The following is a 228,399-nucleotide window of genomic DNA, read 5'->3' on the forward strand; positions in this document are numbered from 1 at the left end:
CTCCCTACGACCATGGCCCTGCTGCAGTTGGTTTTTGGCTTCGCCAACCTCGGCGGTGAAGCGATGATACACGCGCATATCCTCAGCCAGTTCGTCTTTCTTGCGTTCCTGGGCCATCGCATTCTGAGCTGGGATGACGTCCGCGGCATCTATCGAGCGCCATGGCGGAGTGCCTTGGACAAGGCCAGGAGGGAATACAAATTCCCGCTGTTCGACATCCCCGCGACCCTCGGCAGCTATGCCATCAACAATCTTCCGGCGATTCTGGTCGGTTCGCTGTTCGGCGCGGCTTTCGCCGGATATCTCGGTGTCGCGTCGCGGCTCGTGACCGGGCCTATCGTGCTCATTGCCACCCCCTTGAGCAACGTTTTCGTCGCCGAGGCGAACAAGAACAGCAACCGCGGCCATATGCTCGGGATCGCGAAAGGCCTGCTCATCCTTGCCGCCGGGCTTACCGCGCTACCGATATTGGCGCTTGGGCTGGCAGCCCCATACCTAGTCGTCCCGCTCCTGGGCGAGGCTTGGATCCCGACCGCGCAGATCATGACCGCATTGGCATTCATGGGCGCGGTGCAGGCGTTGTCGACGCCGCTGAGCGACGTTCCCACGCTTTTGCGGCGGCAGGAGGTGCGTCTGGTCGTTGACGCCGCGCGGATGGTGCTCGTCTTCGGTCCGCTGCTCGCCGGCGCCAAGGCGGGCTGGGAACCGATCGACGTCATTTATCTCATGGCGATCGGCGGGACGGTCGGCTTTGCCCTCAAGACCGCGGCCTCATTGTACCTTCTGAAGCGGGACGCCGAACTGGCACAGGCCACGGTGCCGGGTTCATATACAATCGCGAGGAAAGAGCCCCATGAAGCTCCAGTTGAATAGCGGTGCGCGCCTTGGCGGGGCCAAGCTATCGGTTGAGTCCGCGGCAAGCGATGACGGTGAGACGAACTTGCCGCGGCCTGGTGCTTACGATGTGAACGACGTTGCTCATTTTGCCGACGCCTCGACCGTACGCCCGTTCATTTCCGTTGCGGTCCCGACGTTTCGCCGGCCGGACACCATTCGCCGCACCATCGACAGCATCGTGGGGCAGGACTTTTCCAACTGGGAACTCGTTGTCAGCGACGACGAGGGAAAAACAGGCTCGAGCTGGCCCATCCTGGAGGAGTACGCGCGAAATGACCCGCGCATCCGAGTTGTGGAGAACCAGCTGGGCAGGGGGCAGGTGGAGAACACCAACAACGCGATGATTGCCTGCAAGGGCAAGTGGATCAAGCTGCTGCATGATGACGATTGGCTGACCCCCGGAGCCCTGAAGAGGTTTGCTGAAGTTTCAATAAAACACCCGTCGGCAGCGTTCATGACCTCCGCGGCGCATGTCGTTGAGGAGAGGCGGGTGGTGATGCGTTCGGACCCGCCGGAGCAGAACCGGGTTTCGCTCTATTCGAGCCAGCAGTGCCTGACGGACCTGTATCTGGTGCGCGTGACCAGGAGCCTTGGCATCATACCTTCGACGCTCCTGATCAACAGCGCCGTAATTCACGCCGGATGCCGGATGCGCGCGCATAAATCCATCCCGGCCGGCGTCGACCAGTTGTTCTTTGTCGACCTGGCCCGCTACGGGGAGATGGTGGCCATCAATGAAGGTCTAATCTTTTATGATGCGACGCATCATCCGAGCATTACGACGTCGAAGAGCTACGAGGACGTGGACGAGGTGACCCTTGCCGTCAAGGAGCTCAATTGGAGTCTTATCGAGGACAGGAAGGGTCTTCCCGATCCGAAGACCCTGTTGCGCGCGTTGAAGGTTGCCCGTATCCCGACCCGGTTCCATCATCAGTCCTGGGGCACGACCATTCGAGACGCGATACAGATCCTCCGGCCGTCGGTGATGAAGATCGCAAACCAGTACGCCCGGGAATACCTTTTCAAGATCCGCCCGAAACTCGGCGCGTTGCGGACGCGCAAGCGCTGACATTCACCGGCTGCGGGCTCTCGCGCTCTTGCATGTCGAAGGGCGCAAAATGCAATTCCAGCGGAGGCCAATTGGCCCGACCCTAGACCCGTCCAACGAGGTCGGCGGCACGTGACGTAGCTATGCGCTGTTGCGTGAAAAACCCAAAGCGGATCGACTCTCTGTCGAGAGTCGATCCGCTCCGATTGGCAGGAATGATTGCAACGCTACGGCAGCACCGAGATGCGGCCTAGCAGCGAGACCAGCTCCGCCTGGCGCCTCGTCTCGGTTTTGGCAAACAGCGATGCAAGTTGTGTTCGAATGGTGGTCCGGCTCAGCCTGCTTCGCTCCGCGATCTCCAAGGGCGCATCGCCTTTCGCCAGCCGCAACGCCAGATGCGTCTCGGCGGTCGTCAATCCGAACATCCTCTGCAATGTCTGCGGGTTCGGCCCGGTTCTTGACTGACGATCGAGAAGTGCGACGATGATCGACCGATCGCCGGCGAGCGCGCCATCCTCGTTGAGAATGACCGGCCGGTCTCCGGCGCTGCGGATGACGATCCAGGATAGCGATCCGGGCACAAAATGAGTGGGTACGCCTGCCGTGAGGCTCCTCAGTGCCGCCGACAGATCGCCCGGCTGATCCAGAGGATCTTCGAGTTCGGTGAGGATGGTTTCAGCGGCGACATTCCATTCAAGCACCCTTTTTGACTCGCTTAATATGAGCCACCCGCAGCCTATGCGGTCGAGCATGCCGGTTATCGAATAAAGGCTTGGCCGCTCGAAATTATCCATCGCGGGCGGCCTCACGGTTTTGCGCTCGGCGCCCCTGGTCATGGCGGTCGACGGCCTGCTGGCCGAGGCAACCGCTATTATGCCGGATCGCGCAATAAGTCTCGCATCGTTTTGCCCATCGATTACGTTCATCGGTCGTAAATCCCCGTTCCCTACCCTGCTACCTGTGCTTGAATATCGAAATCTCCAAGGGGTAGCTGCCGACCCTATAAGACCTTGATTTTTCACAACCTGAAATCGGGCAGAGGTACTAGATACGTGTTGGAAGGTCTAAGCTCGATGGCCTAAGCTCGACGGCCTAGACCAAAAGTTGTATTAGATTGGATGAAAATACCGAGGAGGCTCAATCCTGTCGCGAACTCACGTGGCGTCGACTGCAGTCCTGATTGCTGCGCTGCTCTTCGAGGCAGTGGTTTCCCGAACTGGTGCCTTCGAGCCCGCCCTGCTTAGTTTTGTTCCGGCAATAGCGGTCATCGCCTTCCTCGAGAGCCGTTGGATTGCCGTGGCGGCAACTCTGGTGATGGCGGTTGCCAGCATCGGTGCGGTCAAAGCCGCGGGTGGAAACGTACAGTCCGATGACTGGACACGCGCCATTCTGCTTCTGCTTTCAGGGGGTATGATCGCCTTTCTTTTCGATCGGTCGCGGCAAAGCTTGCGCGCGGCGCTGGACCTCAAACTGGCTGCCGTCGAGGCGACCGAGTCGCGGTATCGCCGAGCTTTTGAGCGGGCCGCCATGGGCTTTGCCACAGCTGATACCAATGGAGAGTTGCTGCGGCTGAACAGTCGCTTCTGTACCCTTCTAGGCTACTCGGAGGATGATCTCGTTGGACGGCGGATGGATGGGCTTGTCCATCAAGATGACCGCGACCGGTTCAGGAAGTCGCTTGCGGAACTGAGAGCTGAAGCACCGTCATTGGGTGCAGAGCTGCGCCTGGTTAGAAAGGACAACAGCATAGTTTGGGTACGGCTGACCCTTTCCTTGTCCACGCCGGAAACAGCGCCGTCGGACAGTTTGTTCGTGGTGGTTGATGACATCAGCGAGCGAAGATCTGCGCGTGAAGCGCTCATAGCTCAGAAAGAGTGGCTTGACCTTGCTTTGTCTGCCGGCCGGTTGGGAACCTGGCGAATAGAATACGGTCAAAAGGTCATCTCGGGCTCCAGCCAGTTTTGGGACATTCTTGGGTTGCCTCCGGCTGCGTTCCGTTCGCTGGCCGATCTATCTTCGATTATCCACCCCGCCGACTGGAACGCGCTCGCGTCGCCACCAAGAGAGGCCCAGCCAGGGGCCAATTACGACGTCGAGATACGCATCAAGCGGCCAGACGGGCAGATCCGCTGGGTCGCCTTGCGGGGACGCGAGGAAAGCCAGAACGGGCGCAACCAACGAATTGGCATTGCCGCGGATTTGACGGAGCGGCGCCAAACGACTCTGCTGCGTGCCGCGGTTAGAAAGCAGGAAAGGCTGATGCTTGTACAGCGTCACCGGTTCAGCAATCTGTTTCCCGTCATCACGGCGATCGTGAAGATGCTGAATGCTCCCGAGGGCGACCTCGTCAAGTTCAAGGAGACGCTCGTGGAGCGAATTCGCGCGCTCGAGGCGACGCATTTGCTGCTCTCGAACAGCTCGGACGGATCATCCACGATGCGGGATCTCATTCTTCAGGAGCTAAGGCCCTTCTCCGGCGCCGGCAAAACGTCAATGAACGGTCCCGAGATCAAGATATCAGGCGGGGCGGCAGAGAGCTTCGCAATGATGGTCCACGAACTCACCACCAACTCGATAAAGCACGGTGTGCTGGGCGATGCGCAAGGCAAGCTTGAGGTACGCTGGGCTCTCGGCTCCGATGGGGCGGATGATGGAATTGTATTCGAGTGGATCGAAACGGGGCGTCCCCGCTCGGCGAACATCAAGCGCAAAGGTTTTGGATCCATCGTTCTGGGGACCGACGGGTCCCCGCTCGTCGGCCACTCTTCGCACATGGAATTGCGGGATGACGGGCTGCGGTATTCGCTACGGCTTTCGTCAAAAGAGGTTCGAGCCTAGCTCATATGTTTCCCAGCCAGGGCTTTATCAAAATGGCCGCTTCCGTACGGTTTCGAACGCCCAGTTCCCGCATGATCGCGGCGGCGTGAATCTTCGTCGTAGCCTCGGCGATATCGAGGTCTCGAGCGATTTCTTTGTTCGAATATCCTTCCGCCATTAACCTCAGAACATCCTTTTGCCGAGTGGTGAGCCTTTCCAGCGCACCGGCTCCCGCGCTGCTTCCATGCGCGATCTCAAGCACCTCCTCGTGGGATCCCGTGTGTCGGGACAGCAGAGCCGGCACATAGATACGACCCGACAGGATCTCCTTGACCGCCAGCACCACCTCGTCATCGCTCTGCGATTTCACGATATAGCCGTGCAGCCCGACCGAAAGAGCGGTGAGTATTTCGGAGCGTGAATCGTTTCCGGAAACAATCGCGAACCGCGTGTCCGGATACGCAGCCAGAACGTCGCCAAGCACCTCTTGATTGAAGAGCCCAGGCATATTCAGGTCAAGGATCGCAAGGTTGACCGACTTGTGTTGGTCCAGAAGACCGACGGCAGCATCGAAACACGTCGCCTCGAAGATTTCGACGTCCTCTATGCCGGCTGTCAAGGCGAAGCGTAAGCCACGCCTATAGAGCCCGTGATCATCGGCGATGACAATCTTGTACATGTTACCCCAACGCACACACATGCCGCACATTGGGGATCCAACGGCAATCGCCCCGAGCTTTATCTGCCCCGATACAGCTTGGTGGCGATCTTGCAACCTGCGGTTAGTTCATCCCCAACGATGCGCGCCCGCACATTAATCATGCACCTCTAATGTACTCCCTCGCAAGCAGAAAAGCTACTTTGTGTTAACCACGCTGCAAATGTCGGCTGTAACCCTCGGCCTTCAGCGGTGGGCGAAGGGCTTAGGCGGCTAATTGCAATCCCGCCATCATCTCAGCGAGTTGGATAGCTTTGAGCCGGAAATCAGAGCGCCATTCGAACGCACGACGACAGCTCTCCGGTCCGGACCTAATTTTCTCGGAACAGGTCTTGGATCAGGTCGCGTTGATCCTGTCGGTCGACGAGTGAGGTCATTGACCGTGTCGGTCACGTGTGCGGGAGGATCGTATGAAAGCGGTTATTCAATGCGGTGGAATGGGCACGCGGCTTCGGCCGTTCACCTCGGTGCTGCCGAAACCTCTGATGCCGATCGGCGCCCGGCCAGTGCTTGAATTGCTGCTCAAATGGCTGCGGCGCAACGGCATCGAGAACGTCTATGTCACAACCGGCTACCTTGGCCATCTGATCCGCAGCGTCTGCGGCGACGGCTCGCAATGGAATATCAAGATCCGCTACACGCAGGAGATGGAACCTCTGGGGACCATCGGGCCGCTCTCCTTGATCAGGGACGAGTTGGATGAACCGTTTCTTGTTCTCAACGGCGACGTGCTCACCGATTTGAGTCTCAGCCGGTTCGTGGCGACGCACAGGGCCCACAAGGATCTGGTCACCATCGCGACCGCCTCGCGCATCACCAAGATGGATTTCGGAGTCATCGACGAAGTCAATGACACAGTCCAGGTGTTTCGCGAGAAGCCTGCGCTGTCACACCTCGTAAGCATGGGAATATACTGCATGAATCCGGGCGTTCTGCAGTTCATTCCATCTGGCATTCCGTTCGGGTTCGACGATCTCATGCTGCAGATGCTTCAGAGCGGCCAGGTCGTGCATGTCTACAAGCACGAAGGTCTTTGGTTGGACATTGGCCGTGTCGAGGATTTCCAGAAGGCGCAGGCAACCTCCTGGGAGGAGCAGTCGGCGTCCATCGAGGTCGCAGCAGCATGAAGCTGTTTGAAGCCACGCGCGTTCACCGGAGGTTGTGATGCTCTTGGTTAGTGAGCCCGTGCTGGGCGTACCCGAAAAGGCCGCTTTGTCGAAAGTGATCGACAGCGGCTGGCTGACCATGGGCGAGCGGGTCAGGGCGTTCGAAGAGGCATTCGCCGCGATGCACGGCGCCGATGATTGTGTCGCGGTCAACTCGTGCACCGCGGCCCTTCACCTCATCCTGCACGGACTTGGGATTGGACCCGGCGACGAGGTCCTTGTTCCTTCGCTGACCTTCGTGGCGACCGTCAACGCCGTGCTCTATGTCGGTGCCACGCCAGTCTTCGTGGACATAGAATCCGAAGACGTGCCTCTGATGTCGGTCAAGGACGCGGAGGCACGCTGTACGCCTCGCACCAGGGCCGTGATCCTGGTCCACTTTGCGGGCTATCTGGCCCACAAGGAAGAGTGGCAGGCATTCGCAAGCGTGCGCGGCCTCTACATCGTGGAGGATGCAGCCCATGCACCTGGGCTGAAGGAGGTTGGGACATTCGGCGCCGGAGCGGCATTCAGCTTCTATGGCAACAAGAACATGACCACCGCCGAAGGCGGCGCGGTCATCTCACGCGATCCGGAACTGCTCGAGACGATCCGCCAGGCCCGTGGCCACGGCATGACCACGGGAACGCGTCAGAGACTGAACAGCCGCACGCCGCAATACGACGTGACCATGTTGGGCTTCAACTACCGCATGGACGAGATGCGGGCTGCGATCGGCCTGGTTCAATTGCGCAATCTGCAGGAATGGAATGACGTGAGGCGCATCCTCGTTGCGCTCTACCGGCGTCTCATCGCCACGCGATGCCCGGACATCTCGATGCCATTCAGCGAGCCTCGCACCTCCGCATATCACATCATGCCAATTCTCTTGCCGCGCTACGTCAACAGGCAAGATGTCATCGACGAGATGCGTGCCCAGGGCATACAGACCACCATCCACTATTCCCCCGTGCATCAAATGACGTTGTACCGGGAGCGTTGTCCTGGAGTCCATCTGCCGCGTACCGAGGATTTCGCCTGCCGCGAGCTGACCATTCCGCTGCATCCCCAGATCACATCCCCGGTTGTGGAAGCTGTCGTGGATGCCCTGGCGTCGGCCCTCACCAAGAGCGCCCGGGCAGGGGCCGCGGCATGAACGCGTTCGACTTGCCCATTCATCGGCTGACAATGAGATCCGTGCACCACGGGCGCGGTCGGCGCGCCATGGATATCATTGCCGCGGCCGCGGGCCTCATCGTGTTCTCGCCGCTGATGCTGCTTGTGGCGGTGGCGCTGTTGATCGAAGGCGGTCGCCCGGTGATCTTCGTCCAGTCTCGCATAGGCGCCGGCGGTCGGCTTTTTCGAATGTACAAGTTTCGAAAATTCTACCCGCGATGCGATTCAGGAGGCCTCGCGCTGACCCTTGCCAATGACGAGCGCATGACGACGGTTGGCAGGTTCCTCGCGTTCAGCAAAATGGATGAACTGCCGCAGTTGTGGAACGTCCTGAAGGGCGAAATGGCCCTGGTCGGCCCGCGCCCGGAGAGCTTGTCGTTCGCCGACTGCTTCAGGGACGGCTACGAAGCCGTCCTGCAATACAAGCCTGGCTTGTTCGGCCCTGCTCAGATCATGTTCCGCCACGAGGCACTTTTCTATCCTCGGGATGTCGAGCCGACCGCTTTCTACAAGGAAGTTCTGTTTCCGGCCAAAGCCAGGATCGATCTTTCCTATTATGCGCGCCGGACCATCGTATCGGACGCGGCACTGATCGTTCGAGGCGTTTTCATCGTCCTTGGCATGGCCGTGGAGCGTCCAAGCGATACGTGAGCTTCCTCAGTTGGTTCGCGGTATTCGCAAAGTCGGAATCTAGGTGCTGCAGGGATTGTCTGTCATGACCTACAAGGGCAAAAGAGTTCTGGTCACCGGCGCCGATGGGTTCATCGGATCGCACCTGACCGAAGCCCTGGTTCGCGGCGGGGCTGATGTGACGGCCTTGGCTCTCTACAATTCATTCGACAGCCACGGGTGGCTGGACGACCTGCCGGACGATATCCGCAGCCAGCTCAAGCTTGTCCGCGGCGACGTTCGCGACAGCGCCTTCCTGAACCGGATCGTTCGCGGCCAAGCCGTTGTGTTTCATCTCGCCGCGTTGATCGCCATCCCATATTCCTACGCGGCCGCCCAGTCCTATGTCGAGACCAACATCATGGGCACGGTGAACGTCCTGGAAGCGGCTCGCCAGTGGGACACCGAGCGTGTGGTGCACACCTCCACGAGTGAGGTTTACGGCACCGCCTTGACCATGCCGATCAGTGAATCCCACCCGTTGCAGGGGCAGTCGCCATACTCGGCTTCGAAGATCGGAGCCGACATGATGGCGGAGTCCTACGCGCGCTCATTCGACGTTCCGGTCGTGCTGCTTCGTCCATTCAACGCATTCGGGCCGCGGCAAAGCGAACGCGCAATCGTTCCGACCCTCATCAGGCAGGCGATCGACCCAAAATGCCCGGCCATCATGGTGGGGGATACAAGTCCGATCCGCGACCTTACCTTTGTGGAAGACACTGCCGCGGCGTTTCTCAGCGCCGGCTCGGCCGAGCTCGAATTCGGCCATGCCTACAACGCCGGAAGCCAGCGTGCCGTGACCATATCGGACGTGCTGGATCTGGTGGTGGAGTTGAGCGGCGCCAACAAGCCGGTCCATCGCGACGAGAGCCGGTTGCGCCCGCAGAATTCCGAGGTCCGGGCGCTGCTGGCGGATTCGTCCCGCCTCGAGCGCGCAACCGGATGGAGGGCGCAAACGGACTTGCGCGAAGGCCTGAAACGGACCATCGCCTGGTGGCGGGCGCGTCTCAACAAGGGGCTGGTGCGTCATGAGATGGGCTACATGACATGAGGCTGCCCGCGCTATCCGCCGCATTGCTGCTGGTTTGCGTTGCCGCGCTCCTCGGCCTGCGGACGGCAGGCGGTCACGGAAGCAACGACGCCACCGGCTTCGTGGCGCCCGTGGCGATGGATTTGCCGAATTATCTCCGTCCCGCCGCGGATCCCGCATTCGGCACGAGCATTATTCGCATCACCAAGCCTGGTGCCCTTGGGAATGGCGTCGTTTGCGGCCCCAAGTACTGCAGCCACCGCTATTCGAGCGCTCAAGCCTGGAACGCGGACCAGACATTGCTTCTCCTCGACAATGGCTGCAACGGAATGTGTTTCCTCGATGGGCACACCTACGAGGCGCTGTTTTGGCGCAAAAGAGGTGGCGAGTGCGAGTGGCATCCCCGAAGTGCGGAACTGATGATCTGCGTTCAGGACCGGGCCGTCTCGACCTGGGCGCCACGGACGAACCACGAAGACGTCCTTTTCACATCTCCCGACTATCACGATCTGCAGTTCGGCCCGTCGAAAGGCAATCCCAGCCGGGACGGTAGCCGCATCGCGGTCCGCGCGGTCCGCAAGGACGGCGCGGACGTCGTCTTTGCCTTTGACCTGAACCAGCGATCGAAGTTCCCGGACATCGATCTTTCTCAGGTTCCCGGAACGGCAAGTTCCTGCACGATCTCCCCGCTCGGCACCCATATCCTGTGCTTCCAGAACCTTCTGGACGGCACGGAGCAGCGGGCCATCTTCACGGTGGACGGCACCCTGAGCCAGAGATGGACAGACCATCATCGGCCCGGCCATGGCGATCTCACCATCGACGCCGACGGCAGCGAGGTCTATGTCGGCATAAGCAAATCCAATCCCGACAAGTTCCAGGTGATCAAGCGCAGGCTGTCGGACGGGAAGGCGACCTCCCTGACCGCATATGGCCAGGCGGAGCATGCATCCGCCCGCGCCATTGCCAAGGGCGATTGGGTTTTCCTCAGCTATGGCGGCGATCCCGACGAGGTATCGGCCAATCCCGGCTGGGCTCCTTATGCGCGCGAGGTGATCGCGCTTCGCATCGATGGCAGCGGCGCCGTCCGCCGCATCGTGCAGACGCGGAATCCGCCTTCCGACTACTGGAGCGAGACGCATGCCTCGCCCTCTCCGGACGGCTCCCAGGTGATCTGGTCGAGCAATTGGGGGGTGCCGGGCGGTCCCGTCTATGAGTTTGTCTCGCGCCTTGACTGGAGCGAATACAAAAATCCGAAGGAGGTTGTTTCCAATGACCAGCCTTAGCCGGTTCTCCATCGCGGTTCTTGCGGTCTTGGGCACCGCGCCTTTGGCCGCAGCAGCCGAGACGTCGACCGTCTACCGGATTTCGCCCGGCGACACGGTCGAGATCGGAATAGCGTCCATTTCCGATCGGACGCAGCGCGCGGTCGTCCAGGTGGACGGCACGATCGTGCTGCCTGACGTCGGCGCGGTCTCGGTCGGCGGTCTGACACCGCCGGAATTGCAGGCGCGCATGCAAACGATCCTGCCGACCAGGATCTTTCACATCCGCATGCCCGACGGCCGCGAACAGATAGCGGTCGTAAGGCCGAGCGACGTGACGGCGATTATCGCCGAGTATCGCCCGATCTATGTAACCGGCGATGTGCTCACCCCCGGACAACAGGCCTACCGTCCGCTGATGACGGTGCGACAGGCGATCGCGGTCGCCGGTGGTTTCAGCCTGTTGCGGGCGCGGACCAACCAGGCAGGCCCGGACCCGACGGATCTACGACGCGATTACGAGATGATCTGGGGAGAATATACAAGGGACTACTTCCACAGCGCGCGCCTGCGCGCCGAGCTGGACAAGCAGGAAAACTTCGACACGCAGCCGCCGCAAGGGTCGCCCCTTTCGCCTGCGCTCGCGGCGGGAATAGCCAAGGCCGAAGCGGAAGCGCTCAAGCTTTCCCTGGATAATTTTCAGCAAGAACAGAGCTTTGTCGAAAAGGGCGCCAAGGATGCCGCGACGCAGATCGAAACGCTGACGAAGCGCGCGCAGGATGAAGCCGATGGTGTCAAGGCCGATGAAGACGACCTGGAGCAGGTCACCAAGGCGTTCAAGGCTGGAAACCTGACGAACAACAGACTTGCCGACGTCCGGCGCGCCGTCCTGCTGTCGTCAAGCCGGGCGCTGGAAACATCGGTCGAGCTGATGAGAACACAGCGTCAGCGGGAAGACTTTGCCAGGCAGATGGAGCGCAACGAGAACCAAAGGCGCATCGGTCTGCTGAACGAATTGCGCGACACCGAGGTTCGGCTGGCCGACATCGGCACACGGCTTCGCGCCGCGAGCCAGAAGTTGCAGCCCCTGGGTGCCACAGCCGCGCCTCTGTCGATCGCCGGCGAAACTGTTCGAGCTCAGATGACGATCGTTCGCAACGTCGATGGGCAATGGCGCAAGCAGGCTTCCGACGAGGACGCCGAGGTCGCGCCGGGAGATACGATCGAAGTCAGGTTCAGCAACGAGTTGGAAAGCGCGGCGGCCCAATAGCGCTGGTACGTCCGCGCCGCTCGGCGATCGCCTGCTTTGAGAATGGAGGCAAGTCTTGAGCGAGGACATCGACGTCGCTGACGCCTATAGCAGAGGCAGCGCGGTCTTCATGGGGATGGAGATGCTGGTTGCTTCCGGCGCGCTTGTCCCGCGGCCGGAGACGGAGCTGCTAGGATCGACCGCGATCGATGTCTTGCGTCAAATGAAGCTGTCGGCGCCGCGCGTCGTCGATATGTGCTGTGGCGCCGGCAATCTTGCCTGTGCCATCGCCCATCAGGTTCCGACGGCGCGGGTCTGGGCAAGCGATCTCACCGATGGATGTGTCGAGGTGGCGTGCCGGAACGTCATCCATCATGGATTGGCCGACCGGGTGTCGGTTCTGCAGGGCGATTTGTTCGAAGCGCTGGCCACCCCGGTGTCTCCAGGCTCGATTGACCTTGTCGTCTGCAATCCGCCCTACATCTCGGAGAAACGGCTTGAAGGCGACCGCTCTCATCTGGTCACGCTCGAGCCACGTGAGGCCTTCGCGGCCGGGCCTTACGGTATCGCCATCCACATGCGCGTGGTGAAGGATGCGCTGCGGTATCTGCGGCCCGGCGGCGCACTCCTGTTCGAGGTCGGGCTCGGCCAGGAACGCCAGGTAGCAAGCCTGTTCGAGCGCAGCAGGAGCTATGAGGGTGTCCGCGCCGTCACCAACCGCGCCGGCGAGGCGCGTGTCGTGCTCGGATACGCGAAGCCGCAGTCTTAGAGCAATTCCAGGAAAAGTGTGAGCGGTTTTCCGTCCGGAATTGCGTTCAAAACAAGGAGATAGAGCGGTTCGCCGCTTCGGTGAAACGCTCTAATCTAGATGGCAATTCCAGGAAGTGCGCAGGCGGTTTTCGCGCTTTGGATTGCGCGGAAAGCGAAGGCTCCGCCTGGTTCGGCACTTCACTGAAACGCCCAACGCTCAACTTTCTTTTTTTGACGCGACCCTCGACGGGCTCATCCCCTCTTGCGGGCGATGAACTGCGCTATTCCCTGGATGGAATCGAGGTTCTCCGGCAGCAGCTCGCTGTCCTCGACGATGACGCCAAAAGTCTCTTCGATGAAGCCGATGACCTCGAGCACGCCGGTGGAATCGACGATGCCCTGATCGAGCAGCGATTCCGTGGCGCTGAGCGATTTCACATCGGCGATGTAGAAGTTCGAAGCCAGAAAATCGCGAATTTGTTTGGTGTAAATGTCGCCCGCGGGCTTCGTTGCCAAAATCGTATCCATAACCCACCCTCCGATAAAAAACTAAGTACGTCCGCACCGTCCCGACAAGCGCTACGAAAGAGCCACCTTCTTCAATTTCCCTGTGTCCGTCTTCGGCAGGCTGGGCACGATGACGATGGACTTCGGGACCATGAAGTTTTCCAGCCGTTTCTGGCATTCCATTTGGAGCTGCCGCTCGCCGACGATCCGGCCCTGCTCGATCACGACGAACGCCTTCACCGCCTGGCCGAGGAGCTCGTCGGGAACACCGACCACCGCGGCCTCCTTGACGCCCGGAATATTCACCAGCACGTTTTCGACTTCCTTCGGGGCAACCTTCTCGCCCCGGGATTTTATGATCTCGTCGCCACGGCCGATGAAGTAGAGATAACCGTCCGCGTCTATTCGGCAGTAATCGCCGGTGTAGAGCACCTGCTCGCCCGGCAAGGGGCCGGGCTTGAGCTTCCTGGCGGTCGCTTCCGGCTTGCCCCAGTAGCCCTTCATCACCGTCGCGCCACGGATGACGAGCTGTCCGACCGTCCCGGGCTCGACCCGTTGGTCGTTGTCGTCGACGATCCACATCTCGGTGTTGGGGATCGGTATCCCGACGCTTAGAGGCTTTCGCTCCAGATCTTCCGGCGGCAGATAAGTGCAGCGCTTGCACTCGGTCAGTCCATACATCGAATAGATGCGGGCGCCCGCGAACAGGTCCCTGAGCATGGTGATGTGCTTGAGCGGCAGGGCGGCCGCTGTGTTGGTGACATAGCGAATGCTTGAAAAGTCGTGATCCTTCAGCGACTTGAGCTCCGCCAGCGAGGCAAAGATGGTGGGCACGCCTGGGAAGCCCGTGACGCTTTCGTCCTTGATGATTTGAAGGATCTGCGCCGGAAAGGCGAAGGAACGTTCGAGGACCAGCCGGGCGCCGGTGCGGAATGCCATCAGCATCTGATAAAGGCCGTAGTCGAAGGCGAGAGGCAGGACGTTGAGGATGACCTCGTCCTCGCGAAGCTCCAGATAGGACGCGATCGAGGTGCATGCCGTCGTCATGTTGCGGTGCGTCAGCATCACGCCTTTTGGTTCGCCCGTGGACCCGGACGTGTAGATGATGGCGGCAAGATCGATGTCGATCGATTTGCGTACCGGCGCGGCGACCTTTCTTTCGGCGGCCGCATCCCAGGCTATCGCGTGCGGCAGCCGGCTGAGCTCGTCGTCTCCGATCGGCCCCGACACGATTACTTTTAGAAGCGAGGGACATTTGTGCACCGGCCCATCGAACACCGAGCGCAGATGCTGGTCGGTGATCAGTGCCGCCGGCCGGCAATCATTCAGCAGGTAGTCGAGCTTGTCGCTTTTGGTGAGCGGGTTGACGACGCACACCACGGCGTTTGCCTTCAGCACCGCCCAGAAGCTGACGACTGTCTCCATCGTGTTGTCGGCGAAGATCATCACGCGATCGCCGCGTTGCACGCCGGTTGCTTCCAGACATTGCGCGATCCCATTCGAACGCTCGTCGATTTCGGCGTAGGTGAAGCGTTGCCTGTTGCAGACCAGCGCCACCTTGTCGCCGAGCCGGCCGGCGGAGTGGATCAGATAATCATGCAGGAGCGGTACGGCACCGTGGATCATGCTGGCACCCTTTCCCGATGCTCGTAGTCGACGTCGATGCTGAGGTCCGGCTCCGTCACGCCGGCCGGGCGGGTCGCGACAAACTGCTGATGGAGAAGCTGCGTCGACAGCACGCCCACCAACGCCATGTTGTCGGAGTTCGACATGTCGCCGTCCCCGGTTCTGGCCTGGCACTTCCCGACCAGGCGGGTCACCGACTGGGGGTCGAAGACGCCGGCTGCACGCAACGCCGTCTCGGACAATGCTTCACGAATGTACGCCGGCGCGCCGCCGGCGAAGAAACTCAGCGCGTTCGGCGCCCGATAAGGCTGCTTCTTTCGGGCGACGACCTCAGGCGGCAGGATCGGCGCCGCCACGCGTTTCAGCACGTGCTTCTCGTCGAGGCCGCGCAGCTTGTAGGCGTCCGGAAGTGCATTCGCCAGCGCGGCGACATTGTCGTCCAGGAACGGGAAGCGGCCCTCGATGGAATGCGCCATCAGCATCCTGTCGCCCTGCGAGGAGAGCAGATAGCTCGACATCAGAGTCCGGATCTCCAGATACTGGTCCTGGGCGAGGGGACTCCAGCGCGCGAATTCGGCCGGCATCGTGGAGATCAGTTCGCCAACAGCGTCGCGGCGTTCCGAGGCGGCGCGGATATCCGGGCAGAACAACCGCTTGACCGCGCTCGTCGTGCGCCAGCGCGTGTCGTGCGCGAACCCGGGCGCGTCATGGGCCTGAATGTTGCGCCCGAAGAATTGCCGGGCCAGCGCCTGCTGATGAACCGGCGAGCGCGAGAGATAGGGGTAAAGCCGCTCGAGCAGCCGGGCGCGCCTGGTCGAGGCTGGCTGGCGTCCCCAGAAGCGGCGCACCTTGCCTTCGCGGAACAGGTCATAGCCGGCGAACATCTCGTCGGCGCCTTCCCCGGTCAGCACCACCTTGATGCCGTGTTCGCGCACGAGCCTCGACAGCAGGAAGAGCGGCGCCGGGGCGGTTCTGAGGACGGGGCGCTCGGTGTGGCGGACCACTTCGGGAAAGACGGCGGCAATGTCGCCGCGCGAAACGACGATCTCGTGGTGCTCGCTTTTGGTCCGGGCGGCAACGAGCCGCTGGAAATCGGTCTCGTCATACTCGGCATCGGCAAAACGCAGCGAGAAGGTCTGGAAACGCTCGCCGGCGAAGCGCCTGCCGAGCGTCGCGACAAGCGAGCTGTCGAGCCCACCCGACAGATAGCAGCCGACCGGCACATCGGCCTGTACCATTCGCAAGGCCGTCGCGGCTTCCAGTGCCGACCGCACTTCCTCGACCGCGTCGTCGAGAGAGCCGTCGAACCTGTCCCCTTCCTGGCCGCCCTCAATTTCCGGAAAGCGCGGTTGCCAGAATGCGTATTCCCGCGCCACGCCCTTCTCATAGACGCGGACATGTCCAGGCCGAACCTCCTGGATGCCCTGGAACACGTTCTGCGGGGCAACAGCCGTCCACAGGGTGAAGGTCTGGTCGAGGCCTGCTGGATCGAAAGCGCGCGGGATGGCGGCCTCGGCCGCGAAAATCGCTTTGACTTCGCTGGCAAACAAGAGGCGGCCGCCATGCTCGCAGAAATGCAGCGGGCAGATGCCGTAGCGATCGCGCGACAACACCAGCCGGCCGGCAACCTGGTCCCAGATTGCCAGCGCCCATTGGCCGTTCATGCGCTCGAATGCGGCCTGACCCCACTCCTGATAGGCATGTAGGACGACTTCGGTATCGCAGCGGGTGCGGAACCGATGGCCTAAGGCGATCAGCCTATCCCGCAAGTCGAGGTAGTTGAAAATCTCGCCGTTGAAGACAATCCATGTCAGGCCGTCGGCGTCGGCGAGAGGCTGCTGCCCGTGCTGAAGATCGACCACCGACAGACGCGCATGCGCCAGACCGGCGCGTCTGTCGCGGTACAGCCCCCGCTCGTCGGGACCGCGATGCGCAAGCGCGCCAGCCATGCGCAGCAACGCTTCGCGCGACGGCGGCTTGGCGGTGGCGTTCAGCGCCACGATTCCGGCGATCCCGCACATCGGGGTCAGTCCACGTCCATCGGCACGGATGGCAAGGGCCGAGAGTGCAGGTAACGCGCCCCCCGGCGCTTGGCTTCGATGTCCTTGAAGACCTTCTCGACCTGGCTGCCGGTGAGGCCCGCGGCCGCCGCGACCTCGTCGGCGCCTATCCCATGGTTCACGCCGTAGAGGCACAGATCCGTGAGGTGGTAGGGCAGCGCAAAGTAGAATTCCTCCTGGCTTTGCGCCAGGGAGAACGTGTCGGTGGTCGGCGGCCTGCGGCGGATTTCCTCGTCCACGCCGAGATATTCGGCCAACTGGTAGACCTGTGTTTTGTACAGGTGCACGATCGGCATGACATCGGCGATACCGTCGCCTTGCTTGACGAAGAAACCCTGGTCGTATTCGAGCCGGTTGGGCGTTCCGGCAACGGCGTAGCCGAGGCGGTCCGCGTGGTAATATTCGGTCATCTTGCGGATGCGCTGCTTGTAGTTGGTCGCGGCAACGATCTGCAGATAGGCTGCCAGGGGCAGCCGAACCGTGTTGGTCTTGCCGTCGGGATCCTGAACCGTGAGACGGGTGATGTTGAGGCCTTGGCTCTCCAGAACCGAGGTCAGCACCAGCTTGCATTTCCATCCTTCGTCATAGTCGGGAACGACTGAGCGGATGGCCTCGATCTGTCGGCGATACGCGCCGATGGCATCAAGCGCCGGGGCGATGTCTTCAACCAACGTGTCGATGCCGAGTTGGGCCGCGATGACACGTCCGAGCCTCAGCGAGTCCCCGGAGGAGTCCCGCTCCGGCATGAATACCCCGAGCACCTTGTCCTTGCCGAAGGCGCGCACGCACAACGATGCGACGACGGAACTGTCGATGCCGCCCGACAGCCCGACCACCACGCCGCGCCGCCGAAGCGTGACCAGAACCTGCTCGCGCGTCGACGATATGATGCGGTCCGCCTCAGCGGCGGCGTCCAGTGCCAGTGCTTCCTTGGTAAATCGCGAGATCACGCTGCTTGGCCCCCCAGTTGCAGAGATTCGGCTGCCGTATAGGTTTGCAGAATGGCTTTTTCGATCAGCGGGCGGTTGCTTGCGACATGCGGCTCCACGACGAGATCGATGTGGCTGCCGACGACCGGAACGACCTGCAGGTCGCTGAACACTCGATCCCAACCGATGGCGAGGGACATCCCTGGGCGAGCGCAGCGAAACAGCGTGCCGTGGATCGGAAGCGCTGCCTTGGGTTCCTCCAGCCAGCGGTAAAACGCCTGAGCCCGCAACACTTCCTGCAATTCCAGCTTGATACGGAAGCAGGCTCCATTGAACTGGCCGTCGGTGTAACGGTCGATGGCGTTGGCGAGACGGGTTTCATGACCCATTCTGACCGTGATTTTCGCCAGGGCGCGGCAGGCGACGCGATGGAACGAGATGCGGTTGGAGCGCAGCCGGCGCATCGTGCGGGTGACCGTATCCCAGAGGCGGCTGCGCTCGCCCTCGAGGCTGGTGTCGAGGATACCCACGAACCTTACGGACCGGCCGGCCTCGAGCAGGCGTACGGCGACTTCCATGGCAACCGCTCCGCCGAGCGAGTGGCCAAGAAGCCGGACATCGCCCGAAGGCTGGGCGCGGTTGATCTGTTGGACCGCGGCGTCTGCCATGTGCGCCAGGTCGCGCTGTCCCTTGAGGATCATCGCGAGGCCTGGATATCGAACCGGCACGACCTTTGCGGTCGTCCCCATCGCCGATGCGAAGGCGGCAAGGCTTGGACCGTAGCCGACAGATCCGGGAAACAGGAAAAGCAGCGGCGGATCATGCTCCGGGGCGGTTTTGCCAGAAGAAGCTGCCTGCGCCGCGACGACTGCCCTCGCCATCTCGTCCGCGGTCATCCCGACGGTGAAGCTCTCGAGCCCCAGTTCCTGGCCGATCAGCGTCTCGATCTCCATGACGCAATGCAGCAGTTTGAGGGAGTCCCCTCCGGCTTCGTCCCACCGCCCCGCGGCTGCTCGTGTGTTGAGAACCTTGCCCCATGCCTTTTGCACCACCTGACGCGCTTTGAGGTCGCTTCCCGGACTTGGCGGATCGGCGACGGTCGTCGGCTTCCTGGCCAGGTGGTCCATCTTCCCGAGTTTCGCCAGGTCGACTTTTCCACCGCTCAGGCGCGGGATCTCGTCCACGCGGTGAAGGCGCAGCGGCCGCAAGGGTGAGGGCAATGCGTCCGCGATCAACTGACGAAGGTCGTCGACGAAGTCCGGGCCGGCGGTATCATTTGGGACCGCGAATGCGATGAGTTCGGTTGCCTCCGTCACCACCGCCACGGCGTCCTGAACGGATGAAGCGGATCGCATTACCCTCTCGAGTTCGGCCGGCTCTATGCGTCGGCCATTGATCTTTATCTGCCGACCTTTTCGGCCAATGACCCTCAACAGGCCGTCGCCGCCCAATTGCACGAGGTCGCCGGTGGCAAAAATCCGATCATTTGGACTGGCCGGGTCCGCTTCGGTGGGGACGACGGCGCCGTTTTCCCAGTGCCCGAGGAGCACATATGGGCTTTTTACCACGAGCTCCCCCGTCTCGCCGGGCAGGGCAGCACGTCCCTCATCTGTCAGGATCGCAAAGGAAATTCCCGGCAAGAGGCACCCAACCGGCACGTCCGCCGCGGCGTCTGGCGGCTCCGGCGGCAAGAACCACTGTGATCCGGTCGTTTCCGTCGACGAATAGCCGATCTGAACGAGGCAGTCCGGCGGAACGGCTTTGCGCAGCAGCGCAATGTCGCTCCAGAGCACTCTCTCGCCGCCGACCCGGACAACCCGAAGCGAGCTGAACGTCTCGACGGGAGCTCCAGCCAGGAGCGTGCGAAGCAAAGCGGGCACCAGGTAGGTGATGGTCGCGCCCTGGTCCTGCATCCTCGCGCGAACGCCGCGCAGGCCGATCGCTTCCAATTCGGCGAGCTGCAAGGTGGCGCCGGTGAGAACGGCCGTGAGAATTTCGCGACAGCCGGCGATCGTGGCCAGACCCGTCAGGGGAAGGAAGACATCGTCTGAATTGATGTGACATGCGTCGACATATTGTTGCACGCGCCAGAGCAAGGCGCGCTGGCTGTTGACGATGCCCTTGGGACGCCCCGTGCTGCCGGACGTATAGAGAATGATCGCCGGCTCATCGACCGACGGCGATGGAAGCGGCGTCGCCAACACGCTAGCGTCCGCGGCCGAACCTAAGGCCATGTCGATCCATTCGACATCGGCAGGCAGGTCGTTGGGCCTGTCGCCCAGGCCCAACATGGCGGAGAGTTTGGCCGCTGACACAATCTCCATGATCCGGGTGCCAGGATCCCTTGCGTTGAGCGGAACTGAAATCCGCCCGGCGGCAATTGTCGCGAGCATGGCAACAATGTTCCAGACGGAGTTTGGCTGGCAGATACCGACCGGCCTGCCTTCGGGCGCAGCTTGAGCAATTCGGCGGGATAGGTTTTCGACCGATGCGCCGAGCGTCGAGTATGAGAGTTCGTCCGCGCCATCGTTGATGGCGACTTTGTCGGGATGCCGCCTTACGACGGCCGCCAACTGGGGACCGATCCCAATATCCGCAAATCCGGCTGGCAAAGGCAGATACGGGCGCAGGACAGGCCCGCCATCATCCAGTGCGTAACCAGCCACGTCTGACCACTTGGAGGACCCCAGCGCAAGAGGAGCCTCATCAAGATCCTGATCCGCCGCGGTTGCCTTCAAGTACGCCGGGAGCATGGCTTGCCTGAATTAGAGGTGATGTTCGGTTATGGATCGGCATGGCGGAACTTTCATCGATCATTCTGATGATGCATCGCGGGATAAATAGACGCGAGGTGGAATACGCTGATGGACTTGGTCGGTGTCTAAACTTTAGGGATATGCCGTGGCGTCAAGCAGGCGCGTTCTGATCACTGGAGCAGCCGGGTTCATCGGTTTTCATCTTTGCCGGAGGCTGCTTTGCGATGGCTGGAAAGTCGTCGGCCTCGATTCCATGAATGAGTATTACGACGTCAACCTCAAACGGGCCCGGCTCGATCGGTTGCAAGAATTTCCGCATTTTCAATTCGAGCACGTCGATCTCGTCGATTGGGATCGCATTTCGGCGCTTTTCGCCTCAGTCGATCCGGAAATCGTCGTCAATCTCGCAGCCCAGGCCGGCGTCCGCTATTCGCTGGCCAATCCTCACGCCTATGGCGAAAGCAATCTTAGAGGGTTCCTCAATGTCCTCGAAGGATGCCGGCACGCCTCGGTTCGCCACCTGGTCTATGCATCATCGAGCTCGATCTATGGTGGCAGCACGCGGATGCCGTTCTCCGAACGAGATTCCGCTGACCACCCGTTGAGCCTGTATGCCGCGAGCAAGAAGGCCAATGAGTTGATGGCGCACACCTACAGCCATCTTCTCGGACTGCCGACGACGGGTTTGCGGTTCTTCACTGTCTACGGCCCATGGGGACGGCCGGATATGGCCCTGTTCATCTTCACCAAGGCCATACTTGCCGGCGAGCCGATCAACGTCTTCAACCATGGCAACATGCAGCGTGATTTCACCTACATCGATGACATCGTCGAGGGTGTGGTTCGCGTGATGCAGCAGCCAGCAAGACCCAACACGCAATGGAGCAGCGCGGCGCCTGACCCCGCGACCAGCAGCGCGCCCTTCAGGATCCACAATATCGGCGGCAATTCGCCGGTCGAGCTGAACCGATTGATCGAAGTGCTCGAGGACGCGCTGGGCAGAAAAGCCAACCGCAACCACATGCCGCTGCAGCCAGGTGACGTTCTTGCCACCTGCGCGGATGTCAGCTCGCTGGAAAAGGCAACCGGTTTCAGGCCCACGATTCCGGTCGAGATTGGAGTTCCGCGCTTCGTCCAATGGTATCGGGAATTCTATCAGGTGTGACTTCGGCTGCGTCTCGAGAAGGGAGTAGCCTCCACCAAGAAGCAGAGTTCAACCGTTGCATTCTCTGCCGCTGGTCGCAGCGAGGTGCTTGTGCCTTTCGAAGATCCTCAGTTTTTCAGGGTATCCGAGCCGAAGCGTCTTATGACAGGCCGAGCATCTGAATGTCGATATCACCTTGAACCATGAGCCCTTCCGGATGATCGGGTGTTTGCACCCCGGGCAGTCGAAGCTGAGATGTGCGTCGTTTAGGTTTTTCGGGATCGGCACTGGTACACCATTTCGATGGTTCCCCTCATATCGTTCGTGATATCGGGCGTGAAAGTTGGCTAAGAAGAATTTCACGCTCGAAGATAACGATATAACCGCCGATATTGTTTCGCGGTTCGGACCGAGAGTTTGGCTGGTGCCCGCCATGAGCGGCCCGACAGTTCCGCTGTTGGGGTGCGTTTGGTGAACCATCGGGCCTAACCGACTCGGGCAGAGTCGGCTAACTTCGAAATATCAACATTTGCTAATGTAATCGCCGTGCAAATGGACGATGGCTACGCCACGACGACCTCTATTCCTGGCGATCGGTCTGCCTTTGAACGGCAGTTCGCAGCGGGCTAGAGCAATTCCAGGAAAAGTGTGAGCGGTTTTCCGTCCGGAATTGCGTCAAAACAAGGAGATAGAGCGGGTCGCCGTTTCCATGAAACGGTGAAACGCTCTAGCGGTCGACAGGCCGGCAGATCAAATGCTTGTGGCTTTCAAAAATTCGTAGCTTCTCGGGGTACCCAAGACGCAACGTCGCATGGCAGGCCGGGCATTCGAATATGGCGATGACCTTGAACCATGAGCCCTTCCGAATGATTGGGTGCCGACACCTTGGGCATTCGAAGCTGAGGTTCTGATCGTTCAGATATTGAGGGATTGGCACTGCCCTGCCTCACCGTTCTCATTGCCGTAATGCGCATCGCCCTCGCAAGCGATAGAGGGCGTCCATGGGCTGGCGATGAAGAGATCCGGCCAGCCCTCGTCAATGAGGGGGCGGGCTAAATGTTTCACGCCATGGACCAATGCGGCGGAGCATGGGACCTTGGTCGGCAACTGGAAAGGCAGTGTCTCCTGACGCCGAAGGTGCGTAACAGGCCCGGCGTGATCGCCGACGTCCCTGGCCGACGAGAGTCCATCGCATCCCGACTAGGCACAGATGGCCGCGGCGGCCTGATTGGCGGCGGAAGCCGGCTGAGGCGCCCAAGGCGATGCGATCTCGATCCTCCGTGACGATCAGGCCGCGCGGCCGAAGCGATCCACCCTGAAATCGTCGAGCGGTGTTTCGCAGCGGCCGGTCGCGATGAGCTCCGCCATGGCGTCGCCCACGCCCGGGCCGAGCTGGAAGCCGTGCCCGCAGAAACCGAATGCGTGGAACAGGCCCGGCGTCGTCGCCGATTGTCCCATCACCGGCAGCATGTCGCGCACATAGCCTTCGCATCCGGACCAAGTGCGGATGACCGCGACCTTCGCGATCGCCGGCAACAGTCGCGCGACGGCGCGCAATTGCACCGGCAGCCGCATCGGGTCGGCGGCCGCGTGGCCGGGATCGAGGTCCACCGCCACCCGTTCGGCCGCGCCGCCGAAGACGATGTTGCCGCGCTCGACCTGACGCAGATAGGCGCCATAATCCTTGTCGCGCGTCCAGATGCCGACCACCGGCAGGATCCGGTGCGGCAGCGGCTCGGTCACACCCATCTGCGGGCCGCGCGCGTCGAGTGGCACCTCTTCGCCGAACGCGGCGGCGACGCGCGCACCCCAGGCGCCGGCGGCGTTGAGCAGGCACTCCGCCGCGAACGAACCTTTCGAACTGGCGACAAGGAAACCGGAACCCGTATGCCTGATCGTCTCGACATCGGCCTCCTCGACGATTTCCGCGCCGAGCCTTTGGGCTGCCTCGGCGAAGGCCGGCGCGATCAGCCGCGGATTGCCGCTACCGTCCTGCGGCGAGAACGACGCCGCGATGGCGTCGGGACCGAGGCCCGGAAACCGGGAACGGATCTCGCTCGGGCCAAGCTCGTCCAGTTCGAGCCCCCAGGGTCGTGCTGCTTGAGCATAGGCCCGCATGTCGGCGAGGCCGCCTTCGTCGAAGATCAGCCTTATGTGGCCGGTGGCGCGGAATTCAACGTCGCGGCCAAGCATTTTCTCCGCTTCGCCCCACAGGCTGAGCGAACGATGGGCCAGCGGCAGCTGAGACAGGTGACGGCCGGTGCGCCGGATGTTGCCGAACGAGGCGACGGTCGCCCCGCTGCCGATCCGGTTGCGCTCGATCAGCGTCACGCGCGCGCCGCGCCTGGCGAGGAAATAGGCCGAAGCCGTCCCCATCAGGCCGCCGCCCAGCACGATCACTTCCATAGTCGTTCCTTGATCCTTGGATGCATCCATCTTGTCGGCGCCGCGGCGTTGCGTCAAAGATGGGTTTGGGCAAGACCCATAAGCTTTACCTATGGAGTGGAAATGCGGGCCCGGCAGCTCGAAGTGTTCATCGCCGTCATGCGCGCCGGCACCGTGACCGCCGCGGCGCGGATGCTGAACATCTCCCAGCCCGCGCTCAGCCAGATCCTGCTGCATACCGAAGGTGAGCTGGGCTTCACGCTGTTCGAGCGGGTGAAAGGCCGGCTGCGACCGACGCCCGAGGCGCTCGAGATATTCGCCGATGCCGAGCGTCTGTCGGCGGGGCTGGAGGGCCTGCGCCGCAAAACCACCGACCTGCGGCTCGGCCGGACCGGCCTGGTGCGGGTCGCGGCCTCGCCGCCGCCGGCGATGGCGATCTTGCCGCGCGCCTTTACCGCCTTCCGGGCGCAGCATCCCGACATCTTGCTGCGCTCCCACATGGCGCCGATCGCCGCGATCATCGACATGCTGCGCGCCGGCGATGCTAGCCTGGGCGTGGCCCTGGACGACCGGCTGCCTCCCGATATCGAGGCGGAAGTGATGGGCAGCATCGGCTTCGCCTGCCTGCTGCCCGCTGGGCATCCGCTGCGGAAGAAGACCGAGCTGACGCTCGCCGACCTCGCCGGCGAGGAGCTGATATCCTATCGCGGCAACACGCGTCCCGCCGACGAGCTGGCCCACGCCGCCCGCGCGCAAGGCGTGGCGCTTTCGCCATCGCTGGAGATCGACGTCTCCATTTCCGCGGTCGGCTTCGTCCAGGCCGGCTTAGGCATCGGCCTGGTCGACGCGCTGCTTCCTTGGGACCAGTTCGCCGGACTTGCCGTCAAGCCGCTGGCGGCCGGACCGGAATTCCCGATCGCGCTGCTCACATCGCGCGCGCGGGCCCTTTCGCGGGCAGACGAGATGATGCGCGACGCAATCCGCGCAGCCTGTTCCGCCGTTCTCGGCGAGCATCGCGCTAAGGCATAAGCAAGACTTATATCCTTGCCCTTCATCCATCTTGGACCCTGGCCGCCCGCTCGTGCCAGTTTTCGGTGGCAGACAGGAAGGGACACATCATGGATGGTGCCGTCGCGACGGGTGAGACGCGGAGCAAGGCCGACTGGAAGGTCGGCGTCGATATCGGCGGGACCTTCATCGATTTCTGCGCGCTCGAAGCCAACTCCGGACGCATCGCCTCGCTGAAGGTGCTGACGACGCCGGAGGACCCGGGCGCCGAGCTGATGACCGGCCTCACCCTTCTCGCCGAACGCGAGGGCTTCGATCCCACCCATATGACGCGCTTCGTGCACGGCACGACCGTCGGCATCAACACCATCATCCAGCGTAAGGGCGCGCCGCTGGCGCTGCTCACCAATGCCGGCTTCGAGGACGTCATCGAACTGGCACGGCTTCGCATGCCGGACATGTATTCGCTGTTCTGCTCGCGGCCGGAACCGCTGATCTCGCGCGATATGGTGTTCGGCATCCCGGCCCGCATGCGCGCCGATGGCGGCGAGTCTCGGGCGCCGGACATGGCGGCGGTGGAAGGCGCCGTCGCGGCCGCGAAGGCAAATGGGGCGCAGGGGATCATCGTCTCCTTCCTCCATGCCTGGCGCAACGCGGCGCAGGAGGCCTCCGTGAAGGCAGCGATCGCGCGTCTCGCGCCTGAGCTGTTCGTCTTCACGTCGGCCGAGGTCTGGCCGGTCATCCGCGAATATGAGCGCAGCTCGACCGCCATCCTCAACGGCTATGTCCATCCGCGCGTCTCGGGCTATCTGACGGCGCTGGAAGAGCGATTAAAGAGCCGCGGCGTGCCGGCCCGCCCGATGTTGACCAAATCGAATGGCGGGCTGATGAACGCCGCCGAAGGCAAGCGGGCCTGCGTCAATATGCTGTTGTCGGGCACGGCTTCCGGCGTCATCGGCGCCTCTTGGCTGGCGCGCCAGGCGGGCGAGGACAGGATCCTTACCCTCGACATCGGCGGCACATCGGCCGACTTCGCGCTGATCATCGGTGGCGAGGCGCAGTTCGGCACCGGCGAGCTGATCGGCGAATTTCCGCTCCACATCCCGTCTGTGTCGGTCAGCTCGATCGGTGTCGGCGGCGGCTCGATCGCCAGCGTCGATGCGCAAGGCGTGCTGCGGGTCGGGCCGGAGTCCGCCGGTTCGTCGCCAGGGCCGGCATGCTACGGTCGTGGCGGCGAGCAGGCGACGGTGACCGACGCCATGGTGGTGTGCGGATGGCTCGGCCACAGCGAGATGGCCTATGGCCAGCTCAAGGTCGATACCGGGCTGGCGCAGCGCGCGGTCGGCGAGCTTGCCGCCCGGCTCGGCCGCCCGGTCGAGCAGACCGCGCAGGCGATCCTCGACATCGCTGTGTCGGAAATGTTCGTCGAGGTCGAGAAGCTCGCCTCGCGCGCCGGCGTCGACCTGCGCGATTTCACGCTGATGCCGTTCGGCGGCGGCGGCCCGATGCTAGGCGCCTTCCTGGCCCGCGAGCTCGGCATGAAGCGTGTCATGGCGCCGCGCCGCCCCGGCGTGGTCTCGGCGCTGGGCGGGCTGGTGGCGGATCTGCGCGGCGACTTCATCCGCACCATCTTCAGCCCGCTGTCGGCCACCTCGCTCCCCGCGATCCGCGAAGCCTTCGAGGCGCTCGCGCAGGAGGGCCGCGACTGGCTCGCGATGCAGGGCCATGATGCGCCCGCCGAGCTCAATCTCTCCTGCGACATGCGCTATCTCGGGCAGAGCTATGAGATCGAGGTCGTGCTTTTGCCGGAATGGCTGGTGAGGGGCGACGCGGAGGCCATCGAGCAAGCCTTCCACCGCACGCATGAGCAGCTCTATGATTTCCACGACCCGGAGGGCGCGATCGAGCTTGTGAATGTCCGGCTGTCGGCGATAGGTGCGGGGCCGGCGCTCTGCTTCCCGGAGATCGACGAGATCGACGCCCCGGCCAGTCCGGCGCGCCGGCTCCCCGTGTATACGGGCCTGAGCGTCGAGATTGTCGACCTCCACGACCGGCAGACGCTGGTGCCGGGCAGTGTGTTCCAGGGGCCTGCCGTGGTGGTGCAGGAAGACACCACCTTCGCCATCCCCACCGGAACGCGGGCACGCGTCGACCGCCACCTCAACCTCCTTCTGACCTTCGCGGAGTGACGCCCTTGTTCGACCGCACAAACCTTCAGGTTCTGGCCAATCATGCCCGCGCGGCCGCCGAGAACATGGCGCATACGCTGCATCGCACCGCGCACTCCGCCTTCGTCAAGGAGACGCAGGATTTCACCGTAATGCTGATGGACCGTTCGGGCGCGACTTTCGCCGTCCCGATGGAGCTCGGCGCCACCTGGTATCCGGGCCTTTCCTACCACCGCGCGATCGCGATGGTGGACGATTATCGGCCGGGGGATGTCGCCTTCACCAACGATCCCTATTCGGGTCACGTCGCCACGCACGCGCCCGACACGCATCTGTGGAAACCGGTCTTCGTCGACGGCGAGATCGTCGCCTGGACCGGCGGGCATATCCACAACACCGATATGGGCGGCGCGGTGCCGGCTTCGCTCAGCCGGGCGCTGACCGAGATCCACCAGGAAGGCATCCGCTTTCCGCCGATGAAGCTGGTGCGCGAAGGCGTCTTCGACGACGCGATCCTGCGGATCATGAGCACAAATGTGCGCAAGCCCGACCTCAACATCGGCGACATCAAGGCGCTGGTCGGCGCGCTCAACACCGGCGAGCGCAAGATCCAGGCGATGGTCAAAAAATTCGGCAAGGCCGGCTTCGTCGAGGGCGTTGCCGCGCTTCTCGATCACGCCGAGGCGCAGGCGCGCGACGTGCTGCGTTCGATGCCCGACGGCACCTGGGAATTCGCCGACTATGCCGACGAGGATTCGGTCGAGGCCAATCCCTGCCGGCTGAAGCTGCGGCTGACGGTCAAGGGCGACGAGGCGGTGCTCGACTTCACCGGCTCCGATCCGCAGCTCGGCTCCTCGCTCAACGTGCCATCGGGTGGCGATCCGCGCCACACCATGCTGCTGGTGGGCGTCTACTATGTGCTCTACACGCTCAATCCGAAGATACTGCTCAACACCGGGCTGACGCGGCCGTTCACCTGCATCACGCCGCAAGGTTCGGTGCTGAACCCGGTCCACCCCGCCGCCGTCGGCATGCGCTCGCTGACCTGCGCCCGGCTGCGCTCGGTGATCTTCGGCGCCTTCTCGCAAGCGGTGCCGGAACGTTTGCCGGCGGCGCCGGCCGGCAACAACTGCATCGTCAACGTCATGACCACGGACGAACGCACCAGCCGAAGCGTCATCGCGGCGGTGAACCCGGTGGTGGGCGGCGGCGGCGCGATGCCGCATCGCGACGGCACCAACGGATCGGGCGCCGATGCCGCCTATCTCAAGAACACGCCGATCGAGATCACCGAGACTGAGACGCCGGTCGAATTCGTGAGATATGGCCTCGCCCGGGACAGTGGCGGCGCGGGCCGTTGGCGCGGCGGACTGGCGACGGAAATGGCCTTCCGCGTCTTTGCCCCCGACTCACGGATCACCGCGCGCAACCGCGACCGCAGCTTCTTCCGTCCCTGGGGCGTGCTGGGCGGCAAGGCGGCTGGCCTGTCGGACATGGTCGTCAATCCTGGAACCGCGCACGAGCGGCGGCTGGGCAATATCGACACAGCGGTGCTGCAGCCCGGCGACGTGCTCGAGATCCGCTCCGCCGGCGGCGGCGGGCGCGGCGATCCGCATCAGCGCGAGCCATGGCGGGTCGCGGAGGATGTGCGGCGCGGCTATCTCTCGGTGGCAGCCGCCGAGCGCGACTATGGCGTCGTCCTCTGCGATGGCGAGGTCGACGACAAGGCGACGGAGGAATTGCGCAAGCGGCACAAGCCGGCCGCCGGCCATTTCCATTTCGGTCCGGAGCGCGACGGCTACGAGGCGCAATGGACGCTGGCAGCCTATGACCAGTTGCACGCGATATTGGACGTCTTGCCGATCCATTGGCGGTTCTTCGCCAAGACCGAGATTTTTCGACGCATGAAAGGGCGCTCCGGGGCGGATGGCGTCCAGGCGGCCTTCGATGCGGTCTGCGAACGCTTCCCCGAACTGCCACGTCCGCGTCCGGTGCAAGAGGCCGCGGAATGATTACCACCGGCCGCATCGTCCGGCTGGCCGAGCGCGACCGGGCGGACGTGCATTTCCTTCTCGACGGTGAGAGGCGCAGCGCGCTTGCGGGCGACACCGTGCTGACCGCAATGCTGGCTGCAGGGCACGCGTTGCGGAGCTCGGAGTTCGGGCCTGAGTTGCGTGCCGGTTTCTGCCTGATGGGCGCCTGCCAGGATTGCTGGGTGTGGCAGGAGGAAGGATCGCGCCTGCGTGCCTGCTCCACATCTGTCGCTGAAGGCATGCGGTTGCGCACCACGCCGCCGGAGAGCTGGCCGTGAGCGGAACCTCGTCGCCTCGGATCGTGATCGTTGGCGCCGGTCCTGCCGGTATAAGGGCGGCCGCAACGCTTGTCGCGGCCGGGCTGCATCCGGTGGTGATTGACGAAGGCCATCGCGCCGGCGGGCAGATCTATCGCCGCCCGCCGGACGGGTTCGTCCGCACACCGAACCAGCTCTACGGGTCGGAGGCGGCCAAGGCCAGCGCACTGCATGCGCTCTTCGACCAGTTGGCCCGAGAAGGGCGGCTCACGCATTGCGCGCGCAGCTCCGTCATCGCCGCGCATGACGGTCGGCTGTATGTGCTGGGGGAGGGCGGGGTGAAGGTGATCGGTTATGACCGCCTGGTCCTCGCCACCGGAGCGTCCGACCGCGTCGCCCCGGTCCCCGGCTGGCAGAGCGCCGGCGTCTACAGCCTCGGCGCGGCGCAGATAGCGCTCAAGGCGCAGGGCGTAGCGCTCGGACGGCGCATCGTACTGATCGGATCGGGGCCCTTGCTGACGCTGGTCGGCGCGCAACTCATCAAGGCCGGAGCGGATGTGGCGGCGGTGCTCGATACATCCTCCTGGCGCCGGCAGATGCGGGGGTTCTCCGGACTTGCCGCCCGGCCGACCGTTGCGCTGCGCGGTCTCGCCCTGCGGGCGCGACTCGGCGCCCGCTATCATGCGGGCGTGGCGCTGGAGCAGATCGAAGCGGACGCGTCGGGTGTCACGGCGATGCGCTGGCGCGACGCCGGCGGACGGCAGCGCCTAACCCCATGCGACATGGTCGGCATCGGCTGGCACCTGCGGGCGGAGACGCATCTGGCCGACCTGACCGGATGCGCCTTCGCCTATGACGAGCAGTGGCGGCAGTGGCTGCCGAAGACCGACGCGATGGGTCGAGCCGGCAACGGGGTCTACCTTGCCGGCGACGGGGCTCGTCTCCTCGGGGCGGATGGCGCCGAAATCGCGGGACGCCTTGCCGCAGCGGCGTGCCTTGCCGACCTCGGACGTTCGGCGCCTCCTATCCAAGCCGATCTGCGCAACCTCGCGCGGCTCGAGCGCTTTGCGCGCGGTCTGGCTCGTGCCTTTCCTTGGCCGGCCGAGATGGTGCGGACACTTCCCGATGATGCCATCGTCTGCCGTTGCGAGAACGTGGCGGCAGGAGCGGTGCGCGAGGGCGCGGATTTCGGCGGCGGCGAGGCAAACAGGGTGAAGTCACTGTCGCGTGCCGGCATGGGGCGCTGTCAGGGGCGCTATTGCCAGTTGGCGGCCGTCGAGATCGTCGCGGCGCAGGCCGGCTGCGCGTCAAGGGAAGTCGGCCGGTTTCGCGGGCAGGCGCCAGTCCGGCCGGCGCCCGTCGCCGCCTTCCTTCGAGAGGACTGATGCTAGAAGTCGGCGACCTTGCCCCAGGACGAAGCGTCGAAGCGCCGCGGATCATAGGATGTCGGATCGACGATCGGCTCCGCGCCGGTCACCAGGTCGGCGACGAGGTGCCCGGCGCCAGGTCCGATGCCGAAGCCGTGTCCGGAAAACCCGGCGGCCAGGAAAAAGCCTGGAACGGAATGGACCTCGCCGATGGCGGGCACGCCGTCCGGAGTGCTGTCGATGTAGCCGGCCCAGGCAGCACTTATCCTGGTCTTTCTGAGGTCGGGCAAAAGCTCGAGCGCGCGGGCATGCGTCAGGCGGATGGTCCACTGATCCGGGGCTGGATCGAGGATGCGCATGCGCTCCATCGGCGTCGGCCGGTCGAGCCGCCAGCGTCTAAGCGTCTCGTGCCCCGAGCGCACGCCTTGCAGCCCGCCGGGGCCGAGGCTTCGCCAGCGCTTCAGGAACATCGGGACGAATTGCGAGGAGAAGCGCAGCTGCTGTGGCGTCACGTCGACGCGGCCGCGTCCGCTGATCGCGAGCGTATAGCCGCCGTCGCCGCGACGCGTGGCCGAGATTCTCGCCGTGTGCAGAGCATCCGGCAGCCCTTCTGCGCCGGGCGAGACGGACAGGATGGAGGAGCGGACCGACGCCTGCGGGAAGCGGAAGCCGAACTGGCGGCAAAAGGACGACGCCCAGGCGCCGCCGGCCATGATAGCCGTCTTCGTGCGGATCGTGCCGCTTTCCGTGACCACGCCGCTCAACCGTCCGCCCTCGGTCTCGATGCCGCGCGCCGCGCAATTCTGCAGCACGCTGCCGCCAAGCTTGAGGATGGCGCGGGCGACCGCGGGCGCGGCCCGCGATGGATCAGCCGTGCCGTCGGTCGGCGAGAAGACGCCGCCCTTCCACGTCCTGCCGGTGGCGCGGCCCCGCTCGCTGGCCTCGGCGCTGTCGAGCATATGCGTGGTGACGCCGGCGGTTCTGGCGAAGTCGCGCCAGCGCGCCCAGCCGGCCAGTTCCGCCTCGTCATTGCTGAGATAGAGCAGGCCGCAGCGCCGGAAACCGGTGTCCTCGCCGGTCTCCATCGCAAAGCGATCCCACAGATCGAGGCTGCGGGTTGCCATAGGCAGCTCGCGGGCGTCGCGGTTCTGCTGGCGGCACCAGCCCCAGTTCCTGGAGGACTGCTCGGCGCCGATGCGCCCCTTTTCGACAAGCGCAACCTTCAGTCCACGCCGCGCCAGGTAATAGGCCGCGAAGACGCCGACGATGCCGCCGCCGATCACCACCGCATCCGCGGATTGCGGCAGTTCGCCGGACGTCTCGATTTGCTGCAGCGGCGCGCGCATGATCCTCTCTGCCTTGAAGCGCCAGTCTACCGCGTCGCGCAGGCAGCCGCTGCCGCAGTTGAGGCCCAATCAGAATTTTATTCCGCTCGCGCTGTTGAAATCGGGAGCCCACGCTTTTCAAAGCGGTATCCGTGCGGATGGACAGTGCGGCGGGCTATGGTAGTTTGGACGATCATCGGCGCGACGGCATTTTGTGCTGTGGCCCAATTTCCTCGGAGACAACCCATGAAACTGGATCGGATCGACATCAAGATTCTGCACGAGCTGCAGAAGAACGGCCGCATCACCAATGTCGAACTGGCCGAGCTGGTGCATCTGTCGCCGAGCCCGTGCCTGATGCGGGTGAAGAAACTGCAGTCGGAAGGCTACATCGAGGGCTATTCGGCGCAGGTCAACATCGGCAAGCTCGGGCAGACGCTGACCGTCTTCACCGAGATCACCTTGAAGAACCATCGCCAGGTCGACTTCGCCCGCTTCCTCGCCGTCGTGGAGAAGATCGATCAGGTCATCGAATGCCACCTCGTCTCCGGCGGCTACGACTATCTGATGAAATTCGTCACCGCCGGCATCGGCGAATACCAGACGATCATGGAACGGCTGACAGACATGGATATCGGCATCGACAAATATTTCTCGTTCGTCGTGCTGAAGTCGCCCATCGTCAAGGCACACATACCGCTGCCCAGCCTGTTTCCGATGTAGGGCTTACGCGCGATCACTGAGGCAAGAAGATCAGCATTTCGAACTTTCATTCCTGCCGCGCATGGCGCGCTTGTCCCGTCGCTCGTAGAACGAATAGACCAATGGGATAAACCAAGGCTTGCCGCGGTATAACGGCACTGCCTTCGGCGGCGGATCGACGCCGAAAGCCGACTGGGCCTTCTCTGTCTGGCCAAGAAGCTTGAACGCCGCTTTCTTGCCCAGCCAGCGCGCCCAAACCACACCCGATCCGCAGAAGCCGGTGGCGTAGATCATATCGCCAACGGTAAACATTCGCGGGATCATGTCCCGGTTCATCGCGACTTCGCCGAACCAGCTATGCGTTATACCCACACCCGCCAGTTCGGGAAATATACGCCCGAGTTCCGAGCGCAGATGCGTGGTGGGCGCAAGCGGATCGCCCTCGGTCGTGCCGTCGCGTCCACCGAACAGAATGCGCGATCCATCCGGCGATGGGCGATAGTAATAGCTGAGCTGTCTCGTGTCGCCATACATCATCTTCCTCGGCATCAGGCGATCCATCACGCCTTCGCCCAGGGGTTCGGTCGCTATGATGCGGCTGCGCACCGGCACGAGGCGGCGGCGTAGCCAGGGATCGAAGCCGTCGGTGTAGGCGTCGGTGCATACCAGCAGCTTTTTTGCCGACACCGCGCCGCGTGACGTTGCGACGCGTACGCCAGCGGCCTCCTGGCTGGTCCCCAGAACCGTCGTGTTCTCGTGAATGACGGCATCGGTTGATCGCGCGACTCGCAATATGCCCGACAGCAGCTTGGCGGGATGAAGGCCTCCGATGTCCATCCGCACGAAGCCGCCAGCGTAGAAGTCCGTGCCGATATACCGCGATACTTCGTTGCGGGGGACAGCGAATGTCTCGATCCCGAGGAAACGGTGCAACAGCTCGGCATGGCGGCTTAGTTCATCGCATTCGCGGTCGTTTATGGCTCCATCGAAGAGACCCGAGAGGAAGAAGTCGCACTCCACCCTCTCGGCTTCGAGGAAGCCTGCCAGATCCTCACGCGCGGCCTTTCCTTCCGCCAGGATGCCATCGGCCCGCGCTTGACCAAACCTGCGGATCAATTGCTTGCGGCTTGGCCTTATGCTGCCGCTGGCCATGCCGCCGTTCCGGCCGGACGCGGCTTGCCCGATAGGTTGCCGGTCGAAGAGCTGAACGCTGCGTCCGGCTCTCGCCAGTTCGATGGCCGCCGAAAGTCCCGCATAGCCGCCACCGACGATGGCGACGTCGCATCGGGGGACCAGCGGCACCACCGGCAAGCCAGGGAATGCGCAATCGTCCCACCAGTACGGCGTGGCCTTGAACGGGCGCGAGGCGGTCGTATCCATGGTGTGCATCTGTGATCCGATCATCGCGCTCAATCGCGGGAGACCCAGAGCTTCCGGGTGGTTTCGATCACCCGCCAGACGCCTGTGAATCCAGGGTGCATGACGAAGGCGTCGCCTGCCGCGATGCGGCGCGGTTCGGCCCCATCCTCGATGAGCTCGGAAACTCCCGAAAGGATGTAGCAGACTTCGAAGGTTCCGCCCTTTATGGAGCGATAGGCGCCCGGCGTGACCTCCCATACGCCGGCCTGCACCTGGCCGTCAGGGGTTTGCGCGATATCCCAAGTCAGGAAACGCGGGTCACCCTCGACGCGACGTTCCGGCAGTGGCTCTCCCTTCCTGGGCTCCGGAAGATTGTTCTGATCGATAAAGGTGAGTTTGGACATGAGGCACCCTTTCAGCGCGTGGAGTGCCGCTCGAAAGACAGGTGCCTTTCGATGGCATGCAAAGCGGTCAGGCAGACGACGTTGATGGCAAGATAGAAAACAGCGGTGATGATGAAGATGTCCATGATGGCGAATGTTTCGCTCATCAGCCGTTTGGCATAGCCAGTGATTTCAAGCACCGTTATGGTGGAGGCAAGGCTCGATTCCTTGACGATGACGGCGACCTCGGTGCTGTAGGAAGGCAGGGCCTGGCGCAGCGCCAGGGGAAACTTGATACGGTGGAAGACCACCCAAGGGGACATGCCGCAGGCCTCTGCCGCCTCGATCAGTCCGCGCGGCAGCGACAGCAGTGCAGTACGGAAGATCTCCGCCGTATAGGCACCGGTATTCAAGATGACGGCAAGGATGGCGGCATGCAGGCTGTCGCCGATCAGCCACCACAAAACGGTATTGTGCCGTATGAAGCCTATCTGCGCGAGGCCGCAATAGATCACAAAGATCTGCACGAGCATCGGCGTGCCCCTGAAGACCGCGCAGTAGAAGTCGGCACATTTGCGAACCGTGCCGGTCTGGGAAATGCGGGCTTTCGCCAGCAGGATGCCGAACGGCAATCCAAGACCGACGCCGAAAGCTGCGATCAGCAGTGTCGTCTTCACGCCGACGAGCAGAAACGGAACCGCATAGGTGACGATGCTGAAGTCCATCCTAACCTCTGCTGAAGCCGCGATTGAAATGGTTTTCGGCGCGGTTGAACAAAACTTGGCTCACGGCGGTCATGGCGAAGAACATCGCGGCCGCCAAGCAATAGAATAGAAGCGGCGAGCGCGTGATTCCTGCGGCGACCGCTGCCGCTCGCATCAGTTCCTGCATACCGACGACCGATACGAGCGAGGTATCCTTGATCGTCATCTGCCACACGTTGTTGATCCCACCCAGAGCCAGTCTGAGGGCGAGCGGTAGCGTTACGCGAAAAAAGGTCACTCGTGGCGACAAAGAAAGCGATCGAGCCGCCTCGAGGAGGCCAATGGGAACCGCCTGCAGCGCGCCTCGTATGACTTCTATCGAGTACGCGCATGAGATGGCGGCGATCGCGATAATGCCGATAAGGAATGGATAGGCGTTTTCGGCGCTATCCGCGTAGCCGAACGCCGAGGCAATTCTCTGCACCCAGTCGACGGAGCCGAAGAACAGGAGATAAATGACCAGTAGGCCCGGAACGCCGCGGATGATGATGCTGTAGGCATCGACAAGCTGTGACAGAACAGGGACCTGTCGCCAACGAAGGATGGCAAGCGGTATCGCCGCCGCCAATCCTACAACCACGCCGACAAAGCCGATCAGAAGCGTGATACCGGCCCCGCGCAGCAGCGCAAGGAGCCAGCCCTTCTCGACCATCAGCACCCAGATATCGTGCAACATGAAGAACATTCCAACAGGCCGTCGCGGCATCCCGCGACGACCTGTTCCCCGTCGGATGATTACTTGTTGCACGCGATGGTGTAGTCGTCCTTGAACCAGCTTTCCGAGGCAGCCTTCACCTTGCCGCTGTTGATCATGTCGCAGAGCGCGCCGTCCAGCTTGGCCTTCAGTTCGGCATTGCCCTTGCGCAGGCCAACACCCATGCCGTAACCCAGCGCCTCGTGGTCGTCAGCTCCGGTGACCTTGACGTCGATGCGGACAAAATTGGCGCCTTCAGCCGTGCTGAGGAAGTCGACCCAGGTCGGAGAGTCGCCAAAAGCAGCATCCAGCCGGCCAGCCGCAAGATCGGAATTTTGCTGGGTCGTTGCGTCGTAGGTCTTCAGGTCGGCGGTCGGAATATGTTTCTTTATGAACTGCGCGTATGTGGTGCCGTTCACCACGCCTATGGTTTTGCCGGCCAACGCTTTGTCAATCTCCGCAAGGCTCTTCAGGCCAACCAGAGGAGAGTCCTTCGGGACCACGAAATATTGGGGGGTGGTGGCGTAAGGAATGGAGTAGTCGATCTTCTTCATTCTCTCGTCGGTGATGCCGAGACCCGAGATGATGACGTCGAAGCGATCGCTGTCCATGGATGGAACCAGGGAACTGAACGTCTGCACCACGAATTTGCATTTGACCTTGAGTTCGGCGCAAATACCGTTGGCGATGTCGGCGTCGAAGCCGGTGACGTTGCCGTTGGCGTCGGCCATGCTGAACTGCGGGGCATCGCCTTCGGTGCCCACGCGCAGGACGCCGTCCTCGGCCGATGCGACGCTTATTGCCGTCACCATCAGGGCGGATACGCAGATTGAGCGAAGTGTGTTCTTGACGAGCATTCTGAGTTACCCCTCTTTGCTTTCTATTTGATGGCCGCCATCAGGCAGCGGTTGAAATAACGCTGGAAAGGAACTGCTTCACCGCCTGGGTTGCGGGATTTCGAAACAGTTCTTCCGGTCCGGCATCCTGCGCAACGACACCCCTGTGCAGGAATATCATTCGGTTCGACACCTCCCGAGCGAACCTCATTTCATGTGTGACGAGGAGAATGGTCGCTCCCTCATCGGCAAGCGTTCTGATGACCTTCAAGACTTCGCTGACCAGCTCAGGATCGAGCGCGGAGGTTGGTTCATCAAAAAGCATCAGCTTGGGCTGCATCGCCAAAACACGCGCGATTGCGACGCGTTGCTGCTGCCCGCCCGAAAGCTGGCTTGGATACCGGTGGCCAAAATCGGCCATGCCCACTTTGGATAGCGCCGAAAGCGCTGCTTCATTCGCCTCCCGCTTGTCCTTGCGCAGCACGTAGACCAGCGCTTCGGTCACGTTCCCAAGCACGGTTCGATGGGGCCACAGGTTGAAGCTCTGAAACACCATTCCGATGCGGCGACGGAAAACGCTGATGTTGGCGGCGTTGATGATTCTTGTCTCGGGATGTTCGTTCTGCAATGCGGAAATCGCATCGCCCATCACCTCGATCTCGCCCGAACTCGGGGTCTCCAGAAAATTGATGCATCGTAGCGCGGTGCTCTTTCCCGAGCCGGAAGAACCGACCAGCGAAATGACCTCGCCCTGCCGCATCTGGAAGCTCACTCCGTTGAGAACGCTCACTGCGCCGAATGCCTTGTGCAGTTCGTGAACTTTCAGAACGGGAGCCATGCCGAAGGACCTCCCGTCCGTGCCGTTTCTATTCTCTCCACTTTGCTCGTCGCCTTCAGTTTTCGATCGTTTGCGCGACATCGTCGACGGGTGCCTTCGCGGTCGAGAACATCTCATCAATTTTCGGATTCCGGATTCCGTCATGACAAGACAAAACCCCGCCCGCTGGCCACCTGGATGCGGACGCCCTTGCCGGTTTGCATGACCGTAGGCTCGTTCACGCCAAAGGCGTAATCTTTCAGGTAAGTGAAGGGGTGTAGAACCGATCGACGGTCCATTTCGGCGACATCTTCGCTGGTCGTCATTCTCGGATCCCTAGGGGGCCAGATCGCGGAGACAGACGAATTTCGGCTCGACGATCCGACGACGGATGATGTCGCGACCCCCCCGTTCCAGGCCGACTGCTTCCAACTCCATTCCACCCTCGAGGATTACAAGCGCAACCTCAGCTTATCTCCGTCGGGGCACGCAATTCCGTCTCATTCCATTGAGTTTCCGCAGAATTCCTGCCAATTCTGGGTCCATAAGAGGAAACGCTCCGAATGGGTCGGACTCCGACCGCGGCCGGGCAAACCAGTTCTTCGGATCGGCGCTCGCCTACCCCATTTTCGCGGCACGTTCTGGCAGAGGTTCAGATCGCGGGCTGCCTTCACCACAACGTTGACAAGCCTAAACGCATTATCAATCAAGAAAATGCTCGATATCGATTGGCATGGAAAACCCAACCTTCACTCGATCCATGACAACCATTGTCTTGAACCCCTTGATGTCGTGATTCTCGTAGAAAAATCTCCGAGTAAAAGCTTCATAATCTTCCATGCTTCGGGATGTGACAATGAGAACGAAATCTGCTTCGCCCGTAACGTAGTAGCCGTTCATCACTTCCGGAGTCTGGCGGATCGATTGTTTGAAGCGGTCGACGATGTCAGCCCGTTCGCGCTCGAGGGAAACCAGCACGAGCATTGCAATAGGCCGGCCGATAGTCTTGGGTTTCACGATCGAAACGTCAGCTTCGATTGCTCCCCCTTCGCGAAGCCGTTTGAGACGACGCTGGACCGCCGTTGCCGACAGGCCGACCATTTGGCCAAGCTCTTCCGTGCCGTGGCGATTGTTGGTCTGCAGAATATTAAGCAAGCGAGAGTCCAGTCGATCAAGCTTCATTCTGCCTGCCTGCGCGTTGATCTGGTGACACAATCGTGGTTGAAAAACTTGTCGCACCCTTCAGTCTTCCAGGCTGTCCCCCATGTAGTCAGCGGTGGCCGTACTGGCTGACGAGCTCCGGATCGCGAACGAGGCCGTCCAGCCAGGTCGGATCGAGCTTCGGCACGGAGGAGAACAGAAGCTTGGAATAGGGGTGGGTGGCCGCCTTGACCTTGTCGGGGGTGATCTGCTCCACCCGCTGGCCGTCATACATCACCATGATCTCGTCGCAGATGGCCTCGACGACGGAGAGGTCGTGGCTGATGAAGATGTAGGACAGCCCGAGTTCGCGCTGCAGCTCCTTGAGCAGCTCGATCACGGCGGACGCCACCACCGTGTCGAGCGCCGAGGTGATCTCGTCGCAGATGATCAGCTTGGGGTCGGCCGCCAGCGCGCGCGCAAAATTCACGCGCTGCTTCTGGCCGCCCGACAGCTCCGAGGGATGGCGGTAGCGCAGCGCCTTCGGCAGGCGCACCATGTCGAGCAGCTCATCGACGCGCTTGGAGCGCGCCTGCCTGTCGAGGCCGTGGTAGAAGGCCAGCGGACGCGCGATGATGTCTTCCACCGGCTTTGCCGGATTGAGCGCGGTGTCGGCGTACTGGAACACGATCTGCATCTCGCGCAGCTGGTCCTGGCTGCGTTTGCGCGCCGCGCGCTGCAATTGCTTGCCGTCGAACGTGATGTCGCCAGCCGCCGCCGGATGAATGCCGGCGATTACCCGCGCCAGCGTCGACTTTCCACAGCCGGATTCGCCAATGACGCCGAGATTGCGCCCCTTTTCCACGATCAGGCTGACGGAATCGACGGCGCGGATGAGCGGCAGTCCGTCGTCCCGCATCGCACCATAGCCGGCTGTCACATTGTCGATGCGCAGCAGCTGGTTGGCCGCAGCCTCCGCACCGGCGTGCGCCTGCCGCCGCTTCGGTTCGAAGGCGGCCAGCAACTCGCGCGTATAGGGCTGCTTGGCGGCTGAAAGGATTTCGGCCGTCGTGCCGGTCTCCTGCACTTCGCCACCCTTCAGCACCACGATGCGATCGGCGATCTGGGCGACGACCGCAAGGTCGTGGGACACATAGACACCCGCTATGCCGCCCGCGCGCATCACCGACTTGAAGGCCTTCAGAACATCGATCTGCGTGGTGACGTCGAGTGCCGTCGTCGGCTCGTCGAAGATGACCAGCTTGGGATCGCCGATGAGCGCCATGGCGGCCGCGAGCCGCTGCAATTGTCCGCCCGAAACCTGATGCGGATAGCGCGCGCCGATCCCATCCGGATCCGGCAGCGACAAGGCCTTGAACAGCTCGACCGCGCGCTTGCGTGCCTGCGCGGGCGGCATCAGCCTGTGGATGCGCGTGACCTCGATCACCTGCTCCATGATCGTGGATGCGGGATTGAAGGAGGCAGCCGCACTTTGCGGAACATAGGCAATGTCGGTGCCGCGCAGCTTCGCCCGTTCTTTCTCGGAGAGCGCCGCCATGTCCATGCCATTGACGTTGATCTCGCCGCCGGTGATCCGGCAGCCCGGTCGCGCATGTCCCATGAGCGAGAGCGCCAACGTCGTCTTGCCGGAGCCGCTCTCGCCGATCAGCGCGACGATCTCGCCGTCGGGGATATCGAGGCTGACGCCCCTGATGATCTCGACGACACGTCCGGCGTCGGTCGTCGCTTCGATCTTCAGGTTCCTGACCTCGACGAGATTGGTCATGCGTCGCGGTCCCTGATCTTCTGCGGCAGGTTGTCGATCAGCAGGTTGACGCTGATGGTGAGGCTGGCGATCGCAAGCGAGGGCACGACGACCGCCGGGGCCGCGAAGGGCAGGCCGCCGATGTTCTCGCGCACCAGCGCGCCCCAGTCGGCCAAGGGCGGCTGCAGGCCGAGGCCGAGGAAGGACAGGCCTGAGAGCAAGAGCACGATGAAGACGAAGCGCAGGCCGAAATCGGCGAGCACCGGGCGGATGATGTTGGGCAGGATCTCGGAGCCGATGAGATAGGCCGTGCTTTCGCCGCGGACGCGGGCGACGGTCATGAAATCCATGGTGTTGATGTTGACCGCGAGCGCCCGGGCGAAGCGGTAGGCGCCGGGGATGTAAATCACCGCGAGCGTCAGGATCAGCACCGGGATCGACGAGCCGACCGCGGCGACGACCACGAGGCCGAACAGCTTGCTCGGGATCGAGTTCATCGCGTCGAGGAAGCGGCTGAGGCAGGTGTCGAACCAGCCGCCGGTCACGGCCGCGAGCATGCCGAGCACGACACCCGAGAAGCACGCAATGGACACGGCGGCGAGCGATATGCCGACCGTATAGCGCGCGCCCATCAGGACCCGCGAGAGCATATCGCGCCCCAGATAGTCCGAGCCGAGCCATAGGCCCTGGCGCATCGGGCCGAAATAGTCGTCGTCGACGATGTCGCCGATCGAATGGGGAATGATGTAAGGCGCGAAGATCGCGACCAGCGTCCACGCCAGGATGACCAGCGAAGCCACGACGCCGACGAGGTTGTAGCTGTGGCCCAGGAAGGACCGTCGGGAGGCTGCTGCGCGCGCCATCGTTATCTCAGCCTCGGGTTGGACATGATGGCGACGATATCGGCGGCCGTGATGAGCAGGAGATATCCGAGGCAGAAGATCATCGCGCAGCTCTGGATCAGCGGCAGGTCGCGGGTCGCGACCGCATCGACCATCAGCTTGGCGATGCCGGGATAGTTGAAGATCGTCTCGACGATGATGACGCCGCCGACCAGATAGGACAACGACAGCGCCACTGCGTTCACGATCGGCCCGAGGGCGTTGGGCAGCGCGTGCCTGAGCACCATGCGGCTGCGCGAGGCGCCTTTGAGAAGCGCCATCTCGACATAGGGCGTGGACAGCGTTTCGATCACCGCGGCGCGGGTCATGCGGATCATCTGGGCGGAGATGACGAAGGTAAGCGTGATCACCGGCATGGCGTAGATGCGCACCAGGTCGGTCAGCGAATGCGCCTCGTTGACCGAGGACAGCGCCGGCAGCCATCTAAGATAGACGGCGAAGAGCAGGACCGCGAGCGTCGCGACCATGAACTCTGGAACGGAGATGACGCCGATGGAAAGCACGGTGACGGCGCGGTCGTAGAGCGAGCCGCGCAGCATCGCGGCGGTGATGCCGAGCGTCAGCGCCAGCGGCACGGAGATGAGCGTGGTTATGCCGGCGAGCTTCATCGTGTTGAGCAGCCGCCCGCCGATCAGCGCCGCGACCGGCATGTCATTGGCATAGGAGGTGCCGAGGTCGCCGTGCAGCAGTCCGAAAAGCCAGCGCAGGAAGCGCAGGATCGCCGGATCGTTGAGATGCATGGCCTCGCGCAGGCCGGCGACCGCCTCGGGGGTCGCCGCCTGTCCAAGCAGGATCGACGCCGTGTCGCCAGGCAGCATGCTGGTGGCGAAAAACACCGCGAACAAAACGATCAGAAGGGTGACGACCGCGATCCCCAGCCGCTTCACCACGAGGTTTAGAACCCCAGACTTCATGGAAGCTCCCTGCGGTTGCGTTCGGCCAGACAAATCTTGCGCAATGCAGTGCCGGGGCCGGCCGACCGGCCCCGGCAGGCGCTTCTCAGGCTTCGAGCCAGAGATATTCCGCCATTGCGTAGCCCATCATGCCACCGAGCGGGTTCGCTTCCAAACCCTTCACCTTGCTGGAGAGGGCATCGACGTTGGAAATATAAGCCGGGATGATGGTGCCGGCCTCTTCGGAAACCATGGTCTGCATATGGCCGTAGATTTCCTTGCGCTTGGCCTGATCGAGCGAGCCGCGCGCTTCGACGAGCATCTTGTCGAACTTCTCGGACTTGTACTGGCTTTCGTTCCACGGCGCGTTGGAAGCGTAAAGCAGCGAGAACAGGATGTCCGGCGTCGGGCGCGGGTTGATGTTGCCGAAATGGATCGGCGCCTTGAGCCAGTAATTGTCCCAATAGCCGTCGGACGGCACGCGCTGCACGTCGAGCTTCATGCCGATGTCGGCGCCGGCCGCCTGGATGATCACCGCCATGTCGATCGACGAAGTCGCGGCGTCCGAGGCGATCACCGGGATGGACTGGCCAAGCAGGCCCGCCTTCTGGAAGTGGAACTTGGCCTTATCCGGGTCGAAGGCCTTCGGCTTGAGGTCGGCATTGTGGAAGATGTTGGCCGGCGAGACGGGCTGGTCGTTGCCGATTTCGCCGAGGCCGCGCAATGCCGATTTGACGATCTGCTCGCGGTTGACGAGGTACTTCATGCCGGCCACGAAATCGGCCTTCTTGCCCGGATCCATGTCGAGCCGGATGTTGAGGTCCGTATAGTTGCCCGAGGTCGTCTTCGACAGTTCGAAGCCCTGCTGGCTCTCCAGCAGCTTCATCGAGCGCGGATTGATCGAGGCGGCAAAATTGATGTCGCCGGAAATCAGCGCGTTGACGCGGGCGCTGTCGTCGGTGATGGCGATGAACTCGAAGGAGTCGAGATAGGGCTTGCCCGACTTCCAGTAGTTCTTGTTCTTGGTGACCACCGAACGCACGCCCGGTTCGAACGTCTGCAGCACGAAGGCGCCGGTGCCGTTGCCCTTGGAGAAATCAGTCGTGCCGTCCTGGACGATCATGAAGTGATGCAGCGCCAGGATGGTCGGCAGGTCGGCATTCGGATCGGCGAGTGTGATTTCCACGGTCGACTTGTCGACCGCCTTGAAGCCGGTCATCTGCGCGGCGATCTTGGCGACCTTGGAGCCCACTGCCTTGTCGAGATGGCGCTTGAGCGAGAAGACGACGTCGTCGGCCGTGAGGTCCTTGCCGTCGTGGAAGGTTACGCCCTTGCGCAGCTTCACGGTCCAGGTCTTGGCGTCCTTGCTGTCGAAGCTTTCAGCCAGCTCCATCTGCGTCTTGCCGTCCTTGTCGAGGAAGGTCAGGCGGTTGTAGAGCGAGCAGCAGCGGACATAGTCCGTGGAGAGCGACGCCTTCGCCGGGTCGAGCGTATCGGCGGTCGAGGACGACCAGCCGGCCGCCTTGAAGTTCCCACCGGAAACCGGCGTGGCGGCGACGGCCTGGGTCGCGCGGCCGAGCACCACGCTGCCTGCGGCAATTGCGGCGCCGCCGGCCAGCAGCATCTTGAGCAGCTCGCGGCGGCTTGCGCCCCGCCGGATGGCGTTTTCGACCATGGCATCGTCGGCGCTGGTCCAGTTGGTGATTTTGTCGGTCATGTTCATTCCCCTTTCTGTTGGTTTGGTCGGTATGCTCGTCTTGCTGCGGCTTTCCGGGCTTCGGTTCAGGTTTGCTCCTTCAGGCTTTCGCGCACGGCCGTCGCGAGGGCGGCCATCGAGGTGAAGTGATAGTCCGGCACGGTGAAGCGCTCGGGCTCGATCGTGCCGCCATAGCCCTTCTGGGCGTGCCGGCGCTCGATCCAGCAATTGGTCATGCCGAGCGCCCGGGAGATGCCGATGTCGTGGTACTGGCTTTGCGCGACATGCAGGACGTCGTCCTTGCCGTCGCCGCGCGACGCCACGAAATCGAAGACCTTCTGGAAGAAGGCGGGGTCCGGTTTCTCCGTGCCGGTATCGTCGGCGGTGAAGGTGGCGAAGAAGGGCGATCCGAGCTGCTTCTCGAAATGGTCGAGCGCCCAGCGCCGTGCGTTGGTCATGGCGATCAGCTTGTGCGACCTGGCAAGGTCGGCCAGTGCCGCCGCGCTGTCGGGGAAGCCTTTCCAGACGCTCGCGGAATCCCGCAGGCGGACGCCGTATTTCTCCTCGGCCGGCAGGCCGAGCCGCGGCGCAATGACCGTATAGACGCGCACGAGATCATCGGGGAACAACCCCACGCCAGGCATGTAACGGGCCTGCCGATAGAGCGCCAGCGCTTCCTCTCCGTCGATGGCCACGCCGGCCTCGGCGGCAATGCCGGCCAGGCAGGCCGTGATGCCGCCTTCGAAGTCGATCAGCGTGCCGACCACATCGAAGGTCATGTATTTGAATTGGCTGAAGGCCTTGGCCAAGAACTAGCTCTCCTCTATGGCCGAACCGTGCTGAACAGCACAAAATTCCGTGCTGTCCGGGGCGTCGGCCTTTTCAAAGTCCGGCAACTCCGGGCTCTGTGGCCTTGTCTTAACGGTAGTCTGGCACTTCCCCCGCGCTGGATTCGCCGAAAAGGCGCGGGGCAGCGGCACAAAATTGCGAAATCGTCCGCCCCGGCGATATTTCGAGATGCTAAAAATCCGCTGCTATTCATGCCAGCGCCTTGCGCACATCCGGATCGTCCAGCGTCTGGTCGAGCGTGAGGCGCGTGCGCTCGATGATCGCATCGATATCGCCATCGGTGCAGCAGAGTGGCGGCGCGTAGCCGAGAACGCCATTGGCAAAGGCGCGGATGATGAGGCCGTTGTCCCAGGCCCGGTCGAAGACCCGCCGCGCCGGCATCGCCGAGGCGGGAAGCGGCGTCTTCTTCCGCTTGTCGGTCACCAGCTCGACCGCGGCAAGCATGCCGCGACCGCGCACGTCGCCGACGAGCGGATGGTCCCTCAGACCTTCCAAGCCTGCCATCAGGCGGGCGCCGGCCTTGATGCCGTTCTCCAGAAGGCCGTTCTCATAGAGCTTCAGCACTTCGAGCGCGACGGCGGCGCTGACGGGATGGGCGGAATAGGTGTAGCCGTGGCCGACCGCCGCGTTGCCCGCGCCGTCGGCGATGACCTGGTAGACATGGTCGGCCATGAAGACGGCGCCCATCGGCACATAGCCCGAGGTCAGGCCTTTCGCGGTCGTCATGAAATCGGGAACGATGTCCTCCTCCGTGCAGGCGAACAGCGGTCCCGTGCGGCCGAAGCCGGTGATCACCTCGTCGGCGATGAACAGGATGCCGTATTCCTTGCAGAGCTCGCGGATCGCCTTGATCCAGCCCTTTGGCGGCACGATGACGCCGCCCGAGCCTTGGATCGGCTCGGCGTAGAAGGCGGCGACCCGCTCCGGCCCGATCGCCTCGATCTTCGCCTTCAGCGCGGCGAGCGATGCGGCGATGATCGCGTCGCCGTCCTCGCCGACCGGGTTGCGATAGGGATAGGGCGACGGGATCTTGTGCTGCCACTCGAAGGGGATGCCGAAGCCGGCGTGAAAAGCGGGCAGGGCCGTCAGGCCGGCGCCGACCACCGACGACCCGTGATAGCCTTGCTCGATCGAAATGAACTGGTCACGCTGCGGCTCGCCCTTGGCGTTCCAGTAGTAGCGGACGAAGCGGATCGTGCTGTCGACCGCGTCCGATCCGCCGAGGGTGAAATAGACGTGGTTGAGGTCGCCCGGTGCGCGGTCAGCCAGTTCCGAGGCGAGCCGGATGGCCGGCTCCGAGCCGAGATCGAAATAGGCCGTGGCGTAGGGAAGCTCGCGCATCTGCCTGGCCGCCGCCTCGACGATGCTGTCATGACCATAGCCGGCATTGACGCACCACAGCCCGGCGAAACCGTCGACGAGCTGCTTGCCGGACGCATCGGTTACCGTCGCGCCCTTCGCCGACTTTAAGACGCGCACGCCGAGCGCCTCATGGCCGCGATAGGAGGAGACCGGATGGATGAGATGGGCGCGGTCGAGTTCGATCAGGGAGTTGGCGAGCATTTTTGTCCTCGTGACTAGCCGAGCGCCTGGTTGGCGAGGGCGTAAACTTTTGGCCGGGCCTGTGCCGCGTCCGTCCTGGATGGGCGGTCCATGGCCACGCCGCCGCCGACATGGGCAAGGCCGATTTCCGTGAGCCAGCCGGCGATGCCCGTCCTGCTGTCGGTATCGACGCGGAGGAAGGCGCCGGGCCGCGACGCGGCGAAGAAGCCGATCAGTGCTTTGGCCTCCTCTGCGCTGCCCGCGATAACCGGGCCGATCACCTCGCCGCGTCCGAACGGGCGGATCGCTGCATAGGCCTCGATGGCGCCGTTGCGGCGGATGACGGCGAACTGGCCGCGCTCGGCCAGCGCATCGATCAGGGTTTCGCGGTTCGCGCCATAGGCGTCGCGGTCCAGCACCTTGATTTCTGGCAGGTCATCGGCGCTTGCCGCTTCCACGCCGTCGAGCGCGTCAAGTGGGGCGACGTTGCCCTGATGCTGCAGAATCGTGCCGGAAGGCGCGAAGCCGAGTTTCTCATAGAGCGGCATGCCGTCGGCGGTAGCGACAAGCCGCAGCGGGCGATCCTCCGCAAGGGCCAACGCCTGTTCCATCAGCCGGCGCCCGAGTCCCTTGCCGCGCACGTTCCGGTCGACGATCACCATGTTGATCATGGCGCAGTCCGCGCCATAGGGCGTCACCAGGATGGTTCCGGCGACGCGGCCCTGGTCGTCGAGCGCGACCGCGCCGCTCGAAAGCTGCAGCGCCATCTGCCAGTCCTGGCGGCGATGCGGCCAGTTCTCCTGGCGGGAAAGCGCCACCGCGCCCTCGATATGGTCCGGCCCGAAGTCCCGGAGTTCGATCTCGCCCTGCTGCATGAGGCATCCTTCCGTCTACTGCCAAGTCTCGGTCATCGACGCGCCGCAGATCGTCTGAAGGTTTCGGTCTCTACGATATCTTTCGCCTTTGCGCGGGGCGTGCGCCGCATCTTCTGCTGGCAGCGTCCTCGGCGGTCGCTTCATAGTCGCGCAATGGCCTCTTCTCGACGGGCAGGATGCTACAGCGTGCCAAAGCGGACGTGTGATACGGAACTTTCTGCTTTCGGAGAGCCGAATTCGGTCAAGTGGCTCGCCGCCTGCCCGCATATGATGACGTAAATCCCAGAGCGGGTGCGCTTCCACCGGAGATCGACGGACATGGCTTCCTTCAGGCCCAAATACATCACCTTCGACTGCTATGGCACGTTGACCAATTTCCAGATGGCGGAAGCGGCTCGCGACCTCTATGGCAGCCGGCTCGACGAACCGCGCATGCAGGAGTTCATCAAGAACTTCGCTGCCTATCGGCTGGACGAGATCCTGGGCGACTGGAAGCCCTATGCCGACGTCATCCACAACGCGCTGGAGCGCGCTTGCAAGCGCAACGCCGTCGTCTTCAGTCCCGACGACGCCAAAATGGTCTATGAACGTGTCCCGACCTGGGGACCGCATGCCGACGTTCCGGCAGGCCTTGCCAAGGTCGCCAAGGAAATTCCGCTGGTGATCCTCTCCAACGCCATGAACGCGCAGATCATGTCCAATGTCGAGAAGCTCGGCGCGCCATTCCATGCTGTCTACACGGCCGAGCAGGCACAGGCCTACAAGCCGCGCTTCAAAGCCTTTGAGTATATGCTCGACATGCTGGGCTGCGGCCCGGAAGACATCCTTCACTGCTCGTCTTCGTTCCGCTACGACCTGATGTCCGCGCATGACCTCGGCATCAAGAACAAGGTCTGGGTCAACCGCGCCCACGAGCCGGCCAACCCCTATTACGGCTACACCGAGATCGCCAATATTTCCGGTCTCCCGGGCGTGGTTGGTCTCTGAAACAGGCGGATTGCCGATGAAGCTGGTCTCCTACTGGCACGACACCGCCCCGGTCTTTTCCGGCGGAGCGCAAGGCCCCGTCGAAGGGCACTACGACGCAGCCATCGTCGGCGGCGGCTTCACCGGTCTCGCCGCCGCGCGCCAATTGGCGAAGGCCGGCGCCAAGGTGGCGGTGCTGGAAGCGGAGCGGGTCGGGTGGGGCGCGTCCGGGCGCAACGGCGGGCATCTGAACAACGGCCTCGCCCACAGCTACCTTGCGGCCAAGGCGGAACTCGGCAAGGAACGGGCGATCGCGCTTTATCGGGCGCTGGACGACTCCGTCGACACCATCGAGGCGCTGGTCGCCGAAGAAGGCATCGACTGCAATTTCCGCCGTGCCGGCAAGCTCAAGCTCGCCTCCAAGCCGCAGCATTTCGAAGCCATCGCGCGCAACTTCGAAGCCGTCCATGCCGAGGTCGATCCAGACACGGCGCTGCTCTCGGCGGCCGATCTCAAATCCGAGATCGGATCGTCCTTCCATGGCGCCATGCTGTCGAAGAAGAGCGCCATGATGCATATGGGTCGCTATGTGGCGGGCCTCGCCACGGCCGCCACCCGCCACGGCGCCGTCATCCACGAGAACACCCGGGTGACCGACCGCAAACAAGCCGGCACCAGACATGAGCTGACCACCTCGCGCGGCCGCGTCAGCGCAGATAACGTGCTGGTGGCGACGGGTGCCTACACGACCCCGAATTTCAGCTACTTCCGTCGCAGGCTCATCTCGGTCGGCAGCTTCATCATCGCCACGCGGCCGCTGAGCGACGCCGAGATCGCTGCCACCATGCCGGCCAATCGGACATGCGTGACCTCGATGAACATCGGCAACTACTTCCGGCTCGCACCCGACAAGCGTCTGATCTTCGGCGGCCGCGCCCGCTTCTCGGCGACATCGGACCAGCGCTCGGATGCCAGGAGCGGCCAGATATTGCGGGCAAGCCTCGCGGCGATTTTTCCGCAGCTCGCCAGAGTCGAGATCGACTATTGTTGGGGCGGGCTGGTCGACATGACCAAGGACCGCTTCCCGCGCGCCGGCTATCATGACGGGGTCTGGTACGCGATGGGCTATTCCGGCCATGGCGCGCAGCTTTCCACCCAACTCGGCATGATCCTGGCCGATGCCATGCTCGGCCGCGAGGACCGCAATCCGCTGAAGGGGCTCGAGTGGCCTTCCATCCCAGGCTACTCGGGCAAGCCGTGGTTCCTGCCGATGGTCGGCCTCTACTACAAGGCGCTCGACCGGATTCAGTGACCTCCGATTCAGCGGCTGGGTTTCAGCCGAGCCCGCCCATGTGAAAGCTCTTCATCTCGAGATATTCCTCGATGCCGGCCTGCGCGCCTTCGCGTCCGAGGCCGGACTGCTTGACGCCGCCAAAGGGGGCCACCTCCATCGACACCGAGCCGGTGTTCAAGCCCACCATGCCGAACTCCAGCGCCTCGCCGACGCGCCAGGCGCGTTTCAAATTCTCGGTGTAGAAGTAGGAGGCAAGCCCGTAAGGCGTGCCGTTGGCCAGCGCGATCGCTTCCTCTTCGGTCTCGAAGCGGAAAAGCGGCGCGACCGGACCAAACGTTTCCTCGCCGGCGAGCTGCATCTCTGCCGTGGCGCCCGTCAGCACCAGCGGCGCGACATATTGCGGGCCCTCCGGCAATACCGGTTTCTCGGTGGCGATCGCAGCACCCCTGGCGAGCGCGTCCTCGACATGGCGGTTGATCTTCTCGACCGCCGCCCTGTTGATCATCGGCCCGATAGCGACGCCGGGCTGCGTGCCGGGCCCCACCGTCATTGCGTTGACGCGGGCCGTGAGCTTCGCGGCGAAGACATCGTAGACACCGGCCTGGACGAGGATGCGGTTGGCGCACACACAGGTCTGGCCGCCATTGCGGAATTTCGAGACGAGGGCGCCCTCGACGGCGAGATCGAGATCGGCGTCGTCGAAGACGATGAAGGGGGCGTTGCCGCCGAGTTCGAGGCTGAGCCGCTTCACGCTGTCGGCGGCGCCGCGCATCAGCAGCGAGCCGACCCGCGTCGAGCCGGTGAAGGAGATCTTGCGCACCGTCTCGTTGGCCATGATCTCGTTGCCGATCCCGGTCGGCATGCCGGTGACGATGTTGATGACGCCGGCGGGGATGCCCGCACGTTCGGCGAGCGCGCCGAGCGCCAGCGCCGAATAGGGCGTGAACTCCGACGGCTTGATCACCACCGTGCAGCCGGCGGCCAGCGCCGGCGCGACCTTGCGGGTGATCATCGCGTTCGGAAAATTCCACGGCGTGATGATGCCGCACACGCCGACCGGCTCCTTCAGCACGATGATGCGTCGGTCCGGGGTCGGCGAGGGGATGGTGTGGCCGTTGATGCGGCGCGCCTCCTCGGCGAACCATTTGACGAAGGAGGCGCCGTAGCGGATCTCGCCCTTGGCCTCGTCCAGCGGCTTGCCCTGTTCCGTGGTCAGGATCAGCGCCAGATCGTCCAGATGCGCAAGCATCAGGCCATGCCAGGTTTCCAGGAGCGCCGCGCGCTCGGCATTGGTCTTCTTCCTCCAGTCCCGATAGGCGGAGGCTGCCGCTTCGATGGCCGCGCGGGTCTCTGCCCCGGCCATGTCGGGCACCGTGCCGATCGCGGCCTGCGTCGCCGGATCGATGACGTCGACGGTTTTGCCGGAGCCGGCAGCGACCCATTCGCCGCCGATCAGGCCGGCTTCGCGCAAGAGGCTTTTGTCCTTCAGGTTTTTCATCGGAAACGACCTTGCATTCAACTGAGCGCCGCGACGACGGCGGCTGTGATGGCGTCTGTTTTGTCCTTGCCGGCGATGGTTCCGATGCCGCGCCCGGTTGTCGCTTCGACCGCTTTCATGATGCGGCCGGCCGCATCCTTTTCGCCGAGATGCTCGAGCATCATCGCGCCCGACCATATTGTAGCGATCGGATTGGCGATGCCGAGATGGGCGATGTCCGGGGCGGAGCCGTGCACCGGTTCGAACATCGACGGCGCCGAGCGGTCGGGGTTGATGTTGGCCGAGGCGGCGTAACCCAGCCCGCCCTGGATCGCCGCGCCGATGTCGGTCAGGATGTCGCCGAACAGGTTGGAGGCCACGACCACGTCGAGGCTGTCGGGCGCCATGATCATGCGCGCGGCGAGCGCGTCGACATGGTAGCTGGTGACGGTGACGTCAGGATGCTCCGGCGCCAGCTTGCGCGTGATCTCGTCCCAGAACACCATCGAGTACTTCTGGGCGTTGGACTTGGTGACGGAGGCGAGCTTGCCGCGCCGTGCCCGCGCCTGCTCGAAGCCGAAGCGCAGGATGCGCTCGACGCCGGCGCGGGTGAAGATCGACGTCTCCACCGCGACCTCGTCCTGCGTGCCCTGGTGAACGCGCCCGCCGGCGCCCGAATATTCGCCTTCGGTGTTCTCGCGAATGCACAAGATATCGAAGCTCTCGGCCCGCAGCGGACCCGTCACGCCCGGCAGCAGACGGTGCGGCCGGATGTTTGCGTACTGCACGAACGCCTTGCGGATCGGCAGCAAAAGACCATGCAGCGAAACGGAGTCCGGCACTTCCGCCGGCCAGCCGATGGCGCCGAGCAGGATGGCGTCGAAGCCGCGCAAAGTCTCGATGCCGTCTTCCGGCATCATGCGGCCGGTCTCCTTGTAGAATTTGCAGGACCAGGGGAACTCGGTTGCCGTCAGGGCAAAGCCCGCATGTTTGGCCGCGGCCTCCAGCACGGACCAGGCAGCGGCGATTACGTCGCGGCCGATGCCGTCACCGGGGATCAGGGCGATCGAATAGGATTTCATCGGCATCTCTCTAGAGGCTGATCAGGACGCTCTTGGTCCTGCGATTGGCGAGATAGGCCTCGCGGCCGAGGTCCTTGCCGATGCCCGAGCGCTTGTAGCCGCCGGTCGGCAGGATGTGGTCGCGCGATCGGCTGTAGCGATTGACCCAGACGGTGCCCGCTTCGAGCTTGCGCGCGAGACGGATCGTGCGGGACAGGTCGGTCGTGAACAGACCGGAGGCCAGCCCGTAGGTCGGATGGCTGGACAGCGCCAGCGCCTCTTCCTCGGTCTTGAAGGTTTGGACGGTCAGGACCGGGCCGAAGATCTCCTCGACGATCGCCGGATTGGCCTGGTCGACATTGGCGATCAGCGTCGGCGCGTAGAAATAGCCGGGATCGTCCATGGCCCTGCCGCCGGTCATGCACTCGCCGCCGGTTGCGATGGCGGCCCGCACGATGCCGTCGACACGCGCCCGCTGCCGCTCCGAAATGATCGGCGAATACTGCGTTGTCTCGTCCCAGGTCGGGCCGGGCCGCGCCGCCTTCATCCGCTCCACGATGGCCGTCGTCAGCCTATCGGCGACACTCTTCTCGACGATCAGGCGCGTGCCGGCCACGCAGGCCTGGCCGGCATTGAAGATGACGCTGCCGGCGATCGCCGCCGCGGCCTTGTCGAGATCGGCGTCGGCAAAGACGAGCTGCGGGCTCTTGCCGCCAAGCTCGAGCGTCATCGGCTTGACGCCGGTGCGGGCGACATTCTCCATGATCGCCGAACCGGCGCGAGTCGAGCCGGTGAAGCTGACCTTGGCGATTTCGGGATGGCCGGTCAGCGCCGTGCCGGTCGTCGGACCGTCGCCTAGCACCACGTTGATCAGCCCGGCCGGCAGGCCCGCCCTGACAGCGAGCAGCGCCAGATAGACCGCCGAGAACGGCGTCATCTCGGAAGGTTTCAGCACCACCGCGTTGCCCGCGGCCAGCGCCGGGCCGAGTTTCCAGCCGGCCATCGAGATCGGAAAATTCCAGGGCGTGATGGCGCCGACCACGCCATAGGGCTCGCTCATGATCATGCCGAGGCTGGCGTCGTCGGTCGGCGCGAGCTCGCTGCCTTCCTTGTCGGCGAACTCGGCAAAGAAGCGGATCTGCTCAGCGGTCACGGCGATGTCGCCGGCGACGAGCTGGCCGACGGGCCGGGTCGAGCTCAGCGCCTCGATCCTGGCCAGCGTTTCGGCTTCCGCCTCGATCAGGTCGGCCCAGGCCTGCAGCGCCCTGGTTCGCTCGCGCGGACGGACGCCGCCCCAATTGCTGGTTTCCAGCGCCGCCTTGGCGCTCTCGACCGCACGGTCCACCATGTCCGCGCCGGCCACGGGACAAGCAGCATAGGCTTTGCCGTCCGAGGGGCGGCGCATCTCGATCCCGCCCTCGGCCGGGATCAGTTGCCCGCCAATGAAATGGCCGACGGGGAGAGGAATTGTATCGGGATCGAAGCTCAGGCTCATCGACAACCACTCTGCGGCATCGGCCTGAGTCTAGTGCGTGGCGGCACGCAGCATGCGCTGTTCGGCGTTCCGCTACCGACGAATGTTGCGAGCCAGGCGTGAGAGACGGCAAAATCTTCCGCGCGAGGATGTGCCTCGCTATCCGACGGTCACGTAGATCTTGCGCACCGTTTCGATAGTCTTCCAGACGCCGGTGAAACCGGGCTTCATGACGAAACTGTCGCCGGCTCGGTAGGTCACGGTCTCGCCGGCGTCGGGGGTGATTTCGACCACGCCGGAGAGGATATGGCAGAACTCGAAGGTCTCGCCCTTGATCGAGCGCGTCGCGCCCGGTGTGGCCTCCCAGACGCCGGTATGGACGAGGTCGCCCTTGGCGACGTCCTGCGCCCAGGTCTTGAAGGCGGGATCGCCGGCGATCAGCCGCTCGGGCAACGCCTTGGATTCACGCGGCTGGAAGGCGGGGTTGGTGTCGACGGACTTGAGCAGGGACAAGGGATGGCCTTTCGGTTGGGAGCTTGATTTGATGCATGTCGTTCTCCCAGAACCGCTGCACACTTCTGGCCGACATGCATTAATAGCCGCGTGAGCGGTCGACGAGCCCGATCGGATCGAGCCCAGCGCGGTGGCGTCGGATGTTTTCGATGACGGCACGCGCGGCGGTCGCGGGCTGGGTCACGCTCGCGACATGCGGGGTCAGGATGATCTTCGGATGCGACCAGAACGGATGGCCCACGGGCAGCGGTTCGGGGTCGGTCACGTCGATCATCGCCGCCGACAGATGGCCGCTGTCGAGCGCGGCGACAAGCGCTTGATGGTCGAGCTGCGGCCCCCGGCCTGTGTGAACGAGAGCCGCGCCCTGCGGTAGTTTCGCAAAGAGGTCGGCATTAAGGAAACCACGCGTGTCCTCGGTCAGTGGCAGCAGGCAGACCAGTATGTCGCTGGCCGCGAGCAATTCCGCAAGCCCGGGCTCGCCATGATGACAGGTCACGCCGTCGATCTGGCGCGGCGAGCGGCTCCAGCCGGCAAGCGGGAAGCCGAAAGGCTTCAGCCGGTCGAGGACGGCCTGGCCAAGCTGGCCGAGGCCGAGCACGCCGACGCGGCGCGAACCGGCCTGCGGTTGCGGAATGTCGAGCCATTCGCCGGCGCGCTGCTGCGCCAGATAGGCCGGCAGGTTGCGGTGCAGCGCGAGCACCGCCAGCGCGACATACTCCTGCATCATGCGCACGATGCCTTCCTCGATCATACGCACGACCTTCACCGTCGCGGGCACCGCGTCGAAGCGGAACTGGTCGACGCCTGCGCCGATGGAAAACAGGATTTCGAGGTTGCGGTAGCTGGAGAGATTTTCCGGCACTGTCCAGGTGATGAGATAGCGCACCGCGTCGGCATCGACCGTCGCGACATCCATGGCGAAGGGGAGGTCCGGCAATTCCTTCGCGAAGGCCTCGGCGAAGACCGCGCCGCGCCGCGCGTCGGAGTTGAACAGGAAGGTCATTCCGGTTGCTCCTTCAGGCCGCGCAATGCATGCCGAGCGCCTCGATCATCCGCTGGCAGCCGATGAGTTCGCTCGCCAGGATATACTCGTCCGGCTTGTGGGCGCGTGCGATATCGCCGGGACCGCAGATGATCGCATCGAGCCCGGCGGCTTGGTAAAGCCCGGCCTCCGTGCCGTAGCTGACGGCGGCCAAAGGCGTTTCGCCGGTCAGTTCGCCCAGCAGCGCCGCCACCGGCGCGTCCTGGTGCAGCGAGAGTGCGGGGTAGGCGCTCACCGGTGTCCACTCGACAACATAGCCTTGGGCGGCAAGCGCTTCGGCTTTTGCCTTGACCGGCGCGAGCAGTCCAGCCGGGTCGACGCCAGGCACGGCGCGCGCCTCCAGGTCCAGCGTGGAGCTGTCAGGGATGATGTTGACCGACTGTCCGCCCGAGATCACACCGGCCTGCAGCGAGGAATAGGCGGGCTCGAAGGCCGGGTCGAACGGACCGTGTGTCAGCCGCTCGGTTTCACGCACGGCCGCGCTGAGGATGTCGGCCATCGCATGAATCGCGTTCAGCCCAAGATCGGGCCGCGAGGAATGGCCGGAGCGTCCCTTGATGACAACGCGGGCCGCCGCCTTACCCTTGTGGCCGCGCACGGCGCGCAGGCCGCTCGGCTCGCCGACGATGACGCCGAGCGGCCTGGCGCAAAGTTCGGGAAGCCGGGCGATCAGATGCGGCACGCCGCGGCATCCGATCTCCTCGTCATAGGAGAAGGCGAGGTGGATCGGCTTGGCGAGGCGCCGCCCCGCCAGTATGGGCACGGCGGCGAGCGCGGCGGCCAGGAATCCCTTCATGTCCGTCGTGCCGCGTCCATAGAGCCGTTCACCCTCCTGACGCATTGCAAAAGGGGACGAGCTCCATTGCGGCTCGGCAGCGGGAACGACGTCCATATGGCCGGACAGGATATAGCCCGGAACATCGGCGGGGCCGATCGTGGCGAAAAGATTGGAACGGTCGCCTTCCGGTCCGGGAAGCCGGGTGACCTTCGCTCCCTGTTGCGCGAGATAGGCCTCGATCCAGTCGGCTATGTCACCGTTCGGCTTGCCGGCGACCGACGGAAAGGCGACGAGACGGTCGAGGATGTCGAAGACGTCCATTCCAGCCCTCAAGGCGTTTTCGGGTCGCGGAGGCTCGGCGCCGCTGGCCATGACTTCAGAATTGTCGCGGAGCATGGGCGCGTTCTTTCGCGATTGCGTGCCGAAAGCGGAAGTGTTTCAGTCGAATCTTGCGTTGGCGCGTGGCATTCGAGCAAATCGTATCGGTCTGGTTGTTTAGCGTTGACAGGGCAGGGGGCGTTGAATGTCACCCGTTACGCAATCTTTCAGAGGCAAGGAATTGAAGCCGTCCGAAAGCTTGAAAATCGATGCTTTCTCGATGCGTATCGCCGACATCGAGGGCATCGAGCTCGACCGCTTGCATGCGCACTCGCTGTCCGTGGGATGGCCGCACCGGGCCGAGGACTGGCAGTTTCTGCGCGAATCTGGGCACGGTTTCGTGGCGCTCGACGAGATCGGCCGAGTCCTCGGTTCGGCAATGTGGTTCGAGCACGGCCCTGATTTCGCAACCGTCGGCATGGTCATCACCTCGCCCCGGCTTCAGACGCTGGGGGCGGCGCAATGGCTGATGAAGCGGGTCTTCGACAAGATCCCCGGGCGCGACCTGCGCCTCAACGCGACCCGCGCCGCGCGGCGGCTCTATCTCTCGCTCGACTTCCAGTCGGAGAAGACCGTCTACCAATGTCAGGGCATCGCCCGCATGCCGGCGACAGGCAGCACGGCGGAGGCGCCAGGCGACATCCGGACTTTGGACGCAAGCGACATTCAAGCAGCGATCGCCCTCGACGCTGCGGGCTTTGGCGTGAGGCGACCGGCGCTCATTGAAAGGCTCTTCGCGCATTCGGCCGGCTATGGGCTTTTCAGGGGGAACAAGCTGGCTGCTTTCGCGCTCTGCAGGCCTTTCGGGCGGGGCCATGTCGTGGGGCCGGTCGTGGCCGAAAGCGATGCCGACGCCGTGGCGGTCGTCCGGCCGCACGTTGCCGACCATTCGGGATCCTTCCTCAGGGTCGACACTCATATGGACAATGGCGAATTCGCCGCCTTTCTGTCGCACGCCGGGATGCCGGTCTTCGACACGGTGCTGACAATGTCGCTCGGCAAGCGCCTCGCTGATTTTCCCGCTGATGGCTCGGCTACAAGAACCTATGCCCTGGCAAGCCAAACTCTCGGATAGGTCCTCGGGCGCTCTACCGACCACGGCTTGATCGGGGCAGCATGGAGCGCGGGGCCTGTCAGCCCTCCGCCGAGCTGGACGCCCTACTTGACGGAGCCCGCCGTCATCCCTGCGAGGAAGAACCTCTGCGCCACGAGGTAGATGACCAGGAGCGGCAGCGAGCCGAGCACGCTCATCGCCATCATCTGGTTCCACTCGAAAGCGTGCTGCCCCATCAAGAGCTGGATGCCGATCGGGACGGTGCGCATCGACGTCGACTTCGTCAGCGTCAGCGCGAAGAGGAACTCGTTCCAGCACAACAGGAAAGTATAGACCGACGTCGCCACGATGCCGGGCAGTGAGATCGGCACGATCACCCGCCAGAGCGCCGTCCAGCTGGAGCCGCCATCGACCGCGACGGCTTCGTCGAGATCGCGCGGCAAGGTGTTCAGGTATCCCGTCATCAAAAGGATCGCGTAGGGCAGCGTGAACACCAGGTAGGTCAGGATCAGCGCGACATAGGTGTCGAAGATGCGATAGGAGACGACGAGCCCGAAGAAGGGGATCAGAAGCGTGATCGGCGGGATCGTCTGCGTGCTGATGATGAGGGTGTTGAGGCTGCCCTTGCCGCGAAAGTTGAAGCGGCTGAATCCATAGGCCGCCAGCAGGGCGATCAGCACCGTCAGCACCGTCACCGCTCCGGCCACGAAGTAGCTGTTGAAGAAGAAGCGCAGCTTCACCGGGTCGCCGAGGATCGCGGCATAGGCTTCCAGCGTGAACGCCTTCGGCAGGATGGTTGGCGGCAGGGCAAAGATTTCGGTGTTCGATTTGAACGAGCTGCTCAGCATCCAGTAGATCGGGAAGGCCGCGAAAAACAGCCCCGCGGCAAGCGCGACATGCAGCGCGACGGTGATCAGCCTGTCCTTCGGCGTGTGCCTTTTTCTCATGGTGACTACCGGGCCTTCTGATAACGGATGTAGAACAGCGTCAGGCCGAGCGAAATCAGCAGGATGACCACCGCGCTTGCCGCCGCCTGTGACAGGTTGTAGCTCGAAAACGCCAGCTTGTAGGTGTAGGTGCTGAGCACCTCGGTCGAGTAGATCGGACCGCCGCCCGTCGTTATCCAGATCAGCGGGAAGACCTGCATCGTCCAGATGAAATCGAGCAGCGAGATACTGATGATGATCGGCATCAGCTGCGGAATGGTAATGAAGATCAGCTTCTGATAGGCCTTCGCCCCGTCGATATCGGCGGCCTCGTAGAAATCCTTGGGAATGCCCTGCAGGCCCGCGAGCAGGCTGACCATGAAAAGCGGGTAGCCCGCCCAGATGTTGGCGAAGGTGACGGCGTGCAGCGCGGTCTCGGGCGAGGAAAACCACTCGATCTTGGAACCGATGATGCCCAGCTGCATGAGAATGCTGTTCACGACACCGTTCGGCTCGAGCAGCAGGCGCCAGATCACCGCGATGATCACCGCGGTGAACAGCCAGGGCAGGATGTAGAGCACGCGCAGGATATTGCGCAGCGTCGGATTGATGCGGTCGCTGTTCAGCATGAGCGCGAAGATCATGCCGATGGTCATGTGGAAAACGACGCTCATGCAGGTGAAGTAGAGCGTGTGCCATAGCGAGGCCCAGAATACGGGGTCGGCAAAGATCGCCTGATAGTGCTTCAGTCCGGCAAAAGACGGATCGCGGCGCAGCACCGCGCTGTTCTGGAACGAATAGGAAATCACCGTCACCATCGGCAGCAGCATCAAAAGGCCGATGATGAGCAACGAGGGCGACAGATAGAGATAGGGTGCGACCGCTCGTTTCAGTCTGTGGTGAGAGCGCTTCTGCCGGGCCATGTGCCAACCTTGGGATACGCCTTCAGAAGAAGGTAAGCTTCAAAAAAACAGGTCCATCTCACATTGCCGATCCGATGTTGCCGGGTGGCCTGACCGAAGTCAGGCCACCCGGCCGAAGATCGCAATGAGAAAGGCCGATCAGAATTTCGCCATCCAGCCCTTCTGGGCGGCAGCGGCCGCCTGTTCCGGAGATTGCTCGCCGGCGAGCATCTTCTGGGCTTGCACGTCGAACTGGGTCATCAGGTCTTCGGCCACCGGCAGCCCCGTGAACTCGTTGGCGAGATAACCGGTCTTGAAGATTTCGAAGGCCTTGCCGAAAGCCTTGTCGGAGGTCACGAAGTCGGGCTTGGCGTTGACGTTGCCCGGGAAGGCGTTTGCAAGCGACACGAGCTTGGCGTTGACCTTTTCACTCATCAGATATTGGACGAGTTTCCAGGCCTCCTCCTGATGCTTCGAGCCGGCGGAGATGCCGATGCCCCAGGAGGCATAGGGAAGGCCGCGCTTGCCGTTGTAGTTCTCCACGACCGGGACCGGGATGAGGTCGAAGTTCAGCTTGGGATTGCGTTTGCGGATGAGGTTCACATGCGCGAGCGAGTCGATCATCATCCCGACCCGGTCGTTGACGAATTCCTCGACCTTTTCCTGTTCCGTCTTGGTGGCGATGCCTGGCGAGACGGTGCCGGCATCGTTGAGCGACTTCACGAAGGTGAGCATATCCACGACCGGCTTGCCCTCGAGGTCGGGCTTGCCGTTCGCCATCATCGACTGGCCCGAAGCCCAGACCCACGACATCATGTCGTTCTGGACGCCGGACGGCGTCTGCAGCGAGAGCGGCAGCACCCAGCCATACTGGTTCTTGTCGGCATGCGTCATCTTCTTGGCTGCTTCGAGAAACTCCGCGCGGGTCGACGGCAGCTTGGTCACGCCGGCCTGGGCGGCGAGGTCCAGATTGACGAAGACCGGATAGACGAAGGAAGCGACCGGGAACATCACCGCCTTGCCGTCCACCTTGATGATATCGGCGACTTGGGCTTTATCGAACTTGCTCGCATCCATCATCGGGTTCATGTCGGCGAGCGCGTTCTGCGCGTTCAGATTGTTCACCCAGGCGCCGTCGAGACCGACGACGTCGCTGAGCGTCCCGGTTGCGGCACCGACCGAGATCTGGTCTCGCGTGGTCGCATAGGGGCCGCTGACCAGCGTCACCTTGATGCCGGGATTCGCGGCCTCGAAATCATCCATGATTTTCCGCAGCGAGCCCGCGGGCAGCTCCGGCTCCCACCACTGGGTGAATTCCAGCGTCGTGTCGGCCATGGCGCCGGTTGCGCCGAGCAGCCATGCGGCCGCGGCCATTTTCAGCATCGCGGGTCGTATCCGAAACGTCATTTTCTCCTCCTTCTTTGGGATCGACCGCACAATGCGGACGATCATTCTGGTTTATTCAGAAGCCTTCTTTCGCAGGCGCCTCGCCCTCGCCCGCGGGCCTTGCCGCAATTCTTCAGATCGCCAGATGCGTCTCGGGATCGAAGAAATGCAGCTTGGTATCATCCAGGGCCAACCGGATTTCCGAGCCGGAGCGGACTGCGCTGTCCGGTTCGAATTTCGCCACCGCGTTCGACGCCATGCCGAAATCCTGCACCGCGTCCGGATCGCCTGAGTCCACCCGGGCCGCGTCGATGCTGAGATGGACGATGTGTTCGGACCCGAGCTCCTCGATCGAGGTCACCTTTGCCGGTATCGTCTGGTACTTGCGACCGGATTCGAGGCTGCTGTCATGGAGATGCTCCGGCCGGATCCCGAACACCACCTTGCGCCCCGCATACGATCTCAGGCCAGGCCTGCGCGCGAAGGCTGCATCCTGCAGCCGGATGGCGAAGGCGCCGGTCGTCAGCTCGTCGCCCGTCAGGGTCGCCTCGAAAAGGTTCATCGACGGAGAGCCGATGAAGCCGGCGACGAAGGCGTTGACCGGCGCTTCATAGAGCCGCTTGGGTGTGTCGACCTGCTGCAGCACGCCGCCTTTCAACACCGCGACCCTGTCGCCCATCGTCATCGCTTCGGTCTGGTCGTGGGTCACGTAGATGGTCGTGACGCCGAGCTGTTTTTGCAGGCTGGTGATTTCGGCGCGCATTTGCACGCGCAGTTTCGCGTCCAGATTGGAAAGCGGCTCGTCCATCAGAAAGGCGGCCGGCTCGCGCACCATGGCCCGGCCCATGGCAACCCGCTGACGCTGTCCGCCCGAAAGGTTGGCGGGTTTGCTGTCCAGCAGCGACGTCAGCTGCAGGGTTTTGGCGATCTCGTCCACGCGCTTCTTGCGCTCGGCCTTCGGCTTGCCCGCCAGTCGCATCGAAAAGGCGATGTTTTCGAACACCGTCATATGCGGGTACAGCGCGTAGCTCTGGAAGACCATCGCGATGTCGCGGTCCTTGGGCGGCATGTCGACGACGTCGGTACCGCCGATCCGAAGACTGCCGCTGGTGACGTCCTCCAATCCCGCGATCATCCGCAACGCGGTGGATTTGCCGCAGCCGGACGGCCCGACGAGGATCAAGAACTCACCGTCCTCGACCGACAGGTTCAATTGGTCGATTGCGCGAAAATTGTTCCCGTAGGTCTTGCAGATATTCTCAAGAATGACTTCTGCCATCTTCCTCCTCCACAAGTCTAAGCCATTGATTTTTATAATTCTCCTCGGCTTAGTCGGCTTGCAAATATTTCCTCGGATAGTTTCAGGCTATGTTCCGGTATCGAGCTGCGCGGATTTGAGTTCGGCGGCCGACGGAGCTTTCGCCGATCCCAGGAGTTCCGTGACCTGGTCCTCGGTTGGAAGCGCCGCGCGCCCGCCACGCCCTGTGATCGAAAGGGCCGCGGCCGCGGCCGCGAATGCGACCCGGCCGGCGGTGTCGGCGCCTCGCGTCAACGCATGCGCATAGGCGCCATGGAAGCAGTCGCCGGCGCCTGTCGAATCGACGACGGCAACCTGGTGCGGAGGCAGGTGCCAAAGCCCCGCCTCGTCGCGTCCGCGATAATAGACACCCCTGCCGCCGTCGGTCAGAACCACGGCGGACCGCGACGGCAACCACAATGCATCGAGCATCTCGGCGGGCGATCGGCGGCCCGTGGCGGTTCGTGCAAAGGCAAGTGGCAGAATGAGATGGTCGCAGAGCGCGACCAGCCTCTCCGTGGCCGGGCCGGCGCTCCATTCGATATCGCCGAGGATCGCAAGGCCGAGATCGCGAGCCCGGGCCACGACATCCAGCGACCGGATCGCGTAGCTGTCGACGATCAGAACCGTCGCGCGGCTGAGGATCCCGTCCGGAAAATCCGGCGCGGTGCCCAGCATCGCGTCGTCGTCATACGCGATGAACCGCTCCCCGTCCGAGCCGACGGTAATGCGCGAACGTACCGGACGCGCGTTGGGGTGGCGCGGCGCGAATGCGGTTTCAACACCGCTCTCAGTGAGATCGCAGAGCGCCGCGTCGTCCGCGGCGCTGCCCAGCCATCCGACGAACCCGGCGCTTCCGCCGAGCCGCGCGACGGCGGCAAGCGCCGTCGCGACATTTCCCCCGAAGGCGCGGGCGCTTTGCAGAACCTTCCCCTTGCCCGCCGACAACGGCTGATCGACATAGACGATGTCGTCGATCGCAATGGCGCCGAAGCCGAGGATTGAGGGAACGGTGGGCATCGTTCAGGCGCCCGCCTTGGCCAAAGCATCTTCCGCCGACAGGCCGTCATGGATGACGCCCCGAAAGGCACGCGCCGCCTTCTGCGGATCGCCATGTCCCCAGAGATTGCGTCCCACCACGGCACCGCGCGCACCGGCACGGATGGCGTCCGCCGTCTGCTGAAGCGCGCCGAGCAGCGTATCGGTCTTCGGGCCGCCGGCGATCACGACCGGCACCGGGCAGGTCCGCACGGTCTCCCGGAACGACTCGAAATCGCCCGTGTAGCCGATCTTGATCACGTCGACGCCGGACTCGTAGCCGATGCGCGCCGCATAGGCGATCTCGTCGGGGGTGAAGACGATCTTTGCCCCGTCGGTGAAATCGCGGGGGTAGATATGCGCCACCACCGGCATGCCGTAGCGGGCCGCCGCATTCACTGAATCGGTCAGCCAGCGAATATACTTGCCCTCGGTCGCACCACGCACCGGGATGGCCACTGCCAACGCGTCGGCGCCGGCGCGCACCGCATCCTCGGGCGTTGCGATAAGCTCGCTGATGCGATCGTCCGGAGTGAAGCAGCCCGCCTGGATCACCAGGGAAGCCTTGCCCGCATATTGCGGCCACAGATGGCGCGCGGTGCCGGGCTGGATGCTGACGTAATCGGGTTTGCCCGCCATGACGCGCGCGAGCGCGCCCGGCAGGTCGGCAAGACCGCCTTTGCGCACATCGCCATAGCCGACGAAGTGGTCGACCGCGCCGCCAAAAAGATTCCCCGATGGATGCGAGAAGAGGCGCGCAAGCCGCACCTTGGTTCCTAGGCTCATGAGTCCAAAATTCCCCAATCGTTTGATTTCGAAATCCTGAACCCAGTCTTTGCGAAAGAAACATGAAATACAATCTTTCGAAAGCTTTCGAAGTCGCGTATTTTTGGTAGAGTGAGCCGAGGCCAGAGCGGTTGCTCGGCGCAGGGAGGCAAGGGCAGGGCAATGTTGTCGGAGCAGAGACGCCAATCGATCCTCATCGAGGTCCAACGCAGCGGACAGGTTCGCACGAAGGACCTGTCGGACGGGTTTGGCGTGTCGGAAGTCACGGTGCGCTCCGATCTTGAAATCCTGGACCGCAAGGGACTGCTGACCAAGACCCGTGGCGGGGCGGTGACCCGGACCACCGATTCGACCACGGCCGCGTTCGCCCGGCGGATGCAGACCAACCTCGAGGCAAAGAAGCGCATCGCCCGGGCGGCGGTGGAGCTGTTCGATGACAACCAATCGGTCATCTTCGATGGCGGCTCGACGTTGATGCAGCTCGCCATGCAGTTACCGCCGCTCAGCAATGTCGTGGTCGCCGCCACGGGCATGAATATCGTGCAGCATCTGATGCATCGTCCCGGGCTCGACGTGCACATGATCGGCGGCCGCGTCTATCCGGACACGGTGAGCACGCTGATCACCGATGCCGACACGGCACTCAGCGGCATGGTGGCGCATCAGGTTTTTGTTGGAGCGCATGCGATCGACGCCTCGCTCGATGTGGTCGACGTGAACGAGGACATGGCGCGAACGAAGCGATACCTCGTGCGGATGGGGCGGCGCGTCGTGCTGCTCGCCGATTCGAGCAAATGGGGCATCAGCGGCACCTCCAAGGCATTCTCCCTGTCGAGCGTCGATGTGGTGATCACCGACGATGGCCTGCCTGGTCTGATACGGGCCCAGCTCGAGAAGACGCGAGCCAAGGTGATCTATGTCTGACCCGTCGCGCTCGCTGGTTCTTGTCGGCATCGAGAGTGGCTCCGCTAAATCGCCGATCCGGCCTTGAGGCCGGCGGTCTCGCCCTGTCGCATCCGCTCGACGATCTCGGCCATCAGCGCCAGGTCGCGACGCGAGTCGGCGAGGTCGGTGAGCGGCTTGGTGCCTTCGACGATGTGGCGATGGAATGTCTCGAGCTCGGTGGAGAAGGCGTCGCCATAGAGCGGGCCGAACGTCTTCGTCACCGGGCCGAGCGGGCCGGCGTCGGTCACCTCCAGCCGGGTCGGCAGGCTGCGGATATAGGGCGTGTCGTAGATGATGCGCACGCGCCTGGTGTTGGAGCGCACCTCGATCATGGCATCGAACAGGCCGAGATCGTCGACGACGGCATCATAGAGACAGGCGAAATGACCGTAGTCGAAGGTGACGGATGTGTTGGCGCCGCCATTGGTGCGGTGCGCGGCGATCACGCGTGACGGCTCGCCGATCAGGCCGCGCATGGCCGAGATGTGGTGCGAGGAGAGCGCGGTCAGACCGCGATAGGCGCGCACCAGATCGGCGGGAGCGTCGGTCCCCACCACCTCGCGGATCAGCGCGTCCCGCTCCCTGGCGCCACGCGCCAGAAGGGCGGGGTCGATATCCCGGGGATAGAGGACGTTTTGGCTCTTCTTCAGGAAATGCCGGCCCTCCGAAATCAGGTCGAAGATGCGGACATGGGTGATGTCGGCGTGGTCGGGAAGTTCGTCCCTGGCAGCCAGATAGGCCGGCGCGTAGCGGCGCATGTAACCGACGAAGAGCGTCTTCCTGTAGGCCGGCATCAGCGCCAGCAACTCGTCGATCTCGCGCACCGTCAGGCAGGCGGGTTTTTCGAGCAGGATGTGCTTGTCGGCTCCGATCGCCGCGCGCACGAAGCGGCTGTGCGTGTCGTCGGACGAGAGCACGAACACCACGTCGATGTCTGGCGAATTGATCAGCGCCTCGGCGCTCTCGAAGGCTTTCGCCGTCGCATATTCCGACGTGAAGAGCGCCACCAGGCTCGGCGAGACGTCATAGGCGCCCGCTATCGTCCAGCGGTCGCGCTGGTCGGCCAGAACAGGCAGATGGATCGACTGCGCCACTTCCCCAAGACCGACAAGACCGACACGAAGTGGTGCCACTTAGAACTCCTTCCGATTTCAAACCCGAGGTTGGCCGCACCGGCCAGCCGTTGATTTCATGGCGCGATCACGCCGCGCCGGTGACCAGCGCGACGAGCTCGTTTCCCGATGTTTCGGATGCCCGCACGGTCGCGGCCATCTTTCCCGCGCGCATCACCCAGATCTGGTCGGACAGGCGGCGCACCTGATCGAAATTGTGGCTGACCAGGATGACCGAGACCGACTGTTCGCGCAGGCGCCGGATCAGCGCCTCGACATTGGCGGTCTCCTGCACGCCGAGTGCCGCTGTCGGCTCGTCCATCACCACCAGCTTGGCGCCGGAGCCGACGGCGCGGCAGATCGAGATTGCCTGCCGCTGGCCGCCCGAGAGGCGGCGCACACGCTGGTTGATCGACGGCACGTTGATCGACAGGCGCGACAGCATGGAGCGGGCCTCGCGTCTCATCGCCTTGCGGTCGAGGAAAGCGAAGGGGCCGATGCGGCGCACGAGCTCGCGGTTGAGGAACAGGTTCTGCGCCACCGTCAGTTCGTCGATCAGCGCCAGGTTCTGGTGCACGGTCTCGATGCCGGCCTTGCGGGCCCCGTCCGGATTGGAGAAGGGGTGCTCGCGGCCATCGAAGACGATTGAGCCGGCATCCGGCACATGCACGCCGACCAGGCAGCGGATCAGCGTCGACTTGCCGGCGCCATTGTCGCCGATGACGGCGGTGACCTCGCCGCGACGCGCCTGGAAGGCGACGTCGGTGAAGGCGCGCACGCCGCCGAAATGCTTGCTCAGGCCATTGCAGGCGATGATCGCGTCAGGGAAGGGGATGACGGCGCTCATTTCTGGTACCGCATGATCAGTGCCGCCAGCACGACGATGGTGCCCACAGCAAGCGGTTGGTAGAAGGCCGAGACGCTGAGCAATGTCAGCCCGTTGACCAGCGCGGTCAGCATCAGCGCGCCGATGGCGGGGCCGAGAATGCTGGCGCGGCCGCCGAACAGGCTGACGCCGCCCAGCACCACCGCCGCCACCGAATTCAAGAGCAGGCTGGTGTTGATCAGCGGTTCTGCCGAGCCGATGCGCGCCACCAGCAGGATGGCCGCGATGCCGGCGCAGAAACCTGAAATGGTGTAGGCGGCGACCTTGACACGGTTGGTGCGGATGCCGAGCGCGCCGGCGCTCTCGGCCTGGCCGCCGGTCGCCAGGAGATGGACGCCAAAACGCGAGTGATAGAGCGCGATATGCGCCACCACCACCGCTGCAATCGCCACCCAGACCGGATAGCCGAGCGGCCCGAACGAGCCCGAAGCGAGCTTCAGCAGGAAGGTGGAACCGACCATGGTCGGCTCGCCGCCCGACAGGATCAGGCCAAGCCCGGTGATGCCGGACAATGTGCCGAGCGTCACCACGAAATCGGGGATTTTCCCGGCGGTGATGATGAGGCCGTTGAAGAAGCCCAGCGCGCTGGTGGCCAGCACGCAAAGCACGCAAGCGATGAAGATGCCGTAGCCGGCGGCATTGACGAGGCCGAGTATGACGGCGCCAAGCATGACTGCCGCTGCCAGCGACAGGTCGATGCCCGACGTCGCCACGACGAAGGTCTGGCCGATCGACAGCACGACCAGGATGGCTGCCGCCAACAGCAGCGCCTGCAGGTTGGCTACGCTGAGGAAGACCGGTTGGGCGATGCCGAAGATGACGACCAGCCCGACCAGGCCGACGACGGACGCCCAGTCGGCCCAGAAGGAGGGATCGAGGAGGAGAGCCGCAAGGGAGGAACGGCTCTCCTCCGGCGCGCCCGCCGAGTGGGCGACGGGCGCGTTATCGGTGGAATTGCTCACTTCAGCAGCTCGCGCAGCGGATCGGGATAATCGCCGCCGGGGCGCGGGAAGTTCTTCAGCGAGGCCTCGGCATTGTCCTTGTTGATCAGGAGCACGGGCGCCGGCACGTTGGCGGGCAGTTCCTTGCCCTTGACCGCCGCCTTGCAGGCCTCGACGCCCATGGCGCCGACGACATAGGGATATTGGGCGACGGTGGCGGTGAGTTCGCCGGCCGCCACCGATTTCAGCGCGTCGACGATGCCGTCGAGGCCGATCACCTTGACGTCCTTGCCCGAGGTCTGCACGGCGCGCTCCACGCCGAGCGCCATGATGTCGTTGGCGGAGAAGAAGCCGGCGAGATCAGGATGCGCCGCCAGGATGTCGGTGGCCGCGGTCAGCGCCTTCTCGCGATCCCAGTCGGCGCTCACCATCACCACCACGTCGAGCTTGCCCTCGACGGCCTGCTTGAAGCCCTTGATGCGGGCGTTGGAGCCGACGTCGCCGACGATGCCGGCGACCAGCGCGACCTTCGAGCCCTTCGGCACCAGCTTCAGCATCTCCTCCCCGGCGAGCGCTCCGGCGGCGACGTTGTCGGTGCCGATATAGGTCGAGACGGTGAAGCCGGCGGCCTTGGCCTGCTCGGCGTCGATGGTCGAGTCGATGTTGATGATCGGCTTCTTCTTCTGGGCCACTGGCACCAGCGCCTGGACGAGGTTGGAGACGCTGATCGGGTTGACCAGGTAGCAATCGAAGTCCTGCAGCGCCATCGCGGTCAGCCGGTCGGCCTGGCCGGTGGCGTCGCCCATGTTGGCGGCCGCCTGCACCGTGACGTTGACGCCGTCGGCCTTGGCCTGCTGCTCGATGCCCTGCTGCATGGTCTGGAAGAACGGGTTGTCGAGACCCTTGACGATGGCCGCGACCTTGGCCGCGTCCTCGGCATGGGCCGGGGCCATCATTGTCGTTGCAAGCAGGCCCGCGCCGATCGCCAGGCAATTGAACATGCGCATATGTCTTCCTCCTCCGGATTTCCGATTGTCGGGTCCTATTTCTGCGGACGGCATGCCTGACGGGCGCGAGCGACCCCGGCGCTCGCGTTGGAAAACTGACGACCGGTTGGCACGCGGATAGCGGCCCCGGTTTGGGTCTGTTCTGCGCCAGGCATTGCTCCTCCCGAAGCGCTGGCCGGTGCCTTGCCAGCATTTCCGCATGTTTTATAAGAATTTGACACGCGTCAAGAATTAAAGTGATTTGCAGTGCGTTTTTATGTGCTGCGATGCAACAGGGGAGTGCAGCAAGCGCAAGCCTGCAAAGTCTTGCAAATGTCGGAGAACTCGCCGCAAACCCACGCCGAAGCGGCCCGCCTGCCGAGTTGAAACGGGCGGGATCGATGACGTGGTGTCGAGCGTGATCAGACTATGCGGTGCGGGCCGTGTCGGCGCCTTCGTCCTGAACCATCGACAGCGCCGTGCCCGGCTCGCCTTCCCACAGGATCAGGCTGGCGGCGCCGACCAGCCCGGCGCGGTCGCCGAGCTCGGCCGGTACGATCGGCACGTCGCGATAGGCCTGCATAGCACGCTCGTCGATCGTCGCTCGGATCCCTGGCGCCAGGAGGTCGAAGCCGTTGGAAAGCCCGCCGCCCATGACGATCACCTCGGGCGAGTAGAGATGCAAAAGATTGGTGAAGCCGATGCCGAGCCAACGCGCCTCCGCGTCGACCAGGTCGCGCGCGGCCGCATCGCCAGCCCGCGCCGCCTCGACGACATGCCGCGCGGAAACATCGCCGTTCCCGGAAAGCCGACGGAGAGCCGAGCCGTCGCCTGGCGCGGTCAGCTGCGTCGCCCGGCGCCCAAGCGCGGTGCCGGAGGCGACTGCCTCGAAGCAGCCGACATTGCCGCAGAAGCAGCGGTCGCCTTCGCCGGTGATCGTCATGTGGCCGATCTCGGCGGCCAGTCCGCGCCGTCCATGGTAGATATGGCCGTCGGCAATGACGCCGCCGCCAATGCCGGTCGACACGGTGACGAAGACGAGCGACTCCGAGCCACGCCCGGCACCGTAACGCCATTCGCCCAGCGCTGCCGCATTGGCATCATTCTCCAGCCGCACCGGCAGACCGAACTGCCGGCTCAGAATGTCGATCATCGGCACATTGTGCCAGCCGGAGAGTGTCGGCGGTCCTATGACGATGCCCGCCTTGGGGTCGAGCGGACCCGGTGCGCAGGCGCCGATGCCGATGACCTTGGCCTGCGGGTGGTCGCCCAGTAGTTTGCCCGCCAGCGCGATGATCCGGCCGATCACCGCCTCCGATCCCGCTTCAGCCATCGTCTGCTCCGAGACGCGCGCAATGACGTCGCCGCCGCGCTCGACCAGCGCGCCGCGCAGCTCCGTGCCGCCGAGATCGAAGGCCAGCGCGAGCGTGCGCATCAGGCGGCGGCCCTCAGCCCGTGCAGCCAGGCCATGCGCTGGGCAAGGTCGGGATCGCCGAAGGCGAGCGATCCCAGCACCACCGTATCGGCGCCGGCGGCGCGCAGCAGCGGCACCGTCTCGTGGCGGATGCCGCCATCCGCGGCAAGGATGATGTCGGCCTCGCGGCCTGCTTTTCTCATCAGTGCGCGCGCTTCGATCAGGCGCGGGCAGGCTTGCTCGGACAGGCTCTGGCCCTTGACGCCGATCGAGGTGCCGAGAAGCGTCACGAAGGCCACGTCAGGCAGGAAGGGGACGATTGCCGTGACCGGCGTCTCCAGCCGCAGCACCACGCCGGCCTCGGCGCCGAGCTCACGCGCCAGCCGCATGGCGCGTAAGGCTGCCTCGCCGTTCTCGGCATGGATGGTGACGAGGTCGGCGCCGGCTTCGATGAACTGGCGCGTCTGCGCCTCGACGATCTCTGCCTCGACCATCAGGTGCACGTGGATCGGCCTGGCCGTCAGCTTGGCGATGCGCGCCACCAGGTCCGGGAAGAACAGGAAGCCGGGCGTGAAGCGGGCGTCCGCCACGTCGATATGATGCAGGTCGGCATGGGCTTCGATCCGCTTCAGGTCGCGCTCCATATTGGCGAGGTCCGCCGACCACAGCGAGAATTCGCCGATCAGCCGGTTGCGGGGCAGGGCAGCGATGGCGGCGGGGCCGGAGAGAGGCTTGGCGGTCATGACGGAATGGGACTCCGGACGTTTGAATGCGTTTGCAGGAAGAACGTGATGTGCTGGTGCAACTCGCTGAAATGCTTCGCGCTGTCGCGCGCTTTCGGCGTGATTTCGGCAAAGATCGCGTTCGGCATGACGGCGGCCAGCGTATAGGCGGAGGACAGTGGGTGCACGGCATCCATCGCGTTGCCGACGACCAGTGCCGGAACGTCGAGTGCCGCTGCGTCGCGTTCGGAAATGCCTGGGCCGTCGCTGGCGATGTTGGCCAGCACTTGCACGAACGTCTTGGCGTCGGGCCGGTCGAAATAGCCGAGCAGCGAGGAAAGATTGTCGGGCGCCTCGCGATAGAGGCGCGTGGCGGTTTCGGATTGCGCGAACATCCTCCGACCCTTGTCGGTCCCATGTTCGAGGATGAGGTCGGCAACCTCGGCGATAGGCTGCATGTTCTGCGGTGCCGATGAAAACGTCCAGGCCGGTCGCACCAGGATGAGGCCGGCGACGCGCCGTGGGTAATGGCACGCAAGACGCAGCGCGATCGCCGCGCCCATCGAGACGCCGCCGGCAACGAAGCGGTCGAGGCCGGCCTGGTCGGCGGCGGCAATGACGTCATCGGCGAACATTTCGAATGAGAATGGCCGCCCCTCGCCGAGCCCGGAGCCGCCATGCCCGCGGCATTCGAGCGTGATGCGCCGGAAGCCGTCGGGAAATGTCTGCGCGACCTGCGCTTCGCCGCCGCCCAGGCCGTGCTGGAAGACCACCGCCATGCCCGCGCCGTTGTCGGTGATCCGCAGCCTGGTTCCGTCGCGCAGCAGCGTCGCCATCACACGAGCTCTTTCAGGAAGCGGGCGACGCCGGGTGCCTCTTCTGCCGATAGCCCGTGCGTTACCAGCGGTCCGTCGAAGCCGGTGGCCTTCAGCCGGGCGATGAAATCGGCAAAGTCGACCACGCCTTGCCCCGCGGTGGCGAAGCGACCGTCGGCGAAGCGATCCTTGGCATGCGCCAGCGCCACATGGCCTGCCGTGCGTTCGACCGCGCCGGCGACGATGGCGCGCGCCTGGTCGGCATTCGCCTGTTCGAACAGATTGGCCGGATCGAGCACGACGCGCAGGCGCTTCGAGCCCATCTCGGCGATCAGCCGCATTGCGTCGCCGGCCGAGGTGACGATGTTGGCCTGCTCCGGCTCGATGCCGAGATCGACGCCGTGGCGCTCGGCGATCGGCAAGGCTTTTTCCATCTCGCGCGCCATGTCGGCCCACGCCGAAGGATCGGCATTGTCGGGGTGGTGCGCCCATTGGTCCTCGGCATTGCGCGTACCGGTGCAGAGCGTCACGAGCGGGATCGAAAGCCTGGCTGCTGTCTCGATGATGATCGCCAGCCGCTTGAGCCCGTCATCGCGCACCCGGCTGTCCGGATGCGTCATGTTGTAAGTGCCAGACAGCGCGACGAGGCCGACACTTGTGGCCTTGGCGGCGGCATCGATGGCGCGGATCGCATCGTCGGGAACCGCTTCCGGCATCGACGGCAGGCCGGCGCAGGCAAGATTGAACTGGGTGACCCCAAAGCCCGCTTCGCGCACGGCGGCCAGCACGCCGGCCGGCTCGCTGCCCGCAAAGGTCTTAGCGAACACCCCGATTTGCATCAGACCGCTCCGATGACGCCGGCGAGCTCGACGCGCTCGCCGCTTTCGACCGAACGCGCGATCGCCACCATGGCGCGGATCGAGGCGATCCCGTCCTCGACGGTGGCGCCGCGCTGCGGCGCGCCATTGAGCACGGTATCGGCGAGACCTTCCAACTGGCGGCGGAAGAAATGGCCGTCGGCGCCGAGCGGCTTGCGCGAGGTCGCATCCTTCTCGTGGAAGATATCGACTTCGCTGGCGCGGAAATACCAGGGATTGAAGGTCTTCGCGATCACCGAGCCGTTCTCCCCATAGAGCTGGAAGCCCTCGTGCCAGTCCATGCGCACGGCGACGGTCAGATCGAGATGGCCGAGCGCGCCACTGGCGAACTCGGTCTCGACGAACCAGCAATAGGCGCCGAATTTTTCGTGAAGACGCGCCCGCACGGCGGTGATGTCGCCGCACAGGAAACGCGCCGTATCGACCAGATGCGAGCCATGCGCCAGCATGAAATATTGCCGCAGATCGGCCTTCGGATTGCCGCCCGGCTTCTTCGCCAATTTGCTGGTGACGGGCAGCGGCTGCACGGCATCGGTGTTGGTGTAGCGATGGGTGGAGTCGCAATACCAGGCCTTGAGCGCCAGGATCTCGCCCATCTCGTGGCGGACGAAATCGCGCGCCGCTTCCAGCGCCGGATCGAAGCGCTTCATGTGCCCGACCTGCAGCACCTTGCCGGAGCGCTTGACGGCCTCGGCGAGCTTCTCGCCTTCCTCGACCGACACGCCGATCGGCTTTTCGCACAGCACATGCTTGCCGGCTTCGAGCGCCTTGATCGACATCGGCACGTGATAGGCGTCCGAGGTGGCGACGATCACCGCTTCGAGCTCGGGATCGGCGAGCATCTCGTCATAGTCGCCATACATCTTCCGCGGCTCGTAGGTGGCGCCCATGCGGGCAAGCAGATCGGGCGCCGCGTCGCAGATCGCATAGAGGTCGGCATTGGCTGCCTTCACGCAGCTTTCCAGATGCGCGAACTGCGCGATCGGCCCGCAGCCGAGCACACCGACACGAAGGCGACGGTCTTTCTTGGCGATCATCGTCAGGCTCCGTAGCCGCGCATGGTCTGGCGGTTGGTCTTGACCGCGCCTGCCGGATCGGCGGCGGCGGTTTCGGACTCTTCCTCGAGCACCAGCCAGCCGTTGAAGTTGGGGGACACGCCGGCGATCTCGATCACCTTTGCCGTGTCGCAGACGCCCTTGCCGAGCATCGCCCAGGTGCCGCTCGCGTCGACGTCCTTCAGATGCACGTAGCGGATGCGGTCGCGATAAGTGGTGAGCGTGTCGGCCATGTCCTTGTGACCGCGCAAGATGTGGCCGGTGTCCGGCACCCAGCCGACCAGCGAGGCGTCGAGCAGCCCGAAGATGCGGTCATAGTCGGCGCGGTCGTAGAGCAGCGTGTTGTGATGCGAGCTCGGATGCACCGCGACCTGCACGCCAGCCTTGCGGCCGAGTTCGCCGGCCCTGTTGTAGACCTCGGCGGCAATGGCGAACTTGTCGTCGCGCGGACCGTCGGAGACGACGGTCGCCGAGCCCATCGAGACGAGCGCGCCGCGGAAAGCAGCCGCGAAGTCGATCCAGCGCTTGGCGGCCTCGAGATCGGTGCTGATCTGTTCCTTCAGGGTAAAACCGCTCTTGGAACCGAACGCGAAGGAGACCAGCGTCAGGCCTGACGACTTCAACGCTGCCGCGAACTCGGCCGGTTTGCCGGCGTAGCGGCCGATCATCGTGTCGGTGATCTCGATACCGGCATAGCCGCCATCGGCGATTGCCTTGAGGAGATCATCCGGGCCGCCGGTGAACCGGTCGCCGAGCATTTCCCAGGTGAAGGTCTGGCAACCGACTTTAAGCTCTTTCACGTTCATCCTTTCAGTCCTTGATGCCGCCCTGCGTCGAGTCTCGATGGTCTGGCCCTGGAAGAAACAGCCCGAAGGCCGGCAGGCTCCAACGCAGCGTCGGCATTTTCATATGCTCTCGAAAAATTTTACGCGCGTCAATATTTAAAATGCTGTATAGCGAATCTCGAAAAACGGTCCGCCGCGCCCGCGGGAGGATAGACCGGAACGCTGCCGAATTGGGAGGCTGGAACGAAAATGCACGCGAAATCAGGTGCGAAGCTCGGCATAGGGGTCATCGGATGCGGCAACATCTCGATGACCTATCTGCGCAACGCGGCTCTTTTTTCCGGTGTGGAATTGCGCGCCTGCGCCGACATTTCCGCCGACATGGCCGCGCTTCGGGCCAAGGAATATGGTATCCGCGCGCTCGGCGTCGATGCGCTGCTGGCCGATCCCGAGGTCGATCTCGTCCTCAACCTCACCATTCCGTCGGCGCATTTCGATATTTCCCAATCGGCGCTTTCGGCCGGCAAACATGTCTTCACGGAAAAGCCTCTCGCGACCTCGGCCAGCGACGGCCGCAAGCTCGTCGCCGAGGCCGCCAGGCGCGGGTTGCTGATCGGTTCCGCTCCCGACACCTTCCTTGGTGCCGCCGGCAGGCGGGCGCGCCGGCTGGTGGATGAGGGCGCGATCGGCCGCGCCGTGACCGGCACCGCCTTCATGATGGGGCGTGGCATGGAACACTGGCATCCCAATCCGCAATTCTACTATCAGCCGGGCGGCGGTCCGGTGTTCGACATGGGGCCGTATTACCTGACGATGCTCGTTAACCTGCTCGGTCCGGTCGCGCGCGTCATGGCGATGGCGACTCGCGGCCAGGAGGAGCGGCTGATCACCGCCGAGGGTCCCTACAAGAACACCAGCTTTCGGGTCGGCACGCCGACCAACGTGCTTTCGCTGCTCGAATTCCGTTCCGGCGCCACGGTGACCTTCGGCGCCTCCTGGGACGTCTTCAAACATTCCAACCACCCGATCGAGCTGCATGGCACGGAAGGGTCTCTGCGGCTTCCCGACCCGGACACTTTCGGCGGCACCGTCTCGCTGTCCGCGCACGGCGCCGACTGGGAGGATTTTGCCAGCGAGAGCGAACTCTACGGCGCGCGCAACTGGCCCTATGCCGCCCCCAACCGAGCCAACTACCGCATGCTTGGCGTCGCCGATCTGGCGCGGTCGCTGTCGGAGGGCAGGAGGCCGCGCGCTTCGGGCGAGCTCGCCTTGCATGTGCTGGAGATCATGGAGGCCATCCTGGCTTCGGGAGAAAGCCGCGGCTCGGTTGCCGTCGTGGGCACCGTCGACCAGCCGCAACTCCTCGGCGAGGACGAGGCGGCGAGCCTGCTCGCCTGAGGACGGATCGTGACCGCATCGCTCGATCCGCAGGCCCAAAAGGTTCTCGATCTCGGCCGGCAGGCGGGCGAGCCGCCGTTCGAGGCCGGCACGCCGGAGCGGGCGCGGCGCGCCTATCTCGACTGTCTTCCCAGTCTGCAGGGCGAGCGCGAAGCGGTCGCCTCTGTCCGAGAGCGCTCCATCGCCGGACCTGGTGGGCCGCTGATGCTCCGAATCTATCGCGGGCAGGGCGCGCCCGCGCTGGGCGCCTCCGCGCTGCTTTACCTGCATGGCGGCGGCTGGGTGATCGGCAATCTCGATTCGCACGACGAGATCTGCCGCTGGTTCGCCACCCTGGCGGCTTGCGTGGTCGTCTCACCCGACTACCGGTTGGCCCCGGAACACAAATTCCCGGCGGCGGTCGAGGACTGCGGCGCCGCTCTCTCCTACATTCAGGGCGCGGCTGACGACCTCGGCATCGATGCGCGGCGCATCGCCGTCGCCGGCGACAGCGCCGGCGGCAATCTGGCCGCCGTGCTCGCCCTGCTGGCGCGCGACGACTGGCATAAGCTGACCGCGCAACTGCTGTTCTACCCGAACACCGATGCGGCACAGACGGCGGACAGCTATCGCCGCTTCGGCGAGGGTTTTGGCCTCACCGCATCGACCATGGCCTGGTTCCGCGACCACTATATCCGCAGCGCCGCCGATATCGATGACTGGCGCGTCTCGCCGCTCAAGGCCGAGAGCCTTGCGGGCGCCGCGCCGGCCTTCATCGCCATCGCCGGTCATGACATCCTTGCCGGCGAGGGCGAAGCCTACGCGCAACGCCTGGGGGCGGACGGCGTGCCGGTCGCAATCAAGCGCTGGCCCGGACAGATCCACGGCTTCGTTTCGATGGGGCGCCACGGCCCGGCGTCGCGGCAGGCGGTCGAGGCGGCGGTGGCCGCGTGGCGAAAATTCGATTCCGCGTTCTAAGGTTGATTGCGATCAGGCCGACTGGCGCATCACCAGCGTCGCATCGAGATTGACCTTCGGCACGACGGCCGTGCCGTCCTCGTCGAGCAGGGTGAGCAGCGTCTCGACACTGCGCCCGGCCATCGCCGCGAAATCCTGCGCCATGGTGGTGAGCGCGGGACAGGTATAGCGGCTGAGCGGATGGTCGTCATGGGCAGCGACCCGGAGGTCGCAATCGGCTTTGCGACCGACCTTAAGCCCGCTCGAGAAAGCCGCCGCCATAACGCCGAAGGCGAGGCGGTCGTTGTTGCACAGGATCGTCTTGCCCGGCAGGCCACCCTGGCTCAGCATCTTCTCCGTCTGCTCGTAGCCGATCCGCTCGAAATCCCAAGTGTAAGCCTTGGTGTTGCCGATGACGACCGGCTCGTTTCCAAGCCGCTTCATCGACGTGACATAGCCGTTCAATCGCTCCGGCGAATTGTGGTTGATGTGCGGGATGTCGAAATAGATCGGCGGTTCGCCGGACCTGCAAAGATAGTCGACGATCGTCGACATGCTCTGACTGTTGTTGTTGCCGACAAATGGCGTGCTGCCTTCGAGATAAGTGTCGAAATAGACGATCGGAATGACCTGCGTCAGCTTCTCCAGCGCACGGCGGTCCGAGCGCTGGCCGAGCGGCGCGATCAGCGCGCCGGACACTTTCAGCGACAGGATGGTTCGTGTCGCCTCGGCCTCGAGCTCGGTCGAGCCGTGCGAGGAGATGACGATCGGCCAATAGCCTTCATCGCGCAGCCGAAGCTCGATGCGGCTGACCATCTCGGAATAGAAGGGATCGGCGACCGTCGGCACGACGATGCCGATGCTGCGGGTGCGCTTGCGGTTGAGGTTGCGGGCGAAGAGATTGGGCTGGTAGTCGGACGAGCGCAGCGCATCCTCGATGCGCTTGCGCGTCGCCGGCTTGACGCTGGTCGGATCGTCGAAATATTTCGACAATGTCGGCCGGGAGACACCACAGGAGCGGGCGAAATCCTGCATCGTCTTGTGTGTCATCGGCATTCAAACCCTCGCGATGGATTTCCAAACCGCAAGTCCGCGCGCCGCCCGATGATCCTATCCACTGCGCCGGCGCGGGACCTCAAAGTTTACAACATGCTCTGCAAGCTTTAACGCGTTGCGAGAAATTATTCCGCACGTAAATTTGTAAATTGACATAAAATTGCAAGCTGGACATTGCCCCTTTTCATGCCAGCAACTGCGTGGGCACGCCGAGCGGTGGGCCGGCTTCGGCAAGGCGCTGGTCGAGCGTATGCAACGTGGCGCCATGCTCCGATGCGATTGCAAGGTGAAGCGCGTCTCCCGCGCGCAGCCCAAGCATATGTTGATCGGCAAACTTCGCCGCCACGCGGAACTGCGCGCCCGTCACCGTGATCAAGGTGAAACTCTCGGCGACCAGCTTGTTGAACATTGCAAGCGCCGATGCGCGCTGCTCCATGCCGATCTGTCCGGTCCGCAGCTTGATTGCCATGGCCGAGGACATCTCGGCAATGGTCCAGTCGCTGATCAAAAGCTGTTCGGGAGCCTGCGCTGCCAGCCAAGTCTGAACGCGCGGTGTCATCGTTTCGTTGGAGAGCGCGGCGACGATCAGCGACGTGTCGAGATAGGGCATCAGTAGCGATCGCCGTCCCGCATCGATCGGACAAGATCGGCTGCGGTTTGGGTCTGCGGCGGCGTGGTCGCCGTCAGCGACCGCAGCAGGGCGAAATCGATCGGCTTCCGGGGTTTGACCGCCGCGGTCAGCCGCGCGACCGGCTTGCCGCGCCGGGTAATGTCGATCGAATCGCCAGCCTCGACACGGTCGACCAGCTCGCTCAGATGGGCTTTGGCGTCCGCCAGATTAATGATAGCCATGCTGCGCTCCTGACCATGTAGATGGTCATATAGCGTATCGAGCTTAAGAATTCCAGCGAGCCTTCATTCTTGCGCGCTCTCTTTCGCGGGTGTGGGCGGTGCGAAACGACGCCGCCGATCTCGGGCGCGGCTTGCCTGGCTTGGCAAGCCAATTGGCTTTGGGATTTACGCCGGGCGGTTCTCAGCCGAATATGAGCGGAGGCGGAGGCTCGACAGGTTGCCTGGATCCGTTTGTCCTGTTTGCCGAACCAGCGCCTCGACGAAGCTGGCGCTGCCCAGCCAGTCACGTTCCATGACGAGCGACGGTTCGATCGTCGGCCGTGCCCTCCGGAAGGCTTCGTGTCTAAGCTGCGGGCATTGCTTTCATACCGTCCCGCTGAAGTCCGAGGAACGGGACGCCTTGTATGGTGACGGATACGACCTTGGCCTGGTCGAGCCGGCCGCCGACGCCGCCCGCGCCGAGGGCTATGCCGATTGCATAGATGAATCCGTCACGACGCTGCTGGGGCACGCTCTTCGCCCCCGCAGCGTCGTCGAGTTCGGGGCCGGGACAGGCGCCCTGCTCGAAAACCTTGCGCGGCGCTGGCACTTGAGCGACGCGCTGGGCTTTGAAGCCGCCCCTCGACTGGTTGTGGCGGCGCGACGGCGAGACGATGCGCGGGCGACGGTCCGCCAGGGTTATGCCGAACAAGCACCGGACGAAATCGCGGGACGGTATGATCTCTGCCTTTCGGTAAATGTGCTCGAGCACGCGCTTGACCCGCAAGCCTTCCTTTCCGCGTCCAGGCGCGTCATTTCGGAAGAGGGCTACGTGCTGGTGATCTGCCCGGACGGTGAGGTCGCCGATACCGAGCTGCTGTTTCTCGACCACGTTTCGAGTTTCTCCACACGATCGCTGCGGATGGTCGCCGCCGCGGCGGGGCTGCAGGTCATTGGAAGCGTCGCGCTTGGTGGACAGCAGAAGGGCTTTCGGCTGACCGTCCTCAAGTCCAACCCGACCGTGCAGCGAGATCCCACTGACCTCCAATACCTGCCGCTGGCGCAGGCGCGATCGGATTTTCTGAAGGGCTGGTCGGAAATCGATGAAGGTGCGTTGAAGTGGCGGGGCGAAAGGTCTTACGCGATCTTCGGCGCCGGGGAATTTCGAAATCTGCTGCGGGTCTATGCGCCCCGTCTGGTCGAGGGAGCCGAAGCTTTCCTGACGGACGAGCCATTCGCGGCCACTCTCGACGGCCGGCCATGGCTGCGCGCCGGCGAGTATATTTCCCGGCATCCCGGGAGTGCTATAGTGGCCGCGGTCAATCCACGCAGCTGGCCGGCAGTGGCCGGTAAGTTTCGGGGCAGCGGCACAAAGGTCTTCCATCCGTATCATTTCTCCAGCCGCCTCGAGGAGCGCCTGTGAACGAGATAGATCGCTATGGGGTGAAGGAGGCCGCGGTCGCGCGCGACGACATCGACGTCCTGATCGAGGACCTCCGGCTCACTGGCTATACGACGCTCGACGCGGGCTTGACGGGCGAGCAACTGGATGCGCTGTCCGACGACTTCGACATCGCCGAAGCGAGCTACGCCGAACAGGCGGCGGCCGCCGGCTACGATCTTTCCGCAATCGGCGAGCGGGACATCATCCGCGTCCTTCCCAAATACGCCCCGGTGTTCATGAGCCTGGCCTTCAATGAACGGCTGGCGCAACTGCTCTCGCGCATGCTCGGCGGCTATTACATCGTCAATCAGGTCAACGGGCTGATCAATCGCGCCAACAGGAGCAAGTACGCGCAAGCCGCCTTCCATCGCGACATTCCGTACCAGCATTTTGTCAGTTCAAGGCCGCTCGCGATAAACGCCCTGTTCGCGCTTGACGATTTCACCGCCGAAAATGGCGCCACCCGGGTCATACCCGCCAGCCATCATCGCGAGGATTTCCCTTCGGACGAAACGGTGCGACGGCGTCAGGTTCAGATAGCGGTGCCGCGGGGATCTTTCATCATCCTGGACTGCATGCTCTACCACGCCGGATCCACCAACCGCACCGGCCGCGACCGGCGCGGCGTGAATCATGTCTTCACGATCCCGATGCTGCGGCAGCAGCTTCATCTTCCCTCGGTCTTGTTCGACTTCCCGGGACTGAGCGCGGATCAGAAGAAGATTCTCGGCTTCGGCTTGGACGAGTATCGCTCGGTGGAGGCGTGGCTCGATGCCAGGGCGAAGAAGTAGAGGCGCTGAACCATCCTAAGGCCCAGCTCGCTGGAGGGTGACCGACTTGAACGCCACCTCGCCATTTCCCAGGGCCCAGACCCGAAATTCCATGGTCGATGTGCGGTCGATCGAGAACTGCAACTGTTGCGGCCCGTGGCTTTCCGTCAGCTCTTTCTCCGCCATGACTGTTCCCGCAGGCGATGATGCCGCGTCAATCCGGGCAACCGCGGCCGGATTGCTGCCGGCTTCGAGGTCAAACGTAAGGCGATATGTTCCCCGGGCGATGCTCACATAGGGGCCATAAACCAGGGCTCCTTTCACGTTCGCCGGCGCCACCAGCGCCTTGCCGTCGCCACGCGCCTGCAGGGAGCCCACCAGGGTAGGCGCGCCTTCGGCATGAAAGGTCACCGGCTGCTTGAAGCGGATATCCCAACCCGGCAGCTTCGCCGCGAAGTTTTCCCCGAAGACGAAAATGCCAAGCTCGCCGAATTGAAGTTTTCGCGAGACGGGCAGCCCGAGCGCCGCCAACTGCTTCCAGTCGACCTTGTTTGCGTCCTCCTGCTTCAGCAGGAGAAACGTCTCGCCCTTCCACGCATCGGCAAGGTACCATCGGTCCGAGGACAGGAACCGCATCGGCATCGGCAGCGGGCCATCAAGGGTGATCTGCCGGACCAGGACATGTTCATCGGACAGCACGCTGAGCGGACCGGCATTCCAGTAGGTGGCGTAGCCATAGGCCAGCCCATTGTCCTCGAGATAGCGCGCCAGGCCCGAAAAATCGATGGCTCGGGGTTGCTGCTGTGCCAGGCCCAGATGCGACCTGAGATCCGATTTGACGAAGGTCGGGTAAGCGCTTGTCAGCAGTCCGGCAAGCACGACCGCCACGCTGAGGAACTCGATGGGTCGCTGCCGCATGTCGAGAGGCGTTGCCAACGCCACGATGGCCATCGTGACCAGCGACGGCACCAGGTAACGGGAACTGGCGATCGGTTCGGCCAGGTTCGGTATTGTCGTCGCCACTTGCAGAAAGCACACTGACAGCAGCGCCACCGATCCATAGATGGCGAGCGGCCCGACCTCGCCGTCCAGCCTGGCCGATGTCGCCACCGCCCGTAGGATCAGCCAGATCAACAGGATCGCCACGATCATTCGCAGCGCGCCGTACAGGCCGATCACGGACAGAAGTTCGCTATCTGCCGGCGGCAGCCCGCCGAAAATGATCAGCACCTCCTTGCCCAGGACCGCGAGATTGCCGACGATCGTGTCGTATGGCAGCCATTTGATCGAGGACGCGTCACGCGCGGCATTGTTCACATGCGCGAAAGTCACTGTGTAGAGGATGGTCCCGCCGCCTATCCCCGCGCAGATCGAAGCGGCCGCGCCCAGCAGGGATGCTCTTCCCACATGGCTCCGATGGTCGCCTGGCCTGCATGTCGACCACAGCGCCGCGATGACGAGCGGCATTCCGATGGTGATGAGCGCGCGCTGCGGATTGCCCCAGAACTCGGCCATAATCAGCGCGCAGAGCAGCACGCTCCATAGGACGACATGCTTCGTCGACTGCTGCCTCATCAGCTTGACGAGGCAGCATATCAAATAGAGCGACATATAAAGGATCGTGCCGTATGAGGCCTGCCCGTAGAGATTTTCGGCCAGCAGCCCGGAAATCCCCGCCGCCATGGACGCCGTTATCAACGTCCGCTGTGTTTTGCCGATCTGTGTCAGGCCGGTTGCGAGCCAGACGCTGTGCAGCACGAGAACGGACGTGACAAGACCCGAGATCGCGTGAACGGTGAAACCGGCGGGAAGAAAAATCATCGCCGGAATGGCGAAGAGCTGTCCAAATACGACGACGATGTCGTTGTTTCCGTAGTACCAGTCCGGCGGGAAGAAGGTGTGGCTATAGATAATCTCCCTCGCCAGCAGCATCTTCATGGCGCTGTCGGCGTGAAAGAACTTTTTGTACTCCACGAAAACGTAGAACACGAGAAAGCAGAAATTGACGGCCAGGATCAATAGGGCCGCGGGAAGCCAATAGGATCTGGCCTTGGAAAATCCCTCCGCCGGAAAATTCTGCACAGTCGGGATCGCCAGCGACGGCTCCTGGATCGACATCGTTCGGTTGGCCCCCCCTTGGCCGTGCATGCTGCCGAAAACGGGCCGGGCACGACAACGGGCCTAGATGGACTGTCTGGCATTACCTTTGTCAACCGGCACGGGCCAATCGAAATCGGTATCGACGGTTCCTGGCGGAAGGCGGTCCGATCGACCGGAGACAGAGGCGCTGGCGAGAGGCCGCCCAGTGCCTGCAGCCTCACCCCACCCCAAAACCGAAATCCGGCATGCTACAGTCCAGAAGTTGCGGCGCGGCCGATTCGAGGGGATGGAGAGATAAACTGGACAACCGCGCCATCGGCATCACGCTCATCGTCGCAGCCGTATTCCTGCTCACCATGGCCCAGATCATCATCAAGTCCCGGTTGACCGAGCACGGTGCCGTGCCGTTCAGCCTTGCCGAGGGCTGGCCCTATCTTCTCGGCCTGCTCGGCGACTGGCGGGTTTGGCTGGGCGGCTTTGGCCTCGTGGCCTCGAGCGTCCTTTGGTATGCTGGGATCTCGAGAATTCCGCTGTCGTTGGGCTTCCCGTTTGCGGCACTTGCCTATCCGCTGGTCTTCGCCGGTTCGGTCCTGTTCCTGCACGAGCGATTCAGCTGGCAGTCGCTTGCCGGCAACGGTTTGATCGTGCTGGGCGTGGTGCTGGCGGCGACCCGATTGCCTTGAAGGCTGGCTTCGTCAAGCGCGCCGCCGGTCACGGACGCCTCGCCACAACCAGCCGGGAGCCGCCGACGGGAAGGGTGAGGCCCGTTCCGAGGATCAGGCCTTCGATCGCCATCACGGTCCGCAACGAGGCATTCACGACCGGCCCGATGCGGAATTCCCTACTGGCATCGAATTCGCCGCTTTCGCTGTTGCGTCGCCGCGACAGGAACATCAGCGGCAACAGAAGCGACACGAACGAGGTGCTGTAGACGACCTCCAGTCCCACGCTTTCGATCTTTTCATGCAGCTCCTGTCTTTCATAACGCCGGTAGTGAAACGACTGCTTGTCGAGTTCGCTCCACAGCCATTTGTGCTGCGGCACTGAAATGATCACGCCGCCCCTGGGCTTCACCGCGCGCTTCAGGTTCTCCAGCGCTTCGACGTCTTCCTTGATGTGCTCGATGACGTCGAAAGCCCCCACGACGTCGAATTCCGCCGCGTAGGGTAATCGTCTTGCGTCCATCTGGGCAAAGCTTGCCGACGGCAAGCGGGCCGCGGCGAAGGGTAAGCCGGCAATGAAGATTTCGGTCCCGACGAGCCGGGCACGTGGGAAGGCCCGAGCTACGCCGCTCAGGACAAAGCCTGTGCCACAGCCGATCTCGAGGAAGGAGCGGAACTGCGGAAAGAACCGCCTCAGCGTGCGCGTGATGATGGTATTGCGGGCCTCGAACCAGAAATTGCCGACCTCGCGCTGTGCCAGTTCGGCAAAGAAGCTCTCGTGGAATCCCCCGCCTTCGCTTGCCATCTCGGGCGCCCACGTGGGAAAGCCTTTCTGGTTGGCCGGTGCAAAGCCGCAGTTCGGACAGCCCGGGTCGGCGGACGCATGTTCCAGACTGCAGCGCGGGCAAACGATCATGCGTCGGATCAAACCCCGCTACACGAGCACGGCCAGGCCGAAGCCGGTCTTTCCGTAACCATTGCCGTTATAGAGCATGTAGCGCCGCCCCTCATGATCGAACACGAAAGGATATTCGATCATCTCGCTGTCCCAGCCTGACTCAGCGCGCGAGATGCCGGCGGCATGGTCGAGGCGCACCCAGTTCAGGCCGTCGGCCGACTCGGCATAGCCGATCCGGTAGCTGTCGCCGCGATAGGAATACCACATGCGCCACAGCTCGCCGTCCCGCATGACCGCCGGGCGAGAGATCGCATATTCTTCTTCGTTCGCGAAATCGATGGCGACACGTCCGTCACGGCGCCAATGGATGCCGTCGTCCGAACTTGCATATTTGATGTGGTAGCGATGGATCGGCCCCTTCGCCGATGCGGCCCAGCCGACGCAGGACGTGTACCACATGTGCCAGAGGCCGTCATCGTTCAGCACGCAGCAGCTGCCGGCGAAATGCGGTTCGCTCATCGAGCGATCGATCAGCGGACCCGTGGCGAAACGCGAGAACGATCCGTCGAGCGAAGCCGTGGCGAGGCCGATGGCATTGCGGAAAGGTACGGTCACGCCAAGGTTCCATCCGACATAGTAGAGATGTCGTCTCGGACCTGCCGCTGTGAGCCAGCTCGCCAGGGCGCCGCTGTCGTCGAATTCGCCGAGATTACCCGGCACCAGGACAGGCGAGCGGGCTATATCGAGGATGCGCTCCGGCGACGAAAGGTCAATGACGACATAGCCGGTGTGGGAGCGTTGCGACGCGTCGCGGGAACCGAAATAGATCCTGAACAGATCGCCGGAGACATGTTCGGCAATCGGCATGGTGGCGTGCGAGCGCATCCATTCTACGTCGCCGGCCGGGCAGAACAGGCGGCCGAGTTTTTCCCATCGCACCGGACCATACTCCTTTCAAGGCAAAAGCCTGCCTCGCGATGTTTCCAGTTCCATCACGATTCCAGGAGGGCGGCGCCGACCCCGTCTTTCCCGTAACCATTGCCGTTGTAGAGCAGAAAGCTGCCTTCGGCAGTGTGCAGCAGACTGGCGTAGCAGACCATTTCGGAGTCCCACCCGCTCGCGCTGGTGTCGAGCAGCGGCGCCCTGTCGCGCTGCCAATGGATACCGTCGGCGGATGTTGCCTGATAAACCCGGTAGGTCTCGCCCAGGCGCCTGGCGCAATAGAGCATTTCGTAGCCGGCTTCGGTCCTTTGAACGACCGGTCGGGCGATGGCGTGTTCTCCCTCGAGGAAAGGCAGGCAGATGTGCTCGTCGGTCTTCCACGTCAGGCCGTCGCTGCTCGTGGCGTGTTTGACGGTGTAGTAGTGGATCGGCGCATCCTTGCCTTCCGGGTCGACCTCCCACCGCAGGCCCGACACGTACCACATTCGGAAAGCGCCATCGTCGACGAGCACCCAGGGCGCTCCGGCAAGCAAGGGATCGTGATGGTTGCGGCCGAGCACGGGCGCTTCCGATACACGCTCGAACTGACGGCCTCCGTCGCGTGATTCCGCGAGCCCGATGGCGAAGGTGAAGGGCACCGGGCGGGTCAGCGACCAGCCGGTGTGGTAGAGCAGCAGGCGGCCATCGTGATTGACGAGGCAGCCAGGCATGGCGCCGCAATCATCGAATGTTCCCGGGCGGCCGAGGTCGAGGGACGGACCATCCGAACGAGCGGTCGGGACGAGGCCGCCGGCCGTTGCCGCGACATCGACCCAGCCGCCGCGCGAGCGGTTGCTCTCGTCGCGGCTGGCAAAATGGATGCGGTATCTTTCATTACCCAGGCTTTGGGCAAACGGGTTTTGGCAATGCGACCGCTCCCAGGCCGAGCCGCCCGGGCGACATACCAATCCGGTGCGCTTGAAACGCGACCGCGTCATATCCGTCTCAGCCGCGAACTCGGCACCTTCGACCGCTCCGTCTCGCCGCCGAGATAGACGCCCTCGGGCGCCGCATCGGCCAGAAGGAGCGCTCCCGCCCCGATCACGCATCGCTCGCCGAGGCGGATATGGTCGCGCAGCGTCGCGTTGACGCCGATGAAGCAGGCCTCGCCGATATCGACGCCGCCCGAGACCACGATATGCGAGGCGAGAAAGCAATGATCGGCGACGCGGGAATGATGCCCGATATGATTGCCGCTCCACAGCGTCACATTGTTGCCGATGGACGCAAAAGGCTGGACGACATTGTTCTCGAGGATGAAGCAATTCTCACCGATCCTGCCGTCATTGAGCAGGGTGGCCTTCGAACTGAGATAGCTGACGAGATCGTAGCCCAACGCCTTGAGCGCCAGATATTTCTGGCGGCGAAGCTCGTTCAGCTTGCTGTAGCTGAGCGCGACGAATGCCGCAAACGAGTCCGGGGGATAGTGCTCGGCCAGCGTCTCGAACGGCACGACCGGCAGGCCCGCCAGGCGCTCCTGCGTCAGGAACGCGCCGTCCACGGTAAACGCCGCGACGTCGTGCGCGGAATCGCGGGTGAAATAATAATGGGCAAGCTCGGCGACATCGCCTGCTCCGAATATGACGATGGGCCGCTTCATGTCTTTCTGACCAGCATGGTGAATTCATAGAGGCCGTAATCGTGCAGCAGTGCCACGCGCTGCGAATATCTTCTCTTGCAGATGTCGAAGAGATGTCTCGGGTCGGCGTAGAAGAGGTCGGCTCTTCGCTTGTCGATATCCGAATAGGAGGTCAGGCAGTTGAAGGCAAAGCCACGCCGGCTGGTGGCATGGAGCACATCCAGTGTGGCTTCCAGATAGGCCGCCCATTGGTCGTCCGGGCGCGTCAGCCTGACGTTGAAGATACCGCTCGCGAAGCCGAAGTCGGCCATCTGCGCAGGCGCCGCTCCGACGGCAAACTGCGCGTCGCACCGATCGCCAAAAAGCCTGAACGCCGCGTCGATCATCTCTTCGGCCACATCGCAGCCATGATAGCGAATGCCCGGAAAGCGGTCGGCGAGGAAGGGCAGCAGGGCGCCGTAACCGCATCCGAGGTCGTTGACCGTGAAGTCGCCCGGCAGGTCGATCACATTTGCCAATTGCCCGAAACGGAGGAGCTGACCTTCTTCCGTGTTCCAGTCCACGCCCCTCGGATTGGCGCCATGCGCCTGCACCTTGCCGGCATAGTAGCGGGCGACCTCGCGCAGGATCGCACCGCTTTTGTCCGTTGCCGGGGCGCCGATAGACGTCATGGGCACAACCATAGGTGAGGTGTCACGCGCGGAATCGTGTATCGTGGCCGATACTAAATGGACGATTGTGCGAATGATACCGGAATCGAGTTTTGTTTCCCCCTCGACAAAGCAGCCGCTGACGAAGACGCCGGACGGCTCTGCTTTGCTGGGCGGGCCAGGCGAGCGCTATCCCTTGATCGAGGGCATACCGCAGTTGCTTGTCCACTCCGGCCAGGCCCAGGCTTCCGGCGAAAGCCAGGCCTACTACCGCGACCGTGCGAGCGAATACGATCGCGGCATCGAGGCACTGTTTGCCATGCTCCTTGCCAATGAGGAGCAAACCCGCGGGGAGATGTTTGCCGAGCTCGAGGTTCGGCCGGACAGCAGGGTGTTGGAGATCGGCTGCGGGACCTGCCGCGACACCATCCATCTGCTGGATATGCCCATCGATGTGTTTGCCGGCGACCTGTCGCTCGAGATGCTGCTGACGGGCCGGGACCGGCTGCGCCGCGCCGGCAAGGACACCTCGCGCCTGCGGTTGTTCTGCGCCGACGTGATGCATTTGCCCTTCGCGGACGGGTTCTTCGATGCCGTCTATCATTTCGGCGGCCTCAATCTGTTCCCAGACCATAGGAAGGCCTTGGAGGAAATTACCCGCGTCGTGAAGCCGAACGGCCGGGTGGTTGTCGGCGACGAAGGTATCGCCCCTTGGCTGGCGAACAGCCAATTCGCCAATATCCTCCAAAATTCCAATCCGCTGTTTCGACATCGCGCGCCGCTGGACTGTCTCCCGGTCGCGGCGCGGCAGGTCGCCTGCCGGTGGATTCTCAGCGGCTCATTCTATCTGATCAGCTTCGTCAAGGGCGAGGGCGAGCCGCGGCTCGATCTCGACGTGGAATTCCCGGGGCGGCGGGGTGGATCGCATCGGACCCGCTATTTCGGCAAACTGGAAGGCGTTTCGCCCGAATTGCGCGGCCGCGTGCTGGACGCGGCGGCGGCCGAGGGACTGTCCGTTACCGCCTGGCTGGAAAAGACGCTTGGCAGAGCGACACGGAACGTGGCGCGGGATGGCGCTGGCGATTAGAGCAATTCCAGGAAAAGTGTGAGCGGTTTTCCGTTCGGAATTGCGTCAAAACAAACAGATAGAGCGTTTCACCGTTTCTGTGAAACGGCGAAACGCTCTAAAGCATGTCTCCCGAAAGTGGGACCGGTTTCGGGACAAAGACATGCTTGAAATCAAAAACTTAAAGCAGGTCGCGTGAATCTTCTTTCACGCGACCTGCTTTAGTGGATGACACCTTCCGGCCGGGAAGATGACCGGTCCTGGTCCGTGCCGGCGATGCTCCGCCCGCCGCGATGAACATCGCGGATGATCGTGTAAGGGCGGCGTTTGGTTTCGGACAATATGTTGGCGATGTAGATGCCCAGAATGCCCAGAACGAGCATCGTCATGCCGCCGAAAAACCAGATGGAGACGATGATGGAGGTAAAGCCATTTACGCCTATGCCGGAAAACATGTATCTAAAAATATAGAAGAAAATCAGCAACGCGGACAACGTTGAAATAGATAGGCCAAAATACAGAATTATATAGAGAATCCTGGTCGAAGTCGTCATCAGATAGCGCACCGCCATTTGGATGCGGCGGCTGATCGAATAGGTCGTTGGCGACAGGGAATGCTTGACGACGACCTGTTGCTCCTGCCGGAAACCGGCCAGCTGAAACAGATGCGCGATGATGAACTCGCGATCCTGATGGCTGACGAGGGCTGTGACATAGGCGCGGGTCATCAGCCGCGCGATCACCAGATTGCGTGGCAGATGGAAGTCGCTCAGCGCATCGTTGATTGAGAAGAACAGCGCGCCGGTCCACCTCTCGAAAGCGCCGCCGCGCCGGGTTTCCTGCACCCCATAGACCACGTCGAGCTTGCGCTCCGACATCCGGTCGGCAAAGGCGAGCAGCCACTCCGGCTCCTCCTCGAGGTCACTGTCGATGAGGAAGACCCGATCGCCCGTTGCATGAGCCAGCCCGGTCATGATGGCCTTGTGGTGGCCGAAATTCCGCGACAGGTCGATAACGGTCACATGCCGGTCGGCCGCGCTGCGCGCGACCGCGAGGTCCAGGCTGCGGTCCGGAGAGCCGTCATTGACCAGGATGATCTCGAAATCGTCGCCCACCAGCCGGCGCGCGGCGGCGGCGGCCCGATCGCAAAACTCATCGATATACGGCTCGGACCTGTAGAGCGTGCTGACGATCGAAAGCTTCATGAAAGCGGCGGATCCGTTGCTGTGCGGCGCTTGCGCCCGGCGATACCGGCTATCGATGCCTCAGTAAAAGCAACGCCGTCAACCGGACTTGCTTCGTTCGACGCTTTCTATGCCAAAATCCGATGTTCTCGGGCATAGTTTTCGACATTGGCTTGCTTGAGTCGACGATTGATGGGACTGTGATTGGCGAGGTTTCGGAGATACTTTCCTTCAGCGATACGAGAGCGCCGATTGGCGGGGGTGACGGTGTCCAATTCCTTGAACAGGCCCTTGGCGGCTGCGGAGTCGCAGTCAATCGCATTCAACCGCCTTCACCTGACCGGCCGCGAGATGCGCTACATCGCCGAAGCGCGGGTTGCTCAGCATCTTTCCGGCGATGGGGCTTTCACCAAACGCTGCCATGCCTGGCTCGAGGAAAATGTGGGCTGCGCCAAGGCCCTTCTCACCCATTCGTGCACCGCGGCGCTGGAGATGTCCGCCATCCTTCTGGATATCGCGCCCGGCGATGAGATCATCATGCCGTCCTACACGTTCACCTCGACGGCAAACGCGTTTGTGCTGCGCGGCGGCGTGCCGGTGTTCGTCGACATCCGCGAGGATACGCTCAATCTCGACGAGCGCCTGGTCGAGGACGCGATCACCCCGAGGACGCGCGCCATCGTGGTGGTCCATTATGCCGGTGTCGGTTGTGATATGGACGCGATACTCGACATCGCGCGCCGGCACGGCCTGAAGGTCGTCGAGGATGCCGCCCAGGGTGCGACGGCGCGCTACAAGGGAAGGCCGCTCGGCAGCATCGGCGATCTGGGCACGTTGAGTTTCCACGAGACCAAGAACCTGATTTCCGGCGAGGGCGGGGCGCTGCTGATCAACGATCCCGGCCTCAGCCAGCGCGCGGAGATCATCCGCGAAAAGGGAACGGACCGCAGCCGGTTCTTCCGTGGCGAGGTCGACAAATACACCTGGCAGGACGTCGGCTCGTCCTACCTTCCCAGCGATCTGCTGGCGGCGTTCCTGCTGGCCCAGCTCGAGGATGCCGAATCGATCGCCGCCGAACGGCTGCGGATCTGGAACCGCTATCACGAGATGCTCGGGCCGCTCGAACAGGCCGGGCAGCTTCGCCGGCCTGTCGTTCCGGACGCGTGCGAGCACAACGCCCATCTTTACTATGTGCTGCTCCCCAAGGGAGCGGACCGCCCTGGCATGCTGGCGCGTTTTCGCGATAACGGCGTCAACGCCATTTTTCACTATGTTCCGCTGCATGAATCACCGGCGGGGCGGCGTTTCTGCCGGGTCCACGGAGACATGCGGGTCACCACCCAAACGGCCGAACGCCTGATCAGGCTGCCTCTGTGGCATGGCCTCACCGCAGCAGCTCAGGAGCGTGTCGTCGCAGTGCTTGGCGCCGTTGAGCACTGACCAGAGCAATTCCAGGAAAAGTGTGAGCGGTTTTGCGTCCGGAATTGCGCAAAAAAAGGGAATAGAGCAGTTCGCCGTTTCCGTGAAACGGTGAAAGGTTCTAGATCCGCGCGAAGGATCCAGGCCGAAGCTGCGAGCAGATGACGAAGCGTGTAGCGATCCTGCAGTCCAACTATATCCCCTGGAAGGGCTATTTCGATCTCATCGCGTCGGTCGACGAGTTCATTCTCTACGACGACATGCAGTATACGCGCCGTGACTGGCGCAATCGCAACAAGATCAAGACCCCGACCGGCCCGCAATGGCTGACCGTTCCGGTGGTGACCAAGGGACGGTATTTTCAGAAGATTTGCGAAACCGAGATCGACGGCAGCGACTGGGCTCAATCGCATTGGCGCCAGCTGCAGGCGAACTACCGTCGGGCAGGCTGCTTTGCCGAAATCGCTGAATGGCTGGAGCCGCTCTATGGCTGCCATTACACGCACATTTCGGAGCTCAATCGCAGCTTTCTCGCGGCAATATGCGGCTATCTGGGCATCGCCACGACCATAAAATCATCCAGCGACTATGAACTTCACGGCGAAAAGACCGAGCGCCTGGCAAGCATTTGCGCCCAGGCGGGAGGGACCGTCTATGTTTCCGGGCCGTCGGCGAAGAACTACATCGTCGAGGACGTCTTCGACACCGCGGGCATAAGGCTCGAATGGTTCGACTATCAGGGCTATCCAGCCTATCCGCAGCTCTGGGCCGGGTTCGTGCACGAGGTGTCGATCGTCGACCTGCTCTTCAATTGCGGCAGGCAGTCGGCGCAGTTCATGAGGTTCGTCGCCAGGTGAGCGCGGCGCAATCGTTCGAGCTCACCGTTCCAGGCAGATCGCCACGCCCTGGCCGCCGCCTATGCAGAGCGAGGCCAGGCCCTTCTTTGCGTCGCGGCGGACCATCTCGTGCAGCAGCGTCACCACGATGCGGCAGCCGGAGCCGGCGAGCGGATGTCCAAGCGCGATGGCGCCGCCGCTCATGTTGATGATGTCCTCGTTCCAGCCCATCTCGCGGTTGACCGCGATGGCCTGCGCGGCGAAGGCCTCATTGATCTCCATCACGTCGAGATCGGCGTGGTGCCAGCCGGCCTTCTCCAGCGCGCGGCGCGAGGCCGCGACGGGGCCGAGGCCCATGTCCATAGGCTCGACGCCTGCCGACGCGTAGGAGGCGATGCGGGCGAGGGGCGTCAGGCCGAGTTCTTCCATCCGCGCTTCCGACATCACCAGCACCGCCGCCGCGCCGTCGTTGAGGCCCGACGAGTTTCCGGCCGTGATTGTCCCCGCCGCATCGAAGACCGGTCTCAGCCGGCCAAGGCCTTCGATCGTTGTCGAGGGATTGGGGTGTTCGTCACGCTCGATGACCGCCTCGCCTTGCCTGGTCTTGATCGAGACAGGCGCGATCTCGTCGTCGAACCTGCGAGAACGGATGGCTGCGTCCGCTTTCTCCTGCGAGTGCAGCGCGAATCGGTCCTGCTCCTCGCGGGTGATCTGGTAGCGCTGCGCCAGCGCCTCGGCGGTCACGCCCATATGCACCTGATGGAAGGCGTCCCATAGGCTGTCGGTGATCATGGAATCCTGGACGATGCGATCGCCCATGCGCACGCCGCCGCGGACACCGTGAATGACATGCGGCGCCGAGGTCATCGAATCCTGCCCGCCGGCGATCACGCAATCGGCATCGCCGCAGCGAATGGCCTGCGCCGCAAGGTGGATCGATTTCTGGCCGGCGCCGCACACCTTGTTCACGGTCATGGCGGGCACGCTGACCGGCAGACCGGCCTTGAGCGCGGCCTGCCTGGCCGGATTCTGCCCGGCGCCGCCAGTCAGCACCTGGCCCAAGATCACCTCGCTGACGGCGTCGGGTGCGATTTGCGCATCGGCCAGCATCGCATGGATCAACTGCGCGCCCAGCTCCGCCGCCGAGAGGCCGGAAAACGCGCCATTCAGCTTGCCGATGGGCGTGCGCTTGGCGGCGACGATGTAGATCGCGTCCATTTTCTCGTCCTCCACAAGCGCCAATCCCCAACGCATCGTCGCCGCTTGACATTCTGGTTATAACCAATAATCTGAAACGCATCGGCAGGCAAGGTCGCGGCATCGAGCCGGCCTGCGTTGCGGGAGGAATTCCATGTCATCCGTGCTTTGGGCGCCGGCGCCGGCCGCGTTCCAATCGTCCAGCCTTGCGCGCTTTTCTCTCGCCAACGGCTTTGATCCGCGCGACTACGAGACGCTGCATCGCTGGTCGATCGGCGACCCCGGCGCGTTCTGGCGCGCGGTGTGGGATTTCGCTCAGGTTATCGGTGATCCCGGCGCGATCTCTTTCCTGCGTGATGACCAGTCACCGATGACCGGGAGCCGTTTTCTGCCGGAAGCAAAGCTCAATCTCGCGGAAAACCTATTGCGCGGTGACGAGGGCAGGGCTGCTGTTATCGAAGCCGACGAGAGCGGTCATTTCCGCGCCATCACGCTCGGCGAATTGCGCCGGCTCGTCGCCCGCACTGCGCACGGCCTGCGCGCGGCCGGCGTCGGCAAGGGCGATTGCGTCGGCGGAATCCTGTCCAATCGGGTCGAAGGCCTCGTGGCGCTTCTGGCCGCGCTGTCGATCGGCGCCATCTGGTCGTCCTGCTCTCCCGATTTCGGTGCTGCCGCGATCGTCGACCTCCTCGGCCAGATCGGCGTCAAGGTGCTGTTCGCCGCACCGCGCTACCGCTATGCGGGCAAGGAGCATGACATCTCAGGCAGGCTGGCCGAGATCGTCGCCGCGATGCCGACGGTGACGACGCTGGTGCTGACCAACGAACCAGGCGCCAAGCCGGACTGTGCGGCGGCTTGTATTTCGCTTGACGATTTCGGCAGCGACAGCCCGCTCATCTTCGAACGCGTGCCCTTCGACCAGCCGGCCTATGTGCTCTACACCTCCGGCACGACAGGCGCGCCGAAGGCGATCGTCCATCGCACCGGCGGCGTGCTGCTCCAGCATCTGAAGGAGCATCTCTTGCACGGCGACGTCCGTCCGGGCGACGTCATGAGCTGGTACACCAACACAGCCTGGATGATGTATCACTGGCTGATCTCGGGGCTCGCCTGTGGCGCGACCGTGGTGCTTTATGACGGTGCGCCCATCCTGAAATCGCCTAGTGGGCTGGACCCCAGTCCGCTGTGGACGATGGCCGAGCGCGCCCGCGTCACGCATTTCGGCACCAGCCCGAAATATTTGGCCACACTCGCCGCTGAAGGCTACGCGCCGGGACGCCTGCACGATCTCTCATCGCTGCGTTCGCTGCTCTCGGCCGGCGCGCCGGTTTCTCCGGGACAGTTCGACTGGGTCTACGAGCATGTGAAGCGCGACATGATCTTCGCTTCCATCTCCGGCGGCACGGAGATCATCGGCTGCTTTCTGCTCGGATCGCCGATCCATCCCGTGCGGCGTGGCGAGCTGACCGTGAAAGGTCTTGGCCTCGCGGTCGCCGTCATGGACGAGCGCAACGCGCCGGTCATCGGCAGGCAGGGCGACCTCGTCTGCACCGAGCCGTTCCCGTCGATGCCGCTGACCTTCTGGGGCAAGGACGGCGACGCGCGTTACCACGCCACCTATTTCGCCGCCCGCCGTGAGATCTGGACGCATGGCGACGTCGCCGAGCTGACCGTTTATGGCTCGGCCGTCATCCATGGCCGCTCCGACACGACGCTGAAACCTGGTGGCGTGCGCATCGGCACGGCGGAAATCTACGCGGCCTGCGAAAATTTCGCCGAGATCGAGGATTGCCTGGTGTTCGGCGCACCGGTCGAGGGCGACGAGGAGATCGTGCTCTGCGTCAAGCTCAATGACGGTTTTGCGCTGACCCTGGATCTCGCCGCGCGGATCCGCCGCGCGATTCGCGAGGGAGCCTCGCCGCGCCATGTGCCGCATCGCATCCACGCCGTGCAGGCCGTGCCCTACACGCTGAACGGCAAGCGGGTGGAGGGCGCCGCCCGCACCACGCTCGAAGGCAAGCCGGTCAAGAACATGGCCTCGCTCGCCAATCCAGCGTGCCTCGGCGAATACCGCGCGCTCGACCGGAGCAAGGCGGCATGAGCCGGTCCAAGGGGGCTATCGTCGGCATCGGCGAGCTGAAGCCACAGCGCCTGACCAGCGGCGTGACGACTCTGGAGATGATCGCCGAAGTCTCGCGCCTGGCGGTGCGCGATGCCGGACTCGAGCCGGCGGCGATCGACGGGCTGCTTGTCGGGCCGCAGGTCGGCGAGACGCCGCAGCATGTGCCTGCAACCATCGCCGAATATCTCGGCCTCGCGCCGACCATGGCCGATGTCGTCGATCTTGGCGGCGCGTCCGGTGCCGGCATGGTCTGGCGCGCGGCCGCCGCGATCGAGGCCGGGATGTGCGAGGCGGTGCTGTGCGTGCTCGCCAACAACCGCGAGGAGGCCGCACCCCGCTCGCCCAACCGCAATCCGATCCGCGAGTTCGACGTGCCGTTCGGCGCCTCGGGCGCCAACATCTCCTACGCGCTGCTCATGCAGGCGCATATGGCGGAGTATGGCTCGACCGCGCGGGATTTCGCCATGATCGCCGCCGCGGCACGCGCCAACGCGCAGCTCAATCCCGACGCCATTTTCTGCGGCAAGCCGGCCGATGTGGAGGCGGTGCTGGCCTCGCCGATGATCGCCTCGCCGCTGCATCTTCTCGAAATCGTCATGCCGGTCGCCGGTGGCGAAGCGGTGGTCGTCACCTCGGCCGAACGCGCCCGCTCGCTGCCCAAAGCTCCGGTTCATCTGCTTGGCGCAGGCGAGAAGGTCACACACCGCGCCGTCAGCCAGGCCCCACACCTCACTTCCGGTCCGCTGAAGAGCGCCATGGCGCGCGCCTTCGCGCAGTCCGGCACGCAAGCCGGCGAGATGGACCTTCTGTCGCTCTACGACTGCTACACGATCATGGTCGCCACCACGATCGAGGATGCCGGCCTCTGCGCGCCGGGGCAGTTCGGCGCTTGGCTCAACGACCACGACCTTTCCCACAAAGGCGCCAAGCCGCTCAACACCCATGGCGGCCAGCTCGGCTTCGGCCAGCCCGATCTTGCCGGTGGCATGACCCATGTCGTCGACGCGGTGCGGCAGCTGCGCGGCGATGCGGGCGAACGCCAGATCGGCAAGGCCGGGCTCGCGCTGGTCACCGGCAATGGCGCGACGATGAGCGAAGCCACCGCGCTGGTGCTGGGAGCCGCCTGATGTCCATCGATCTCAACACGCTGAAGACACCCGGCCCGACGATCACGGCTCTCACCAAGCCTTTCTGGGATGCCGCCGCCGAGGGCCGGCTGACGATTCAGCGCTGCAAGGACTGCTCCACGGCCGTTTTCTATCCGCGCCCGATCTGTCCGTATTGCTGGAGTAAGCGCCTCGCCTGGCATGACGCTTCCGGCAAGGGTCGGCTCAAATCCTTTTCCGAGGTGCACAAACCCGGCAATCCCGGCTGGCTGCCGGCCGCTCCCTATGTCGTCGGCCTTGTCGAACTGGCCGAAGGCCCGACGATGCTGAGCTTCATCCTGCCCGGCACACGGTCGCTACAAGTCGGGGCCATGCTGCGGCTTGCGCCGACGGCCATCGGTGGCCGCGTCCTGCCGGCCTTCAAGCAAGTTGAATTTGGACCAGAGGAGAAGCCGAAATGAGCGCGGAGACGAAAGACGGTTGGGCGGGTGTGATCAAAGGCCGCCCGCGGGTCGGCGCTTTCGCCGAACGCACGCGCCGCACGCGTATCAGCGACATCGAGGCCTTCACCGACATCACCGGCGACCGCAATCCGCTGCATTACGACCGCGCGCTGGCCGAGAAGTCGGTGTTCGGCAAGCTGATCGTCCAGGGCGGCGTCACGTCCGGCATCCTCAACGCGCTGGTCGCCGAGGATCTGCCGGGACCTGGAACCGTGTTTCTCGAAGTGGCCTGGAAGTTCGTCAAGGCGGTCGGCGTTGATGAGGAGATCACCGGTCGCGTGGAGGTCAAGGAAGTGCGCCCCGACAAGCCGATCTGCAAGATCGAGACCAGCGTGCGCAACGGTCAGGGCGAACTTTGCCTCACCGGCACGGCGACGGTTTTCACCGTGCCGCTGCAAGCCGCATGAGCACGGTCGGCGACAGCCGGCTCGGCATGGCGGCCGACGCCGAACGCTGGCGCGTGCTGTCGCTGCTTTGCCTGGCCGTCGTTTTGTCGCTGACCACCTGGTTCTCGGCGACCGCTATTTTGCCGGAACTGAAGCAGGAACTGGCGCTCGGCGCGGGCGCCGAGGCCTGGCTGACCAATGGCGTTCAGGTCGGTTTCGTCATCGGCGCGCTGGCCGCCAGCCTGGTCAATCTTCCCGATCTTGTACGGCTGAGCCGGCTGATGGCGGCCGCTGCCCTTGTCGCCGCTTTGGCCAACGCGACGCTGCTGCTTCATCCGGGGCCGGGCGCCGTGATAGCCGCGCGCATTGTCACCGGCGCCGCGCTCGCCGGCATCTATCCGCCGGCGCTGAAGCTGGTCGCGACATGGTTCACCCGCGACAGGGGGCTGGCGCTCGGCGCCGTCATCGGCGCGCTGACCATCGGCTCGGCGCTGCCGCATCTCTTCCGCGCCGTGCTCACCACGCTCGACTGGCGTCCCGTGGTTGCCGCCGCCAGCGTGGCGACGGCGGTCGGCGCTCTGCTGTTCCTGCTGTTTGCCAGGGAGGGACCCTATCCCTTCGGCAAGGCGGTGTTCGAGCCCTCGCGCATCGGCCAGGTGTTTCGCGAGAAGCCGCTGCTGCTCGCCAATCTCGGCTATCTCGGTCACATGTGGGAGCTCTACGCCATGTGGTCGTGGCTGCTTGCCTATACGCGCGCCGCCTTCGAGGCGCAGGCGATCGGAACCGCCGCCACGGCCTCGCTCTCGACCTTCTTTGTTGTCGCGTCCGGTATTCTTGGGTGCCTGCTCGGCGGCTATCTGTCGGACCGCATCGGCCGCACGGCCACCACCGCCGGCATGATGATCGTCTCGGGAAGCTGCGCGCTGCTGATGGGCTTTCTCTTCACCGGTCCGATCTGGCTGTTCATGCTGGTCGCCATCGTCTGGGGCATTTCGGTGATCGGCGATTCGGCGCAGTTTTCCGCCGCCGTCACCGAGCTTGCCGACCGCCGCTTCGTCGGCACCGCGCTGTCGGTGCAACTTGGGTTGGGTTTCGCGCTGACCGTGCTCGCCATCTGGCTGACGCCGCGCTTCGCCGATTTCATCGGCGGCTGGCGCTGGGCCTTCCTGCTGCTGGTTCCCGGACCGCTTCTGGGGGCGGCCGCCATGCTATGGTTGCGAAACTTGCCGGAGAGCGAGAAAATGGCTGGCGGGCTCCGTTAGGGGCCGCTGCTGCGCCTTGAGTCGCGGCAAACATTCATACCGGGCGGTTTGCCCGCAGCCTGAAGACCGATGATGGAACAAGCAACCAGAATGCGCGGGCGTCCTCGTTACGACCAGGAAGATGCCGAGGCGGCAGAGGCTTTCCGCTCGATAGGCTCGAAGGTCCAGCTCAACCGCGACGAGGCGGCGCCGCTCTGGGTGCAGTTGCGCAATCAGGTCGAGGAGGCGATCAACACCGGCCTGCTGGCCGCCAATTCGCGCATTCCCTCCGAGCAGGCGCTTTGCGATTTCTTCGGCGTCTCGCGCCCCGTCGTGCGCGCCGCGATCGGCTCGCTGTCCAACGAAGGCCGCATCATCAAGATGCCGCGCAAGGGCATGTTCGTCGCGGCACCGCGCGAGCATGTCGACTTCATGACCGCCAATCTCGGCGTGTTCGACGATTTGACCGCCAAGGGCCACAAGGTCTCGACGCGCACGCTGGAGATCTATCGCTGCCCGCCGAGCGACAAGGAGTCCAAGGTCTTCGGCATTCCCGCCAATGGCAGCGTGGTCCGCATCAGCCGCGTCTACATGACCGACGGTGCGCCAATCACCATGACGCGCATCAGCCTGCCGGGGCACCGGGTTCCGGGGCTGGAAAACATCCTGTCGGAGAACCAGTCGGTCTTCGGCACCATCCGCGCCGTCTTCGGCCTGACGGTAAAGCGCGCCGACCGTTGGCTGCGGGCCGCACTGCCGACCAAGGAAGAGGCCGAGCAGATGGGGGTGGCCGCCAACACGCCGCTGATCGAGATCGAGTCCATCGCCTATGATTCCGACGGTGCGGCGCTCGAATATTACGAGGCCTTCTACAACTCCTCCGTCGCCCGCATCCACATGGCGGTCGAGCAGCCGTCGGCGACGGTGAACGGCGTCGATCGCACCTGATTTCTTAGTCACCAAAAAGATTCCAGTTTCTGGTTATAACCAGATTGACGGACCCGGGAAGCTTCTGTAACGTCCCTGTCATGGGGTCGGGAGGAGCCTGACCCGGAGGCATTATCAGGACCTGTCGGCTTGCGGCGCTGCTTCGGCGGCGAGGGCGAAGCTTTGCCCGCGCCCAAGCTCTGTCCTGATGGAGGACGTGCATGGATTACCGGTCGCAATTCGATCTGGCAGGCGAGGTTGCCGTCGTCACCGGCGGCGCCAGCGGGATCGGCTTGGAGGCCGCCAAGGCGCTCGGCATTTGCGGCGCGGGTATCGTCCTGCTGGATATGAACGCCGGTGGCCTGAAGGCTGCCGCCGAAGCGCTCAAGGCTGCCGGCGTCGCAAGCGTCGATAGCCGTTTGCTCGACGTCACCGATCCGCAAGCCGTCGAAGCGATGGCCGCCCGGATCGTCGCCGATTTCGGCCAGGTCGATATCCTGGTCAACAGCGCCGGCATCGCGCGCCTCAACACAGCGCTCGACACCTCCGACGAGGAATGGCGCCTGGTGATGGATGTCAACGTCAACGGCGTCTACTGGGCATCGCGGGCCTTCGGCCGCTCGATGGTCGCCCACAGGAAGGGCTCGATCGTCAATCTCGGCTCGATGTCGGGGCTGATCATCAACCGTCCGCAGACGGCGCCGTCCTACATGGTGAGCAAGGGCGCCGTGCACATGATGACCAAGGCGCTTGCGGTCGAGTGGGCAAGGTCCGGCGTGCGCGTCAACGCGCTGGCGCCGGGCTACGTCGGCACCGAGATGACGCTGAAGATGCGCGAGCGTCCCGAACTCTTCAACACCTGGATCGACATGACGCCGATGGGCCGGCTGGGCACGCCGCAGGAGATCGCCTCGGCGATCCTGTTCCTGGCGTCGCCGGCGTCGAGCTACGTCACCGGCGCGATCCTGTCGATCGATGGCGGCTACACGGCCTGGTAATGGGCTGGACAAGGATTGGAATATCGCATGACCCTTTCGGACCTAGAGGCGCGCCAGGCCATCATCGATGCCTGTATCCAGATGAACGCGCTGGGCATCAACCAGGGCACATCCGGCAACATCAGCCGGCGCCACGGCGACGGCATGCTGATCTCGCCGACCAGCACGCCCTACGACACGCTGACGCCCGAGGACATCGTCTTCATGGGGTGGGACGGCGGGGTCGACGGACGCCTGCCGCCGTCGAGCGAATGGCGCTTTCATCTCGACATCATGAAGGCGCGGCCGGAGGTCAACGCCGTCGTCCACGCGCATCCGACCTACTGCACGACGATTGCGATCATGGGCAGGAAAATACCGGCGATCCATTACATGGTCGCCGTCGCCGGCGGCAGCGACATACGCTGCGCGCCCTACGCCACTTTCGGCACGGCGGAGCTTTCGGCGCATGCGGTGGAGGCGCTGCGCGACCGCAAGGCCTGTCTCCTTGCCCAGCACGGCATGATCGCCGTCGGGTCGAGCCTCGCCCAGGCGATGTGGCTTGCCGTCGAGGTCGAGACGCTGGCGCGCCAATATCACGGCGCCCTGCAGATCGGCGAGCCGCCGGTTCTGTCCGACGCGGAAATCGAGAACGTCATCAAGCGCATGGCGAGCTACGGCCTGCGCGACGACGACGCGGCGGCCTGAGTGGAGGGCTCGGCCCGAAGCGACCACGCCAGGGACTGAGCGGAGGTCGAGAGTCTCGCATATCCTCCGGGAAGGCCCGGAGCGATCAACAAGGGAGGAAATGAAAATGACCAATTCAATGAAAGGCCTCGTCAAGGCGCTTGCTCTGGGGTTGGCGGCGGCTTGCAGCCTGGCAGCCATCTCCGGCGCCAGTGCCGAGGATCTGTCGCTCAAGGGTAAGCGCATTGGCGTCTCGGCAATAGGCACTGACCATTATTGGGACCTGATGGCGTTCCGCGGCATCCAGGACCGCGTCAAGGAACTCGGCGGTGAAGTCATCGCGCTCGATGCCGGCCGCAAGGACCAGCAGCAGATCGCGCAATTGCAGACGCTGATCGCGCAGAAGCCGGACGCGATCATCGAGCAGCTCGGCAACCTCGAAGTGCTGAACCCGTGGCTGCAGAAGATCCGCGACGCCGGCATTCCGCTGTTCACGGTCGACACCGCGACGCCGCATGCCATCAACAACACCACCTCCAACAACTACAATATCGGCGCCGAGATCGCATTGCAGATGGTCGCCGACATGGGCGGCAAGGGCAACGTGCTGGTGTTCAACGGTTTCTACAGCGTGCCGGTCTGCAAGATCCGCTACGACCAGCTGAAATATGTGCTGACCTCGTTCCCGGACGTGAAGATCGTCGAGCCGGAGCTGCGCGACGTCATCCCGAACACAGTGCAGAGTGCTTATTCCAACGTCACCGACATGCTGACCAAGTCGCCCGAGAAGGGTTCGATCGGCGCGGTCTGGGCTTGCTGGGACGTGCCGCAGATCGGCGCCACGCAGGCAGTCGAGGCCGCCGGCCGCAACGAGGTCAAGACCTACGGCATCGACGGCAGCCCGGAAGTCATCAAGATGGTGATGGATGCGAAGTCCTCGGCCGGCGCGGTCGCGGCGCAGCAGCCTTACGAGATCGGCAAGACCTCGGTCGACAACGCCGCAAAGTACCTGGCCGGCCAGAAGGTGCCGCCCTTCACCTTCGTTCCGTCGGTGCTGATCAACAAGGTAAACGCAGCCGAAAAAGGAAAACCGTTCCTCGAAGCCGCCGAAAAGGCTGGCGTAAAGTAGGACGGTATCAACAAGGTCCGCAGCCGTGCCGGAAGGCGCGGCTGCGCCAAATCGGGATTGACGGCCATGCAGACAGCAAAGCGTGACATTGCTGTGTCGATGACGGGCATATCGAAGCGGTTCGGTCCGGTACGCGCTTTGGAAGACGCGAACCTCGAGATCGCGCGCGGCTCGATCCTCGGACTCGTCGGCCAGAACGGCGCGGGCAAGTCGACCATCATCAAGGTGCTGGCCGGCATCATCAAGCCGGACAGCGGCAGCATCGTCATCAATGGTGAGACCGTAGCCTCCCTGACGCCGGCATCGGTGGAAAAGCTCGGCGTGCACTTCATCCACCAGGACAGGCTGCTGGTGCCGACCGCGACCGTCGGCGAGGCCGTGTTCCTCGGCCACGAGATCGGGCTTGGCCCGTTCGTCAGCCGCCGCGCCATGGAGCGGAAGGCCGCCGAGCTGTTGAAGCGCTTCTTCGGCATGGAATTGCCGGCGGGAACGCTGGTGAAAGACCTGACCACGGCGCAGCAGAAGGTGGTGCAGATCACCCGAGCGCTGGCGCAGAAGGCATCGGTGCTGGTGCTGGACGAACCGACCGCGGCACTGGTCAAGCGCGAGGTCGACAGCCTGTTCGAGGTGCTGCGCCGGCTGCGCGACGACGGCATCGCCGTGGTCTTCATCTCGCATTACATGCAGGAGATCGAAAAGCTCTGCGACCGCGTCACCGTGATGCGCAACGGCACCGATGTCGGCACGGTCGATCCGCGCCAGACGCCGATCGACGGGATCATCGCGATGATGATCGCCCGCGATGTCGGCGAGATGTTTCCGAAGCGCGCGGTCACCCTCGGCGCACCGGTGCTGGAAGTCGGCAATCTGCGGCTCGGCGGCAGCTTCGAGAACATCGGCTTCAACGTGCGCGCCGGCGAGATCGTCGGCCTCACCGGCCTGCTCGGCTCGGGCGCCAAGGAAATTGTCCAGTGCCTGTTCGGCCTCAAGACCGCTGAGGGCGGTCAGGTCAAGGTCGAGGGCAGACAGTTGTCTCTGTCGACGCCGGTCAAGGCGGTGCGCGACGGCATCGCCATGCTGCCGGAAGATCGTCGCGCGCATGGCGTGGCGCTCGGCCTGTCGGTGCGCGAGAACATCTCCTTGGCCAGCCTGCGCCGCTATTCGCGGACCGGCATGGTCAGCCGGAGCAGCGAGAACCAGGCGGTCGATGGCCTGATCAAGGAACTGTCGATCAAGACGCCGCATCGCGATGCGCTGGTGCGCGAACTCTCCGGCGGTAACCAGCAGAAGGTGGCTATCGCCAAGTGGCTGAGCTGCCAGTCGCGCGTCTACGTGCTGGACGAGCCGACCGTTGCCGTCGATGTCGGCGCCAAGGTCGAGATCTACAATCTCCTCAATCGCCTGGCGGGAGAGGGCGCGGCGATCCTGCTTCTGTCTTCCGACCTGCTCGAGCTGGTCGGCGTCTGCGACCGCGTGCTGGTCGTCTATCGTGGCAGGCTTGCCGGCAGCTTCTCCGGTCCGTCGATGAACAGCGACGCGCTGCTGGCGGCTTCGTCCGGCGCCCGCTCGAACGCCGATGGAGTGGCCGCATGAGCGCGACCGTTCTCCACGGCGAGGTCGGCGTTTCCGACGAGAAACAGGCCGCCGCCAAGAGCGCCGGCCGCCGCTTTGGCGCGCTGGTCGTGCGGCTTGGCGCGATCGCCGCCTTCGCCGCGATCATGGCCTATTTCGTCGTCTTCGCGCCGGGCTTCACCTCGACCTTCAACCTGATCAACGTCGTCGAGCAGTCGGCGATCCTGGGCGTGCTTGCCTATGGCATGACGGCCGTCATCATCGGCGGCGGCTCCGACGTCACCGAAGGCGGCATCGATCTGTCGATCGCCGCCAATATGGGGCTGTGCGCCGCGGTCTACGCCACGCTCCTGTCGATGGGCTATGGTGACTTCCTCTCGGTGCTGGCGGCCATCGCCGTCGGCATGGCGGTCGGCGCGCTGAACGCGATTGCGGTGGTCGGCCTCGGCATCCTGCCGCTATTGGCTACGCTTGCCGTGCTCAACGTCGCGGCCGGCATGGAACTCACGCTCACCCAGAACACGGTCGTCGGCGCATCCTCGCCGCTGCTCGGCCTGCTGGTGTCGGGCAGCTTTCTCGGCATCTCCGCGCTTGCCTGGGCACTGATCGTCTTCTCCGCGATCATGATCGCTGTCATTCACGGCACGGCATTCGGGCTGCGGCTCTACGCGGTCGGCGGGCATCCGGAAGCGGCGCGCGCGGCCGGGCTCAGCGTTCCCTTCTACGTGTCCTTCACCTATGTGCTCAGCGGCTTCTGCGCCGCGGTGGCGAGCATCCTCACCGTCTCGCGCCTGTCGGCCAGCACACCCGGCTCCGGCGAACTGCTTCTGTCGGTTCTGGCGGCGGCGCTGCTCGGCACGGTCTTTTCGCGCCGCTTCGTGCCGACCATGGGCGGCACGCTGCTCAGCGTGCTGTTCATCGGTCTCTTGGCCAATGGCTTCCAGCTGCTCAACGTCTCCAGCTACTGGGTCAACGGTGTGCAGGGCGCGCTGATCCTGCTGGTGGTGGCCATCACGTCCTTTGCCCGCGGTTCGGAGGGTTCGCGATGAGCGTCTCGGCCAACGACTCAGCCAAAGTGAGCGTGCGCGGCTTCCTCGCCAAATACAGCGTGCTCATCGCTTTCGCCGCCATCGTCATTTTCTTTGCGATTGCGAGCCCGACCTTCCTGACGCCGGCAAACCTCTTCAACGTGCTGGTCAACAACGTGGTCATGCTGGCGATCGTGGCGCTCGGCCTCACCATCGTTATCTCGTCGGGCGGCATCGATCTGTCGGTCGGCGTCTCGGTCGATATGGCGAGCATGATCTTCGTCATGCTTCTGGCCGCCGGCTACAGCGGCGTTGTCGGCGTCGCCGGCGGACTTGGCGCGGCGCTGATCGTCGGCATCCTCAACGCCATCCTGATCACCAGGCTCAACATCAGCCCGTTCCTGGCGACGCTCGGCGTGCTCTTCATCGGCCAGAGCACCCAGCAACTCGCCACCAGCGGCGGCCAGCCGATCTACCTCACCAGCGGGTATGCCGCCGATCAATTCAACGCCATCGCCCGCACCGCTCTGCTCGGGATACCGACGCCGGTCGTCGTGCTGATCGTCCTAGCCGTCGCGGTCCATCTCCTTCTGCACCGCTCGGTCTTCGGCCGCTACGTCCAGGCGATGGGCGCGCAACCGGGTGTGGCCTGGTATTCCGGCATCCGCGTGCCGCGCGAATTGTCGATGGTGCATGTGCTGTGCGCGTTGCTCGCCGGCGTCACCGGCATTCTCTTGTCGGCAACGGTGAAGTCCTACGTGCCGCTCTCCGGCAATGCCTTCCTGCTCGATGCCATCGGCGCCACATTCATCGGCACGACGCTCAGCCACGAGCGCAAGCCTTCGGTCATCGGCACGCTGCTCGGTGTGCTGCTGCTCGCCATCGTCAAGAACGGGCTGCTGCTGGTCGGCTGGAATTTCTACTGGCAGCAGGTCGGCATCGGCGTGCTCGTCTTCCTGGTGCTGGCCGCGAGCTTCGGCCTGCGCCGCGCCGCCCATTGAGTTCGAAAGGTCCGCCAACCATGCCACAATTCGACGTCAGCTCGATCGGCTTCTACGTCCTCGACATCCTCGGGCGGCCGGTCTCGCGCATCCCCGAGGGCGGCCGCGCCGATTACATCGATGAGATCCGCATGACCGTTGCCGGCACGGCGGGGGCCACAGGCATGGACTGCGCCATCCTCGGCCTGAAGACCCGCGCCGTCACGACGCTTGGGCTCGACGACATGGGCGACTGGTTCCTCGCCAAGCTCGAGAAATACGGCCTGGAGACGAGCCTCGTGCGCCGAGACGGCAGCGTCCAGACGTCCTCCACCATTCTCCCGGTGCGGCCGAACGGCGAGCGTCCGGCATTGCATGTGCCTGGCACCGCCACCTTGTTCGAAGTCGCCGATGCCGATCTCGACGCGGCGCTCGACGCCACCGTCGTCCATGTCGGCGGCACCGGTCTGCTGAAGCGCTTCGATGGCGAGCCAACCGTGCGGCTTCTGAAGCGCGCCAAGGAGCTTGGCCGCGTTACCACTTTCGATCTCATCCAGGCGACGACGGAGACGTGGAGGCTGGTCGAGCCGTGCCTGCCCTATATCGACTATTTCGTGCCGAGCATCGATGAGGCCGGCGAGATGGCGCATGACCGCGACCCGGCCCGCGTCGCCGCCTTCTTCAAGGCGAGGGGCGTGAAGAACTGCATCCTCACGCTCGGCGCCGGCGGCGTCTATGTCTCGCCCGTGCATGGCGAGGATTTTCATCTGCCGGCCTTCGAGGTCGAGGTGTTCGACACCACGGGCTGCGGCGATTCCTTCACCGCCGGCATCATCGTCGGCATCGTCAAGGGCTGGGACCTCAAGCAGTCCGCGCGCTTTGCCAGTGCCGTCGCCGCCAAGGTGGCGATGGGGCTCGGCTCCGACGGCAAACTCGTTTCATTCGACGACACGATCGCGGCGATGAACTCGTTTCCGGTCAAGACATCAAAGGTTCAAGCAGCATGACCATTCTTCCTGAAGCCAAGGGCAAGACGGCTCTCGTCACCGGCGCCAGCCGCGGCATCGGCAGGGCTCTCGCCAAGGGGCTGGCCGAGGCCGGCTTCGATGTCGCCATCACCGACCTGCCGTCGCAGGCGGCAGAGCTCGATGTAACAAAAAGCAAGATCGAGGCGGCCGGCCGCAAGGCCTATGTCTACACGATGGACGTCAGCAAGAAGAAGGACATCGAGGCGACGGCGCAGGCCTTGCTCGAGGCCGCGGGCAGCATCGATGTGCTGGTCAACAATGCCGGCATCCTCAAGCCAAGCCTGCTGCAGGATCTCGACGAGGCCAATTGGGACGCGCATTTCGACGTCAACGCCAAGGGCGTGCTGATGATGTGCCAGGCAGTGCTGCCGCATATGCGCGCCAGGAAGTCGGGCAGGGTGATCAACATCGCCTCGATCGCCGGCCGACAGGGCGTGCCGACGCAGGGCCACTACGCCGCGACCAAGGCGGTGGTGATCACGCTCACCCGCGTGCTGGCGCAGGAGGTCGGCATGGATGGCGTCACCGTCAACGCGATCTGCCCCGGCATCATCCTGACCGAGATGGGCAAGAACAATCTGGGCAGCGAAGCGGCGATCCGCCATTGGGAGGATGTCGCGGCGCTGAAGCGGCTCGGCGCGCCGGAGGATGTCGTCGGCCCGGTGCTGTTCTTCGCGTCGGACCTGTCGGCCTTCGTCACCGGTCAGGCGCTGAATGTGGACGGCGGCATCTACTACCACTGACGCCACGGCACAATCTCGAAAAACGCGCCGACTGACGCGGCGCTCGTAACGGGTCTCGCGGCGCGCTCTGGACTAGAGCCGCGGCCCCGCCACCATGCGCGCCACCCGCGCCATGTCGGCGCTCATCTCGCGGTCGTCGTCGAGCGGGGCGACCAGCGCCCTCACGGCTTCATAGCTGCGCCGCGGGCCGTCGCCCATGCTGTCCAGCACGCCGCGCAGCTCGACGCCGGTCGCCGCGAAGATCAATTCCATCGCCACCAGATAGCGAAGGCGCTCGATGATCCCCGCCGTCTTGGCCACCACGCGCGGCGCCATCGACGACTGGTCCTCGACGCCGTCGGAGATGGCCAAAGGGCTGAGCGACATCGGATTGGCAAGGTGGCGGATTTCCGCTTCGAGCGCCGCGACCGGCTTCTGCAATTCGGCATAGCCTTGACGGCTGCCGCCCCTGGCCGACAGGAAGCGCGGCAGCTCCGCCACCGTCGGCGACATCAGCTTCATCGAGCGGTTGGCGGTGCCGACCGCGCAATGCGCCAGTGCCTGGCCGAGGTTTTCCCAGGTCAGCGTGAAGGCCGTGAGGTCGAAATTGCCGTTGGAGACGACCCGTTCGGCTTCGGACAGGATGACCGGATTGTCGCCGGAATGGCCGAGCTCGATCTCGGTCGCGAGCTTGGCCTGCTCGTGCGCATGCAGCAGCCCGCCCCACACTTGCGGCACGCAACGAAAACTCAGCGGATCTTGTAGGCGCCGCGCGGCGCTCTCCTGCCACAGCCCGCTGCCCGAAAGCTCGGCCCGCAGCCTGGCGCCGATCTCGCGCTGGCCGAAGGCCGGCCGCGCCGCCAGCGCGTCCTGATCGATGGCCTTGAGCGACGCGCGGAAGGCCTCGTAGTTCAGCGCCACCGCCGCCAGCGACCAGTCGATCAGGCAGGCGACCTCTTCCAGCGCCAGGCACGCCGTCCCGGTCGAAAGGCTATTGGCGACGATGATGGCGTGGCCATCTTTCTCGCGCAGGCCGAGCGGCTCCAGCCCGGCGAGCTTGAGCGCTTCGGCCGATGGCATGATCCGGCCTTGATATTCACTCTCGCCGTCGCCGCCCAGCGCCCGCGCCAGATGGCCGAGTGGAGCGAGGTCCGCGGCGCCCACCGATCCCCAGCTCGGAACGACCGGATGAACGCCGGCGTTGAGCGCCGCGACCAGCCCGAGAACCACGCCTTCCGAGGCGCCGGTGCCGCCGGCGGCCATGCCGCAGATGCGTGCGGTGATCAGCGCCCGCACCGCTTCGGTCGGCAGCGACGGGCCGGCGCCCATCGAGTGGCTGAGCGGCACGCTGTGCTGGAAGGCGATCAGGTCGGCCTGCGCCAGCGGCGTGTCGACACAGGCGCCGAGCCCGGTGGTGACGCCGTAGAGCGGCTTGCCGAGCTGGGTGAGATGCTCGATAAGGGCGCGGCTGGCGCGGATACGGTGCATGGCCTCTTCGCCGAGCACGAGCCGGGCGTTGCGCCGCGCGATCTCGGCGACATCTTCCGCACCCAACGGCTTGGCATCGAGCACGATCACTCTGGTTGTCATTTGGCGGCTATTCCTATGCATCCGCGGGGCTGGCTGGCTTGGGATCGCAGGATAACGGCCTTTGGCGCCGGCCATTGTCGAAAATCCGCCGTCGCAATTGCCGTTATTTTTTGGCGGTAGGGGCACGGCAGGCAAAAAAAGGCCGCGTCCGTGTCACAACGGGCCAAGCCTGGCTCGTCTTGAGGTCGGAAGCAACGAAAGGAACCCGACCATGACTGTCAGACTGGACCCCCTTGCCGCCGCCCCTTCGCTGATGAAGGAGTGGCACCGCGCCTCTTTGGCCATCGCCGGCAGCCTCGATCCGGCGCTTGCCGAGCTCATCGAGATCCGATCCTCGCAGATCAATGGCTGCGCCAACTGCATCAACATGCATGCGACCTATGCCCGCGAGCGCGGCGAGACCGAGCAGCGCATCTATCTCCTGTCGGCCTGGCGCGAGGCGCCGTGCTATACCGACCGCGAGCGCGCCGCGCTCGGCTGGACCGAGGCGCTGACCAGGATTTGCGAAGGCCATACGCATGAAGCGGCCTATGAAGCGCTAAAACCGCATTTCTCCGATGAGGAACGGGTGAAGCTCACATTGATGATCAACATAATCAATGGCTGGAATCGCATCGCCGTCGGTTTCGGCGGCTTTGTCGATCCGGCGGCCATCAAGGCTTCCAACAAGGCGGCTGCCGCCAAGGCGGTTGCGGCTTGACGACGGAGCCGGCATTGACGGGCGCGGCGGCGGAATTCGAACCGCTGCGCCCGAAGCTGATGCGGATCGCCTACCGCATGCTGGGCTCGGTCGCCGATGCCGAGGATGTGGTGCAGGACGCCTTCATCCGCTGGATGCGGACCGAGCGTGCCGCGGTGCGCCAGCCCGAGGCGTTCCTGCGCCGCACGGTGACGCGGCTCTGCCTCGACCAGCTCAAATCCGCGCGCCGCCAGCGCGAAACCTATGTCGGCCCCTGGTTGCCCGAGCCGCTCGTCGAGGAAGACGAGGCGGAGGACGTCACCTTGCCGCTGATGCTGGCGCTGGAGCGGCTTTCGCCGCTGGAGCGCGCCGCCTTCCTGCTGCATGACGTGTTCGGCCTGCAGTTCGAGGAGGTTGCGGCCGAGATCGAGCGCGATCCGGCCGCCTGCCGCCAGCTTGCCGCCGCGCGCGTGAGCATGTGCGCGAGGCACGGCCGCGCTTCAAGATCGAGAAGCAGCGCGGGCTGGAGATCGCCGAGGCCTTCTTCAACGCGTCGCGCGGCGGCGACATGAAAGCGCTCGGCGCCATGCTGAGCGCCGACGTCACCGCTCACGCCGATGGCGGTGGCAAGCGTCCGGCGGCAACCGAGCCGGCTCTCGGCTTCGAGGCGGTCATGACGCAATACGCAGTCGTGGCGGCGTGGCTCAAAGACAACCGCTCGAAGCTGGTCCGCTACGGCTTCATCAACGGCCTGCCCGGCTTCGTCACGCTCGAAGTCGACGGCGAGCTGCAGACCACGGCCCTCGACATCGAGGACGGCAAGATCAGGGCGATCTATGTCATGCGCAATCCCGACAAGCTGCGGCACCTGCATTAACGGCGCGCGCACCAACCCATGCGGGAACTTTTGCGCCACTGGCGATTTTGGGTATGCTGCAGGCCCAAACCGCCAGAAGGCTGCCGTCGATGATGAAATATCTCGCTGTCTCTGCTCTCGTGCTGGCCACGGCCGCGAGGCTGTCCGCCCCGGCAGTTGCGGGCGAATGGCATCATCATCGCCACTATCGTCATCAGCCGCCGGTCGAGCAGGAGCGTTACGTTCCGGCCAGTGACGATATCCTCTACCAGTTGTTCGGCGGTCCGCGCTATTACGACCAGCAGCTGTCCACCACGGCGGCGGGCGCCTGCTCCTACGACCGCGTCGGACCGGATGCGAATGCGATAAACAAGATCAACGACCACCATTGCGGGAAGTAGCCGTCTTTAGCGGCGCCTTGGCCAGCGATCGATAGCCTTCGACCATTTCACTAGATTCGCGGACGACTGACGCTGTTCAGCGGCGGCTGCTCGCTGCTTGCGTTTGAGAACCGTCGAAAACATTCCGTCGAAACATTGTATACAAAACATAAGAAAGATGTTGACAATCTGGCGCGGCCGGTTTCCCTTAACGCTATCCGCGCAGCCTACGAGCAAAACACAAAGCGCGATAACCAAGGGGAACTACAGATATGATCAACCGTCGCTCGACTCTGAAATCCATGGCGCTCGGCGCCGTCTCGACCCTGGCCATTGCTGCTGTCGGCATTTCGTACGCGCAGGCTGAAAACAAGGAACTGAAGATCGGTTTTGTCGGCGTCACCAGCGGCCCGGCGGCCGCCTGGGGCACCTCGAACGTGCGCTCGATGCAGACCCGCGCCGCCTGGATCAACGAGACCGGCGGCGTCAAGATCGGCAACGACACCTACAACGTCGACATCGTCACATTCGACGACCAGAAGGACCCCAAGCGCGCCATCGCCGGCATGGAGAAAATGGCGCAGGAAGGCGTCCACTATGTCGTCGGCCCGAATGTCGATGACGGCGCCGCTGCTGTGCGCCCCGTCGCCGAGGCCAACGGCATCATTTATTTCCCCTATGCTTTCCCCAAGGCGCTTTACCAGAAGCCGGCCTCCAATGCCGTGCTCGGCATGATCGCCAACTACCAGTCCGGTCCGGCGATCTATAAATACCTCAAGGAAAACAAGGGCGTGAAGAAGATCGCCTTTGTCGCTGCCAATGAATCCGACCCGCTCAGCCAGCGCGACGGCGGCGTCGAGGCGGCGAAGGCGCTCGGCCTCGAAATCGTCGCCCAGAACGACACCTACCAGAACGACACACGCGACTTCACGCCGGTGCTGACGCCGATCGTCGCGCTGAAGCCCGACCTGCTGGTCTTGTCCGGCGTCGCGCCGGCCAACGCGCCGCTGCTCATCCGCGCCGCGCGCGAGCTCGGCTATGAAGGCCTTATCTCGACCGAAACCGCACAGGACGCCAAGGTTCTGGAGGAAGGTGCCGGCGAATACGCCAACGGCTTTATCTCCGTCGGCGGGGCTTCCACGCCGGAGATTGCCTCCGACACGATGAAAGAGTTCGTCACGCGCTACACCAAAATGTTCGGCGAGTACAACGACGAGTCCAACACCAAGGTCTACGCGCTGGAATACATCCTCGACACGCTGAAGGCCAACCCTGCCGCGATCAACGACGTCGCCGAATTCAAGAAGACCATGGACACCTTCTCGGCGCCCAATCCGTTCCTGAAGGGGGATGCCAAGCTCGGCTATGTCGGCACGACGTCCTTCGGCCAGAAGCGCCAGCTCTCGGTGCCGATGGTGGTCAACGAATACAAGGATGGCGCTTTCCAGACCCTGTTCGTCGGCTCCGTCGACTAGCATTACCTTCGAGCGTCATTTCCTCCAGCTTGCCGCGGGGGCCGGACGATAGGCCGGACCCCGCGGAAGATCGAAGGTATCAATGGAACAGGTCATCGCCAACGGATTGTATCTCGGGGCACAATACGCGCTGATCGCGCTGGGCTTGACCCTGATCTTCGCCCTGATGAACGTGCTCAATTTCGCCCACGGCCAAATGTATGTGCTGGGCGGGTTCATCACCTACACCGTCTACGGCCAGCTCGGCCTGCCTTTCGTGGTGGCGCTGCTCGCCTCGGGCGTCACGCTCGCCGTCATCGGCGCGCTGATGGAGAAATTCCTCTTCCGCACCGTCATCCGGCGCAGCCATCGCGAGGAAAGCACCATGCTGCTTGCCGCCGCGACGGCCTTCTTCTTCGACGCCGTCATCCTGCTTCTGTTTGGCGAAAAGCAGCGCGGCGTTCCAAAGATCGTCAAGGGCGTCTTCAACGACGCCGGCATCATCATGCCTTACGACCGGCTGGTGGTCGGCGCGCTTGCGATCGTCTTCATCGCGGCCTTCGTCCTCTACATGCAGTACAGCAGGGTCGGGCGGGCCATGCGTGCGCTCGCCCAGGACCGCGTCGCCGCCCAGCTTATGGGTGTCCGCGTCGACCGCTATTCGATGATCGGCTTCGCCATGGGCGCCATGCTCGCGGGCGTCGTCGGCGGACTCTTGGTCACCATCACCGGCGTCAATTCCGGCATCGGCGGCCCGATCTCGATCAAGGCCTTCCTGATGGTGATGATCGGCGGCGCCGGCGTCGTCGGCGGCGCCATCGCCGGCGGCTTCATTCTCGGCATGATGGAGTCGGTCGGCCTCACCGTGCTGCGCGAATATGGCGACGTCACCTATCTCGTCATCTTCGCCGCCCTGATGGTGTTCCTGTCGGTCCGCCCCAACGGGCTGATGGGCAAGCCGTGGGGTTGATCGCGCCATGACTCTCAGTCGCAACATCAAGATCGCCGCGGTCGTCGTTTTTCTCGCGATCGTCTTTATCGCCGTGCCGGCCGTGATCTCGGCCAGCGGCCGCTTCGACCTCTATTACACGCTGACCTCGGTGGCGTTGCTCAGCATTGCCAGCGCCGGCGTCTGGCTCACCTTCTATATCGGCCGCATCAACATCGGTCAGGGCGCCTATGCGCTGATGGGCGGCTATGTCTCGGCCATACTGGTGATGAACCATGGCTGGTCGTTCTGGCTGACGCTGCCGGTCGCCGGTCTGTTCTGCGCCGCCGCGAGCGTGCTGATCGGCCTGCCGATCCTGCGCCTGCGCGGCGTCTATTTCGCCATGGTCACGCTGGTGCTGACCGAGGTGGCGCGCCTGCTCGCTTTGGCGCTGCCGATCACCAATGGCGCCAAGGGCATCGTCAGCATCCCGCTGCCCGGCGCGCTGTCGGTCTTCGGCATTACGCTGATCCCCGATTTCGCCACGCTGCAGAATTCGCGGCTCGCCTTCTATTTGCTTGCGGTCACGCTGATGGTGGCCTGCTTCGCGGTCATGTACCGGCTGGTCAATTCGCGCATTGGCAAGCTTTGCCAGTCGCTGCAGCAGAATGAGGAGCTCGCTTCCTCGATCGGTGTCAACATCGCCTATCTGCGCGTCATCGCCTATGCCGTCTCGTCCTTCTTCGGCGGCGTTTCCGGCGCCATCTTCGCCGCCATCTCGCAATCGATCTACCCGTCGAGCTTCACCGTCACCGATTCCGTAAACTTCATGCTGAACTGCTTCCTCGGCGGCCTCGGCTATGTGTTCGGCCCGATGCTCGGCACGCTGGTGCTCTATTTCGGCTGGGACCTTTTGTTCCAGACCGGCCAGTTCCAGTTGCTCATCTATTCCGGCCTGATGATCGTCCTGATGCTGGTGCTACCCAACGGCCTGCTCAGCCTTGCCGAAATGACCCGGAAGAAGGGTTGAGCCATGGCCGAAATGCTCGAAGTCTCCGGCCTGACCAAACGCTTCGGCGGTCTCGTCGCGGTCAACAACGTTTCCTTTTCGGTGCGCGAAAAAGAGATCCTGTCGGTGATCGGGCCGAACGGCGCCGGCAAGTCGACGCTGTTCAAGCTGATCTCGTCCTTCCTCAAGCCCACAACGGGCGAGGTGCGGCTGAAGGGCGAACGCATCTCCGGTCTCGCCCCGCACATCGCCGCCCGCAGAGGCGTGGTGCGCACCTTCCAGGAGACGACGATCTTCAAGAACATGAGCGTGCGCGACAACGTCATCATCGCGCACCATCTGCGCTCGAAGGCGAGCCTGTTCGGCTTCTTCCTCGGTACCGGCGCGGCGAAGGTCGACGAGGCGGCCTTCGGCCAATCGGCGGACGAGATCCTGGCGCTGCTCGGTCTCTCCTCGCTCGCCAATGAGACCGCCCGCAACCTGCCGCACGGCCATTTGCGGGCGCTGGGAATCGCCATCGGCCTGGCCACCAGTCCTTCCATCCTGCTGCTCGACGAACCCTTCGCCGGCATGAACCACGACGAGACGATGCGCATGGTCGAGATGGTACGGCGCCTGCGCGAGCGCGGCCTGACCATCCTCTTGGTCGAGCACGACATGCCGGCCGTGATGAAGATCTCCGACCGGCTAGTGGTCCTCAATTTCGGGCAGAAGATCGCCGAGGGAACGCCTTCGGAAATCCAGGCCGATGAGAAGGTGATCGAAGCCTATCTCGGCAGCGAAGACGAGGCGATCGGCCTATGAACCAGATCCTGAACTTCGCCAATGTCGAGCTCTATTACGACCATGTCTACGCGCTGAAAGGGGTCTCGCTCGAGGTCAACGAGGGCGAGACCGTTGCGCTGATCGGCGCCAACGGCGCCGGCAAGTCGTCTATCCTTCGCGCCATCACCGGCTTGCGCAAGATCAGGTCCGGGGAGATCCATTACGGCGGCAAGCGCATCGACGGCGCCGCGCCTGACGAGATCGTCAAGATGGGCATCGCCATGGTGCCGGAAGGCCGCCGCGTCTTTCCCTACATGACGGTCAGGGACAATCTCCTGATGGGCGCCTTCACCCGCACCAGCAAATCCGAGATCGCCGCGTCGATGGAAATGGTGCTGGGGCGCTTTCCGCGGCTGAAGGAACGCTTCTCGCAGGCCGCCGGCACGATGAGCGGCGGCGAGCAGCAGATGCTGGTCATCGGCCGCGCGCTGATGGCGAAACCGAAGCTTCTGCTGCTCGACGAGCCCTCGCTCGGCGTCGCGCCGAAACTCGTCCAGGACATCGCCCGCTCGATCGTCGCCATCAACCGCGACGAGAAGGTTAGCGTGCTCCTGGTCGAGCAGAATTCGCGCATGGCGCTGCGCATCTCGCAGCGCGCCTATGCGCTGACCACCGGCAGTGTCGCGCTGAGCGGCAACTCCGCCGAATTGCTGACCGACGACCGGGTCAAGCGTCTTTATCTCGGCGGCGAGATCTGAGGCTGATTGGAATGCGCATACTCGTCATCAACCCCAACACCACCCAATCGATGACTGCCAAAATCGGCGAGGCGGCTGCAAGTGTCGCCTCCGGTACGACCCAGATCGTCGCCGTCAACCCAGTCGACGGCCCGCCCAGTATCGAGGGCTATTTCGACGAGGTCTTCGCCATTCCCGGCATCATCGCCGAGATGAGTAAGGCGCCGGCGGCTGATGCCTATGTCATCGCCTGCTTCGACGACACCGGGCTCGACGCCGCCCGCTGCGCCACCGAGGCTCCCGTCATCGGCATCGGCGAGGCGGCGTTCCATATGGCGAGCCTTGTCGCCGGCAAGTTCAGCGTCGTCACCACCCTTGCCCGCTCGGTGCCGGCGATCGAGCACAATCTGGCGAAATACGGCCTCGCCTCGCGCTGCGCCAAGGTGCGCTCGTCGGAAGTCGCCGTGCTCGAGCTCGAACGTCCTGGCTCGAATGCAAGACACCGGATCTCGGAGGAGATCGCGCGCGCCATCGGCGAGGACAGGGCCGAGGCGATCGTGCTCGGCTGCGCCGGCATGGCCGACCTTGCGCACAGCCTGTCCGAAGAGCACGGCGTTCCGGTGCTGGACGGCGTCGTCTGCGCCGTCACGCTGGCCGAGAGCCTGTTCAGGGTCGGTTTGAAGACATCGAAGATCGGCGGCTATGCGGCCCCGCGCGGTAAGCGCTTCGCCGGCATGTTCGCACCGCTGTCGCCCACGGAAGCCGAGATCGTTTAGGCGGCTTGATGCTGCCGGGCGGCCGGCCGACACCTGGAACGGGTGGGATTGACCGCCGCGCGAGCGATACTAGATTGGGCGGGCTGCTGGCGATTTGGGGCAAATCGGGTCATTTCGGGCCCGCGCATGAAAGATGTTGACGGTACTCAGGGAAGAAGATCGGGACGACAAGCCGGCTGCGCGCTGGTCGCCGATCTATTTCGGGCTGCGGGACGCCATCGTCAGCCACCGTCTTGCGCCCGGCACCAAGCTGCCGGAAGACGAACTAGCGTCGATCTATTCGGTAAGCCGCACCGTCATCCGCGCCGCGCTGCAGGCGTTGGCGCATGACCGGCTGGCACGGCTGGAGCCCAATCGCGGCGCCTTTGTCGCCCAGCCGTCGAAGATCGAGGCGCGCGAGGTGTTCGAGGCGCGTGCCTTGATCGAGCCGAAGGTCGCCGCGCTCGCCGCCAAGGTGGCGGTGCCGTCCGACATCGTGCAATTGCGCCAGCATCTCGAAAAGGAGCACGAGGCGCTGCATGACGGCCGCGACAGCGATGCCATCATGCTGTCGGCGCGCTTCCATGTCGGCATCGCCGAGATCGCGGCGCATTCGGTGTTCACCAATTTCGTTCGCGACCTCGTTTCGCACTCCTCGCTGATCATCGCGCTTTACTGGAAGCGTCGCGACGCGACCTGCGAGAAGCACGCCCATCACGCGCTCGTCGACGCCATCGAGGCCGGCGACAGCGCCAACGCCGCCGCGTTGATGAACAGCCATCTGGTCGACCTGCTGTCGGGACTGGATCTCACCGACAAGGTGGAGAAGTCCGACAGCTTGGCCGACCTGCTGCGCCTAGACACGTGAGGCAGTTCAGTTGGATTGCCGAACCGCCCGGAGCGGGCTAGGCCGCGGCCGCCTGCGAATAATCCATCCGCTCGAGGTCGGCGATGAGGCCGGGGCCTGTCGGCTGCCAGCCGAGATGCTTGCGCGTCCATTCGCTCGAGGCCGGCATATCGAGGCCGGCGAATATGGAAAGCCATCCGAAATGGTCCGCCGCTTCGTCCTGTGACAGCGATACCACCGGCACGTCGAGCCCGGCGCCGATCACTTCCGCGATCTCGCGCATGGCAATACCTTCCTCGGCCACGGCGTTGTAGCGCACGCCGGCTTCCTGCTTGTCCAGCGCCAGGCGGTAAAGCTTCGCGACATCCAGCACATGCGCCGCCGACCAGCGGTTGCGGCCCTCGCCGAGATAGGCCGACAAGCCCTTGGCGCGCGTCTGTTCGATGAGCGGTGTGATCAGGCCCTGCTTCACCGTGTCATGCACCTGCGGCAGCCGCACCACCGAGACCTTGACGCCCTTCTCGGTCATCGCAGCACCGGTAAGCTCCGACAGGATGCGCGGATTGGGATGGTCGGTGTTGAACACGTCTTCCCTCGCCGGCTGCCCGTGTTCGGCGGAACCCATGCCGACGCCCGATGTAATGAGGAGCAGCCGGTCAGAGCCGGCGAGCGCGCCGCCGAGCGCTTCGATGACGCGCTTGTCCTTCTCGCAATTCGCGACGAAGTTCGAGAAATTATGGTCGAAGGCGGTGTGGATCACCGCATCCGATTTTGCCGCGCCGTCGCGCAGGCTGTCGAGGTCTTCGAGGTCGCCGCGATGCGCCTCGGCGCCTTGGGCCGCAAGCGACCGCGCGCCGGCGTCGGAGCGGGTAAGGCCGAGCACCTGGTGCCCCGCGGCAAGAAGCTCGGGTACGATTCTGGAACCGATGAAACCGGTCGCGCCGGTAAGGAATACACGCATGGGAGGTCTCCGCTTGTTGTTCGGAGGCCCTTCTCGCGCTATAAGTCATTCTGTTAAAGTAGTGACTTTATCATGGTATAATAGCCAACAGGATCGCAATGCCCCAAGAGGCCGCCAGCAAAGAAACGACCAACAAGCTTGGCACCTTTCTCCGCGATCGCCGCATGCGACTCGATCCGACGGCTTTCGGCTTCGCCATGGGTCGTCGACGCACCCAGGGGCTGCGCCGCGAAGAGGTGGCGCAGCGCGCCAATATCAGCCCGACCTGGTACACATGGCTGGAGCAGGGAAGGGGCGGCGCGCCTTCGGCGGATGTGCTGAACCGCATCGCGACCGGGCTGATGCTGACCGAGCACGAACGCGAGCATCTGTTCATGCTGGGCCTCGGGCGGCCGCCGGAAGTCCGCTATAAAGGCGTGGACAAAGTGACGCCGCGCCTGCAGCGCGTCCTCGATGCTTTCGATCCCAGCCCGGCAATCATCAAGACCGCGACATGGGATGTGGTCGCCTGGAACCGCGCCGCGGCGGCGATGCTGACCGACTATTCCAAGCTGCCGCGCGAGCAGCGCAACATCCTGCGTTTGATGTTCGGCAATCCGCGCGTCCAGGAGGCGCAGGACGACTGGGAGAGTGTCGCCCGCTTCGTCGTCGGGTCCTTCAGGGCTGATGCTGCCCGTGCCGGCGCCGGCGCGGAGATCACCGACCTGGTCGAAGAATTGTCCCGCATGAGTCCGCAGTTCGCGGCGCTGTGGCGCGACAACGACGTCGTTCCAGCGCATGGCGAAGGTGTGAAGCGCCTGCGGCATCCCGAGATCGGGCTGATCGAGCTGGAGTTCTCTGTCTTCGCGGTCGACGGCCGTCCGGAACTCGGCATGATCGTCTACAATCCTGTCACGGAGGCGGACGCCGAACGTATTCAGTCGTTGATCGAGACTCGTTCCGCAAAATGATGGGCCGCCATGTCCGGCGGCCCATCACAAGCGCTGAATTCGGAGGGCTCAGTACCCGACGGTGAAGCGCTGCCGGATATGCTTCGGGTTTTCGATCTCGTTCGCCATGACGATGGCGTAGTCCTCGAAGGAGATGCTGCTGCCCTTGTCGTCGGTCAGCAGCGTGTCCTTGCCGAGCCGGAACTTGCCGGTGCGCTCGCCCGCCACGAACAGGGCCGACGGCGACAGGAAGGTCCAGTCGAGATCGTCGACGGTCCTGAGCTTGTCCAGGAAGTCCCCGCCCTTGAGCGCCTCCGCCTTGTAGATGGCCGGGAATTCCGGCGTGTCGACCAGGCGCTTGCCTGGCGCGACTTCGAGGCTGCCGGCGCCGCCGACGATGAGATAGCGCTTGACGCCCGAGGCGCGCACGGCCGCGATCAGCGTGTCGGGATCGCTGGCGGTGAAATGCACCGAACTGATCACCGCATCGTGGCCCTTGATCAATGCGGCCAGCGCGTCCTTGTCGAAGGCGTCGCCTTTGACGGCGGTGACGCCCGGGAGTTTAGCGATCTTCTCCGGATTGCGGGCAATCGCGGTGATGGCGTGGCCGCCATCGGAGAGTTCCTTGAGCAGGCGCGAGCCGACCTGACCGGACGCGCCGATGAGTGCGATCTTCATGGAAGTTTCCTTTCGCTTGGGGGGAGGGATCGGGGTCACGCCGCCTGGATATGGGCGACGAGGTTGTCGTAGCTGCCGAACAGCGCGTTGGAGCCGATCAGCCGGGGCGTGTCGTTGCGGATGACGGCGAGTGACGGAACGCCATTGGCATGCAGCCGCTGGAACAGCGCGCGTCCGCGCCCGACCAACTCGCGGTGCGCCGCAAGAACGTCATCAGTCGGCGTCTTCACTGCTGTGGCCGCGTCCGCCATGCCGGCATCGGCCAGCACCTGCGCGACGCCGTCGGCGGTTACGATGTCTCGACCATCGACATAGCGGGCGCGCTGGATCGCCTTCAGCGCCGCAAGCCGCCGGTTCGGATCGACCAGATCCGCCGCGTTGACGCCGAGCGTTGCGGCGCCGGAGTCGAGCACCGTACCGCGTACATTGAGCACATTGTCGAGATAGGCCTGGCTGAAAACCTGTCCGCTCAGCCGCTCGATGCGCTGGTCGTTGGCCCAGGCATGGGCGGCAAAGCCTGCATCCAGCGGCCGCGCGCCGGAACCGGAGAATAGCCCGGTCGGCAAAAGCTCGAATGCAACGCCGCTTGCGGCTAACCTGTCCAGCATAGACGTGGCGCCGTAGCACCAGCCGCAAAGCGGGTCGAAAAGATAGGTCACGGTGGTGTCGGTCATTGCCATCTGGTCCGGAAACATTGTCTTCTTGGCTAGATGGCAGTCCGGCCGGTTGCGAAAAACCGCAATCAATCATACAAACTGTCCGATCAAATCAGACAATAGCGATGGCCGACCTTCTCAATCTAAACCGTCTCGTCTACTTCACCACCGTGATGGAGACCGGATCGTTTACCGCCGCCGCCGACCGCCTCGACGTCGCCAAGGCCGTGGTCAGCCACCAGGTGGGCAGGCTGGAGCAGGAGCTTGGCGCGACGCTGCTGCAGCGCACCACCAGACGCGTCACCGCGACGGAGGAGGGGCGGCAGTTCTACGAACGCGCCGCCATCATCCTGCGCGAAGCGGAGGCGGCCTATGGCGACATCTCGCAAAGCGTCGGCAGGCCGACCGGCACGCTACGCCTCACCGCCTCGCTCGACTATGGCGCGAAGATCGTCGCCCCGACCATTGCCGAATATCTCAGGAAATATCCGAAGATGAAGGTCGAGGCGATCTTCGACGATGCGATCAGCAACCTGGTCGACGAGCAGATCGATCTCGGCATCCGCATCGGCTGGCTCGCCGATTCCTCGAACCAGGCGCGTCGCCTGGGCACCTTGCAGCAATTCGTCGTCGCAACCCCGAAGCTCGCGGCCGGCCTTCCAGCCGATGTGAGCCCGAAGCTCGCAAAATCCCTGCCATGGGTCGGCAATGCGCAGCTGCGCGGCACCGGCCAATGGCTGTTCTCGAAGGACGGCGAGACGGTGCTGCCCGAGCTCAAGCCGGTGATGATCTGCGACAAGACACCGGCCGTGCTGGCCTGTGTGCTGGCCGGCATCGGGCTCGGCATCTTCCCCGACTTCGCCGTCGAGGACGACATCGCCGCGGGCCGCCTCGTGCGGGTCTTCGCCGACTGGACCCTGCCGTCGGGCGGCATCCATGCCGTCTATCCACCGGCCCGCTTCAGGCCGGCGAAGGTCCGCGCCTTCGTAGACCTGCTGGTGGCGGCGGAACGGAAGCGGGCGCGGAGTACGGGTTAGTCAGCGCCGCTTCGAACCGCCGCGCGCCTCAGCGCCTGTGGCGGCTGGCCAAAGCTTCGCATGAAAGCGCGGCGCATACGCCCGGCATCCCTGAAGCCGCTGTCCTCGGCTATGCGGTCGAGCGGTGCGTTGGTGGTCTCCACCGCCATCCGCGCGGCTTCGAGGCGCAAGCGTTCAACTGCCTTGGCCGGCGTGGCGCCGGTCTCGGCGGCGAAGGCGCGGGCGAAGTTACGTGGGCTCATCGCGGCGCGCTCGGCGAGACGCTCGACGGTCAGCTTTTCGGCAAGCCTTGCGCGCATCCATTCGATCAATTCGACGAAGCGGCCCGAGCGCCCGCCAAGTTCGACAAGGCCGGAAAATTGCGACTGCCCGCCCGGCCGGCGCTGGTGGACGACCAGCTGCTGCGCGGTGCGGCGCGCGATCGCTGGGCCGAGATCGTCCTCGATCAGCGCCAGCGCCAGGTCAATGCCGGCGGAAATGCCGGCCGACGTCCACACGCTGCCGTCCTGGATGAAGATGCGCTCGGCGTCGAGTTTTATCTTCGGATAACGGCGGGCGAAATCGTCCGTGCTCCACCAATGCGTGGTTGCCGAGCGGCCGTCAAGGAGCCCGGCTTCCGCCAGCAGATAGGCGCCGGTGCACACACTTGCCGTACGGCGCACCGTTGCCCGCCGCAGCCAGGCGACGATTTCCTGCGCCGCCGCCATCGAGCGGATGATCTCGCCGCCGGAGATGACCGCCGTGTCGAGCGGCCCGGCATCTGACAAAGGCCGTGCCGCAAGCCGCATGCCGGACGAGCTCTCGATCTCGCCGCCGCCGGGCGCCAGCATCTCCAGCCGGTAGCTGCCAGGCTGATAGTGCTCGGCCAGCTCGAAGGCCGCCGCGGGGCCGGCGACGTCCAGCAACTGGAAACCCGGATGGATGATGATGCCTATCGCCCGAGCCATGGCAGTTTTTGCCCGATATATGTCATTTCGGACAAAATCTAACGGAGCTAGCCTGCCGGTCAAGCGTTTAGGATTGAGAAGGATTTAGCCGTGAGCCTGCGAATAGTGCTGTGGAGCGTCCTTGGCGTCCTGCTGATCGTCGCGGCTGCCGGTGCCATCTGGTTGCTGTCGCTGCCATCCACGTCGCTGGCCGCGATGCAGCCGGCGATCGATGCCAGGGAAGCTGAAGCCACGCTCGCGGCGCTGAAGCCGAAACGGCCGCGCCCGCTGATCGCAATCATCGGCGTCAACGACGGCACCGAGACCACCGATTATCTGATGCCCTACGGCATCCTGCGCCGGGCCGACGTCGCCGACGTCGTCGCGCTGGCGACGCAGCCCGGCCCGGTTCAACTGCATCCCGCCTTGCGCGTCGAGCCCGATGCGACGATCGCCTCGTTCGATGCCGAGCATCCGGAAGGTGCCGACTACGTCATCGTTCCCGCCATGATGCGCGACGACGATCCGGACGTGCTGAAATGGATCAGGGAGCAGTCTGCGAAGCGCGCCATGGTGATCGGCGTCTGCGTCGGCGCCACGGTGGTCGGCAACAGCGGATTGCTCGACAACAAGCGCGCGACGACACACTGGTATTCGCTGAACGAGTTGCGCCAGAAACATCCGACGATCCGCTATGTCGCCGACCGCCGCTACGTCGTCGACCAAAATGTCGCGACCACGACCGGCATCACCGCTTCGATGCCGATGATGCTGACCCTGATCGAGGCGATCGCTGGCCGTGACAAGGCCGAAGCCGTCGCCCGCGATCTCGGCCTTGACCATTGGGATGCGCGCCATGACAGCGGCGCTTTCAAGTTCACGCGGCCTTTCGCGCTGACGGCGATCGGCAACACGATGGCGTTCTTCAATCATGAGCAGCTAGGCATTCCGCTGACGCCGGGCATGGACGAGGTATCGCTGGCGCTGGCGGCCGACGCCTGGTCGCGAACCTTTCGCTCCGGCGCGGTCACCTTCGCCGCGAAGGACGGCGCCGTCGTCAGCCGCGACGGCATCCGCATCTTGCCCGACCGGGTCGCTGCCGACTGGCCGGCGGACCGGAAGGTTCGGGCCATGGCGGATATACCGCCGGCCAAGGCGCTGGACCGGACGCTCGCGGATATCACGGCGCGCTACGGCGCGCGCACCACCGATTTCGTCGCCATGCAGCTCGAATATCCGCGCGCACGGCCGACACCGTGAAGCGTCAGCTTTGCCGCCGCCTGCCCGAGCGCTTAGGGGAGGCATCAACGCCAGTCGGCCGCCTGATGTGGTCGATGAAGGCGCGCAGCTTGGGCAGGACCTGGTGCCGTTCCGGGTAATAGAGAAAAACGCCCGGCGTAGTCACCGCGAAGCGGCCGAGCAGCGCCTGCAGGCGCCCGTCGGCGATCGGCGCTTCGGCGATAGGGCCTGGCACCTGCGCCAGCCCGACACCCTGGATCGCCGCGCCGAGCAGCGACGGATAGTCGTGCGCGATGAGCGGTCCCGAGACGATTGCCTCTATCGTCTTGTTGCCGTCGACAAAGGACCAGGGTGCGACCGTACCATTCGAGCGCCGCAGGCGCAGGCAGGCATGATCGCGCAGGTCCTCAATGCGCTCGGGCGCTGCCCGTCGGCGCAAATAATCGGGACTGCCGACGACCACCATTGGGAAGGACGGCGTCAGGCGGACCGCGACCATGTCGGGCGCGATCAGATCGCCCATGCGGATGCCGGCATCGAATCCTTCGGCGGCGAGATCGGCAAGCTCGCCGCTGGCGACGATCTCCAGCTCGATCTCCGGATAGGCCTGGCAGAAAGAGGCGATCATCGGCTCCAGCAGCACCGGCACCACGGCCGGCGGCACCGAAAGGCGCAACAGCCCGGCTGGGCGCTGGCCCATTCCGCGCGCGATCTCGCTCGCGGCGATCAATTCCTCGAAGGCCGGCCGCGCGCGGGCGAAAAAGCGCTCGCCGGCTTCCGTCAGGCCGACGCTGCGCGTCGTGCGGATGAACAGCGCGGCGCCGATGCGCGCCTCGAGCGTGCGTATCGCCTGGCTGATCGCTGACGGCGTGACGGCAAGCTCCGCCGCCGCCTTGCGGAAATTGCGGTGCCTGGCGACACTCAAGAATGCCTCGACGCCGTCGAGCGCGCCATGCCTGACTGTGAAGTTCTGCTTCATGACCCATCGACATTATCGCGGATAGTCGCCGGCAGAAAGCGGCCGTATTTCTTCCGCAACCGGAACACCAAAGGAAACTGGCAATGACCGATGAACTCGATCGCGTGCGCGATCACTACCGCGCGACCGGCCTGACCGAACGCCTGAGGTCGGCTCTGGCAATCTTCGGGCCGGAGGAAGAGCGGCTGAAGCCAGAGCAATTGGCGACGCTCGACCAGTTCCACACCCGCGGGCTGGCTGCGACGGCCGAGCTCGCCAATCTCGCGGTCATCTCGACCGACATGTCGGTGCTGGACGTCGGATCGGGTGTCGGCGGGCCGGCTCGCTTCCTGGAAGCGGCCTATGGCTGCGAGGTGACCGGCGTTGACCTCAGCGAACCCTTCGTCGAGGCCGCGCGCTATTTGACCCGGCGAACCGGGCAGGACGGCAAAGTGTCGTTCGAAGCCGGCAGCGCGCTGGCGCTGCCTTTCGAAGACGGCTGGTTCGATGCCGCGCTGTTGCAGCATGTGGCGATGAACATTGCCGACCGGCCACTGCTCTACCGCGAGATCAGGCGCGTGCTGAAGCCGGGTGGAAAATTCGCGACCTTCGACGTCGTGCTGAACGGCGGCGATCCGCTCTATCCGGTTCCATGGGCGAAGACGCGGGGCGAAAGCTTCCTGCTGCCAGCCGAGGCGACCTGCGAGGCGATCGAGGCCGCCGGCTTCGACACGCTCGTGCGCCGCGACGACACGGCTGCCGCCAAGGCCTGGTTTGCCGAGCTCCGCGCCTCCGGTCCGCCCCCTTCGCTCAATCTCGGCGTCGTCATGGGGCAGGGTTTTGGCGAACTTGCCACCAACCTCGGGCGCAATCTCATGGAGGGACGGTTGGGCATTCTGACGGCGGTGTTCGAGGCCGTTCCGGTTGAGGTTTGAGAGGAGGCGAAAATGACACCCGCGGTGATCCTGAATATCCACCTCGCGCTAGGCTACGTGCCGTGGCTGCTTTGCTTCGCCGTCTATATCTGGCCAAGGCTGAAGACGATGGAGCCATTAGGGGCGCAGCGCGCCATCGCCACGCTGCACAGCTTCCGCTTCTTCGGGCTCGTCTTCCTCATTCCGGGCGTCACTGGACCGGACCTGCCCGCCGGCTTTGCCGCTTTTGCCGCCTATGGCGACTTCGCGACCGGCCTGCTCGCCATGCTGGCGCTGCTTGGCGTGGCGAGGCCAGCGATCTTCTGGCCGCTGGTCGTCGCCTTCAACGTCGTCGGTGTGGTCGACCTTCTTGGCGACTACTATCACGGCGTGATGCTCGACCTTCCGGGGCATGCCGGGCAGTTGGGCGCGACCTATGCGATCCCGGTCCTCTACGTGCCGCTTTTGATGATCACGCATGTCGCGGCCTTCTATCTGCTGGCGCGTTCCAGGCGCCATCAGCCAGCAACGACCTAATACATAGGGTTCGCCATATGCTTCGGCGCCGGCCATTCGGGCGTGATTTCCGGCTGCACCGGACGTTCGAGATAGGTCGACAGCACGACATAGCTGCGTGTCGAGGTGACACCGGGCGTGTCGTAGAGACGGGCCAGCAGTCCTTCGAGCGCGCGCGTATCCTCGGTGCGCACCTTGAGCAGCATGCAGGTGTCGCCGGCAACCGTGTGGATCTCCTCGACCTCCGGATATTTGGAGACCGCCATCAGTTCCGGCGTCTTACCCCAGCCCCTGGTGTCGATATGCACGAAGGCAAGCAGCGGCTTCTTCACTGCCCTTGGATCGATGATCGCCGATGTGGCGCGGATGGCGCCGCTGCGCTTCAGCCGCTTGACGCGCTCATGCGCCGCCGGCGGCGACAGGCCGACACGCTCGCCGAGCTCGGCATAGCTGATGGTCGCGTCCTCGACGAGAACGCCTAATATCTTTCGGTCGATCGGGTCGAGATCGCGGGCCGGCTGCTTGTTCTGCCGAATGTCATCTGTTTCTGCGTCCATATGGAAATTCTCCATTGATGCGGAATTTAATTCGGCCATTATGATGATATGTCGAACAGTGATCAATCAGCAATTTTGACTGCGGCGCCCCGCGCGCCGATCCCGGCCGCAGCCTATCTGCTGACCGGCTGCATTGCGGTTATCGGCTCCAACTCGCTGGTTCTGGGACCCATCGCGCCGGCTGTCGCCGCATCCTTCGCGACAAGCGTGCCGGCGGTGATGACGGCTGCCGCCGCCTTCGGCCTCGGCACGTCGGCCAGCGCGCTCTTCCTTGCCCGCTATATCGACCGGATTGGCGCGCGCCGCATGCTGCAGGGCGCGTTGCTGCTGCTGGCGATAGCGCTGGTCGCCAGCGCTCTAGCGCCGACGGTTGTGTTACTCGTCGCCGCCCAGTTGGTCGCGGGAATCGCTGCCGGCATCGCCATGCCGGCAATCTATGCCAGCTCGGCCGCGATCGCACCGCCCGGCCGCGAGAGCGGCACCATCGGCGTCGTGCTGACCGGCTGGACGCTGTCCATGGTCGCCGGCGTCTCGCTGTCGGCGGTGCTTGCCGACCTCATCCACTGGCGCGCCGTCTTTGCCGCCGTTGCGTTGCTCGCCGCAACCGCCGTCGCCGGCCTGGCGATGAGCGCGCTTCCCGACAGCAGGAAAACCGGTCCGGCGCCATCGCCGCTCGGCGCGCTGGCCGTGTCCGGCATCCTGCCGCTGCTCATTGCCTGCGGCGCCTTCATGACCGCCTTCTACGGCGTCTACGGATATCTCGGCGATCATCTGCATGAAGCCCTCGCCGAGCCGGTCAGCGCCAACGGCCTGGCGGCCGTCGCCTACGGCCTCGGTTTCGGCGCGGCCGCCTTGCTCGACAGCCTCATCGACCGGCTCGGCGCGCGCCGCGTCATGCCTTTCGCCTATCTGCTGGTCGCCGCCGTCTATGTCGCGATCGCGCTGGCCAGCGGCAGCTTCGGCCTGCTGCTTGCGTCAATAGCCGTCTGGGGCCTTGCCAACCATTTCGGCCTGAATGTGCTGGTCATGCGCCTCACCGCGCTCGACCCGTCGCGCCGCGGCACGATCATGGGCTTGAACAGCGCGGTCACCTATCTGGCCGTCACCGTCGGCACCGCCGGTTTCGGCCCACTCTATACGAGCCTCGGTTTTGCCAACTGCGCTTTGATCGCGGCCGGACTGATGCTGGTCGCGGCATCGGCTGCGATACGGCGGTCGGGCGATACCCGGCAATAGGCTTGCGTTCGAGTTTGCTCCTTCGCTAAGGCTGGCTTCCGAACCGGAGTCGCAGCCGATGAAGACGACGCTCGAAATCACCGCCGAGCCCTTGCCGCAGGACCTCGCTTTCCTGAGCGGGAGCCTGACCGCCTTCAACGATGCCGATGTCGGCGCCTCAGGCCGAAAGCCGCTGGCGGCTTTCGTGCGCGACGAGCACGGCGCCGTGGTCGCCGGCATTTCCGGCTATACCGCCTGGGGCTGGCTCTATGTGCAGTGGCTGTGGGTCGACGAAAAGCTGCGCGGCCGCCGCATCGCCGCCGGCATGCTCGACGCCGCCGAACAGGAGGCCGTCGTACGCGGTTGCCACGGCGCCTGGATCGACACTTTCAATCCGACAGCCGAGAAGGTCTATCGGCGTCAGGGCTATGAGCCGTTCGGCAAGCTGCCGGACTTCCCCGTCGGCCGCAGCCGCATCTTCCTGCAGAAGAAGTTGCCCTAACCTGCAAGCTTTCCGCCGCGCATCGGCTCAGGCGCGCCGGTGGTGCTCGGGAAGCTGATCGGCAGGCCGCGCAACACGCGCACGGCGAGGAAAGCAAAACACTCCGCTTCCACCGCGTCGCCCTTCCAGCCAAGCGTTTCGGCCTGCACCACTTCGACCCCGGCGCGGCTTTCGAGCATCGCCATCATCGTCGGATTGTGACGGCCGCCGCCGCTGACCGCGAGCCGCTTCGGCCGGTGCGGCAAAAGGTCGAGCGCCTTGCCGACAGCCGACACGGTGAAGGCCGTTAGCGTAGCGGCGCCGTCCTCCGCGCCGAGCCCTTCGGCCATCGCCGCGGTGAAGTCGAAGCGATCGAGCGACTTCGGATAGGGTTTCGTCAGATACGGATGTTGCAGCAGCCTGGCGAGCCTTTCCTCGTCGACCTTGCCGGCGGCAGCCAGCCTGCCGTCGCGGTCCATCTCGCCGAGGCCTTTCGCCTTGATGAAATCATTGACCGGCGCATTGGCCGGCCCGGTGTCGAAGGCGACGATATTGTCCTTGCCGTCCCACCAGGTGATGTTGCCGACGCCGCCGAGATTGAGCACGGCGGTGTCGCCGCTGGCGTCCGCCTCCTTGAGCAGCGCCGCGTGATAGGCGGCGGCCAGGGGCGCGCCTTGTCCGCCAGCCGCGACGTCGGCCGAGCGGAAGTCATAGGCGACCTTGGTGCCGAGCAGCGAGGCCATCAGCTCGCCATCGCCAAGCTGTCGCGTGCGGCCGATCCGTCCCGGCTGCGGCGCGCGGTGCAGCACGGTCTGGCCGTGGAAGCCGACGACGCCGATATCGGCCATGCTCATGCCCTGGCTCTCGACCAGGTCCTTCACCGCCGCCGACTGCGCGCGCGTCAGCGCCTCCTCGGCCTCGCGGAAGATTGCCGGTTCCGCTCCCTCGAAATTCCAGGCGCGCGCCCGGCGCAGCGTCTCTTCGAGCAGCACGCGGATCGATTGCGGGTAGGGGGCGAGCGTGTAGGTGCCGGTGTCGGCGATGCGCTCGCCATCCGTCTTGATCAGCGCCACGTCGATGTTGCCGTCGAGCACCGTGCCGGTCATCAGCCCGACGGCCCAGATTGGTTCCATGGTCGTTCCTCGAATCGTCCTTCAACCACGTGTCGGACGGATCGGTCCGGCAGGCAAGTCTTTCGCCCCGCCCATCCAGATGGCCTGTTGCGCCAAATGACGGAAATCGAGCATCCACATCCTTGCCTCTTGTCGCGGAAGGCGCGAGCCTGCGCGTCCGACATCGAGCTATCGCAAGGAGGAACGCCATGGCAGCCAATGTTGCAGTGATCGCGGGCGCCGGCTCCGGGCTCAGCGCCTCGCTGGCGCGGCTTCTCACCAAGCAAGGCTTGCGCGTCGTCCTTGCCGCGCGCAACGTCGACAAACTGGCCGCGCTGGTCAAGGAGACTGGCGCGTTGGCGATGGAGACCGACGTGTCTGACGCCGCCTCGGTCGAGCGGCTGTTCGAGGCGGCCGACAAGGCGGGCCCGCTCGAGATCGCCGTCTTCAACGCCAGCGGCCGCACGCGCGGCCCGATCGCCGAGCTCGATCCCGAGGCGGTCAAGCAAGCCCTGCTCGTCGGCGCCTATGGCGGCTTCCTGGTCGGCCAGCAGGCGGCGCGCCGGCTCATAGCGCGCGGTTCCGGCTCGATCCTGTTCACCGGCGCCAGCGCAAGCCTCAAGGGCTTTTCCGGTTCCGCCGGTTTCGCCATGCCGAAATTCGGCCTGCGTGGCCTGGCGCAATCAATGGCGCGCGAGCTCGGCCCGAAGAACATCCACGTCGCGCATTTCATCATCGATGGCCAGATCGCATCGCCCGCGAGGACACCCGAGCGACCGGACAGCCACCTGTCACCCGATGCGATCGCAGAGGCCTATCTCGCCACCCATCGTCAGCATCGCAGCGCCTGGACCTTCGAGGTCGAGCTCAGGCCTTGGGTTGAAACATTCTGACAGATTGAGGCCGGTCCGGCGATACGGTGGCTGACGTTCTCCTCAGTTCTATCAGAGGAAACGCAACGCCCTGCTACGCTCGCATCGCCGAAGTGTCGCTGCGTGAGGTCGATCACGGCCTGATCGAGGCGGCGCGCGCCATGGGCGGCAATCGCTGGACGATCATTGGCGAGGTGCTGGTGCCGGAAGCGCTGCCGGGCATCGTCGCCGGCTTCACGGTGACCTTGGTGACGCTGGTCGGCGCTTCGGCCATGGCCGGCGCCATCGGCGCCGGCGGTCTGGGCGATCTCGCCAGCCGGAGCCGCGCGAACGCAATTTGCCGCAAAAGCCGGGAATTGAGCGCCGATATGCTGCGTTTGCAATGAGATTGGTCGGTGCGTTCCTTCACCCGCAATCACACGCATGTCATCGTGTCGAGGGGTTGAAAGTCTCGCCAAGAGGAGCCTGTCCATGCCCAGAATAATTCCGGTGCTCGATCTCGACCGCTTGGAGCAAGGCGCGTCGGAGCTTCGGACGTTTCTTTTCGATCTGCGGACGGCGGCCCGCGATGTCGGTTTCTTCTATCTCAGCGGCCATGGCATCACCCAGACGGAGATCGATGCGGTGTTGGGCGCCGCGCGCGGCTTCTTCGCTTTGCCGGAGGCAGACAAGCTCGCCATCGAAATGGTGAAGTCGCCGCAGTTCCGCGGCTATACGCGCGCCGGCGGTGAATTGACCAGGGGCAAGGCCGACTGGCGCGAGCAGCTCGACCTCGGTGTCGAGCGCACGACGATTTCGCAAGCGCCGGGCGTGCCGGCCTGGACGCGGCTGCAAGGCCCGAACCAGTGGCCCGCGGCACTTCCCGACCTTAAGCCCGCGCTGCTTGCCTGGCAGGCCAAGGCGACCGACGTGGCGATCCGGCTGCTCAAAGCTTTCGCGCTGTCGCTCGACCAGCCGGAGGACGCCTTCGATCCGATTTATCGCGGTGAGCCGAACCATCGCATGAAGATCGTGCGTTATCCCGGCCGCGACGCCACAGGCGACGACCAGGGCGTCGGCGCGCACAAGGATGGCGGCTTTCTCACCCTTCTGCTGCAAGACGAGAACAAGGGCCTGCAGGTCGAGTATGACGGCAGCTGGGTGAATGTGGATCCGATCCCACGAACGCTCGTCGTCAACATCGGCGAGCTGCTGGAACTCGCCTCGAACGGTTATCTCAGGGCAACCGTGCACCGCGTGGTGACGCCGCCGGCCGGCGTCGAGCGGATTTCCGTGCCGTTCTTCTTCAGCGCGCGCCTCGACGCGACGATCCCACTGCTCGACCTGCCCGAGGAACTGGCGGCCGAGGCGCGCGGGCCGGCCAGCGATCCCGACAATCCGCTGTTCCGCAATGTCGGGACCAATGTGCTGAAAAGCCGGCTGAGGTCGCATCCCGACGTGGCGCGGCGGCATTATGCGGATCTTCTGGAAAAAGCATCGACCGCTGGCTGACGATTTCGTCCGATTAGAGCGAGATTTTTTCGCAATTTCGATCTTTTTTGGAATTCCGTTCGTGGAAAATACACTGCTCAAGCCCCAAATAAGAACCATCGCTCGGTGTTTTCCTCCCATTGCGCCGGGCGATGTTCCCCTCTGAAGGTTATGACCTTCATTCTTGGCCGGGCTGCTTTCGCGCCCGGCCTTTTTCTTCCCGTGCTGGGAAATGCGCCGATCAGGCGAAACTTATGCGGATGGTTCCGTATGGGCCGAAATCCGATACGATCCGGTCGCCATGCCGGCATTCGACCGGCCGGATGAACGAGCCTGACAGCACCACCTGGCCGGCCTCGATCCGCATGCCGTATTGATGCAGCCGGTTGGCGAGCCACACGATGCCTTTCGCCGGATGATCGAGCACGCCGGCGCCCAGGCCCGTCTCCTCGACCTCGCCGTTGCGCGACACGATCGCGCCGATCCAGCGCAGGTCCAACTCGCGCGGTCCGGCTGCGAGGCCGCCGACGACGATGCCGGCATTGGCCGCGTTGTCGGAGATCGTGTCGAAGAAGGTTCTGATCCTGCCGGTCTCCTTGTTCAGCCGCTCGATGCGGGTGTCGAGGATCTCGAGCGCCGGCGTGATGTGATCGGTAGCGTCGAGCACGTCGTCGATCGACACGTCCGGACCGGCGAGCGTCGCCTTCATGACGAAAGCGATCTCGGCCTCGATGCGCGGCTGGATGAAGCGATCGGCCGGCACCATGCCGTCATCCGCGAAGAACATGTCGTCGAACAGGATGCCGGAATCCGGAATGTCGATGCTGAGCGCCGACTGCATCGCCTTCGAGGTCAGGCCGATCTTCCAGCCCTTGATGGTGAGACCGGAAGCGACCTTTCGCTTCACCAGTGCCGCCTGCACGCGATAGGCGTCGTCCATCGTCGCTTGCGGAAAATCGAGGCTGAGCAGCCTGATCTGGCGACGTTCGCGCTCGGCCTCAAACAGTTTTCGTGCGGCGTCTTCGACTTGCTCATCCGTCATCATCGGCCAGCCTCTTCGTCGACGACGCCATTGCGCAGAAGCCCGATGCCGTCGGCCTCCACCTCGATCACGTCGCCAGGCCTAAGCCAGATCGGCGGATCGAAACGGGCGCCCGCGCCGGGCGGCGTTCCGGTGGCGATGACGTCGCCGGGCGTCAGCGTCGTGAAGGTCGAGATATAGTTGATGATCTTGCGGAAGGAAAAGATCATGCGCCCGGTGCGGTCCTGCTGGCGGACCTCGCCGTTGACGCGCGTGACCAGCGAGATGTCGGCGATCTGAGCCTCGTCGGTGAACGGCACCAGCCACGGCCCGATCGAGCCGGTGCGGTCGAAATTCTTGCCTTGCGTGACATTGAACTTCGCGTGGCGCACCCAGTCGCGGATCGTGCCTTCGTTGCATAGCGAAAGTGCTGCGATATGGCCAAGCGCATCGGCCTCGGCGATACGTCGCCCGCCCTTGCCGATGACGATGACCACCTCGCCCTCATAGTCGAGCTGCGGCGACTCCGGCGGGCGCACCAGCGGCGCGCCATGGCCGACGAAGGAGCACGAGAAGCGGATGAACAGCGACGGGTTGGAGGGCGCTGCCTGCCCGTCCTTGTACTCCTCATTGCGGTCCGGATAGTTGACGCCGACGCAGATGATCTTTTCCGGCGAGGGGACCGGGATTTCGTAGGCGATGTCCTCGACGCTGAAATCGGCTGCCAACCCTTCGGCTTCCTCCGCGAGCTTTACGAGCGCCCCGGCCTCGATCACCTCGCGCAGCGTCGGCCATTCGGGATGGCGCGCCGAAAGGTCGACCACGCCTTTGCCGGTGATCGCGCCGTAGCGCGTCTTGCCGCCGACGGCGAAGGTGGCGAGGCGCGCTACGCTCATTTTGAAACTCCGGTTCTATTGGCCAACCGGAAGCGTCGAGTTCTACGGCGCCCCCCTCTGTCCTGCCGGACATCTCCCCCACAAGGGGGGAGATCAACCGGCCGCGCCGTCAGCGCTTTTCTTGCAGCGTAGAAAATTGGCGAAGGCAGAGATGACAGCCAATCTCCCCCCAAGTGGGGAAGATGTCCGGCAGGACAGAGGGGGGCGCGAAGGAACGCTGCTATCGCAAAATATGAACTCATGGCGCCACGATCGGCGATGCGGCCAGATCGGACTTGCGCGGCTCGACGCCCGCAAACATGCTGCCTTCCTCGAACCAGCTTCGCGGCGCCGGCGCGCCCCACAGCGTCTGGCGCTGCGGGTCCTTCAGGTCCCATTTGATCGGCTCCAGGTCCGGGTCGACCGTCTGATAGTCCGAGCAGTAGATCTCGATGCGATGGTTGTCCGGATCGCGGATGTAGAGGAAGAAGGCGTTGGAGATGCCGTGCCGGCCGGGGCCGCGCTCGATATTCGGCAGCCAGCCGGTGGTCGCCATCAGGTCGAGCAGGTCGATGATGTTGAGCGGCGTCGGCACCCAGAAGGCGACATGGTACAGCCGCGGGCCAAGGCCGTTGGTGAAGGCGATGTCGTGCACGCCGCCCTTGCGGTGCGTCCAGGCGGCCCAGAGCTTTCCGGTCTCGGCGTCCTCGGTGTATTCGGTCACGCGGAAGCCGAGCTCGTTGTAGAAGGCTACCGATTCATCGACGTTCGGCGAGAAGCAGTTGAAGTGGTCGATGCGCAGCGGCTTCACGCCCTTATAGAGCGCGTATTTCTGGTGGATCGGCGGCAGCCGGTCCATCTTCGAATAGAATTCGAGCGGAATGCCGTGCGGGTCGCGGGTGCGGAAGGTGCGCGACTGGTAGGGCCGCTCGACCCATTCCACCGGCAGGCCCTTGGTCTTGAAAAAGTGCGCGGCCTTGTCGAGGTCCTCGTCGGAGAACACCTTGAAGCCGAGGTCGCGCGCTTCGGGCTCAGCGGCCTTGCGCAGCACGATGCAGTGATGGCCGCGCTCTTCCATGGCGCGAAGATAGATGGCGCCGCTGGTCTCGTCGGTCACCTGCAGGCCGAGCGTGTCGACGTAGAAGGCGCGGGATTTCGCCAGGTCGGTGACGGCGAGCTCGACGTGGCTGAGCCGCACGATGTTGAAGGCAGGGTAGAGATTGGGTTGGGGCAGGGCCATTGGGTGTCTCCGGTCAGCCGCCGAGTTTCTGGATCGAATGCGGTGCCGTGGCGAACGCGATGTTCTTGGTTTCCATGTAGAAGTCGAACGACCAGTCACCGCCGTCGCGGCCGATGCCCGAACTCTTGACGCCGCCGAACGGCGTCGGCAGGTGCCGGACATTCTCCGAGTTCACCCAGATCATGCCGGCATCCAGCGCATCGGTGAAGCGCAACGCGCGGGTCACGTCCGAGGTCCACAGATAGCCGGTGAGGCCATATTGTGTGTCGTTGGCGAGAGCCAGCGCCTCGGCCTCGTCCTTGAACGGGATCGCCGTCAGCACCGGCCCGAAGATTTCCTCCTGCGCGATACGCATCTTGTTGGTGGCGCCGACGAACAATGTCGGGCTGACATAGCAGCCGCCGCCCGGACCGGCGAACTTGCCGCCGCCGGCGGCGACCACCGCGCCTTCCGATTTGCCGATCTCGATATAGGAGAGAACCTTCTCTTCGTGCACCGGGTGGATCAGCGGCCCCACCACGGTCTCCGGATCGAGCGGATGGCCGATCCTGATGCGCTTGGCCTTCTCCGCCACCAGATCGGTGAACTTGTCATGCACCGAAGCCTCGACCAGCAGCCGCGAGGACGAGGTGCAGCGCTCGCCGTTCAGCGAATAGATCATGAAGACGGCGGCGTCCGCCGCGCGCTCCAGGTCGGCATCGGCAAAGACGATCACCGGGTTCTTGCCGCCGAGCTCGAAATGCACGCGCTTCAGCGTCTCGGCGCCCTGTCTCATAATCATCGAACCGGTGCGGCTTTCGCCAACAAAGCCGATCGCCTTGATGTCGGGATGCTCCGTCAGCGCCCGGCCGGCGTCCTCGCCAAAACCGTTGACGAGGTTCCACACGCCCTTGGGCAGGCCGGCCTCCTCGGCGATCTCGACCAGCAGCCGCGCCGTCAGCGGTGACAATTCCGCCGGCTTGTGCACCACGGTGCAACCGGCTGCCAGAGCCGGCGCGATCTTCCAAGTCGACAGCATGAACGGCGTGTTCCACGGCGTGATGACGCCGACCGGGCCGATCGGCACACGCATCGTCACATTGAGCTGGTTCGTCGCCCTGATCGAGCGGCCGTCACGCGCCTCCGGCGCGCGGTCGGCGTAGAAGCGGAAATTTTCGGCGCCGCGCAGCGCCGCCTTGGCCATGAATTTCAGCGACTGGCCGGTGTCCATGCATTCGACGAAGGCGATCTCTTCGGCGCGCGCGACGATGGCGTCGGCGATTTTGTGCATGAGCTTCTTGCGCGCATCGCCGGAGATCGCCGCCCAGTCCTTGAAAGCGGCCTTGGCAGCCTTGGCGGCGCGGTCGATGTCGGCGGCCTTGCCGCGCGCCACGGTCGCGAGTGGCTTCAGGTCGATCGGCGAGATCGTCTCATAGGTCGAACCGTCGGCCGAGGGCACCGCCTCGCCGGCGATCTGGTTGAGCACGCCGCCTTTGCGGAAGCGTTCGAGATAGGCCTCGGCTTTTCTCAAATTATCGTCCAGTGCCGCCATGGGGTCTTTCCTGTTGCTTGCCGCGACCGGTTTGCTTGCGATGCTCACTTGCCACGCAGGCGCGGATGGATGGCGTTCTTCTTCCAGCTTAGCTCGGCGTCGATCTCGCGGATCTCCAGCGACAGCGCGAAATGCGGCGTGGCGAACAGCGATGAAAGATGGTCGGTGACCGCCGCGAAGATCGCCTCGCCGGCGCTTTTCTTTTCATCGGCGCTGCGGCCCTTGCCGATGCGGAAATTCATGTCGATGAAGCCGTTCTCAGGCAGAAGGTCGGCGATCGCGTAGGCCTCGGCGCGGAAGGCGCGCACCCTGACCGCGCCCCGCTCGAACAGGCCGGTTGCGAGGATGGTGCGTGAGACCAGCGCGCAGAGCTCGCCCATATCGACCTTGGGGTCGAGATTCGCCGAATATTCGATCGACATATGGGGCAAGGGTTCCCTCCACCTTGTAGTTAACATGTGAATTACATCTAGACGACCGAATGTCAAGCGTCGTTGTCTATGTCGATGCGGCTTCCGGCGGTGGGATTGCCGCTCCCGGCAAAATCGCGGATATAGCTGCGATCCCGGCTGTTAATATTTACCGCGAGTCGTACTGGATTGGATTTTTCGGAGACCTGATTTGCTACCACCGAGCACTCGTCGCTCCCTGCCGATGGCTCTGCTTCGCGCCCGCGAAGTGATCATGGCGCATTTCCGGCCGATGCTTGCCCGCCACGACATCACCGAGCAGCAGTGGCGCGTGCTGCGCGTGCTCGCTGAAACCGGCCCCCTGGAGGCGACCGAGCTCGCCAACCGCGCGTCGATCCTGCCGCCGAGCCTCACCCGCATCATCAAGGCGCTGGAGGAGAGGGAATTCATATCCCGCAACAAGGTCAAGGATGACGGCCGCCGCGCCCTGCTCGCCATCAGCCCGACCGGCCTGGCGCTGATCGAGGAACTGGCGCCCGAGCGCGCCGCCATCTATGAGGCGATCGAGAAGCGCTACGGCGCCGCGGAGCATGAGCGCCTGCTGGATATGCTGGACAGCCTGATCCAGTCGGAATCGACGGAGGGGTAAGCGCTCACCCGCCAAAACTGCCCAGCGCGCTCGGCTGCATGTAGTCGCGTCCGACATAGAGCAGCGCCGCCTCGTCGCTGCCGTGGCGGATGTCGACGACGCGGCCGAACATCACATTGTGCGTGCCGACCTTGTTCACCGCCCCGATCTCGCAATCGAAGCTGACGATGGCGTCGAGCAGCGCCGGCATCCCGGACGGCATGGTCTGCCAGCGGGCGGCCTGATAGCGCTCGGCCATGTCGCGGATCGCGCCGGCGAACTTCGCCGCCAGATGCATATGCGACTGGGTCAGCACGTTGACGCAAAAACGCTGGTTGGCGAGGAACATGCCGGTCTGCGCCGAGCGCTCGTTCATGCATACCAGCAGCGTCGGCGGGTCGTCGGAAACGCTGCACATGGCGGTCGCGGTGAAGCCGCCGCGCCCCGCCGGACCATCGGTGGTGACGATGTTGACGGGCGCGCAGACCCGCGCCATCGCCTCGCGGAATTCCAGCCTCGCGACTTGTGTTGTCATGGCCGCCTCCATCGCCGGCCTCGCTCAGTTGGCCTGGGCGCCGAGCGGCGGCAGCCAGGTGTCGCCGGTCCAGCCCTTCTCGTCATAGTCGGCCATGCATTGGTCGACGAGCTCCTCCATCTGCTTCAGCCTGCCGCCGCGCTCGGCGCCCTTCAGCACCTGCAGCCGCACCTCTTCCGGCGCGCCGGCATAGTTGAGCTCATAGAGCGCGTGGCGGCCGCCGAATTCGGTGCCGGTCGCATCCCACAACAGCTTCATGATCTTGATGCGCTCGACATGGCCCATGTCGTTGGAGCCGCGCACATATTGCGCGAGGTAGCGGTCGATCTCCGGATTGTCGAAGTCGCGCGCCGAGGAGGGCAGGTAGATCAGCCCCGAGGCGATCACGCGGCGTACCGTGTCGATGACGCGCGGATAGGCTTCCGACATGAAGGTGCGGTAGGCGAGAGCCGCCTCCAGATTGGGCAGCACCGCGCCGTTGGCCCACGGGATAGGGTTGTGCGCCATGGCGTTGGAGAAGCTCCAGAACATGTGGCGTAGCGCGATCACCTCGCCGAGCGCCGCCTGGTTGCCTCGAAAAGCGTCGCCGCCGGTCGCGCGCAGCGCCTTGGCGAGCAGGCCGGCGAGGAAGTCGAGCTTCACGGCAAAGCGCGTGCAGCCCTGAAAACAATAGCCGTGCATGAAGCCCGACGCCGGATGGAAGGACAGGATCTTCTGCGCGTCGCGCAGCACCAGCACGTCCTCCCAGGGGATGAAAACATTGTCGAGCACCAGGATCGCGTCGTTCTCGTCGAAGCGCGACGACAGCGGATAGTCGAACGGGTGGCCGACGGTGTTGGCCGTCTGCTCGTAGGAGACGCGGCAGAACATCTTTATGCCCGGCGCGTTCATCGGCACGATGAACATCACCGACAGCGACGGATCCTCGGTCACCGTCGCCGAGCTTTGCGCGAGGAAATTGTAATGGGTGAGCGCCGACGACGTCGCCACCACCTTGGCGCCCGACACCCAGATGCCGGCGTCGTTCTCCTTCGTGATGTGCACGAACACGTCCTTCACCTGTTCGGCCGGCTTGTGGCGGTCGATCGGCGGATTGACGATGGCGTGATTCATGAACAGGACCGCCTCCTGCGCACGTTTGTGCCAGGCGCGGGCATTGTCCTTGAACGGCCCATACCATTCGGCATTGGCGCCGAGCGTGTTCATCAGTGCCGCCTTGTAGTCGGCGGTGCGGCCCATCCAACCATAGGTCATGCGCGCCCAATGCGCGATCGCGCCTTGCTGCGCGGCAAGCTCGGCGGAGGAATGCGCGACGCGGAAATATTTGTGCGTGAAGCCGGCCGAACCGGTGTCGGTGGGCGAGGTCAGCACCGCCTGCTGGGCCGGATCATGCAGCGCGTCGTAGAGCCGCGCCAGCGAACGCACCGAATTGCGCATCGCCGGATGGCTGGTGACGTCGGCTACACGTTCGCCGTTGATATAGACCTCGCGCCCGTCGCGCAGGCTCGCCAGATATTCTGCGCCCGTGAACGGCCGCGATTTGTCGGCCCGGAATTCTTCCGATCGCATCATGATCCTCCCTTGGATTGGCTGGAGAGTAGCCGGAGGCGCCCTAATGGTTTATGGACGAAAGCGCAAAACCGCTTGGACTTTTTCCGGTATCCCATGAGCCAGACCGCCATTCCGGAATTCTTCGTCTACGGCGAGCCTGCGCGAGCGCTCGACGTCGGTTTCCTGCATGTCGAGACCGTGCAGGCCCGGGCTGCAGTGCATCGCGGCCGAGTTCTGGCGCACAAACACCCGCAAATGGCGCAGATTACCTTCTGGACGAGCGGGCAGGGCATCTATCGGATCGAGGACAGGACCTGGAGTTTTTCGGCACCGACGGTCAGCTTCATGCCGAGCGGCGTGGTGCATGGGTTCGACATCGAGCCGGGCACCGACGCGACCGTCGTTTCGATCGCCGATGAGGCTCTCGCGGCGATCGCCGAGCATTCGGCGCTGCCGCTCGACCAGCCGGTTCTCATCACTGCGCGTGGTGAGGAAGCGCTTTGGCAAAGGCTCGGCGACACGGTCAGGATGATCCAGGCCGAATATGCCGAGGCGCAAGCCGGCGCGGAAATGATCCTGCCGCCACTGGTCGCCGTGGCGTTGTCGCACATCGCCCGTCTCGACGCCCAGTCGCACGCGGTCATCGTGCCGGTGGCCGTCGCTCTGGGTGGCCGGCTCAGGCGGCTGATCGACCGCCATTTTCGCGATGATTGGCCGGTCGAGCGCTATGTCGAGGAGCTCGGTACCACGCGCCATCTGCTCGACAAGGCTTCACACCAGGTGCTGGGTTCCGGCGTGCGCCAGGCGATCGGCGAGGCGGCTGGTCGAGGCCAAGCGCCTGCTCCTCTTCACCATCCGCACGGTAGAGGACATCGCCTACGAAACCGGCTTCAACGATCCGGCCTATTTTTCGCGCTTCTTTCGGCAGGCGGTTAGCATGGCGCCGGCTGCGTGGCGGAGGAAAAGGGTGAATGGTGAATAGTAAATGGTGAATAGGCGAGGTCAGTGCAGCTTGACTGGCAGCGCTTGGAGGAATTTCTCACCATTCACCATTCACCATTCACCATTCACGCCGCGGCCGCCGCCAAACCCACATCCAACCCCTCGGCGATCTTCGCTACATCCGCCGCCGAAATCACCAGCGGCGGCGACAGGATGATGTTGTTGCCCGAGACGCGCAGCATGACGCCGGCGCCATAGGCGGCGTCGGCGACAGTGGCCATCGTCTTCTTGTCGACCGGCTTCTTGGCTGCTCTGTCGGAGACCAGCTCGAGCGCGGCCATCAGGCCCTGGTAGCGGACATCGCCGACCAACTGGTGCTTGGCCTTCAACGCTTCGAGCGCCTTGCCGAGTTCGACGCCGCGCGCCGCCGCATTCTGGTCGACGGCAAGTCGCCTGGTTTCGGCGAGCGCCGCAAGCCCTGCCGCGCACCCCACGGGGTGGCCCGAATAGGTATAGCCATGGCCGATCGAGCCGAAGCTCGTCTTGTCGGCCTCGAAGACGTCGGCGACCTTGGCGCTGATCAATGTCGCGCCGAGCGGGAAGTAGCCGGAGGTGATCGCCTTGGCGATGGTCATGAAATCCGGTCTGGTGCCGGAGAGGCGCGAGCCCGACCAGGCGCCGGTGCGGCCAAAGCCGGTTACCACCTCGTCGGCGATCAACAGGATGTCGTCGCGGTCGCAGATCGCCCGCACCATCGGCATGAAGCTTTCATGCGGGACGATGACACCGCCGGCGCCGAGCACCGGCTCCATGATGAAGGCGGCGATGGTGTCGGCGCCCTGGAAGGCGATCTCCTCCTCGATCGCCCGCGCGCAGAGTTTCGCCAGTTTCGCCGGATCGGTCTCGTCGAACGGGTTGCGGTAGGTCATGGGCGCCGGGGTGTGGAAGACGCCGGGCAGCAATGGCTCGTAGTTGCGGCGGAAATTGGCGTTGCCGTTGACCGAGGCGCCGCCGAAATGCGTGCCGTGGTAGCCCTTCTTCAGCGCCAGGAATTTCGTGCGGTCGCCCTGGCCGCGGATCTTCCAGTATTGCCGCGCGACTCGCAGCGCCGTCTCGACCGAATCCGAGCCGCCCGAGGTGAAGAAGGCGCGCACCATGCCTTCGGGCGCGAACCATTCGGTGAGCTCATAGGCGAGCTCGATCGACGGTCCGGTCGAGGTGCCGCGAAAGCCGGAGTAATAGGGGAGCGCATCGAGCTGCGCGGCCATCGCCTTCTTGATCGGATCGCAGCTGTAACCGAGGTTGACGTTCCACAACCCGCCGACGGCGTCGAGCACGGTGCGGCCCTCGGCATCGGTGACCGAAACGCCTTCGCCCTTCATGATGATCTTCGGCGGGCTCGCCCGCATTTCGGCCGGATGCGCCATCGGATGCCAGATCGGCTTGGCGTTGTTTTCGGTGAGGAAGTTGATGTCACGCATCGGGAGGGACTCCGGTTTTTCCGATCAGGAGAGTGTCAGGCCGAAAGGACTGAGCGCCTCGGCATAGCTTTGCGCCGGTCGGGCGACGTCGAAATGAACTGTGGGCATGCCGGCGGCAATCGCGCCGTCGACATTGCGTTTCTGGTCGTCGACGAAGACGCAGGCCGAAAGCGGCAACTGCAGCGCCTCGCCAACCATCGCATAGGCGCGCGCGTCGGGCTTGAGGATTTTGGTATAGGTCGCGTCGACGATCGTCTCGAACAGCTCGAGCAGCGGCAGCCGCTCGCGAAAGGACTTGCCGTAGAAGAGGTCGAGCTCGTTGGAGAGGATGGCGAGCCGTATGCCGGCTTCATGCGCGATGTGGATCGCCCGCTCGGCCTGTGGCCGCACCACCGCCTGCGGATCGGCGCCGCGTGCCCGCTGCACGAAGGTCGACATGTCCTGCCAGTCTTCGCCGACCAATTGGGCGACTTCGCGCGTGCGCGTCTTCCAATAATCGCGCTCGCTGATCTCGTCGGCTTGCATCGAACACCATAAGGGATCGGAGGCGGGATCGAAAGGTCCGCGCCAGTCAAGCGTGCCGGGTTTTAGCCCCAGCGAGTGCTCGGTCAGCCCATGCGTCTCGAACAGCGTGCGGGTTACGACGCCGCCGAAGTCGAGCACCAGCGCCTGCGGTTTCACTTCGCTCATGCCGCCCGCCTGCCGGTCACGCCGGGCGGCACGATGCCTTCGGCCACCCAGCGGTCGAAGATCTCCAGCGCTTTGGCGCTGAAGGCGGCATCATTGATGTGGCCGGCGATCTCATGCAACTCGGCATTATCGGGCACACGCACCCGCATCTCCTCGACAAACGCCGCAAGTGCCTCGGGTTCGTGGAGCGGTTCGCCTTCCTGGTCCCATTGCTGGATACCGCCGACCGGCAAGATGAACGCCGTCGCGCCGGTCGCCGTGGCAAGCTTTTCGCCGATGGCACGCGCGATCTCCTGGCGTGTCGCGCCGTCGGAGGTGACCGAGGCGAGCAGCCGGTTATGCGCATGATAGGGCCGCTCGGTGAAGCGCGACGGCACGGCCTGCCAGGTCGGGAAATCGACCATGTCGATGGCGCCTGGCGCGACGATCTGCGGAATGCCCTGGCGTCCGGCATTCTCCAGCCGGTCGGTGCCCGAATTCACCACCGAGCCGGTGAGCTGGTTGGCGAGTTCCTGCAGGCTGAAATCGAGCACCGCGACGAAGCCCTTCTGCGCCGCGATCGCCTCCAGCGCTCGCCCACCCATGCCGGTGGTGTGGAAAACGATGACCTCATAGCCGCGTTTTTCCAATTCCGGCTTCAGCGTCACCATGTACTGAAGGCAGCTCTTTCCCAGCGAGCTCATGCCGATGCGCGGCCTGGACCGATCGGGCTTCACGACGGCCCGGGCAGCCCCCACCACCGCGCCGCAGGCCTGCGACAGCACCGCCTTGCAGGCGCTGTTGAGGCCGTAAAGTCCGCCGGCCCACAGGATCATCATCAAGTCGGTGGCGATCCGTTCTGGCGGCACGAGATGCGAATAGGCGATCGTCGAGACGACGAATTTCGGCACGCCGAGCGGCAGCGCAAGCGCAACGTCGAGCGCAAGATCGGTGCCCATTGTGCCGCCCAGCGCGATGAAGCCCTCGATATTGCCCTCGTCATGCAGTGAGCGCGCGAGCCGCGAGGCGCCGAGCGCCATCAAGGTCATCGCCGTATTCTCGTCACCGCTGGCGATGATCGCCTCGACCGTCCTGCCGGCGGCTTTGGCCACGGCATGGCGGTCATGCTCCGGCCTGTAGGGCGGATCGCCAAGCACGCTCACGTCCATCATCACGGCGACGCCGCCTACGGCCTCGATGCGCTCGCGCATGAACAGAAGCTCGTCGGCCTTGGTGTCGCCGGTGCCGATAACCAGGATTCGGCGTTTCTCCTCCACGTCAATCTCCCTGCAGTCTCTTGTTGGTTGTTATGCCCGTTTCTGGCCGGGCAGGCGGCCGAACAGCCGCTCGCCGATCTCGCGACCCGCAGCGATCACACTGACGCCGAGCCGCTCGATATCGCCCTTTTGCGTTCGCACGCGCGGCGCCGCCACGGCGATGGCACCGAGGGCGTGGCCGTCGGCGCCGAGGATCGGTGCGGCGACGCTCATCACGCCTTCCTCGAAACCCTGCGCGCCGATCGAATGGCCGCGCGCGCGGGCAGCGGCGACATGGTCGGCGAGCGTATCTGCATCGCCGATGGTGAAGGTGGTGAAGGCGGGCATCGGGCCGGCCAGTATGCGTTGCCGGATGCGTTCCTCGGTGAAGGCCAGGAACACGATGCCGGACGCCGTCGCATGCATCGGCAGCACCGCGCCGAGCGGCACGCTGACCCGGTTGGCCTTGGCGGATTCGACGACGTGGACGGAGATCAGCCCGCGCTTAGAATATTCTGAAAGATGCACCGTCTCGCCGGTCTCGGCAGCCAGCGCCTCGACGACCGGCACCGCCATGCGCAGGAAGGGGAACTGCGCCTCGCGCATCAGCGCCAGCCGCGTCAGGCCGGCGCCGAGGCGGTAAAAGCGCGTCGTCTCGTCCTGCTCGACCAACCCTTGCGCAATCAGCGAAACCAGCAGCCGGCGCACCGTCGCCTTGTCGAAGCCGGCGGCCTTGGCAATATCGGCAAGCGCTGACTCGGGCGCGCCGCTGCCCAGCAGCTCCAGCAGCGAAATGGCTTTGGCCACCGTGCTCATCGCCTGTCCGATCCTCCGTCAGATACTTAACGTGCGAATTAACTTGACAGCAAGTCGATTCCTTTGCAAGTCTAATATCGAAATGCCGTTGCAAATAGTGAAATGAACATCAGGCCCGCCAGAAGGCCCTCGGCATCTCAGGGACACTTGGCTTCCGCAGCGCGGAATGGAGGGAAAAATGACCACACTTGAAGCCTGCGAAGTGAACCGGCTGAGGAAGAACAGCCTTGGCGTCGGCGCCATCACCTTCATGGTGATCTCGGCTGCCGCCCCGCTCACCGCCGTTGCCGGCGGCACGCCGCTCGGCATGCTGATGGGCAACGGCGCCGGCTTTGCCGGCACCTATCTGATCGTGACGCTGTTGCTGCTCCTGTTCGCGGTTGGCTATGTCGCCATGTCGCGACACATCGGCAATGCCGGCGCCTTCTATGCCTATGCCGCGCGCGGCCTCGGCGGGCTCGCCGGCGGCGCCGTCGCGCTGATCGCCATCCTTTCCTACAACGCCATGCAGATCGGCGTCATGGGTCTGTTGGGCGCTGCCACCTCAGGCCTGTTCGCCGGCTGGGGCATCAACCTGCCCTGGTGGGTGTGGAGCTTCATCGCCATCGCCATCGTCGCCGTGCTTGGCTACCGCCAGGTCGACCTGTCGGCCAAGATCCTGACGGTGCTGGTGCTCGCCGAATATATCGTCGTGCTGATCCTCGACCTCACCATCCTCAAGACCGGCGGCGACAGCGGCCTGTCGGCCGCGCCCTTCAGCTGGAGCCAGATCACCAGCGGCGCGCCTGCCATCGCCATCCTGTTCTGCTTCGCCGCCTTCATCGGCTTCGAGGCGACGACGATCTATGCCGAGGAGGCGCGCGACCCGAAGGTGACCATCCCGCGCGCCACCTATTTCTCCGTCATCCTGATCGGCCTGTTCTACATGGTCACCGCCTGGCTGATGGCGGTCGGCGCCGGCGTCGACAAGCTCTTGCCGTCGCTGCAGGCTTTGCAGGACCCCACCACCTTCCTGTTCGGCCTCTCTGACCGCTATTCCGGAACGCTGCTCACCCACGCCATGAGCATCCTCTTCGTGTCGAGCCTGTTCGCCGGCGTGCTGGCCTTCCACAATGCGGTCGCCCGCTACATCTACGTCGCCGGCCGCGAGAAACTGCTGCCGCAGTCGATCGGCGTGACGCATTCGGCGCATCAGAGCCCGCATGTCGCCTCGGTGATCCAGACCGTGCTCGCGGCTGTCGTCGTCGGGCTGTTCGCGGTGCTCGGTCTCGATCCGGTGCTGGCGCTGTTCTCGTGGCTCACCAACGTCGCCACGCTCGGCGTCATCGTGATGATGGCGGTGGCCTCGCTCGCCGTCGTGATGTACTTCCGCGCCAATCCGTCCAGCCAGGAGAACGGGCTGAAGACCACGATCCTGCCGGCGCTGACCTTCATCGCCTTCGTCATCATCATCTATCTGATCGTCATCAATTTCGGCAGCCTGTCGGGAGCCGGCGGCTTCCTCGGCGTGTTCCTGCCGGCGCTGGTGCTGATCGCGGCCGTCGTCGGCCTGCTGCTGGCAGGCGCTCTGAGGAGCCGGGATCCGGCCGCCTTCGAGCGGCTCGGCCAGCCGCTGAGCGATTGATGGACAGGTGACTGATGGCTAGGGGCGGCGTCCGCGCCGCCCCACCTCAAGACAGCGGGAGCAGCGGCATGAGCTTTGCCGATGATATCACGGTCGAGGCGCTGGAAGCCGACCCCAATCCGATCTACGCCGAGCTGAGGCGCAGCGCCCCGGTCGCTTTCGTGCCGGCCGTCAATCTCTGGTTCGTCACGCGCTGGAAGGACGTCGAGCTGGTGGCGAAGTCGCCGGACATCTTCTCCGCGGTCGTCAAAGCGGGCGTCTCTCCGGTCGAGCGCTCCTTCGGCAAGCCGACCATCCTGACCAGCGACGGCGAGGTCCACAGGGACCTGCGCCAGGGTATCGACCCGAAATACCGGCCGCGCACCGTCGCCTCTTATGCCGGCGATCTCGTGCGCTCGATCGCCGAACCCTATCTCGATGAGATCGCCGAACGCGGTTCCGCCGAGCTGATGGCCGATTATTTCGAGCCGGTGTCGACGCTGAGCCTGGCGCGCTCGCTTGGCCTCATCGACATCGACATGCCGACCTTGCGGCGCTGGTTCTACGGTCTCGCCCAGGGCGCCATCAATTTCGAGAACGACCCGAAGCGCCAGGAGATCGCCGACGCGATCGGCGCCGAGGTCAGCGATGCGGTGATGCCGACCTTGCAGCAGCTCGCCCGCGAGCCCGACGGCTCGGCGCTGTCGCATATGCTGCATGACGGCATGCCGAAGGGCAAAACCCGCGCGATCGATTTCCTGATGCCGACCATCAAGGTCATCCTGCTTGGCGGCATGCAGGAACCGGGTCATGGCGCCGGGTCGATACTCGTCGGCCTGCTGACGAATCCTGAACAGTTGCGGCAGGTGCTGGACGACCTGGAAACTTTCGTGCCCAAGTCCGTCGACGAGGGTTTGCGCTGGGTGGCGCCGATCGGCACGCAGACGCGCGAAACGACCCGCGCCGTGGAGATCGGCGGCGCGACGATCCCGGCCGGCGCGCCGATCGCCGCGCTGGTCTCCTCGGCCAGCCGCGACGAGAGCCGTTTCACCGATCCGGACCGCTTCGACATTAACCGCGGCGAGGGCAACCACGCCGCCTTCGGCTTCGGCCATCATTTCTGCTCGGGCCGTTTCTTCGCGCGCGAGCAGATGTGCCTTGCGCTACGCCTGCTGCTGGAGCGCTTTCCGGATCTCAGGCTGGTGCCAGGCAAGGAGCCGGTGTTCCGCGGCTGGGAGTTCCGCGCGCCGGCGACACTTCATGTGGAATTTGGAGCAAACGTATAATGATCAACCAGGACATCATCGACACGCTGCGCAAGATGGAGGTCGGCGCGCGGCGTCTGTTCATCGATGGCGCCCATGCTGTTGCCGAGAGCGGCGCCAGCCTCGAAGTGATCTCGCCGATCGACGGCCGTCCCTTCGGCAGCATCGCTGACGGCGGTGCCGCCGATGTCGATCGGGCAGTCGCCTCGGCGCGCAAGGCGTTCGCGAAGGGCTCCTGGTCGCGCGCGGCACCCGCCTTTCGCAAGAAGGTGCTGTTGAAATTCGCCGAGCTGGTCGAAAAGCACGCGCTTGAACTGGCCGTGCTCGGCGTGCGCGACAACGGCACCGAAATCGGCATGGCCTACAAGGCCGAACCGCTGTCCGCCGCCGGCACCATCCGTTACTACGCCGAGGCGATCGACAAGGTCTATGGCGAGATCGCGCCGACGGCCGACAATGTGCTGGGTCTGATCCACAAGGAGCCGCTCGGCGTCGTCGGCATCATCGTGCCGTGGAATTTCCCGCTGATGATCGGCGCCTGGAAGATCGCGCCGGCCTTGGCCGCCGGCAACTCCATCGTCGTCAAACCGCCGGAGATCGCCTCGCTGACACTGCTGCGGCTGGCGGAGCTTGCCGCCGAGGCCGGCCTTCCGGAGGGCGTCTTCAACGTCGTCACCGGTCGTGGTTCCGTCGCCGGCGAGGCGCTCGGCCTGCATATGGATGTCGACGCCATCGCCTTCACCGGCTCCGGCCCTGTCGGTCGCCGCTTGCTCGAATACTCGGCGCGCTCCAACCTCAAGCGCGTCTTCCTCGAGCTTGGCGGCAAGTCGCCCAACATCGTCTTTGCCGATGCGCCTGATTTGAAGCAGGCGGCGGTCGTTTCGGCCAACGGTATCTTCCGCAATTCCGGCCAGGTCTGTGTCGCCGGCTCGCGGCTGCTGGTCCAGGCCTCGGTCTATGACCGCTTCATGGAGGAGCTGCTCAAGGCCACCACCAAGCTGAAGGTTGGCGATCCGCTCGATCTCGGCAGTGACATCGGCGCGGTGTCGAGCGCCGAGCAACTGACCAAGAATCTCGGCTTCGTTGCAAAAGCTTCGGAGGAGGGCGCCCGTCTCGTCACCGGCGGCGAGCGCATCCTGGCGGAGACCGGCGGCAGCTATATGGCGCCGACGATCTTCGAGAATGTGACCGAGAAAATGCAGCTCGCCCGCGAAGAGGTGTTCGGGCCGGTGCTCGGCGTCATGCGCTTCGACACCGAGGAGGAGGCGGTGCGGCTTGCCAACGCCACCGTCTATGGTCTCGCTTCCGCCGTGTGGACCTCGAACCTGTCGACCGCGCACCGCATGGTGCGCGCCATCAATGCCGGTGTCGTCCACGTCAACACCTATGGCGGCGCCGACATCACGGTGCCGCTCGGCGGCGTCAAGCAGTCCGGCTTCGGCCGCGACAAGTCGCTCCACGCCATTGAGAAATACACCGACCTCAAGACGGCGTGGATTTCGCTCTGAAGCAGTTCCAGGAAAAGTGTGAAGCGGTTTTCCGTTCGGAATTGCGTACACTTAAGCTCGCAGGCGCAAGCCCTCTGGATCGAAGAACGGCATCGGCGCGACGACGGCCTGCACCGGTGTCCCGTCGATGTCGATGCTGAGCTCGGTGCCGATCGTCGTGAAGGGCACCTTGATATGCGCCGTGGCCAGCATCTTGCCGATGGAATAGCCATGGTCGCTATAGGTGACGATCCCGGCATCCTCGCCGTCTGACGACCGTACTCGTGCGTCCGTCGCGGCCGGCTTGTCGCTGTCGAGGATGAGGCCGGTCCATCGCTCGTCGATGCCCTTGTCGCGGATCCGCATCAGCGCGTCGCGGCCGACGAAGTCGCCCTTGTCGAAGCGGATCCAGCGGTCGAGGCCGACATGGAACGGCGTGCGGCTCTCGTCCATGTCGATGCCATGCGCCGGATAGGCCTTTTCCAACCCCAGCGTGAACATCGCCAGCACGCCATAGGGCTTCAGTCCGAAGTCCCGCCCGGTCCGCATCAGCGTATCCCAGACGGAAGCCGCTTCGTCGGCCGGCACGAACAATTCGAAGCCGAGCTCGCCGGTCACCCCGGTGCGTGAGATGCGCACGTTGGTCTCGCCGATGCGCCCCGAAATGAACGACCAGCGCTTCAGCCCGTCCAGGTCGGCATCCGAAACCATCGCTTTGAGCAACGCGCGCGAGCGCGGGCCCTGGATGGTCGGGAAGGCGACGGCCGCGGTGATGTCGGTGACATAGGCCTTCCGGCCCTCGGCATGGTGCTGCAGCCAGGGCAGCATTTTCAGCCGGTTGACCGAACCGGTCACCAGCATGAAGTGCTCGGGCGACAGGCGGAACACGGTGAGGTCGTCCATGATGCCGCCGTCGTCGCGGCAAACGGTCGAATAGCGCACCTGGCCGGGCTTCATCGCCGAGGCATCATTGACGATGACATGATTGACCAGCGCCTCGGCGTCCGGCCCCTTGATGTCCATCTTGCCCATGGTGCTGAGATCCTGCACGCCGACATTGGCGCGGGTGTTCAGGTGCTCGTCCTCGATGCCGGAATAGTATTTGGCGGAGACGAAATTGCCGCCGACCCGACCCATGGTCGCGCCAAGTGCGACGATGCTGGCATAGAAGGGGGAGCGCCGCTCGACCAAGGAAATGGATCTCCGTTGACTGGCGGAGTCTACGGGCTTTCAGGGACGCGACGGAGACGGAAACGACATGTCATGCGCCGATCACGGCGCACGCGATGCCGGCCAATCTGCGCGGCGCCTATATCTCGCCCAGGATGAAATCGGCGCAGCGCATCGTCGTGCCGGACTTACCACCCAGTGATCTCGGGCTGACGATCATCCTGGCTGCTGTTTCTGCCGAAGGGGACGATGCGGCTGGGCAGCAAGGCACGGACAGCCTGAGCGGTCAGTCTGCGGTAAACTCGAAATCGTCGAGATCGGCCGACCTGATCACGACATCCTTGTTCGGCCGCCGGATCAGCCCCTTGTCGTTGGCGCACCCAGGAAACGGGCGCGCATGATGCAGCCAAGGTAGCGCTATCCGCGCTTCTCAATCACCGCGTAAAGCACGTTGCGGTTCTCGCCATAGAACACCTGCGCGTCGACGGTGTTGCGGTCGACGCTGGCATTGATGATGTTCCACATGTCGGCCTCCGAGCGTAGCAGCAGCACCCAGTCCATGAAGGTTTCGCGGTAGCCGGCGTCGGGAGTGCCGTCGGCGTAGTTGGCGAACAGGAACCTGCCGTTCGGCTTCAGCATCTGCAGGCAGGTCTTGGTGAGCTTCACGGCGACGTTGTGCTGGAGATAGTCGTAAAGCCCGGAGGCGTAGATCAGGTCGAACTTGCCGAGCTTGTGGCCCCTGGTCAGCACCGTCCGCACCGAACCGTCGACGGCCTCGACCGCGGTGCCCTGGAAGTCGCGCGCGATCAGCCCGACGCTCTGCGGATCCTGGTCGAGCGCAACCCAGCGCTTGAGCCTGCCCTCGGCGAGCGCGGTCGAACGATTGGCCTCGCGCAAATGGCCGGCCGCGATCGCCAGCACCTCGGCGTCCGGTCCGTTCCTCGCCGCGGTCTCATCGACATAGCGGGTCAGGAGGTCGCGCCGTTCGCGGGCCGCGACGCAGGACGGCACGTTCTGGGTATGGCTGTACAGCGCTTTGCCGACTTCCGAAGCGTTTGCCACGTCATCGGCCACATGCGGGTCGCAGTAGATGTAGTCGAGCAACTGCGCGTCGCCGGAATAGCCCCTGGGCTTGGTGAAGGACCAATGCGTGAGCGGGTCCTGGAGGAAGTACTGCTGGATCGGGTGGCTCTGCGCCACCGGTATCAAGGCCTGCCAGACGTCTGGGTGGACCCTGGAGCGCAAAGCATTGAGCACCGACAGCAGCCGGCGAACGATCTCGGCGGGATCTTTCCGCAGCTCGATCTGCTGCTGCGTCGTCAACAGGATGAGCGCCAGCTCCGCGCGCGCCGCTTCGAACGCTTCGCCGTGGCGCTCGGGCTTCCCTCGATGCAGGCCGGCGGCAATCGTCTTGGCAGTAATCAGGCTCTTGCCATCAAAAACGGTCTGCACCGGATACTCCGTGGTTAACAGTTCATTAATTTATTACGTAGAATGTCGGATTTGCCAACGGCGATCGTTAGCATTTTAATAATATGATTAATTTCCCGCTAACCATCTCGCTTCATTGGATATTTTGCAGGTCGGAATCCGGGTTCGAGTTAACGCAAACTTGTCTCCCGCCGTGGCATTTTATTGCTCGGCAAACCGTTGTTTCCCTAGGAGCGGGCCCGCGTGGGGGCAGAAGCGAGAAAAGAGCTCGAAGCGCAAAAATCCCTTGACCAGGGTTTCATCGCCAACGAACGCGTCGCGTCCAGATTGGCCGATATGGCGCATGTCGAGCCCTACGAGCCGCGCCCCGGCCCGGGGCCGAACGAACTGCGCGTCCTTTATCGTGAGGAATCGCAGGCGAAGCGGCGCAAGGAAGCCAGGCCCGGGCTCTGGATGGCCGTTGCCATCTATGTGCTGTTCTCGGCGACGGACCTGCTGCTGATACCGGATGTGGCGCTGTACACCATCACGGCGCGCTTTGCCGTCGGCCTCACGGCGCTGCTGACGCTGGAGGGTCAGCTTCGCCGCGGCGTTGCCACGCAATGGCTCGACATGACCTGCGCCGCCGCCATCATCTTCGGTTATATCGGCTGGCTGTGGCCGACATCGTTGGGCGCGGAACGGGAAGCCGTCGCCTATTATATGGTGTTCGGCACGATCTTCATGATGAGTGCCAACCTGTTCTTCACGTTCAGCTTCAAGACGTCGATCATCACGTCGACCATAATCCTGTGCATACTGTACGTGGTGAATTATTTCGTACCCGCTTCGCTCACCTACAAGCTGGTGTTCGGCACGTTCTACGTCTCGTGCTTCACCTTCACCTCCTATGTGAACTGGAAGCTGAACGAGGAGCGCTACAACGTCTTCCTCAATGCGCTGGAAGCCAAGATCCAGCACAACGAGGCGACCGAACGCGGCAAGGCGCTGTTGCGGTTGTCGCGCACCGACCCGCTGACGGGCCTGGAGAACCGCCGCGCGATCGACGAGAAGCTGCGCGACTGCTGGAGCGACTGGCAGAAGCTCGGCATTCGTTTCGCGGCGATCCTCATCGACGTGGATTTCTTCAAGAAGTTCAACGACTGCTACGGCCATCAGGAAGGCGACCGCTGCCTGATCCATGTCGCCAACGCGCTGAGCGATCTGGTCAGGCAGCACAATGGCTCGATCGGGCGCTACGGCGGCGAGGAATTCATCGTGCTCGCGCGCCTGAACGACAAGGACCAGGTCGCGGACCTGGCGCAGGCCATTTGCCGTACGGTGGAGGACCTTGCGCTGACGCACGAGCTGCGGCGGGACGGCACCTCGGTCGTGACGGTCAGCGTCGGTGCCGCGTTTACCCGCACGCAAGCCGGCGGCAAGCTCGAGAAGATTATCCACGAGGCCGACCGCGCGCTTTATCTGGCGAAGGCCGGCGGTCGCAATTGCGCGCGATTGTTCGATCCGACCGATCCGCAATCGAGCGACGAGAGCGAGAACATCGCGGCCCTGCTGAAGATCGCCGTTGAACGGGATCTCGTCTCGCTGGTCTATCAGCCTATCCAGGATCTCGGCTCGGGCCGGTTCGACGCCGTCGAGGCGTTGATGCGCCTGAAAATGCTCGACGGCATACTGGTTCCGCCGAGCCTGTTCATTCCCGTCGCCGAACGCACCGGCGCCATCCTCGAACTGGGGCGCTGGGCGATAAGGACGGTGTGCACGGATATGCTGGCGCACGACCATGTCCGTCTCGTCAGCGTCAACGTATCGCCGATTCAGCTCAAGACACCCGGCTTCGCCACGTCCGTCGCCGGCATCCTCGGCGAGACCGGCGTCGCCGGCAGCCGGCTGGCGTTCGAGATCACCGAAGGGCGCGAGTTGGAGATGGACTCCGACATCCTGCGCTGCATCAGCGATCTGAAGCTCCTGGGCATCAGGATCTGGCTCGATGATTTCGGCACCGGCTTCGCCGGCCTGTCGTGGCTGCGCCTGATCGATTTCGACACGGTCAAGATCGACCGTTCGTTCCTGCACGATTGCGGCACGCCGAAGGGCATGGCCATGCTCCAGGACATCATCGCGCTGGTCCGCAACCGCGGCCACAAGATCCTGGTCGAAGGCGTGGAAACCGATGAGCAGATGGCGCTGATGCGCGAATTCGGCATCGACAAGGTGCAAGGCTACCATGTCGGCCGTCCGGTGCCGGCCGCCAGCTTCCAGACCAAGCGGCCCGTGCAGAAACGGCCGTTCACGGTGCTCAAGTCGGCTTGAGGGCAGCGTAAGGCTCAGCAGGCCGCGGCGGAGCCCGGTGTGGCCTGAAGGCGGTCGATGTCCCGGCGAGGCGGCGCGCCGAACAGGCGGCGATATTCGCGGCTGAACTGCGAAGGGCTGTCATAGCCGACCGCGAAGCCGGCCGCACCCGCGCTCGCCCCATCCGTCAGCATCAGCCTGCGCGCTTCCTGCAGGCGCAACTGCTTCTGGTATTCGAGCGGGGTCATGCGGGTGATCGCCTTGAAGTGGGCGTGCAGCGACGACGAGCTCATGCCCGACGCGGCGGCAATCTCGTCGATACGCAACTGCGTGTCGAAGCCGCCGCGGATCGTGGCGATGGCGCGGCTGATCTGGTTCAGGTGACTGCCCACGGACGCCATCTGACGAAGCGTCGCGCCGTGTGGCCCGGTGAGCAGCCGGTAGAGGATCTCGCGCTCTATCAGCGGCGCCAGGGCCCCGATGCTCTCGGGGCAATCGAGCAGCCTGACAAGCCGGCAGGCGGCATCGATCAGGTGGGGGTCACCCGGATAGACGGCAAGCACGGGCAGGTTACCGCCGGGAGGAGCACGCCCCTCCGTCATCAGCAGGTCGGCAAGTGCTGCGGAATCGAAATCGATCTTGCAGCAAAGATACGGCGCGGCTGGACTTGCCTCCAGCACATGGCCAACCAGATGCAGGTCGACCGAGACGAGAAGATAGCTGGAAGCGTCATAGACCACGCTCTGGCCAGCCAGCGAGACACGCTTCGACCCTTGGGCGATTATGCAAAGCGAGGCTTCATAGACAGCCGGCAGCGGCGCGCTGGGATGGTCGGCGCGAAAGAGCGTCAACCGCGGCACTGCGGTGCCCGACATGCCGGAAACCCGCGCGAACCGCGAGATCATCTGCGCCAGATCGGTGATTTTGTCCATGCCGCATAAATCGGCATCGCGCGCCATGTTGCAAGGCTAGGCCGGGCTCATTTGGAGGATCGTGCAAACTCTTTGGACGATCACGCTACCGTCATCCGGCTTCGAGCCACCATCTTGCGTTCCGTCACCGCAAACGAAGAAGGACACGATCATGACGGGACTGAAAGACAGGGTTGTACTCATCACCGGCGCCTCGAGCGGCATCGGCGAAGCGACGGTTCGCGAGCTTGCCGCGGCGGGCGCCAAACTGTTCATCGGCGCCCGCCGCACCGAGCGGCTGGCGGCGCTGGCGGAGGAACTCGGCAAGGGGATTGCCTGGCGCGGGCTCGACGTGACGGATGCGGCGAGCTTCGACGCTTTCGCAAATGCTGCTCATGCGCAATTCGGGCGGATCGACGTGCTGGTCAACAATGCCGGCGTCATGCCGCTGTCTCCGCTTGCCGCGCTGAAGCGCGATGAATGGGAGCGTATGATAAACGTCAATATCTTCGGCGTGCTGAACGGCATCGCTGCGGTGCTGCCTCGCTTCGTCGCGCAGAAGAGCGGGCACGTCGTCAATGTCGCGTCGGTCGGCGCGCACATCGTGCTGCCCACGGCGGCGGTCTACTGCGGCACGAAATACGCGGTGTGGGCGATAACCGAAGGCCTGCGGCAGGAGCACGACGACATCCGCGCCACGATCATCTCCCCCGGCGTCACCGCGACCGAACTCGGCGACGACATCAGTGACCCCCAGGTAGCTGCAGCCTTGAAAGACTGGCGGCAGAAGTCGCTGACCCCGGACGCCATAGCCCGCGCGATCCGCTTCGCCCTCGAACAGCCCGACGGCGTCGACGTCAACGAAGTGATCGTGCGCCCGACCGCGGCGAACATGTAGACGCTATGCTTTGTAGCGAATATCGGCTTGCGGGTGAGCGACTGAGCTCCCCGCAAGTCAGACGGGGCCGCCTGCTGTCGATCAGGCATGAGTTTCGTGACGATCGGACGGATCGGAGCAGGCTCCGCGATGGTCCAGAACATTACTACGGCCGTCTGCATCGCGGCCAAGAGATCTGGCGAGTGCTGGGTCGATTTCACCCTCACGGGGGCGCTTCAGCCAGTTTAGCAGGGCTTAAAGACGCCGAGGTCAACCATCATTTACCGGGAGGTGCGTCAGCCGCTCATTTAGTCTGGCCTGTCTCAGTGATCTGTTTCACACCGGTGTCTTGCTGGTTGCAGTATGCAATGGCAACCAGGGCTGGAGCGTCATCGACTGGCAACCGGAACAACAGCGGCTGGGATTGTGAAGATGGCTGGACTTGCCGTTTCCGACTTGAGGCGAGGAATTTCAATCCTCCAGGCGAATCCGTCCGATCCCCCGGCTGACGTGCCGGCCCCCGCCGGGTTCGGCCTTCCGTACGGCTTGGCCCGCCTTCCAGACGGACGGTTGTTGACAGCCGACCGCAGCCAAAGCCGGATCATCGCCTGCGCCGAAGACGGCACGAATTGGGAAAGTTTCGGGTCGCAGGGTGCCGGGGGCGGCCAATTTCAAAACCCGATGGGAGTTGCCGTCTCCGACGAGGGACGGATTTTCGTGGCCGATACCGGCAATTTCCGAATAGTCGCCATGGATGCCTTTGACGGGACCGGTTGGCAGGCTTACGGCCAGAAAATTGCCGCAGGCTCCGTCGGGCCGGGCAGGTTCGCAGGTCCGGTCTGCATCCAGCACGGACCGGGTGGGCTGGTGGTGGCGGATCCAGCCGCGGCGCGTATCGTGCAGCTTGCTCAGCTCGACGATGCTTACTGGGATGTGAGTTCGCAGGGTACGTTCCGAAATCCCGCCGCGGTCGCCGTGCTGCCCGACGGTACGATCATCGTGGGAGACCTGACACGCGAAGGGCTTTCCATCATGGCCTCGCCGTCAGGCGGGATCACGGAGACGATCCTCGGGGATGTCCTGCGTTATCCGGCGGCACTTGCCGTGACAGGCGCGGGGGCCTTGGCCGCATTCTTCCTTCCTACGCTTGCGCTCTGCTCTGTTGTTCGCGACGCCTCGGGCTGGAATGTGTCCCTCGATGCCAGGCTCGATCAAGTCGGCATCCGCCGGCCAACCGCCCTGTGCCAACTGCCGTGAGGACGAGATGAGCGCGTCGATTAGAGTTCTGACCTACAATGTCCAGATGCGGTCGTGGGCCATGGAAGCCGGCGCGCAAGGATCCCTGACGCCATACGAGAACGTAGAGGACCGCGCCAAGCTGATCTCGAAGAGGATTCTCGACAGCGAGTGGGACTACGACGTCTTGTGCTTCCAGGAAGTATTCGACGAGGACGGGCGCGATGCGTTGATCTCGCATCTCAAGGCCAAATACCCATTCCGCGTCGAGAAGGCGCAAGGTGACTCGGTTTCCACCGTGTGCGCTACGCTTTTGGGTATTGCCGGCTATGCGGCGACCATTCCCGGCGGCGCCGCGCTGTCGATCGTCGCTGGCGCCATCGGGTTGATCCTGATCCCTTTCAGCAAGTTCGAAGACTCGGGCCTGATGATTTTCAGCCGCATTCCGTTCGACGGCACACCGGTCCCAGCCGACCTGCAGCACATTGTTGGACAGGACAAGATCCCCATCGTCGCGTTCGTGGAATACGAAGACTCGGTTTGGGACGATTCCGCCGCCTCCAAGGGCGTGCTGTACGCCAAGCTCGTACAGGATGGGAAGGCATTCCATCTGCTGAACAGCCACACACAGGCCGACTCGACCGACAATGTCGAGGCACACAAGGACATACGCCGCAAGCAACTCAACCAGGCCTTCGATCTGATCAAGACAATGTCCGGCAACGTCGAGGATGCCGAGATCCTGATGTGCGGCGACCTCAACATCGATGGCATGAGTCATCCGACCACTGGTTTCCGACAGGAGTGGACCGAGCGCTTCGACACGCCGAGCGCCCCTTTCACGAAGGTGCTGCACGACTCGTGGATGCACGAACAGTCGCCGGGCGACGTGCGCCTCGGCATGCTGACTTTACCTGATTGGTTCGACCGGGGAATGACCGTGCACAACCAGCGGCTCGACTACGCGTTGCGCGGCCGTGGGCCACTGAACGGACGGCGGGCGATGCAGCATATGTGCATCGCCTATGACATTGCGACAGACGCGACGAATCCGACGTCCTATGTCAGCGACCATCTTCCGGTCCGCATCGATCTCGACCTTGACCGACCTTTCGCGTCGATCGCCACGTCCGAGCAGATCAACATGCCGATCGGAAGCGGTGACAAGATATTCGACGGCTTCCTGGTTGAAGGCCAGATGCATTGGATCTGCATCAAGGATCCCGGCGGCTATGCGATCGACCTTAAGCTGGGTGGTCCCGACGTGAGGATGGACATCTTCACCGCCGACAATCTGTCGGTTCCGGTGAAACCATTCAGTATCCAGGACGAAGGCGGGCCGCGCCAGGAAAAGATGACGCGCTTCGCATTGCCACTTGCTCCGTTCCTCATCCGCATCGCCCATCCAAGCCGGCGCGGCGAGCGACGCTACAGGGTGCGGGTCCATCGCTATGCCGGCACGAGCCGCCTGGACGCCATTCCCTTGCAGCGCAACGTGCCGTTTGTCGCCCAAGCCAAGGTCGGTGCACCGCACTCGCTGGATGACCCGTCCACGCCCGATTTCGATGAGATGGACACGGTCTGGTTCTGCGCGGCGCTCGACACCGAGCCGGATGGCAGCTTGAACGCCAACTCGACCATATCCATAAACAATGCGGACATGGATGCATTCGGTCTGCTCGTGGTCGCTTCGAAGCCCGGATCGAACGACTTGGCTCTATTGGACAAAGTGGATGCCGGCCCTGCTGTCGTCTCGCAGGTAGGCTATGACCGCCCGCTGAACGGCTATTTTCTGGCGCAACGTCAGGATCCAAGCTTTACCGCGGAGCGCTTCACCATCACGCTGAAGTCGAACGTCAGCTACCTCTACGGCAACCCGAACAACGCCGGCTCCCGCGCGCGGACGATGGCGCGCCTCTTCTGTCGCGACGAGACGGACGGCTTCCTGGGCAGCGAGGCCGGTTCCGATGACATCCAAATCAATGTCAGCGTTGGTGGTCTGCTTCGCGTTCATATTCCAAACAGCGACGAATTGGAGTTCGACGACGATTCGTTCCGCGATCTGCCCCAACTCAACATGGTTCGGTACATCGATTCGGCTGAATTCGAGTTGGTCGAACTGGACGACCTCAGCGCGGCAGACCGGACATCGATCCACATACCTTCCTTCGACATGCTGGCCAACACGGATAAGGTTCTGGAGGGAGTAGGGGCCAGTCTCACAGTTCAGCTTCCGCTGGTCTTCAACCCGGCTGAGGACGATGACGACGACGATGACGGGGTATATGACCTTCAGATAACCGTATCGTGCGAGCCGCCCCCATAATCGGCGGCGAGTTTCCGGCTTGCCACGTTACCGTTATCCAGCGGTTATCGCGGAGCGTTCGTTTCTGGCGAGATCAAAGTTCAACCGAAAGTCCGACTTAGGCGCATATCGGTCGTTCGGCTACATACTTTTTTCGACCGAACGGATCGAGCTCCCCTCCCGACTTGCGCTGCATCAGGATCTTGATCGCGTCGGGATCGAAGCTGCGCCAGAAGGCGCGGTCGTTGAGGACCAGATGCGACTTGGCTTGGATTTCGGACAGGCGGCGGGCGCCGAGGTTGACCGAAACCAGCTTCGGCAGCGACGGTGCCTCGCCGCGCGAGAAACGCTGGGTGATCGGGCCGAACAGCATCCGCGAGGCGGACAGGAAGGCTTCGCCGTAGGCGACGCTCACATGATGGCCGTGCATCGTTTCCTCCTCCGGTTCATTGGGCCCCGTCTTGTCTCGGGATTGAGACGCCACGGCGGGAGCCGATGCAACCGGAAAGGAAAATGACATGCTAACCATCTCTGCCGCAGCGGCGGAGATGAGCAATGAACCGGCCGGCGTTTTCGCGCCGGCCTGTTCATTGATCAGATCAGGCGGCCTTGACCTTCAGCTCTTCGGCGCCGCGCACCATCCGGGTCACGCCGGCGAAGTCGAGCTTGCCGGAACCGAGCACCGGCACCTTCGGCACCACGCGCACTTCGGCCGGCACCATCAGGTCCATGGCGCCGTTCGCCTTGGCGAAGGCCAGGAACTCCGCGCGGGTGGCGCCGGAGGCCTCGGTGATCAGGATCAGCTTCTCGCCCTTGCGGGCATCGGGCAGCGTGGCGACGGCCGACAGCGCGCCTTTCCAGAGTTCGCCGGCCAGCGCCTCGACCGCTGCCAGCGAGACCATCTCGCCGGCGATCTTGGCAAAGCGCTTGGCGCGGCCGCGGATCGAGATGAAGCCCGCATCGTCGACCGTGACGACGTCGCCGGTATCGTGCCAGCCATCCGCCAGCGGCTCGATCACGCCGGGGTTCTCGGCGCGCAGATAGCCGGCCATGACGTTCGGGCCGCGCACGAACAGCCGCCCGCCTTCGTCGACGCCGGGCACCGGCTCCAGCCGGTACTCCATGCCGGGCATGATTTTGCCGACACTGCCGGACTTGTTGTACATCGGCGTGTTGATGGCGATCACCGGCGCGGTTTCGGTCACGCCATAACCTTCCAGGATGCGCAGCCCGAACTTCTCCATATAGGTCGTGCGCGTCGCCACCTTCACCGGCTCGGCGCCGGCGAAGCAGTAGCGCACCGAACGGAAGTCGTAAGGATGCGCCGTGCGGGCATAGCCCGACAGGAAGGTGTCGGTGCCGAAGATGATCGTCGCGTTCGAGGCGTAGATCAGTTCCGGCACGATGCGGTAGTGCAGCGGCGAGGGGTAGAAATACACCGGCACGCCCGAGATCAGCGGCAGCACCGTGCCCGCCGTCATGCCGAAGGAATGGAAGATCGGCAGCACGTTGAACACCTTGTCGCCCGAATGGAAGTCGATGCGCGAGGCGGCCTGGGCGGCGTTGGCCAGGATGTTGCGATGGGTGAGCGCCACGCCCTTCGGCGTGCCTTCCGAGCCCGAGGTGAACAGGATCGCGGCCGCATCGTCCGCCTTGCGCGCCACCCGCGGCGTCGCCTTGCGCAGCAGGCCGAGCAACTTGTCCTTGAGGCCGATCGTGGCGCGCAGGTCGTCGAGCCAGACGATGTCGAGGGAACGGCCGATCTCCTCGACCACCGGCCCGAGCTTTGCCTGTTCGACGAAGGTGCGCGAGGTCAGCACCGTGCGCACCTCGGCCGCCTTGCAGGCCGACAGGATGTTCGCGGCGCCGGCGGTGAAGTTGATCATCGCCGGAACCTTGCCGGCCGACATGACGCCGAGCAGCGCTGCGCAGGCGCCGTTGGCGTTGGGCAGCATGATGCCCAGCGTCTGCTGTCCGGCATAGAGATGCTCGAACTTCTCGCCGAGCACCGCGGCGGCGGTGAGCAGCTTGCCGTAGCTCAGCGAACCGGTGACCGGATCCTGCACGGCGAGCTCCTTCATGCCGCGCTCGTGCGCCGTCTCGATGATCTTCTCCAGCACCGTCTTGTTGGTGTCCTGGGTGCGGAAGACGAGGTCGGACATCACCTGGTAGAGCGCCGAGCCGGCCGCGCCGCGGCGCTGGCGGCCCTTCAGTTCCTGCTGAACTTCGAGTTTGACCGGCTCCAGTATGGTCACCTTGACCTTCGGGAACAGGCGGCGGCGCACATGCTGCGAGGAGAGCCGCGAGAAGTAGCTCTTCTCCAGCCCGTCGATGCGCACGGGCACCACCATCGAGCCGGTCCTGTCGGCGACCATGGCGGCGCCGTCATAGACCTTCATCAAGCCGCCGGTGACGGTGATGCGGCCCTCCGGGAAGATCACCAGCGGATCGCCGCCCTGCACGATCTTGATCAGCGTGCGGGTCGACATGGGCTTCGCCGGGTTGAGCGGCAGCGCGCGGGCGAGCTTCATGAACGGCTTCATCCACCAGGCCTGGGCGATCGTGTAGTCGATGGCGAAGACCGGCTCCTCGTCGGTCAGCGTCAGCGCCAGCGGGCCGTCGAGGAAGCTGACATGGTTGAGCGCGAGGATCGGCGCCTTGCCGGCAGCCTTGAGATTGTCCAGCCCCTCGACTTCGAGGCGCAGGAAGGCGCGAAACAGGATCGAGACGAAGTCGCGGAACGGATTGGTCGGCAGGAATTTCAGCATCAGCCAGGCGGCAACGGCGTTGGCAACGACGAGGCCGAACAGGATGCCCGCGATCGAGACGCCCGCCGCCTGGATCAAGCTGACCAGCAATCCGCCGACTGTCATGAAGCCGGCATTGACGATGCTGACCGCGGCGACGACGCGGGCGCGGCGCGCCTCGGGCGACCAGGCCTGCACGGCGGCGAAGGTCGGCACCACCAGGAAGGCGGCCGCGATAGCCATGCCGGCGAGGTCGATGGCGACTCGGATGGTGTTCGAGCCGACGAAGAAGGCGGCGAGCGTCTCGGTCTTCGGCGACGGCTGCATGGCGCCGATGGTCCAGGCCAGATGCAGGCCGAACAGCGCCAGCAGCGCGGTGCCGACCGGCGCCGGCAGCAGAACCATGCGCCCCTGCGACATCCAGGCGGCGATGGCCGAGCCGATGGCGATGGAGACGGCGAACACGGCGAGATAGGCGGTGACCGCGATCTCGTTGCCGCCGAGCGAATCCTTGATCAGCGACGGCAGGATCGACAGCACGATGGCGCCGACCAGCCAGAACCAAGACGTCATCAGGCCGGCGCGCCAGATGCGCATGTCGGTGCGCAATTCGGCGACCTGCCGCCAGGTCGAACGGAAGATGTTCTTGTCGATGACGAGGTTGGGGGCGGCCGAGCCGGTGGAAGGGATGTAGCGGCTGACGAACCAGCAGCCGACGGCCAAAGCCATCATGATCGGCCCGAACACCGTGACGCCGATGCCGTCGGCGGAAACGACGCCGCCGGCGATCGTGCCGCCCAAGATCGCGGCGAAGGTGGCCGACTCGATCCAGGCGTTGGCCTTGGGCAGTTCCTTGCGCTCCAGGTGATCCGGCAGGATGCCGTATTTGATCGGCCCGAACAGCGCCGAGATGATGCCGAACATCAACAGCGCCGTCATCAGCACCGGAATCGAGGACAGCGCGATGCCGACGACGGCGACGGCGGCTGCGGCGATCTCGGTGAATTTCAGCCGCCGCGCGATCAGCGCCTTGTCGAAGCGGTCGGCGATCTCGCCGCCCAGCGCGGAAAGCAGCAGGAAGGGCGCCATGAAGATGGCGCCGGCAAGCGTCACCAGCGACGCGGCCTGATCCTTCGCCAGCGTGAAGAGAATGAGGAACACCAGCGTGTTCTTCAGGAAATTGTCGTTGAAGGCCGAGAGGAATTGCGTCCAGAAGAGAGGCGCGAAGCGCCGCGACATCATCAGATGGGTGTTCATGGCAATTTCCATTGGGCAGGGCCGTCTGGCAATCCGACTGGACTGAGCGGACACTTGCGCGGTTTGAGCCTTGTTTATCGGGAAGCGGTTAAACTTCGTTACCGCGATTTATTCCAATCCATTTGTTTCTTGCCCTTGGCGCCCCGCATCTGTCGTCCGCGATCGGTCTCCAGGGCTTGCAGGCGCTCGAATATTTGCGGGCATGGCTGTCGGTGAGCATCGATATGGTCCTTTCGTTTCAGGCTTAGGCTGCGTCGGCGCAGGCTTGTTTCAGGCCGGATACGTTCTCTTGAACGCCGTTCATAGGTGCACGATAGCACATCGTGAACGACGTTCAAGAGAAAAATGAACGATGTTCACAAGCTGGGCCGGTAGGAAAAAAATGGCGAAAGGCGGGGAGCGGCGGCTTTCGGCGCTTAAGGCGCGGCTCACGCCTCGCCTGTCAGTCGGGCCGTGATCAGCCTTGCCGCCCTGAGCGCCGCCTCGCCCTGGCTGCCCGCGATCGCGTCATCGATACGCGAGATCGGCGAGGCGACCGCCAGAGTGCCGATCGGCTGGCCGTCGGCGCCGAGGATCGCGGCGCCGATGCTGTGCACGCCTTCCTCATAACCCTGGGAACTGCGCGAATAGCCGCTTGTGGCCGCAAACGCGATGGCTTTGGCCAGCGTGTCCGGCCCCGTCATCGTATGCGCGGTGAAGGCTCGCAAAGGCTTCTCGAGATAGGCGCCGACCACTTCCAGCCGCGAGGCGGCAAGGAAGGCGATGCCCGACGCCGTGCCGTGCAACGGCAGCACCTGGCCGACATCGACATTGACGCGGTTGGCCTTGGCCGACAGCTCGACATGCAGCGTCAGCAGCGCGCCGGCGCTGAACTCGGACAGATGCACCGTCTCGCCGGTTTCGAGCGACAGCTCGCGGATGACGGGCGCTGCGAGGCGTACGAAGGGGAAATGCGCGTCGCGGATGCGGGCGAGCCGAGACAGGCCGGCGCCCAGCCGGTAGCGGCGACTCCGGGGTTCCTGCTCGATCAGCCGATGCGCGGCGAGCGCCATCAAGAGCCGCCTGGCTGTCGCCTTGTCGAGCCCGGCGCGGCGGGCGAGATCGGAGAGCCCGATCTCCGGCTCGTGCAGCGTGAACAACTCCAGCAGCGACACCGCCTTGCCCACCGTGCTCATCGTCCATTCTCCGAGATACTTCGCATGTGAATTAACTTGACAGGCGCCTGTCCTGCCTTCAGTGTAACCTATAACATACAAAACAATGGTTCAAATAATGGACCGATTGGAACGGCTACGCACCCCAGATTTTGCGCGCCAGGGAGAGTTCAGCGCCGTGACGGCCGCCAGCAAGACTGCTTTGCAACCCGTAACCATCGAAGACCTGCTCGACCGCGAGCAGGCGCGGTTCCTCGCCACGCATCCGCGCTCGGCGGCGGCCTGGGAAGAGGGCAAGACACATTTCCTCTATGGCGGCCCGTCGCACTGGATGCGCCGCTGGGCCGGCGGCTTCCCGGTCTACGCCGCGTCCGCGAGCGGCGCGCATATCCGCGACATCGACGACCACGACTATGTCGACTTCGCGCTGGGCGACACTGGCGGCATGTGCGGCCACGCGCCCGAGGCGGTGACGCGCGCCGCGCTCCACCAACTGCGGAACGGCACCATGATGCTGCCCACCGAGGACAGCCTCTGGGTCGGCGCCGAACTGACGCGCCGCTTCGGTCTGCCTTACTGGACGCTGACCACCTCGGCCACCGATGCCAATCGTGGCGCGATCCGCATCGCGCGCATGATCACCGGGCGCGACAAGGTGCTGGTCTTTTCCGGCTGCTATCACGGCGGCGTCGAGGAGGCGCATGTCGAGATCCGCGACGGCAGGATCGGCATGCGCAACATGATCCACCCGAACGGCGTCGATCATTCCGCCGTCTCAAGGGTGGTCGAATTCAACGACGTCGCGGCGCTCGAGGAAGCGCTGTCGCATGGCGACGTCGCCTGCGTGCTGACCGAACCGCTGATGACCAATTTCGGCATGATCCCGGTCGCCGAGGGTTTTCACACCGCACTTCGCGAAATCACCCGCCGCACCGGCACCGTGCTGATCATCGACGAGACCCACACCATCTCCAGCGGTCCTGGCGGCTACACCGCGCTGCACGGGCTGGAGCCGGACATGCTGGTCGCCGGCAAGGCGATCGCCGGCGGCATTCCGGCCGGCATTTTTGGCGTCTCGCGTGAAATTGCCGAACGGTTTTGGAAAATCGTGCCGATGGTCAATCCACGCGTGCGCCAGTCGGCGCATCTCGGCATCGGCGGCACGCTGGCGGGCAACGCGCTGACCGTCGCCACCATGCGCGCTGTGCTGGAAGAGGTGCTGACGCCGGCCAATTTCGAGCTAATGATCGCGAACGCCACGAGCCTTGCCGAGGCGGCGTGGGACATCATCCGCGCCAACGCCTTGCCCTGGCATGTGACGCAGACGGGCGCCCGCGCGGAGATCATGTTCATGCCGAACCCGCCGCGCAATGGCGCCGACGTCATTGCCGGCCGGCGCGGCGACCTGGAGACGCTTTTGCATGCCTTCTACATGAACGAAGGCATATTGGTGACGCCGTTCCACACCATGTTCCTGATGTGCCCGGCGACGTCGGCCGGCGATGTCGACCGTCACACGGAAGTCTTCGGCCGTTTCGTCGACCTCATCCGCGGCGCGGGCGTCGTCTGAGCGATGGCGAACCCATTCGCTGCCGCGCCACGCGCGGCCGACTATTAGCAAAATTTAAAACGTTTGCAATTTCGAAAAAGGCGATTACAAACGTTTCAACACCGCGTTCATGGAGGAGCGATTGCCGGCCCGCGTCACCACGCTGAAGGAGCTAGCCGCGAGCCTCGGCCTGTCGATCACGACGGTATCGCGGGCGCTCGCCGGCCATCAGCAGATCGCCTTGAAGACGCGCGAGCGCGTCGCCCAGGCGGCACGCCAGGCCGGCTACGTGGCCAACACCGCGGCGCGCACGCTGGTTTCCGGACGCAGCGGCTTCGTCGGCCTGGTGCTGCCGATCCGCGGGCCCCACCTGGTCGATTCCTTTCTTGGCGAATTCGTCACCGGGCTCGGCGAAGGGCTGGTTGCGCATGGCGCGGATCTCATCCTCGCCACCGCCGCGCAGGACCAGGCCGAGCTTGCCGTCCTGCGTCATGTCGTCGAGTCCGGACGCGCCGACGGCGTCGTCATCACGCGCATCGCCGAGGTCGACGAACGCCTCGCTTATCTACGCAATAGGGGTTTTCCGTTCGTCGCGCATGGCCGCCTGCTCGACAGCGACTTTGCCTACAACTGGCTCGACACCGATGGCGCCCATGCCTTCGGTGAAGCCTTCGACATGCTTTACGATCTCGGCCACCGCCATTTCGGCCTCGTGACGATTTCCGAGCCGATGACCTTCCGGCATCTGAGACAGGACGGCCTCGCCGCCGCGATCGCCCGTCGCGGCGATCCGTCCGTGCGGCTCGACGTGGCGACCGCTTCGCGCTTCGACCGGGGCGCCCGCATCCAGGCTGTCAACCGCCTGCTCCAGGGTCCTAGCCGGCCGACTGCGATCATCGCCCTGTTCGACGAACTAGCGCTGACGGTCATGGAGGAGGCGGCGCGGACCGGCCTCACGGTGCCGCGCGACCTCTCCGTCATCGGCTTCGATAATGTCTTGGCCTCAGCCTATGCGCCGCCGGGCCTCACCACTTTCGACGCCTCGATCCGCCAGTGCGCGCGCGAGATCGCGGACATGCTGCTCACCATCATCGCTGAAAAACCGGCTGAGCCGCTGACCCGTCTGATCCGGCCGGCCCTGGTGTCGAGGGCGAGCCATGGACCCGCGCCGAGAACAAGAAAGATGACGCCGGCGTGATGGCGTCAATCCAGGGAGGAAGAGCATGACCAATGTGTTGAGGAAACTGGCGGGTGCGGCGCTGGCGCTGTCGTTTGCCCTTGGTGCTGCCCAGGCCCAGCAGGTGCTGTTCTGGTCGACGCAGGCGCGCCCTGTCGAGGAAACGCAGAAGATGCGCGACGAAGTGCTGAAGGGCTTCGACGGTCCGGTCGACTATCAGGTCGCCGAGGACGGCCCGTGGCTGACACGCCTGCAGGCCGAGTTGCAGGCAGGCTCCGGCACCATCGGCCTGCTCGGCGGCCTGCATGGCGACTTCTCCACGGTCGGCGCCAACCTCGTCGATCTCTCCGCTGTCGATGTCGGCGGAGTCAAAGTCAACGAGGCCTACAAGAAGCTCGGCACGCTCGGCACCGGCGAGCAGAAATATATGCCCTGGATGCAGGCCACCTATCTGATGGCCGCGAACAAGCAGGCGCTGCAATATCTGCCGCCCGGTGTCGATCTCAAGACCATCACCTATGACCAGCTGATCGAATGGTCGAAGACCATCGCCGAAAAGACCGGCTCGCCGAAATTCGGCTTTCCTGCCGGTCCGAAGGGGCTGAAGCACCGCTTCTTCGAAGGCTTTCTCTACCCGTCCTACACCGGCTCGATGGTCACCAAGTTCCGTTCCGCAGAGGCCGAGACCGCCTGGAACAAGTTCAAGGAGCTTTGGCAGTACACCAATCCGAACTCGACCAATTACGCCTTCATGCAGGAGCCGCTGCTGTCGGGTGAAGTGTGGATTGCGTTCGACCATGTCGCGCGCCTCGCCGATGCCTTCAACCAGAAGCCTGACGACTTCGTCGCCTTCCCGGCGCCGGCCGGTCCTGCCGGTCGCGGCTTCATGCCGGTGGTGGCCGGCGTCGCCATCCCGAAGACCTCGCCCGACATGGCCAAGGCCAAGGCGCTGGTCGCCTATATGTTGAAGCCGGAGACGCAGATCGCGACGCTGAAGGCGACCAACTTTTTCCCTGTCGTCGACGTCAAGCTGCCCGACGACATGCCTGCCTCGGTGAAGGCTTTCGGCCCGGCGATCGCCACCATGACCGGCGCGCCCGACGCGCTGCCGGCGTTGCTGCCGATGGGGCTGGGCGATCTCGGCGGCAAGTTCAACCAGGTCTACACCGACAGCTTCGAGCGCATCGTGCTTGGCGGCGAGGACGTGCATGGCGTGCTCGAAGAACAGGCTGCCGCGCTCAAGGCGATCATCGACCAGGCCAAGGCGCCGTGCTGGGCGCCCGACAAGCCGTCCGAGGGGGCTTGCCCGGTAGACTGACCGATCCTCCCGAGGGGCGCCCGGAGTTTGTTGCACTCCGGGCGCCGGACCGTCGCGCTCGACGGCGGCGCGTAAGGACAAACACCATGAACGGCAAGGCTCTGCCCTATCTGCTGCTGATGCCCGCGACTTTGTTTCTGTGCGTCTTCTTCCTCTATCCGTTCGCGCTGGTCGCCTTCGAGGCAGTGACCCGCGACGGCGCCTTCACGCTCGACAATTTCCGCACCATGGCCGGCAGCTGGAAATTTCCGGTCACCGTGAGCAACACGCTGCTGCTTGCCGCGATCGTGGTGCCGATCCAGCTCGCCATGGCGCTCTTGATGGCAAGCGTCGTGTCGCGGCTGGAGACCGGACGCAGCGTGGCACTTTACATCTTCGCCATCCCGCTTGGCATTTCCGACCTTGCCGCCGGGCTGATCTGGCTTGCCATCTTCGACCAGTCCGGCTTCCTCAACACGCTGCTCTCGACGCTTGGCATCGTCGACCGGCCGATCATGTTTCTCGGCTACCAGGACAAGCTCACCATCTTCGTTGCCGTGGCGCTGGCCGAGATCTGGCGCGCCACCGCGATCATGATGGTCATCCTCGTCGCCGGCATGGGGCTGATCCCCAAGGAATATTGCGAGGCGGCTGAAGTGTTCGGCGCCGGCCCGTGGAAGCGCTTCATCCGCATTACGCTTCCGCTGCTTCGCCCCAGCCTGCAGACGGCGATCATCTTGCGCGTCATCCTCGCCTTCGAGGTCTTCGCCGTGGTCGCGGCGCTCGGCGGAACGAACCTGCCGGTGCTGATGGGTGAGACGTACAACTGGCAGTTCACGCTGCAGGACCGCAATGTCGCCGCCGCCTCGGCACTGCTCATCCTCGCCATCTCGATTGGCTTCACGCTGTTCTTCCTCAGAGTGCTGCGCGTGCCCAAGGAAGCCCGGATATGAAGGAGGCGCGGATATGAGCGTCGCCGCGGAGGCGCCGGTTGCCGTGGCCGCCGACGCCCGCAGGGCCGGCGACTGGCTGCTCGTCGCCACCGCCGTCCTGCTGTGCGTCTGGGTGCTGCTGCCGATCTATCTGCTGATCGTCAACGCGCTGTCGTCGCCGGATCAGGTCACCGCCTTTCCCAAGCGCTTTTTTCCATCCTTCGATGTCGGCAGCCTGTCCTTCTTCATCAACTTCGCCGGTGTCGCCAGGGCGCTGTGGAACTCGGTCCTCGTCGCCACGCTGACGATGATCCTGTCGATCGGCTTCGGCGCGCCGGCCGGCTACGCGCTGTCGCGCTTCGACTTTCCGGGCAAGGGCACGTTCCGTTTCCTGGTGCTGATGACCCGCGCCTTCCCGCTGCCGCTGCTCGCGCTGCCGCTGGCGGTGATGTTCATCCGCACCGGCCTCGACGACACCGCGATCGGTCTGGCGCTGGTGCACACAACGCTGGCGCTGCCCTTCGCCGTGCTCATCACCTTCTCGCTGTTTTCCGGCATACCGGTCGAACTCGAGGAGGCGGCCTGGACGCTCGGCTGCACCCGATGGCAGGCCTTTCGCAAGGTGATCCTGCCGCTGGCGCTGCCGGGCGTCGCAGCCTCGGCAGTGTTCGCCTTCACCATCTCTTGGAACGAGGTGTTCGCCGCCGCCGTGCTCACCATCGAGAACCGCACGCTGACGGCCTTCCTGCTGCAGAGCCTCGGCGAGTCGCCGCTCTACCTCAAATTCGCAGGCGGCGCGGCCCTGGTCGTGCCGGCGCTGATCTTCATCTTCGCCGTCCGGAAATACCTGTTCGCCATGTGGGGGATCGCCAACCGATGACGTGCGAGACGGAGAACGATCATGGCTGAAATCGCCATCAAGGGAGTGGCCAAGCGCTTCGGCGGTTTCACCGCGCTGCATCAGGTCGACCTCGCCATCGCCGACCAGGAATTCATGGTGCTGCTCGGCGCCTCCGGCTGCGGCAAGACCACGCTGCTCAGGATCGTTGCCGGGCTGGAGACGCCAAGCCAGGGCGAGGTCTGGATCGGCGGCCGCCGCGTCGACCATCTGCCGCCACGCGAGCGCGGCATCGCCATGGTGTTCCAGAACTATGCCGTCTTCCCGCATCTGACCGTGTTCGAGAACATCGCCTTCGGCCTGCGCATGAAGAAATTGCCGCAGCAGGAAGTCGAGCGCCGCGTCAACCGCACCGCCGAGCTGATGCATATCGAGCAGCTTCTGAAGCGCTACTCAGGCCAGCTCTCCGGCGGCCAGCGCCAGCGCGTCGCCGTCGCCCGCGCGCTCGCCGTGGAGCCTGACGTCATCCTGATGGACGAGCCGCTGTCCAACCTCGACGCGCTGCTGCGGCTGGAGATGCGCGCCGAACTGAAGGGCGTGCTCGCGGCCTCGAAGACCACGACCATTTACGTCACCCACGACCAGGTCGAGGCGATGAGCCTCGCCGACCGCATCGCCGTCATGCATCAGGGCCGCATCGTCCAGGCAGCGTCTCCGGTCGAGGTCTACCGCGATCCGGCGGCCCGCTTCGTCGGCTCCTTCATCGGCAACCCGCCGATGAATTTCCTGCCCGCGTCCAAGGCCGCGAACGGCGGCTGGAGCGTTGCCGGGCTGACGCTGCCCGGCCCGAGATCGGAAAGGCAGAATATCGAATTCGCCATCCGGCCCGAGGACGTCGATGCCGGCGACGACGGGTTGCAGGCCACGGTGCGCGTCATCGAACCGCTCGGACCCCACACGCTGGTCACTTGCGACGTCGAGGGCGGCCTGTTCCGTGCCGTCCTGGACTCCGGCGCCACCGTTGCCGTGGGCGACCGCCTGCGGCTTGCTCCCAAGCCCGACCGCATCCGCTGGTTCGATCCCGAAACCACCAATGCCCTCTGAAAGACCTCGATCCCCTATGACCGCATCCGCCGCAAAAGACATCATTGCCCGCGCCGTCGAGGTGCTGAAGGAAAACGACCACGGCGACTACACCGTCCCGACGAAGGGGCTCTACCCGTTCCAGTGGAATTGGGATTCCTGCCTGACGGCGCTTGGCCTCGCCCATTATGACGAGGCGCGCGCCTGGACCGAGATCGAGACCCTGTTCGCGCATCAATGGCCCGACGGCATGGTGCCGCATATCGTCTTCCATGTCTGGAACGATGGTTATTTTCCGGGGCCCGAGGTCTGGCGCACCGGCCGCCCGACGGCGACGTCCGGCATCACCCAGCCGGCCGTCGCCGGCTTTGCCGTGCGCCGCCTGTTCGACCGGGCGCGCGACAGGAAACTTGCCGCGGCGCGTGCTCGCGCGCTGCTACCCAGGATCGACGCCTGGCATCGCTGTTTCTATGAGAACCGCGACCCCAAGGGGGAGGGGCTGGTTGCGATCGTCCATCCTTGGGAGTCCGGTCGCGACAACTCCATCGATTGGGATGAAGCCTTCGAGCGCGTGCCGACCGAAGGCGTCGAGCCCTACACCCGCCGCGACACTTTGCACGCCGATCCGGCGCACCGTCCGACCCAGGCGCAATACGACCGCTATCTCTGGCTGGTGCAGCATTTTCGCGGGCTGGGATGGGATAATGCCAGGCTGCACGACGCCTCGCCGTTCCAGATCGTCGATCCCGGCTTCAACGCCATCCTGATCCGCGCCTGCGCCGACCTTGCCGATCTCGCCGAGGCGCTCGGCGAAACCAGGATCGCCGATGCCAATCGAGCCCGTGCCGTAAGAGGCCTTGCGGCGATGGAGCGGCTGTGGAGCGAGGCGCACGGCCAGTATCTGTGTCTCGACCGCATAACCGGCAAGCTTGTCGACAGCGCCTCCGTTGGCGGCATCCTGGCCGCCTTCGCCGCCATCCCGCAGGCGCGCGCCGCGGCGATCGCCGCAACGGTCGAACGCCTCGCCGGCAAGGCGCGTCACGTCGTCCCCTCGCACGATCCCGGCGATCCGCGCTTCGACGCCAAGCGCTACTGGCGCGGTCCGGTCTGGCTGGTGGTCAACTATATGGTCGCCGACGGGCTTCTGGCAGCCGGCCACGTTGAGGTCGCCCGGCGTATCACCCAGTCCAGTCTCGACCTGATCACCGAAAGCGGCTTCGCCGAATATTACGACCCGCTCACCGGCGAGCCGCTCGGCGGCGGCCGCTTCACCTGGACGGCGGCGATGGTCATAGAGTTTTTGCGCGAAATGTAAGCGCCCTTTTATTGGGGCGTAAACTTTGCGACGACTGGAGCTACACCGGCGCGTCGCAAACGGCTATCTATCGTTGCGGAATCATGCTTCGGGGGTGAGGCGCGGCTTGCAGCTGGATTTGAAAACAATCGAGGCGCTTGCTCCCGACCAGGCCTCGCTTGGCGCAGCCGCGAAGCTGACCAAGCGCTCGAACTGGCCCCGGCTTGAAGCGTATGAGCATCTGCCGCTGATCTGGGGCGAATGCCAGGGCTCGGGCTCCAATCCCTACCGCGTTGCCTTCGACACGTCGGATCACGGCTATAAATGCACCTGTCCCTCGCGGAAATTCCCCTGCAAGCACATACTGGCGCTGGCGTGGATCGGCGCCACGGCACCAGACAGCTTCGCGCTCGTCGACCAGACGCCCGACTGGGTCAACGATTGGCTCGGCCGGCGCCGCAAGCCCGGCCAGTCTCCAATACCGGCCGCGGCCGGTTCCGAGGGCAAAAGCATCGACGAAGCCACGCGGCCCGCGGAAAGCGCGCCGGTAGAGGACACGGCTGCCGCGGAACGCCGCGAGGCGACGCAGCGCAAGCGGGCGGAGGACACGCGAAGCGCGGTTTCTGCCGCGCTTGACGAGCTCGACCAGTGGATCGCCGACCAACTGCGGCTCGGCCTTGCCGGCTTTGTCGATGCCTCGAGCGAGCGCTGCCGCCGCATCGCGGCGAGGCTTGTCGACCTGAAGGCGACGGCGCTCGCCGGTCGCATCGACGAATTGCCGGCGCGGCTGATGGCGCTGCGCGGCGAGGAGCGGCCGGACGCTGCGATCCGCGAGCTGGGCAAGCTGGTGCTGCTTGCCAAGGCCTGGCGCGCCGCGCCCGACGATGCCGAATTGAAACGTCTGGTCTCGACATCGGAGACGCGCGACCAGATCCTCGCCAATCCCGATGCGATCCAAGTGGAAAGTGACTGGGAAGTGCTCGGCGAGAAGATCGAGACCCGCCGCGACGGCCTCGTCAGCCACGCGACCTGGCTGTTAGATCTTGGGAGCACAACCCCGCGCTTTGCTCTGTTGCTCGATTTCTTCCCGGCTTCGGCCGGCCGGCGGTCCGGTGCTTTCGCGCCAGGGGACCGCTTCAAAGCGAGGCTGGTGTTCTATCCGTCGCGCAATCCGCTCCGGGCCCTGGTCGCGGAACGGCTGGGCGATGTGGTGGCCGGTGCATGGCCAGTGTTCGCTCCGAACACGGCCGGCGATCCGCTGGCCGCCTATGCCGCCTTTCAGGACGGCGCGCCATGGCTGGCCGAATGCCCGGTCATCCTGCCGGCCGGTGCGATCGCGCTGGACGAAAAGGAGGGCGCCTGGTGGCAGGCGGCAAGCGATCCGCACGGCATTGCCCTGCCTGTCGCGGGCTCCGTCAGCCAGACTTTGCTTGGGCTGGATCTCGCGGCGACGGCAGCGCTCTGGAACGGCGCCAGGCTCGAGCTTCTGGCCTCGCAAAGCAGCATCGGGAGGCTCGATCTGTCATGAGCGAGCTCGATCAAGCCGGACTGGCGCGGTTGCGCGACGGCTGGATTTCGGGTGGCGCGGCTTTCGAGCTTGCGCCCGCCGAATGGAAGGAGGTCGCCTCGGCTGCCAGCCCCGACGAACAGGAGCGGCGGCTGTTGGCCATCGCCGCGCAGGCGCTTGATGTCGCGCTTCGCCCGGCCGCGCCGAAAACGTTGAAGCGGCGCCAGCCGCTGCCGGTTCTGGCCTTGCCGATGCTCCCTGAACGGCTACGGCCGTTGCTGCGTGCGGCGCTGAAATATGCAGCCGATGCGAGGCTCAAGACGCGCGTGGCCACGCTCGTCGCCAGCCGCGGCTTCGTCACCCATCCCATGGACTGGATGCCCGCCGCATCCGACCAAGCCGCCCCGGAGGTCTATGCCCCCTGGGTCGACTGGCAGGCTGGCGCGGATGGCGAAAAGCACTCCCGACGCGAACAGCTGACGGCGGAAACCTGGGATGATTTCTATCCCGCAGCGCGCCGCATTGCTTTGGCCGATTTGCGGCGCGCCGCGCCTGCTTTGGCAAGGACGCTGATTGAGACCAAAGGGGCAAGCGAACCGGCGGAGGTCAGGCTCGCCCTTATTGAACTCATGCGTGTCGGCTTGAGCGCCGACGACATTTCGTTCCTGAAAAGCCTCTCTGCCGATCGCTCGGGCAAGGTGCGGGAAATGGCGGGCCGGCTGCTGGCAAGGTTGGGGGAGCGTGGCAATCCAACGGATGCCGGGCCGCAAGATCCGACAGCCGAGCTGGCCGCTTTCATCGAGGAAGGCAAATCCGGCTTCCTTCGCCGCCGTACCACCTACGCACCGATAAAACTCAAGTCGCCCGCGCAACAGGCCCGTCGCGCCGACTTGTTCGCTTCCTGCTACTTCGGCGATCTCGTCGCCCGCTTCGGCAAGACAGAGCCTGATTTGATCGGCGCATGGCAGTTCGGCGTCGATGACAATGCCGATCGTTTTCTCGTTCTAATGGTCTCGGTGTCCGGCAGCGATGCGGCGGTGGCCTGTTTGGCGGATATGCTCGTCGCCGAAGGCGGCAAGCTGACGCTTCTCGTCCTCCAGCTCATGTTGCGTTTGGACAGCGGCAGGAAGCGTCTCCTGATCAGGCAGATCCTGAATGACGCGCAGAATCTGCACGCGCTCAACTTGGTCGAAGGCGCGGAGGCAGGCTGGCTGGAATGGGGCGACCTCGCAAACGGCAAGACGCTTTCGGCGCTGCGCTCCGCCGTCTCGGGTGACAACGACGTCATGAAACGAAGCGCCGAGCAGTATATCGAGGCCATAGGTTTTCTCGCCACGGCGGCGACGGCGGAGAAACTAATCGGCGACGTCGTCGCCGCCGGCCTGCCGCCCGCATCCCCATCGCTCGGCCTGTTGCGGCTCAACGCGGCGCTGGCCGAAAATCGTTCCCAATCCGACAGATGATCAATCCGGAGAAGATCGCATGAACGCAGCCATCCGCCTCCCGGCCGAGCAGGTCTATGCCGCCGAACTGCAGGCGCTCGCGCGCGGCGACGATCGCCAGAAGCCCGCCGGCTGGAGCCTGTCGCCCAAGGCCGTGCTGACCTATCTGATGGGCGGCAAGGCGAGCGACGGCACGGTGATTTCGCCGAAATATGTCGGACGCCGGCAATTGATGGAAACGGCGGTCGCCACGCTCGCGACCGACCGCGCGCTGCTTCTGCTCGGCGTCCCAGGGACGGCGAAATCCTGGGTCTCGGAACATCTCGCTGGCGCCATCATGGGCAATTCGACGCTGGTCGTGCAATGCACCGCCGGCACCGACGAGAACCAGATCCGTTATGGCTGGAATTATGCCCAGCTTTTGGCAAAGGGGCCGAGCCAGGAGGCGCTGGTGCCGACGCCGCTCTACCGCGCCATGCAGGACGGCAAGCTCTGCCGCTTGGAAGAATTGACGCGCATGGGCTCCGATGTGCAGGACACGCTGATCACCGTGCTGTCGGAAAAGATGATGCCGGTGCCGGAGCTGAACACCTCCATCTACGCGCAGCGCGGCTTCAACATCATCGCCACCGCCAACAACCGCGACAAGGGCGTCAACGAGCTCTCCTCGGCGCTGAAGCGGCGCTTCAACGTCGTGGTGCTGCCTTTGCCGGACGACATGGCGGAAGAAGTCTCGATCGTCTCCCGGCGCGTCGGCGAGATGGCCGGTGGGCTGGACCTGCCGGTGCCGAAGAATGTCGGCGAGGAGATCGCCCGCGTGCTCACCATTTTCCGCGAGCTGCGCTCGGGCGCGACCGCAGACGGCAAGGTGACTTTGAAGACGCCGTCCGGCTCGCTGTCCACCGCCGAGGCGATCGCCACGATGGTCAGCGGCCTCAGCCAGGCGGCATGGTTCGACGACGGCAAGTTGCATGCCGAAGGCCTAGCGCCGAGCCTTGTCGGCGCCATCGTCAAGGACCCGGTGCAGGACAAGGTCGTGCTCGAGGAATATCTGGAGACGGTGCTGAAGAAGCGGCCGGATTATGCCGGCTACTACGCGGCGCTCAATGCGGCCATCTGAGCCATGACGCAAGGCGGCATCAGCTATTTCGGCATTCGCCACCACGGGCCGGGCTCCGCCGAGAGCCTGGTCAAGGCGTTGCGGGAATTGCAGCCCTTCGCCGTGCTGATCGAAGGGCCGGTCGATGCCTCGCCGCTGCTGCCGCTGCTCGCCAGCCCCGACATGAAGCCGCCGGTGGCGCTGCTTTGCTATCCGGAGGACGATCCCGCCGCAACCAGCTTCTGGCCCTTCGCCGAATTCTCGCCGGAATATCAGGCTGCACTTTGGGCCGTCGCCAACGGGGCGGCGCTGCGCTTCATCGACCTGCCGTCCGCCGCACGGCTCGCCGAGCAGGCGCCTGAAGGGTCAGCGGACACTGAAGCAGCCGAGGCAGAAGTCACAGAAAAGCAGGCCGAGGAACCCACGCGCATCCAGGATCCGATCGGCACTTTGGCGCGCGCCGCCGGCTATGAGGACGGCGAGAGCTGGTGGTCGGACATCATCGAGCAGAATCCCGAACCCGGCCCGATCTTCGCGGCCATCGCCGACGCGATGACGACGCTGCGCGACGGCGAGGGCGCGATCGGCAAGTTCGAGGCGATGCGCGAGGCGCATATGCGGCTCGAGATCGCCGCCGCGCGGAAAGAATTCGAAGGCCCGCTGGCCGTCGTCTGCGGCGCCTGGCATGTGCCGGCCTTGCAGGCGGCGCACACGCAAAAGAGCGACCAGGCGCTGCTCAAGGGTATCGGCCGGCGCAAGACCACGATGACTTACGCGCCTTGGACCGGACCGCGCCTGGCGCTGGGCTACGGCTACGGCGCCGGCGTCGTCGCGCCCGGATGGTGCAAGCATCTGTGGCAGACGCGCGGGCAGGGCGACGCCTCGGTCCTGTGGCTCGCGCGCATCGCCTCGGTGCTTCGCGCCAAGGGCCACATGATCTCGACCGCCTCCCTGATCGAAGCGGAGCGTCTCGCCCGCGCGCTTGCCGCCATCCGCGAGCGGCCGAAGCCGGGCTTCGAGGAACTGCGCGATGCCTCGATCTCGGCCCTCTTCAACGGCGAGGCCCTGCTGTGGAAGATGGTCGAGGCCGAGCTGCTGCTCGGCGCCGATGTCGGCGAGATTCCGCCCGACACCCCGCTGGCGCCGCTGATCGACGACTTGCAGCGCAACCAGAAGGCGGCCCGGCTGAAGCCCGAGGCGCTGGAGCGGGAGCTTTCGGTCGACCTGCGCAGCGAGAGCGGGCTGTTTCGCTCGACATTGCTGCACCGGCTGAACGTGCTTGGCGTCAGCTGGGGCAGGCTGACGGATGTCGGCCGCAGCCGCGGCACGTTCCGCGAGCGCTGGATGCTGGCCTGGCAGCCGGAATATGCCGTCCGCCTGGTCGAGAACCTGGTCTACGGACCGACCATCGAGAAGGCCGCCAATGGCCGGCTGATCCAAATGATCGGCGCTGCCGCGACGCTCGATGCTCTGGCCACGCTGGTGCAAAGCGCGATCACGGCGGCATTGAGCGAAGCATCCGCCGCTGGCCTCGCGGCGCTCGAGGAAAAGGCGGCGCACAGCAGCGAGTGCCTGGAACTGCTGGCCTCGGTGCCGCCGCTGGCCGACATCATCCGCTACGGCGAAGCCCGCAAGACCGAGACGGAGCGCCTCGCCGGCCTGCTGGAACGGCTGATCATCGAGGGTTCCATCGCGCTGCCTTATGCGGCGCGCGATCTCGACGCGCAGGCCGCAGCCGCGCTGATGGCAGCACTGCGCAAGGCCGACGGGGCGATCAAGCTGGTCGAACCGGGCGAGCATGTCCTGGAGGCTTGGCGTAACGGACTGGCGGCCGTGCTCGATTCGTCGCGTTCCACGGCGCTGGTCGCCGGCTGCGCCGCGCATCTGCTCTACGAGGCCGGGCGACTCTCAGCGGATGAGACCGCCAACCTCCTGGCAAAGCGCCTGTCGCCGGGGACTCCCGTTCTCGATGCGGCTGCCTTCTTCGAAGGTTTCTTCAGCGGCGCCGGCCAGCGGCTGATCTACGACGAGGGTTTGCGTGGCGCCGTCGACGCCTGGCTGGCATCGCTCGACGAGGAGGCTTTCGTGGCGCATCTGCCGCTGCTGCGCCGCGTCTTCTCCAATCTCGACAGCATGGAGCGCCGCCGCCTGATCGAGGCCGTGCTCGGCAAGAGAGCGAGCCTGCCCGCCGGGCTCAAGCCCGCGCCGGACGGCGGCGAGGCATGGCGCAGGCATTTCGCTCTCCTCGGCAAGCTGCTTGCGGGGGAGGCCAGCCATGGTTGATGAAGCTACCGGGCCGAAGCTCGATCCGACGGGAGACAACAGGGAGCGCCGCTGGCGGCTGGCGATCGGCGCCGACGATGAGTCTTCATCCGCGCTGTCGGCCGAGGACCGGCGACTGTCGGCGGCGCTAGATGCGCTCTATGGCGACGGCAGCGGCGACACCGCCGGCGACCCGCGCAAGCGGCGTGGCGGGCTCGGCCGTTCGGCGCCGCGCGTCGCGCAATGGATGGGCGATATCCGATCGTTCTTCCCCGAGCAGGTCGTCCAGGTGGTGCAGAAGGACGCCTTCGAGCGGCTCAACCTGAAACAGATGCTGATGGAGCCGGAGTTCCTCAAGGCGATCGAGGCTGACGTCAATCTCGTCGCCGATCTGATCTCGCTGCGCTCGGCGATGCCGGACAAGACCAAGGATATCGCCCGCTCGATCATTGCCGACATCGTCGCCAAGCTGATGCAGCGCCTGGAGCAGAAGACCGCCGAGGCTATCCGCGGCGCGCTCGACAAGTCGCGGCGCACCAACCGGCCGCGCCAGCGCGACATCGACTGGCCGCGCACGATCACGGCCAACCTTCGCCACTACCAGCCGGACCACAAGACCGTGGTGCCGGAAAAGCTCGTCGGCTTCATGCGCCGCCAGCGCCGGCTGGTCGACCTCGACGAGGTGACGCTCTGCGTCGACCAGTCCGGCTCGATGGCAAGCTCGGTCATCTACGCCTCGATCTTCGCCGCGGTAATGGCCTCGCTACCGGTGGTGCGGACGAAACTCGTCTGCTTCGACACCGCGATCGTCGACTTGACCGAAGAGCTCAGCGATCCCGTCGAGGTGCTGTTTGGCGTCCAGCTCGGCGGCGGCACCGATATCAACCAGGCGGTCGCCTATTGCGCCGAACGCATCGAGCGGCGGACCAAGGCGCATTTCGTGCTGATCACCGATCTCTACGAAGGCGGCAACGGCAAGGAGCTCTTGCAAAGGCTGGCGACGCTCGTCCGTTCGGGCGTCAACGTCATCGTTCTCCTGGCGCTCACAGACCAAGGGCGTCCCGGCTACGATCCGTCGATGGCGGGGTCTGTCGCGGCGCTGGGCATTCCCGTCTTTGCCTGCACGCCCGACCATTTCCCGGACATGATGGCGGCCGCGCTGCGCCGCGAGGACATCGGCGCCTGGGCAGCTGGGGCCGACATCAAGCTGATCCGCGCCGACGCTGAAACGCCGAACGCCGCCGAATAGCCCTCGGCGGCGTTCGGGACGACTTTTGCGCGACCGGATGGCGACCGGTCGCATGGGGTGATGCTCAGCCGAATCTCGGGTCGAGGCTGCCCGACTTGTAGCGCTTGGCCATTTCCGAGACCGGCAGCGGCTTGATCTTCTGGGCGTTGCCGGCGGTGCCGAACTCCTCGAAGCGCTGCTTGCATAGCTTCCGCATCGCGGCCATCGCCGGCGTCAGATATTTGCGCGGATCGAACTCCGACGGGTTCTCGGTCAGCACCTTGCGGATAGCGCCGGTCAGCGCCATGCGGTTGTCGGTGTCGATGTTGATCTTGCGCACGCCATGCTTGATGCCGCGCTGGATCTCTTCCACCGGCACGCCCCAGGTCGGCTTCATCTGGCCGCCATATTTATTGATGATCTCCTGCAACTCCTCCGGCACCGAGGAGGAGCCGTGCATGACCAGATGCATGTTGGGCAGGCGGCGGTGGATCTCCTCGATCACGTTCATCGCCAGCACCGCGCCATCCGGCTTGCGCGAGAATTTATAGGCGCCGTGGCTGGTGCCCATGGCAACGGCCAGGGCATCGACATGCGTGTCCTTGACGAACTGCACGGCCTGTTCCGGGTCGGTCAAAAGCTGGTCGTGGCTGATCGCGCCTTCGACGCCGTGGCCGTCTTCCTGCTCGCCGCCGCCGCTCTCCAGCGAGCCGAGCACGCCGATCTCGCCTTCGACGGAAACGCCGCCCCAATGCGCCATGTCGACGACGCGGCGCGTGATGCCGGAATTATAGGCATAGTCGGCCGGCGACTTGCCGTCCTCCTTCAGCGAGCCGTCCATCATCACCGAGGTGAATCCGTACTGGATCGCGGTGACGCAGGTGGCTTCGTTGTTGCCGTGGTCGAGATGCATGCAGACCGGGATGTCGGGGTGGATCTCGACCAGCGCGTCGATCAGCTTGGCCAGCACCACGTCATTGGCGTAGGCGCGAGCGCCCCGGCTGGCCTGCAGGATGACCGGCGACTTGGTCTCCTCCGCCGCCTCCATGATCGCGAGGCCCTGTTCCATATTGTTCATGTTGAAGGCAGGCACGCCATAGCCATGTTCGGCGGCATGGTCGAGCAATTGTCTCAGTGTGATGCGAGCCAACGACTAGTCTCCATATCTGGTTCGAGCCTATGTTTGAAAAGGCCGCCTGGGTCTCGGGCGGCCCCGTTGCTTCTGGCCGGATTTCGAACCTACCGCAACCTTTTGCAGCCGCAATTCTTGTTGCAGCGCTGAAATCCGGTCTTTGGCAGGCCTAAGCAGCGATGCGTGCTCGTGCGGCGAGGATCTCGACGCAGGCCTTCGCCGCTTCCTTGCCCTTCACGATGAAATGCTCGTGGAAGAAGCGGTGATGCTCGACGCTATCGTGAAAATTGTGCGGCGTCAGCACGGCCGACAGCACCGGCACGCCGGTCGCAAGCTGCACGTTCATCATCCCGTCGATGACCGCGCTCGCCACGAAGTCGTGGCGATAGATGCCGCCATTGACGACGAAGGCAGTGCCGAGGATCGCGGCGTAACGGCCGGTCTCGGCCAAGGTCTTGGCGTGCAACGGGATCTCATAGGCGCCCGGCACGTCGAAGACGTCGACGGTGAAGCCACCGAGCGCGGCAAGCTCCGCCTCGAAGGCTTGCACGCATTGATCGACGATATCGGCGTGCCAGCGCGCGCGAATGACGGCAACGCGAACAGTCTCATAGTCTTTAGGGGAATGCTGATTCATGGGTCCTTCCTTCCGTTTCGAACCAGAATCAGGACGCACGACGCGAAAACGCGACCCGCGCGAGCGGATCGTCTTTTAGCGATCGTTCTCTTCCATCCGGACTTTAACCGTCGGCCCCGGAATCGCACCGGATCTGCTGACCCTCCCGTCGCCGGGAGGCGCTCGCGGGCTCGGGTCGAAACCCTTACCGCCGGTGGGGACTTTCACCCCGCCCTGAGAACATTAACGGGGGCAGGTATGGAGGGGGAGGCAGGCGCTGTCAATTGATGATTGGCGGATCTCCCCCCTCGTGGGGAGATGCCCGGCAGGGCAGAGGGGGGCGCGAAGGATCGCGGCGCCGCAAGATCAAGGTTCCTCGCCCCACGAGTGTGGGGAGAGGTGGCTCGGCGAAGCCGAGACGGAGAGGGGAGCGCCCTACGAAGGCCCCTCTCCGTCCGCTTCGCGGCCACCTCTCCCCGCCTTTGGCGGGGCGAGGAACCCAAGCACTGTAACGTCGGCGGGACGGCGCCCGCCTCTGTCCTGCCGTCACCCCCGCTCCGGGAACATCGCCTTCAGCCCCTCACGCGAGGCTTTCGCCACACCGCGCTCTGTGATGAGCCCGGTCACCAGCCTTGCCGGCGTCACGTCGAAGGCCGGGTTGGCGGCCGGCGTGGCATCCGGCGAGACGCGCACCTGTGCGATCTTGCCGTCCGCCGTCTTGCCCCAGACCAGCGACACCTCATCGCCGGAGCGCTCCTCGATCGGGATTTCGGCCAGCCCGTCGGTCACGGTCCAGTCGATGGTGGGCGAGGGCAGCGCGACGTAGAAGGGCACGTCATTGTCGGCTGCGGCCAGCGCCTTCAGATAGGTGCCGATCTTGTTGCAGACGTCGCCATTGGCGGTGGTGCGGTCTGTGCCGACGATGACCATGTCGATGTCGCCATGCTGCATCAGATGGCCGCCGGCATTGTCGACGATGAGCGTGTGCGGCACGCCGTGGCCGGCCATTTCCCAGGCGGTCAGCTGGGCGCCCTGGTTGCGCGGCCTGGTCTCGTCGACGTAGACATGCACGGGAATACCGGCCTCCGTCGCCAGATAGATCGGCGCGGTGGCGGTGCCGTAGTCGACCGTTGCCAGCCAGCCGGCATTGCAATGGGTGAGGATGTTGACGCTCTCGCCCTGCTGCTTGCGCGCCGCGATCTCTTTGATGATGGCAAGCCCGTTCTCACCGATGGCGCGATTTAAGCCCACATCCTCGTCGGCGATCTCGGCGGCGCGCCGGTAGGCGGCCTCGGCGCGCTCTTCGGGCGCCAGCGGCTTGAGGAAGCGCCGCATCTCGTCCAGTGCCCAACGCAGATTGATCGCTGTCGGCCGCGTCCTGTTGAGCGTTTCCCACACCGCGTCGAGCGCTTCGTCCGACGGATCGTCCTTCATCTGGATGGCGACGCCATAGGCTGCTGTGACGCCGATCAGCGGCGCGCCGCGCACCCACATGTCGCGGATGGCGGTGGCGACGCCTGCAACCGTTCCTATCGTCTCGACGCGGAACTCATGCGGCAGCCAGCGCTGGTCGATGATCTCGACCGACCGCTTGTCGTCGCTGAGCCAGATGGTGCGGTAGTGGCGTTCGCCGACGTTCAAATTCTGTTCTCCCGTTCGATCAGCGCGGCGAGATTGTTGACCTCGTCGATGCTGTGGATCTGGCGCCGGTTGACGGCGATATGGCGGCCGAAGCGCAAAGCCTTGGCCTCACATCTGGCGCGCAGGTCTTGATCGGCAATGGTTTCGAAATCGGCGTTATGGGCCAGCCCGAGGATGCGCCGGTGCACCTCGATGCCGGCGAAGCCGAGCAGGTCGGTCCAGATCGAATGCAGCATGTGATCGAGCGCCTGTTCGGCGCCGAGCAGATCGCCCTGATCCTCGAACAGGCTTTTCTGGTAGAGCATGCCGCTGCGCTCGGTGCGCCACAGATGCGAGAATTCGGCGCGGAAGGTTGCCCAGGTCTCGGCCGTGACGCCGAGCAGATAGGCGCGCATCGGCGCGCGGCTGCCCTTTTCCTCATGGCCGCGCTGCGAGAAGAAGGCCATCCAGAAATTGGCAAGCAGCATGCCGACGTCGAAGGCGATCGGGCCGTAGAAGGCGAACTCCGGATCGATCATCCGGGTCTCGGTGTCGGTGACCATGATCGAGCCCGAATGCAAATCGCCATGCAGCAGCGTCTCGGCATTGGCGGCGAAGAGATGCTTCAGCCGCTGTGCCTCCACCTTGAGGTCGCGGTCGGCGCGCAGTTCGGCCACCAGGCCGTCGAGCTGCGGGCTGGTGTGCCGGTTCATTTTGGCGTCGAAATAGGGATCGGAGAACACCAGGTTCTCGGTGATGTCGCAGAGCTCGACATTGTCGGCGAACAGCGCGAGATCGGCCTTGCGATCCTTTGCCGCCATCGCCAGGTCCGAACCGCGGAACAGCGTGCGGGCCATGAACAGGCCGATGTCGGGCGCGATATTCGGCAATTCGCGCCCGTCGATCAGCGCGCGCCTGAGGATGACGTGCGGCGGCGCCAGATACTCCATGACGATCAGCGCCTGGCTCTCGTCGAAATGATAGATCGCCGGCACCGAGCCGGGCGCCCGGCGCTCCTGCCTGGTAAGCGCATGATATTCGAAGAAGGAACGCTTGAGCGGCAGCGGCCAGCTGTCGCCGACCAGCCGCACATAGGGCAGTGCCTGTTTCACCACCGCCGCGCCCTGGTCGCCCTCGACGATGAAGACGAGGTTCAAATTGCCGTCGCCGACCTCGCGTACCTTCCAGCGGCCGGCATCCTTGCCGATGCGCTCGGTCAGCGCCGCGGTCCCGCCAAGGCGCTTCGGCAGTGTCTCCACCGACAATGCTTCGAACTTTCCGGTCATTCTCTCCCCTCCTGCGCGTGGTTTCCGACGATAGCGGAGCCACGGCGGCGAGGCCAAGCTAGGAAGCGCTCTGGCAAATGTCAATCGTGTTGACAATTGACGAATGAGCCCATAGCGTCACGGATCAGGGAGGAACGAATGGGCGCAGATGCCGTGTTCCGTGTGGAGGGCCTGAGGAAATCCTTTGGCCAGAACGAGGTGCTTGGCGGCATCTCGCTCGAACTGCATTCGGGCGAGGTCACAGTGCTGATGGGCGCCAACGGCGCCGGCAAATCCACCCTGGTCAAGATCGTCAGCGGCGTTTATTCGCACGGCGCCGGCTCCATGCAGCTCGCCGGCAAGGCGTTCGACCCGCAGACCCCCGCCGAAGCCATCCGCGCCGGCGTCGTCACCGTGCATCAGAACATCAATGATGGCGTGGTCGCCGATCTCGACGTCGCCACCAATCTGACGCTCGACCGGTTGAGCGGCAAGGGCGCGTCGATGCTGTTCAAGCCGCGCAACGTCCGCAGGGAGGCTAGGGCCGTCGCCGACCGTATGGGGCTGACAATAGACCTCAAGGCGCGAGTTGCCGACCTTGCCTTGGCCGATCGGCAGATGGTGGCGATCGCGCGCGCCATGGCTCACGAGCCCAAAGTGCTGATCCTCGACGAGCCGACCTCGTCGCTGTCGAGCGCCGAGGCCGATCGGCTGTTTTCGCTGATTGACCGGCTGCGCGGTCATGGTGTCGCCATCCTCTATATCTCGCATCGCATGTCCGATATCAGGCGCCTGGCCGACCGGATCGTGTCGATGCGCGACGGCGTTATCTCCGGCGCCTTCGACAAAAAGCCGCTCGATTACGAGGGCGCCGTCAACGCCATGCTCGGCCGCAAGATCCATCTCGACCGGGTCGTCGCCAGAAGCTCGGCTCGCGCTGTCTTCACGGCGGAAGCCCTAAGGATCGCGCATGGCGCAAAACCGATTTCGATGACGCTCGGCACCGGCGAGGTGGTGGCGATCACCGGCCTGGTCGGCGTCGGCAAGACGGCCTTGGCCGAAACGCTGTTCGGCGTGCGCAGGCCGCTCGCCGGCACCATGCATATGGACGGCAAGCCCTACGCGCCGGGTTCGGCGCGCGAGGCGATCGCCGCCGGCGTCTTCCTCGTCGCCAAGGATCGCGCGGCAAGCGGCATCGTCGGCGACTTCAACATCGAGCGCAACATCAGCCTGCCGTTCCTCAAGCGCATGTCGGGATTCGGGGTCATAAAGAAGCGCGCCGAGCGCGCTGTCGCACGCCGGCAGATCGACGAGCTCGGCATCGTTTGCCGGTCGGAGAAAGACGAATTGTCGGCGCTCTCCGGCGGCAACCAGCAGAAGGTGATGGTGGCGCGCTGGATGTCGCAGGCCTCGCGCCTGTTCATCCTCGACGAGCCGTTCCAGGGCGTCGACATCTCGGCGCGGCGCGACATCGCCGCCAAGCTCAGGGCCAGCGCCGACGGCCGCGCCACGCTGATCTTCGTCACCGAGATCGATGAGGCGCTGGAGACCGCCGACCGCATCCTGGTGATGTCGGAACAGACCATCGTCGGCGAGCATAGGAACGCCGATATCGACCTCGACCGGCTGCTGGCGGAAGTGGCCGGCGGACCGCTGAACAGCGCCCCATGAAGGTCGAGAAATTGCAGGGAGTGGATTGGGAATGCGTTTGAGTTTGAATGCCGCGCGGCGGGGCGCTGGGTGATGTTGCGCGACCACGCCATCCGCTACGGCTTCATCGTCCTGCTGGTCGGGCTGATCGCTTATTTCGCGGTCGCCGCCGACGGTTTTGTCTCGCCGCAGAGCGCGGTCTTCATCTTCCAGTCGGTGGCCATCACCGGCGTGCTGGCGCTCGGCGTCACCGCGACGCTGGTCGTCGGCGGCTTCGATCTGTCGATCGGCTCGGTCGCGACCAGCGCCATGATGGCGGCCTCCTACGCCATGGTGGTGCTGGAGCAGAACGCCATCGTCGCCGTCATCGCCTGCCTGGTCATCGGCGTCATCGTCGGCCTGATCAATGGCTGGCTGATCGTCTATATGCGCGTGCCCGATCTTCTGGCCACACTCGGCATGATGTTCCTGCTGCTCGGCCTGCAGCGCATCCCGACCGAGGGCCGCTCGATCGCCACCGGCATGACCATGCCCGACGGTTCGGTCGCCAACGGCAAGTTCTCGGAAGCCTTCCTGGCGCTCGGCCGCCACCGCATCGACTTCTTCATTCCGAACCTGATCCCGGTCTCGGTGGTGGTGCTGGTGGTGCTTGCGGTGCTGATCTGGTTCTTCCTCGAATACACCCGCTTCGGCCGCATGATGTATGCCGTCGGCAGCAACGAACGCGCCGCCGAACTCGCCGGCGCGCCTGTCAAGGCATACAAAATCTGGGCCTATGTGATTTCGGGAGTTTTTGCCTCGATCGGCGGGATTTTGCTCGCCGCCCGGCTTGGACGCGGCGACATCGCCTCGGGTAATAATCTGTTGCTCGACGCGGTGGCGGCGGCGCTCATCGGCTACGCGGTGCTTGGCGCTGCCAAGCCCAACGCCTTCGGCACCGCCGTCGGCGCGGTGTTCGTCGGCGTCCTGCTGCAGGGCCTGACGATGATGAACGCTCCTTACTACACGCAGGATTTCGTCAAGGGCGCGGTGCTCGTCGTCGCCCTTGTCTTCACCTTCGCCCTTTCCGGCAGGGGCAAGAGATAGTTTCGACCGGGGTATTGAGACAAAACGGAGGAAAACAAAGTGAGCATCACAAGAAGACTTTTGGGGAAGGCGGCGCTCGGCCTCGCCGGCGCGGCGCTGCTGATGCAGGGAACCGCATCGGCGGCGGACAGACCGGCGCCGTTCGACAAGCCCGGCGTCAAGATCGCGCTGGTGCGCTATCTGTCAACCGGTGACTTCTTCCAGGCCTATCTGTCGGGCGTCGAGGCGCAGGCCAAGGCGCTCGGCGTCGACCTGCGCGTGCTGGACAGCCGCCAGGATGCGGCGCTCCAGGCCGACATGGTCGACCAGGCCATCGCGCTCGGCGTGCAAGGCATCATCATCCAGCACGGCCTGACGGAATCGATGAAGGACGCCGCTCAGCGCGCTGTCGACGCCGGCATCAAGGTCGTCGCCTTCGACGTCAATGTCGAGAACCCGAAGATCCCGCAGATCGAACAGTCGGACAAAGACCTGGCCAAGCTCGCGCTCGAGCAGGCCGTCAAGGACAATGGCGAGAGCTGGAAGGCCGGCTATGTCTATGTCGCCGGCATCGCCCCGCTCGACCGCCGCAACGAAACCTGGGTGGACGTGAAGAAGAAATTTTCGGGCATCAGCGAGGTCGCCATGTTCGGCACGCTCGACAACCCGATCGCCAACTCCGTCGCCAACCAGGCGCGCTCGGTGCTGCAGGCGCATCCCGATATCAAGGTGATGTTCGCTCCCTATGACGAGTTCGCCAAGGGCGTGAAGATCGCCGTCGACGAGGCCGGCCTGAACAAGGGCATCAAGATCTACTCGGCCGACATCTCGACCTCGGACATCGCCGCAATGCGCGAGCCGGACAGCGCCTGGGCGGCGACCGCCGCCACCAACCCGGCCGTCGTCGGCCAGGTCTCGGTGCGCGCGCTGGCGCAGCTTCTCGCCGGCGAGGATCCTGGCCACAACGTCATCGTACCGCCGACGCTGATCACCCAGAAGGAGCTGATCGACAAGGACATCAAGAACATGGAAGACCTGTCGGCCAGGCTGCCGCAGTTCGCCCATGCCGATGTCGCGATGCCGGCCTGGATGCCGAACCCGAACGCCAAGTAAGGTTAGGGCAGTTGCAAACGAAGAGAGCGGTCCGATGGGCCGCTCTTTGTCTTTCCAAGGCGACTGTTGCGGCCTCATCGCTGCCAGAAGGGCAGCTTGGCGATTTCGGCCTCGACCTCTTTCTTTGTCAGCCCGATATCGTCGATCAGATGCGGATTGTCCCTCGCCATCCGCTTGAGCTCGAAGCGGAAATAGGTCTGCCTGCGGTGCTCCGCGATGAGGCTGCGCAGAACCGCGAGGCTGTAGCGCCGGCGGCCCGTGTGCATTGCCGGTGCCGCCAGACAAGTGGAAGACGCAAAGCTGTCGTTCATGGCAACCTCCATCGAATGAGGGTTCCGAAAACCCTCGACCTGATTGAGATTGCAGTGTGCCGCAGGCGGCCGGCGGCGTAATTAAGCCCTCCCAAATAGTTCTCAAAACTTCCAAATCCGCTATAGATCGCCGCATGCAGGGATCGCGCTTTGCCTTTGGACCGTTCGTGTTTGATCCTGGCGCGGGAACGCTGCTCCGGGGCGACGTTCCCGTTGCCGCCGGTCACCGCGGGCTGAAGCTGCTCGAGGCGCTGGTCGGGCGTCCGGGCGAAATCCTGGCCAAGGCCGAGCTGATGGATGCGGCGTGGCCCGGCACCGTCGTCGAGGAAGGAAATCTCACCGTCCAGATCGCGCAGCTTAGAAAGCTGCTTGGCTCGACGGCCGATGGCGGCGAGTGGATCGCCACGGTTCCGCGCGTCGGCTACCGCTTCACCAGCGTCGTCGAAAAACTCGACGGCACGCAGCAAAGGCCTCTGCCGCTGCCGGACAAGCCGTCGATCGCCGTGCTGCCCTTCGCGGCCTTCAGCAGCGATCCCGAGCAGGAGTCCTTCGCGGACGGCCTGACCGAGGATCTGATCACCGACCTCTCCAGGATGGGCGGCCTGTTCGTCATCGCCCGCAACTCGGTGTTTGCCTACAAGGGCAAGGCCATGGATGTGCGCATGATCGCGAAGGACCTCGGCGTGCGCTACCTCCTGGAAGGCAGCGCGAGGCGCGCCGCCGGGCGCGTGCGCGTCAACGCCCAGCTGGTCGACGCCTTAAGCGGCGAGCATCTGTGGGCGGAACGCTTCGATCGCGGCCTGGAAGATATCTTCGCCGTCCAGGACGCGGTCACTGCCAGGATCGTCGAAGCGCTGCTCGGCCGGCTGCGCGCGCCGCCGGCCCGCAATCGGCCGCGCAATCTGGAAGCCTATGATCTCTGCGTGCGGGCTCGCAAATCATTCGACGAGTCGCCGCAGATGGCGCGCGAAGCCCATCTGATGCTGACGCGCGCGATCTCCCTCGATCCGGACTACGCCGAGGCCCATCGCTGGCTGGCAATGAACCACTGGATGAGTTGGGTGCATTGGGGCGAGCCGTTCGAGCCTGCGCGCAGCATCTCCCTGGAACTGGCGCGCAAGGCCGTGGCGATCGATCCCAACGATGCCGGCTGCCGCTGGGTGCTGGCCAATTTGCTTGCCTATGAACGCGATTTCGACCAGTCGGACGTGGAATTCGCCAAGGCGATCGAGCTCGACCCGAACGAGGCCGACATCTGGGCGACATTGTCCGATATCGACGTGCTTGGCGGGCGGATAGACGAGGGCCTGGAGCACATTCGCAAGGCGTTCCGGCTGAATCCGTTTCCGCCGAGCTGGTATTACCTGACGCTCGGCCAGGCGCAGTATGCTGCCCACGACTACGAGTCCGCCGTCGAGACGCTGCGCCGCGACGAAACCTATCGCACCAGCTCACGCCGGTTCCTGGCGGCAGCCCTTGCTCAGCTCGGCCGCCTCGACGAGGCTCGCACGGAAGTTGCCCTGTTCCTTGTCGGCAATCCGCATTTCTCCACGCAGCGCTGGGTCGACACCGAGCCGTTCCGCGACGACTCGACACTCACGCATTTCGTCGACGGCTTCCGCAAGGCCGGCCTGCCGGCGTGACGGGCTGACCTGAGCGGTTGGTCGCTTAGCCCCGGCCTCAGCGGCCGGCGCGCGCCAGCCCATGCGCCACCAGGCGGTCGATGAGCTCCGGGTAGCTGACGCCGCTTGCCGTCATGGCCTTGGCGTACATGCTGATGTTGGTGAAGCCGGGAATGGTGTTCAGCTCGTTGATCAGGAAACTCGTGTCCGGCATCAGGAAGAAGTCGACGCGGGCCATGCCGTCGCAGCCGAGCGCCCGGAACGCCCTTGCGGCCATACCGCGCATGGCCTCCTCGACCTCCGGCGGCAAGTCCGCCGGCACGATCAAGGCCGCGCCATTCTCGTCGATATACTTGGCGTTGTAGTTGTAGAAACCATGGCTTTCCGCCGGCACGATCTCGCCTGGACGCGAGACGAAGAGTTCGCCTTTAGGGCTTTCCAGCACGCTGTACTCGATCTCGCGGCCACGAACGAATTCTTCCGCCAGCAGCTTGCGGTCGTGCTGGAAGGCTTCCGTCAGCGCGCGATCGAATTCCTGGCTGGCGTTGACCTTGGCGACGCCGACGGACGAGCCCTGCCGCGCCGGCTTGATGAATATCGGCAGGCCGAGTTGGTCTTCCAGTTCGGCGAGCGAAGGCGCCGCACCCTCGTCGATCGTCACCGAGCGTGCGACGGGCACTCCTGCCGCCTTCAGCAGCCGCTTGGCGATGTCCTTGTCGAGGGCGGTCGCCGAACCGAGGATGCCGCAGCCGGCGAGCGGCATGCGCGCCACTTCGGCCAACCCCTGCACCGCTCCGTCCTCGCCATGCAGCCCGTGCAGCACCGGAAACAAGATATCGATGGCGGGCAGTTCGTGGGCAGCGCCGCTGGCGGGGAGCGCCAGCATCCGCCCACGGCCACCCGGCACCAGGCAAAGCTGCGTGCCGGCCGACGGTGTCGCCAGCACACCGCGTTCGAAACTGCTGAGCAGCCATTGCCCTTCGCGGGTGACGAAGATCGGAACGGCGTCGTATTTCGCCGGATCCAGCGCGGCCATGACGTTGGTCGCCGAAAGCAGCGATACCTCGTGCTCGGCGGAGCGCCCGCCGAACAGCACACCGATACGCAGTCGATTCGCGGCCATGGATATCTCCAGGAATGATCAGAGTTGGAAATCGACGGTGATGCCGCGATTTGCGAAAAAGCGGTCGAAGCTGACGAGCGGCAGCGCGACGTCTGCCTGGCTAGGCCGATCATGGCCGGACGGGTTATGAAAACGGATCGTCTCGGGCAAGGCCGCCGTCACCAACACCAGATGCCCGCCCTTCGATGGCGGCTCGCGCCCCGGCCAGCGGATGCTGCTGCTGACGGACGCGATGAAGAACCGATGCTTCGACAGCAATGCGGGAAGGGCGGCAATGTCGACATTCGTCATCACCTGCGCCGCCAACCCGAAGCGCTCGGCCACGAAGGTTACGAACGGGGCGTAGATCAATCCCTTGATCGAACCGTCGACCTCGTTGACGACATAGCCGCCATAAGCCATGCAGGCGCGGGCGAGCTCTAGCGTCGGGTGGATATCGCCGCGCGCGGCAAGGATCATCTTCAGGCAGGCCATGCCGCAGACATTGACCGCCCAGCGCGCATAGTCCTCGATCGTCTCGGCGCCGGAGTTGCGCCACAGCGGATCGCGGTGGAGCGCCGACGGTCCCTCCGCCAGAACCGGCAAGGTCATGCCGGGCGATTCCCACTGGCTGAAAAAAGGCACTTCCCTGGATTGCATGCAAACTCCGCCTTGCGCCTGGATATGAGACGCAAGTCACCCCCTAAAGCTGCGCAAACAATAAGCGGAGCATTGGAGCGGGATTTTGATCGGTTAGCGCAGTTTTCCAGCAGAAGCCGCGAAACGGCTTGCTGTCCGGAAACGCATCAACACGAAGAGGCGGTCCATCGTTGCGAGAAACGACGAACCGCTCCAAGTTCTACGCCGTCAGCGCAACGCCGCCGCGATGTTGCCGCCATCCACCGTCGTCACGTTGGCGGTGGTGCGTTCGGCCAGCGCCTGATGCAGGAAGGCCTGCGCCACGTCGTCGGCCGTCACTTCCTGCCCGAGCAGGTTGCCGGACATGTATTCCTTCTCCGAGACGCCGCGCGCGCCGGAACGGCTGGCGATCATCGCATCGGTCAACAGGCCCGAGCGGATTCGGTCGGCATTGACCGCGTTGGAGCGGATGCCGTCAGCGCCATAGTCCAGCGCATATTGCCTGGATAGGAACAGGGTCGCCGCCTTCGGGATGCCGTATGCGCCGAACTTTGGCCCGGGATTGATCGCCTGCTTGGAGGTGTTGAAAAGCAGCACGCCGCCGGTGCCCTGTTCCAGCATGATGCGCACCGCGTTCTGCGCCGCCGACTGGTGGGCGAAGAAGTTGAGCTCGAAGCTCTTGCGCAGTGCGGCGTCATCCAACTCGCCGATGCGGCCTTCCCAGGCGGCGCCCGCATTCGAAACCAGAATGTCGACGCCGCCATAGACGGCGACCGCTCTGTCGAAGGCGGCGCGCATTTCGGCCGGATTGGTGATGTCGGCGCCGACGCCGATCGAGTTGTTGCCGGCCGCCTTCGCAGCGCCCGCGGCCTTGGCCGGGTCGAGGTCGACGATCACCGCATGCGCGCCGTTGGCGGCGAACAGTTTCGCCGTCGCGGCGCCGATGGCGCCAGCGCCGCCGGTGATCAGCACCACCTGGCCGGTCAGCGGCTTCGGCTTGTTGGAGGCAAGCTTGGCCTGCTCCAGCGACCAGTATTCGAGCGGGAAGAGATCGGCCTTGGAGAGCGGATGGAAATTGCCGACGGCTTCGGCGCCACGCACCGCCTCGATCCACATCTCGCCGACATCCGAGGCGATCTTCGCGTCCTTCAGCGTGCGGCCATGGCCGAACATGCCGAGGCCCGGCACCAGCGTCAGGCGCGGCATCGGGTCGAGCATGGTGCGCTTGACGTCGTCCAGCGCGTCATTGGTCTCGAAATAGGCGGTGTAGTCCTTGACGAAAGCCTCGACATGGCTGCGCACCACGGCCTTGTAGTCGCCGAGCTTGTCGGCGTCGGGCGCCGGCACCGCCATCGGCCCGGTCTTGATGCGGATCGACAGGTCCGGCGTCGACACGCCGCGGCCGGCATAATCGGCGATCTTCGCCGAATTGATGAAATCGACGATCGCGTCCGAGGTACGGAAGTCGCTGATCATGCGGTCGAAGCGGCCTTCGCCGCGCGCCACGGCGACGGCGCCGCGCAATGTCGGCGCGATGTCGCTCGGCTTGCCAAGCTTAGCCGGCAGCGCAGCCTTGGCCGCTCCTGGCTTGCCGTTCCTGGCGACATAATCCTCGGCCACGTTCACGTAATGGATCATGCGGTCGTAGGCCTGCCTGGCATCGTCGCCGAAGGTGAAGATGCCGTGCTTGTCGAGGATCAGGCCCTCGACTTGTCGGTCGGCGTCGAACACTTCCGCTGCCACCTTGGCGAGGTCGAAGCCCGGCTTGATGTAGGGCACGTAGCCCATTTTGTCGCCGAACACGGTCTTGATCAGCGGTTTGCTGTCTTCCTGGTCGACGATGGCGAGGATCGCCGTCGAATGCGTGTGGTCGACGAAACGGTGCGGCAGGAAAGCATGCAGCAGCGTCTCGACCGACGGGTTGGGCGAGGCGGGGTCGATGAGGTTGGAGCGCTGCAGCGCCACCATGTCCTCGTCGGAGAGCCTATCCAGCCCACGCGCCTTGAGCAGCGCGCCCATCTTCACCGCCGGCAGGCCTTGCGGCTCGATGACTGCCATGTCCCAGCCGCTCCCCTTGACGCAGAGCACGTCCCATTCGTCACCGACCAGGTCGGTGGCCCTGGTCTTGCAGGAGGTGTTGCCGCCGCCATGCAGCACCAGGCGCGGCTCGCCGCCGAGCAGGCGGGTCGTATAGACGCGCAGCGCAAGGTCGCGGCCGACGCCTTTCTTCGCATAGTCCGCAACCATCTTTTCCGCGTCGGCGTCATTCCAAAGGTTCTGCATGTCGTTCCGTCCGGTTTCAGTCTTTTTTTGCTCATGAACAGAAAGCCGCGACGTCTTGATGACAGAAGCGGCGAGGGGTGGTCTCTCTAGGATGCTTTTTTGCCGGCTTCGCCCGCGCGCTCGAGAAGGCGTGCGGCCATATGCGCGCCGATCACCAGATGCGTGCAGAGCCCACCGGCGATCGCTGAAAGCAGCGGCTCGAATTTGCTGTCTTCCTGCACCACCATCAGCCGTTTTTCGATGGCGCGCAGCGAGGCGAGCTCGGCGGAAATGACGCGCCGGTTGTAGCTGCAATCCAGCGCTTCGCCCTTGGCGTCGATGATCTGCCCGGCAATGACGCCGGCCGCGCCTTCCTCGCGCAGCGCCGCCATCTCGGCCGGCGCCAGCGCGCCGCATTTGACCAGATGGCTGTCGGCATCGACCGCGCCGACGGAATAGAGCGCGAGATCGCAGTCGGCGACGCCGGCGAGCTGGTCGCGGATCACCGGTTCGGCGCGCAGGCCTTGCGCCAGTTCCTCGGTGGAGAGCACCAGCGGCGCGTAGAAATTAAGGCCCTTGGCATTCAGCCGCCGCGCGATCTCCATCGTGCATTGGTCAGGCCGGTAGGAATAGGGCGCGCCGAGATTGCCGCAGAGTTGCACCACGGTGACGTCCTGCAGGTCGGCATAGGACATGATGTCGGCGATCGTGTAGACGGTGCGGCCCCAGGCGACGCCGATGCGGTCGCCTTTCCTGACGAGCTCCAGGAAGACGCTCGCCGCCAGCACCGCGATATCGGTCGAGGGATCGGCGAGATAGGCATTTTCCGGCGCGATCCAGACGGCGTCGAGCTTGAAGGCGTCCTCCAGCCGGCGCGCCATGACGTCGTCGGTGAAAAGCTGCGTCGAGGTCGAGATGTTGACGATGCCGGTCTCGCGCGCCTTGCGCAGATACATGGCCACCGAAGCGCGCGAAATGTTGAGCTGGCTCGCCACCTCGTCCTGGCGCAGGCCATGGGCATAGTAAAGCCAGGCGGCCTTGTGGATGAGCTGTTCTGCCGGTCGGATCGCCATGCCGCCTCCTGGGCTGACATTAGTCACGGCTCTCGACAAAAGTCAAATTTGGATGTGCGGAAGGCGATCGCCTCTCGGCGGGGGCGGATCGTGGATCGCCATTCCACCAAGCTGGCGCAGCATAGCATTTTCAGCCATTCAGGGGGATGGCTTGACGACAGGCCTAAGGTTAGAAAGTTCGAAAAGAACTTTGGGGAGAACGGGATGGCCAATCCCTACGAACAGGATCTCGACAGGAACGCCGCCAACCACCAGCCGCTGACGCCGCTCACCTATCTCGAGCGCGCGGCCAGGACCTATCCCGACCATATTGCCATCATCCATGGCAGCCAGCGCATCACTTACCGCGATTTCTGGCGCCGCTCGCTGAAGCTCGCCTCGGCGCTTGCGAAGCGCGGCATCGGCAAGGGCGATACGGTGACGGTGATGCTGTCGAACACGCCGCCGATGCTGGAGGCGCATTTCGGCGTGCCGATGACCAAGGCGGTGCTGCATTCGCTGAACACCCGCCTCGACGCTGCCGTCATCGCTTTCCAGCTCGACCATGCCGAGACCAAGGTGCTGATCGTCGACCGCGAATTCTCGGGTGTGGTCAAGGAGGCGCTGGCCTTGGCCAAAGCCAAGCCATTGGTCATCGACTATGACGATCCCGACTACGCCGCCGATGCGCCCTATCCGAAGGGCGAGCGGATCGGCACGCTCGACTATGAGGATTTTCTCGCCGGCGGCGACGAGGCTTTCGCCTGGTCGATGCCGGATGACGAATGGGACGCCATCTCGCTCAACTATACCTCGGGCACGACGGGCAATCCGAAGGGCGTCGTCTACCATCACCGCGGTGCCGCCCTGATGGCCTACACCAACACCATCCATGCCGGCATGGCCAAGCACGCCGTCTATCTGTGGACGCTGCCGATGTTCCACTGCAACGGCTGGTGCTTCCCCTGGACGCTTGCCGTGCAGGCCGGCACCCATGTCTGCCTGCGCTGGGTGCGGGCAAAGCCGATGTACGACGCCATCGCCGACCATGGCGTCACCCATCTCTGCGGTGCGCCGATAGTCATGTCGGTGCTGATCAACGCCAAGGACGAAGACAAGCGCGAATTCCCGCAGACCGTCACCTTCAACACCGCCGCGGCACCCCCGCCCGAGGCCGTGCTGTCCGGCATGGCCGACGCCGGCTTCGCCGTCACCCATCTCTACGGCCTGACCGAAACCTACGGCCCGGCGGTCGTCAACGAATGGCACAATGAATGGGACGCGCTGGACAAGGGTCCGAGGACGCAGAAGAAGGCGCGCCAGGGCGTACGCTACGCCTCGCTCGAGGGGCTGACGGTGATGGACCCTCAGACGATGGTGGAGACGCCGGCCGATGGCGAGACCATCGGTGAGGTCATGTTCCGCGGCAACATCGTCATGAAGGGCTATCTGAAGAATAGGAAGGCCACCGACGAAGCCTTCGGCGGCGGCTGGTTCCACTCCGGCGATCTCGGCGTCATGCATCCCGACGGCTACATCCAGCTCAAGGACCGCTCCAAGGACATCATCATATCGGGCGGCGAGAACATTTCCTCCATCGAGGTCGAGGACGCGCTTTACAAGCACCCGTCCGTCGCCTCCTGCGGCGTGGTTGCCCGCGCCGACGACAAATGGGGCGAGGTGCCGGTCGCCTATGTCGAGCTGAAGCCGGGCAAGGCCGCGACCGAGGCCGAGATCATCGAGCACTGCCGCGGGTTGCTTGCGCGCTTCAAGGTGCCGAAGGCGGTGGTGTTCGCGGAAATCCCGAAGACGTCGACGGGGAAGATCCAGAAGTTCCGGCTGCGGGAAATGGCGAAGGGGGCGTAGTACGCTCCTTCCAGTATGGCCGTGACGCCGACAGTTTGCGCCAGCATCCGCGGCGTCGTCATCCTAGGGTGGAGCAGTCGCGAAGCGACGTCGCGGAAACCCTAGGATCCATGCCGTGACCTCGCGGCAGTGCTCCGGCGGTCGAGAATAGCTTGCAACGGACGGGCAGTGCCGAGCCGGCGTAACTTATTGATACCGTGCCATTCTTCGGTCGATGTTCCGGCATGGATCCTCGGGTCTGCGCGCGTCGCTTCGCTCCTTGCTTCGCCCGTGGATGACGACGGCACAGGCGTTAACGGCTAATCGCCATCGTCGCCCTGCCGACCCTCGCAACTGTCACCATCTGTCACCAATTATACGCGTACGTCGATTTCGCGTTGACTCCTCGCTGCTTTCGTTTTACGACTGACGAAAATTGAAATTCATCACTAGTCAAACGAAAGCGCTATGTCAGAAGCCGCCAACATCGTGGCAGACCCCGCCAGACAGGAGAATGTGACCCGCATTCTCGACTGCGCCGAGCGGCTGTTCCGCCATTACGGCTACGGCAAGACCAATGTTGCCGACATCGCCCGCGAGCTTGGCATGTCTCCGGCCAACATCTACCGCTTCTTTGCCTCCAAGGTGGAGATCCACCAGGCCGTCTGCGGTCGCATGCTCGGCGCCAGCTACAAGATGGCTTACGAGATCATGCATCTGCCGATCAGCGCCGAGGAGCGGCTGCGGCGCTACATCCATGCCCAGTACAAGATGACGCTGGAGGTCATGCTCGACCAGGAGAAGGTGCATGAGATGGTCATCGTCGCGCTGGAGCGCGACTGGGGCGTCATCGACAAGCATGTCAACAGCATCCACGACCTGTTCGCCGAAGTGATCCGCGACGGCATCGCGACCGGCGAGTTCAGGGAACAGGATCCAGAAACGGCCTCGCGCTGCTTCGGCGCCGCGACCGTCATTCTGTGCCACCCGCAGATGGTGGCGCAGTGCCTCGCCAAGACCAACCGGGCGATGCCCGACGAGCTTATCGACTACGCCATCAGGGCCTTGAAATAGAAGCTGCCCGCCGGGCGCGGTATCGACAGATCATCTCCAGTTCGGGAGCGTTAAGGTGTCTTTGTCCAGTTCCATCCTCCGCAAGCTGCCGGCCGCCGGCCTCCCAGCCGCCGCCATCATGGTCGCGGCGCTCGGCCTCGCCGGTTGCAGCCAGGAGAAGGCCGAGATCGTCCAGGAAATCGTCCGGCCGGTGAAGGTCGTCGAGATCGGCGAGGCGCAGACCACCCGCCAGCTCGAATATTCCGGTTCGGTGCGCGCCCGCACCGAGATGAATCTCGGCTTCCGCATCGCCGGCAAGGTCACCGAGCGTCTGGTCGACATTGGCCAGCATGTGAACGAGGGCGACGTGCTAGCCCGCGTCGATCCTTCCGACTACCAGCTTTCGGTGAAGAGCGCCGCGGCGAGCCTCGACGCCGCCGAGCGCCAGGTCGAGACGGTCGACCTCGCCAGGACGCGCGCCGAGCAGCTCTATGCCAAGAATTTCGCGCCGAAGTCGCAGCTCGATCAGGCGCGGCTGACCTACGACCAGGCCGTGGCGACGCGCGATGCCGCTCGCTCGACACTGGCGCAGGCACAGAACCAGGTCCAGTACGCCGATCTCAAGGCCAGCAAGAACGGCATCGTCACCGCGATTTCGGCCGATGTCGGCCAGGTGGTCGCCGCCGGCACGCCGGTGATGACGGTTGCGGTCGACGGCGAGAAGGAAGTGTCGATCGCCGTGCCGGAGATGGACATCGCCGGCTTCAAGCCCGGCAAGGAAGTCAAGGCGAGTTTCTGGTCGGACGAGGGCTTGACGCTTGACGGCAAGGTCCGCGAAGTCGCCGGCAGTGCCGATCCGCAATCGCGCACCTTCGCGGTCCGGGTTTCGCTGCCCAACGATCCGCGCGTGCTGCTCGGCATGACCGCCAATGTTGAGGCGACTGTCGGCAACAAGACGCAGCTTGTGTCGGTCCCGCTCACGGCGATGACGGAGAAGGACGGCAAGCAGATCGTCTGGACGGTCGATCGCGGCTCCGACACCGTCCATCCGCGCCCGATCAAGGTCGCGAACTTCACCGCTGACGGCGTCGCAGTGGCCGACGGCCTCAAACAGGGCGATGTCGTGGTCGCGGCCGGCACGCAGTTCATGACCGAGAATCTGAAGGTCAAGCTTTCCGGCGACGCCCAGCAATCCGCCTCGGCGGAGGACGACGTCGCCACGACTGGCAGCCTGCACTAACCAGGCGCAAAGAACGCCTTTCCCGCTCTCGCGGCGTCAAGCCGCGAGCCGGGGAGGGCATGGGTTCCGGGCGGCGGACGCCCGATCGCGGGACGCCGGCATGTTGGCTTCCCCCGCGGCAGTGCCGCGTCCAGCGCGATTGCGTTTCTCTCTCCGCTCGAGGGGTCTCGCCGCCCGGAAACCCGATCGAGAATTCATGGAACTGCGTGGCAAGCCTGGCTTGCCGATCAATTGGACTGGACTTGTGCCATGACCACCACGACCGACAGCAGCACTGAAAAGCGGCCCTTCAACCTCTCGCGCTGGGCGATCGGACATCCGAGCATCGCGCGCTTCCTGTTCGGGCTGATCATCCTTGCCGGCGCGCTCGGCCTGATGCGCATGGGCCAGAAGGAAGACCCGGACTTCACCTTCCGCGTCATGGTCGTGCAGGCGATCTGGCCGGGCGCCTCGATCCAGGACATGGAGGACCAGGTCGTCAACAAGATCGAGCGCAAGCTGCAGGAAACGCCGCATCTCGATTTCGTGCGCTCCTACACCCGCGCCGGCAGCGCCATCATCACGCTGCAGGTGAAAGGCGACACCAACGCCGAGGAGGTGAAGGACGCCTTCTATCAGGTGCGCAAGAAGGTCGGCGACATTTCAAGCGACCTTCCGCAGGGCCTGCTCGGTCCGTATTTCAACGACGAGTTCGGCGACACCTTCATCACGCTGCATTCGATCAGCGGCGACGGCTTCACCTATCCGGAGCTGAAGAAATTCGCCATCCAGGCGCGCGACATGCTGCTGACGACGCCGGGCGTCGAAAAGGCGGTCATCATCGGCGACCAGCCGGAGAAGATCTATATCGACGTCTCCTCCAAGGCGCTGGCCGAGCGCGGCCTGACCATTGTCGACCTGCAGAACGCCGTCAAAGGACAGAACGCCGTCGATCCGGCGGGTTCCGTGGACACCGGCCTGCGCTCGGTGCGCATCTCGGTCGAGGGCGACGTCACCAAGGCCGCCGACATCCGCGAGCTGAGACTGCGCTCCGGCACCCAGGTGACACGTCTCGGCGACATCGCCACCGTCTCGTCCGGCCTCGAGGACCCTTACGAGCGCAAATACCGCTTCAACGGCCACGAGAGCGTCCAGCTCGGCGTCGTCATGGCCAAGGGTTTCAACGTCAGGGACGTCGGCAAGGATGTGGAGGCCACCTACCAGCGCTTCGAGGCCGGGCTGCCCTACGGCGTATCGGTCGACCAGATCTCCGACCAGCCCGAGGTCGTCAAGGATGCGGTGAGCGAGTTCATGGAAGCGCTCGGCGAAGCGCTGCTCATCGTGCTTGCCGTCTCGCTGCTGTCGATTGGCTGGCGCTCAGGCCTCGTGATCGCCATCGCAATCCCGCTGGTTCTGGCCGCTACCTTCGCCATCATGTACGAGATCGGCATCGACCTGCAGCGCATCTCGCTCGGCGCCTTGATCATCGCGCTCGGCCTGTTGGTCGACGACGCTATGATCGTCGTCGAGATGATGGAGCGAAAGCTTGAGGAAGGGCTGGTCAAGATCGAGGCGGCGAGCTTCGCCTACACCTCGACCGCCTTCCCGATGCTCACCGGCACGCTGATCACCACCGCGGGCTTCATCCCGGTCGGCTTCGCGGCGTCGACCGCCGGCGAATACGTGCGCACGCTGTTCTATGTCGTCGGCATCGCTCTGATCGTGTCGTGGTTCGTCGCGGTCTATTTCACGCCGTGGCTCGGCTACATGATCCTGAAGCAGCGCAAGCATGCCGGCACGCATCACGATGTCTTCGACACCGGCTTCTATCGCCGGCTGCGCGCGACGGTCACCTGGGCGGTGCGCCACCGCATCATCGTGCTGGTCATGACGCTGGTTACCTTCGCCACCAGCCTGTGGGCCTTCCAGTTCATCCCGCAGAACTTCTTTCCGCAGTCCTCGCGTCCGGAAATCCTGGTCGATCTGTGGCTGCCTGAAGGCACCTCGATCAAGGAGGTCGAGAAGCAGGCCCAGGCGCTGGAAGCCAAGATGATGGACGATCCCGACAAGCGCTTCATTGCCACCTATATCGGCGAAGGCGCGCCGCGCTTCTTCCTGCCGCTCGACCAGCAGCTCCGCAACCCCAACTTCGCCCAGTTGCTGGTGATGGCCAAGGACGAGCCGGCGCGCGAGCGGCTGATCGTCAAGATGCGCAGGATCCTGGCGCAGGATTTCCCCTCGATCCGCGGCAAGGTCGACCGCCTCTTCCTCGGTCCGCCGACCGGCTGGCCGGTGCAGATGCGCGTCATGGGTCCGGACCGCAAGGAGGTGCGTCGCATCGCCGACGAGGTGAAGGCCAAGTTCCAGGCCAACCCGTTGCTTGGCGCCATCCATGACGACTGGCTGGAGCCGGTGCCGGCAATGAAGCTGGTGATCGACCAGGATCGTGCCAGGGCGCTCGGCGTCACCTCGCAGCGCATCCGCCAGATGCTGCAGGCGACCATGTCCGGCGCGCCGCTCGACGACTTCCGCGACGGCGAGGAGACGGTCTCGATCGTCGCCCGCGAGCCGGACGCGACCCGCCACCTCCTGTCCTCGGTCGACTCGGTCTATATCCCCACCGATTTCGGCGGCTCGGTGCCGCTGTCGCAGGTGGCCAAGGTCGTGCCCGTGATGGAGCAGGGCATCGAATGGCGGCGCGACCGCCTGCCGACGATCAGCGTGCGCGCCACGCTGCCGGATGGCGTCCAGTCGAACGACGTCGTCACCAAGATGTACAACGACATGAAGGACCTGCGCGCCGGCCTGGCGCCCGGCTACAAAATCGAAATCCAGGGCGGCGCAGAGGACTCGGCCGAGAGCCAGGCCTCGATCGCCGCCAAGGCGCCGATCATGCTCGCCATCATCGTCGTGCTCCTGATGGTCCAGCTGCAGCATTTCGGCAAATCGATGCTGGTGCTGGCGACCGGTCCGCTGGGCATCATCGGCGCCGCGGCGGCGCTCCTGATCAGCGGCGCGCCGTTCGGCTTCGTCGCCATCCTCGGCGTCATTGCCCTGCTCGGCATCATCATGCGCAACTCGATCATCCTCGTCGACCAGATAGACCAGGATATCGCGGCCGGCATGGAGCGATCAGAGGCGATCGTGGGCGCTGCCGTGCGCCGCTTCCGGCCTATCATGCTGACGGCGCTGACCGCCGTGCTGGCGCTGATCCCGATCTCGCGCGCCGTGTTCTGGGGGCCACTGGCCTACGCCATGATGGGCGGCATCCTGGTCGCCACCGTGCTCACCATCCTGGTGCTGCCGGCCGGCTATGCCCTGTTCTTTGGCCGGGAGCCGAAGAAGGCGAAGACCGACGAGCAGTCGCCCGAGCCGGAACAGATCGAAGGCATTGAAAGACCGCAGCTGGCACTCGCCGCGGAGTAGAGCATGATCCCGAAAAGTGCACGGCGGTTTTTGCTGCGCTGACCTTCGGTTCGGAAAAGATCATGCTCAAACGATAAGGTGGCAACCTTGGATCATCCGCCATCGGCGAAAGCCGTTGGCGGATGATCCGCAATGCAGGGGTCTCGCCGGGCGAAAATGCTCCGCGGCAAGCCTTCCGAACCGCTTCTTCGAAACAAGGCGGTACGCAAAGCGCCGAATAGAACCTGTTCACGGCCGGCGCAAAAAAACGGGCGCGGCGAAGCGCGCCCGTTTCCTTTCAGGTTGCCAGGTCAGATGACGAACACCCAGTTGGCGATCAGCATCACCACCACACCGGCCGCGAGCGTCAGGTAGGGCAGCATGCCCGCCTTCTTGACCGAGAGGTCGGCGCCCGTCATGCCGAGATCGGCCAGCATGTGGTCGGGGAATTTGCCGCCGTCCTGGATGTAGTGGCGGAAGCAGAACACCGGGATGATGAGCGCCGCGGTGATCAGGCCGGCCCACAGCGCCATCGGGTTCCACACTTTGGCGCCGGCGCCCATGAAGATCGCGTTGACATAGGCGAAGATGGCTCCGATGCCGAGCAGCCAGCTCGGCGCCTTCCATGGGCGGTTGATGTGGCCGTTGTCGATGCGATGGATCCAGCCGGCATTGAGGTTGAGGAAGTTGAAGATGATGTAGCCGCAGTTCGACACGGCGAGGATGAAGAAGAAGCTCGTCGCGTCGGCCGAGGCGATCGCCAGAACGGCCAGGTTGAAGCAGAGGTCGGTCCACATCGCCCTTGTCGGCGCGCCGTGTTCGTTGACGTGGCTGAGATAGCGCGGCAGCCAGCCGTCGACCGAGCCCTGGTAGAGCGTGCGCGAGGAGCCGGCCATCGCCGTCATGATGCACAGCACCAGCGCCAGGATCATCAGCATCACCAGCAGGGCGTGGATCAGCTTGCCGCCGCCGACCATGCCGGCCAGTGCGTCTGCGACGCCCGAGCCGTCGACGATCGGCGTCGCCAGCATGCCGTTGAGGCCCAGCACGCCCTGGAAGGTGAAGGGCACCAGGATGAAGAGCAGCATGCAGAGCAGGCCCGAATAGAAGATCGCCTTGAAGGTGTCGGTGCCGGGGTTCTTGAACTCCGACGTGTAGCAGACCGCGGTCTCGAAGCCGTAGGTCGACCATGCGGCGATGAACATGCCGCCGAGCGCCAGCGTCCAGCCGGCGATGTTCCATGAGCCTGGATCAGGTGCATAGGCGGCCGCGAGCGGCACCAGCGGCGAGAAATTCGCCCAGTCGATCTGGCCGGTGAAGATCGGCACGACGCCGACGATCAGCATCGGGATGATGACCAGCAGGCCAATATATTTCTGCACGTTGGCCGTGCCGAGGATACCTCGGTGCTGGATGGCGAAGATGACCAGCATCAGCACCGCACCGATGAAGAAGGTGGCGTTGAGCGTGAACGAGACGGGCCCGAGCGTGTGGCTGAACAGCGTCCAGTTGCGGATCGCCGGCGTCGCTGCGGCGGCCACCGCGGTGATGGCGTCGGCCGGTGCGGTTCCGGCATGCGCCGCGATATAGGCGACCACTTCCGGCGAGGTCTCGCTGAAGACCGGGATCGGCGCCAGCGCGTTGAGGATGTAGGCGGCGGCGATCGAGCAGCCGAGCGACAGCACGGGCGACCAGGCGAACCAGTTGCACCACACCGACAGCGGCGCGATGAACTTCGAGTAGCGCAGCCAGGCAGTTGCGCCGTAGATCGAGGCGCCGCCCGACTTGTTCGGGAACAGGCCGGCGATCTCGGCATAGGTGAAGGATTGCAGGAAGCCCATGATCATGGACACCGTCCAGATCACGAAGGCGAGTTTTCCTGTCGTGCCGGCAATGCCGCCGATCGAGAACAGAACCAGCGCCGGAACGCCGCTTGCCACCCAGAACGCGCCACGCCAATCTATATGCCTGAGCAGCTTGCTGTCGGCAGGCTGCTCCAGGGCCGTGCTTATGGTGCTCATATGTTTGTATTCCCCTTTTTGTTGTTCCCCGCCAGCGACGCTTCGGCTCTCGCGAAGCTTGCTCCCCGGCACATGATCGGCACGATTGTCGTGTTTCCACTCAGTCGTATTTTTTTCTTAAGAGTGAAGATTGATCCGGCGCGCTTTCGCGTCAAGCGTTTTGTGAATGTCATGCACATCACGCTTGCGAAACATGCTCTTTCCCTTCTCCCTTGTGGGAGAAGGTGTCGCCGAAGGCGACGGATGAGGGGTGTTCCAGCGGAGTGAGGCGTCGGCGTTCCCTGGAACACCCCTCATCCGTCTCGGCGCTTGCGTGCCGATCCACCTTCTCCCACAAGGGAAGAAGGCAAGGGTTGCCGCTATCAGGACCGCGGCTTGGTCTTCTGCGGATCGTAATGGGCGAAGGCGACGACTCGCGCCGGCAGCCGCTTGGCGTGGCCGTCGAGCTTGCCGATCTCGACTTCCGTGCCGATTTCGGCGTGGGTGACGTCGAGCCGCGCCAGCGCGATGTTCTTGCCGAGCACCGGCGAGCGCATGCCGGAGGTGACGACGCCGATCTGGGCGCGGCCGACATGGACGCAGTCGCCATGGCCGACGGCGACATTGGCGTCGATGTCGAGCCCGACGAGCTTGTGTTGCGGATGCTCCTTGCGCCGGATCAGCGCGTCGCGGCCGATGAAGTCGTCGGCCTTGGTCTTGAGCGGCACGGTGAAGCCGATGCCGGCCCCGAACGGATCGGTCTGGTCGGAGAACTCGTAGCCGGCGAAGATCAGCCCGGCCTCGATGCGCACCATGTCGAGCGCCTGCAGCCCCATCGGCTTCAGCCCGTGCGGCTGGCCGGCTTCCCAGACGGTGTCGAACACCTTTTCGGCGTCGCGCGGATGGCACCAGATCTCGTAGCCGAGTTCGCCCGTATAGCCGGTGCGCGAGACCACGACCGGCACGCCATTGCCGCCGCCGATGCGCGCGACCGCGAAGCGGAACCATTCGAGCTCGCCGATCGAGGGCTGCACCGGCGAAGTCCAGACGACTTCCTTCAAGATGTCGCGGCTCTTCGGCCCCTGCACGGCGATGTTGTGCATCTGGTCGGTGGAGGAGCGCACCAGCACGTTGAGGCCGAGTTTCTTGGCGGTGTCGCGCAGCCATTCGCCGGAGAGATCATCGCCGCCGACCCAGCGGAAATTGTCCTTGCCGAGTCTCAGCAGCGTGCCGTCGTCGATCATGCCGCCATGCTCGTAGCACATCGCGGTATAGACGACCTGGCCGACGCCGAGCCTCTTGACGTCGCGGGTCAGCGTGTATTGCAGCAGCGCTTCGGCATCGGGTCCGGTGACCTCGAATTTGCGCAGCGGCGACAGGTCCATGATCACCGCGTCCTGCCGGCAGGCCCAGTATTCGGCGATCGGCCCTTCCTTGGCGAAAGAATTGGCGAGCCAATATCCCCGGTATTCGACGAAGTCGCGCGTGTGCTTGGCAAAGCTCGAATGAAAGGCTGTCTCGCGGGTCATTTTCGGTTCCGAGTCGGGCTTCATGCGTCTGGCGATCGCTCGCGAGAATTTGTGCTGGCCGGAATAGCTGCGCACATGGATGTCGGTCAGGTCCCAGCCATTGGAGGGCGTGGTGTCGTCCGGGCAGGCCGAGGATACGCAAACGATGTCGGTCAGGGCCCTGAGCAGCACATAGTCGCCCGGCCGCGACCAAGGCTCGTCCGACACCATCACGCCATGCGCGTCGATTGCGGTGTTGAAGAAGAAGTTGATCGCCATCCAGCCGGCGCGCGGCGTCACGCCCTTGTCGGCAAGCGCCTTGTTGAAATTCTCCGAGCAGTTGACGTGGCCGGGATAGCCGATGTCATCGTAATATTTGGCGGCGCAGGCGAGCGCGAAGGCGTCGTGCCGGCCGCATGTATCCTGCACCACCTCGACCAGCGGCTCCATGTCCTGGTCGTAGTATTTCGAATGCAGTCCCGGCATCGGATAGGCCGCGCCCATCAGGGTGCGGGTCGTCGTCACGTCGAGCGGCAGGTCGCTTCCCTTGTCCAGCTTGCGCGCCGAAAAACACTGGAAGTCGGTGCATTGCCGGCCATCGACGTCGATGATCTGCAGATAGTCGCCCGCCTTGACGAAATAGGATTCGGCGGTCGCCGAATGCACCCGGAGATCGAGCACCGGATCGGCGAGCGGATCGGGAAGCTGCGACCTGTTCTTCAGCCGGATCGTGGCGCGGCGCACCAGGACGGTCAGCGGCGTCGTGGTGTTGTGGCCGTCGACCAGCATCGGCCCGCCGGGCGCCGCGATCAGCAGCGCGCCGTCGCGCTGCACGGAAAAACTCTGCTCGACGCCGGCCGGCGTGGCGCCGCCGAACACGCGCACGGCCTTCGGCTGGTCGAGCTGCACGTTGCCGCACTCGAGGTTGAGGCGCAGCGCCGCGAGGCTGTCGTCGCCCTCGGCGAGCAGCGCCTTGATGCCGGCCGCGTTGCTGTTGGACCGCTCGCCGAAAATGCCCGGATCGGTGATGCCGGATTTGTCCCAAGCCAGCAACTCGCAAGGCTGGCCGCCCTCGACATTCGTGACACTCACGCTGTCGCCGGCCTCGACGTCGATCAGCACAGCGCCATTGCCTTGTACAGTGTAGCGCTCGACGCCCGGCGGCAGGCTGACCTGGCCCGGCCTCAGGATCAGACTCGGACGCGGCGGCCCGGACAGGACGGCAGGGTAGGGCGACTGGCTCATCTCAAACCCTCCTCCGAGCGAGAAACAAGTTTGCCTAAGGGTAAAATTATTTTCGCTCAGAGAATAGCAGCGAGGTTGAATTTGGCAAGGTGGAGTTGGTTTTCGGCCCCCTCAACGCTTTGATCTCTGCCGGTCCTATCGCGTGAACGTCGGCGCTGCCCCTCATCGCCCTGCCGGGCACTTCTCCCCGTATAGTGACGGGGAGAAGGGGCTGTTTGGAACGCCGGCGCTTCTCCTGCAATGTTGGCGATTGGCGAAACCGGCGACAACAGCGTCCCTTCTCCCCGTCACTATACGGGGAGAAGATGCCGGCAGGCAGATGAGGGGCAGCGCCGAGTTTTGGTCCACTAAAGCTCCTCGGAATGGCTGATCGTGACGCCATACTCCGCGGCCGAGTCCAGAACCGTGTGCCACAGGCTTTCCGCAAAAGTCGCGAACACCAGCAGATTGAACACCGCCTGCCCGCCGCGATCTTGGCCGCGCCATAGCGTCACGCTCGTATGATCCATCGACGTGGCAGCGGCCGCACCCACGCCAAAAACATCGGGATGCAGATCGATCGACGACAGCTTGGCGAGCATCGTCCGCGCCTTCATTCCCGATATGCTGATCAGCGCCCGCGCATGCGACTGGTCGGAAAGCGAGGCCGAGCCGGCAAAGCCAGGGGCAAGTGCCTCGATTGAATGCTTGCCGCCTTTCGACAGGACGAAGAACTGATCCGGCCCCGACCATATAAGCGTGGCATCGGACGTGCCGATTGACTTCGGCGTCTCCGGCGCAGCGACACCGAAGCGCGCCTGCGCGGCCTGCGCCATCTCGCTTGCCTTGCCGCGCCGCGCCATCACCTGCACGAGGTCGAAATTGCGAATCTCGGTCAGCGCCACGCCGGCATCACCCTGTGCACCATAAGGGCCGGCTACCAGCGCGCGGTCGAGCGGGCTGCGGACCTCCCAGGAAAACTCAGCCACGCTGGAGCCCTCCATCGGGATCGTAGAAGACGGGATTGCAGAGTTCGACATCGTAGTCCTCGCCGCGCAGCGGGTCGTGCGCGCGCACGATCTCGCCTATGCGCTCGCGGCCGCGCTCGACGAGGCCGAGTCCGATCCACTGGTCGAGCACCGGCGAGAAGCAGACCGAGGTGACATAGCCCTGGTCGTTGTCCGGTCCGGGGACTTCGCCCTTCGGAATGACGTGCGCGCCGGAACGCAAACGTCGCGCCTTGTCGGTCGGCTTGATGCCGACGACCACCTGCCGGTTCGGCGCGACCAGCGCCTCGCGGCCGGCCATGACGCGGCCGATGAAATCCTTCTTGGTCGACATCATCTTGCCGAGGCCGAGATCGGCCGCCGTCGTGGTGCCGTTGAGCTCCGGTCCCGCGACATGGCCTTTTTCGATGCGCATCACGCCAAGCGCTTCGGTGCCGTAAGGCGTCACGCCGAACGGCTTGCCGGCAATCATCAGATTGCGCGCCATCGCTTCGCCATAACGCGCCGGCACCGAAATCTCGAAGGCCATCTCGCCGGAGAAGGAAATGCGGAACAGCCTGGCCGTCAGCCCGCCGCGCAGCTTGACCTCGCGCGCCCCCATGAACGGGAAGCCTTCGTTCGACAGGTCCTCGGCCGGGTCGACGATCTCCTTCAAGAGATCACGGGTCTTCGGCCCGGCGATCGAGAACTGCGCCCACTGGTCGGAGACCGAGGTCAACTGCACGTCGAGCCCGGGGAACAGGACCTGCCGGCAGAATTCCAGATGCTGCATGACCAGTCCGGCCTTCGCCGTCGTGGTGGTAAGGAAATAGTGGTCCTCGGCCAGACGCGACGTCGTGCCGTCGTCATAGACGAGGCCGTCCTCGCGCAGCATCAGGCCGTAGCGCGCCTTGCGGACGGCGAGGCTGGAGAAGGCGTTGATGTAGACGCGGTCGAGGAATGCGCCGGCGTCGGCGCCGTGCACGTCGATCTTGCCGAGCGTCGAGACATCGCAGAAGCCGACGCCTGAGCGCACCGCCTTGACCTCGCGCGTAACAGATTCCAGCCAGTCCTTCTCGCCGGCGCGCGGATACCATTGCGCGCGTTTCCACAAGCCCGTGTCGACGAAGATCGCACCCTGTTCGGCCGCCCAGTGATGCGACGGCGTCAGTCGCGTCGCATGGAAATTCTGGTCGCGGTGATGGCCGGCGAAGGCGCCGATGGCGACCGGCACGTAAGGCGGCCGATAGATCGTCGTGCCCGTCTCCGGGATCGATTTTCCGGTGACCGCCGCCATGATGGCGAGGCCGGCGACGTTGGAGGTCTTGCCTTGGTCGGTCGCCATGCCGAGCGTCGTGTAGCGCTTCAGGTGCTCGACCGACTCGAAACCCTCGCGCTGCGCCAGTTCGACGTCGGAAGCGGTGACGTCATGCTGCTGGTCGACGAAGGCCTTGCCCTTGCCGGCGACATGCCAGAGCGGCGTCAGCGAGAAGGCCGCGTCGTCGGCGACCGGCATCGAACCGGTACTGCCGGTGCGTCCGGCGTCGCGCGCCGCGGCCGTACCCGCTTCGAACCCTTCGCGCAGGCAGGCGCCGAGACCGAAGGCGCCGTTGGCCGCGCCCGCTGCGACCATGCCGGGCGGTGCGCCGTCCGGCACGAAGGCGGCGATGTCGTCGCTCCATTTCGGCCGGCCGCGATGGTAGGAGGTGAGGCCGACCGTGGGGTTCCAGCCACCGGACACGGCAAGCCCGTCCGCCTCGACTTCGGCACGGGCGCCGCCGGCCAACGATACCGAAATCTTGCGCACGCCGGTCTTGCCGCCGTCGACGCCGGCAACGGAGCCGTGCAGCACCGGGAAGCCACCCTTGCTGGCAAGCGAACGATGCGCCGGCGAAACGTCCGGCCGCGCATCGATCACCGCCGCCACTTGCAGTCCGGCCGCGATCGCCGTCTCGACTGTCCGCCAGCCATCCTCGTTGTTGGTGAACAGCGCGATGCGCCTGGCCGGCGTGGCGGCATAGCGGTTGATGTAGCTGCGCATCGCCGACGCCATCATCACGCCCGGCGTGTCGTTGCCGGCGAAGACGATGGGACGTTCGATCGAGCCCGCGGCAACGATGGAGCGCTTGGCCACGATGCGCCACAGCCGCTGCCGTACCTGGTGTTCCGGCGGCACCGGCAGATGGTCGTTGACGCGCTCGATCGCGCCATAGGTGCCGCCGTCATAAACGCCGAACAAAGTCGTGCGTGTCATGATGCGCACATCAGGCATCGTTGCCAGTTCGGCAAGCGTGCGCGCAACCCATTCGGCAGCTGGCAACCCGTCGATCGTGCCGCCATCGGCCAGCAGGCGCCCGCCGGGGACGAAATCCTCCTCGCACAAGATGACGCGCGCGCCGCTGCGGCCGGCGGCCAGAGCGGCTGCTAGCCCCGCCGGACCGGAACCTGCGATCACCACGTCGCAATGCGCCCAGGCCTTGTCGTAGTGGTCGGGGTCGGGGACCTGCGCTGCGCGGCCGAGGCCGGCGGCGCGACGGATCGCCGGCTCGTAGATCGCTTCCCAGAACTTCGCCGGCCACATGAAGGTCTTGTAGTAGAAGCCGGCGACGAAGATCGGCGCGAACAGCTGGTTGACCGACATGATGTCGAAGTTGAGCGACGGCCAGCGATTCTGGCTGGCAGCGTCTAGGCCGTCATAGAGCTCGGCCGTCGTCGCCCTGGTGTTTGGCTCGCGCCTTGCACCGCTACGCAATTCGACCAGCGCGTTCGGCTCTTCCGAGCCCGCCGTCAGGATGCCGCGCGGGCGGTGATATTTGAACGAGCGTCCGACCAGCTTGACGCCGTTGGCGACCAGCGCGGAGGCCAGCGTGTCGCCCTTGAAGCCAAAAAAAGTCTTGCCGTCGAAACGGAAATTGAGCGGTGCCGAGCGGTCGATGAGACCGCCATTGTTCAGCCGGTTTGCCTGATCGCCGCGCATTAAGCACCAACCTTGGCGGCGCCGGCGCCTGCCGCCGGCTCGACGGCCGAAATCTCATGCGTCAGCGTGTTGCGGGTGACCTTCAGCCAGGCCCGGCAGCCGGCGCCATGGTACCAGTGTTCGTTCATCACACCGGCAATGTTGTCGCGCAGATAGACATAGTCGTAGACGGCCTCCTCGCCGGCATCGGCCGCGGGGCGTTGCGGCTTGGCGTCGCCGAGATAGGTGAACTCGCCGAGTTCACGTTCGCCGCAGAAGGGACAGACAATACGCATGGTTTCGGGCTGTCCTCAGTGCAGGTTCGGTTGGGCGCCCTGGCCCTTCTCGTCGATCATCGCGCCGCGCTGGAAGCGGTCGAGGCGGAAGAGTGCCGCTTCCTTGTGCGACTCGTCGCGCGCCAGAAGGTGGGCAAAGACGAAGCCGGAGCCCGGCGTCGCCTTGAAGCCGCCATAGCACCAGCCGGCATTGATGTAGAGGCCGTCGACCGGGCTCTTGTCGATGATCGGCGAGCCGTCCATCGACATGTCCATGATGCCGCCCCACTGGCGCAACAGGCGCACGCGGCCGATCATCGGGATCAGCGCCATGCCGCCTTCGCAGACGTCTTCCATCACAGGCAGATTGCCGCGCTGGGCATAGGAATTGTAGCCGTCGATGTCGCCGCCGAAGACCAGGCCGCCCTTGTCCGACTGGCTGACATAGAAGTGTCCGGCGCCGAAGGTCATGACGCCGGGGATGAGCGGCTTGATCGCTTCGGAGACGAAGGCCTGCAGCACATGGCTTTCGATCGGCAGGCGAAGACCCGCCATCGCCGCAACGCGTGACGACGATCCGGCGACGGCCATGCCGACTTTGCCGGCGCCGATCTTGCCCCGTGACGTCTCGACGCCGGTCACCGTGCCATTGGCGTCGCGCGTGAAGCCGGTGACCTCGCAGTTCTGGATGATGTCGACGCCGAGTTCGCTCGCCGCATGCGCGTAGCCCCAGACCACGGCGTCGTGCCGCGCCGTGCCGCCGCGCCGCTGCAATAGCCCGCCCTGCACCGGGAAGCGTGCATGGTCGAAATTGAGGAACGGCAGCATCTTGCGCAGCGCCGCCTGATCGAGCAGTTCCGCGTCGATGCCATTGATGCGCATCGTGTTGCCGCGCCGGGCGAAAGCGTCGCGCTGCGCGTCGGAATGATAAAGATTGAGCACGCCGCGCTGGCTGACCATCGCGTTGTAGTTGAGGTCCTGCTCCATTTTCTCCCACAGCTTCATCGACAATTCGTAGAAGCCGGTGTTGCCGGGCAGGCCGTAATTGGAGCGGATGATGGTGGTGTTGCGGCCGGCATTGCCGGAGCCGATCCAGCCCTTTTCCAGCACCGCGACATTGCGGATGCCGAACTCGCTGGCCAGGAACCAGGCGGTGGCGAGCCCATGGCCGCCGCCGCCGATGATGATCACGTCGTAGCGATCCTTGGGTGCTGCGTCGCGCCAGGTCGGCTTCCAGTTCTTGTGGCCGGAGAGAGCGGCGCGGGCGAGCGAGAAGATCGAATATTTCATAAAATCATTCCAAGGCCGCTCGCCCCGCTAGAGCATGATGCCGAAAGGTGTGAAGCGGTTTTCGGACGACATCATGCTCCACTACAGGACGATCAGATGTCCAGCGTGTGGTCGCGCTCCCACTGCGTGAAGTGCGAAGCATAGGAATTCCATTCCTGGTGCTTCAGCTTTAGATATGCCGACGAGAATTCCTCACCCAGCGCCGCCTTGAGCGATTTGTCCTTGTCGAACTCGCGCAGCGCGTCGAGCAGGTTGAGCGGCAGTTTCGGCGCGCCCTTCACGGTGTGGCCGTACTGGTACATGTCGATGTCGTAGCGCTTGCCCGGATCGGCCTTGGAGCGGATGCCATCGAGACCGGCGGCAATGATCACCGCCTGCAAGAGATAGGGGTTGGCCGCGCCGTCCGGCAGGCGCAGCTCGAAGCGGCCGGGGCCGGGCACGCGCACCATGTGGGTACGGTTGTTGCCGGTCCAGGTCACCGTGTTCGGCGCCCAGGTCGCGCCCGAGATGGTACGCGGCGCGTTGATGCGCTTGTAGGAATTGACAGTCGGGTTGGTGATCGCGGCAAGCGCCGAGGCATGCTTCATGATGCCTCCGAGGAAGTTCTTGCCCTTGGCGGACAAGCCCAATTCCATCGAATTGTCGGCGAACACATTGGTCTTGCCTGATTTGTCCCACACCGAGATATGCGCATGGCAGCCATTGCCGGTCAGGCCCTGGAAGGGCTTCGGCATGAAGGTCGCGCGCAGGCCGTGCTTTTCCGCGATCGACTTGACCATGAACTTGAAGAAGGAGTGCTTGTCGGCGGTCGGCAGCGCGTCGTCGAACCGCCAGTTCATCTCGAACTGGCCGTTGGCGTCCTCATGGTCGTTCTGGTACGGGCCCCAGCCCAGCGCCAGCATATGGTCGCAGATCTCGGCGATCACGTCGTAGCGCCGCATCACCGCCTGCTGGTCATAGCAGGGTTTCGAGGCCGTGTCGTATTGGTCGGAGATCACGCTGCCGTCCGGCGAGATCAGGAAGAATTCGGCCTCGACGCCGGTCTTGACATGCATGCCTTCGGCCGCCGCCTCGGCGATCACCCGCTTCAGCGTGTTGCGCGGGGCCTGGTCGACCTCCTTGTCGTCCATGATGCAGTTGGCCGCCACCCAGGCGACGTCCTTCTTCCATGGCAGTTGGATCACCGAGTCCGGGTCCGGCACCGCCAGCATGTCGGGATGCGCCGGCGTCAGGTCGAGCCAGGTCGCGAAACCGGCAAAGCCCGCGCCTTCCTTCTGCATGTCGGCGATCGCCTGCGCCGGCACCAGCTTGGCGCGCTGGCCGCTGAACAGGTCGGTGTAGGAGATCATGAAATATTTTACGCCGTTCTCCTTGGCGAATGCGGCGAGATCGTTCCCCATTTATGCAGTTCCCTCGCGAATTTTGGATGCTGGTAGTCTGATGTCTTTGTTTTGAGGCCTGTCGTTTTTCCCAAAGCCGCTGCGCGCTTTTGGGCGTCAGGAATTAGAAGCCGTTCTTCCCCGGTATCCAGTTGGTGCCGGCCAAAGGCACGCCGGCCATGGCGGCGGCTTCGATCGAGAGCGCGACGAGATCCTCGGGCTCGAGATTGTGCAGGCTGTTCTTGCCGCAGGCGCGGGCAATGGTCTGGGCCTCGAGCGTCATCACCTTGAGGTAGTTCGCGAGGCGCCGCCCGGCCGCGATCGGATCGACCCGCTTCATCAGTTCGGGGTCCTGCGTGGTGATGCCGGCCGGGTCGCGGCCCTCGTGCCAGTCGTCATAGGCGCCGGCCGTGCTGCCGAGCGCGTTGTACTCCGCCTGCCAGCGCGGATCGTTGTCGCCGAGCGCGACGAGTGCTGCCGTGCCGATCGACACTGCGTCGACGCCGAGCGCCAGCGCCTTGGCGACATCGGCGCCGTTGCGGATGCCGCCGGAGACGATCAGCTGCACCTTGCGGTGCATGCCGAGGTCCTGCAGTGCCTGCACCGCCGGCCTGATGCAGGCAAGCGTCGGCTGGCCGACATTTTCGATGAACACTTCCTGGGTCGCGGCCGTGCCGCCCTGCATGCCGTCGACCACCACGACGTCGGCGCCGGCCTTCACCGCGAGCGCCGTGTCGTAATAGGGGCGGGCGCCGCCGACCTTGACGTAGATCGGCTTTTCCCAGTCGGTGATCTCGCGCAGTTCGAGGATCTTGATCTCGAGATCGTCCGGCCCGGTCCAGTCGGGATGGCGCGAGGCCGAACGCTGGTCGATGCCCTTGGGCAGCGTGCGCATCTCGGCGACGCGGTCGGAAATCTTCTGGCCGAGCAGCATGCCGCCGCCGCCCGGCTTGGCGCCCTGGCCGACAACCACTTCGATGGCGTCGGCGCGGCGCAGGTCGCGCGGGTTCATGCCGTAGCGCGACGGCAGATACTGATAGACGAGCTGCTTGGAATGGCCGCGCTCTTCCTCGGTCATGCCGCCGTCGCCGGTGGTGGTCGAGGTGCCGGACAGCGTCGCGCCGCGCCCCAGGGCTTCCTTGGCCGGGCCGGAAAGCGAGCCGAAGCTCATGCCGGCGATGGTGATCGGTATCTTCAGCTCGATCGGCTTCTTGGCATGGCGGGAACCCAGCACCACCGAGGTGTCGCAGCGTTCGCGATAGCCTTCCAGCGGATAGCGCGAGATCGAGGCGCCGAGGAACAGGAGGTCGTCGAAATGCGGCAGCTTGCGCTTGGCGCCGGCGCCGCGGATGTCATAAATGCCGGTCGCGGCCGCGCGGCGGATTTCGGAAAGCGTGTAGTCGTCGAAGGTCGCGGATTTGCGCGGCGTCGTCGGCGGGTTGCGGTAGGTCATCTTGCCTCAATACGCGTCGGCGTTATCGATGTTGAAATTGTAGAGTTTGCGGGCCGAGCCGTAGCGCTTGAACTCCGACGCCTTGACGCCGGTAACGCCGGCCTTGTCGAGCAGGCCCTGCACCAACTCTATATGCTCCGGCCGCATCTCCTTGGCGATGCAGTCGGCGCCGAGGCTTTCCACCTTGCCGCGCACGAAGAGCCGCGCCTCGTAGATGGAATCGCCAAGCGCATCGCCGGCGTCGCCCAGCACCACCAGGTTGCCGGACTGCGCCATGAAGGCCGACATGTGGCCGATATTGCCATGCACGACGATGTCGATGCCCTTCATAGAGATGCCGCAACGCGACGAGGCGTTGCCCTCGATCACCAGCAGCCCGCCACGGCCGGTGGCGCCGGCATACTGGCTGGCATCGCCCTTGATGACGATCGAGCCCGACATCATGTTCTCGGCGACGCCCGGACCGGCTGAGCCATGTACGGTGATCGCTCCGCCGTCATTCATGCCGCCGCAATAATAGCCGACGCTGCCGCGCACATCGATCGAGACCGGCTGGTCGACGCCGACGGCGACGGAATGGCTGCCCATCGGGTGGAGCACTTCCCAGGCGGTCTCGTTCGAGCCGGGCGTGAGCTTGTGCAGCGCCTGGTTCAACTCGCGCAGCGGATGTTGCGAGAGGTCGAAGACCCTTGCATGGCTCTGATCGCGCTCGGCTTTCGACATCGTGTTTGCCGGCATCGGCTCAATGCTCCCAGAAGTAAACGGTTGCGGGCTCGGGCTCCCAGACCCGAGCATTGTCGATGCCGGGCAGCTTGGTGAGCGCGCGATATTCCGAGCCGAAGGCGACATACTGGTCGGTCTCGGCCATCACGGCCGGCTTGCAGGCGATCGGGTCGCGCACCACGCCGAAGCCGTTCTTGGTGCCGACGACGAAGGTGAAGAAGCCGTCGAGGTCGGAAAGCGTGCCCTCCAGCGCCTCGCCGAGATTCTTGCCATGCGCCATCCGGTTGGAGAGGTAGGCGGCCGCCACTTCGGTGTCGTTCTCGGTCTCGAATTTCATGCCGTCGCGCACCAACTCGCGGCGCACATTGTTGTGGTTGGAGAGCGAGCCATTGTGCACCAGGCACTGGTCGGCGCCGGTCGAGAAGGGATGCGCGCCCATCGTCGTCACCGCCGATTCGGTCGCCATGCGGGTATGGCCGATGCCGTGCGTGCCGGTCATGGAGCGGACATCGAAGCGGTCGACGACGGCTTCGGGCAGGCCGACTTCCTTGTAGATCTCCACCGCCTCGCCGGCGCCCATGACGCGGATGTCGGGCCGCAGCGCCTGCAGCGCCTCGCGCGCGGCGTCGACCTTGTCAGGCGTGGTCCTGATGACCGCGTGGGTCGACTTGACCGCGACGCTCACCGGCGCGCCGATCGCCTTTGCGAGATCGGCGTCGAGGCCGCGGAAATCGCGATCGGGCTTTGGCGACTGCACCGTGATCTTGGCCTCGTTGCCCGTGGCAGTGCCATAGATGGCGATGCCGGCGCTGTCGGGACCGCGGTCGGTGAGGCAGATCAGCATCTCCGACAGCATTGCGCCGAGCTTCGGCTCCAGCGCCTTGTCCTTCAAGAAAAGTCCGACGATTCCGCACATGCCAGCCTCCGATGTTTTTTGGCTTTCAAATGATGTACCCAATGAGTTTGCCGAATTCAATGGTATGAAAGAAATTTTCCTGTAGTTATATATTAGACGGCGCATCGCCGCCGGCACTATCACCGGCCGGACGCGCCTTGTGAACCCAGATCGCATGGCGGATACGCGCGATCCGGTAGGCATCGAGGACCGACAGCGCATAGATCAGGAAGCCGCCGGCATGGCGGCCGATGAAGCCGGCGTCGGCCGGCGCCAGCTTGGTCGTCACCCAGCCAAGGATCACCATGAAGAACAGGAACTGCAGGCCGCGCACCGGCACGCCGAGCATGACGTGACCGCTTGCCGGCAAAACGACCGCCGCGCCGAGCACGAGATACGGATTTACCGGGGTAGCAGTGCCGTCGGTCATGCTGCCTGCCTTTCGCGCCGGTTGATGGCTTCGCGAAGGCCCGACGCCGCCTCGAGCAGGCGTTCGATCAGGGCGGGATCGATTGCGGCATCGCCGAACGCTGCCTGCCGGAAGACTCCGTAGCGGGCGCGCTCGGCCTCGGCCATCAGCCAGACGATGCGTACGCCCTTCGGCGTGATCAGCAACTCCTTGGCGCGGCCTTCCGCGAAGATGTCGGTATGCAAGGCGATCAGGTCCTGCGGGAAGGCCACGCCCTTGCGGTCGGTGCGCAGCACCGCTTCGGCCGGAAGGCCGAGAACCTTGGGCAGGATGTGAGGGAGATGATCGAAATTGGAGAATGTCGTCGCCGAATTCGGCCGCATCATCATATCGAAAATTCCAGGCACCGCGACCGGCTCGGTGATCGAAACGCTTAGCCAGCGCGTCGGCAGCTTTCGCGTCGCCAGCGTGTCGACGATGGTGCGCAGTTGGACGCGCTGGCCGTTCCAGGAGCCGGCCCAGGTGATGACACCGGCCGTGCGATCGGAAATGTCGGCGGCATCCGCAATGACGCTGCGGACCTTCGCCATATCGGCGGCCAAGGCCGCCTTCGCCCTGTTGCGGCTGGCGCGCGCGAGCCAGGCAACATGGGCGACGACGGCCAATGCGATCGTTCCGGTAAGCAGTACTGACGCCAGTTCTGACATCTCGACACGCCACGGCCCGCCGTCAACAGGCGGGCCTTACTCCACTCAATAACCCTGCGGCTTCGGCCACGGCATGGAGAACTGGTCGCCGCGCCGCACGAATCTGTAGCGGTAGAAGTGGAACCAGAGCGAAATCAGGAAATAGAAGACGGTCATCGCGATCAGTTGCGAGCCGAAGCCGAGGAAGATGGCGAAGAAAGTCACCATGCACAGGCAGAACAACACGATCGCCGGCAACGGGTGGAAGGGGTGCGTGTAGCCGCGACGGATCGTGCCCAGCGGCCACTTCTTGCGGAACATCATGATGTTGATGCTCATGAAGGTGTATTGCAGCACGCCCGACAGGATCGAGAAGGTGATCGCCTGGTTGAGGTCGGCGATGAACGCGAAGGCCAGCGCGATCGGCAGCAGGAACAGGATCGAGCGATAGGGCGTCCGGTACTTCGGATGCACCGCCGAGAACCAGCTCGGCAGATAACGGTCGCGGCCGAGCGAGAACCAGGCGCGCGCCGCGTCGTTGATGCAGCCATTGGCCGAGGCGAGTGCTGCCAGCAGCGTCGCGATGAAGAGCAGGTTCTCAAGCAGCGGACTGCCCGTCAATTTGCCGGCGTCCCACAGCGGATAATAGGTGATGCCGAGATACTCCCATGGCATCAGCGAGGCGCAGACATACCAGGTCATCGCGGCGGCGATCAAAAGCGTGATCATGCCGGCCATGGTGCCATAGGGAAGGGAGCGTGCCGGCGAACGCACTTCCTCGGCGGCCTGGGTGGTGCCTTCGATGCCGAGATAATACCAAATGCCGAACTGGAAGGCGGCGATCACCCCGATCCAGCCATAAGGCAGCGCATTGCCGGGGGTGACCAACTCGTTGAGCTTCAGCACGGCGCCTTGCGTCCACGGGCTGACCGAGAAGAACAGGATGACGATCGAGACATAGGCGATCGCGGTGATGACGAAATTGACGTTGAGCGTCATCAGCACGCCGCGATAATTGAGCCAGGCGAGCACCACGATGGTGGCGGCGATGAAGGAATTATGCGTCAGCCCCTCGACGCCGGCCTTGGCGACGATCGTGTCGCCGAGCAGGATCGCGTCGGATACTTCGAGCATGGTGTAGGCAAACACCAGGAACAGCGCGACGTTGAAGGCCATCAGCGGCCCGACGATGTGCTTGGCCTGCGCATACTGGCCGCCGGCGGCGGCGACGGTGGACGTCACCTCCGAGTCGATCATGGCGACCGAGGTGTAGAGCAGACCGACGATCCAGCAGACGATCAGCGCGGCGAGCGCGCCGCCCTTGTCAGCCGAGAAATTCCAGCCGGTGAACTCGCCGACCAGCACGATGCCGACGCCGAGTGCCCACACATGCGCCGGGCCGAGCACCCGAAGCAGCGAGACCCTGTCGCCGTGGATTGTCGTCGTTAGTCCCGTTTCAACCGCAGCCGTCATTGCTCAGTCCCCACTCAGATCCGGTGCTTTTCGGAAACGGCTTCAAGCTCGCCTTCGCGCGAGGAGGTCAGCACGTCCTCGGAATAGGTCGTGTCGACCTTGAACCAGTCGTAGAGCATCCACAGCGCCAGCACGACCGAGATGCCCCAGCAAACGTAAGACAGTCCCATCCACATGATGTTTTCTCCGGACTATTTGCGTCGTCGTCGAAGGTCTATTTGTCGTCGAACTTCTCGTTGATCACCTCGCGATATTCCTTATCGGAGGCGCGGAACAGGAAGACGAAATAGGCGATCAGCACGATCGCCATGATGATCAGCGTCGGCCAGTCGATGATGTAGTGGAAGCGGTTCTGGATGATGTCGTGCGCCGTCTCCGGCGTGTAGCCGAGCTTTTCCCAGATCGAGGCCATCGTCGCGTTCTGGCCGAGCGCGTCCCATGTCTTGGCGTCGAGCGGGTCGATCGACTTCGCCGCCCCGGCCAGGCCGAGCTTCAGCGGTAGCCAGAGCGCCACGAAGATAGCGACCACCACGACCGCGATGTCGAAGACCTGTCCGGCCTTGCTCTGCTCCGGAGGGGTATAGCGGGCCATGGTTTCTCCCTTCAGGATTGACGGTTGCGGGCCGCGTCGGCGTTCTTGATGTCGAGCCCGTAGATGAAGTCCTTGTCTTCCTTGTAGTGGTTGAGCATGGCGAGGATGGCGGCCGTGTTGAAGATCAGCACCGCGGCGGCTGCAACCGCCACCACGAGCTTGATGCCGCCGTGCGGGATGTATGGCCATGTCATCAGGAGGACGAAGAGGATCGTTGCCCATAGGCACACGATCAGGAGCACGGATCCACGCACGTCGGAACGGTACAGCGCTTCGATGCGCTGCTGCAGGTCGGACATCGGTTTTCCCCTTCTGGCGACGCCCGGCCCTGAAATCGACCGGGCGTCCACTCTTTCAACAGAGTGAAATTTTTTTCATAAATTCCGCTCGATTCCCGGAATTGTCAAGCCGCATTTACGCACCGTAAACTGTTTGTTCCAGGCAAGAAATTTGCCTGACAATGAAATTATTTGCTTCAAGGGGATTGCAGCGCTTCACCGTTTGCGGTCAATATTCGGTCAAGCTCCGCCGCCAAGCAGGAGCAGGGAACAGCAACCGCTTAGAGCGACCTAGATTGCACGGAGGACGATCGGATGACGGCATCCTGGAGATTCTCGACCCTGGCGGATCGCCATCGCGCGCTCGGCTCGAAACTCGAGGACTGGAGCGGCATGGGCACCGCCTGGACCTACGACAAGAACGCCGACGAGGAATATGTCGCGATCCGCACCAAGGCCGGGCTTATGGATGTCTCCGGCCTGAAGAAGGTGCACATCACCGGGCCGCATGCCTCGCATCTGATCGACCTCGCCACGACGCGCGACGTCGAAAAAATCTATCCCGGCAAGTCGGCCTATGCCTGCATGTTGAACGAGGCCGGAAAATTCACCGACGACTGCATCCTCTACCGCACAGGCCCGAACTCCTGGATGGTCGTGCACGGCTCCGGCACCGGCCATGAGGAGTTGCAGCGCGCCGCGATGGGGCGCGACGTCTCACTGCGCTTCGACGACAATCTGCACGATTTGTCGCTGCAGGGGCCGACGGCGGTCGACTATCTCGCCAAGCATGTGCCGGGCATCCGCGACCTCAACTACTTCCATCACATGCAGACACAGCTGTTCGGCTTCCCCGTGATGATCTCGCGCACCGGCTACACCGGCGAGCGCGGCTACGAGATCTTCTGCCGCGGTCAGGATGCCGGCACGATCTGGGACCGCATCCTCGACGAGGGCAAGAGCGCCGGCATCATTCCCTGCCGCTTCACCACGCTCGATATGCTGCGCGTCGAGAGCTACCTGCTCTTCTATCCCTACGACAATTCGCAAAAATATCCGTTCGAGAACGAAGGCCCCGGCGACACGTTGTGGGAACTCGGCCTCGACTTCACCGTCAGCCCCGGCAAGACCGGCTTCCGCGGCGCCGAGGAGCATTACCGGCTGAAGGGCAAGGAGCGCTTCAAGATCTATGGCGTTCTGCTCGATGGCAAGGAGCCGGCCGACGAGGGCGCGCCTGTCTACCGCGACGGCAAAAAGGTCGGCGTGGTAACCTGCGCGATGTATTCGCCGCTGGTCGAGAAATCGATGGGCATCGCCCGCCTCGACGTCGACTGCGCCGTCAAGGACACCAAGCTCGAAATTCGCAACAGGAGCGGCTCCATCAAGGCGACGGCGCAGCCCTTGCCGTTCGATGACCCGAAGAAGGCCAAGCGAACCGCCAAGGGTTGAGGCAGCATCGACGGGGAGGGGTTTTGAGGTACTAGAACATGATCCCGAAAAGTGGGAACCGGTTTTCGGAAAAGATCATGCTCCAACAAAGGGGTTAGATCAGGATGACGATTCAACGAAACGTCATCATGATCTAAGGAAGCATGGCAGCCAAGACGATCATCAGCCGGCCCATTTATGGAACGCTCTCTCCGCAGCCCGGCAAGCACCATCTGTTCATCGCCGACGCGGAAGGAGCGCTGGCGATCACCGACATGGCCGGCAAGGCGCCGCCCGGCTTTTTCGACGGCGCCGAGATCGTCTTCATTCCAGGACCCGAGGGCAAGCATATCGCTGCCCTCGAAGCGCTGAAGCCGGCGCAGCTGCATCTGCCGCCATCCTTCGCCAGCCTCCTGCCGCGCCTGCGGCAGACGCTGACCAACGCGCATATGGGCCTGCGCCTCTACCTTGCCGGCACCGAGGGCCTGATCGGCCAGGCGATGCAGGCCGCGCTCGAAGCCGGCATCGACCACACGTCCATGCAGACCGAGCATCGCGGCTCGCTCGCCCGGCGCATGCAATGCGTGCACTGCAAGGGCATCACCGAGAATGTGACCACGCAGCCCGCGCTCTGCGCGCATTGCGGCCTGCTGCTTCTGGTGCGCGATCACTATTCGCGCCGGTTGGCCGCCTTCCAGGGCGTCTGTATCAACGCCGAGGATCGCTCCGAGATTCCTCCGATGGAGGAGGCCTTCCCATGAGCACCGGTACTACCAAGCTCGACGTCGTCGTCAGCGACGTCGTTCCGGTCAACGACCTCGTCACCCGTTTTCATTTCCGCCGCCGCGACGGCGAATTGCTGCCGACCTTTTCCGGCGGCGCTCATGTCGTGGTCGAGATGCGCGACGGCGACCGCACCCGGCTCAATCCCTATTCGCTGATGGGTTCGCCGCTCGACACGCGCGAATACACGGTTTCCATACGCCGCGACGATGTCGGTCGCGGCGGCTCGCTGTTCATGCACCGGCAGGTCAAGCCCGGCCTGGAGATGGTGATCAGCTACCCGGTCAACCTGTTCTCGCTCGATCTGCGAGCCAAAAAACACCTGATGCTGGCCGGCGGCATCGGCATCACGCCCTTCATGGCGCAAACCTCGCAACTCGCGGGTGCCGGCGGCAATTTCGAATTGCACTATACCTGCCGCACCGCTTCACTCGGCACCTATGCCGATGTGCTGCGAGAGCGCTACGGCAATCGGATCAGGCTCTATCACGACGACCGCGAGGAGCGCATCGAGCTCGACCGGCTGTTGTCCTCGCAGCCGCTCGGCACGCATCTCTATGTCTGCGGCCCGGCCGGCATGATCAACTGGGTGCGCGACCGCGCGGCAGCGCTCGGCTGGCCCTCGGAAACCGTGCATTTCGAGCATTTCGCGGCGCCCCAGCCAGGCGCGCCCTTCGATGTGACCTTGGCCGTCAGCGGCAAGACGATCCGCGTCGGCGAGCAGCAGAGCCTGCTCGAGGCGATCGAGGCCGCCGGCGTCGACCCGCCATATCTCTGCCGCGGCGGCGTCTGCGGCCAGTGCGAGACCAATGTGATTTCCCACGACGGCAAGTTCATCCACAACGACCACTGGCTGAGCGAGGAAGATCACCGTTCCGGCTGCAAGATCATGCCTTGCGTCTCGCGCTTCGAGGGCAAGTCGCTGGTCCTGGAAAGATAGGAGGCGTCAATGGGCATCACCTTTCGCAAGGAAACGTTTCGCGACGATTTCACCTTCAAGAACAGCCCGGAGCACATCAGGCGCTTCCCGTTCCCGTTCAACGAAGATGCCTACATGTACGCGGTCAACATCGAGCCGCACGTCGTCGGGCCCAAAGGCAGCGTGCTCGAAAATCTGATCGACGTCGACGAGCACTATGTCGCCGAGATGCAGGACCGCGCACTGGTGCTGGCCGAGGATCCGCTGCGCTGCCAGTCGCTGCCGCACATGACCTTGGCCGGTTGGGACCTGCTCGAGCTTCTGATGGAGCAGCAGGCGCTCGGTTATCCCGAGCATTTCACGCTGGAGCGAAACGGCGACCGCTGGCGCTGGATCAACCGTCCCCTCGGCATCGACGACACCTTCACCTTCGGCGACACCTCGACGCTGCCATATGGCCCGATGGAATACATCACCCGCCAGAGCCAGGGCGATTTCTGCATCCTCGACCAGCGCGACGGCAATCTGTGGATGGATGCCGGCATGGTCACCACCCAGGCCGACTGGTCGCTCGATTTCGACATCGGCATGAACTTTTTCGAATGGCACGCGCCGGTGCCGCTGGCGCATGAGAAGGGCATCTTCACGCGTGCGCTGAAATTCCTCACCAACATCCAGCAGGGCAAGCCGGCCAGGCGCTTGAACTGGACGATGACCATCAATCCGCGCCTCGACACCAGCCCTGAGAATTATCACAAATGGGGTCCGGACCGCGCCACCGTCACGCCCGAGAATGTCGGTGACAAGGTGCATCTGCGCGTCGAGTTGCAGAGCTTCTGGCGGCTGCCGCGCTCCAACGGCATCGTCTTCCCGATCCGCTGCTACCTGATCAAGATGGACGAGCTGGTCACCCAGCCCAAATGGGCGCGCCGCCTGCACCGCGTCATCCGCGATCTGCCGGAAGAACTCGCCACTTATAAGGGGTTGACGCGATACCGGCCGACCCTGGTCGAGTGGCTGTCGAAGCTCGACGACGGCAGCCCGACGAGCTCGGGTTTCGGGCCGGATTAGAAGCTGCCGATCTCCCCCCTTGTGGGGGAGATGCCCGGCAGGGCAGAGGGGGGCGCGAAGGAATGCAAACCTTGCCCGTCCAGCCGAAAGACAAATAACATCTGAGAGGGTGCGACCGCGATAGACTGATATGCTGGCGGGACAGCGCCCCCCTCTGACCTGCCGGCCATCTCCCCCACAAGGGGGGAGATCGGCCAATCACCCCGCGCTGTTTTGCGGATAGCAGATGATCGACAGATACCGCATCGGCAACTGCGTCAGCTCTTCCGGTCCGTGCGGCGCGTCGGCGTCGAAGAACAGGCTGTCGCCCGGCTTCATCGGATAGAGGTTGTTGCCGTGCCGGTAAACGACCTCGCCTTCGAGCATGTAGAGGAACTCCATGCCCGCATGCTGGAAGGTCGGGAACACGTCCGAATTCTCGGTCAGCGTGATGAGATAGGGCTCGACCACGACGCCGCTGGTGTTGGCGCCGATATGTCCCAGCAGATTGTACTGATGGCCGGCTCGCGTGCCGCGCCGCTCGACGTCGACGCCCTGGCCGGCCTTGACGAAGACGGCGCTGTGCTCTTCCTCGAAGCGGCGGAAGAAGGCGGTGACGGGGACGCCGAGCGCCCGCGACAGCGCCTGCAAAGTGGTCAGCGACGGCGATGTGATGCCGTTTTCGATCTTCGACAGCATGCCGAGCGAAATGTCGGTGGCCGCGGCGAGGTCGGCGACGGTAATGCCGAGCTTCTTGCGGAAGGCGCGCACCTCATGGCCGATCGCCACTTCGAGCACCTTCTCGCGCGTGTCGCGGATGGCGTGCGGATTCTGGGTCAGCGGCGTGCGGATAGAGCGCCCGTCGGCCGAGACGCGCTTCGGCGGTTCCTTGCCCTTGGCGGCCGTATCGGTGGGCTTTGTACCAGAAGTCTTGTTCGCCATGTTGCCCCCGATTTGCGCTGATTTATTTCACTCGAGGTGAACATATTCGTTGGCGATACAGGAGCGCAACCGCCACGACAAGCCACGGTATGTCGCAGGGCGCGCCGGCTTCAACGTGAGCGCCGCCGCCTTTGCACGGAAAAACCGTTTCACGCAAACGCCGTTGCCGCAGATGTTTGTTGACAGCACCGAAGACCCAATTACTGTCACTGTCAGTGAAATTTGTTTCGTGAGAGCAATTCCAGGAAAAGTGTCGAAACGGTTTCCGCCCGGAATTGCGCCGAGACAAAAGTCGAAATCAAAAAGAGGAGGCCCGCAATGAAATCTCGTGTTGCCGTCATCGGCGCCGGACCGTCCGGTCTGGCGCAGCTGAGGGCCTTCAAGTCGGCCGCCGACAAGGGCGCCGAAATCCCGGAAATCGTCTGCTTCGAAAAGCAGAGCGACTGGGGCGGCCTGTGGAACTACACTTGGCGCACCGGCCTGGACGAGCACGGCGATCCGGTGCATGGCTCGATGTATCGCTATCTGTGGTCGAACGGCCCGAAGGAATGCCTCGAATTCGCCGATTACACCTTCGAGGAGCATTTCGGCCGGCCGATCGCCTCCTATCCGCCGCGCGCCGTGCTGTGGGACTACATCAAGGGCCGCGTCGAGAAATCCGGCCTGCGCGACTGGGTGCGCTTCAACAGCCCGGTGCGCATGGTCACCTTCTCGGACGAGACCAAGAAATTCACCGTCACCGCGCATGACCGCACCAACGACGTGACCTACTCGGAAGAGTTCGACAATGTCGTCGTCGCCTCCGGCCATTTCTCGGTGCCCAACGTCCCCTATTTCGAAGGCTTTTCCACCTTCAACGGCCGCATCCTGCACAGCCATGACTTCCGCGACGCGATGGAGTTCAAGGGCAAGGACATATTGATCATCGGCCGTTCCTATTCGGCCGAGGACATCGGTTCGCAATGCTACAAATACGGCGCGAAATCGATCACCTCCAGCTACCGCTCCAAGCCGATGGGCTTCAAATGGCCGGAGAACTGGAAAGAGGTGCCGCTGCTGCAGAAGGTCGTAGGCAAGACGGCGCATTTCAAGGACGGCACCACCAAGGATGTCGACGCCATTATCCTGTGCACCGGCTATCTCCATTCCTTCCCCTTCTTGACCGACGACCTCAAGCTGAAGACCGCCAACCGCATGTGGCCGCTCGATCTCTATGAGGGCGTCGTCTGGGAGAAGAACCCGAAGCTGTTCTATATCGGCATGCAGGACCAGTTCTACACCTTCAACATGTTCGACGCGCAGGCCTGGTACGCCCGCGACGTCATCATGGGCCGCATCAAGCTGCCGTCCGCCGAGGCGATGGCCGAGCACGGCGCCAAATGGCGGGCGCG

General features: G+C 64.2%; 206 protein-coding genes, 3 pseudogenes and 1 riboswitch (2 of these 210 only partly in view). Of the genes and pseudogenes, 101 read left to right on the top strand and 108 right to left on the bottom strand.

The genetic code is table 11. The features are described 5' to 3' along the window. Together DPM33_RS01000 and DPM33_RS01005 are read left to right on the top strand one after the other, a co-directional pair. Nucleotides 1-873, top strand: the 3' portion of a protein-coding gene (locus DPM33_RS01000; protein ID WP_112095043.1) for a lipopolysaccharide biosynthesis protein. 486 nt of this gene lie to the left of the window's left edge; only the last 873 of its 1,359 coding nucleotides appear in the window; the start codon falls outside the window, past its left edge; the stop codon is at nt 871-873. Next, nucleotides 854-1,966, top strand: a complete 1,113-nt coding sequence (locus DPM33_RS01005; protein WP_112095044.1) for a glycosyltransferase family 2 protein — start codon at nt 854-856, stop codon at nt 1,964-1,966. Before DPM33_RS01000 ends, DPM33_RS01005 begins: the two co-directional genes overlap by 20 nt. 206 nt (nt 1,967-2,172) lie before the next feature. On the opposite strand, the gene DPM33_RS01010 is transcribed toward DPM33_RS01005, so the two are convergent. Further along, on the bottom strand, nt 2,173-2,739 hold the full coding sequence (locus tag DPM33_RS01010; protein WP_245441949.1) for a helix-turn-helix transcriptional regulator: 567 nt from the start codon (nt 2,737-2,739) through the stop codon (nt 2,173-2,175). Nucleotides 2,740-3,103: 364 nt separating this feature from the next. On the opposite strand from DPM33_RS01010, the gene DPM33_RS01015 reads away from it, so the two are divergent. Continuing rightward, nucleotides 3,104-4,783, top strand: a complete 1,680-nt coding sequence (locus tag DPM33_RS01015) for a PAS domain S-box protein (protein ID WP_245441950.1) — start codon at nt 3,104-3,106, stop codon at nt 4,781-4,783. A 1-nt stretch (nt 4,784) separates the two neighbouring features. On the opposite strand, the gene DPM33_RS01020 is transcribed toward DPM33_RS01015, so the two are convergent. Then, on the bottom strand, nt 4,785-5,441 hold the full coding sequence (locus DPM33_RS01020; RefSeq protein WP_112095851.1) for a LuxR C-terminal-related transcriptional regulator: 657 nt from the start codon (nt 5,439-5,441) through the stop codon (nt 4,785-4,787). Nucleotides 5,442-5,890: 449 nt separating this feature from the next. Here DPM33_RS01020 and DPM33_RS01025 point away from each other — a divergent pair, with 449 nt between their 5' ends. The 7 genes from DPM33_RS01025 (at nt 5,891) to DPM33_RS01055 (ending at nt 12,783) form a co-directional block, all read left to right on the top strand. Beyond that, on the top strand, nt 5,891-6,607 hold the full coding sequence (locus tag DPM33_RS01025) for a nucleotidyltransferase family protein (RefSeq protein ID WP_112095047.1): 717 nt from the start codon (nt 5,891-5,893) through the stop codon (nt 6,605-6,607). A gap of 37 nt (nt 6,608-6,644) precedes the next feature. Beyond that, nucleotides 6,645-7,781: a DegT/DnrJ/EryC1/StrS family aminotransferase gene (locus DPM33_RS01030; RefSeq protein WP_112095048.1), complete on the top strand. Its 1,137-nt coding sequence runs from the start codon at nt 6,645-6,647 to the stop codon at nt 7,779-7,781. Between the two features lie 68 nt (nt 7,782-7,849). Then, nucleotides 7,850-8,452, top strand: a complete 603-nt coding sequence (locus tag DPM33_RS01035; protein ID WP_245441951.1) for a sugar transferase — start codon at nt 7,850-7,852, stop codon at nt 8,450-8,452. A 64-nt stretch (nt 8,453-8,516) separates the two neighbouring features. Next, a complete protein-coding gene (locus tag DPM33_RS01040) occupies nt 8,517-9,521 on the top strand; it encodes an SDR family NAD(P)-dependent oxidoreductase (protein ID WP_112095050.1) in 1,005 nt (334 codons plus the stop codon). Next, a complete protein-coding gene (locus DPM33_RS01045; protein WP_112095051.1) occupies nt 9,518-10,786 on the top strand; it encodes a hypothetical protein in 1,269 nt (422 codons plus the stop codon). The genes DPM33_RS01040 and DPM33_RS01045 overlap by 4 nt, the downstream gene beginning before the upstream one ends. Then, entirely contained in the window at nt 10,773-12,035 is a 1,263-nt protein-coding gene (locus tag DPM33_RS01050; RefSeq protein ID WP_112095052.1) for a polysaccharide biosynthesis/export family protein, read from the top strand. The genes DPM33_RS01045 and DPM33_RS01050 overlap by 14 nt, the downstream gene beginning before the upstream one ends. A 55-nt stretch (nt 12,036-12,090) precedes the next feature. Beyond that, on the top strand, nt 12,091-12,783 hold the full coding sequence (locus DPM33_RS01055; RefSeq protein ID WP_112095053.1) for a N5-glutamine methyltransferase family protein: 693 nt from the start codon (nt 12,091-12,093) through the stop codon (nt 12,781-12,783). A 233-nt stretch (nt 12,784-13,016) separates the two neighbouring features. Here DPM33_RS01055 and DPM33_RS01060 read toward each other — a convergent pair whose 3' ends face one another. The 5 genes from DPM33_RS01060 to DPM33_RS01080 are packed head-to-tail and all read right to left on the bottom strand — an operon-like array spanning nt 13,017 to nt 20,624. Then, nucleotides 13,017-13,292 (bottom strand): acyl carrier protein, encoded by a 276-nt coding sequence (locus DPM33_RS01060; protein WP_112095054.1) that lies wholly within the window; start codon nt 13,290-13,292, stop codon nt 13,017-13,019. A gap of 51 nt (nt 13,293-13,343) precedes the next feature. After that, nucleotides 13,344-14,897 (bottom strand): class I adenylate-forming enzyme family protein, encoded by a 1,554-nt coding sequence (locus DPM33_RS01065; protein WP_167448901.1) that lies wholly within the window; start codon nt 14,895-14,897, stop codon nt 13,344-13,346. Continuing rightward, a complete protein-coding gene (asnB, locus tag DPM33_RS01070) occupies nt 14,894-16,918 on the bottom strand; it encodes an asparagine synthase (glutamine-hydrolyzing) (RefSeq protein ID WP_112095055.1) in 2,025 nt (674 codons plus the stop codon). Before asnB ends, DPM33_RS01065 begins: the two co-directional genes overlap by 4 nt. Before the next feature lie 5 nt (nt 16,919-16,923). Further along, a complete protein-coding gene (nadE, locus tag DPM33_RS01075) occupies nt 16,924-17,907 on the bottom strand; it encodes an NAD(+) synthase (protein ID WP_112095056.1) in 984 nt (327 codons plus the stop codon). Further along, nucleotides 17,904-20,624 carry an AMP-binding protein gene (locus tag DPM33_RS01080; protein ID WP_342634307.1) on the bottom strand — a complete coding sequence of 907 codons (2,721 nt, stop codon included), beginning with the start codon at nt 20,622-20,624 and terminating at the stop codon, nt 17,904-17,906. Before DPM33_RS01080 ends, nadE begins: the two co-directional genes overlap by 4 nt. Nucleotides 20,625-20,787: 163 nt before the next feature. On the opposite strand from DPM33_RS01080, the gene DPM33_RS01085 reads away from it, so the two are divergent. Continuing rightward, nucleotides 20,788-21,807, top strand: coding sequence for an NAD-dependent epimerase (locus DPM33_RS01085; protein WP_112095058.1), 1,020 nt, complete (start codon nt 20,788-20,790; stop codon nt 21,805-21,807). 1,266 nt (nt 21,808-23,073) lie between these two features. Here the strand turns inward: DPM33_RS01085 and DPM33_RS01095 are convergent. Further along, nucleotides 23,074-24,192 (bottom strand): NAD(P)/FAD-dependent oxidoreductase, encoded by a 1,119-nt coding sequence (locus DPM33_RS01095; RefSeq protein ID WP_112095855.1) that lies wholly within the window; start codon nt 24,190-24,192, stop codon nt 23,074-23,076. A gap of 102 nt (nt 24,193-24,294) precedes the next feature. Here DPM33_RS01095 and DPM33_RS01100 point away from each other — a divergent pair, with 102 nt between their 5' ends. From DPM33_RS01100 to DPM33_RS01120, 5 genes are all read left to right on the top strand, one after another. Beyond that, nucleotides 24,295-25,200 (top strand): LysR family transcriptional regulator, encoded by a 906-nt coding sequence (locus DPM33_RS01100; RefSeq protein WP_112095060.1) that lies wholly within the window; start codon nt 24,295-24,297, stop codon nt 25,198-25,200. Nucleotides 25,201-25,289: 89 nt separating this feature from the next. Then, nucleotides 25,290-27,368 carry a hydantoinase/oxoprolinase family protein gene (locus tag DPM33_RS01105; protein WP_112095061.1) on the top strand — a complete coding sequence of 693 codons (2,079 nt, stop codon included), beginning with the start codon at nt 25,290-25,292 and terminating at the stop codon, nt 27,366-27,368. Between the two features lie 5 nt (nt 27,369-27,373). Further along, nucleotides 27,374-29,359, top strand: a complete 1,986-nt coding sequence (locus DPM33_RS01110; RefSeq protein WP_112095062.1) for a hydantoinase B/oxoprolinase family protein — start codon at nt 27,374-27,376, stop codon at nt 29,357-29,359. Beyond that, entirely contained in the window at nt 29,356-29,658 is a 303-nt protein-coding gene (locus tag DPM33_RS01115) for a (2Fe-2S)-binding protein (RefSeq protein WP_112095063.1), read from the top strand. Before DPM33_RS01110 ends, DPM33_RS01115 begins: the two co-directional genes overlap by 4 nt. Next, nucleotides 29,655-31,022, top strand: coding sequence for an FAD/NAD(P)-dependent oxidoreductase (locus DPM33_RS01120; RefSeq protein ID WP_112095064.1), 1,368 nt, complete (start codon nt 29,655-29,657; stop codon nt 31,020-31,022). The genes DPM33_RS01115 and DPM33_RS01120 overlap by 4 nt, the downstream gene beginning before the upstream one ends. 2 nt (nt 31,023-31,024) lie before the next feature. Here the strand turns inward: DPM33_RS01120 and DPM33_RS01125 are convergent, their stop codons facing one another. Then, on the bottom strand, nt 31,025-32,350 hold the full coding sequence (locus DPM33_RS01125) for an NAD(P)/FAD-dependent oxidoreductase (protein WP_112095857.1): 1,326 nt from the start codon (nt 32,348-32,350) through the stop codon (nt 31,025-31,027). Nucleotides 32,351-32,575: 225 nt separating this feature from the next. Here DPM33_RS01125 and DPM33_RS01130 point away from each other — a divergent pair, with 225 nt between their 5' ends. Beyond that, nucleotides 32,576-33,052: an Lrp/AsnC family transcriptional regulator gene (locus DPM33_RS01130; RefSeq protein WP_112095065.1), complete on the top strand. Its 477-nt coding sequence runs from the start codon at nt 32,576-32,578 to the stop codon at nt 33,050-33,052. A 30-nt stretch (nt 33,053-33,082) separates the two neighbouring features. Here the strand turns inward: DPM33_RS01130 and DPM33_RS01135 are convergent, their stop codons facing one another. From DPM33_RS01135 to DPM33_RS01200, 15 genes are all read right to left on the bottom strand, one after another. Beyond that, the gene (locus DPM33_RS01135) at nt 33,083-34,435 is read right to left on the bottom strand and encodes an NAD(P)/FAD-dependent oxidoreductase (protein ID WP_245441991.1); all 1,353 of its coding nucleotides are present in this window, start codon (nt 34,433-34,435) and stop codon (nt 33,083-33,085) included. 5 nt (nt 34,436-34,440) lie between these two features. Further along, the gene (locus DPM33_RS01140) at nt 34,441-34,794 is read right to left on the bottom strand and encodes a cupin domain-containing protein (RefSeq protein WP_112095066.1); all 354 of its coding nucleotides are present in this window, start codon (nt 34,792-34,794) and stop codon (nt 34,441-34,443) included. An 11-nt stretch (nt 34,795-34,805) separates the two neighbouring features. Then, on the bottom strand, nt 34,806-35,498 hold the full coding sequence (locus DPM33_RS01145) for an ABC transporter permease (protein WP_112095067.1): 693 nt from the start codon (nt 35,496-35,498) through the stop codon (nt 34,806-34,808). Between the two features lies 1 nt (nt 35,499). Then, on the bottom strand, nt 35,500-36,213 hold the full coding sequence (locus DPM33_RS01150) for an ABC transporter permease subunit (RefSeq protein ID WP_112095860.1): 714 nt from the start codon (nt 36,211-36,213) through the stop codon (nt 35,500-35,502). A 59-nt stretch (nt 36,214-36,272) separates the two neighbouring features. Then, nucleotides 36,273-37,088: a transporter substrate-binding domain-containing protein gene (locus tag DPM33_RS01155; RefSeq protein ID WP_112095068.1), complete on the bottom strand. Its 816-nt coding sequence runs from the start codon at nt 37,086-37,088 to the stop codon at nt 36,273-36,275. A gap of 40 nt (nt 37,089-37,128) precedes the next feature. Beyond that, entirely contained in the window at nt 37,129-37,905 is a 777-nt protein-coding gene (locus tag DPM33_RS01160) for an amino acid ABC transporter ATP-binding protein (protein WP_112095069.1), read from the bottom strand. Between the two features lie 140 nt (nt 37,906-38,045). Beyond that, nucleotides 38,046-38,210 (bottom strand): hypothetical protein, encoded by a 165-nt coding sequence (locus DPM33_RS36060; RefSeq protein ID WP_167448890.1) that lies wholly within the window; start codon nt 38,208-38,210, stop codon nt 38,046-38,048. Between the two features lie 376 nt (nt 38,211-38,586). Further along, nucleotides 38,587-39,066, bottom strand: coding sequence for an Lrp/AsnC family transcriptional regulator (locus DPM33_RS01165; RefSeq protein ID WP_112095862.1), 480 nt, complete (start codon nt 39,064-39,066; stop codon nt 38,587-38,589). A gap of 88 nt (nt 39,067-39,154) precedes the next feature. Continuing rightward, the gene (locus DPM33_RS01170; RefSeq protein ID WP_112095070.1) at nt 39,155-40,810 is read right to left on the bottom strand and encodes an ABC transporter ATP-binding protein; all 1,656 of its coding nucleotides are present in this window, start codon (nt 40,808-40,810) and stop codon (nt 39,155-39,157) included. Beyond that, nucleotides 40,807-41,652: an ABC transporter permease gene (locus DPM33_RS01175; protein WP_167448902.1), complete on the bottom strand. Its 846-nt coding sequence runs from the start codon at nt 41,650-41,652 to the stop codon at nt 40,807-40,809. The genes DPM33_RS01170 and DPM33_RS01175 overlap by 4 nt, the downstream gene beginning before the upstream one ends. Before the next feature lie 2 nt (nt 41,653-41,654). Continuing rightward, nucleotides 41,655-42,605, bottom strand: coding sequence for an ABC transporter permease (locus tag DPM33_RS01180; protein ID WP_112095071.1), 951 nt, complete (start codon nt 42,603-42,605; stop codon nt 41,655-41,657). 85 nt (nt 42,606-42,690) lie between these two features. Then, nucleotides 42,691-44,301, bottom strand: a complete 1,611-nt coding sequence (locus tag DPM33_RS01185; protein WP_112095866.1) for an ABC transporter substrate-binding protein — start codon at nt 44,299-44,301, stop codon at nt 42,691-42,693. Nucleotides 44,302-44,366: 65 nt separating this feature from the next. After that, nucleotides 44,367-45,059, bottom strand: coding sequence for an HAD-IA family hydrolase (locus DPM33_RS01190; RefSeq protein WP_425373468.1), 693 nt, complete (start codon nt 45,057-45,059; stop codon nt 44,367-44,369). A gap of 259 nt (nt 45,060-45,318) precedes the next feature. Continuing rightward, nucleotides 45,319-46,692, bottom strand: a complete 1,374-nt coding sequence (locus DPM33_RS01195; protein WP_112095073.1) for an aspartate aminotransferase family protein — start codon at nt 46,690-46,692, stop codon at nt 45,319-45,321. A 14-nt stretch (nt 46,693-46,706) separates the two neighbouring features. Continuing rightward, the gene (locus DPM33_RS01200) at nt 46,707-47,546 is read right to left on the bottom strand and encodes a GNAT family N-acetyltransferase (RefSeq protein WP_112095074.1); all 840 of its coding nucleotides are present in this window, start codon (nt 47,544-47,546) and stop codon (nt 46,707-46,709) included. A gap of 318 nt (nt 47,547-47,864) precedes the next feature. Here DPM33_RS01200 and DPM33_RS01205 point away from each other — a divergent pair, with 318 nt between their 5' ends. Continuing rightward, nucleotides 47,865-48,533 (top strand): haloacid dehalogenase type II, encoded by a 669-nt coding sequence (locus tag DPM33_RS01205; RefSeq protein WP_112095075.1) that lies wholly within the window; start codon nt 47,865-47,867, stop codon nt 48,531-48,533. A gap of 16 nt (nt 48,534-48,549) precedes the next feature. Then, nucleotides 48,550-49,824, top strand: coding sequence for an NAD(P)/FAD-dependent oxidoreductase (locus DPM33_RS01210; RefSeq protein ID WP_112095076.1), 1,275 nt, complete (start codon nt 48,550-48,552; stop codon nt 49,822-49,824). 22 nt (nt 49,825-49,846) lie between these two features. Here the strand turns inward: DPM33_RS01210 and DPM33_RS01215 are convergent, their stop codons facing one another. From DPM33_RS01215 to argE, 6 genes are all read right to left on the bottom strand, one after another. Next, nucleotides 49,847-51,304 (bottom strand): NAD-dependent succinate-semialdehyde dehydrogenase, encoded by a 1,458-nt coding sequence (locus DPM33_RS01215; RefSeq protein ID WP_112095077.1) that lies wholly within the window; start codon nt 51,302-51,304, stop codon nt 49,847-49,849. 17 nt (nt 51,305-51,321) lie between these two features. After that, nucleotides 51,322-52,365 carry a tartrate dehydrogenase gene (locus DPM33_RS01220; RefSeq protein ID WP_112095867.1) on the bottom strand — a complete coding sequence of 348 codons (1,044 nt, stop codon included), beginning with the start codon at nt 52,363-52,365 and terminating at the stop codon, nt 51,322-51,324. A 10-nt stretch (nt 52,366-52,375) separates the two neighbouring features. Beyond that, nucleotides 52,376-53,839, bottom strand: a complete 1,464-nt coding sequence (locus DPM33_RS01225) for an aldehyde dehydrogenase family protein (protein WP_112095078.1) — start codon at nt 53,837-53,839, stop codon at nt 52,376-52,378. 138 nt (nt 53,840-53,977) lie between these two features. Further along, complete coding sequence (locus DPM33_RS01230; RefSeq protein ID WP_112095079.1) at nt 53,978-54,331, bottom strand: cupin domain-containing protein; 354 nt, start codon at nt 54,329-54,331, stop codon at nt 53,978-53,980. A 79-nt stretch (nt 54,332-54,410) separates the two neighbouring features. Further along, nucleotides 54,411-55,334: a 2-hydroxyacid dehydrogenase gene (locus tag DPM33_RS01235; RefSeq protein WP_112095080.1), complete on the bottom strand. Its 924-nt coding sequence runs from the start codon at nt 55,332-55,334 to the stop codon at nt 54,411-54,413. A 13-nt stretch (nt 55,335-55,347) separates the two neighbouring features. Continuing rightward, nucleotides 55,348-56,472: an acetylornithine deacetylase gene (gene argE / locus DPM33_RS01240; protein WP_112095081.1), complete on the bottom strand. Its 1,125-nt coding sequence runs from the start codon at nt 56,470-56,472 to the stop codon at nt 55,348-55,350. On the opposite strand from argE, the gene DPM33_RS36065 reads away from it, so the two are divergent. Both DPM33_RS36065 and DPM33_RS01245 read left to right on the top strand, forming a co-directional pair. Then, complete coding sequence (locus DPM33_RS36065; protein WP_167448903.1) at nt 56,456-56,650, top strand: hypothetical protein; 195 nt, start codon at nt 56,456-56,458, stop codon at nt 56,648-56,650. The two genes, argE and DPM33_RS36065, sit on opposite strands and share 17 nt — an antisense overlap. A 24-nt stretch (nt 56,651-56,674) precedes the next feature. Then, nucleotides 56,675-57,604 carry a GNAT family N-acetyltransferase gene (locus DPM33_RS01245; RefSeq protein ID WP_112095082.1) on the top strand — a complete coding sequence of 310 codons (930 nt, stop codon included), beginning with the start codon at nt 56,675-56,677 and terminating at the stop codon, nt 57,602-57,604. Between the two features lie 83 nt (nt 57,605-57,687). On the opposite strand, the gene DPM33_RS01250 is transcribed toward DPM33_RS01245, so the two are convergent. The 6 genes from DPM33_RS01250 to DPM33_RS01275 form a co-directional block, all read right to left on the bottom strand. Further along, entirely contained in the window at nt 57,688-58,530 is an 843-nt protein-coding gene (locus DPM33_RS01250) for a carbohydrate ABC transporter permease (protein ID WP_112095083.1), read from the bottom strand. A gap of 5 nt (nt 58,531-58,535) precedes the next feature. Then, complete coding sequence (locus DPM33_RS01255) at nt 58,536-59,432, bottom strand: carbohydrate ABC transporter permease (RefSeq protein ID WP_112095084.1); 897 nt, start codon at nt 59,430-59,432, stop codon at nt 58,536-58,538. A gap of 138 nt (nt 59,433-59,570) precedes the next feature. Then, entirely contained in the window at nt 59,571-60,818 is a 1,248-nt protein-coding gene (locus tag DPM33_RS01260) for an ABC transporter substrate-binding protein (RefSeq protein ID WP_112095869.1), read from the bottom strand. Nucleotides 60,819-60,930: 112 nt separating this feature from the next. Continuing rightward, on the bottom strand, nt 60,931-62,076 hold the full coding sequence (locus DPM33_RS01265) for an ABC transporter ATP-binding protein (RefSeq protein ID WP_112095085.1): 1,146 nt from the start codon (nt 62,074-62,076) through the stop codon (nt 60,931-60,933). A gap of 87 nt (nt 62,077-62,163) precedes the next feature. After that, on the bottom strand, nt 62,164-63,114 hold the full coding sequence (locus DPM33_RS01270) for a PfkB family carbohydrate kinase (RefSeq protein WP_112095086.1): 951 nt from the start codon (nt 63,112-63,114) through the stop codon (nt 62,164-62,166). A 3-nt stretch (nt 63,115-63,117) separates the two neighbouring features. Next, on the bottom strand, nt 63,118-63,918 hold the full coding sequence (locus DPM33_RS01275; protein WP_112095087.1) for a beta/alpha barrel domain-containing protein: 801 nt from the start codon (nt 63,916-63,918) through the stop codon (nt 63,118-63,120). Between the two features lie 162 nt (nt 63,919-64,080). On the opposite strand from DPM33_RS01275, the gene DPM33_RS01280 reads away from it, so the two are divergent. Continuing rightward, nucleotides 64,081-64,842: a DeoR/GlpR family DNA-binding transcription regulator gene (locus tag DPM33_RS01280; protein ID WP_112095088.1), complete on the top strand. Its 762-nt coding sequence runs from the start codon at nt 64,081-64,083 to the stop codon at nt 64,840-64,842. 44 nt (nt 64,843-64,886) lie between these two features. On the opposite strand, the gene DPM33_RS01285 is transcribed toward DPM33_RS01280, so the two are convergent. The 10 genes from DPM33_RS01285 to DPM33_RS01330 all read right to left on the bottom strand — a co-directional run bounded on the left by DPM33_RS01285 (nt 64,887) and on the right by DPM33_RS01330 (nt 74,478). After that, the gene (locus DPM33_RS01285) at nt 64,887-65,996 is read right to left on the bottom strand and encodes a Gfo/Idh/MocA family protein (protein WP_112095089.1); all 1,110 of its coding nucleotides are present in this window, start codon (nt 65,994-65,996) and stop codon (nt 64,887-64,889) included. Between the two features lie 67 nt (nt 65,997-66,063). Next, nucleotides 66,064-66,822, bottom strand: a complete 759-nt coding sequence (locus tag DPM33_RS01290; RefSeq protein WP_112095090.1) for an ATP-binding cassette domain-containing protein — start codon at nt 66,820-66,822, stop codon at nt 66,064-66,066. Beyond that, the gene (locus tag DPM33_RS01295; protein WP_112095091.1) at nt 66,819-67,823 is read right to left on the bottom strand and encodes an ABC transporter permease; all 1,005 of its coding nucleotides are present in this window, start codon (nt 67,821-67,823) and stop codon (nt 66,819-66,821) included. The genes DPM33_RS01290 and DPM33_RS01295 overlap by 4 nt, the downstream gene beginning before the upstream one ends. Further along, nucleotides 67,820-68,809 carry a sugar ABC transporter substrate-binding protein gene (locus DPM33_RS01300; protein ID WP_112095092.1) on the bottom strand — a complete coding sequence of 330 codons (990 nt, stop codon included), beginning with the start codon at nt 68,807-68,809 and terminating at the stop codon, nt 67,820-67,822. Before DPM33_RS01300 ends, DPM33_RS01295 begins: the two co-directional genes overlap by 4 nt. 406 nt (nt 68,810-69,215) lie before the next feature. Then, the gene (locus DPM33_RS01305) at nt 69,216-70,223 is read right to left on the bottom strand and encodes an ROK family protein (RefSeq protein WP_112095093.1); all 1,008 of its coding nucleotides are present in this window, start codon (nt 70,221-70,223) and stop codon (nt 69,216-69,218) included. Next, nucleotides 70,223-70,945, bottom strand: a complete 723-nt coding sequence (locus DPM33_RS01310) for a ribulose-phosphate 3-epimerase (protein ID WP_112095094.1) — start codon at nt 70,943-70,945, stop codon at nt 70,223-70,225. The genes DPM33_RS01305 and DPM33_RS01310 overlap by 1 nt, the downstream gene beginning before the upstream one ends. Beyond that, a complete protein-coding gene (locus DPM33_RS01315; RefSeq protein WP_112095095.1) occupies nt 70,942-71,760 on the bottom strand; it encodes an alpha/beta fold hydrolase in 819 nt (272 codons plus the stop codon). Before DPM33_RS01315 ends, DPM33_RS01310 begins: the two co-directional genes overlap by 4 nt. Then, entirely contained in the window at nt 71,760-72,578 is an 819-nt protein-coding gene (locus tag DPM33_RS01320; RefSeq protein WP_112095096.1) for a sugar phosphate isomerase/epimerase family protein, read from the bottom strand. The genes DPM33_RS01315 and DPM33_RS01320 overlap by 1 nt, the downstream gene beginning before the upstream one ends. Beyond that, nucleotides 72,578-73,654, bottom strand: coding sequence for a Gfo/Idh/MocA family protein (locus tag DPM33_RS01325; protein WP_112095097.1), 1,077 nt, complete (start codon nt 73,652-73,654; stop codon nt 72,578-72,580). Before DPM33_RS01325 ends, DPM33_RS01320 begins: the two co-directional genes overlap by 1 nt. A gap of 2 nt (nt 73,655-73,656) precedes the next feature. Then, nucleotides 73,657-74,478, bottom strand: coding sequence for a sugar phosphate isomerase/epimerase family protein (locus tag DPM33_RS01330; RefSeq protein WP_112095098.1), 822 nt, complete (start codon nt 74,476-74,478; stop codon nt 73,657-73,659). Nucleotides 74,479-74,706: 228 nt separating this feature from the next. On the opposite strand from DPM33_RS01330, the gene DPM33_RS01335 reads away from it, so the two are divergent. Together DPM33_RS01335 and DPM33_RS01340 are read left to right on the top strand one after the other, a co-directional pair. After that, nucleotides 74,707-75,855: a Gfo/Idh/MocA family protein gene (locus DPM33_RS01335; protein ID WP_112095099.1), complete on the top strand. Its 1,149-nt coding sequence runs from the start codon at nt 74,707-74,709 to the stop codon at nt 75,853-75,855. A gap of 9 nt (nt 75,856-75,864) precedes the next feature. Further along, a complete protein-coding gene (locus tag DPM33_RS01340; protein WP_112095100.1) occupies nt 75,865-76,812 on the top strand; it encodes an alpha/beta hydrolase in 948 nt (315 codons plus the stop codon). A gap of 12 nt (nt 76,813-76,824) precedes the next feature. On the opposite strand, the gene DPM33_RS01345 is transcribed toward DPM33_RS01340, so the two are convergent. From DPM33_RS01345 to DPM33_RS01355, 3 genes are all read right to left on the bottom strand, one after another. Next, the gene (locus DPM33_RS01345; RefSeq protein WP_112095101.1) at nt 76,825-77,847 is read right to left on the bottom strand and encodes a LacI family DNA-binding transcriptional regulator; all 1,023 of its coding nucleotides are present in this window, start codon (nt 77,845-77,847) and stop codon (nt 76,825-76,827) included. Between the two features lie 184 nt (nt 77,848-78,031). After that, nucleotides 78,032-78,457 carry a type II toxin-antitoxin system VapC family toxin gene (locus tag DPM33_RS01350; RefSeq protein ID WP_112095102.1) on the bottom strand — a complete coding sequence of 142 codons (426 nt, stop codon included), beginning with the start codon at nt 78,455-78,457 and terminating at the stop codon, nt 78,032-78,034. Beyond that, nucleotides 78,457-78,699 (bottom strand): type II toxin-antitoxin system Phd/YefM family antitoxin, encoded by a 243-nt coding sequence (locus DPM33_RS01355; protein ID WP_112095103.1) that lies wholly within the window; start codon nt 78,697-78,699, stop codon nt 78,457-78,459. Before DPM33_RS01355 ends, DPM33_RS01350 begins: the two co-directional genes overlap by 1 nt. 292 nt (nt 78,700-78,991) lie before the next feature. On the opposite strand from DPM33_RS01355, the gene DPM33_RS01360 reads away from it, so the two are divergent. Together DPM33_RS01360 and DPM33_RS01365 are read left to right on the top strand one after the other, a co-directional pair. Then, nucleotides 78,992-80,101 carry a class I SAM-dependent methyltransferase gene (locus DPM33_RS01360; protein ID WP_112095104.1) on the top strand — a complete coding sequence of 370 codons (1,110 nt, stop codon included), beginning with the start codon at nt 78,992-78,994 and terminating at the stop codon, nt 80,099-80,101. A 20-nt stretch (nt 80,102-80,121) separates the two neighbouring features. Further along, complete coding sequence (locus DPM33_RS01365; protein WP_245441954.1) at nt 80,122-80,913, top strand: phytanoyl-CoA dioxygenase family protein; 792 nt, start codon at nt 80,122-80,124, stop codon at nt 80,911-80,913. 15 nt (nt 80,914-80,928) lie between these two features. Here DPM33_RS01365 and DPM33_RS01370 read toward each other — a convergent pair whose 3' ends face one another. Further along, complete coding sequence (locus DPM33_RS01370) at nt 80,929-82,911, bottom strand: hypothetical protein (RefSeq protein ID WP_146770180.1); 1,983 nt, start codon at nt 82,909-82,911, stop codon at nt 80,929-80,931. 437 nt (nt 82,912-83,348) lie between these two features. Here DPM33_RS01370 and DPM33_RS01375 point away from each other — a divergent pair, with 437 nt between their 5' ends. After that, entirely contained in the window at nt 83,349-83,675 is a 327-nt protein-coding gene (locus DPM33_RS01375; protein WP_167448904.1) for an EamA family transporter, read from the top strand. 28 nt (nt 83,676-83,703) lie between these two features. Here DPM33_RS01375 and DPM33_RS01380 read toward each other — a convergent pair whose 3' ends face one another. The 5 genes from DPM33_RS01380 to DPM33_RS01400 are packed head-to-tail and all read right to left on the bottom strand — an operon-like array spanning nt 83,704 to nt 87,783. Then, entirely contained in the window at nt 83,704-84,570 is an 867-nt protein-coding gene (locus DPM33_RS01380) for a class I SAM-dependent methyltransferase (protein WP_112095108.1), read from the bottom strand. Nucleotides 84,571-84,588: 18 nt separating this feature from the next. Beyond that, nucleotides 84,589-85,491 (bottom strand): glycoside hydrolase family protein, encoded by a 903-nt coding sequence (locus DPM33_RS01385; RefSeq protein WP_245441955.1) that lies wholly within the window; start codon nt 85,489-85,491, stop codon nt 84,589-84,591. 53 nt (nt 85,492-85,544) lie between these two features. Beyond that, a complete protein-coding gene (locus DPM33_RS01390) occupies nt 85,545-86,471 on the bottom strand; it encodes a glycoside hydrolase family protein (protein ID WP_112095109.1) in 927 nt (308 codons plus the stop codon). Then, nucleotides 86,468-87,133 carry an acetyltransferase gene (locus tag DPM33_RS01395; RefSeq protein WP_112095110.1) on the bottom strand — a complete coding sequence of 222 codons (666 nt, stop codon included), beginning with the start codon at nt 87,131-87,133 and terminating at the stop codon, nt 86,468-86,470. The genes DPM33_RS01390 and DPM33_RS01395 overlap by 4 nt, the downstream gene beginning before the upstream one ends. Next, a complete protein-coding gene (locus tag DPM33_RS01400; RefSeq protein ID WP_208648346.1) occupies nt 87,130-87,783 on the bottom strand; it encodes a class I SAM-dependent methyltransferase in 654 nt (217 codons plus the stop codon). Before DPM33_RS01400 ends, DPM33_RS01395 begins: the two co-directional genes overlap by 4 nt. Between DPM33_RS01400 and DPM33_RS01405 the strand changes: the two genes are divergently transcribed. Next, on the top strand, nt 87,752-88,849 hold the full coding sequence (locus tag DPM33_RS01405) for a class I SAM-dependent methyltransferase (protein WP_146770181.1): 1,098 nt from the start codon (nt 87,752-87,754) through the stop codon (nt 88,847-88,849). The two genes, DPM33_RS01400 and DPM33_RS01405, sit on opposite strands and share 32 nt — an antisense overlap. A gap of 200 nt (nt 88,850-89,049) precedes the next feature. On the opposite strand, the gene DPM33_RS01410 is transcribed toward DPM33_RS01405, so the two are convergent. Further along, on the bottom strand, nt 89,050-90,033 hold the full coding sequence (locus DPM33_RS01410) for a glycosyltransferase family 2 protein (protein WP_112095112.1): 984 nt from the start codon (nt 90,031-90,033) through the stop codon (nt 89,050-89,052). Between the two features lie 270 nt (nt 90,034-90,303). Here DPM33_RS01410 and rffA point away from each other — a divergent pair, with 270 nt between their 5' ends. Then, nucleotides 90,304-91,452, top strand: a complete 1,149-nt coding sequence (gene rffA / locus DPM33_RS01415) for a dTDP-4-amino-4,6-dideoxygalactose transaminase (RefSeq protein ID WP_281004755.1) — start codon at nt 90,304-90,306, stop codon at nt 91,450-91,452. Nucleotides 91,453-91,592: 140 nt separating this feature from the next. Beyond that, nucleotides 91,593-92,288: a WbqC family protein gene (locus DPM33_RS01420; RefSeq protein ID WP_112095113.1), complete on the top strand. Its 696-nt coding sequence runs from the start codon at nt 91,593-91,595 to the stop codon at nt 92,286-92,288. A gap of 21 nt (nt 92,289-92,309) precedes the next feature. Here DPM33_RS01420 and DPM33_RS01425 read toward each other — a convergent pair whose 3' ends face one another. Further along, entirely contained in the window at nt 92,310-93,485 is a 1,176-nt protein-coding gene (locus DPM33_RS01425) for an acetyl-CoA C-acetyltransferase (protein WP_112095114.1), read from the bottom strand. Between the two features lie 133 nt (nt 93,486-93,618). Between DPM33_RS01425 and DPM33_RS01430 the strand changes: the two genes are divergently transcribed. From DPM33_RS01430 to DPM33_RS01495, 14 genes are all read left to right on the top strand, one after another. Then, nucleotides 93,619-95,565, top strand: coding sequence for an acetoacetate--CoA ligase (locus tag DPM33_RS01430; protein WP_112095115.1), 1,947 nt, complete (start codon nt 93,619-93,621; stop codon nt 95,563-95,565). Continuing rightward, complete coding sequence (locus DPM33_RS01435) at nt 95,562-96,713, top strand: thiolase family protein (protein WP_112095116.1); 1,152 nt, start codon at nt 95,562-95,564, stop codon at nt 96,711-96,713. Before DPM33_RS01430 ends, DPM33_RS01435 begins: the two co-directional genes overlap by 4 nt. Next, entirely contained in the window at nt 96,713-97,153 is a 441-nt protein-coding gene (locus tag DPM33_RS01440) for a Zn-ribbon domain-containing OB-fold protein (RefSeq protein WP_112095117.1), read from the top strand. Before DPM33_RS01435 ends, DPM33_RS01440 begins: the two co-directional genes overlap by 1 nt. Further along, a complete protein-coding gene (locus DPM33_RS01445; RefSeq protein WP_112095118.1) occupies nt 97,150-97,602 on the top strand; it encodes a MaoC family dehydratase in 453 nt (150 codons plus the stop codon). The genes DPM33_RS01440 and DPM33_RS01445 overlap by 4 nt, the downstream gene beginning before the upstream one ends. Continuing rightward, nucleotides 97,599-98,843: an MFS transporter gene (locus tag DPM33_RS01450; RefSeq protein ID WP_112095119.1), complete on the top strand. Its 1,245-nt coding sequence runs from the start codon at nt 97,599-97,601 to the stop codon at nt 98,841-98,843. Before DPM33_RS01445 ends, DPM33_RS01450 begins: the two co-directional genes overlap by 4 nt. Nucleotides 98,844-98,933: 90 nt before the next feature. After that, a complete protein-coding gene (locus DPM33_RS01455) occupies nt 98,934-99,770 on the top strand; it encodes a GntR family transcriptional regulator (RefSeq protein ID WP_112095120.1) in 837 nt (278 codons plus the stop codon). A gap of 200 nt (nt 99,771-99,970) precedes the next feature. After that, entirely contained in the window at nt 99,971-100,747 is a 777-nt protein-coding gene (locus tag DPM33_RS01460) for an SDR family NAD(P)-dependent oxidoreductase (RefSeq protein ID WP_112095121.1), read from the top strand. Nucleotides 100,748-100,774: 27 nt separating this feature from the next. Then, the gene (locus DPM33_RS01465; RefSeq protein WP_112095876.1) at nt 100,775-101,434 is read left to right on the top strand and encodes an L-fuculose-phosphate aldolase; all 660 of its coding nucleotides are present in this window, start codon (nt 100,775-100,777) and stop codon (nt 101,432-101,434) included. Nucleotides 101,435-101,540: 106 nt separating this feature from the next. Further along, a complete protein-coding gene (locus DPM33_RS01470; RefSeq protein WP_208648347.1) occupies nt 101,541-102,542 on the top strand; it encodes a sugar ABC transporter substrate-binding protein in 1,002 nt (333 codons plus the stop codon). Between the two features lie 66 nt (nt 102,543-102,608). Next, the gene (locus tag DPM33_RS01475; RefSeq protein WP_167448906.1) at nt 102,609-104,135 is read left to right on the top strand and encodes a sugar ABC transporter ATP-binding protein; all 1,527 of its coding nucleotides are present in this window, start codon (nt 102,609-102,611) and stop codon (nt 104,133-104,135) included. Beyond that, a complete protein-coding gene (locus DPM33_RS01480) occupies nt 104,132-105,163 on the top strand; it encodes an ABC transporter permease (RefSeq protein WP_112095122.1) in 1,032 nt (343 codons plus the stop codon). The genes DPM33_RS01475 and DPM33_RS01480 overlap by 4 nt, the downstream gene beginning before the upstream one ends. Beyond that, complete coding sequence (locus DPM33_RS01485) at nt 105,160-106,143, top strand: ABC transporter permease (RefSeq protein ID WP_112095123.1); 984 nt, start codon at nt 105,160-105,162, stop codon at nt 106,141-106,143. The genes DPM33_RS01480 and DPM33_RS01485 overlap by 4 nt, the downstream gene beginning before the upstream one ends. A 20-nt stretch (nt 106,144-106,163) precedes the next feature. Then, nucleotides 106,164-107,129, top strand: coding sequence for a carbohydrate kinase family protein (locus tag DPM33_RS01490; protein ID WP_112095124.1), 966 nt, complete (start codon nt 106,164-106,166; stop codon nt 107,127-107,129). Then, nucleotides 107,126-107,893: an SDR family NAD(P)-dependent oxidoreductase gene (locus DPM33_RS01495; protein WP_112095125.1), complete on the top strand. Its 768-nt coding sequence runs from the start codon at nt 107,126-107,128 to the stop codon at nt 107,891-107,893. Before DPM33_RS01490 ends, DPM33_RS01495 begins: the two co-directional genes overlap by 4 nt. A gap of 72 nt (nt 107,894-107,965) precedes the next feature. Here DPM33_RS01495 and DPM33_RS01500 read toward each other — a convergent pair whose 3' ends face one another. Continuing rightward, nucleotides 107,966-109,462: an HAL/PAL/TAL family ammonia-lyase gene (locus tag DPM33_RS01500; protein WP_112095126.1), complete on the bottom strand. Its 1,497-nt coding sequence runs from the start codon at nt 109,460-109,462 to the stop codon at nt 107,966-107,968. Between the two features lie 211 nt (nt 109,463-109,673). On the opposite strand from DPM33_RS01500, the gene DPM33_RS01505 reads away from it, so the two are divergent. From DPM33_RS01505 to DPM33_RS01550, 10 genes and pseudogenes are all read left to right on the top strand, one after another. Then, nucleotides 109,674-110,162, top strand: a complete 489-nt coding sequence (locus tag DPM33_RS01505; RefSeq protein WP_112095127.1) for a carboxymuconolactone decarboxylase family protein — start codon at nt 109,674-109,676, stop codon at nt 110,160-110,162. Between the two features lie 59 nt (nt 110,163-110,221). Beyond that, nucleotides 110,222-111,018 (top strand): annotated as a pseudogene (locus DPM33_RS01510) (sigma-70 family RNA polymerase sigma factor). 89 nt (nt 111,019-111,107) lie between these two features. Continuing rightward, a complete protein-coding gene (locus tag DPM33_RS01515; RefSeq protein WP_112095882.1) occupies nt 111,108-111,398 on the top strand; it encodes a hypothetical protein in 291 nt (96 codons plus the stop codon). A gap of 251 nt (nt 111,399-111,649) precedes the next feature. Further along, nucleotides 111,650-112,852, top strand: a complete 1,203-nt coding sequence (locus DPM33_RS01520; protein ID WP_112095128.1) for an ABC transporter substrate-binding protein — start codon at nt 111,650-111,652, stop codon at nt 112,850-112,852. Between the two features lie 82 nt (nt 112,853-112,934). Beyond that, a complete protein-coding gene (locus DPM33_RS01525) occupies nt 112,935-113,801 on the top strand; it encodes a branched-chain amino acid ABC transporter permease (RefSeq protein WP_112095129.1) in 867 nt (288 codons plus the stop codon). A gap of 7 nt (nt 113,802-113,808) precedes the next feature. Continuing rightward, nucleotides 113,809-114,789, top strand: a complete 981-nt coding sequence (locus DPM33_RS01530; protein ID WP_112095130.1) for a branched-chain amino acid ABC transporter permease — start codon at nt 113,809-113,811, stop codon at nt 114,787-114,789. A 3-nt stretch (nt 114,790-114,792) separates the two neighbouring features. Beyond that, entirely contained in the window at nt 114,793-115,572 is a 780-nt protein-coding gene (locus DPM33_RS01535; RefSeq protein WP_112095131.1) for an ABC transporter ATP-binding protein, read from the top strand. Next, complete coding sequence (locus DPM33_RS01540; protein ID WP_112095132.1) at nt 115,569-116,291, top strand: ABC transporter ATP-binding protein; 723 nt, start codon at nt 115,569-115,571, stop codon at nt 116,289-116,291. The genes DPM33_RS01535 and DPM33_RS01540 overlap by 4 nt, the downstream gene beginning before the upstream one ends. A gap of 11 nt (nt 116,292-116,302) precedes the next feature. Continuing rightward, nucleotides 116,303-117,046, top strand: coding sequence for an aspartate/glutamate racemase family protein (locus DPM33_RS01545; RefSeq protein ID WP_112095133.1), 744 nt, complete (start codon nt 116,303-116,305; stop codon nt 117,044-117,046). A 133-nt stretch (nt 117,047-117,179) separates the two neighbouring features. Next, entirely contained in the window at nt 117,180-117,893 is a 714-nt protein-coding gene (locus DPM33_RS01550) for a GntR family transcriptional regulator (protein WP_112095134.1), read from the top strand. 37 nt (nt 117,894-117,930) lie between these two features. Here DPM33_RS01550 and DPM33_RS01555 read toward each other — a convergent pair whose 3' ends face one another. Next, on the bottom strand, nt 117,931-118,833 hold the full coding sequence (locus tag DPM33_RS01555; RefSeq protein WP_112095135.1) for an SDR family oxidoreductase: 903 nt from the start codon (nt 118,831-118,833) through the stop codon (nt 117,931-117,933). 98 nt (nt 118,834-118,931) lie between these two features. Here DPM33_RS01555 and DPM33_RS01560 point away from each other — a divergent pair, with 98 nt between their 5' ends. Continuing rightward, nucleotides 118,932-119,783 carry a helix-turn-helix transcriptional regulator gene (locus DPM33_RS01560; protein WP_112095136.1) on the top strand — a complete coding sequence of 284 codons (852 nt, stop codon included), beginning with the start codon at nt 118,932-118,934 and terminating at the stop codon, nt 119,781-119,783. Between the two features lie 48 nt (nt 119,784-119,831). Here DPM33_RS01560 and DPM33_RS01565 read toward each other — a convergent pair whose 3' ends face one another. Both DPM33_RS01565 and DPM33_RS01570 read right to left on the bottom strand, forming a co-directional pair. Continuing rightward, nucleotides 119,832-120,440: an NAD(P)-dependent oxidoreductase gene (locus tag DPM33_RS01565; RefSeq protein ID WP_112095137.1), complete on the bottom strand. Its 609-nt coding sequence runs from the start codon at nt 120,438-120,440 to the stop codon at nt 119,832-119,834. Between the two features lie 35 nt (nt 120,441-120,475). Beyond that, nucleotides 120,476-121,114: a DsbA family protein gene (locus DPM33_RS01570; RefSeq protein ID WP_112095884.1), complete on the bottom strand. Its 639-nt coding sequence runs from the start codon at nt 121,112-121,114 to the stop codon at nt 120,476-120,478. Between the two features lie 107 nt (nt 121,115-121,221). Between DPM33_RS01570 and DPM33_RS01575 the strand changes: the two genes are divergently transcribed. Continuing rightward, on the top strand, nt 121,222-122,133 hold the full coding sequence (locus DPM33_RS01575; RefSeq protein WP_112095138.1) for a LysR family transcriptional regulator: 912 nt from the start codon (nt 121,222-121,224) through the stop codon (nt 122,131-122,133). On the opposite strand, the gene DPM33_RS01580 is transcribed toward DPM33_RS01575, so the two are convergent. Then, nucleotides 122,130-123,080, bottom strand: a complete 951-nt coding sequence (locus DPM33_RS01580) for a GlxA family transcriptional regulator (protein WP_112095139.1) — start codon at nt 123,078-123,080, stop codon at nt 122,130-122,132. The genes DPM33_RS01575 and DPM33_RS01580 overlap by 4 nt on opposite strands. 90 nt (nt 123,081-123,170) lie before the next feature. On the opposite strand from DPM33_RS01580, the gene DPM33_RS01585 reads away from it, so the two are divergent. Further along, on the top strand, nt 123,171-124,319 hold the full coding sequence (locus tag DPM33_RS01585) for a DJ-1/PfpI family protein (protein ID WP_112095140.1): 1,149 nt from the start codon (nt 123,171-123,173) through the stop codon (nt 124,317-124,319). A gap of 4 nt (nt 124,320-124,323) precedes the next feature. On the opposite strand, the gene DPM33_RS01590 is transcribed toward DPM33_RS01585, so the two are convergent. Beyond that, nucleotides 124,324-125,277 (bottom strand): LysR family transcriptional regulator, encoded by a 954-nt coding sequence (locus tag DPM33_RS01590; RefSeq protein ID WP_112095141.1) that lies wholly within the window; start codon nt 125,275-125,277, stop codon nt 124,324-124,326. An 83-nt stretch (nt 125,278-125,360) separates the two neighbouring features. Here DPM33_RS01590 and DPM33_RS01595 point away from each other — a divergent pair, with 83 nt between their 5' ends. Together DPM33_RS01595 and DPM33_RS01600 are read left to right on the top strand one after the other, a co-directional pair. After that, the gene (locus tag DPM33_RS01595) at nt 125,361-126,191 is read left to right on the top strand and encodes a class I SAM-dependent methyltransferase (protein ID WP_112095142.1); all 831 of its coding nucleotides are present in this window, start codon (nt 125,361-125,363) and stop codon (nt 126,189-126,191) included. Between the two features lie 12 nt (nt 126,192-126,203). After that, nucleotides 126,204-126,707, top strand: coding sequence for a hypothetical protein (locus tag DPM33_RS01600; RefSeq protein WP_112095143.1), 504 nt, complete (start codon nt 126,204-126,206; stop codon nt 126,705-126,707). On the opposite strand, the gene DPM33_RS01605 is transcribed toward DPM33_RS01600, so the two are convergent. Continuing rightward, the gene (locus DPM33_RS01605) at nt 126,704-127,243 is read right to left on the bottom strand and encodes an Lrp/AsnC family transcriptional regulator (protein WP_112095144.1); all 540 of its coding nucleotides are present in this window, start codon (nt 127,241-127,243) and stop codon (nt 126,704-126,706) included. The genes DPM33_RS01600 and DPM33_RS01605 overlap by 4 nt on opposite strands. A gap of 48 nt (nt 127,244-127,291) precedes the next feature. Between DPM33_RS01605 and DPM33_RS01610 the strand changes: the two genes are divergently transcribed. After that, the gene (locus DPM33_RS01610; RefSeq protein ID WP_112095145.1) at nt 127,292-128,479 is read left to right on the top strand and encodes an MFS transporter; all 1,188 of its coding nucleotides are present in this window, start codon (nt 127,292-127,294) and stop codon (nt 128,477-128,479) included. Between the two features lie 58 nt (nt 128,480-128,537). Then, nucleotides 128,538-128,960, top strand: a complete 423-nt coding sequence (locus tag DPM33_RS01615) for a GNAT family N-acetyltransferase (RefSeq protein ID WP_112095146.1) — start codon at nt 128,538-128,540, stop codon at nt 128,958-128,960. On the opposite strand, the gene DPM33_RS01620 is transcribed toward DPM33_RS01615, so the two are convergent. Beyond that, entirely contained in the window at nt 128,957-130,072 is a 1,116-nt protein-coding gene (locus DPM33_RS01620; RefSeq protein ID WP_112095147.1) for an anhydro-N-acetylmuramic acid kinase, read from the bottom strand. The genes DPM33_RS01615 and DPM33_RS01620 overlap by 4 nt on opposite strands. A gap of 188 nt (nt 130,073-130,260) precedes the next feature. On the opposite strand from DPM33_RS01620, the gene DPM33_RS01625 reads away from it, so the two are divergent. The 3 genes and pseudogenes from DPM33_RS01625 to DPM33_RS01635 all read left to right on the top strand — a co-directional run bounded on the left by DPM33_RS01625 (nt 130,261) and on the right by DPM33_RS01635 (nt 132,414). Then, on the top strand, nt 130,261-130,944 hold the full coding sequence (locus DPM33_RS01625; RefSeq protein ID WP_112095148.1) for an SDR family NAD(P)-dependent oxidoreductase: 684 nt from the start codon (nt 130,261-130,263) through the stop codon (nt 130,942-130,944). Nucleotides 130,945-131,006: 62 nt separating this feature from the next. Then, nucleotides 131,007-131,243: pseudogene (locus DPM33_RS01630) on the top strand (ABC transporter permease subunit); the annotation flags it as partial. 151 nt (nt 131,244-131,394) lie between these two features. Continuing rightward, nucleotides 131,395-132,414: an isopenicillin N synthase family dioxygenase gene (locus tag DPM33_RS01635; RefSeq protein WP_112095149.1), complete on the top strand. Its 1,020-nt coding sequence runs from the start codon at nt 131,395-131,397 to the stop codon at nt 132,412-132,414. 220 nt (nt 132,415-132,634) lie between these two features. On the opposite strand, the gene hpaH is transcribed toward DPM33_RS01635, so the two are convergent. The 5 genes from hpaH to DPM33_RS01665 form a co-directional block, all read right to left on the bottom strand. Continuing rightward, a complete protein-coding gene (gene hpaH / locus DPM33_RS01640) occupies nt 132,635-133,438 on the bottom strand; it encodes a 2-oxo-hept-4-ene-1,7-dioate hydratase (protein ID WP_167448907.1) in 804 nt (267 codons plus the stop codon). Continuing rightward, entirely contained in the window at nt 133,435-134,310 is an 876-nt protein-coding gene (locus DPM33_RS01645) for a fumarylacetoacetate hydrolase family protein (protein ID WP_112095150.1), read from the bottom strand. The genes hpaH and DPM33_RS01645 overlap by 4 nt, the downstream gene beginning before the upstream one ends. A 238-nt stretch (nt 134,311-134,548) precedes the next feature. After that, nucleotides 134,549-135,529, bottom strand: a complete 981-nt coding sequence (gene hpaD, locus DPM33_RS01655; RefSeq protein WP_112095151.1) for a 3,4-dihydroxyphenylacetate 2,3-dioxygenase — start codon at nt 135,527-135,529, stop codon at nt 134,549-134,551. A 13-nt stretch (nt 135,530-135,542) separates the two neighbouring features. Further along, on the bottom strand, nt 135,543-137,060 hold the full coding sequence (hpaE, locus tag DPM33_RS01660; RefSeq protein WP_112095152.1) for a 5-carboxymethyl-2-hydroxymuconate semialdehyde dehydrogenase: 1,518 nt from the start codon (nt 137,058-137,060) through the stop codon (nt 135,543-135,545). A 44-nt stretch (nt 137,061-137,104) separates the two neighbouring features. After that, nucleotides 137,105-137,491: a 5-carboxymethyl-2-hydroxymuconate Delta-isomerase gene (locus DPM33_RS01665; protein WP_112095153.1), complete on the bottom strand. Its 387-nt coding sequence runs from the start codon at nt 137,489-137,491 to the stop codon at nt 137,105-137,107. Nucleotides 137,492-137,714: 223 nt separating this feature from the next. On the opposite strand from DPM33_RS01665, the gene hpaR reads away from it, so the two are divergent. Next, nucleotides 137,715-138,119, top strand: coding sequence for a homoprotocatechuate degradation operon regulator HpaR (gene hpaR / locus DPM33_RS01670; RefSeq protein ID WP_245441957.1), 405 nt, complete (start codon nt 137,715-137,717; stop codon nt 138,117-138,119). 4 nt (nt 138,120-138,123) lie between these two features. Here hpaR and DPM33_RS01675 read toward each other — a convergent pair whose 3' ends face one another. Further along, nucleotides 138,124-138,633, bottom strand: coding sequence for a flavin reductase (locus DPM33_RS01675; RefSeq protein ID WP_112095888.1), 510 nt, complete (start codon nt 138,631-138,633; stop codon nt 138,124-138,126). A 24-nt stretch (nt 138,634-138,657) separates the two neighbouring features. Then, on the bottom strand, nt 138,658-140,202 hold the full coding sequence (locus DPM33_RS01680) for a 4-hydroxyphenylacetate 3-hydroxylase family protein (protein WP_112095890.1): 1,545 nt from the start codon (nt 140,200-140,202) through the stop codon (nt 138,658-138,660). 237 nt (nt 140,203-140,439) lie between these two features. Between DPM33_RS01680 and DPM33_RS37585 the strand changes: the two are divergent. Both DPM33_RS37585 and DPM33_RS37590 read left to right on the top strand, forming a co-directional pair. Next, nucleotides 140,440-140,574, top strand: a pseudogene (locus DPM33_RS37585) (AraC family ligand binding domain-containing protein); the annotation flags it as partial. 337 nt (nt 140,575-140,911) lie between these two features. Further along, entirely contained in the window at nt 140,912-141,166 is a 255-nt protein-coding gene (locus DPM33_RS37590; protein WP_342634308.1) for a helix-turn-helix domain-containing protein, read from the top strand. An 85-nt stretch (nt 141,167-141,251) separates the two neighbouring features. Here the strand turns inward: DPM33_RS37590 and DPM33_RS01690 are convergent, their stop codons facing one another. The 4 genes from DPM33_RS01690 to DPM33_RS01705 are packed head-to-tail and all read right to left on the bottom strand — an operon-like array spanning nt 141,252 to nt 145,348. Then, the gene (locus DPM33_RS01690; protein WP_112095155.1) at nt 141,252-142,607 is read right to left on the bottom strand and encodes an aminotransferase class III-fold pyridoxal phosphate-dependent enzyme; all 1,356 of its coding nucleotides are present in this window, start codon (nt 142,605-142,607) and stop codon (nt 141,252-141,254) included. Between the two features lie 24 nt (nt 142,608-142,631). Continuing rightward, nucleotides 142,632-143,297: an HAD-IA family hydrolase gene (locus DPM33_RS01695; protein WP_112095156.1), complete on the bottom strand. Its 666-nt coding sequence runs from the start codon at nt 143,295-143,297 to the stop codon at nt 142,632-142,634. Next, nucleotides 143,294-144,553 carry a Tm-1-like ATP-binding domain-containing protein gene (locus DPM33_RS01700; RefSeq protein WP_112095157.1) on the bottom strand — a complete coding sequence of 420 codons (1,260 nt, stop codon included), beginning with the start codon at nt 144,551-144,553 and terminating at the stop codon, nt 143,294-143,296. The genes DPM33_RS01695 and DPM33_RS01700 overlap by 4 nt, the downstream gene beginning before the upstream one ends. Nucleotides 144,554-144,583: 30 nt before the next feature. Continuing rightward, nucleotides 144,584-145,348 (bottom strand): IclR family transcriptional regulator, encoded by a 765-nt coding sequence (locus DPM33_RS01705; protein WP_112095158.1) that lies wholly within the window; start codon nt 145,346-145,348, stop codon nt 144,584-144,586. A 178-nt stretch (nt 145,349-145,526) separates the two neighbouring features. On the opposite strand from DPM33_RS01705, the gene DPM33_RS01710 reads away from it, so the two are divergent. The 3 genes from DPM33_RS01710 (at nt 145,527) to DPM33_RS01720 (ending at nt 149,724) form a co-directional block, all read left to right on the top strand. Then, nucleotides 145,527-146,972 (top strand): APC family permease, encoded by a 1,446-nt coding sequence (locus DPM33_RS01710; protein WP_112095159.1) that lies wholly within the window; start codon nt 145,527-145,529, stop codon nt 146,970-146,972. A gap of 68 nt (nt 146,973-147,040) precedes the next feature. Then, nucleotides 147,041-148,237: a cytochrome P450 gene (locus DPM33_RS01715; protein ID WP_112095160.1), complete on the top strand. Its 1,197-nt coding sequence runs from the start codon at nt 147,041-147,043 to the stop codon at nt 148,235-148,237. Beyond that, nucleotides 148,237-149,724, top strand: a complete 1,488-nt coding sequence (locus tag DPM33_RS01720) for an aldehyde dehydrogenase (RefSeq protein WP_112095161.1) — start codon at nt 148,237-148,239, stop codon at nt 149,722-149,724. Before DPM33_RS01715 ends, DPM33_RS01720 begins: the two co-directional genes overlap by 1 nt. A gap of 51 nt (nt 149,725-149,775) precedes the next feature. Here DPM33_RS01720 and DPM33_RS01725 read toward each other — a convergent pair whose 3' ends face one another. Then, nucleotides 149,776-150,894: an aminomethyl transferase family protein gene (locus tag DPM33_RS01725; RefSeq protein ID WP_112095162.1), complete on the bottom strand. Its 1,119-nt coding sequence runs from the start codon at nt 150,892-150,894 to the stop codon at nt 149,776-149,778. 95 nt (nt 150,895-150,989) lie between these two features. On the opposite strand from DPM33_RS01725, the gene DPM33_RS01730 reads away from it, so the two are divergent. After that, nucleotides 150,990-151,274, top strand: coding sequence for a hypothetical protein (locus DPM33_RS01730; RefSeq protein WP_112095163.1), 285 nt, complete (start codon nt 150,990-150,992; stop codon nt 151,272-151,274). A 16-nt stretch (nt 151,275-151,290) separates the two neighbouring features. On the opposite strand, the gene DPM33_RS01735 is transcribed toward DPM33_RS01730, so the two are convergent. Then, the gene (locus DPM33_RS01735) at nt 151,291-152,325 is read right to left on the bottom strand and encodes a class I SAM-dependent methyltransferase (protein WP_112095164.1); all 1,035 of its coding nucleotides are present in this window, start codon (nt 152,323-152,325) and stop codon (nt 151,291-151,293) included. Nucleotides 152,326-152,640: 315 nt separating this feature from the next. Here DPM33_RS01735 and DPM33_RS01740 point away from each other — a divergent pair, with 315 nt between their 5' ends. Beyond that, on the top strand, nt 152,641-154,614 hold the full coding sequence (locus DPM33_RS01740; protein WP_112095891.1) for a putative bifunctional diguanylate cyclase/phosphodiesterase: 1,974 nt from the start codon (nt 152,641-152,643) through the stop codon (nt 154,612-154,614). Between the two features lie 14 nt (nt 154,615-154,628). Here the strand turns inward: DPM33_RS01740 and DPM33_RS01745 are convergent, their stop codons facing one another. Next, nucleotides 154,629-155,525, bottom strand: coding sequence for an AraC family transcriptional regulator (locus tag DPM33_RS01745; protein ID WP_112095893.1), 897 nt, complete (start codon nt 155,523-155,525; stop codon nt 154,629-154,631). Nucleotides 155,526-155,676: 151 nt separating this feature from the next. On the opposite strand from DPM33_RS01745, the gene DPM33_RS01750 reads away from it, so the two are divergent. From DPM33_RS01750 to DPM33_RS01760, 3 genes are all read left to right on the top strand, one after another. After that, a complete protein-coding gene (locus DPM33_RS01750) occupies nt 155,677-156,402 on the top strand; it encodes an SDR family oxidoreductase (RefSeq protein ID WP_112095165.1) in 726 nt (241 codons plus the stop codon). A gap of 411 nt (nt 156,403-156,813) precedes the next feature. Continuing rightward, nucleotides 156,814-157,638: an NHL repeat-containing protein gene (locus tag DPM33_RS01755; protein WP_167448908.1), complete on the top strand. Its 825-nt coding sequence runs from the start codon at nt 156,814-156,816 to the stop codon at nt 157,636-157,638. A 7-nt stretch (nt 157,639-157,645) separates the two neighbouring features. Then, entirely contained in the window at nt 157,646-159,943 is a 2,298-nt protein-coding gene (locus tag DPM33_RS01760) for an endonuclease/exonuclease/phosphatase family protein (RefSeq protein ID WP_167448909.1), read from the top strand. A 97-nt stretch (nt 159,944-160,040) separates the two neighbouring features. Here the strand turns inward: DPM33_RS01760 and DPM33_RS01765 are convergent, their stop codons facing one another. The 3 genes from DPM33_RS01765 to DPM33_RS01775 form a co-directional block, all read right to left on the bottom strand. Beyond that, nucleotides 160,041-160,478 (bottom strand): hypothetical protein, encoded by a 438-nt coding sequence (locus DPM33_RS01765; RefSeq protein WP_167448910.1) that lies wholly within the window; start codon nt 160,476-160,478, stop codon nt 160,041-160,043. Between the two features lie 43 nt (nt 160,479-160,521). Then, a complete protein-coding gene (locus tag DPM33_RS01770) occupies nt 160,522-163,926 on the bottom strand; it encodes an acyl-[ACP]--phospholipid O-acyltransferase (protein ID WP_112095169.1) in 3,405 nt (1,134 codons plus the stop codon). A 428-nt stretch (nt 163,927-164,354) separates the two neighbouring features. After that, entirely contained in the window at nt 164,355-165,101 is a 747-nt protein-coding gene (locus DPM33_RS01775) for an IclR family transcriptional regulator (protein ID WP_112095170.1), read from the bottom strand. Nucleotides 165,102-165,258: 157 nt separating this feature from the next. Here DPM33_RS01775 and DPM33_RS01780 point away from each other — a divergent pair, with 157 nt between their 5' ends. From DPM33_RS01780 to DPM33_RS01835, 12 genes are all read left to right on the top strand, one after another. After that, nucleotides 165,259-166,650, top strand: a complete 1,392-nt coding sequence (locus DPM33_RS01780; protein ID WP_245441958.1) for a transaminase — start codon at nt 165,259-165,261, stop codon at nt 166,648-166,650. Between the two features lie 109 nt (nt 166,651-166,759). After that, complete coding sequence (locus DPM33_RS01785) at nt 166,760-167,827, top strand: substrate-binding domain-containing protein (RefSeq protein ID WP_245441959.1); 1,068 nt, start codon at nt 166,760-166,762, stop codon at nt 167,825-167,827. A gap of 25 nt (nt 167,828-167,852) precedes the next feature. After that, complete coding sequence (locus tag DPM33_RS01790) at nt 167,853-169,124, top strand: ABC transporter substrate-binding protein (protein ID WP_112095172.1); 1,272 nt, start codon at nt 167,853-167,855, stop codon at nt 169,122-169,124. An 86-nt stretch (nt 169,125-169,210) separates the two neighbouring features. Further along, nucleotides 169,211-170,056, top strand: a complete 846-nt coding sequence (locus DPM33_RS01795) for a carbohydrate ABC transporter permease (RefSeq protein ID WP_112095173.1) — start codon at nt 169,211-169,213, stop codon at nt 170,054-170,056. Nucleotides 170,057-170,069: 13 nt separating this feature from the next. Continuing rightward, on the top strand, nt 170,070-170,915 hold the full coding sequence (locus DPM33_RS01800) for a carbohydrate ABC transporter permease (RefSeq protein WP_112095174.1): 846 nt from the start codon (nt 170,070-170,072) through the stop codon (nt 170,913-170,915). 21 nt (nt 170,916-170,936) lie between these two features. Beyond that, on the top strand, nt 170,937-171,977 hold the full coding sequence (locus tag DPM33_RS01805) for an ABC transporter ATP-binding protein (protein WP_112095175.1): 1,041 nt from the start codon (nt 170,937-170,939) through the stop codon (nt 171,975-171,977). A 16-nt stretch (nt 171,978-171,993) separates the two neighbouring features. Then, on the top strand, nt 171,994-173,271 hold the full coding sequence (locus DPM33_RS01810) for an MGH1-like glycoside hydrolase domain-containing protein (RefSeq protein WP_112095176.1): 1,278 nt from the start codon (nt 171,994-171,996) through the stop codon (nt 173,269-173,271). 106 nt (nt 173,272-173,377) lie between these two features. Continuing rightward, on the top strand, nt 173,378-174,778 hold the full coding sequence (locus DPM33_RS01815) for an SWIM zinc finger family protein (RefSeq protein ID WP_112095177.1): 1,401 nt from the start codon (nt 173,378-173,380) through the stop codon (nt 174,776-174,778). A 29-nt stretch (nt 174,779-174,807) separates the two neighbouring features. After that, the gene (locus DPM33_RS01820; protein ID WP_245441960.1) at nt 174,808-176,220 is read left to right on the top strand and encodes a DUF5691 domain-containing protein; all 1,413 of its coding nucleotides are present in this window, start codon (nt 174,808-174,810) and stop codon (nt 176,218-176,220) included. 19 nt (nt 176,221-176,239) lie between these two features. Next, nucleotides 176,240-177,319: an ATP-binding protein gene (locus DPM33_RS01825; protein WP_112095179.1), complete on the top strand. Its 1,080-nt coding sequence runs from the start codon at nt 176,240-176,242 to the stop codon at nt 177,317-177,319. Between the two features lie 3 nt (nt 177,320-177,322). After that, on the top strand, nt 177,323-179,581 hold the full coding sequence (locus tag DPM33_RS01830) for a DUF5682 family protein (protein ID WP_112095180.1): 2,259 nt from the start codon (nt 177,323-177,325) through the stop codon (nt 179,579-179,581). Beyond that, nucleotides 179,574-180,809 carry a VWA domain-containing protein gene (locus tag DPM33_RS01835; protein WP_112095181.1) on the top strand — a complete coding sequence of 412 codons (1,236 nt, stop codon included), beginning with the start codon at nt 179,574-179,576 and terminating at the stop codon, nt 180,807-180,809. Before DPM33_RS01830 ends, DPM33_RS01835 begins: the two co-directional genes overlap by 8 nt. A gap of 64 nt (nt 180,810-180,873) precedes the next feature. Here the strand turns inward: DPM33_RS01835 and fba are convergent, their stop codons facing one another. From fba to mtnK, 4 genes are all read right to left on the bottom strand, one after another. Next, a complete protein-coding gene (gene fba, locus DPM33_RS01840) occupies nt 180,874-181,938 on the bottom strand; it encodes a class II fructose-bisphosphate aldolase (RefSeq protein ID WP_112095182.1) in 1,065 nt (354 codons plus the stop codon). Nucleotides 181,939-182,089: 151 nt separating this feature from the next. Next, entirely contained in the window at nt 182,090-182,557 is a 468-nt protein-coding gene (locus DPM33_RS01845; RefSeq protein WP_112095183.1) for a 6,7-dimethyl-8-ribityllumazine synthase, read from the bottom strand. A gap of 80 nt (nt 182,558-182,637) precedes the next feature. Continuing rightward, nucleotides 182,638-182,782, bottom strand: a riboswitch (FMN riboswitch). A 300-nt stretch (nt 182,783-183,082) separates the two neighbouring features. After that, nucleotides 183,083-184,177: an S-methyl-5-thioribose-1-phosphate isomerase gene (gene mtnA / locus DPM33_RS01850; RefSeq protein ID WP_112095184.1), complete on the bottom strand. Its 1,095-nt coding sequence runs from the start codon at nt 184,175-184,177 to the stop codon at nt 183,083-183,085. Next, a complete protein-coding gene (gene mtnK / locus DPM33_RS01855; RefSeq protein WP_112095185.1) occupies nt 184,174-185,442 on the bottom strand; it encodes an S-methyl-5-thioribose kinase in 1,269 nt (422 codons plus the stop codon). The genes mtnA and mtnK overlap by 4 nt, the downstream gene beginning before the upstream one ends. A 138-nt stretch (nt 185,443-185,580) precedes the next feature. Here mtnK and DPM33_RS01860 point away from each other — a divergent pair, with 138 nt between their 5' ends. From DPM33_RS01860 to DPM33_RS01870, 3 genes are all read left to right on the top strand, one after another. Further along, on the top strand, nt 185,581-187,092 hold the full coding sequence (locus DPM33_RS01860) for a sugar ABC transporter ATP-binding protein (protein ID WP_112095186.1): 1,512 nt from the start codon (nt 185,581-185,583) through the stop codon (nt 187,090-187,092). Nucleotides 187,093-187,161: 69 nt separating this feature from the next. After that, on the top strand, nt 187,162-188,157 hold the full coding sequence (locus DPM33_RS01865; RefSeq protein WP_112095187.1) for an ABC transporter permease: 996 nt from the start codon (nt 187,162-187,164) through the stop codon (nt 188,155-188,157). A 39-nt stretch (nt 188,158-188,196) separates the two neighbouring features. Next, entirely contained in the window at nt 188,197-189,249 is a 1,053-nt protein-coding gene (locus tag DPM33_RS01870; RefSeq protein ID WP_112095188.1) for a substrate-binding domain-containing protein, read from the top strand. Nucleotides 189,250-189,323: 74 nt separating this feature from the next. On the opposite strand, the gene DPM33_RS01875 is transcribed toward DPM33_RS01870, so the two are convergent. Next, nucleotides 189,324-189,560 carry a DUF1127 domain-containing protein gene (locus DPM33_RS01875; RefSeq protein WP_112095897.1) on the bottom strand — a complete coding sequence of 79 codons (237 nt, stop codon included), beginning with the start codon at nt 189,558-189,560 and terminating at the stop codon, nt 189,324-189,326. A 134-nt stretch (nt 189,561-189,694) separates the two neighbouring features. Between DPM33_RS01875 and DPM33_RS01880 the strand changes: the two genes are divergently transcribed. Next, entirely contained in the window at nt 189,695-191,203 is a 1,509-nt protein-coding gene (locus DPM33_RS01880; protein WP_112095189.1) for a winged helix-turn-helix domain-containing tetratricopeptide repeat protein, read from the top strand. A 37-nt stretch (nt 191,204-191,240) separates the two neighbouring features. Here the strand turns inward: DPM33_RS01880 and DPM33_RS01885 are convergent, their stop codons facing one another. The 4 genes from DPM33_RS01885 to DPM33_RS01900 form a co-directional block, all read right to left on the bottom strand. Then, nucleotides 191,241-192,305 carry a D-alanine--D-alanine ligase family protein gene (locus tag DPM33_RS01885; RefSeq protein WP_425373461.1) on the bottom strand — a complete coding sequence of 355 codons (1,065 nt, stop codon included), beginning with the start codon at nt 192,303-192,305 and terminating at the stop codon, nt 191,241-191,243. 18 nt (nt 192,306-192,323) lie between these two features. Next, nucleotides 192,324-192,944 carry a C39 family peptidase gene (locus DPM33_RS01890; protein WP_112095191.1) on the bottom strand — a complete coding sequence of 207 codons (621 nt, stop codon included), beginning with the start codon at nt 192,942-192,944 and terminating at the stop codon, nt 192,324-192,326. Between the two features lie 207 nt (nt 192,945-193,151). Further along, nucleotides 193,152-195,206: a bifunctional aldolase/short-chain dehydrogenase gene (locus DPM33_RS01895; protein WP_112095192.1), complete on the bottom strand. Its 2,055-nt coding sequence runs from the start codon at nt 195,204-195,206 to the stop codon at nt 193,152-193,154. A gap of 86 nt (nt 195,207-195,292) precedes the next feature. Next, nucleotides 195,293-196,258 (bottom strand): sugar-binding transcriptional regulator, encoded by a 966-nt coding sequence (locus DPM33_RS01900; RefSeq protein WP_112095193.1) that lies wholly within the window; start codon nt 196,256-196,258, stop codon nt 195,293-195,295. Between the two features lie 204 nt (nt 196,259-196,462). On the opposite strand from DPM33_RS01900, the gene DPM33_RS01905 reads away from it, so the two are divergent. The 4 genes from DPM33_RS01905 (at nt 196,463) to DPM33_RS01920 (ending at nt 203,780) form a co-directional block, all read left to right on the top strand. Next, nucleotides 196,463-198,103: an acyl-CoA synthetase gene (locus tag DPM33_RS01905; RefSeq protein WP_112095194.1), complete on the top strand. Its 1,641-nt coding sequence runs from the start codon at nt 196,463-196,465 to the stop codon at nt 198,101-198,103. Between the two features lie 447 nt (nt 198,104-198,550). Next, nucleotides 198,551-199,156 carry a TetR/AcrR family transcriptional regulator gene (locus DPM33_RS01910; RefSeq protein WP_112095195.1) on the top strand — a complete coding sequence of 202 codons (606 nt, stop codon included), beginning with the start codon at nt 198,551-198,553 and terminating at the stop codon, nt 199,154-199,156. A gap of 118 nt (nt 199,157-199,274) precedes the next feature. Then, nucleotides 199,275-200,375, top strand: coding sequence for an efflux RND transporter periplasmic adaptor subunit (locus DPM33_RS01915; protein ID WP_208648357.1), 1,101 nt, complete (start codon nt 199,275-199,277; stop codon nt 200,373-200,375). A 249-nt stretch (nt 200,376-200,624) separates the two neighbouring features. Further along, nucleotides 200,625-203,780 carry an efflux RND transporter permease subunit gene (locus DPM33_RS01920; RefSeq protein WP_112095197.1) on the top strand — a complete coding sequence of 1,052 codons (3,156 nt, stop codon included), beginning with the start codon at nt 200,625-200,627 and terminating at the stop codon, nt 203,778-203,780. Between the two features lie 290 nt (nt 203,781-204,070). Here the strand turns inward: DPM33_RS01920 and DPM33_RS01925 are convergent, their stop codons facing one another. The 16 genes from DPM33_RS01925 to DPM33_RS02005 all read right to left on the bottom strand — a co-directional run bounded on the left by DPM33_RS01925 (nt 204,071) and on the right by DPM33_RS02005 (nt 221,907). Next, entirely contained in the window at nt 204,071-205,780 is a 1,710-nt protein-coding gene (locus DPM33_RS01925) for a trimethylamine N-oxide permease (RefSeq protein WP_112095198.1), read from the bottom strand. A gap of 362 nt (nt 205,781-206,142) precedes the next feature. After that, nucleotides 206,143-208,512, bottom strand: coding sequence for a trimethylamine N-oxide demethylase (locus tag DPM33_RS01930; protein WP_112095199.1), 2,370 nt, complete (start codon nt 208,510-208,512; stop codon nt 206,143-206,145). Nucleotides 208,513-208,859: 347 nt separating this feature from the next. Then, the gene (locus DPM33_RS01940; RefSeq protein ID WP_112095898.1) at nt 208,860-209,480 is read right to left on the bottom strand and encodes a sarcosine oxidase subunit gamma; all 621 of its coding nucleotides are present in this window, start codon (nt 209,478-209,480) and stop codon (nt 208,860-208,862) included. Continuing rightward, nucleotides 209,473-212,454 (bottom strand): sarcosine oxidase subunit alpha, encoded by a 2,982-nt coding sequence (locus DPM33_RS01945; RefSeq protein WP_112095201.1) that lies wholly within the window; start codon nt 212,452-212,454, stop codon nt 209,473-209,475. Before DPM33_RS01945 ends, DPM33_RS01940 begins: the two co-directional genes overlap by 8 nt. Next, a complete protein-coding gene (locus DPM33_RS01950) occupies nt 212,454-212,729 on the bottom strand; it encodes a sarcosine oxidase subunit delta (RefSeq protein ID WP_112095202.1) in 276 nt (91 codons plus the stop codon). Before DPM33_RS01950 ends, DPM33_RS01945 begins: the two co-directional genes overlap by 1 nt. 15 nt (nt 212,730-212,744) lie before the next feature. Continuing rightward, nucleotides 212,745-213,998: a sarcosine oxidase subunit beta family protein gene (locus DPM33_RS01955; RefSeq protein ID WP_112095203.1), complete on the bottom strand. Its 1,254-nt coding sequence runs from the start codon at nt 213,996-213,998 to the stop codon at nt 212,745-212,747. 92 nt (nt 213,999-214,090) lie between these two features. After that, nucleotides 214,091-215,398 (bottom strand): type III glutamate--ammonia ligase, encoded by a 1,308-nt coding sequence (glnT, locus tag DPM33_RS01960; RefSeq protein WP_112095204.1) that lies wholly within the window; start codon nt 215,396-215,398, stop codon nt 214,091-214,093. A 103-nt stretch (nt 215,399-215,501) separates the two neighbouring features. Next, complete coding sequence (locus tag DPM33_RS01965; protein ID WP_112095205.1) at nt 215,502-216,830, bottom strand: FMN-binding glutamate synthase family protein; 1,329 nt, start codon at nt 216,828-216,830, stop codon at nt 215,502-215,504. Between the two features lie 6 nt (nt 216,831-216,836). Beyond that, nucleotides 216,837-217,568: a GltB/FmdC/FwdC-like GXGXG domain-containing protein gene (locus DPM33_RS01970; protein WP_208648348.1), complete on the bottom strand. Its 732-nt coding sequence runs from the start codon at nt 217,566-217,568 to the stop codon at nt 216,837-216,839. 4 nt (nt 217,569-217,572) lie between these two features. Beyond that, nucleotides 217,573-218,469: a class II glutamine amidotransferase gene (locus DPM33_RS01975; protein WP_112095207.1), complete on the bottom strand. Its 897-nt coding sequence runs from the start codon at nt 218,467-218,469 to the stop codon at nt 217,573-217,575. Between the two features lie 85 nt (nt 218,470-218,554). Further along, a complete protein-coding gene (locus DPM33_RS01980) occupies nt 218,555-218,878 on the bottom strand; it encodes a hypothetical protein (protein ID WP_112095208.1) in 324 nt (107 codons plus the stop codon). Continuing rightward, nucleotides 218,875-219,564, bottom strand: coding sequence for a hypothetical protein (locus DPM33_RS01985; RefSeq protein ID WP_167448911.1), 690 nt, complete (start codon nt 219,562-219,564; stop codon nt 218,875-218,877). The genes DPM33_RS01980 and DPM33_RS01985 overlap by 4 nt, the downstream gene beginning before the upstream one ends. Nucleotides 219,565-219,609: 45 nt before the next feature. Then, entirely contained in the window at nt 219,610-221,016 is a 1,407-nt protein-coding gene (locus DPM33_RS01990; RefSeq protein WP_112095209.1) for an APC family permease, read from the bottom strand. 14 nt (nt 221,017-221,030) lie between these two features. Beyond that, the gene (locus DPM33_RS01995; protein WP_027164521.1) at nt 221,031-221,192 is read right to left on the bottom strand and encodes a hypothetical protein; all 162 of its coding nucleotides are present in this window, start codon (nt 221,190-221,192) and stop codon (nt 221,031-221,033) included. Between the two features lie 38 nt (nt 221,193-221,230). Beyond that, on the bottom strand, nt 221,231-221,608 hold the full coding sequence (locus DPM33_RS02000; protein ID WP_112095210.1) for a hypothetical protein: 378 nt from the start codon (nt 221,606-221,608) through the stop codon (nt 221,231-221,233). Nucleotides 221,609-221,619: 11 nt separating this feature from the next. Beyond that, nucleotides 221,620-221,907, bottom strand: a complete 288-nt coding sequence (locus DPM33_RS02005) for a hypothetical protein (protein ID WP_112095211.1) — start codon at nt 221,905-221,907, stop codon at nt 221,620-221,622. Nucleotides 221,908-222,201: 294 nt separating this feature from the next. Here DPM33_RS02005 and DPM33_RS02010 point away from each other — a divergent pair, with 294 nt between their 5' ends. The 4 genes from DPM33_RS02010 to DPM33_RS02025 all read left to right on the top strand — a co-directional run bounded on the left by DPM33_RS02010 (nt 222,202) and on the right by DPM33_RS02025 (nt 226,087). Beyond that, nucleotides 222,202-223,335 (top strand): aminomethyl transferase family protein, encoded by a 1,134-nt coding sequence (locus tag DPM33_RS02010; RefSeq protein ID WP_112095212.1) that lies wholly within the window; start codon nt 222,202-222,204, stop codon nt 223,333-223,335. A gap of 143 nt (nt 223,336-223,478) precedes the next feature. Further along, a complete protein-coding gene (locus DPM33_RS02015) occupies nt 223,479-224,075 on the top strand; it encodes a dimethylamine monooxygenase subunit DmmA family protein (protein WP_112095213.1) in 597 nt (198 codons plus the stop codon). Then, a complete protein-coding gene (locus DPM33_RS02020) occupies nt 224,072-225,037 on the top strand; it encodes a PDR/VanB family oxidoreductase (protein ID WP_112095214.1) in 966 nt (321 codons plus the stop codon). The genes DPM33_RS02015 and DPM33_RS02020 overlap by 4 nt, the downstream gene beginning before the upstream one ends. Nucleotides 225,038-225,046: 9 nt before the next feature. Continuing rightward, the gene (locus DPM33_RS02025; RefSeq protein WP_112095215.1) at nt 225,047-226,087 is read left to right on the top strand and encodes a heme-dependent oxidative N-demethylase family protein; all 1,041 of its coding nucleotides are present in this window, start codon (nt 225,047-225,049) and stop codon (nt 226,085-226,087) included. A gap of 198 nt (nt 226,088-226,285) precedes the next feature. Here the strand turns inward: DPM33_RS02025 and DPM33_RS02035 are convergent, their stop codons facing one another. Further along, nucleotides 226,286-227,008 (bottom strand): helix-turn-helix domain-containing protein, encoded by a 723-nt coding sequence (locus DPM33_RS02035; protein ID WP_112095216.1) that lies wholly within the window; start codon nt 227,006-227,008, stop codon nt 226,286-226,288. A gap of 49 nt (nt 227,009-227,057) precedes the next feature. Here DPM33_RS02035 and DPM33_RS35715 point away from each other — a divergent pair, with 49 nt between their 5' ends. Then, nucleotides 227,058-227,330: a hypothetical protein gene (locus DPM33_RS35715; RefSeq protein ID WP_146770182.1), complete on the top strand. Its 273-nt coding sequence runs from the start codon at nt 227,058-227,060 to the stop codon at nt 227,328-227,330. Next, nucleotides 227,327-228,399, top strand: partial view of an NAD(P)-binding domain-containing protein gene (locus DPM33_RS02040; RefSeq protein WP_112095217.1) — the 5' portion only. 286 nt of this gene lie beyond the right edge of the window; the window shows 1,073 of its 1,359 coding nt (coding positions 1-1,073); its start codon is at nt 227,327-227,329; its stop codon lies off the right edge, out of view. The genes DPM33_RS35715 and DPM33_RS02040 overlap by 4 nt, the downstream gene beginning before the upstream one ends.

It is taken from the genome of Mesorhizobium hawassense (assembly GCF_003289945.1).
Taxonomy (GTDB): Bacteria; Pseudomonadota; Alphaproteobacteria; order Rhizobiales; family Rhizobiaceae; genus Mesorhizobium; species Mesorhizobium hawassense.

Coding starts and splice junctions, on each gene's coding strand:
- DPM33_RS01300 (WP_112095092.1), bottom strand. CDS start 68,809: ATGCGCATGTTCAATTGCCTGGCGATCGGCGCGGGCCTGCTTGCAACG.
- DPM33_RS01860 (WP_112095186.1), top strand. CDS start 185,581: ATGGGCGCAGATGCCGTGTTCCGTGTGGAGGGCCTGAGGAAATCCTTT.
- DPM33_RS01825 (WP_112095179.1), top strand. CDS start 176,240: ATGAACGCAGCCATCCGCCTCCCGGCCGAGCAGGTCTATGCCGCCGAA.
- DPM33_RS01325 (WP_112095097.1), bottom strand. CDS start 73,654: ATGATCGCCAAGAAAGACCGTCGCCTTCGTGTCGGTGTGCTCGGCTGC.
- DPM33_RS01615 (WP_112095146.1), top strand. CDS start 128,538: ATGAAGACGACGCTCGAAATCACCGCCGAGCCCTTGCCGCAGGACCTC.
- DPM33_RS01115 (WP_112095063.1), top strand. CDS start 29,356: ATGATTACCACCGGCCGCATCGTCCGGCTGGCCGAGCGCGACCGGGCG.
- DPM33_RS01165 (WP_112095862.1), bottom strand. CDS start 39,066: ATGAAGCTTGATCGACTGGACTCTCGCTTGCTTAATATTCTGCAGACC.
- DPM33_RS01235 (WP_112095080.1), bottom strand. CDS start 55,334: ATGACCTTCCTGTTCAACTCCGACGCGCGGCGCGGCGCGGTCTTCGCC.
- DPM33_RS01010 (WP_245441949.1), bottom strand. CDS start 2,739: ATGGATAATTTCGAGCGGCCAAGCCTTTATTCGATAACCGGCATGCTC.
- DPM33_RS01400 (WP_208648346.1), bottom strand. CDS start 87,783: ATGACGTCTATCGGCGCCCCGGCAACGGACAAAAGCGGTGCGATCCTG.
- DPM33_RS01040 (WP_112095050.1), top strand. CDS start 8,517: ATGACCTACAAGGGCAAAAGAGTTCTGGTCACCGGCGCCGATGGGTTC.
- DPM33_RS02035 (WP_112095216.1), bottom strand. CDS start 227,008: ATGGCGAACAAGACTTCTGGTACAAAGCCCACCGATACGGCCGCCAAG.
- DPM33_RS01610 (WP_112095145.1), top strand. CDS start 127,292: ATGTCGAACAGTGATCAATCAGCAATTTTGACTGCGGCGCCCCGCGCG.
- DPM33_RS01170 (WP_112095070.1), bottom strand. CDS start 40,810: ATGACCAATCTCGTCGAGGTCAGGAACCTGAAGATCGAAGCGACGACC.
- DPM33_RS01095 (WP_112095855.1), bottom strand. CDS start 24,192: ATGGAAGTGATCGTGCTGGGCGGCGGCCTGATGGGGACGGCTTCGGCC.
- DPM33_RS01375 (WP_167448904.1), top strand. CDS start 83,349: ATGGCCCAGATCATCATCAAGTCCCGGTTGACCGAGCACGGTGCCGTG.
- DPM33_RS01200 (WP_112095074.1), bottom strand. CDS start 47,546: ATGCAGCAGGGCGAGATCGAACTCCGGGACTTCGGGCCGGACCATATC.
- DPM33_RS01770 (WP_112095169.1), bottom strand. CDS start 163,926: ATGAACACCCATCTGATGATGTCGCGGCGCTTCGCGCCTCTCTTCTGG.
- DPM33_RS01880 (WP_112095189.1), top strand. CDS start 189,695: ATGCAGGGATCGCGCTTTGCCTTTGGACCGTTCGTGTTTGATCCTGGC.
- DPM33_RS01620 (WP_112095147.1), bottom strand. CDS start 130,072: ATGGAACCAATCTGGGCCGTCGGGCTGATGACCGGCACGGTGCTCGAC.
- DPM33_RS01710 (WP_112095159.1), top strand. CDS start 145,527: ATGACCACACTTGAAGCCTGCGAAGTGAACCGGCTGAGGAAGAACAGC.
- DPM33_RS01005 (WP_112095044.1), top strand. CDS start 854: ATGAAGCTCCAGTTGAATAGCGGTGCGCGCCTTGGCGGGGCCAAGCTA.
- DPM33_RS01180 (WP_112095071.1), bottom strand. CDS start 42,605: ATGAAGTCTGGGGTTCTAAACCTCGTGGTGAAGCGGCTGGGGATCGCG.
- DPM33_RS01215 (WP_112095077.1), bottom strand. CDS start 51,304: ATGAAAAACCTGAAGGACAAAAGCCTCTTGCGCGAAGCCGGCCTGATC.
- DPM33_RS01495 (WP_112095125.1), top strand. CDS start 107,126: ATGACCATTCTTCCTGAAGCCAAGGGCAAGACGGCTCTCGTCACCGGC.
- asnB (WP_112095055.1), bottom strand. CDS start 16,918: ATGTGCGGGATCGCCGGAATCGTGGCGCTGAACGCCACCGCCAAGCCG.
- DPM33_RS01125 (WP_112095857.1), bottom strand. CDS start 32,350: ATGCGCGCGCCGCTGCAGCAAATCGAGACGTCCGGCGAACTGCCGCAA.
- hpaH (WP_167448907.1), bottom strand. CDS start 133,438: ATGATGACGGATGAGCAAGTCGAAGACGCCGCACGAAAACTGTTTGAG.
- DPM33_RS01355 (WP_112095103.1), bottom strand. CDS start 78,699: ATGGCTATCATTAATCTGGCGGACGCCAAAGCCCATCTGAGCGAGCTG.
- DPM33_RS01035 (WP_245441951.1), top strand. CDS start 7,850: ATGGATATCATTGCCGCGGCCGCGGGCCTCATCGTGTTCTCGCCGCTG.
- DPM33_RS01440 (WP_112095117.1), top strand. CDS start 96,713: ATGTCCATCGATCTCAACACGCTGAAGACACCCGGCCCGACGATCACG.
- DPM33_RS01905 (WP_112095194.1), top strand. CDS start 196,463: ATGGCCAATCCCTACGAACAGGATCTCGACAGGAACGCCGCCAACCAC.
- DPM33_RS01740 (WP_112095891.1), top strand. CDS start 152,641: ATGGCGCATGTCGAGCCCTACGAGCCGCGCCCCGGCCCGGGGCCGAAC.
- DPM33_RS01065 (WP_167448901.1), bottom strand. CDS start 14,897: ATGATCCACGGTGCCGTACCGCTCCTGCATGATTATCTGATCCACTCC.
- DPM33_RS01045 (WP_112095051.1), top strand. CDS start 9,518: ATGAGGCTGCCCGCGCTATCCGCCGCATTGCTGCTGGTTTGCGTTGCC.
- DPM33_RS01245 (WP_112095082.1), top strand. CDS start 56,675: ATGTCACCCGTTACGCAATCTTTCAGAGGCAAGGAATTGAAGCCGTCC.
- DPM33_RS01320 (WP_112095096.1), bottom strand. CDS start 72,578: ATGCAAATCGGGGTGTTCGCTAAGACCTTTGCGGGCAGCGAGCCGGCC.
- DPM33_RS01985 (WP_167448911.1), bottom strand. CDS start 219,564: ATGTCAGAACTGGCGTCAGTACTGCTTACCGGAACGATCGCATTGGCC.
- DPM33_RS36060 (WP_167448890.1), bottom strand. CDS start 38,210: ATGACGACCAGCGAAGATGTCGCCGAAATGGACCGTCGATCGGTTCTA.
- DPM33_RS01255 (WP_112095084.1), bottom strand. CDS start 59,432: ATGGCCCGGCAGAAGCGCTCTCACCACAGACTGAAACGAGCGGTCGCA.
- DPM33_RS01485 (WP_112095123.1), top strand. CDS start 105,160: ATGAGCGTCTCGGCCAACGACTCAGCCAAAGTGAGCGTGCGCGGCTTC.
- DPM33_RS01470 (WP_208648347.1), top strand. CDS start 101,541: ATGACCAATTCAATGAAAGGCCTCGTCAAGGCGCTTGCTCTGGGGTTG.
- DPM33_RS01980 (WP_112095208.1), bottom strand. CDS start 218,878: ATGACCGACGGCACTGCTACCCCGGTAAATCCGTATCTCGTGCTCGGC.
- DPM33_RS01020 (WP_112095851.1), bottom strand. CDS start 5,441: ATGTACAAGATTGTCATCGCCGATGATCACGGGCTCTATAGGCGTGGC.
- DPM33_RS01290 (WP_112095090.1), bottom strand. CDS start 66,822: ATGAGCGCCGTCATCCCCTTCCCTGACGCGATCATCGCCTGCAATGGC.
- DPM33_RS01220 (WP_112095867.1), bottom strand. CDS start 52,365: ATGAAATCCTATTCGATCGCCCTGATCCCCGGTGACGGCATCGGCCGC.
- DPM33_RS01750 (WP_112095165.1), top strand. CDS start 155,677: ATGACGGGACTGAAAGACAGGGTTGTACTCATCACCGGCGCCTCGAGC.
- DPM33_RS01490 (WP_112095124.1), top strand. CDS start 106,164: ATGCCACAATTCGACGTCAGCTCGATCGGCTTCTACGTCCTCGACATC.
- DPM33_RS02000 (WP_112095210.1), bottom strand. CDS start 221,608: ATGGCCCGCTATACCCCTCCGGAGCAGAGCAAGGCCGGACAGGTCTTC.
- DPM33_RS01275 (WP_112095087.1), bottom strand. CDS start 63,918: ATGAGCCTAGGAACCAAGGTGCGGCTTGCGCGCCTCTTCTCGCATCCA.
- DPM33_RS01540 (WP_112095132.1), top strand. CDS start 115,569: ATGAACCAGATCCTGAACTTCGCCAATGTCGAGCTCTATTACGACCAT.
- DPM33_RS01730 (WP_112095163.1), top strand. CDS start 150,990: ATGCCGGCCAATCTGCGCGGCGCCTATATCTCGCCCAGGATGAAATCG.
- DPM33_RS01465 (WP_112095876.1), top strand. CDS start 100,775: ATGACCCTTTCGGACCTAGAGGCGCGCCAGGCCATCATCGATGCCTGT.
- DPM33_RS01270 (WP_112095086.1), bottom strand. CDS start 63,114: ATGCCCACCGTTCCCTCAATCCTCGGCTTCGGCGCCATTGCGATCGAC.
- DPM33_RS01875 (WP_112095897.1), bottom strand. CDS start 189,560: ATGAACGACAGCTTTGCGTCTTCCACTTGTCTGGCGGCACCGGCAATG.
- DPM33_RS01145 (WP_112095067.1), bottom strand. CDS start 35,498: ATGGACTTCAGCATCGTCACCTATGCGGTTCCGTTTCTGCTCGTCGGC.
- DPM33_RS01600 (WP_112095143.1), top strand. CDS start 126,204: ATGACACCCGCGGTGATCCTGAATATCCACCTCGCGCTAGGCTACGTG.
- DPM33_RS36065 (WP_167448903.1), top strand. CDS start 56,456: ATGTCGAAGACGTCCATTCCAGCCCTCAAGGCGTTTTCGGGTCGCGGA.
- hpaE (WP_112095152.1), bottom strand. CDS start 137,060: ATGGCGGCACTGGACGATAATTTGAGAAAAGCCGAGGCCTATCTCGAA.
- DPM33_RS01130 (WP_112095065.1), top strand. CDS start 32,576: ATGAAACTGGATCGGATCGACATCAAGATTCTGCACGAGCTGCAGAAG.
- DPM33_RS01720 (WP_112095161.1), top strand. CDS start 148,237: ATGATCAACCAGGACATCATCGACACGCTGCGCAAGATGGAGGTCGGC.
- DPM33_RS01480 (WP_112095122.1), top strand. CDS start 104,132: ATGAGCGCGACCGTTCTCCACGGCGAGGTCGGCGTTTCCGACGAGAAA.
- DPM33_RS01155 (WP_112095068.1), bottom strand. CDS start 37,088: ATGCTCGTCAAGAACACACTTCGCTCAATCTGCGTATCCGCCCTGATG.
- DPM33_RS01755 (WP_167448908.1), top strand. CDS start 156,814: ATGGCTGGACTTGCCGTTTCCGACTTGAGGCGAGGAATTTCAATCCTC.
- DPM33_RS01150 (WP_112095860.1), bottom strand. CDS start 36,213: ATGTTGCACGATATCTGGGTGCTGATGGTCGAGAAGGGCTGGCTCCTT.
- DPM33_RS01575 (WP_112095138.1), top strand. CDS start 121,222: ATGGCCGACCTTCTCAATCTAAACCGTCTCGTCTACTTCACCACCGTG.
- DPM33_RS01460 (WP_112095121.1), top strand. CDS start 99,971: ATGGATTACCGGTCGCAATTCGATCTGGCAGGCGAGGTTGCCGTCGTC.
- DPM33_RS01570 (WP_112095884.1), bottom strand. CDS start 121,114: ATGACCGACACCACCGTGACCTATCTTTTCGACCCGCTTTGCGGCTGG.
- DPM33_RS01260 (WP_112095869.1), bottom strand. CDS start 60,818: ATGACGTTTCGGATACGACCCGCGATGCTGAAAATGGCCGCGGCCGCA.
- DPM33_RS01945 (WP_112095201.1), bottom strand. CDS start 212,454: ATGCGCGGCGATCAGGCAAACCGGCTGAACAATGGCGGTCTCATCGAC.
- DPM33_RS01330 (WP_112095098.1), bottom strand. CDS start 74,478: ATGAACGTGAAAGAGCTTAAAGTCGGTTGCCAGACCTTCACCTGGGAA.
- argE (WP_112095081.1), bottom strand. CDS start 56,472: ATGGACGTCTTCGACATCCTCGACCGTCTCGTCGCCTTTCCGTCGGTC.
- DPM33_RS01520 (WP_112095128.1), top strand. CDS start 111,650: ATGATCAACCGTCGCTCGACTCTGAAATCCATGGCGCTCGGCGCCGTC.
- DPM33_RS01925 (WP_112095198.1), bottom strand. CDS start 205,780: ATGAGCACCATAAGCACGGCCCTGGAGCAGCCTGCCGACAGCAAGCTG.
- DPM33_RS01060 (WP_112095054.1), bottom strand. CDS start 13,292: ATGGATACGATTTTGGCAACGAAGCCCGCGGGCGACATTTACACCAAA.
- DPM33_RS01545 (WP_112095133.1), top strand. CDS start 116,303: ATGCGCATACTCGTCATCAACCCCAACACCACCCAATCGATGACTGCC.
- DPM33_RS01105 (WP_112095061.1), top strand. CDS start 25,290: ATGGATGGTGCCGTCGCGACGGGTGAGACGCGGAGCAAGGCCGACTGG.
- DPM33_RS01645 (WP_112095150.1), bottom strand. CDS start 134,310: ATGAGCGTAGCGCGCCTCGCCACCTTCGCCGTCGGCGGCAAGACGCGC.
- DPM33_RS01775 (WP_112095170.1), bottom strand. CDS start 165,101: ATGAGCACGGTGGGCAAGGCGGTGTCGCTGCTGGAGTTGTTCACGCTG.
- DPM33_RS01605 (WP_112095144.1), bottom strand. CDS start 127,243: ATGGACGCAGAAACAGATGACATTCGGCAGAACAAGCAGCCGGCCCGC.
- DPM33_RS01305 (WP_112095093.1), bottom strand. CDS start 70,223: ATGCGCACGCTCGCGCTGGCCTTCGATCTCGGCGGCACGGAGCTGCGC.
- DPM33_RS01360 (WP_112095104.1), top strand. CDS start 78,992: ATGACGAGCGACGGTTCGATCGTCGGCCGTGCCCTCCGGAAGGCTTCG.
- DPM33_RS01205 (WP_112095075.1), top strand. CDS start 47,865: ATGGCTTCCTTCAGGCCCAAATACATCACCTTCGACTGCTATGGCACG.
- DPM33_RS01175 (WP_167448902.1), bottom strand. CDS start 41,652: ATGGCGCGCGCAGCAGCCTCCCGACGGTCCTTCCTGGGCCACAGCTAC.
- DPM33_RS01310 (WP_112095094.1), bottom strand. CDS start 70,945: ATGACCGCCAAGCCTCTCTCCGGCCCCGCCGCCATCGCTGCCCTGCCC.
- DPM33_RS01380 (WP_112095108.1), bottom strand. CDS start 84,570: ATGATCGTTTGCCCGCGCTGCAGTCTGGAACATGCGTCCGCCGACCCG.
- DPM33_RS01680 (WP_112095890.1), bottom strand. CDS start 140,202: ATGCGATCGGAAGAATTCCGGGCCGACAAATCGCGGCCGTTCACGGGC.
- DPM33_RS01590 (WP_112095141.1), bottom strand. CDS start 125,277: ATGAAGCAGAACTTCACAGTCAGGCATGGCGCGCTCGACGGCGTCGAG.
- DPM33_RS01900 (WP_112095193.1), bottom strand. CDS start 196,258: ATGGCGATCCGACCGGCAGAACAGCTCATCCACAAGGCCGCCTGGCTT.
- DPM33_RS01135 (WP_245441991.1), bottom strand. CDS start 34,435: ATGATCGGATCACAGATGCACACCATGGATACGACCGCCTCGCGCCCG.
- DPM33_RS01550 (WP_112095134.1), top strand. CDS start 117,180: ATGTTGACGGTACTCAGGGAAGAAGATCGGGACGACAAGCCGGCTGCG.
- DPM33_RS01435 (WP_112095116.1), top strand. CDS start 95,562: ATGAGCCGGTCCAAGGGGGCTATCGTCGGCATCGGCGAGCTGAAGCCA.
- DPM33_RS01280 (WP_112095088.1), top strand. CDS start 64,081: ATGTTGTCGGAGCAGAGACGCCAATCGATCCTCATCGAGGTCCAACGC.
- DPM33_RS01535 (WP_112095131.1), top strand. CDS start 114,793: ATGGCCGAAATGCTCGAAGTCTCCGGCCTGACCAAACGCTTCGGCGGT.
- DPM33_RS01990 (WP_112095209.1), bottom strand. CDS start 221,016: ATGACGGCTGCGGTTGAAACGGGACTAACGACGACAATCCACGGCGAC.
- DPM33_RS01195 (WP_112095073.1), bottom strand. CDS start 46,692: ATGCTCGCCAACTCCCTGATCGAACTCGACCGCGCCCATCTCATCCAT.
- DPM33_RS02025 (WP_112095215.1), top strand. CDS start 225,047: ATGGGCATCACCTTTCGCAAGGAAACGTTTCGCGACGATTTCACCTTC.
- DPM33_RS01795 (WP_112095173.1), top strand. CDS start 169,211: ATGAACGGCAAGGCTCTGCCCTATCTGCTGCTGATGCCCGCGACTTTG.
- DPM33_RS01185 (WP_112095866.1), bottom strand. CDS start 44,301: ATGACCGACAAAATCACCAACTGGACCAGCGCCGACGATGCCATGGTC.
- DPM33_RS01965 (WP_112095205.1), bottom strand. CDS start 216,830: ATGACCTACCGCAACCCGCCGACGACGCCGCGCAAATCCGCGACCTTC.
- DPM33_RS01140 (WP_112095066.1), bottom strand. CDS start 34,794: ATGTCCAAACTCACCTTTATCGATCAGAACAATCTTCCGGAGCCCAGG.
- DPM33_RS01890 (WP_112095191.1), bottom strand. CDS start 192,944: ATGCAATCCAGGGAAGTGCCTTTTTTCAGCCAGTGGGAATCGCCCGGC.
- DPM33_RS01810 (WP_112095176.1), top strand. CDS start 171,994: ATGACCGCATCCGCCGCAAAAGACATCATTGCCCGCGCCGTCGAGGTG.
- DPM33_RS01745 (WP_112095893.1), bottom strand. CDS start 155,525: ATGGACAAAATCACCGATCTGGCGCAGATGATCTCGCGGTTCGCGCGG.
- DPM33_RS01210 (WP_112095076.1), top strand. CDS start 48,550: ATGAAGCTGGTCTCCTACTGGCACGACACCGCCCCGGTCTTTTCCGGC.
- DPM33_RS01715 (WP_112095160.1), top strand. CDS start 147,041: ATGAGCTTTGCCGATGATATCACGGTCGAGGCGCTGGAAGCCGACCCC.
- mtnK (WP_112095185.1), bottom strand. CDS start 185,442: ATGACCGGAAAGTTCGAAGCATTGTCGGTGGAGACACTGCCGAAGCGC.
- DPM33_RS01505 (WP_112095127.1), top strand. CDS start 109,674: ATGACTGTCAGACTGGACCCCCTTGCCGCCGCCCCTTCGCTGATGAAG.
- DPM33_RS01335 (WP_112095099.1), top strand. CDS start 74,707: ATGCACGCGAAATCAGGTGCGAAGCTCGGCATAGGGGTCATCGGATGC.
- DPM33_RS01425 (WP_112095114.1), bottom strand. CDS start 93,485: ATGGACGCGATCTACATCGTCGCCGCCAAGCGCACGCCCATCGGCAAG.
- DPM33_RS01995 (WP_027164521.1), bottom strand. CDS start 221,192: ATGTGGATGGGACTGTCTTACGTTTGCTGGGGCATCTCGGTCGTGCTG.
- DPM33_RS01675 (WP_112095888.1), bottom strand. CDS start 138,633: ATGACAACACAAGTCGCGAGGCTGGAATTCCGCGAGGCGATGGCGCGG.
- DPM33_RS01530 (WP_112095130.1), top strand. CDS start 113,809: ATGACTCTCAGTCGCAACATCAAGATCGCCGCGGTCGTCGTTTTTCTC.
- DPM33_RS01410 (WP_112095112.1), bottom strand. CDS start 90,033: ATGAAGCTTTCGATCGTCAGCACGCTCTACAGGTCCGAGCCGTATATC.
- DPM33_RS01930 (WP_112095199.1), bottom strand. CDS start 208,512: ATGAGCCAGTCGCCCTACCCTGCCGTCCTGTCCGGGCCGCCGCGTCCG.
- DPM33_RS01555 (WP_112095135.1), bottom strand. CDS start 118,833: ATGCGTGTATTCCTTACCGGCGCGACCGGTTTCATCGGTTCCAGAATC.
- DPM33_RS01445 (WP_112095118.1), top strand. CDS start 97,150: ATGAGCGCGGAGACGAAAGACGGTTGGGCGGGTGTGATCAAAGGCCGC.
- DPM33_RS01525 (WP_112095129.1), top strand. CDS start 112,935: ATGGAACAGGTCATCGCCAACGGATTGTATCTCGGGGCACAATACGCG.
- DPM33_RS01950 (WP_112095202.1), bottom strand. CDS start 212,729: ATGCGTATTGTCTGTCCCTTCTGCGGCGAACGTGAACTCGGCGAGTTC.
- DPM33_RS01160 (WP_112095069.1), bottom strand. CDS start 37,905: ATGGCTCCCGTTCTGAAAGTTCACGAACTGCACAAGGCATTCGGCGCA.
- DPM33_RS01835 (WP_112095181.1), top strand. CDS start 179,574: ATGGTTGATGAAGCTACCGGGCCGAAGCTCGATCCGACGGGAGACAAC.
- DPM33_RS02005 (WP_112095211.1), bottom strand. CDS start 221,907: ATGTCCGACCTGCAGCAGCGCATCGAAGCGCTGTACCGTTCCGACGTG.
- DPM33_RS01625 (WP_112095148.1), top strand. CDS start 130,261: ATGGCAGCCAATGTTGCAGTGATCGCGGGCGCCGGCTCCGGGCTCAGC.
- DPM33_RS01250 (WP_112095083.1), bottom strand. CDS start 58,530: ATGAGAAAAAGGCACACGCCGAAGGACAGGCTGATCACCGTCGCGCTG.
- DPM33_RS01430 (WP_112095115.1), top strand. CDS start 93,619: ATGTCATCCGTGCTTTGGGCGCCGGCGCCGGCCGCGTTCCAATCGTCC.
- DPM33_RS01830 (WP_112095180.1), top strand. CDS start 177,323: ATGACGCAAGGCGGCATCAGCTATTTCGGCATTCGCCACCACGGGCCG.
- DPM33_RS01350 (WP_112095102.1), bottom strand. CDS start 78,457: ATGCCCTATCTCGACACGTCGCTGATCGTCGCCGCGCTCTCCAACGAA.
- DPM33_RS01395 (WP_112095110.1), bottom strand. CDS start 87,133: ATGAAGCGGCCCATCGTCATATTCGGAGCAGGCGATGTCGCCGAGCTT.
- DPM33_RS01695 (WP_112095156.1), bottom strand. CDS start 143,297: ATGAGCGAAGTGAAACCGCAGGCGCTGGTGCTCGACTTCGGCGGCGTC.
- DPM33_RS01790 (WP_112095172.1), top strand. CDS start 167,853: ATGACCAATGTGTTGAGGAAACTGGCGGGTGCGGCGCTGGCGCTGTCG.
- DPM33_RS01390 (WP_112095109.1), bottom strand. CDS start 86,471: ATGACGCGGTCGCGTTTCAAGCGCACCGGATTGGTATGTCGCCCGGGC.
- DPM33_RS01450 (WP_112095119.1), top strand. CDS start 97,599: ATGAGCACGGTCGGCGACAGCCGGCTCGGCATGGCGGCCGACGCCGAA.
- DPM33_RS01690 (WP_112095155.1), bottom strand. CDS start 142,607: ATGCGTGACATCAACTTCCTCACCGAAAACAACGCCAAGCCGATCTGG.
- DPM33_RS02010 (WP_112095212.1), top strand. CDS start 222,202: ATGACGGCATCCTGGAGATTCTCGACCCTGGCGGATCGCCATCGCGCG.
- glnT (WP_112095204.1), bottom strand. CDS start 215,398: ATGGGGAACGATCTCGCCGCATTCGCCAAGGAGAACGGCGTAAAATAT.
- DPM33_RS01315 (WP_112095095.1), bottom strand. CDS start 71,760: ATGGCGACGCTGCTGCGCGACGGAACCAGGCTGCGGATCACCGACAAC.
- DPM33_RS01025 (WP_112095047.1), top strand. CDS start 5,891: ATGAAAGCGGTTATTCAATGCGGTGGAATGGGCACGCGGCTTCGGCCG.
- DPM33_RS01580 (WP_112095139.1), bottom strand. CDS start 123,080: ATGGCTCGGGCGATAGGCATCATCATCCATCCGGGTTTCCAGTTGCTG.
- DPM33_RS01455 (WP_112095120.1), top strand. CDS start 98,934: ATGCGCGGGCGTCCTCGTTACGACCAGGAAGATGCCGAGGCGGCAGAG.
- DPM33_RS01225 (WP_112095078.1), bottom strand. CDS start 53,839: ATGAGCCTGAGCTTCGATCCCGATACAATTCCTCTCCCCGTCGGCCAT.
- DPM33_RS01475 (WP_167448906.1), top strand. CDS start 102,609: ATGCAGACAGCAAAGCGTGACATTGCTGTGTCGATGACGGGCATATCG.
- DPM33_RS01420 (WP_112095113.1), top strand. CDS start 91,593: ATGACGAAGCGTGTAGCGATCCTGCAGTCCAACTATATCCCCTGGAAG.
- DPM33_RS01100 (WP_112095060.1), top strand. CDS start 24,295: ATGCGGGCCCGGCAGCTCGAAGTGTTCATCGCCGTCATGCGCGCCGGC.
- DPM33_RS01920 (WP_112095197.1), top strand. CDS start 200,625: ATGACCACCACGACCGACAGCAGCACTGAAAAGCGGCCCTTCAACCTC.
- DPM33_RS01190 (WP_425373468.1), bottom strand. CDS start 45,059: ATGACCTTCGATGTGGTCGGCACGCTGATCGACTTCGAAGGCGGCATC.
- DPM33_RS01970 (WP_208648348.1), bottom strand. CDS start 217,568: ATGCCGGCAAACACGATGTCGAAAGCCGAGCGCGATCAGAGCCATGCA.
- DPM33_RS01265 (WP_112095085.1), bottom strand. CDS start 62,076: ATGGCAGAAGTCATTCTTGAGAATATCTGCAAGACCTACGGGAACAAT.
- DPM33_RS01915 (WP_208648357.1), top strand. CDS start 199,275: ATGGTCGCGGCGCTCGGCCTCGCCGGTTGCAGCCAGGAGAAGGCCGAG.
- DPM33_RS02015 (WP_112095213.1), top strand. CDS start 223,479: ATGGCAGCCAAGACGATCATCAGCCGGCCCATTTATGGAACGCTCTCT.
- DPM33_RS01895 (WP_112095192.1), bottom strand. CDS start 195,206: ATGCAGAACCTTTGGAATGACGCCGACGCGGAAAAGATGGTTGCGGAC.
- DPM33_RS01955 (WP_112095203.1), bottom strand. CDS start 213,998: ATGAAATATTCGATCTTCTCGCTCGCCCGCGCCGCTCTCTCCGGCCAC.
- DPM33_RS37590 (WP_342634308.1), top strand. CDS start 140,912: ATGTCGAGGAGCTCGGTACCACGCGCCATCTGCTCGACAAGGCTTCAC.
- DPM33_RS01500 (WP_112095126.1), bottom strand. CDS start 109,462: ATGACAACCAGAGTGATCGTGCTCGATGCCAAGCCGTTGGGTGCGGAA.
- DPM33_RS01515 (WP_112095882.1), top strand. CDS start 111,108: ATGATGAAATATCTCGCTGTCTCTGCTCTCGTGCTGGCCACGGCCGCG.
- DPM33_RS01345 (WP_112095101.1), bottom strand. CDS start 77,847: ATGCCGATGACACACAAGACGATGCAGGATTTCGCCCGCTCCTGTGGT.
- DPM33_RS01910 (WP_112095195.1), top strand. CDS start 198,551: ATGTCAGAAGCCGCCAACATCGTGGCAGACCCCGCCAGACAGGAGAAT.
- DPM33_RS01635 (WP_112095149.1), top strand. CDS start 131,395: ATGCCCAGAATAATTCCGGTGCTCGATCTCGACCGCTTGGAGCAAGGC.
- DPM33_RS01560 (WP_112095136.1), top strand. CDS start 118,932: ATGCCCCAAGAGGCCGCCAGCAAAGAAACGACCAACAAGCTTGGCACC.
- DPM33_RS01760 (WP_167448909.1), top strand. CDS start 157,646: ATGAGCGCGTCGATTAGAGTTCTGACCTACAATGTCCAGATGCGGTCG.
- DPM33_RS02020 (WP_112095214.1), top strand. CDS start 224,072: ATGAGCACCGGTACTACCAAGCTCGACGTCGTCGTCAGCGACGTCGTT.
- DPM33_RS01805 (WP_112095175.1), top strand. CDS start 170,937: ATGGCTGAAATCGCCATCAAGGGAGTGGCCAAGCGCTTCGGCGGTTTC.
- hpaD (WP_112095151.1), bottom strand. CDS start 135,529: ATGGCCCTGCCCCAACCCAATCTCTACCCTGCCTTCAACATCGTGCGG.
- DPM33_RS01785 (WP_245441959.1), top strand. CDS start 166,760: ATGGAGGAGCGATTGCCGGCCCGCGTCACCACGCTGAAGGAGCTAGCC.
- DPM33_RS01050 (WP_112095052.1), top strand. CDS start 10,773: ATGACCAGCCTTAGCCGGTTCTCCATCGCGGTTCTTGCGGTCTTGGGC.
- DPM33_RS01975 (WP_112095207.1), bottom strand. CDS start 218,469: ATGTGCGGAATCGTCGGACTTTTCTTGAAGGACAAGGCGCTGGAGCCG.
- DPM33_RS01845 (WP_112095183.1), bottom strand. CDS start 182,557: ATGAATCAGCATTCCCCTAAAGACTATGAGACTGTTCGCGTTGCCGTC.
- DPM33_RS01885 (WP_425373461.1), bottom strand. CDS start 192,305: ATGGCCGCGAATCGACTGCGTATCGGTGTGCTGTTCGGCGGGCGCTCC.
- DPM33_RS01705 (WP_112095158.1), bottom strand. CDS start 145,348: ATGAGCACGGTGGCCAAAGCCATTTCGCTGCTGGAGCTGCTGGGCAGC.
- DPM33_RS01030 (WP_112095048.1), top strand. CDS start 6,645: ATGCTCTTGGTTAGTGAGCCCGTGCTGGGCGTACCCGAAAAGGCCGCT.
- DPM33_RS01595 (WP_112095142.1), top strand. CDS start 125,361: ATGACCGATGAACTCGATCGCGTGCGCGATCACTACCGCGCGACCGGC.
- DPM33_RS01565 (WP_112095137.1), bottom strand. CDS start 120,440: ATGAAGATCGCACTCATCGGCGCGTCCGGTCAGGTCGGCTCGCGCCTG.
- hpaR (WP_245441957.1), top strand. CDS start 137,715: ATGGCTCTGCTTCGCGCCCGCGAAGTGATCATGGCGCATTTCCGGCCG.
- DPM33_RS01800 (WP_112095174.1), top strand. CDS start 170,070: ATGAGCGTCGCCGCGGAGGCGCCGGTTGCCGTGGCCGCCGACGCCCGC.